This window comes from Winslowiella sp. 2C04, from assembly GCF_050037805.1.
Classification (GTDB): domain Bacteria; phylum Pseudomonadota; class Gammaproteobacteria; order Enterobacterales; family Enterobacteriaceae; genus Erwinia; species Erwinia toletana_A.
In genome coordinates, this window is record NZ_CP188300.1 from 3221797 (window position 1) to 3452482 (window position 230686).

At 53.3% G+C, this 230686-nt stretch carries 201 protein-coding genes, 11 tRNA genes, 3 other RNA genes and 11 pseudogenes (2 of these 226 running past the window's edge); 93 read left to right on the forward strand and 133 right to left on the reverse strand.

Annotated features, from left to right (window positions below; translation table 11 throughout):
- Window positions 1-366: the 3' portion of a kinase inhibitor gene (locus ACP3TC_RS14480; protein WP_313856562.1), read on the forward strand. It extends 111 nt beyond the left edge of the window; 366 of the gene's 477 nt are visible here — the last part of the coding sequence; its start codon lies beyond the left edge, outside the window; the stop codon is at window positions 364-366.
- 60 nt (window positions 367-426) lie between these two features.
- Here the strand turns inward: ACP3TC_RS14480 and pgl are convergent, their stop codons facing one another.
- Window positions 427-1422, reverse strand: a complete 996-nt coding sequence (gene pgl, locus ACP3TC_RS14485; RefSeq protein ID WP_426816717.1) for a 6-phosphogluconolactonase — start codon at window positions 1420-1422, stop codon at window positions 427-429.
- 157 nt (window positions 1423-1579) lie between these two features.
- Here pgl and ACP3TC_RS14490 point away from each other — a divergent pair, with 157 nt between their 5' ends.
- Complete coding sequence (locus ACP3TC_RS14490) at window positions 1580-2398, forward strand: pyridoxal phosphatase (protein WP_426816718.1); 819 nt, start codon at window positions 1580-1582, stop codon at window positions 2396-2398.
- Here ACP3TC_RS14490 and modC read toward each other — a convergent pair.
- From modC to treR, 5 genes and pseudogenes are all read right to left on the reverse strand, one after another.
- Window positions 2399-3456: pseudogene (modC, locus tag ACP3TC_RS14495) on the reverse strand (molybdenum ABC transporter ATP-binding protein ModC).
- Window positions 3456-4145, reverse strand: a complete 690-nt coding sequence (gene modB / locus ACP3TC_RS14500) for a molybdate ABC transporter permease subunit (protein ID WP_313856548.1) — start codon at window positions 4143-4145, stop codon at window positions 3456-3458. Before modB ends, modC begins: the two are co-directional and overlap by 1 nt.
- On the reverse strand, window positions 4142-4918 hold the full coding sequence (modA, locus tag ACP3TC_RS14505) for a molybdate ABC transporter substrate-binding protein (RefSeq protein WP_313856547.1): 777 nt from the start codon (window positions 4916-4918) through the stop codon (window positions 4142-4144). The genes modB and modA overlap by 4 nt, the downstream gene beginning before the upstream one ends.
- A 142-nt stretch (window positions 4919-5060) precedes the next feature.
- On the reverse strand, window positions 5061-5216 hold the full coding sequence (locus ACP3TC_RS14510; RefSeq protein WP_313856546.1) for an AcrZ family multidrug efflux pump-associated protein: 156 nt from the start codon (window positions 5214-5216) through the stop codon (window positions 5061-5063).
- Between the two features lie 90 nt (window positions 5217-5306).
- A complete protein-coding gene (treR, locus tag ACP3TC_RS14515; protein WP_313857633.1) occupies window positions 5307-6263 on the reverse strand; it encodes a trehalose operon repressor TreR in 957 nt (318 codons plus the stop codon).
- 235 nt (window positions 6264-6498) lie between these two features.
- Between treR and treB the strand changes: the two genes are divergently transcribed.
- The 8 genes from treB to gpmA all read left to right on the forward strand — a co-directional run bounded on the left by treB (window position 6499) and on the right by gpmA (window position 16533).
- Window positions 6499-7917: a PTS trehalose transporter subunit IIBC gene (gene treB, locus ACP3TC_RS14520; protein WP_426816719.1), complete on the forward strand. Its 1419-nt coding sequence runs from the start codon at window positions 6499-6501 to the stop codon at window positions 7915-7917.
- A gap of 56 nt (window positions 7918-7973) precedes the next feature.
- Window positions 7974-9644 carry an alpha,alpha-phosphotrehalase gene (gene treC / locus ACP3TC_RS14525; RefSeq protein ID WP_426816720.1) on the forward strand — a complete coding sequence of 557 codons (1671 nt, stop codon included), beginning with the start codon at window positions 7974-7976 and terminating at the stop codon, window positions 9642-9644.
- Window positions 9645-9739: 95 nt separating this feature from the next.
- On the forward strand, window positions 9740-10522 hold the full coding sequence (gene modE / locus ACP3TC_RS14530) for a molybdenum-dependent transcriptional regulator (protein ID WP_313856542.1): 783 nt from the start codon (window positions 9740-9742) through the stop codon (window positions 10520-10522).
- A gap of 75 nt (window positions 10523-10597) precedes the next feature.
- The gene (modF, locus tag ACP3TC_RS14535) at window positions 10598-12070 is read left to right on the forward strand and encodes a molybdate ABC transporter ATP-binding protein ModF (protein ID WP_426816721.1); all 1473 of its coding nucleotides are present in this window, start codon (window positions 10598-10600) and stop codon (window positions 12068-12070) included.
- Window positions 12071-12306: 236 nt separating this feature from the next.
- Window positions 12307-13359 (forward strand): galactose-1-phosphate uridylyltransferase, encoded by a 1053-nt coding sequence (gene galT, locus ACP3TC_RS14540; RefSeq protein ID WP_426816722.1) that lies wholly within the window; start codon window positions 12307-12309, stop codon window positions 13357-13359.
- The gene (galK, locus tag ACP3TC_RS14545) at window positions 13356-14504 is read left to right on the forward strand and encodes a galactokinase (protein ID WP_313856537.1); all 1149 of its coding nucleotides are present in this window, start codon (window positions 13356-13358) and stop codon (window positions 14502-14504) included. Before galT ends, galK begins: the two co-directional genes overlap by 4 nt.
- The gene (galM, locus tag ACP3TC_RS14550; protein ID WP_426816723.1) at window positions 14498-15547 is read left to right on the forward strand and encodes a galactose-1-epimerase; all 1050 of its coding nucleotides are present in this window, start codon (window positions 14498-14500) and stop codon (window positions 15545-15547) included. The genes galK and galM overlap by 7 nt, the downstream gene beginning before the upstream one ends.
- A gap of 233 nt (window positions 15548-15780) precedes the next feature.
- Entirely contained in the window at window positions 15781-16533 is a 753-nt protein-coding gene (gene gpmA, locus ACP3TC_RS14555; RefSeq protein ID WP_313856535.1) for a 2,3-diphosphoglycerate-dependent phosphoglycerate mutase, read from the forward strand.
- An 87-nt stretch (window positions 16534-16620) separates the two neighbouring features.
- Here gpmA and ACP3TC_RS14560 read toward each other — a convergent pair whose 3' ends face one another.
- Together ACP3TC_RS14560 and aroG are read right to left on the reverse strand one after the other, a co-directional pair.
- The gene (locus ACP3TC_RS14560; RefSeq protein ID WP_426816724.1) at window positions 16621-20889 is read right to left on the reverse strand and encodes an SET domain-containing protein; all 4269 of its coding nucleotides are present in this window, start codon (window positions 20887-20889) and stop codon (window positions 16621-16623) included.
- Window positions 20890-21482: 593 nt separating this feature from the next.
- Window positions 21483-22535 carry a 3-deoxy-7-phosphoheptulonate synthase AroG gene (aroG, locus tag ACP3TC_RS14565; protein WP_426816725.1) on the reverse strand — a complete coding sequence of 351 codons (1053 nt, stop codon included), beginning with the start codon at window positions 22533-22535 and terminating at the stop codon, window positions 21483-21485.
- A gap of 291 nt (window positions 22536-22826) precedes the next feature.
- Between aroG and ACP3TC_RS14570 the strand changes: the two genes are divergently transcribed.
- From ACP3TC_RS14570 to zitB, 4 genes are all read left to right on the forward strand, one after another.
- Window positions 22827-23171, forward strand: coding sequence for a YbgS-like family protein (locus ACP3TC_RS14570; protein WP_426816726.1), 345 nt, complete (start codon window positions 22827-22829; stop codon window positions 23169-23171).
- Window positions 23172-23265: 94 nt separating this feature from the next.
- Entirely contained in the window at window positions 23266-23859 is a 594-nt protein-coding gene (locus ACP3TC_RS14575; protein WP_313856530.1) for a response regulator transcription factor, read from the forward strand.
- Complete coding sequence (locus tag ACP3TC_RS14580; protein WP_426816727.1) at window positions 23841-26984, forward strand: ATP-binding protein; 3144 nt, start codon at window positions 23841-23843, stop codon at window positions 26982-26984. The genes ACP3TC_RS14575 and ACP3TC_RS14580 overlap by 19 nt, the downstream gene beginning before the upstream one ends.
- Entirely contained in the window at window positions 26959-27891 is a 933-nt protein-coding gene (gene zitB / locus ACP3TC_RS14585) for a CDF family zinc transporter ZitB (protein WP_426816728.1), read from the forward strand. Before ACP3TC_RS14580 ends, zitB begins: the two co-directional genes overlap by 26 nt.
- Window positions 27892-27895: 4 nt before the next feature.
- On the opposite strand, the gene pnuC is transcribed toward zitB, so the two are convergent.
- The 3 genes from pnuC to ACP3TC_RS14600 form a co-directional block, all read right to left on the reverse strand.
- Window positions 27896-28612 carry a nicotinamide riboside transporter PnuC gene (gene pnuC / locus ACP3TC_RS14590; protein WP_426816729.1) on the reverse strand — a complete coding sequence of 239 codons (717 nt, stop codon included), beginning with the start codon at window positions 28610-28612 and terminating at the stop codon, window positions 27896-27898.
- Window positions 28613-28634: 22 nt separating this feature from the next.
- Window positions 28635-29696 carry a quinolinate synthase NadA gene (gene nadA / locus ACP3TC_RS14595; RefSeq protein ID WP_426818284.1) on the reverse strand — a complete coding sequence of 354 codons (1062 nt, stop codon included), beginning with the start codon at window positions 29694-29696 and terminating at the stop codon, window positions 28635-28637.
- Window positions 29697-29851: 155 nt separating this feature from the next.
- On the reverse strand, window positions 29852-30349 hold the full coding sequence (locus tag ACP3TC_RS14600) for a methylated-DNA--[protein]-cysteine S-methyltransferase (protein ID WP_426816730.1): 498 nt from the start codon (window positions 30347-30349) through the stop codon (window positions 29852-29854).
- Window positions 30350-30540: 191 nt separating this feature from the next.
- On the opposite strand from ACP3TC_RS14600, the gene ACP3TC_RS14605 reads away from it, so the two are divergent.
- Window positions 30541-31989 carry an AlkA N-terminal domain-containing protein gene (locus tag ACP3TC_RS14605; protein WP_313857630.1) on the forward strand — a complete coding sequence of 483 codons (1449 nt, stop codon included), beginning with the start codon at window positions 30541-30543 and terminating at the stop codon, window positions 31987-31989.
- Between the two features lie 935 nt (window positions 31990-32924).
- Here the strand turns inward: ACP3TC_RS14605 and ACP3TC_RS14610 are convergent.
- Genes ACP3TC_RS14610 through ACP3TC_RS14620 form a run of 3 tightly spaced genes read right to left on the reverse strand, consistent with a single transcriptional unit; the run spans window position 32925 to window position 34493 of the window.
- Window positions 32925-34019, reverse strand: a complete 1095-nt coding sequence (locus ACP3TC_RS14610) for a DUF6708 domain-containing protein (RefSeq protein ID WP_426816731.1) — start codon at window positions 34017-34019, stop codon at window positions 32925-32927.
- Window positions 34012-34335 (reverse strand): hypothetical protein, encoded by a 324-nt coding sequence (locus ACP3TC_RS14615; RefSeq protein ID WP_313856522.1) that lies wholly within the window; start codon window positions 34333-34335, stop codon window positions 34012-34014. Before ACP3TC_RS14615 ends, ACP3TC_RS14610 begins: the two co-directional genes overlap by 8 nt.
- Entirely contained in the window at window positions 34332-34493 is a 162-nt protein-coding gene (locus tag ACP3TC_RS14620) for a toxin VasX (protein WP_426816732.1), read from the reverse strand. The genes ACP3TC_RS14615 and ACP3TC_RS14620 overlap by 4 nt, the downstream gene beginning before the upstream one ends.
- Before the next feature lie 214 nt (window positions 34494-34707).
- On the opposite strand from ACP3TC_RS14620, the pseudogene ACP3TC_RS14625 reads away from it, so the two are divergent.
- Window positions 34708-34827 (forward strand): annotated as a pseudogene (locus ACP3TC_RS14625) (replication initiation protein); the annotation flags it as partial.
- A 236-nt stretch (window positions 34828-35063) separates the two neighbouring features.
- Here the strand turns inward: ACP3TC_RS14625 and ACP3TC_RS14630 are convergent.
- The 12 genes from ACP3TC_RS14630 to ACP3TC_RS14685 form a co-directional block, all read right to left on the reverse strand.
- On the reverse strand, window positions 35064-36152 hold the full coding sequence (locus ACP3TC_RS14630) for a DUF6708 domain-containing protein (protein WP_426816733.1): 1089 nt from the start codon (window positions 36150-36152) through the stop codon (window positions 35064-35066).
- On the reverse strand, window positions 36145-36966 hold the full coding sequence (locus tag ACP3TC_RS14635) for a hypothetical protein (RefSeq protein ID WP_426816734.1): 822 nt from the start codon (window positions 36964-36966) through the stop codon (window positions 36145-36147). The genes ACP3TC_RS14630 and ACP3TC_RS14635 overlap by 8 nt, the downstream gene beginning before the upstream one ends.
- Window positions 36963-37169, reverse strand: a complete 207-nt coding sequence (locus ACP3TC_RS14640; RefSeq protein WP_426816735.1) for a toxin VasX — start codon at window positions 37167-37169, stop codon at window positions 36963-36965. The genes ACP3TC_RS14635 and ACP3TC_RS14640 overlap by 4 nt, the downstream gene beginning before the upstream one ends.
- Window positions 37170-37783: 614 nt before the next feature.
- A complete protein-coding gene (locus ACP3TC_RS14645) occupies window positions 37784-38878 on the reverse strand; it encodes a DUF6708 domain-containing protein (protein WP_313856517.1) in 1095 nt (364 codons plus the stop codon).
- A complete protein-coding gene (locus tag ACP3TC_RS14650; RefSeq protein WP_426816736.1) occupies window positions 38871-39194 on the reverse strand; it encodes a hypothetical protein in 324 nt (107 codons plus the stop codon). Before ACP3TC_RS14650 ends, ACP3TC_RS14645 begins: the two co-directional genes overlap by 8 nt.
- Window positions 39191-39451 (reverse strand): toxin VasX, encoded by a 261-nt coding sequence (locus tag ACP3TC_RS14655; protein WP_313856521.1) that lies wholly within the window; start codon window positions 39449-39451, stop codon window positions 39191-39193. Before ACP3TC_RS14655 ends, ACP3TC_RS14650 begins: the two co-directional genes overlap by 4 nt.
- Before the next feature lie 621 nt (window positions 39452-40072).
- Window positions 40073-41188, reverse strand: coding sequence for a DUF6708 domain-containing protein (locus ACP3TC_RS14660; RefSeq protein WP_426816737.1), 1116 nt, complete (start codon window positions 41186-41188; stop codon window positions 40073-40075).
- Window positions 41181-41504 carry a hypothetical protein gene (locus ACP3TC_RS14665; RefSeq protein WP_426816738.1) on the reverse strand — a complete coding sequence of 108 codons (324 nt, stop codon included), beginning with the start codon at window positions 41502-41504 and terminating at the stop codon, window positions 41181-41183. The genes ACP3TC_RS14660 and ACP3TC_RS14665 overlap by 8 nt, the downstream gene beginning before the upstream one ends.
- Window positions 41501-41860 (reverse strand): toxin VasX, encoded by a 360-nt coding sequence (locus ACP3TC_RS14670; RefSeq protein ID WP_313856508.1) that lies wholly within the window; start codon window positions 41858-41860, stop codon window positions 41501-41503. The genes ACP3TC_RS14665 and ACP3TC_RS14670 overlap by 4 nt, the downstream gene beginning before the upstream one ends.
- Window positions 41861-42481: 621 nt before the next feature.
- A complete protein-coding gene (locus tag ACP3TC_RS14675; protein ID WP_426816739.1) occupies window positions 42482-43597 on the reverse strand; it encodes a DUF6708 domain-containing protein in 1116 nt (371 codons plus the stop codon).
- Complete coding sequence (locus ACP3TC_RS14680; RefSeq protein ID WP_426816740.1) at window positions 43590-43913, reverse strand: hypothetical protein; 324 nt, start codon at window positions 43911-43913, stop codon at window positions 43590-43592. Before ACP3TC_RS14680 ends, ACP3TC_RS14675 begins: the two co-directional genes overlap by 8 nt.
- Window positions 43910-44176 (reverse strand): toxin VasX, encoded by a 267-nt coding sequence (locus ACP3TC_RS14685; protein ID WP_313856505.1) that lies wholly within the window; start codon window positions 44174-44176, stop codon window positions 43910-43912. The genes ACP3TC_RS14680 and ACP3TC_RS14685 overlap by 4 nt, the downstream gene beginning before the upstream one ends.
- Before the next feature lie 298 nt (window positions 44177-44474).
- Between ACP3TC_RS14685 and ACP3TC_RS14690 the strand changes: the two are divergent.
- A pseudogene (locus tag ACP3TC_RS14690) lies at window positions 44475-44564 on the forward strand (replication initiation protein); the annotation flags it as partial.
- Window positions 44565-44807: 243 nt separating this feature from the next.
- Here ACP3TC_RS14690 and ACP3TC_RS14695 read toward each other — a convergent pair.
- The 3 genes from ACP3TC_RS14695 to ACP3TC_RS14705 are packed head-to-tail and all read right to left on the reverse strand — an operon-like array spanning window position 44808 to window position 46475.
- A complete protein-coding gene (locus ACP3TC_RS14695; protein WP_426816741.1) occupies window positions 44808-45902 on the reverse strand; it encodes a DUF6708 domain-containing protein in 1095 nt (364 codons plus the stop codon).
- Window positions 45895-46218 (reverse strand): hypothetical protein, encoded by a 324-nt coding sequence (locus ACP3TC_RS14700; protein WP_313856502.1) that lies wholly within the window; start codon window positions 46216-46218, stop codon window positions 45895-45897. The genes ACP3TC_RS14695 and ACP3TC_RS14700 overlap by 8 nt, the downstream gene beginning before the upstream one ends.
- A complete protein-coding gene (locus ACP3TC_RS14705) occupies window positions 46215-46475 on the reverse strand; it encodes a toxin VasX (protein WP_426816742.1) in 261 nt (86 codons plus the stop codon). The genes ACP3TC_RS14700 and ACP3TC_RS14705 overlap by 4 nt, the downstream gene beginning before the upstream one ends.
- A 273-nt stretch (window positions 46476-46748) precedes the next feature.
- Here ACP3TC_RS14705 and ACP3TC_RS14710 point away from each other — a divergent pair.
- Window positions 46749-46868 (forward strand): annotated as a pseudogene (locus ACP3TC_RS14710) (replication initiation protein); the annotation flags it as partial.
- Window positions 46869-47104: 236 nt separating this feature from the next.
- On the opposite strand, the gene ACP3TC_RS14715 reads toward ACP3TC_RS14710, so the two are convergent.
- Window positions 47105-48199, reverse strand: a complete 1095-nt coding sequence (locus tag ACP3TC_RS14715) for a DUF6708 domain-containing protein (RefSeq protein ID WP_313856499.1) — start codon at window positions 48197-48199, stop codon at window positions 47105-47107.
- The gene (locus tag ACP3TC_RS14720) at window positions 48192-50843 is read right to left on the reverse strand and encodes a T6SS effector BTH_I2691 family protein (RefSeq protein WP_426816743.1); all 2652 of its coding nucleotides are present in this window, start codon (window positions 50841-50843) and stop codon (window positions 48192-48194) included. Before ACP3TC_RS14720 ends, ACP3TC_RS14715 begins: the two co-directional genes overlap by 8 nt.
- On the opposite strand from ACP3TC_RS14720, the gene ACP3TC_RS14725 reads away from it, so the two are divergent.
- Both ACP3TC_RS14725 and ACP3TC_RS14730 read left to right on the forward strand, forming a co-directional pair.
- Window positions 50842-51138 (forward strand): hypothetical protein, encoded by a 297-nt coding sequence (locus ACP3TC_RS14725; RefSeq protein WP_313856497.1) that lies wholly within the window; start codon window positions 50842-50844, stop codon window positions 51136-51138. The genes ACP3TC_RS14720 and ACP3TC_RS14725 overlap by 2 nt on opposite strands.
- A 148-nt stretch (window positions 51139-51286) precedes the next feature.
- A pseudogene (locus ACP3TC_RS14730) lies at window positions 51287-51529 on the forward strand (IS66 family transposase); the annotation flags it as partial.
- A 192-nt stretch (window positions 51530-51721) separates the two neighbouring features.
- On the opposite strand, the gene ACP3TC_RS14735 reads toward ACP3TC_RS14730, so the two are convergent.
- The 26 genes from ACP3TC_RS14735 to sdhC all read right to left on the reverse strand — a co-directional run bounded on the left by ACP3TC_RS14735 (window position 51722) and on the right by sdhC (window position 72149).
- Window positions 51722-51797 (reverse strand) — tRNA-Lys (locus ACP3TC_RS14735).
- Window positions 51798-51828: 31 nt separating this feature from the next.
- A non-coding RNA gene (locus ACP3TC_RS14740) (RtT sRNA) lies at window positions 51829-51954 on the reverse strand.
- 14 nt (window positions 51955-51968) lie between these two features.
- Window positions 51969-52044 (reverse strand) — tRNA-Lys (locus tag ACP3TC_RS14745).
- Between the two features lie 31 nt (window positions 52045-52075).
- A non-coding RNA gene (locus ACP3TC_RS14750) (RtT sRNA) lies at window positions 52076-52201 on the reverse strand.
- Between the two features lie 14 nt (window positions 52202-52215).
- Window positions 52216-52291, reverse strand: a tRNA-Lys gene (locus ACP3TC_RS14755).
- A gap of 30 nt (window positions 52292-52321) precedes the next feature.
- Window positions 52322-52447: non-coding RNA, RtT sRNA (locus tag ACP3TC_RS14760), on the reverse strand.
- Window positions 52448-52461: 14 nt separating this feature from the next.
- Window positions 52462-52537: transfer RNA gene (locus tag ACP3TC_RS14765), tRNA-Lys, on the reverse strand.
- A 164-nt stretch (window positions 52538-52701) separates the two neighbouring features.
- Complete coding sequence (gene cpoB, locus ACP3TC_RS14770; RefSeq protein WP_426816744.1) at window positions 52702-53517, reverse strand: cell division protein CpoB; 816 nt, start codon at window positions 53515-53517, stop codon at window positions 52702-52704.
- A gap of 9 nt (window positions 53518-53526) precedes the next feature.
- Window positions 53527-54045: a peptidoglycan-associated lipoprotein Pal gene (pal, locus tag ACP3TC_RS14775; protein WP_313856495.1), complete on the reverse strand. Its 519-nt coding sequence runs from the start codon at window positions 54043-54045 to the stop codon at window positions 53527-53529.
- Window positions 54046-54089: 44 nt separating this feature from the next.
- Window positions 54090-55382: a Tol-Pal system beta propeller repeat protein TolB gene (tolB, locus tag ACP3TC_RS14780; protein WP_313857629.1), complete on the reverse strand. Its 1293-nt coding sequence runs from the start codon at window positions 55380-55382 to the stop codon at window positions 54090-54092.
- Window positions 55383-55504: 122 nt separating this feature from the next.
- Complete coding sequence (gene tolA / locus ACP3TC_RS14785; protein WP_313856494.1) at window positions 55505-56749, reverse strand: cell envelope integrity protein TolA; 1245 nt, start codon at window positions 56747-56749, stop codon at window positions 55505-55507.
- A gap of 30 nt (window positions 56750-56779) precedes the next feature.
- A complete protein-coding gene (gene tolR / locus ACP3TC_RS14790; protein WP_052896869.1) occupies window positions 56780-57208 on the reverse strand; it encodes a colicin uptake protein TolR in 429 nt (142 codons plus the stop codon).
- Between the two features lie 13 nt (window positions 57209-57221).
- A complete protein-coding gene (tolQ, locus tag ACP3TC_RS14795) occupies window positions 57222-57899 on the reverse strand; it encodes a Tol-Pal system protein TolQ (RefSeq protein ID WP_313856491.1) in 678 nt (225 codons plus the stop codon).
- On the reverse strand, window positions 57896-58309 hold the full coding sequence (ybgC, locus tag ACP3TC_RS14800; RefSeq protein WP_313856490.1) for a tol-pal system-associated acyl-CoA thioesterase: 414 nt from the start codon (window positions 58307-58309) through the stop codon (window positions 57896-57898). Before ybgC ends, tolQ begins: the two co-directional genes overlap by 4 nt.
- A 206-nt stretch (window positions 58310-58515) precedes the next feature.
- Window positions 58516-58809, reverse strand: a complete 294-nt coding sequence (gene ybgE / locus ACP3TC_RS14805; protein ID WP_313856489.1) for a cyd operon protein YbgE — start codon at window positions 58807-58809, stop codon at window positions 58516-58518.
- A complete protein-coding gene (cydX, locus tag ACP3TC_RS14810; RefSeq protein ID WP_313856488.1) occupies window positions 58809-58922 on the reverse strand; it encodes a cytochrome bd-I oxidase subunit CydX in 114 nt (37 codons plus the stop codon). The genes ybgE and cydX overlap by 1 nt, the downstream gene beginning before the upstream one ends.
- Window positions 58923-58937: 15 nt before the next feature.
- The gene (gene cydB, locus ACP3TC_RS14815) at window positions 58938-60077 is read right to left on the reverse strand and encodes a cytochrome d ubiquinol oxidase subunit II (protein ID WP_313856486.1); all 1140 of its coding nucleotides are present in this window, start codon (window positions 60075-60077) and stop codon (window positions 58938-58940) included.
- A gap of 17 nt (window positions 60078-60094) precedes the next feature.
- On the reverse strand, window positions 60095-61660 hold the full coding sequence (gene cydA / locus ACP3TC_RS14820) for a cytochrome ubiquinol oxidase subunit I (RefSeq protein ID WP_313856485.1): 1566 nt from the start codon (window positions 61658-61660) through the stop codon (window positions 60095-60097).
- An 820-nt stretch (window positions 61661-62480) separates the two neighbouring features.
- Window positions 62481-63353 (reverse strand): succinate--CoA ligase subunit alpha, encoded by an 873-nt coding sequence (gene sucD, locus ACP3TC_RS14825; RefSeq protein WP_313856483.1) that lies wholly within the window; start codon window positions 63351-63353, stop codon window positions 62481-62483.
- Window positions 63353-64519, reverse strand: coding sequence for an ADP-forming succinate--CoA ligase subunit beta (sucC, locus tag ACP3TC_RS14830; RefSeq protein ID WP_313856482.1), 1167 nt, complete (start codon window positions 64517-64519; stop codon window positions 63353-63355). Before sucC ends, sucD begins: the two co-directional genes overlap by 1 nt.
- 133 nt (window positions 64520-64652) lie before the next feature.
- A complete protein-coding gene (odhB, locus tag ACP3TC_RS14835) occupies window positions 64653-65879 on the reverse strand; it encodes a 2-oxoglutarate dehydrogenase complex dihydrolipoyllysine-residue succinyltransferase (protein ID WP_313856481.1) in 1227 nt (408 codons plus the stop codon).
- A gap of 14 nt (window positions 65880-65893) precedes the next feature.
- Window positions 65894-68701, reverse strand: a complete 2808-nt coding sequence (sucA, locus tag ACP3TC_RS14840; protein WP_313856480.1) for a 2-oxoglutarate dehydrogenase E1 component — start codon at window positions 68699-68701, stop codon at window positions 65894-65896.
- Between the two features lie 216 nt (window positions 68702-68917).
- Window positions 68918-69634: a succinate dehydrogenase iron-sulfur subunit gene (locus tag ACP3TC_RS14845; protein ID WP_052896889.1), complete on the reverse strand. Its 717-nt coding sequence runs from the start codon at window positions 69632-69634 to the stop codon at window positions 68918-68920.
- Window positions 69635-69652: 18 nt separating this feature from the next.
- Window positions 69653-71419 carry a succinate dehydrogenase flavoprotein subunit gene (gene sdhA, locus ACP3TC_RS14850; RefSeq protein ID WP_426816745.1) on the reverse strand — a complete coding sequence of 589 codons (1767 nt, stop codon included), beginning with the start codon at window positions 71417-71419 and terminating at the stop codon, window positions 69653-69655.
- Window positions 71419-71766 (reverse strand): succinate dehydrogenase membrane anchor subunit, encoded by a 348-nt coding sequence (gene sdhD / locus ACP3TC_RS14855; protein WP_052896893.1) that lies wholly within the window; start codon window positions 71764-71766, stop codon window positions 71419-71421. The genes sdhA and sdhD overlap by 1 nt, the downstream gene beginning before the upstream one ends.
- Window positions 71760-72149: a succinate dehydrogenase cytochrome b556 subunit gene (gene sdhC / locus ACP3TC_RS14860; protein WP_313856476.1), complete on the reverse strand. Its 390-nt coding sequence runs from the start codon at window positions 72147-72149 to the stop codon at window positions 71760-71762. Before sdhC ends, sdhD begins: the two co-directional genes overlap by 7 nt.
- A gap of 636 nt (window positions 72150-72785) precedes the next feature.
- On the opposite strand from sdhC, the gene ACP3TC_RS14865 reads away from it, so the two are divergent.
- Entirely contained in the window at window positions 72786-74072 is a 1287-nt protein-coding gene (locus ACP3TC_RS14865) for a citrate synthase (RefSeq protein ID WP_313856475.1), read from the forward strand.
- Window positions 74073-74182: 110 nt separating this feature from the next.
- On the opposite strand, the gene ACP3TC_RS14870 is transcribed toward ACP3TC_RS14865, so the two are convergent.
- The 19 genes and pseudogenes from ACP3TC_RS14870 to ACP3TC_RS14960 form a co-directional block, all read right to left on the reverse strand.
- Window positions 74183-75310, reverse strand: coding sequence for an RHS repeat-associated core domain-containing protein (locus ACP3TC_RS14870; RefSeq protein ID WP_426816746.1), 1128 nt, complete (start codon window positions 75308-75310; stop codon window positions 74183-74185).
- A 155-nt stretch (window positions 75311-75465) separates the two neighbouring features.
- The gene (gene nei / locus ACP3TC_RS14875; RefSeq protein WP_313856473.1) at window positions 75466-76257 is read right to left on the reverse strand and encodes an endonuclease VIII; all 792 of its coding nucleotides are present in this window, start codon (window positions 76255-76257) and stop codon (window positions 75466-75468) included.
- Window positions 76258-76271: 14 nt separating this feature from the next.
- A complete protein-coding gene (pcp, locus tag ACP3TC_RS14880) occupies window positions 76272-76919 on the reverse strand; it encodes a pyroglutamyl-peptidase I (protein WP_426816747.1) in 648 nt (215 codons plus the stop codon).
- A gap of 7 nt (window positions 76920-76926) precedes the next feature.
- Window positions 76927-77943 (reverse strand): DUF979 domain-containing protein, encoded by a 1017-nt coding sequence (locus tag ACP3TC_RS14885; protein ID WP_313856471.1) that lies wholly within the window; start codon window positions 77941-77943, stop codon window positions 76927-76929.
- Window positions 77943-78671: a DUF969 domain-containing protein gene (locus tag ACP3TC_RS14890; protein ID WP_313856470.1), complete on the reverse strand. Its 729-nt coding sequence runs from the start codon at window positions 78669-78671 to the stop codon at window positions 77943-77945. Before ACP3TC_RS14890 ends, ACP3TC_RS14885 begins: the two co-directional genes overlap by 1 nt.
- A 64-nt stretch (window positions 78672-78735) precedes the next feature.
- Window positions 78736-79476 (reverse strand): 5-oxoprolinase subunit PxpA, encoded by a 741-nt coding sequence (gene pxpA / locus ACP3TC_RS14895; protein WP_426816748.1) that lies wholly within the window; start codon window positions 79474-79476, stop codon window positions 78736-78738.
- Window positions 79466-80398, reverse strand: a complete 933-nt coding sequence (gene pxpC / locus ACP3TC_RS14900) for a 5-oxoprolinase subunit PxpC (protein ID WP_313856468.1) — start codon at window positions 80396-80398, stop codon at window positions 79466-79468. Before pxpC ends, pxpA begins: the two co-directional genes overlap by 11 nt.
- Entirely contained in the window at window positions 80392-81048 is a 657-nt protein-coding gene (pxpB, locus tag ACP3TC_RS14905; protein WP_313856466.1) for a 5-oxoprolinase subunit PxpB, read from the reverse strand. The genes pxpC and pxpB overlap by 7 nt, the downstream gene beginning before the upstream one ends.
- Window positions 81049-81224: 176 nt before the next feature.
- Window positions 81225-81968 (reverse strand): type 2 GTP cyclohydrolase I, encoded by a 744-nt coding sequence (locus ACP3TC_RS14910; protein ID WP_313856464.1) that lies wholly within the window; start codon window positions 81966-81968, stop codon window positions 81225-81227.
- A 12-nt stretch (window positions 81969-81980) separates the two neighbouring features.
- On the reverse strand, window positions 81981-83402 hold the full coding sequence (gene phrB / locus ACP3TC_RS14915) for a deoxyribodipyrimidine photo-lyase (RefSeq protein ID WP_313856463.1): 1422 nt from the start codon (window positions 83400-83402) through the stop codon (window positions 81981-81983).
- A gap of 15 nt (window positions 83403-83417) precedes the next feature.
- Complete coding sequence (locus ACP3TC_RS14920; RefSeq protein ID WP_426816749.1) at window positions 83418-84374, reverse strand: YbgA family protein; 957 nt, start codon at window positions 84372-84374, stop codon at window positions 83418-83420.
- 762 nt (window positions 84375-85136) lie between these two features.
- Window positions 85137-85250, reverse strand: a pseudogene (locus ACP3TC_RS14925) (RHS repeat-associated core domain-containing protein); the annotation flags it as partial.
- 367 nt (window positions 85251-85617) lie between these two features.
- Window positions 85618-85965, reverse strand: a complete 348-nt coding sequence (locus ACP3TC_RS14930) for a hypothetical protein (RefSeq protein ID WP_426816750.1) — start codon at window positions 85963-85965, stop codon at window positions 85618-85620.
- Window positions 85940-86408, reverse strand: a pseudogene (locus ACP3TC_RS14935) (type IV secretion protein Rhs); the annotation flags it as partial. The gene ACP3TC_RS14930 and the pseudogene ACP3TC_RS14935, both read right to left, overlap by 26 nt.
- Window positions 86409-86708: 300 nt before the next feature.
- Window positions 86709-87032, reverse strand: coding sequence for a hypothetical protein (locus ACP3TC_RS14940; RefSeq protein WP_426816751.1), 324 nt, complete (start codon window positions 87030-87032; stop codon window positions 86709-86711).
- A gap of 261 nt (window positions 87033-87293) precedes the next feature.
- Window positions 87294-87410: pseudogene (locus ACP3TC_RS14945) on the reverse strand (RHS repeat-associated core domain-containing protein); the annotation flags it as partial.
- A gap of 79 nt (window positions 87411-87489) precedes the next feature.
- Window positions 87490-87897, reverse strand: a complete 408-nt coding sequence (locus ACP3TC_RS14950; protein WP_313856453.1) for a hypothetical protein — start codon at window positions 87895-87897, stop codon at window positions 87490-87492.
- Window positions 87898-87906: 9 nt separating this feature from the next.
- Window positions 87907-92142 (reverse strand): RHS repeat-associated core domain-containing protein, encoded by a 4236-nt coding sequence (locus tag ACP3TC_RS14955; RefSeq protein ID WP_426816752.1) that lies wholly within the window; start codon window positions 92140-92142, stop codon window positions 87907-87909.
- Between the two features lie 283 nt (window positions 92143-92425).
- Entirely contained in the window at window positions 92426-92626 is a 201-nt protein-coding gene (locus ACP3TC_RS14960; RefSeq protein WP_313856450.1) for a YbfA family protein, read from the reverse strand.
- Between the two features lie 284 nt (window positions 92627-92910).
- Between ACP3TC_RS14960 and kdpF the strand changes: the two genes are divergently transcribed.
- Genes kdpF through kdpE form a run of 6 tightly spaced genes read left to right on the forward strand, consistent with a single transcriptional unit; the run spans window position 92911 to window position 100693 of the window.
- Window positions 92911-93000, forward strand: a complete 90-nt coding sequence (kdpF, locus tag ACP3TC_RS14965) for a K(+)-transporting ATPase subunit F (protein WP_313856449.1) — start codon at window positions 92911-92913, stop codon at window positions 92998-93000.
- Complete coding sequence (kdpA, locus tag ACP3TC_RS14970; protein WP_426816753.1) at window positions 93000-94682, forward strand: potassium-transporting ATPase subunit KdpA; 1683 nt, start codon at window positions 93000-93002, stop codon at window positions 94680-94682. The genes kdpF and kdpA overlap by 1 nt, the downstream gene beginning before the upstream one ends.
- A gap of 15 nt (window positions 94683-94697) precedes the next feature.
- Window positions 94698-96746 (forward strand): potassium-transporting ATPase subunit KdpB, encoded by a 2049-nt coding sequence (gene kdpB / locus ACP3TC_RS14975; protein WP_426816754.1) that lies wholly within the window; start codon window positions 94698-94700, stop codon window positions 96744-96746.
- Between the two features lie 9 nt (window positions 96747-96755).
- Window positions 96756-97340: a potassium-transporting ATPase subunit KdpC gene (gene kdpC, locus ACP3TC_RS14980; protein ID WP_426816755.1), complete on the forward strand. Its 585-nt coding sequence runs from the start codon at window positions 96756-96758 to the stop codon at window positions 97338-97340.
- 12 nt (window positions 97341-97352) lie between these two features.
- The gene (gene kdpD, locus ACP3TC_RS14985; RefSeq protein ID WP_313856444.1) at window positions 97353-100022 is read left to right on the forward strand and encodes a two-component system sensor histidine kinase KdpD; all 2670 of its coding nucleotides are present in this window, start codon (window positions 97353-97355) and stop codon (window positions 100020-100022) included.
- On the forward strand, window positions 100019-100693 hold the full coding sequence (gene kdpE / locus ACP3TC_RS14990) for a two-component system response regulator KdpE (RefSeq protein ID WP_313856442.1): 675 nt from the start codon (window positions 100019-100021) through the stop codon (window positions 100691-100693). Before kdpD ends, kdpE begins: the two co-directional genes overlap by 4 nt.
- Before the next feature lie 51 nt (window positions 100694-100744).
- Here the strand turns inward: kdpE and pgm are convergent, their stop codons facing one another.
- On the reverse strand, window positions 100745-102385 hold the full coding sequence (gene pgm, locus ACP3TC_RS14995; RefSeq protein ID WP_313856440.1) for a phosphoglucomutase (alpha-D-glucose-1,6-bisphosphate-dependent): 1641 nt from the start codon (window positions 102383-102385) through the stop codon (window positions 100745-100747).
- 24 nt (window positions 102386-102409) lie between these two features.
- Window positions 102410-102952 (reverse strand): replication initiation negative regulator SeqA, encoded by a 543-nt coding sequence (gene seqA / locus ACP3TC_RS15000; RefSeq protein WP_313856439.1) that lies wholly within the window; start codon window positions 102950-102952, stop codon window positions 102410-102412.
- A gap of 263 nt (window positions 102953-103215) precedes the next feature.
- Here seqA and ybfF point away from each other — a divergent pair, with 263 nt between their 5' ends.
- The 4 genes from ybfF to fur all read left to right on the forward strand — a co-directional run bounded on the left by ybfF (window position 103216) and on the right by fur (window position 105963).
- Window positions 103216-103980, forward strand: a complete 765-nt coding sequence (gene ybfF / locus ACP3TC_RS15005; protein WP_313856438.1) for an esterase — start codon at window positions 103216-103218, stop codon at window positions 103978-103980.
- Window positions 103981-104190: 210 nt separating this feature from the next.
- Complete coding sequence (ybfE, locus tag ACP3TC_RS15010) at window positions 104191-104472, forward strand: LexA regulated protein (protein ID WP_426816756.1); 282 nt, start codon at window positions 104191-104193, stop codon at window positions 104470-104472.
- A gap of 153 nt (window positions 104473-104625) precedes the next feature.
- Window positions 104626-105156: a flavodoxin FldA gene (gene fldA, locus ACP3TC_RS15015; RefSeq protein WP_313856434.1), complete on the forward strand. Its 531-nt coding sequence runs from the start codon at window positions 104626-104628 to the stop codon at window positions 105154-105156.
- 363 nt (window positions 105157-105519) lie between these two features.
- On the forward strand, window positions 105520-105963 hold the full coding sequence (gene fur / locus ACP3TC_RS15020) for a ferric iron uptake transcriptional regulator (RefSeq protein WP_052899830.1): 444 nt from the start codon (window positions 105520-105522) through the stop codon (window positions 105961-105963).
- A 63-nt stretch (window positions 105964-106026) separates the two neighbouring features.
- Here fur and mtr read toward each other — a convergent pair whose 3' ends face one another.
- From mtr to nagE, 3 genes are all read right to left on the reverse strand, one after another.
- Window positions 106027-107274 (reverse strand): tryptophan permease, encoded by a 1248-nt coding sequence (gene mtr / locus ACP3TC_RS15025; RefSeq protein WP_426816757.1) that lies wholly within the window; start codon window positions 107272-107274, stop codon window positions 106027-106029.
- 73 nt (window positions 107275-107347) lie between these two features.
- Window positions 107348-109015: a glutamine--tRNA ligase gene (gene glnS, locus ACP3TC_RS15030; RefSeq protein ID WP_313856430.1), complete on the reverse strand. Its 1668-nt coding sequence runs from the start codon at window positions 109013-109015 to the stop codon at window positions 107348-107350.
- 188 nt (window positions 109016-109203) lie between these two features.
- Window positions 109204-111243, reverse strand: coding sequence for an N-acetylglucosamine-specific PTS transporter subunit IIBC (gene nagE / locus ACP3TC_RS15035; RefSeq protein WP_313856429.1), 2040 nt, complete (start codon window positions 111241-111243; stop codon window positions 109204-109206).
- Between the two features lie 335 nt (window positions 111244-111578).
- On the opposite strand from nagE, the gene nagB reads away from it, so the two are divergent.
- From nagB to ACP3TC_RS15095, 12 genes are all read left to right on the forward strand, one after another.
- The gene (gene nagB, locus ACP3TC_RS15040) at window positions 111579-112379 is read left to right on the forward strand and encodes a glucosamine-6-phosphate deaminase (protein ID WP_313856428.1); all 801 of its coding nucleotides are present in this window, start codon (window positions 111579-111581) and stop codon (window positions 112377-112379) included.
- Window positions 112380-112476: 97 nt separating this feature from the next.
- Window positions 112477-113625, forward strand: a complete 1149-nt coding sequence (nagA, locus tag ACP3TC_RS15045) for an N-acetylglucosamine-6-phosphate deacetylase (RefSeq protein ID WP_313856426.1) — start codon at window positions 112477-112479, stop codon at window positions 113623-113625.
- Between the two features lie 7 nt (window positions 113626-113632).
- Entirely contained in the window at window positions 113633-114853 is a 1221-nt protein-coding gene (nagC, locus tag ACP3TC_RS15050; protein ID WP_426816758.1) for a DNA-binding transcriptional regulator NagC, read from the forward strand.
- Between the two features lie 46 nt (window positions 114854-114899).
- A complete protein-coding gene (locus tag ACP3TC_RS15055; protein ID WP_313856423.1) occupies window positions 114900-115652 on the forward strand; it encodes an HAD-IIA family hydrolase in 753 nt (250 codons plus the stop codon).
- A gap of 273 nt (window positions 115653-115925) precedes the next feature.
- Complete coding sequence (asnB, locus tag ACP3TC_RS15060; RefSeq protein WP_313856422.1) at window positions 115926-117593, forward strand: asparagine synthase B; 1668 nt, start codon at window positions 115926-115928, stop codon at window positions 117591-117593.
- A 219-nt stretch (window positions 117594-117812) separates the two neighbouring features.
- Window positions 117813-117889 (forward strand) — tRNA-Met (locus tag ACP3TC_RS15065).
- 11 nt (window positions 117890-117900) lie between these two features.
- Window positions 117901-117985: transfer RNA gene (locus ACP3TC_RS15070), tRNA-Leu, on the forward strand.
- A gap of 24 nt (window positions 117986-118009) precedes the next feature.
- Window positions 118010-118084, forward strand: a tRNA-Gln gene (locus tag ACP3TC_RS15075).
- A 35-nt stretch (window positions 118085-118119) separates the two neighbouring features.
- Window positions 118120-118194 (forward strand) — tRNA-Gln (locus ACP3TC_RS15080).
- A 49-nt stretch (window positions 118195-118243) separates the two neighbouring features.
- Window positions 118244-118320 (forward strand) — tRNA-Met (locus ACP3TC_RS15085).
- A gap of 13 nt (window positions 118321-118333) precedes the next feature.
- Window positions 118334-118408: transfer RNA gene (locus tag ACP3TC_RS15090), tRNA-Gln, on the forward strand.
- Between the two features lie 41 nt (window positions 118409-118449).
- Window positions 118450-118524, forward strand: a tRNA-Gln gene (locus tag ACP3TC_RS15095).
- Between the two features lie 124 nt (window positions 118525-118648).
- Here the strand turns inward: ACP3TC_RS15095 and ubiF are convergent.
- Window positions 118649-119821: a 3-demethoxyubiquinol 3-hydroxylase gene (ubiF, locus tag ACP3TC_RS15100; RefSeq protein ID WP_426816759.1), complete on the reverse strand. Its 1173-nt coding sequence runs from the start codon at window positions 119819-119821 to the stop codon at window positions 118649-118651.
- 228 nt (window positions 119822-120049) lie between these two features.
- Here ubiF and miaB point away from each other — a divergent pair, with 228 nt between their 5' ends.
- From miaB to ACP3TC_RS15150, 10 genes are all read left to right on the forward strand, one after another.
- Window positions 120050-121474, forward strand: coding sequence for a tRNA (N6-isopentenyl adenosine(37)-C2)-methylthiotransferase MiaB (miaB, locus tag ACP3TC_RS15105; RefSeq protein ID WP_313856420.1), 1425 nt, complete (start codon window positions 120050-120052; stop codon window positions 121472-121474).
- Between the two features lie 234 nt (window positions 121475-121708).
- Entirely contained in the window at window positions 121709-122767 is a 1059-nt protein-coding gene (locus ACP3TC_RS15110; RefSeq protein WP_313856418.1) for a PhoH family protein, read from the forward strand.
- Complete coding sequence (gene ybeY, locus ACP3TC_RS15115; RefSeq protein WP_313856417.1) at window positions 122764-123237, forward strand: rRNA maturation RNase YbeY; 474 nt, start codon at window positions 122764-122766, stop codon at window positions 123235-123237. The genes ACP3TC_RS15110 and ybeY overlap by 4 nt, the downstream gene beginning before the upstream one ends.
- Window positions 123238-123344: 107 nt before the next feature.
- Window positions 123345-124223, forward strand: a complete 879-nt coding sequence (gene corC, locus ACP3TC_RS15120; protein ID WP_313856414.1) for a CNNM family magnesium/cobalt transport protein CorC — start codon at window positions 123345-123347, stop codon at window positions 124221-124223.
- 7 nt (window positions 124224-124230) lie between these two features.
- Window positions 124231-125763, forward strand: a complete 1533-nt coding sequence (gene lnt, locus ACP3TC_RS15125) for an apolipoprotein N-acyltransferase (protein ID WP_426816760.1) — start codon at window positions 124231-124233, stop codon at window positions 125761-125763.
- A 482-nt stretch (window positions 125764-126245) separates the two neighbouring features.
- Window positions 126246-126974, forward strand: coding sequence for a class I SAM-dependent methyltransferase (locus ACP3TC_RS15130; protein WP_426816761.1), 729 nt, complete (start codon window positions 126246-126248; stop codon window positions 126972-126974).
- Between the two features lie 409 nt (window positions 126975-127383).
- A complete protein-coding gene (locus tag ACP3TC_RS15135) occupies window positions 127384-128322 on the forward strand; it encodes an amino acid ABC transporter substrate-binding protein (RefSeq protein ID WP_313856410.1) in 939 nt (312 codons plus the stop codon).
- A 155-nt stretch (window positions 128323-128477) separates the two neighbouring features.
- Window positions 128478-129218 (forward strand): amino acid ABC transporter permease, encoded by a 741-nt coding sequence (locus tag ACP3TC_RS15140; protein ID WP_313856409.1) that lies wholly within the window; start codon window positions 128478-128480, stop codon window positions 129216-129218.
- Window positions 129218-129892 carry a glutamate/aspartate ABC transporter permease GltK gene (gene gltK / locus ACP3TC_RS15145; protein ID WP_313857628.1) on the forward strand — a complete coding sequence of 225 codons (675 nt, stop codon included), beginning with the start codon at window positions 129218-129220 and terminating at the stop codon, window positions 129890-129892. Before ACP3TC_RS15140 ends, gltK begins: the two co-directional genes overlap by 1 nt.
- Window positions 129893-130618, forward strand: coding sequence for an amino acid ABC transporter ATP-binding protein (locus tag ACP3TC_RS15150; RefSeq protein ID WP_426816762.1), 726 nt, complete (start codon window positions 129893-129895; stop codon window positions 130616-130618).
- 41 nt (window positions 130619-130659) lie between these two features.
- On the opposite strand, the gene ACP3TC_RS15155 is transcribed toward ACP3TC_RS15150, so the two are convergent.
- The gene (locus ACP3TC_RS15155) at window positions 130660-131142 is read right to left on the reverse strand and encodes a zinc ribbon-containing protein (protein ID WP_313856407.1); all 483 of its coding nucleotides are present in this window, start codon (window positions 131140-131142) and stop codon (window positions 130660-130662) included.
- 253 nt (window positions 131143-131395) lie between these two features.
- Between ACP3TC_RS15155 and leuS the strand changes: the two genes are divergently transcribed.
- The 13 genes from leuS to lipA all read left to right on the forward strand — a co-directional run bounded on the left by leuS (window position 131396) and on the right by lipA (window position 145158).
- Window positions 131396-133978, forward strand: a complete 2583-nt coding sequence (leuS, locus tag ACP3TC_RS15160) for a leucine--tRNA ligase (protein ID WP_426816763.1) — start codon at window positions 131396-131398, stop codon at window positions 133976-133978.
- A gap of 14 nt (window positions 133979-133992) precedes the next feature.
- Complete coding sequence (gene lptE / locus ACP3TC_RS15165) at window positions 133993-134601, forward strand: LPS assembly lipoprotein LptE (protein ID WP_313856405.1); 609 nt, start codon at window positions 133993-133995, stop codon at window positions 134599-134601.
- Window positions 134598-135629 carry a DNA polymerase III subunit delta gene (gene holA / locus ACP3TC_RS15170; protein ID WP_313856404.1) on the forward strand — a complete coding sequence of 344 codons (1032 nt, stop codon included), beginning with the start codon at window positions 134598-134600 and terminating at the stop codon, window positions 135627-135629. The genes lptE and holA overlap by 4 nt, the downstream gene beginning before the upstream one ends.
- Window positions 135622-136275, forward strand: coding sequence for a nicotinate-nucleotide adenylyltransferase (gene nadD / locus ACP3TC_RS15175; protein ID WP_313856402.1), 654 nt, complete (start codon window positions 135622-135624; stop codon window positions 136273-136275). Before holA ends, nadD begins: the two co-directional genes overlap by 8 nt.
- Before the next feature lie 134 nt (window positions 136276-136409).
- Window positions 136410-136727 (forward strand): ribosome silencing factor, encoded by a 318-nt coding sequence (gene rsfS / locus ACP3TC_RS15180; protein WP_313856401.1) that lies wholly within the window; start codon window positions 136410-136412, stop codon window positions 136725-136727.
- A 3-nt stretch (window positions 136728-136730) separates the two neighbouring features.
- Window positions 136731-137201, forward strand: a complete 471-nt coding sequence (rlmH, locus tag ACP3TC_RS15185) for a 23S rRNA (pseudouridine(1915)-N(3))-methyltransferase RlmH (RefSeq protein ID WP_313856400.1) — start codon at window positions 136731-136733, stop codon at window positions 137199-137201.
- Window positions 137202-137318: 117 nt separating this feature from the next.
- Window positions 137319-139223 carry a peptidoglycan DD-transpeptidase MrdA gene (gene mrdA, locus ACP3TC_RS15190; RefSeq protein ID WP_313856399.1) on the forward strand — a complete coding sequence of 635 codons (1905 nt, stop codon included), beginning with the start codon at window positions 137319-137321 and terminating at the stop codon, window positions 139221-139223.
- 9 nt (window positions 139224-139232) lie between these two features.
- Complete coding sequence (gene mrdB / locus ACP3TC_RS15195; protein WP_313857626.1) at window positions 139233-140345, forward strand: peptidoglycan glycosyltransferase MrdB; 1113 nt, start codon at window positions 139233-139235, stop codon at window positions 140343-140345.
- 10 nt (window positions 140346-140355) lie between these two features.
- Entirely contained in the window at window positions 140356-141444 is a 1089-nt protein-coding gene (gene rlpA, locus ACP3TC_RS15200) for an endolytic peptidoglycan transglycosylase RlpA (protein ID WP_313856398.1), read from the forward strand.
- A gap of 154 nt (window positions 141445-141598) precedes the next feature.
- A complete protein-coding gene (gene dacA / locus ACP3TC_RS15205) occupies window positions 141599-142810 on the forward strand; it encodes a D-alanyl-D-alanine carboxypeptidase DacA (protein ID WP_313856396.1) in 1212 nt (403 codons plus the stop codon).
- A 195-nt stretch (window positions 142811-143005) separates the two neighbouring features.
- Window positions 143006-143269 carry a DUF493 family protein YbeD gene (gene ybeD / locus ACP3TC_RS15210; protein WP_313856394.1) on the forward strand — a complete coding sequence of 88 codons (264 nt, stop codon included), beginning with the start codon at window positions 143006-143008 and terminating at the stop codon, window positions 143267-143269.
- 83 nt (window positions 143270-143352) lie between these two features.
- Window positions 143353-144009, forward strand: coding sequence for a lipoyl(octanoyl) transferase LipB (gene lipB, locus ACP3TC_RS15215; protein ID WP_313856393.1), 657 nt, complete (start codon window positions 143353-143355; stop codon window positions 144007-144009).
- A 183-nt stretch (window positions 144010-144192) separates the two neighbouring features.
- On the forward strand, window positions 144193-145158 hold the full coding sequence (gene lipA / locus ACP3TC_RS15220) for a lipoyl synthase (RefSeq protein WP_426816764.1): 966 nt from the start codon (window positions 144193-144195) through the stop codon (window positions 145156-145158).
- A 157-nt stretch (window positions 145159-145315) separates the two neighbouring features.
- On the opposite strand, the gene tatE is transcribed toward lipA, so the two are convergent.
- The 5 genes from tatE to pagP form a co-directional block, all read right to left on the reverse strand.
- Window positions 145316-145519, reverse strand: a complete 204-nt coding sequence (gene tatE / locus ACP3TC_RS15225; protein ID WP_313856387.1) for a twin-arginine translocase subunit TatE — start codon at window positions 145517-145519, stop codon at window positions 145316-145318.
- An 87-nt stretch (window positions 145520-145606) separates the two neighbouring features.
- Entirely contained in the window at window positions 145607-146401 is a 795-nt protein-coding gene (locus ACP3TC_RS15230; protein ID WP_426816765.1) for a deaminated glutathione amidase, read from the reverse strand.
- Window positions 146402-146429: 28 nt separating this feature from the next.
- A complete protein-coding gene (locus ACP3TC_RS15235) occupies window positions 146430-146855 on the reverse strand; it encodes a GNAT family N-acetyltransferase (protein WP_426816766.1) in 426 nt (141 codons plus the stop codon).
- Between the two features lie 128 nt (window positions 146856-146983).
- Window positions 146984-147193: a transcription antiterminator/RNA stability regulator CspE gene (cspE, locus tag ACP3TC_RS15240; RefSeq protein ID WP_313856384.1), complete on the reverse strand. Its 210-nt coding sequence runs from the start codon at window positions 147191-147193 to the stop codon at window positions 146984-146986.
- Window positions 147194-147343: 150 nt separating this feature from the next.
- Entirely contained in the window at window positions 147344-147916 is a 573-nt protein-coding gene (gene pagP, locus ACP3TC_RS15245; RefSeq protein WP_390902500.1) for a lipid IV(A) palmitoyltransferase PagP, read from the reverse strand.
- 527 nt (window positions 147917-148443) lie between these two features.
- Between pagP and ACP3TC_RS15250 the strand changes: the two genes are divergently transcribed.
- On the forward strand, window positions 148444-148632 hold the full coding sequence (locus tag ACP3TC_RS15250; protein WP_426818285.1) for an ECs_2282 family putative zinc-binding protein: 189 nt from the start codon (window positions 148444-148446) through the stop codon (window positions 148630-148632).
- 283 nt (window positions 148633-148915) lie between these two features.
- On the opposite strand, the gene ACP3TC_RS15255 is transcribed toward ACP3TC_RS15250, so the two are convergent.
- From ACP3TC_RS15255 to ltnD, 5 genes are all read right to left on the reverse strand, one after another.
- Window positions 148916-150268 carry a GntP family transporter gene (locus ACP3TC_RS15255; protein ID WP_313856381.1) on the reverse strand — a complete coding sequence of 451 codons (1353 nt, stop codon included), beginning with the start codon at window positions 150266-150268 and terminating at the stop codon, window positions 148916-148918.
- A gap of 137 nt (window positions 150269-150405) precedes the next feature.
- On the reverse strand, window positions 150406-151191 hold the full coding sequence (locus ACP3TC_RS15260) for an HPr family phosphocarrier protein (RefSeq protein WP_313856380.1): 786 nt from the start codon (window positions 151189-151191) through the stop codon (window positions 150406-150408).
- 2 nt (window positions 151192-151193) lie between these two features.
- The gene (locus ACP3TC_RS15265) at window positions 151194-151817 is read right to left on the reverse strand and encodes an aldolase (protein ID WP_313856379.1); all 624 of its coding nucleotides are present in this window, start codon (window positions 151815-151817) and stop codon (window positions 151194-151196) included.
- Complete coding sequence (gene otnK, locus ACP3TC_RS15270) at window positions 151814-153076, reverse strand: 3-oxo-tetronate kinase (protein WP_426816767.1); 1263 nt, start codon at window positions 153074-153076, stop codon at window positions 151814-151816. Before otnK ends, ACP3TC_RS15265 begins: the two co-directional genes overlap by 4 nt.
- Window positions 153076-153990 (reverse strand): L-threonate dehydrogenase, encoded by a 915-nt coding sequence (gene ltnD / locus ACP3TC_RS15275; protein WP_313856377.1) that lies wholly within the window; start codon window positions 153988-153990, stop codon window positions 153076-153078. Before ltnD ends, otnK begins: the two co-directional genes overlap by 1 nt.
- A 323-nt stretch (window positions 153991-154313) precedes the next feature.
- Here ltnD and ygbI point away from each other — a divergent pair, with 323 nt between their 5' ends.
- The 3 genes from ygbI (at window position 154314) to ACP3TC_RS15290 (ending at window position 156117) form a co-directional block, all read left to right on the forward strand.
- The gene (gene ygbI, locus ACP3TC_RS15280) at window positions 154314-155075 is read left to right on the forward strand and encodes a DNA-binding transcriptional repressor YgbI (protein WP_313856376.1); all 762 of its coding nucleotides are present in this window, start codon (window positions 154314-154316) and stop codon (window positions 155073-155075) included.
- 157 nt (window positions 155076-155232) lie between these two features.
- Window positions 155233-155478: a hypothetical protein gene (locus ACP3TC_RS15285; RefSeq protein WP_313856374.1), complete on the forward strand. Its 246-nt coding sequence runs from the start codon at window positions 155233-155235 to the stop codon at window positions 155476-155478.
- A 63-nt stretch (window positions 155479-155541) separates the two neighbouring features.
- The gene (locus ACP3TC_RS15290; protein ID WP_313856373.1) at window positions 155542-156117 is read left to right on the forward strand and encodes a DUF1349 domain-containing protein; all 576 of its coding nucleotides are present in this window, start codon (window positions 155542-155544) and stop codon (window positions 156115-156117) included.
- A gap of 89 nt (window positions 156118-156206) precedes the next feature.
- Here the strand turns inward: ACP3TC_RS15290 and gntT are convergent, their stop codons facing one another.
- Window positions 156207-157523, reverse strand: a complete 1317-nt coding sequence (gene gntT / locus ACP3TC_RS15295; protein ID WP_313856371.1) for a gluconate transporter — start codon at window positions 157521-157523, stop codon at window positions 156207-156209.
- Between the two features lie 316 nt (window positions 157524-157839).
- Between gntT and ACP3TC_RS15300 the strand changes: the two genes are divergently transcribed.
- Window positions 157840-158973 (forward strand): iron-containing alcohol dehydrogenase, encoded by a 1134-nt coding sequence (locus ACP3TC_RS15300; RefSeq protein WP_426816768.1) that lies wholly within the window; start codon window positions 157840-157842, stop codon window positions 158971-158973.
- Between the two features lie 139 nt (window positions 158974-159112).
- Here ACP3TC_RS15300 and ACP3TC_RS15305 read toward each other — a convergent pair whose 3' ends face one another.
- The 5 genes from ACP3TC_RS15305 to ACP3TC_RS15325 are packed head-to-tail and all read right to left on the reverse strand — an operon-like array spanning window position 159113 to window position 164024.
- Entirely contained in the window at window positions 159113-160555 is a 1443-nt protein-coding gene (locus ACP3TC_RS15305) for a 6-phospho-beta-glucosidase (RefSeq protein WP_426816769.1), read from the reverse strand.
- 51 nt (window positions 160556-160606) lie between these two features.
- Entirely contained in the window at window positions 160607-162043 is a 1437-nt protein-coding gene (locus ACP3TC_RS15310) for a glycoside hydrolase family 1 protein (protein WP_313856368.1), read from the reverse strand.
- 18 nt (window positions 162044-162061) lie between these two features.
- Window positions 162062-162385, reverse strand: a complete 324-nt coding sequence (locus ACP3TC_RS15315) for a PTS lactose/cellobiose transporter subunit IIA (RefSeq protein ID WP_052899785.1) — start codon at window positions 162383-162385, stop codon at window positions 162062-162064.
- Window positions 162385-163704, reverse strand: a complete 1320-nt coding sequence (locus ACP3TC_RS15320; RefSeq protein ID WP_313856367.1) for a PTS sugar transporter subunit IIC — start codon at window positions 163702-163704, stop codon at window positions 162385-162387. Before ACP3TC_RS15320 ends, ACP3TC_RS15315 begins: the two co-directional genes overlap by 1 nt.
- A gap of 2 nt (window positions 163705-163706) precedes the next feature.
- Complete coding sequence (locus tag ACP3TC_RS15325; RefSeq protein ID WP_313856366.1) at window positions 163707-164024, reverse strand: PTS sugar transporter subunit IIB; 318 nt, start codon at window positions 164022-164024, stop codon at window positions 163707-163709.
- Window positions 164025-164329: 305 nt separating this feature from the next.
- Here ACP3TC_RS15325 and ACP3TC_RS15330 point away from each other — a divergent pair, with 305 nt between their 5' ends.
- Entirely contained in the window at window positions 164330-165373 is a 1044-nt protein-coding gene (locus ACP3TC_RS15330; protein WP_426816770.1) for a LacI family DNA-binding transcriptional regulator, read from the forward strand.
- On the opposite strand, the gene arnF is transcribed toward ACP3TC_RS15330, so the two are convergent.
- The 10 genes from arnF to ACP3TC_RS15380 all read right to left on the reverse strand — a co-directional run bounded on the left by arnF (window position 165321) and on the right by ACP3TC_RS15380 (window position 177056).
- Window positions 165321-165710, reverse strand: a complete 390-nt coding sequence (arnF, locus tag ACP3TC_RS15335) for a 4-amino-4-deoxy-L-arabinose-phosphoundecaprenol flippase subunit ArnF (RefSeq protein ID WP_426818286.1) — start codon at window positions 165708-165710, stop codon at window positions 165321-165323. The genes ACP3TC_RS15330 and arnF overlap by 53 nt on opposite strands.
- Window positions 165710-166045 (reverse strand): 4-amino-4-deoxy-L-arabinose-phosphoundecaprenol flippase subunit ArnE, encoded by a 336-nt coding sequence (arnE, locus tag ACP3TC_RS15340; RefSeq protein WP_426816771.1) that lies wholly within the window; start codon window positions 166043-166045, stop codon window positions 165710-165712. Before arnE ends, arnF begins: the two co-directional genes overlap by 1 nt.
- The gene (gene arnT, locus ACP3TC_RS15345) at window positions 166042-167703 is read right to left on the reverse strand and encodes a lipid IV(A) 4-amino-4-deoxy-L-arabinosyltransferase (protein ID WP_313856363.1); all 1662 of its coding nucleotides are present in this window, start codon (window positions 167701-167703) and stop codon (window positions 166042-166044) included. The genes arnE and arnT overlap by 4 nt, the downstream gene beginning before the upstream one ends.
- 7 nt (window positions 167704-167710) lie before the next feature.
- Window positions 167711-168604, reverse strand: a complete 894-nt coding sequence (gene arnD, locus ACP3TC_RS15350) for a 4-deoxy-4-formamido-L-arabinose-phosphoundecaprenol deformylase (protein WP_313856361.1) — start codon at window positions 168602-168604, stop codon at window positions 167711-167713.
- Window positions 168604-170583 (reverse strand): bifunctional UDP-4-amino-4-deoxy-L-arabinose formyltransferase/UDP-glucuronic acid oxidase ArnA, encoded by a 1980-nt coding sequence (arnA, locus tag ACP3TC_RS15355; RefSeq protein WP_313856360.1) that lies wholly within the window; start codon window positions 170581-170583, stop codon window positions 168604-168606. The genes arnD and arnA overlap by 1 nt, the downstream gene beginning before the upstream one ends.
- Complete coding sequence (gene arnC / locus ACP3TC_RS15360; protein ID WP_313856359.1) at window positions 170583-171560, reverse strand: undecaprenyl-phosphate 4-deoxy-4-formamido-L-arabinose transferase; 978 nt, start codon at window positions 171558-171560, stop codon at window positions 170583-170585. Before arnC ends, arnA begins: the two co-directional genes overlap by 1 nt.
- A gap of 4 nt (window positions 171561-171564) precedes the next feature.
- Window positions 171565-172704, reverse strand: coding sequence for a UDP-4-amino-4-deoxy-L-arabinose aminotransferase (gene arnB / locus ACP3TC_RS15365; RefSeq protein ID WP_426816772.1), 1140 nt, complete (start codon window positions 172702-172704; stop codon window positions 171565-171567).
- A 542-nt stretch (window positions 172705-173246) separates the two neighbouring features.
- A complete protein-coding gene (locus tag ACP3TC_RS15370; protein WP_313856357.1) occupies window positions 173247-174509 on the reverse strand; it encodes a c-type cytochrome in 1263 nt (420 codons plus the stop codon).
- 5 nt (window positions 174510-174514) lie between these two features.
- The gene (locus tag ACP3TC_RS15375) at window positions 174515-176284 is read right to left on the reverse strand and encodes a GMC family oxidoreductase (protein ID WP_313856355.1); all 1770 of its coding nucleotides are present in this window, start codon (window positions 176282-176284) and stop codon (window positions 174515-174517) included.
- Between the two features lie 46 nt (window positions 176285-176330).
- Window positions 176331-177056, reverse strand: a complete 726-nt coding sequence (locus tag ACP3TC_RS15380) for a gluconate 2-dehydrogenase subunit 3 family protein (RefSeq protein ID WP_313856353.1) — start codon at window positions 177054-177056, stop codon at window positions 176331-176333.
- A gap of 497 nt (window positions 177057-177553) precedes the next feature.
- Here ACP3TC_RS15380 and ACP3TC_RS15385 point away from each other — a divergent pair, with 497 nt between their 5' ends.
- Window positions 177554-178450, forward strand: a complete 897-nt coding sequence (locus ACP3TC_RS15385; RefSeq protein WP_313856352.1) for a LysR family transcriptional regulator — start codon at window positions 177554-177556, stop codon at window positions 178448-178450.
- A gap of 62 nt (window positions 178451-178512) precedes the next feature.
- Here ACP3TC_RS15385 and ACP3TC_RS15390 read toward each other — a convergent pair whose 3' ends face one another.
- The 5 genes from ACP3TC_RS15390 to ACP3TC_RS15410 all read right to left on the reverse strand — a co-directional run bounded on the left by ACP3TC_RS15390 (window position 178513) and on the right by ACP3TC_RS15410 (window position 182525).
- Window positions 178513-179502: an aldo/keto reductase gene (locus ACP3TC_RS15390; protein ID WP_426816773.1), complete on the reverse strand. Its 990-nt coding sequence runs from the start codon at window positions 179500-179502 to the stop codon at window positions 178513-178515.
- Between the two features lie 139 nt (window positions 179503-179641).
- Window positions 179642-179830, reverse strand: coding sequence for a cold-shock protein (locus ACP3TC_RS15395; protein ID WP_313856350.1), 189 nt, complete (start codon window positions 179828-179830; stop codon window positions 179642-179644).
- 105 nt (window positions 179831-179935) lie between these two features.
- On the reverse strand, window positions 179936-180622 hold the full coding sequence (locus ACP3TC_RS15400) for an HAD family hydrolase (RefSeq protein WP_313856349.1): 687 nt from the start codon (window positions 180620-180622) through the stop codon (window positions 179936-179938).
- Window positions 180622-182307 carry a carbamoyltransferase C-terminal domain-containing protein gene (locus ACP3TC_RS15405; RefSeq protein WP_313856348.1) on the reverse strand — a complete coding sequence of 562 codons (1686 nt, stop codon included), beginning with the start codon at window positions 182305-182307 and terminating at the stop codon, window positions 180622-180624. The genes ACP3TC_RS15400 and ACP3TC_RS15405 overlap by 1 nt, the downstream gene beginning before the upstream one ends.
- Window positions 182301-182525: a hypothetical protein gene (locus ACP3TC_RS15410; RefSeq protein WP_313856345.1), complete on the reverse strand. Its 225-nt coding sequence runs from the start codon at window positions 182523-182525 to the stop codon at window positions 182301-182303. Before ACP3TC_RS15410 ends, ACP3TC_RS15405 begins: the two co-directional genes overlap by 7 nt.
- A 127-nt stretch (window positions 182526-182652) precedes the next feature.
- Here ACP3TC_RS15410 and ACP3TC_RS15415 point away from each other — a divergent pair, with 127 nt between their 5' ends.
- Entirely contained in the window at window positions 182653-183546 is an 894-nt protein-coding gene (locus tag ACP3TC_RS15415) for a LysR family transcriptional regulator (RefSeq protein ID WP_313856343.1), read from the forward strand.
- A 33-nt stretch (window positions 183547-183579) separates the two neighbouring features.
- Here the strand turns inward: ACP3TC_RS15415 and ACP3TC_RS15420 are convergent, their stop codons facing one another.
- Window positions 183580-184404, reverse strand: a complete 825-nt coding sequence (locus ACP3TC_RS15420) for an AraC family transcriptional regulator (protein ID WP_313856342.1) — start codon at window positions 184402-184404, stop codon at window positions 183580-183582.
- Between the two features lie 239 nt (window positions 184405-184643).
- On the opposite strand from ACP3TC_RS15420, the gene ACP3TC_RS15425 reads away from it, so the two are divergent.
- The gene (locus tag ACP3TC_RS15425; RefSeq protein ID WP_426818287.1) at window positions 184644-185951 is read left to right on the forward strand and encodes an alpha-glucosidase/alpha-galactosidase; all 1308 of its coding nucleotides are present in this window, start codon (window positions 184644-184646) and stop codon (window positions 185949-185951) included.
- A gap of 97 nt (window positions 185952-186048) precedes the next feature.
- Complete coding sequence (melB, locus tag ACP3TC_RS15430) at window positions 186049-187488, forward strand: melibiose:sodium transporter MelB (protein WP_313856340.1); 1440 nt, start codon at window positions 186049-186051, stop codon at window positions 187486-187488.
- 70 nt (window positions 187489-187558) lie between these two features.
- Here melB and ACP3TC_RS15435 read toward each other — a convergent pair whose 3' ends face one another.
- From ACP3TC_RS15435 to chiP, 6 genes are all read right to left on the reverse strand, one after another.
- Window positions 187559-188239, reverse strand: coding sequence for an oligogalacturonate-specific porin KdgM family protein (locus tag ACP3TC_RS15435; RefSeq protein WP_426816774.1), 681 nt, complete (start codon window positions 188237-188239; stop codon window positions 187559-187561).
- A 46-nt stretch (window positions 188240-188285) separates the two neighbouring features.
- Window positions 188286-190367, reverse strand: a complete 2082-nt coding sequence (locus ACP3TC_RS15440; protein ID WP_426816775.1) for a right-handed parallel beta-helix repeat-containing protein — start codon at window positions 190365-190367, stop codon at window positions 188286-188288.
- Window positions 190368-190441: 74 nt separating this feature from the next.
- Complete coding sequence (locus tag ACP3TC_RS15445) at window positions 190442-192013, reverse strand: MFS transporter (protein WP_313856337.1); 1572 nt, start codon at window positions 192011-192013, stop codon at window positions 190442-190444.
- Between the two features lie 393 nt (window positions 192014-192406).
- Window positions 192407-193420 (reverse strand): sensor domain-containing diguanylate cyclase, encoded by a 1014-nt coding sequence (locus tag ACP3TC_RS15450; protein WP_426816776.1) that lies wholly within the window; start codon window positions 193418-193420, stop codon window positions 192407-192409.
- Between the two features lie 309 nt (window positions 193421-193729).
- Complete coding sequence (locus tag ACP3TC_RS15455; protein ID WP_426816777.1) at window positions 193730-196384, reverse strand: beta-N-acetylhexosaminidase; 2655 nt, start codon at window positions 196382-196384, stop codon at window positions 193730-193732.
- A 34-nt stretch (window positions 196385-196418) separates the two neighbouring features.
- Window positions 196419-197792 (reverse strand): chitoporin ChiP, encoded by a 1374-nt coding sequence (gene chiP, locus ACP3TC_RS15460; RefSeq protein WP_426818288.1) that lies wholly within the window; start codon window positions 197790-197792, stop codon window positions 196419-196421.
- Between the two features lie 282 nt (window positions 197793-198074).
- Here chiP and ACP3TC_RS15465 point away from each other — a divergent pair, with 282 nt between their 5' ends.
- Window positions 198075-198308 carry a hypothetical protein gene (locus ACP3TC_RS15465; RefSeq protein WP_426816778.1) on the forward strand — a complete coding sequence of 78 codons (234 nt, stop codon included), beginning with the start codon at window positions 198075-198077 and terminating at the stop codon, window positions 198306-198308.
- On the opposite strand, the gene ACP3TC_RS15470 is transcribed toward ACP3TC_RS15465, so the two are convergent.
- From ACP3TC_RS15470 to ACP3TC_RS15480, 3 genes are all read right to left on the reverse strand, one after another.
- Window positions 198305-198877 carry a UPF0149 family protein gene (locus ACP3TC_RS15470; protein ID WP_426816779.1) on the reverse strand — a complete coding sequence of 191 codons (573 nt, stop codon included), beginning with the start codon at window positions 198875-198877 and terminating at the stop codon, window positions 198305-198307. The genes ACP3TC_RS15465 and ACP3TC_RS15470 overlap by 4 nt on opposite strands.
- Before the next feature lie 138 nt (window positions 198878-199015).
- Complete coding sequence (locus tag ACP3TC_RS15475) at window positions 199016-199966, reverse strand: FAD:protein FMN transferase (RefSeq protein ID WP_426816780.1); 951 nt, start codon at window positions 199964-199966, stop codon at window positions 199016-199018.
- A gap of 94 nt (window positions 199967-200060) precedes the next feature.
- Window positions 200061-202838: a flavocytochrome c gene (locus tag ACP3TC_RS15480; RefSeq protein ID WP_313856331.1), complete on the reverse strand. Its 2778-nt coding sequence runs from the start codon at window positions 202836-202838 to the stop codon at window positions 200061-200063.
- Between the two features lie 585 nt (window positions 202839-203423).
- Here ACP3TC_RS15480 and ACP3TC_RS15485 point away from each other — a divergent pair.
- Window positions 203424-204917: an anion permease gene (locus ACP3TC_RS15485; RefSeq protein ID WP_313856330.1), complete on the forward strand. Its 1494-nt coding sequence runs from the start codon at window positions 203424-203426 to the stop codon at window positions 204915-204917.
- A 101-nt stretch (window positions 204918-205018) separates the two neighbouring features.
- Here ACP3TC_RS15485 and ACP3TC_RS15490 read toward each other — a convergent pair whose 3' ends face one another.
- A complete protein-coding gene (locus ACP3TC_RS15490; RefSeq protein WP_426816781.1) occupies window positions 205019-205270 on the reverse strand; it encodes a hypothetical protein in 252 nt (83 codons plus the stop codon).
- Between the two features lie 277 nt (window positions 205271-205547).
- Here ACP3TC_RS15490 and ACP3TC_RS15495 point away from each other — a divergent pair, with 277 nt between their 5' ends.
- The 8 genes from ACP3TC_RS15495 to ACP3TC_RS15530 all read left to right on the forward strand — a co-directional run bounded on the left by ACP3TC_RS15495 (window position 205548) and on the right by ACP3TC_RS15530 (window position 213000).
- Entirely contained in the window at window positions 205548-206759 is a 1212-nt protein-coding gene (locus tag ACP3TC_RS15495) for a multidrug effflux MFS transporter (protein WP_426816782.1), read from the forward strand.
- A 174-nt stretch (window positions 206760-206933) separates the two neighbouring features.
- Window positions 206934-207632, forward strand: coding sequence for an aldehyde dehydrogenase iron-sulfur subunit PaoA (gene paoA, locus ACP3TC_RS15500; RefSeq protein ID WP_426816783.1), 699 nt, complete (start codon window positions 206934-206936; stop codon window positions 207630-207632).
- Window positions 207629-208579 carry an FAD binding domain-containing protein gene (locus ACP3TC_RS15505; protein ID WP_426816784.1) on the forward strand — a complete coding sequence of 317 codons (951 nt, stop codon included), beginning with the start codon at window positions 207629-207631 and terminating at the stop codon, window positions 208577-208579. The genes paoA and ACP3TC_RS15505 overlap by 4 nt, the downstream gene beginning before the upstream one ends.
- A gap of 4 nt (window positions 208580-208583) precedes the next feature.
- Window positions 208584-210782, forward strand: a complete 2199-nt coding sequence (gene paoC / locus ACP3TC_RS15510; protein ID WP_426816785.1) for an aldehyde oxidoreductase molybdenum-binding subunit PaoC — start codon at window positions 208584-208586, stop codon at window positions 210780-210782.
- A gap of 34 nt (window positions 210783-210816) precedes the next feature.
- On the forward strand, window positions 210817-211776 hold the full coding sequence (locus ACP3TC_RS15515) for an XdhC family protein (RefSeq protein ID WP_426816786.1): 960 nt from the start codon (window positions 210817-210819) through the stop codon (window positions 211774-211776).
- On the forward strand, window positions 211776-212321 hold the full coding sequence (locus tag ACP3TC_RS15520) for a nucleotidyltransferase family protein (protein ID WP_426816787.1): 546 nt from the start codon (window positions 211776-211778) through the stop codon (window positions 212319-212321). Before ACP3TC_RS15515 ends, ACP3TC_RS15520 begins: the two co-directional genes overlap by 1 nt.
- A 143-nt stretch (window positions 212322-212464) precedes the next feature.
- On the forward strand, window positions 212465-212716 hold the full coding sequence (locus ACP3TC_RS15525) for a type II toxin-antitoxin system Phd/YefM family antitoxin (RefSeq protein ID WP_313856322.1): 252 nt from the start codon (window positions 212465-212467) through the stop codon (window positions 212714-212716).
- Window positions 212713-213000: a type II toxin-antitoxin system RelE family toxin gene (locus tag ACP3TC_RS15530; RefSeq protein ID WP_313856321.1), complete on the forward strand. Its 288-nt coding sequence runs from the start codon at window positions 212713-212715 to the stop codon at window positions 212998-213000. Before ACP3TC_RS15525 ends, ACP3TC_RS15530 begins: the two co-directional genes overlap by 4 nt.
- Window positions 213001-213214: 214 nt before the next feature.
- On the opposite strand, the pseudogene ACP3TC_RS15535 reads toward ACP3TC_RS15530, so the two are convergent.
- Window positions 213215-213880, reverse strand: a pseudogene (locus ACP3TC_RS15535) (alpha/beta hydrolase); the annotation flags it as partial.
- Between ACP3TC_RS15535 and ACP3TC_RS15540 the strand changes: the two are divergent.
- From ACP3TC_RS15540 to ACP3TC_RS15555, 4 genes and pseudogenes are all read left to right on the forward strand, one after another.
- Window positions 213863-214515 (forward strand): annotated as a pseudogene (locus ACP3TC_RS15540) (phage late control D family protein); the annotation flags it as partial. The pseudogenes ACP3TC_RS15535 and ACP3TC_RS15540 overlap by 18 nt on opposite strands.
- Before the next feature lie 114 nt (window positions 214516-214629).
- Entirely contained in the window at window positions 214630-215496 is an 867-nt protein-coding gene (locus tag ACP3TC_RS15545; RefSeq protein WP_313856320.1) for an AbiJ-NTD4 domain-containing protein, read from the forward strand.
- Window positions 215497-215588: 92 nt separating this feature from the next.
- Window positions 215589-216416 (forward strand): annotated as a pseudogene (locus ACP3TC_RS15550) (alpha/beta hydrolase); the annotation flags it as partial.
- A 128-nt stretch (window positions 216417-216544) separates the two neighbouring features.
- Window positions 216545-217396, forward strand: coding sequence for an aldo/keto reductase (locus ACP3TC_RS15555; protein WP_426816788.1), 852 nt, complete (start codon window positions 216545-216547; stop codon window positions 217394-217396).
- A gap of 41 nt (window positions 217397-217437) precedes the next feature.
- On the opposite strand, the gene ACP3TC_RS15560 is transcribed toward ACP3TC_RS15555, so the two are convergent.
- Entirely contained in the window at window positions 217438-218331 is an 894-nt protein-coding gene (locus ACP3TC_RS15560) for a LysR family transcriptional regulator (protein WP_313856318.1), read from the reverse strand.
- Window positions 218332-218638: 307 nt separating this feature from the next.
- Between ACP3TC_RS15560 and ACP3TC_RS15565 the strand changes: the two genes are divergently transcribed.
- Complete coding sequence (locus ACP3TC_RS15565) at window positions 218639-218890, forward strand: DUF1471 domain-containing protein (protein ID WP_313856317.1); 252 nt, start codon at window positions 218639-218641, stop codon at window positions 218888-218890.
- 219 nt (window positions 218891-219109) lie between these two features.
- On the opposite strand, the gene ACP3TC_RS15570 is transcribed toward ACP3TC_RS15565, so the two are convergent.
- Window positions 219110-220126, reverse strand: coding sequence for a zinc-dependent alcohol dehydrogenase family protein (locus ACP3TC_RS15570; protein ID WP_426816789.1), 1017 nt, complete (start codon window positions 220124-220126; stop codon window positions 219110-219112).
- Between the two features lie 185 nt (window positions 220127-220311).
- Between ACP3TC_RS15570 and ACP3TC_RS15575 the strand changes: the two genes are divergently transcribed.
- On the forward strand, window positions 220312-221229 hold the full coding sequence (locus tag ACP3TC_RS15575; protein ID WP_426816790.1) for a LysR family transcriptional regulator: 918 nt from the start codon (window positions 220312-220314) through the stop codon (window positions 221227-221229).
- A 75-nt stretch (window positions 221230-221304) separates the two neighbouring features.
- Here the strand turns inward: ACP3TC_RS15575 and ACP3TC_RS15580 are convergent, their stop codons facing one another.
- On the reverse strand, window positions 221305-222333 hold the full coding sequence (locus ACP3TC_RS15580) for an alpha/beta hydrolase (RefSeq protein WP_426816791.1): 1029 nt from the start codon (window positions 222331-222333) through the stop codon (window positions 221305-221307).
- Between the two features lie 10 nt (window positions 222334-222343).
- A complete protein-coding gene (locus tag ACP3TC_RS15585) occupies window positions 222344-223540 on the reverse strand; it encodes an MFS transporter (RefSeq protein WP_426816792.1) in 1197 nt (398 codons plus the stop codon).
- Between the two features lie 225 nt (window positions 223541-223765).
- Between ACP3TC_RS15585 and ACP3TC_RS15590 the strand changes: the two genes are divergently transcribed.
- On the forward strand, window positions 223766-224662 hold the full coding sequence (locus ACP3TC_RS15590; protein WP_426816793.1) for a LysR family transcriptional regulator: 897 nt from the start codon (window positions 223766-223768) through the stop codon (window positions 224660-224662).
- 601 nt (window positions 224663-225263) lie between these two features.
- On the opposite strand, the gene ACP3TC_RS15595 is transcribed toward ACP3TC_RS15590, so the two are convergent.
- The 3 genes from ACP3TC_RS15595 to ACP3TC_RS15605 all read right to left on the reverse strand — a co-directional run.
- Window positions 225264-226286 (reverse strand): VENN motif pre-toxin domain-containing protein, encoded by a 1023-nt coding sequence (locus ACP3TC_RS15595; RefSeq protein WP_426816794.1) that lies wholly within the window; start codon window positions 226284-226286, stop codon window positions 225264-225266.
- Window positions 226287-226414: 128 nt separating this feature from the next.
- Entirely contained in the window at window positions 226415-226807 is a 393-nt protein-coding gene (locus tag ACP3TC_RS15600; protein WP_426816795.1) for a hypothetical protein, read from the reverse strand.
- 6 nt (window positions 226808-226813) lie between these two features.
- Window positions 226814-230686, reverse strand: partial view of a hemagglutinin repeat-containing protein gene (locus tag ACP3TC_RS15605; RefSeq protein ID WP_426816796.1) — the final stretch only. 6606 nt of this gene lie beyond the right edge of the window; 3873 of the gene's 10479 nt are visible here — the last part of the coding sequence; its start codon lies beyond the right edge, outside the window — the gene reads right to left on this strand; the stop codon is at window positions 226814-226816.

Here is a 230686-nt window from a genome sequence, read left to right on the forward strand (position 1 = left end):
GAGGTGCCATCCGGCACCAAAAGTTTTGTTGTCACCTGTTACGATCCTGATGCGCCAACCGGTTCCGGCTGGTGGCACTGGGGCGTGGCGAATATTCCGGCCAATATTACGGTGTTGCCGCAGGGTGCGGGTTCCGGCATTGCCGAACTGCCTGCCGAGGCGGTACAGACCCGTACCGATTCTGGTCATGCCGGATACGGCGGTGCTGCGCCACCACAAGGTGAATCGCATCGCTATATCTTTACCGTGTATGCGTTAGATGTGGAAAAGCTGGAAGTGGATGAACACGACAGTGGTGCCGTGCTCGGTTTTAATGTGCATTTCCATACCCTGGGCAGCGCATCATTAACTGTAATTTTCAATTAATTCAGCAAATTAAGTGGGCGACATTTCGCCGCCCACTTTAGAAACTGGCATCCAGGATAATTACAGCTGGTGAATCACCACCCACATCGGGCCCTGGCCTACCGCGTAACGTGCTAACGGGTTAAGCAGCCCGGTCTCAGCAGCGATTTTATACACTTCGATATGGTGCGACTTCTGTCCTGCCGCCACCAGATACTGGCCGCTGTGGTCGATATTAAACCCGCGCGGCTGCTGTTCAGTAGGCTGATAGCCAACCACCTCAAGCAGACCACCGTCTTCACTGACGCGGAATGCAGTTATCACACTGGCGGTACGGTCACAGGCGTAGAGATAACGGCCATCCGGCGTCAGGTGAATATCGGCCGCCCAGCGCGTATCACTAAAGCCCTGCGGCATCATATCCAGACTCTGTACGCGTTCCACTTCGCCATTAGCATTGTTCAGCTGCCAGACGTCTACGGTGCTGTCGAGCTCGTTCACGCAATAGGCATACTGTTGATTCGGATGGAACGCCATATGGCGCGGCCCTGCGCCCTCAACGGTAGTCACCTGCGCCTGTTGACGCGGTTCCAGCTTGCCATCAGCGCTCAGCGAATAGAGGCAGATGCGGTCCTGTTTCAGCGCCGGGACAAACACCGTCTGATTGCTGATATCAGCATTGGCCGAGTGGCAGCCTTCCAGTCCGCCAATCACCTGGCTCGGCTCCTGTGGCAAGCCGTCTGTACCAATCGGGCTGATGCTGAAAGAGGCATCATTATACGAGGCGCTGAATAAGAAGCGACCGTTGCGATCGGTGGAAATATGGCTCGGGCTGCCCGGCAGCGAAGCCTGTCCGGCCTCTGTCAGCGTACCGTCTTCAGCAATACGGAAGGCGATCACACGAAAATCTGGGCGGGCACCGACGTAGAGATAACCCTGGGTCGGATTCACTACCATTGGCTGAACCTGTCCGGCGACGTCAACCACCTGCAGTAACGTCAGCTCGCCCTGCTCGCTGAGCTGCCAGACGTGGATTTGCTGGCTTTCGGGGCTGGCGGTGTAGACAACTTGTTTCATGAATGCTCCTTGTTCAATGCCTGAAAGAGAGACCTGCCGCAAAGCGTAGCGTGTTTTACGGCAGCCCGTCAGTTGGATTTGTCACCGGCTGGTTTGGTCGAAACAGCAGCAAGGTGTAGTATCATTGACTTATTAATAATTACCACCGGAATGACTTATGAGCTATCGCGTAATTGCCCTTGATCTCGACGGCACCCTGCTGACCCCCAATAAAACCATACTCCCTGAGTCGCTGGAAGCACTGGCGAAGGCGCAACAGGCTGGCGTAAAAGTGCTGATCGTCACCGGTCGTCATCACGTGGCTATCCATCCTTTTTATCAGGCACTGGCGTTAGATACACCTGCAATCTGCTGTAATGGCACCTATTTGTATGATTATCAGGCGAAAAAGGTGCTGGCGTCCGACCCACTGGCCAAACCGCAGGCGCAAAGAGTGATTGAAATGCTCGAGCAGCAGTCGATTCATGGTCTGCTGTATGTCGATAACGCGATGCTGTATCAGAACGCCACCGGTCACGTCACCCGCACGCTTAACTGGGCGCAGTCACTGCCGGAATCGCAGCGTCCGACCTTCCTGCAGGTCGACAGCCTGGCTGAAGCGGCGCAGTCGGCACAGTCAATCTGGAAATTTGCCCTCTCCCACCCAGACACCAGCGCATTACAGCAGTTCGCTGACAGCGTAGAACAACAGCTCGGTCTGGCGTGCGAATGGTCATGGCACGATCAGGTTGATATTGCCAAAGAAGGTAACAGCAAAGGAAAGCGCCTGGCGCAGTGGGTGGAGTCGGCAGGCTACCAAATGAGTGACGTGCTGGCGTTTGGCGATAACTATAACGATCTCAGCATGCTGGAAACCGTTGGTTTAGGCGTAGCGATGGGCAATGCCGACGAAGCTATCAAAGCCCGCGCCGGCCGGGTTATCGGCACCAATCTCGAGCCGGGCATTGCAGAAATCATTTATCGCGAAGTGCTGTAATCAGGGTGTGATCGACACGCTTTTAATCTGCGCATACAGCCACATTCCCGGCTTGATCGCCAGTTCATCGCGCGCCCAGGGCGTGATTCGCGCCCACAGCTCGCTGTTACCGATCTGCAGTTTGACTTCAACCTGCCCCTCAATGTCCAGCAGCTCTGTCACCTCCGCGGGTAGCACATTTCGGATGGTGCTGTTAAGCGGCGGCTGCAATACCAGCGAGACATCAGCGGACTGAATGCGGATGCGCAGCGGCGTTTTCAGCGGCAGCTCCAGCCGACTGACCCAGATAGATTGATCGCCAAGCGACAGCGCGGTCATCTGATAGCGCGGGTGCTGATCCTGCACCTGCACGCGCAGCACGCTGCTCTGATCGGCACGCGGCAGCCAAGGCCGCATCGCACTGCTGCTCCACACCTGTTCCAGCGCGCCAAACGCTTTTACTTTGCCCTGATCGAGCACCAGCACGTTGTCGGCAGATGCAGTATTTCATCCAGGCTGTGCGAGACATACAGCAGCGGAATATCGACCTGCTGCGCCAGCTTTTGCAAATAAGGTAACAGCTCACGTTTACGCGGGATATCAAGCGAAGCCAGCGGTTCATCCAGCAGTAAAATTTCCGGCGCACTCAGTAGCGCACGCCCAATTGCCACCCGCTGTTTTTCGCCGCCGGATAGCGACCAGGGAAAGCGCGCCAATAACGGTTCGATACCCAACAGCTGCACCAGGCTGTCAAACTGCGGCTTCATGCTTTTCGCCATGCCGTACTGCAAATTACCGCGTACCCGATAGTGTGGAAACAGCCGCGCATCCTGAAATACATAGCCGACGCGACGCTTTTCCGGCGGTAAATTAATCCGGTTTTTTGCGTCGCTCAGCATCCGACCATTAAGCCGGATAAAGCCTTGCTGCGGCTGGGTTAAGCCGCTGATGGCGTTGATCAGCGAGGTTTTCCCCGCACCGGATACGCCGAAAATTGCGGTGATGCCCTTCGCCGGCAGTTTTTCGTTTATCGTCAGCTGATGGTTACCCAGCTGCTGAGTGAAGTTAAGTTCCAGCATCAGGCCCCCAGCCGTTTACGACCCCAGCGGGCCAACCATTCGGAAACCAGCAGCGACGCCAGCGCCAGCACGATAGCAATGACGCAGAGTCGTGCCGCCGCGCCTTCAGCACCCGGCGTTTCAATCAGCGTGTACATCGCCAGTGGAATCGTGCGCGTTTCACCCGGAATATTGGACACAAAAGTAATGGTGGCACCGAATTCGCCCAGTGAGCGGGCAAAACCCAGCACGGTGCCAACAATAATACCCGGCAGCGTCAGTGGCAGGGTTATGGTGAAAAACACCCGCCAGCGCCCGGCTCCCAGCGTACGCGCCGCCTGTTCCAGACGGGTATCGACCGCTTCCAGCGCCAGACGTATAGCGCGGACCATCAGCGGAAAAGCCACCACCGCCGAAGCCAGTGCTGCGCCGCGCCAGCTAAAGGCAAAACTGAAGCCAAACCAGTTATATAACCATTCGCCGATAAAGCCGCGTCGTCCCATCGCCACCAGCAACAGATAACCGACCACGACCGGTGGCAGCACCAGCGGCAGATGGATGACGCTGTCGAGTAACGCTTTACCGGGGAAATGACAGCGCACCAGAATCCACGCCATCAGGATGCCGAGCGGCAAGCTGCAGATTACCGCCAGCGTGGAGACTTTCAGGCTCAGTTCAACCGCCTGCCATTCGGCATCACTCAATATCATGTCCGCGGTGCAAATCCATAGCGTTTAAAGATGACCGCCGCTTCCGGGCTTTTCAGGTATTGAAAGAAGGCACTGACGGCGGCGGAAGGATGCTGGCTGACAATCGCCATCGGATACTCAACCGGCTTGTGGCTGTCAGCCGGGAAGATTCCGACTACCTTCACTTTTTTACTGGCAACAGCATCGGAGCCATACACAATGCCGTAAGGCGTTTCGTCGCGCTCGACCAGCGCCAGCGCTGCACGCACATTGTTGGCACGCGCCATCACCGGAGAAAGCGTCTCCCAGGCACCCAGGTTTTGTAACGCCTCTTTAGCATAAATGCCGGCAGGCACATGATCCGGGTCGCCGACCGCCAGCCGCTGACCTTTCAGCAGGCTTTTCCAGTCAGTGGTTTTACTGATATCGACCGGCTGTGGCTGGCTGGCCGTCGGGGCAATCAGTACCAGTTCATTGCCCAGCAGCGTGTAACGCGTCTGCTTATCAACGCTGTGTTTATCGATGGCATAGTCCATCCACTGTTGGTCGGCAGAGATAAACAGATCCGCTGGCGCGCCCTGCTCAATCTGGCGCGCCAGCGTCGAAGATGAGGCGAATGATGAGACGATTTTAACCGGCTTTCCCTGCTGATACTGCGTGGCAATATCCTCAAGCGCATTAGTTAGCGAAGCCGCAGCAAAAACGGTAATGGTATTGTCAGCCGCCACCGCGTGGCCCGCCAGCGATAACGTTATCGCGGCGCCGGTAAACCAGCGGCTCAATTTAACAGACATAGCACTCTCCAGGTTACGTTATATATTTAATGATATAACGACAATTCAAAAGCTGTCATGTGGTTTATCGGCAAACGGTGATGAAAATTGAGGGGGGGGGATAAAACAGAACGCCTGACAGAGTCAGGCGTTGAAAACAGGATTACTGGCGGTTTTTAGCTGGCTGGTCGTCACGATGGCCAATTTTGGAGATGATGTTAAACACTTCACCCAGGCCATAAATCGCACCGAGGATAAGAGCCATCACTACCGGCACCATGATGACAGCGAATGCCAGACTTTTTAATAATTCAAACATGGAAGCCTCAACTGAGCTGTGCAAAGAAACTATTGTAACGGCAGCAGAAAAAAGTGCACTGACCTTTTGTGCGCTTTACATTGCACTGACTCAATCAAGTTGACAGCGAACCGTCAGCTGGCGAATTTCGCACTGCCCGTTCAGCAATCCAACCAGCTGTTGCGCCGCTGCCTGTCCGGCATCGCTGAAGCCTAAATCCACCGACACGGTATCGGGAAACAGAAAGCTCAGCAGCGGAGTATGGCCAATGCTGCAAATTTTTAACCGCGTCTGCGGATGCTGCTGCACGTATTTGATCGCCCCCAGCGCAATGGTATCCGAGGCACAAATCAGCGCGCTGGTGTCGGGTTTAATCACCTGCGCCGCCAGGTTGAAGCCACTCTGATAGCTGAGATCGCCCAGCGCCGCATGCGGCGTCAGATTATAGTGCTGGCAGGCATCGCGGTATGCCTGATGGCGCAGACGTCCGGTGGTTTCGTCTTTTTCGTCCACGCCAATATAGCTGATTTGCTGATGGCCCTGCTGGTGCAATCGCTTCATCAGCAAGCTGACCGCGCCGGCATCGTCAAAGCATACCGAGGATAATCCGGCGTATTCACGCACCATCACCACCATTTTACTTTGCCATTCCAGCAGCATCTCACTGTGCAGCCCGGTAAAGCCAAACAGAATGACCCCATCGACATTACGCTGATGCAGCACGCGCAAATGCTCCGTTACCAGCTCGGCGTTCAATAAGCTCTCCATCAGAATGGAATCGTAGCCCTGCTCATACAGCAGCGGCAATATTGCCCGTACCGCCTGATTTTCCGAAGGGGAATCAAGACGGGAAACAATAATGCCGATGATTTTATCGCTCTGCCCGCGCATCGCCTGCGCAGATTTCGACGGAATAAAACCCTGTTCGCGGATCACCGCCTCTACCCGCTCGCGGGTTTGCTGGCTCACCTTGCCTTCATTATTCAGCACGCGGGAGACGGTAGATTTACCGACGCCGCTAAGACGAGCGATATCTTTAATGGTAAGACGCGGTTGAGATGATTGCATGGTATTGAAAGGTAAGCCTTGTTCGGGGCAACGCTGCCATAAAGCCAATTCGCTGAGTGTACCACCTCTGCCGTCGGTAGCGATCTGTCCGGTAAATTTAGCCGGAAAACGCAGATTTTTTGTGACAGCAATCATAAATGGGAACGTTCCCACTTATGTTATCCCGCGGAACCCGATATCTTCACGCTGCTCCAGATTGCCCTTGTCTCTTCCGTGAAACTGGCAGGAAAACATAATGAAAAAATCCAATCCCCAGGATATAGATCGCCTGATTGCGCTGGTTGGCGGTAAAGCCAATATCGCCGCCGTCACGCACTGCATTACCCGCTTACGCTTTGTGCTAAATGATCCAACGATTGCCGATCCCAAGGCGATTGAATCCCTGCCGATGGTAAAAGGCTGCTTTACCAATGCCGGCCAGTTTCAGGTAGTGATCGGCGTCGATGTTGATGACTGGTACAAGCTGTTATTGCAACGTGCCGCACTGGACTCCAGCGATAAAGAGAGCGCCAAACGCGCCGCACGTCAAAATATGAGCTGGCATGAGAGTCTGATCTCTCACTTTGCCGAAATCTTTTTCCCACTGCTGCCGGTATTGATCAGCGGCGGCTTGATTCTCGGTTTCCGCAACGTTATCGGTGATGTGCCGCTGTTTGGCGATCGGCCATTAACCGAGGGGCATCCGTTCTGGCAAACGGTGTACGACTTTTTGTGGCTGATTGGCGAAGCGATCTTCTTCTATCTGCCGGTGGGCATCTGCTGGTCAACGGTCAAAAAAATGGGCGGCACCCCGGCGCTGGGCATTGTGCTTGGCATCACCCTGGTCTCGCCGCAGCTGATGAACGCCTATCAGATCGGCCAACAAATACCGGAAGTCTGGAATTTTGGGCTGTTTTCCATTGAGAAAGTGGGCTACCAGGCACAGGTGATCCCGTCACTGCTGGCCGGTATGGCGCTGGCATTTATCGAACTGCGCCTGAAACGCTGGGTGCCTGCTTACTTATATATGGTGGTGGTGCCAGTGGTCTCGCTGCTGCTGGCGGTATTCCTCGCCCATACGCTGATCGGTCCACTGGGACGCATGATCGGTGATGGCGTCGCCTGGGCGGTAAAAGGGCTGATGACCGGCAGTTTCGCTCCGATTGGTGCCGCCTTATTTGGATTCCTCTACGCACCGCTGGTGATTACCGGCGTGCATCAGACCACGCTGGCTATCGATTTACAGCTGATTCAGAACCTCGGTGGCACACCGGTCTGGCCAATTATCGCGCTGTCGAATATCGCTCAGGCATCTTCGGTGCTGGGAATTATCCTGATCAGCCGTAAAGCCAACGAACGCGAAATATCGGTCCCAGCCGCGATCTCTGCCTATCTCGGCGTCACCGAACCGGCTATGTACGGCATCAATATGAAATATCGCTTCCCGATGCTGTGCGCAATGATCGGTTCGGCCTGTGCCGGGCTGATTTGCGGCAGCTTTGGCGTGCTGGCAAACGGTATTGGCGTCGGCGGTTTACCCGGCATTCTGTCGATTCAGCCGCAATTTTGGCAGATCTACAGCATCGCGATGATGGTTGCGATTGTGGTGCCGCTGGTGCTGACCATCGCAGTTTACAAACGTAAAACCCGCATGAATGCCTTGCCGGTAATGTAATTTTTAAACCCGGTGGCGCAGAAATTTTGCACCACCGCGCTAATACAGGACGTTTTATGATGAACAACACCCCCACTCCCTGGTGGCAGAACGGCGTTATTTACCAAATCTATCCACGCAGTTTTCAGGACAGCAGTGGTAATGGTGTCGGCGATCTTAATGGTATCACTCAGCGCCTCGACTACCTGCAGTGGCTGGGTGTCGATGCCATCTGGCTGACGCCGGTTTACCTCTCGCCACAGGTGGATAATGGCTACGACGTTGCCGATTACTACGCCATTGATCCCGCCTTTGGCACCATGGCGGATTTCGAGCGGCTGGTAGCAGAAGCGCATCAGCGCAATATTCGCGTAGTGATGGACATGGTGTTTAACCACACTTCGACCGAACACGCGTGGTTTAAGGACGCCTGCAATCCGCACAGCCCACTGCGCGACTACTATATCTGGCGCGATGGCGTCGAGGGTAAAGCACCGAATAACTGGCATTCGAAGTTTGGCGGCCCGGCATGGCAATGGCACCAGGAGAGCGGACAGTATTATCTGCACTCGTTCGCCGTCGAGCAGGCCGATCTGAACTGGGAAAATCCGGCGGTACGCAACGAACTTAAACAGGTGTGCCATTTCTGGGCGGATAAAGGCGTGGATGGCTTACGTCTTGATGTGATTAACCTGGTATCGAAACATCCGGATTTTCCAGACGACCATCAGGGAGATGGCCGCCGCTTCTATACCGATGGTCCTAACATTCATGCGTTTCTTCATGAGATGAGCCGGGATGTGTTTCAGCCGCGCGGACTGATGACGGTCGGTGAAATGTCCTCCACTCAGCTTGAGCACTGCCGCCGCTACGCCAGGTTAGATGGCCAGGAGCTGTCGATGACCTTTAATTTTCATCATCTGAAAATTGACTATCCGGGCGGAGTAAAATGGAGCCGTGCCAAACCGGATCTGCTGATGCTGAAACGGCTGTTCTCGGAGTGGCAACAGGGTATGCACGGCTATGCCTGGAACGCGCTGTTCTGGTGTAATCACGATCAGCCGCGCATCGTCTCGCGCCTTGGTGACGAAGGTGAGCTGCGCAACGTGGCGGCCAAAATGCTGGCGATGGTGCTGCACGGCATGCAGGGCACGCCGTATATCTATCAGGGCGAGGAGATCGGCATGACCAACCCTCACTTTACGCAGATTGATCAGTATCGCGACGTGGAAAGCCTGAATATGTTCAATACGCTGCGCGAACAGGGGCGCGATGCCGAAGAGCTACTGGCCATTTTGCGTCAGAAATCACGTGACAACAGCCGCACGCCGATGCAGTGGGATGCCGGGCGCAACGCCGGATTTACCGAGGGTGACAGCTGGATTGAACCGGCCGATAACTATCGCCAGATTAATGTCGCACAGGCGCAGGCCGACAGTGACTCGGTGCTGTACACCTATCAGCAGCTGATTGCGTTACGTAAAACCCTGCCGGTGCTGACCCACGGTGACTATACCGATTTAGCACCCGATCACCCGCATTTATGGTGTTATCAGCGCCAGACAGCCGGTACTACGCTGCGGGTCATCGCTAACCTTAGTGGCGAACCGCTGACGCTGAGTGAGAATCTGCTGCCAGATAGCAGCCACTGGTGGTTGCTTTACAGCAACTATCCCGGCTCTCAGCCGTCGGCAGACACCCTAACGCTACAACCTTATGAAGCAGCATGGTGGCTACTGGAGCCTTAACCCTGATCCTGTCGGGGGTGGAATTCTCTCCGCCCCTGTAACAATTCCTGCCTGTGCTTTACACTCTGCTCCATGATTTATTGCCGGAAAATTCTATGCAGGCCGACATTTCACTCATCATCAAGCTGCAACAAAAACTGTTTGCCGATCCGCGGCGTATCGCGTTGCTGAAGCAGATCAAGCACACCGGCTCAATTAGCCAGGGCGCGAAACTGGCGGGCATCAGCTATAAAAGCGCCTGGGATGCGATCAATGAAATGAACCAGATGGCCGACCGGATGCTGGTTGAACGCGCAACCGGTGGTAAAGGCGGCGGCGGCGCGGTGCTGACGCAGTATGGCGACCGTCTGATCCAGCTGTTTCAGTTAATGGAGCAAATCCAGCAAAAAGCGTTCGACGTATTACAGGATGACCAGTTGCCGCTGGACAGTCTGCTGGCCGCCATCTCGCGGTTTTCGCTGCAAACCAGCGCGCGCAATCAGCTGTTTGGCACGGTGACCCAGCGCGACCGTTTGCAGGTGCAACAGCATGTTGAAGTACTGCTGGCCGATGGCGTCAGCCGGATTAAGGTGGCACTGACCGAACAGAGTGCCGATCGCCTGCAGCTGAGCGCCGGTAAAGAGGTACTGATACTGATCAAAGCGCCGTGGGTGGAGCTGACGCGTGCCAGCAGCGAAGCCGATAATCAACTGGCCTGCACCATCAGCGACATTGAACGCGCGCCGCATCAGAGTGAAGTGCTGTTGTCGCTGGCCAGCGGTGAAACGCTCTGTGCCACGGTACCCGCGCAGCTGATGGAGCAGCAAAACTTTCAGCCTGGCGACAGCGTTACCGCCTGTTTCAATGCCGATCGCGTTATCATCGCCACGCTGCTGTGAAAGCCCGCATCCTGTTTGACATTGTGTCAGCCAGTGGTTAAAACCATTAATACAATGCATAAAATGGGATGTAAAATGGCTGTATTGCAAATTACGCAAGGCACGTTTCGTCTTAGCGATACCCGAATACTGACTCTCAACGATCTCGCCCTGCGCAGCGGCGAAAGCTGGGCTTTTGTTGGCGCTAACGGCAGCGGCAAATCCTCACTGGCGCGTGCGCTTTCTGGCGAACTGACCCAGCTGACCGGCACGCGTCAGTGCCAGTTTCAGCGCCCCGCCCGCCTTTCACTGGAACAATTGCAAAAACTGGTGGAAGAAGAGTGGCAGCGCAACAATACCGATTTACTCAGCCCGGGTGAAGATGATACCGGCCGCACCACCGCGCAAATTATCCAGCATGAGGTAACGGATGCCGCCCGTGCGCAGCGGCTGGCGGCACAATTCGGTATCAGTCATCTGATGGAACGCCGGTTTAAATATCTCTCCACGGGTGAGACGCGCAAAACCCTGCTGTGTCAGGCGCTGATGGCGCAACCCGATCTGCTGATCCTCGATGAACCGTTTGATGGCCTTGACGTGCAGTCGCGCAGCAATCTGGCGACGCTGCTTGGCGAACTGCATCGGCAGGGGCTGACGCTGGTACTGGTATTGAACCGCTTTGATGATATTCCTGACTATGTTGAGCACGTTGGGGTACTGGCGGAATGTACCCTGACGCACCTTGGCGCGCGTCAGGAAATTCTCGCCGAGGCGCTGGTGGCGCAGCTGGCACACAGTGAAAAACTGGCGGGTATGGCGCTGCCGGAAGCCGATGATGCAAGCGTTACCCCCCCGCTGGCGGCCGATGCCTCGCTTATCGTGCTGAACGATGGCGTGGTGTCGTATAACGATCGCGCCATTCTGCACCACCTAAGCTGGGAAGTGAAACCGGGTCAGCACTGGCAGATTGTCGGGCCGAACGGTGCCGGAAAATCCACCCTGCTGAGCCTGGTCACCGGCGATCATCCCCAGGGTTACAGCAACGATCTGACGCTGTTTGGCATCCGGCGCGGCAGCGGCGAAACCATCTGGGATATCAAGCAACATATCGGTTATGTCAGCAGCAGTCTGCATCTCGATTACCGCGTCAGCTCCAGCGTGCGCAACGTGATCCTGTCCGGCTACTTTGATTCAATTGGGATTTATCAGGCAGTTTCCGATCGTCAGCAGCATCTGGCAACGCGCTGGCTGGCGCTGCTCGGCATGGATAAAGCCAGTGCCGATGCGCCATTCCACAGTCTGTCATGGGGTCAGCAACGGCTGGTGCTGATCGCACGTGCGCTGGTCAAACATCCGGCGCTGTTAATTCTTGATGAGCCGTTACAGGGGCTGGACCCGATTAACCGCCTGCTGGTTCGCCGCTTTATTGATGTGCTGATTGGCGAGGGGCAAACCCAGCTGCTGTTTGTCTCACATCATGCGGAGGATGCACCGCAGTGTATTACTCACCGCTTAACTTTTGTCCCCGAGGGTGAAATCTATCATTATCAGCAGGAAGCCTTGAGCTAATGGCTGATGGCAGACCGGTTAATCACCGGTCTGCAACCTGATAATGTAACCGCTACCACCACTCAGGCTAATTTCAACTCCTTCATGGTTAATCATCATCATCCAGCCTGATAATTAAGATTATTAAGCTTGTGTAAACGATTCCATTTATTCAGACTTGATCACGCTTTCACCGGCATGAATGTGCTACTTTTTACTCAGGCACTCTTGGCTTTATTCGGTTATCAGGATTGAAAATGGAAAAATTTAACCCGGTCGATCATCCGCATCGCCGTTACAACCCACTGTCTGACCAATGGGTATTGGTTTCTCCGCACCGTGCTAAACGTCCGTGGCAAGGCGCACAGGAAACGCCGTCGCAAGATAAATTACCGGCGCACGATCCTGACTGCTTTTTATGCCCGGGCAATACCCGTGTGACCGGCGATAAAAACCCGCACTACAGCCATACCTATGTGTTCACTAACGACTTTGCCGCACTGATGACCGACACTCCGGATGCGCCGCAAACCGACGATCTGCTAATGCGCTGCGAAAGCGCACGCGGCACCAGCCGGGTGATCTGCTTCTCGCCAGATCACAGCAAAACGCTGCCGGAACTGTCTCTGACGGCGCTGGAACAGGTGGTGCGTACCTGGCAGGAGCAAACCGCCGATCTCGGTCAGCACTATCCCTGGGTACAGGTGTTTGAAAACAAAGGCGCGGCAATGGGCTGCTCCAATCCGCATCCGCATGGTCAGGTCTGGGCCAACAGTTTTCTACCCAATGAAGTCAAACGTGAAGATGAGCTACAGCGCGCTTATTACCAGCAGCACGGCTCGCCGATGCTGGTGGATTACTGCGCGCGTGAATTACATGACGGTAGCCGCACGGTGGTGGAAACCGAACACTGGCTGGCGGTAGTGCCGTGGTGGGCGGCATGGCCATTTGAAACCTTGCTGCTGCCGAAAGCCACCGTTAAACGACTGGTCGATCTGACGGATGCCCAGCGTCAGGATCTGGCGCTGGCGCTGAAAAAACTGACCAGCCGCTATGACAATCTGTTCCAGTGCTCCTTCCCCTACTCGATGGGCTGGCACGGCGCACCGTTTAATGGTGAAGAAAACACTCACTGGCAGCTGCATGCCCACTTCTATCCCCCGCTACTGCGCTCGGCGGCCGTGCGTAAATTTATGGTCGGCTACGAAATGCTGGCTGAAACCCAGCGGGACTTAACGGCGGAACAGGCGGCAGAACGCCTGCGTTCTGTCAGCGATATTCATTTCCGCGAGACCGGAGCATCACAATGAGTTTACAAGCCGTTACCCAGCAGATTTTCAACGATAAGTTTGGCTATCAGCCAACCCATTTTATTCAGGCACCGGGCCGCGTGAACCTGATTGGCGAGCACACCGATTACAATGATGGTTTTGTACTGCCTTGCGCCATTGATTATCAGACGGTGATCGCCTGCGCAAAGCGTGACGATCGCCAGGTGCGCGTTATCGCGGTGGACTACGACAATCAGCAGGATATCTTCTCGCTGGATGCGCCAATCGAAAGTATTCAGGACAAAATGTGGGCCAACTATGTGCGCGGTGTGGTGAAACATCTGCAACTGCGCAACAGCAACTTTGGCGGCGTCGATATGGTGATCAGCGGCAACGTGCCGCAGGGTGCCGGTCTCAGCTCGTCGGCCTCGCTGGAAGTGGCGGTCGGCACGGTGTTACAGCAGCTTTACCAGTTGCCGATTGATGGCGCGCAGATCGCGCTGAATGGTCAGGAAGCCGAAAATCAGTTCGTCGGCTGTAACTGCGGCATTATGGATCAGTTAATTTCGGCGCTGGGCCAACAGGACCACGCAATGCTGCTCGACTGCCGCACGCTGGGTACTCGTCCGGTATCAATGCCGGAAGAGATCGCGGTGGTGATCATTAACTCTAACTTCCGCCGCAGCCTGGTCGGCAGTGAATACAATACCCGCCGCCAGCAGTGTGAAGCCGGCGCGCAATTCTTTGGTAAGTCTTCGCTGCGCGATGTCGATATCAGCGAATTTCACGCGGCTGAGCAGCAGCTTGATGCGGAAGTGGCAAAACGCGTGCGCCACGTGCTCACGGAAAATGCCCGCACGCTGGAGGCTGCCGATGCGCTAAGCCGTGGCGACCTGGCACGCATGGGCGTGCTGATGGCCGAGTCCCATGCGTCGATGCGTGACGACTTCGAAATTACCGTGCCACCGATCGATATGATCGTCGATATCGTTAAAGAGGTGATTGGCGATCAAGGCGGCGTGCGTATGACCGGCGGCGGCTTCGGCGGCTGTGTGGTTGCGCTGATGCCTGTTGATCGGGTCGACAGCGTTAAAGCGGCGCTGGCCGAACAGTATCAGGCCAAATCGGGCATTCAAGAGACGGTGTATATCTGCAAAGCGTCAGCAGGAGCCGGTCAATGCTAAATCAACCTCATTCGCTGGCGCCGGACGGCCAGCCGTGGCGTATTACCGTGCTGCGCAATCAAAACGGTATGGTGGTGACCTTTATGGACTGGGGAGCCACCTGGCTCTCGGCGCGCGTGCCGATGAAAGACGGCACGGTACGTGAGGCGCTGTTAGGTTGTGCCACGCCATCAGATTATCTGAATCAGGCGGCCTACCTCGGTGCCACCGTTGGCCGCTACGCTAACCGTATCGCCAACGCCACGCTGCAACAGGGCAATATCAGGCTGGCGGCTAATCAGGGCCAGCATCAGCTGCACGGCGGTCCGGAAGGGTTCGATAAGCGCCGCTGGCAGATCGTCAGCCAGAGTGAAACCGAAGTGCATTACCGCATTGATTCGCCGGATGGCGATCAGGGTTTTCCCGGCAATCTGCTGGCCTCGGTTTGCTATCGCCTCGATAACAATAACTGCCTGTCGATTGAATATCAGGCAACGGTCGACCAGCCCTGCCCGGTCAATCTGACCAACCACGCCTATTTTAATCTGGATGCGCAGCATGGCGATGCACGTCAGCATCGTCTGCAACTGTTGGCAGACTGCTATTTGCCGGTCGACAGTAACGGCATTCCGCTAACGGACGCCAACGGAACAAAATTAAAACCGGTGACCGGGAACAGTTTTGATTTTCGCCAGCCGAAAACCGTCGCCGCACAGTTTTTGCAGGATGAAGACCAGCGAGTGGTAAACGGTTACGATCATGCGTTTTTGCTCAATGCGCAGGGTGATGACAGCCAGCCAGCTGCCGAGCTATGGTCGGCTGACCGACAATTAAAGCTGACGGTGCACACCACTGCCCCGGCGCTGCAGTTCTACTCCGGCAATTATCTTGACGGTACTCCCGCGCGTGGACAGGGCGAGTATGCCGCCTTCGACGGTATCGCACTGGAGAGTGAATTCCTGCCAGATTCGCCTAACCATGCTGAATGGCCCCAGGCCAGCTGCTGGTTGCAGCCGGGTGAACGCTGGCAGTCCGTGACGCGTTATACCCTGACTGCCGGTTAAATTCCGGATGAAAAACGCGCACTGCGTTCGTCTCAGGCTTACGCAGTGCGCAGATTTCAGCTATGGTAGAGAGATACAGGTTGTCAGAATGGCAATCATTACCCGGTGTTACTGCCGTTGCCGCCGCTGAATCATTGACTCCGGTCAATGAGAGAGACGAATCGGGCTGCAGCTTCGGCCGACATGGGTATAATCGCTTTCATAGAAATGTCAGATGATTAAGGAGTTAAGCTATGGCTGTAACTAAACTGGTTCTGGTACGTCACGGCGAAAGCCAGTGGAACAATGAAAACCGCTTCACCGGTTGGTATGACGTCGATCTGTCCGATAAAGGTCGTACTGAAGCCAAAGCAGCAGGCGAATTGCTGAAAAAAGAAGGCTTTGCTTTCGATTTTGCTTATACCTCCGTGCTGAAACGTGCCATCCACACCCTGTGGAACGTTCTTGACGAACTGGATCAGGCCTGGCTGCCAACTGAGAAATCATGGAAGCTGAATGAGCGTCACTACGGTGCGTTGCAGGGTCTGAACAAAGCTGAAACCGCTGAAAAATACGGTGACGAGCAGGTTAAGCAGTGGCGTCGTGGCTTTGCCATCACCCCACCAGAACTGACCCGTGAAGATGAGCGCTTCCCTGGCCACGATCCGCGTTATGCCAAACTGACTGACGCAGAACTGCCACTGACCGAAAGCCTGGCGCTGACCATCGATCGCGTAATTCCTTACTGGAACGAAACCATTCTGCCACGCATTAAAAGCGGTGAGCGCGTGATCGTTGCTGCACACGGTAACTCACTGCGTGCGCTGGTAAAATACCTCGATGATCTGAGCGAAGATGAAATTCTTGAGCTGAACATCCCGACCGGTGTTCCGCTGGTGTATGAGTTCGACGAGAACTTTAAACCGCTGAAACGTTATTACCTCGGTGATGCCGATGAGATTGCCGCGAAAGCCGCAGCCGTCGCTAACCAGGGCAAAGCGAAGTAATCATTCGCCGACCAGCGATAGCCGATCGGTTAAACCAGCCGGTCGGCGCATAATAAAAAGCCCCATCATTTTCTGATGGGGCTTTTTTTATCTCCTGTCGTCAGGCTGTTCCAGCTTAATATTAAGCGCATCTTCAGGATGTGCTGCAACCACAGCCTGTTTCATTCGGCTAACGTTCTCTTGAATAATATCCTCTCCACCACCATTGCTGATAGCAGTTGCCAGGGCAAAATAGATATTTTCATTATCACTTATTTTAATTACGCTGTTCTTGCGGCCTTTTTTAGCCATAACATCGTAACGAATAATTCCCCTGTCACCCATTCGTTCTTTCAGATGATAAGCAATGCTGCCTTTAGGCACCGGACTATTTATGCCGTCAGGAGAAAATACCTGATAGCCGTTGTTCCAGTCATGAATGACAAAGTATTTCTGCTCTGAACGGGCAATGACGGTAAACTTATCGTTATCCACAGTTTTTTGCAGCAGATATTTTGGATTGTAATTGTCACCATAATCAACCAACAGCTGCTCATTCTCTTTGATTTCTCTGGTGGTATAATAAAATGGCAAAATATCATTGATATAACCGATCGCTAAATTATTCTCACCCAGCGCCGGCAGCCCGCGCAGGCTGGCGGTATTAATCAACGCCAGTTTATTCGCATTTTGTAAACCACTGACCGATCCCTCAGTGTTGGTTCCCCAGAGATAAGTCAGCACCTTCTCAGAACCCATTTTTCGGTATTCGGTGGTCAGTGACTCATCCGTTGGATGCCAGACGCCACTGTAGCCGCCAATAAAGGTTGAGGCTGGAATCGTTCTCTTCGCCTGAACCTGCAAACCTACCTGCGGTTGCTGTTCATCATAGACAACTTTCAGATTATCTCTGGTAAATGCCACCTGACTGGCACCATCGCTGTCGACCAGCGCTTGCGCTTGCGCACTAAACTTTTCCCATCTTTTAGTCCATTCCGTTCCCGGCCTGCCTTGCGGTTTGAAAGTGGGTTTGGCACTAACCGGAGAAGCGATCAGCTCTTTAGTCAGGCTACGGGACAGATCGTTGGCGTCAACCAACAGCGCACGAAAGTCTGACCACTGACTTCTCAGCAACCGGTTATCCGTTACTATGCCGGAGTCAGGATCTGGCTTTATCGGTAACGGCAGCGAAGCGCTGAATTCTGGCTGAAGCGTTTCCCGCAGCGCATTAACGGTGACTCGGGCATGAGCGGCGATCTCTTTATTTGAAATCAGCCAGCTCATTTGTTGCTGTTCGCGCTGTTCAGCCAGCCGTCGCGCATAGCGCTGATTTTTATGCTGAATAACCAGGCCATCTTGATCGCTGTCGGTCTCTTCATCTGGCAACCGCGGGATATCTTCCAGCCAGCTGGCCTTTTCAGTCTCCAGCTTTTGCCGTAAAAAGTGAGGTTCGATACCGGCGTAGGTGGCAATATCCTTGATGCTTACCAGCATCGCTTTCGGGGGTTCATCACGTTGCTGAAGCAGGCGTCGCGCAAACAAAATGCTTTTTTGCTGCCAGCTTTCGAAGTCATCCGTCGGCGCGGCAGACTCTTCTGTTAATCTCGGGTGGCTGTGCAACCACAATTTATTCCGTTCGCGCAGGGTGACCATCACCGATTGCAATGTCGCCCTGGCAAAACTAGTGATGCTGTTTTTGTCGACCGTCCCGCTCACCAGCGTTCCGTCAGCCAGCTGCTCTTCACGTAAGCCAAGCAAACGCACAGCATAAGCGGTGTCACCTTCACCCTGCTGGCGCGGATAGTTTCGTAACCATTGCTTTTCTTCATCCCGCAGTGTTCGCTTCTCCAGCCACAGTTCGCTTAATCGGTTTGACAAGGTAAACTCATCGACGCCCGCCATCTTTGCAATATCGGCAAACTTCATGACAGTCAGCGAATCGTCGTATACGCGCACGGCATAATCGAGTGCCGTTTCTCCGGGTTCCTGGTGAATAACAATCTGTTGCTCCCAGTTTCTCATCGCCGCTTTATTGATTTTTTTTCTCCCCCACTTGCTTCCGCCGCTCTGACTCTCCTCTGCGCCAGTCTCTATACCCTGCTGCGCCGGGCGTTTAATCTGACTGATGGGTGGTTGCGGTTGCCGGGGAGGAAGCTGATGTAAACTGCTGAGGAGTGTCTGGCGATCGATCCCGGTATGAAAGGCAATTGCATTGTCAGAGGGGCGATTAGGTGGGTAGTTAAACAGACGGCGGGCATAGTCGACCTTGCTTTCATTATCTCGCTGCGGATGAAGCGCCAGCCAGCTCTTCTCGCCGTCAGTGATCCACGACGGGCCAGCACAAGATTCTTCATCAGCCCGCTTACTTCGCTGGCACAAACGCTTTTCCACCAGCTCATAAACTTCCTCATCGCGCTGATAACGAAATAACCACTCACTATCCGTCCCGTCGTTATTCTCCAGCGGCAAAGTGAACAAGTCAGGATTAACTTCATTCTGCTTAACCGCAATATATTGCGCCGCCCCCTGCTTATCGCTGCCTGTATGGATAAAAATCTCACCGCGACTGCGGTAGGTAAGCTGGTATCCCGGCAGCGCATAGCTGGCAGAGAAAGGGTTATCGGGCTGCACTTTCAGCGCATCTGGCACATCGGCAAATGCCTTGTGCTCCAGCGCGACAAATTGCCATTGCTGCTGATTCTCATCGAAGTGGAAACGCATATCGTCCGCGCCCGCCTGCTCAGGATGATAACGGGCCGGATGTTCGGTCGGCACCAGCGCCAGATAGCTCATGTCACCCTCTGCTTCAGCGCGCCAGCGCAACAGGTAGCGGTGCTCCAGATTGTACAATCCCGGCCTGCCAGCAACCGGCGTCAGCGCCTGCGGGGCAGCATCCTTGCGCAACCAGCCGGCATCAATTTTTCCTTCGGCCGCGGTTAGCTGGCTGAAGGGTGAAGTGGCGATATCCCATCTGCTGGTCGACGGCTGCCATTTTAATACTGGCAGCTGAGGTGAAGGTGCATCCTCACTGCCTCTGACAGTGAAAAAATCGCCTTCGGGCCAGCCCTCGATATAATCGATTTTTGCACTTCCCGGATTGTCAGCCTGCGACCGGACTTCCAGATAATATCTTCCCTGCTGTGTTTGCCATACTCTGCGCTCCGAGCCGGAGCGGGTGGTCAGCACCCCCTGCCGCCCAGGTTCGGCAGTCATTGCTGCTTCGGGTATCACCGCCAGGCTGCGGGCATGCAGGTGTGTGTTACCGGCATAGAATGGCGCCCATTGCTGAGTATGCTGATTAAAATAAATTTTTTGCCCGTCCGACAGTCGCATAGTGCCGTCATCAAGCGAGGGAGTAACCGCAAAATAGCCATCGCTGTTTTTTACAAAGAAGCCCGGGGTTGAACTCTGAGTGAAACGATACTCCCCAGGCATGTTTTCGATCCGCCATTTATTATTCCGTGGATTACGCGTTGCCATGCGCCCTGTCACCGCAGAACCTCCCACTGGCACCGCCGTAGCGAGCTGCCCTCCTTGTGGAAACAGATGCCAGCGCATCCCGGCAATCTTAGTTTGCAGCACCGATTGTAGCGTCAGCCCGCTTGTTGAATGGGTAATCAGCGTCCCGGGCAACGCCAGCACCGGTTTTATCGCCGGCGTCAATCTGAAGCGAAATGCCTTACCCGCCGCCATTTCCGGTGGCATAACCACATTCGATGCCAGTCTTAGCCATCGCTCGCCACTGGATTCTCCTGGCTCAGGATCGAGAATTTCCCCCCTGAACAATTCACCAAGCGTTTGCGAAAATTTGCCTAATAGCGCCATGGTTCCCGAGGCCAGAAAATGTGCCCGGCTACCCGACTGGTGACCCTGCAAAAATAACGCGTAACTGTTTTTGTTCTGTTTCTCCCCCCAACCAACCATACGCGCACCGACGCTGCCATCGGCCAGTCGCTGATCTCTGAGTGACACCTGATACAGCATTATTCGCGTTTTCATCTCATCGGCATGCGCCCGCTCCTGCCGGGAATTTTCAGCAGCAGGAGGCGTGATAAAAATAATCTCTGTTCCTGAAAGACTGGCCATCAGCTGTTGCCGCTGATTTTTATCCAGCGACAGATTAGTACGTAGCAGAAACTCATCCAACTGCTGACTCAAGCGATCGGTGTCAATATTTTCCGGCAAGCTGCCAGGCCTCCCGGCAACGTCAGCTGGCTTGCCCGATGCCGAATACTGCTGCGCTTGTGCTGGTGCCCAGGGCAGAAGATGCTGCATGACCCGGTTAACGGCGTTATCGACGCGGTGCAGCATTCCAGAATCCTTCGTATGCGCACTCAACAGGGCAAGTACGCCAGCTCGCGTGATCTTCTTTGCCATTCCCTCACCCCTCGGTGAAGATAGTGCGGGAAGCGAGGAAATATCTCTGATTACTGGCAAAATTCCTTGTCCGGGTGATACCGGCTGCAGGCGACTCAGTTCCTGCCACATTTTCTCGCACTGCTTATTCGCTTTATCTGAAAGAGTTGTGCTGATATTTCTGATCTCATGACAGCGAAAACTAAATAGTGAATCGTGATCATTACCAATAGCTAAATTATTAAACATACGAACAATATCATTTATTATTACTGGCATAAGCGCATTCCATTGCTGATATCACATTAAAGGGAAAATCACGCACTGCGAGAAAGATAAAATCTGATTAATTCTTACATCAACAATAATGAAAGGTTTTTATTTTCACTTCTGAAAAACGCTGACGACCCTTATAAAAATTTAATATTATTTAATAATAAAAATATTAATTAACTATTGTTATTTTTTAGATTTCAAAAATATTAATTCACGCTACGATGATTTAATTAATTACTTTTGTACTGTTAGCGACATTTGTCGCAGTTCAGGTTAGCGCGAAGCAAAAAAAATCCGCCGAAAGGCGGATTTATCATGCTGTTTTCTGCTGCCGAAAATTAGCCGCGACGCGCTTTCACCGCCGCCGCCAGCTGGCGCAGAACCGTTTCGGTATCTTCCCAGCCAATGCAGGCATCAGTCACGCTTTTACCGTAGACCAGCGGTTCGCCGCTCTCCAGATTCTGATTGCCTTCCACCAGGTGGCTTTCAATCATCACGCCCATTATCGCCTGCTCACCACCGGCAATCTGTCCGGCAACATCCTCTGCCACCACCATCTGCCTCTGGAACTGTTTGCTGCTGTTGGCATGGCTGAAGTCGATCATCACCTGCGCCGGCAGCCCGGCTTTTTCCAGCCCGGTTTTAACCGCGCTGACATGATGCGCGCTGTAGTTTGGCTCTTTACCACCGCGCAAAATGATATGACAGTCGCTGTTACCACTGGTTTCGACAATCGCTGAATGACCGTACTTGGTTACTGACAGGAAGCAGTGCGGCGCGCTGGCAGCATTGATTGCATCAATCGCCACTTTAATTGTGCCATCGGTACCGTTTTTAAAACCTACCGGGCAGGACAAACCGGATGACAGTTCACGGTGCACCTGTGATTCGGTGGTGCGCGCGCCAATCGCGCCCCAGCTCATCAGATCGGCCATATACTGTGGGGTGATCATATCAAGGAACTCACCGGCGGCAGGCAGACCACTGTTATTGATATCCAACAACAGCTTACGCGCAATGCGCAGCCCGTCATTAATCTGATAGCTGCTATCCATATGCGGATCGTTGATCAGCCCTTTCCAACCAACCGTCGTGCGCGGCTTTTCAAAATAGACGCGCATCACGACTTCAAGGCTATCGCTCAACTCTTCGCGCAGTTTCAGCAGGCGTGCACCATACTCTTTTGCTGCTTCGGTATCGTGGATCGAACAAGGCCCAATCACCACCAGCAAACGATCGTCTTTATTTTTAAGAATATTGTGAATTGCCTGACGAGCGCGGGAGACGGTTTCAGCGGCTTTTTCCGTAGCCGGAAATTTTTCAAGCAGTGCAACAGGAGGAAGTAGTTCTTTTATCTCTTTGATTCGTAAGTCATCATTCTGGTAATTCATAACTTTTCCATTAAATTCTTTGCCCAATGCGCATCGGGCTAACCCGACCAATTTATCCCGTAGAAACTGTGGTGTAAATCGACTCTGCGGTTTTTTGCATCATAACCGATTTGCGTTTTAAGCCTGCTTTACTACACTTTTAAGCGTAAACACTTAAAAAGATCGCATTCACACCACAATTGTTTGAATTGTGGTCTAAAGTCGCGATTTTATTTTGTCGATATGATTTTTTATCAGTTTACACGCCGTATCGGGTTGAGCTCGGCCACCAATAAAATTAACAGGAGCAAAATGATGAAGAAGTTCGCAATCGTTTTTTTAACCGCCGCCATGACTTTGGGTAGTGGTGCAGCAATGGCCGCCAGCAACAACGGTACTGCTAATCAGGCCGCAGATGCGGGTGCAGCAGCAGGCGGCGCAAAACAGAATTTGCAACCGAACAATGTTGATAACAGCCAAATCAACACCGGCAGCGGTACTTCCGGCACCGCAACCGACAGCAGCAATATGACTGCTGATGAGATTCATAAAAACGCCCAGTGCAAAGACGGTAAATGCCCCGACGTTAATAAAAAAGTGGAAACTAAAGTGGGTGGCGGTGACGTTAACACCAAAACCGACGGCACCACGCAGTAATCACTAACAGGAGAGCTTCGGCTCTCCTTTGATTTTGTTGCATCCCTCCCCCGCTCCGCTATGCTGAACGCCTTGATTACATTCGGATCTCATCATGGCCACTCTGCTGTTAATCGACGATCATCCACTGGTACAGGTGGCGCTCGAAGCTGCCCTGACGCGCTCGCCGATTCCGCTTCAGCTTTTTGCCGTCAGTAGCGAACAACAGGCACGCGACTCTTTGCGCGATCGCCCGGTTGATTTAATCATTCTCGATATTGGCTTGCCCGACAGCGACGGGCTGGAACTGCTTAAGCGGCTGAAACACCGTGATGAACATCAGGCAGTGTTGATCTACTCCGCTCAGGAGGAGCAGCTGTATATCCGCATGGCGCAAGCGGCCGGTGCGGCCGGTTATATTGCCAAACGTCAGCCGATGGAAAAGCTGCTGGCCGCCATTCTGGCAATTCTTGGCGGGCAGCAGGCGTTTCCCGATCTCAGCGAGTCGGGCAATACAGCTACCGCCAGTCTGACCAGCAAAGAGATGCAGATTCTTGCGCTGCTGGCACGCGGGCTTTCTAACCTGCAAATTGCTGAGCAATTGCATATCAGCAATAAAACCGTCAGCACCCATAAAAAGAATATTCTGGATAAAACCGGTGCCAGCTCGGTGGTCGATCTCGCCGCGATATGGAAAGCGCAGCAGTGAAGTGGCTGCGCATGCTGGCGCTGTTCTGCCTGCTGGTCAGTGCCAGTGCACCGGCGGCGTATCACGCTATCAGCAGCGTTTCGCTACCCGGCGGAATGATGCCCACCGCGGAACTGCGTCCGTGGCAAGGTAAACGCTTACGCGTCGGTATTCTTGATGACCACAGCACGCCGTGGAATATCGCCGTCGGTAACGATTTGTATGGCATTAACGCCGACTATCTGGCGTTGCTGAGCCACAGCAGCGGATTACAGTTTGAAATTGTCGGCTACCCAGACTGGCCGGCGATGCTTGCGGCATTGCAACAGGGCCAGCTCGACCTGCTGTTCGGCATACCGCAATATCCGTTACCTGCCGGACTGTATGCGACTCAGCCATGGTACAGCAGCCCACTGCGTATCTATCGCAACCGCAACAATCAGCGGCCAGTAATGTTTAATACCCAGGGTGTCCGCATCGCCATTGGTAAACAGACGCTGCAACGGGTTAATGTCGATTTTGCCCGTCAGCATCAGTGGCTGACGCTCGACAGCGATTTGCAGGCGCTTTACACCCTGCTTAATCAGCAAACTGACTATGTGGTGGCCGATGAGACCAGCGCCGGATTCTTGCTCAATCAGCTGCAACAGGGGCAAATCTATCAGCTGGAATCGCCGATGGATCCCGGTCAGCTGAATTTACTGGCGGTCAGCGGTGACAGTGCACTGACGGCGGCACTCGACAGTTTCTTAAGCCAGCTGCCAATGGATGTGGTCAACGAGATTCAGGGCCGCTGGAACAGCCAGCTGCCGCGCTATTTCGATACCAATACCGCCCGTCTGACCACGCTGGAACGTCAGTGGATCGAACAACATCCGGTGATTGACTATGCGGCGCTGGCCGACGACTATCCGTGGAGCTATCGCACCGCCAACGGCACGGCCAGCGGCTACAGCGTCGAGTTACTTAATGCCATCGGTCAGAATACCGGGCTGCGCTTTCAGCCGCGCTGGGTAGACAACAGCCAACAGGCCAAAAGCCTGCTGAAACAGCCGCGTCCAATGCTGCAACTGATGCTGCCGCTAACCGGCAATGACAATATGCAGGGAAACTCGCTGCCGGTATGGCGCGCGCTGTGGGGCGTTTATACCGCCAATTCGCCGCGCAGCATTCTCAGCTGGCAGGATTTATCGGGCATGCGCATCGGCGTCAGGCGCGGCGATATCGCGGCTGAGCTGGTTCCCAGTGGGCTGAATGTGATTCCGTTCGACAACAGTAAAGCATTGTATGACGCGCTGGCTAATGGCCAGCTGGATGCACTGGTGGATAATGTTCTGTCGGCGCGCTGGCTGATTCAGGCGCGCTACAATGACGTGATTCATCTGGCGTTTGCCGCCAGTGATACCGCCTGGCCGATTGCCATGGGGATCAGCGCCGGGCAGCCGCTGCTGCGTTCGATACTGAATAAGGGTCTGCAACAGATTCCACCTGAAACCCAGCAGCGCATGCGCGAGAACTGGAGTAATAATCCTCAACTGGCGAACGGTGACAGCGGTAATATGCGGCCAGTCTCGCTATTTTTGTTTATCGCCGCGCTGTTCGCGATTGCTTTTCTGCTGATTCTGCTGCTGCGCCGCTATATCCAGCAGCGGCGCGAACTGCGCCAGCGTCGTCAACTGGAGCAGCAGCGTGAAGAAGCGCTGCGCGCCAACCAGATGAAAAGTCAGTTTCTGGCGACCGTCAGCCACGAGCTGCGCACACCGATGCAGGCGATACTTGGCCTGCTGGAAGTGGAGCTGGCAAAACAGCCGCAGGCCGGTAATCTGACGGTGATCCACAGCAGCGCGGCTTCGCTGATGACCTTGCTGAACGATCTGCAGGATCACGCGAAGATCGAAAGTAATACCTTTACGCTGCACCCGCGCGCGGTGGACCTGCAACAGTGGCTGGCACAGCTAAATGATTTTTATCACCCGTTACTGCGTGACGATGGCCCGGAGTTACAGATTGCGGCGCTGACGCCGCTACCGCAAACCGTGATGCTGGACTGTGAGCGCTTGCAGCAGATCGCCAATAACCTGATGAGCAATGCGATCAAATTTACCCGTCACGGCACTATCCGCCTGACGCTGGCGCAAACTGACGCTGCACAGCTCTGTTTGCAGGTCAGCGACAACGGCAGCGGTATTGCGGCGGATGAGCAGTCGCGGCTGTTTGAGCCCTGGTATCAGACGCCGTCCGGTAAAGCACTGTCGGTACAGGGAAGTGGTTTAGGTTTATCCATCTGTCGCGAGATTATCAGCCGTATGGGCGGCAGCATCGAACTGCACTCGCTGCAGGGCGAGGGAACCACCGTCACGGTGTGGCTGCCGCTGGTCAGCGTCGAGGCTGAGAGTTTATCGATCGCGCCACCAGCCGCGGCTGAGAGCGCTAATCCGCCGCTTAACCAGCTGCGGGTCGCCATCGTAGACGACCATCCGACGAATCTGCTGGTGATGCAGCAACAGCTGGCGCATTTTGGCGTAAACGCGATCACCTTCGACAACGGTACAGAACTGCTGCGGGCCAGCAATTCACCGCCGTTTGATCTGGTGTTTATCGACTACAGTATGCCGCGCCCTGATGGCAACACGGTAGCGCGTATTTTGCGCCGTCGCTATCGTCATCATCCGCAGCCACCGACGCTGGTACTCTGTTCTGCTGATGCGCAGTCGGCTGCCCTCACCTTTGCCGATGCCTTTCTGTTAAAACCGGTGTCGCTGGCGGATATTGCCGCGCTGTTGCACCAGCACGCCCGGCAGCCATTCGACGACCTTGATGCACGTATACAGCGGCTGGCTAACCATCAGCCACACTTTGTGCCGCGTATTGTTGATACCTTACGTGCGGCGCTGCGCGACGACAGCCAGGCACTGGCGGCGGCAATCCGCCAGCAACAGTGGCAAGAAACAGAGCAGATCGCTCACCGTATTAAAGGCAGCTGGCTGCTGCTGGGCTATCAGCAGGGGGAAGCGCTTTGTCAGCAGATTATTGAACAGGCGAAACAGCATGCCATCTGCGTGCCGGAATGGAATTTGTTGATATCATTAACTGAGAAATTACTGAAAAAACTGGAAGATTATGGCGCATCAACACAATCACACTGAAGGCGGTGGTAATCGTAACCGGTTACTGGCTGCATTTATCGTTACTGCGGTTTTTATGGTGGTCGAAGTGGCAGGCGGACTGCTCTCCGGTTCACTGGCGCTGCTGGCGGATGCCGGACATATGCTGACCGATACGGCAGCGTTGCTGGTCGCGCTGATGGCGATGCACTTTGCCCAACGTAAACCGAATGCGCGCCACACCTTTGGCCTGTTGCGCCTCACCACGCTGGCCGCTTTTGTAAATGCGCTGGCGCTGCTGGTGATTACTGTACTGATAGTCTGGGAAGCGATACGTCGGTTTTATCAGCCGGAGCCGGTAGCCGGTGGACTGATGCTGGGGGTCGCGGTGGCGGGCCTGCTGGCGAATATTCTGTCGTTCTGGCTATTGCATCGTGGCAGTGAAGAGAAAAATCTTAACGTGCGGGCTGCGGCACTGCATGTGCTTGGCGATTTGCTCGGCTCGGTCGGCGCGATCGTTGCCGCGCTGATTATTATGTCCACCGGCTGGACGCCCATCGATCCGATTCTGTCGATTCTGGTTTCGGCGCTGGTTCTGCGTAGCGCCTGGTCACTGCTGAAAGAGAGTTTTCACGAGCTACTCGAAGGGTCACCCAGTTCAGTCAATGCCGATAAGCTGAAACGCGATTTAACCCTGAGTATTGCCGAAGTGCGCAATGTGCATCATGTGCATATCTGGCAGGTGGGAGAAAAACCGGTAATGACGCTGCACGTTCAGGTGATTCCGCCTCACGATCACGATGCGCTGTTACATCGTATTCATGATTATCTGCACCGTAATTATCAGATCGATCACGCCACGGTGCAGATGGAGTATCAGCCCTGTGGCGGTGATGACTGTGATTTAGGCCATTCTGGCCAGCAGCACACCCATCACCACCATCACTAAGGTATCAGGAGAGCGCGCGTGAGCCATTTTCACGCGCGCTGCGCATCCACAGCCAGCAGCCGTTCAGCGCAATCAACGTTAACAGCGCGTATTCCAGCGACATCGCATAGACTCCCTGACGGGCAAAGATGCTGACGCTGATTACATTGATAATCACCCACAGCAGCCAGTTCTCGACGTATTTACGCGTCATCAGAATCATCGCCACAATCGACAGCACCATCATGCACGAATCCCAGAACGGGAAGGCATCCGGTTGCAATTCCGGCATTGCCACACTGAAGCCCAGCGCCTGCATCATCTCAACCGCGATTCGCGTCAGGAAAGCGAACACCGGATCGATAAAGCGGGTCATCAAAGCAATCGCCACCACGCTGGCAACGCCCCAGCCAATCGCTTTTGGCAATGACAGCCAGCGGATCTTCAGCTGGGCCTGATTATCGGCGTTCTGACGACTCCAGGCATACCAGCCATAAATATTGGCGGCAAAAAAGAACAGCTGCAGTAACAGGCTGGCATAGAGCTGAATCTGGAAGAAAATTACCGCAAACAGTGAAACGTTGATCAGGCCAAACAGGTAATTAATAATCTTCTCTTTACTCGCCAGCCAGATACACAACAGGCCAGCCAGCGTTCCTATAGCTTCAATCCATGACAGATCGTAACCACCTGCCCCAATTGGGATATGAACCAAAATATTCTGCGTGCTAAAAAAATCCATACTGGCACCTTATGGCGGGATATCAGGCGTTGCCCTTTACCTTGAGTTTGAGATCTGCAGCAAAAGATAGCATACGATTCAACGGGATCAATGCCGCCTGGCGTAAAGCCTCATCAACATGAATTTCATGCTGACTGCCACCCTGCTCCAGTCCGTCGGCAATCGCCTTTAATCCATTCATCGCCATCCACGGACAGTGCGCGCAAGTGCGGCAACTGGCACCTTCGCCAGCGGTCGGCGCTTCCAGCAGCTCTTTATCCGGACACGCCTGCTGCATTTTGTAGAAAATACCGCGGTCGGTCGCCACAATCATCTGCGGATGCGGCAGATTTTGCGCCGCCTGAATCAGCTGACTGGTCGATCCCACCGCATCCGCCAGATCGACAATCGCCTGTGGTGACTCCGGATGCACCAGCACCGCAGCCTGCGGATAAAGCGCTTTCATCCGCTGCAACGCCTGGGTTTTAAATTCATCGTGCACAATACAGGCCCCCTGCCAGCACAGCACATCAGCATTGGTTTGCCTGGTGACATAGCGTCCAAGATGGCGATCCGGCGCCCAGATGATCTTCTCACCCAGACTGTCGAGATGTTCAATCAGCTCAACCGCGATGCTGGAGGTCACTACCCAGTCGGCGCGTGCCTTAACTGCCGCAGAGGTGTTGGCATATACCACCACGATACGATCCGGATGGCTGTCGCAAAACTGATTAAATTCTTCAATTGGGCAGCCGAGATCCAGCGAGCACTCCGCCTGCAAAGTCGGCATCAGCACGGTCTTTTCCGGGCTAAGAATCTTCGCTGTTTCGCCCATAAATCGCACGCCCGCAACCAGCAGCGTCGATGCTGAATGGTTGCTGCCAAAACGCGCCATCTCCAGCGAATCGGAAATGCAGCCGCCGGTCTCTTCCGCCAGCGCCTGAATTTCCGGGTCGGTATAATAATGCGCCACCATCACCGCGTTGCGCTCTTTCAGCAGACGCTTAATCTTTTCCCGGTAATAATGTTTTTCATCGGCAGACAATCGCGCCGGTTTTGGCGGAAATGGATACACTGCGGTTTCCGGATCGAACATCAAGCTCATATCACCCATCTCGTTTCTTCGACTTAACGTATTAAGCCAAATTTCAGCATTCAATCCGGCATTAAGCGCCAGATGTTTTATATGCTAAACACGATAGCGAAATTGTTTGTGCCTGTCGCTGAATTTTTATCTTTAAACGCAAGTTGTGACGCGGATCATTCCGAGGCTGTCGACCGGGTGGTTTCGATATCCAGTAAAAACGCTTTGATCGCCAGACCGCCAGCAAAGCCGGTGAGTTTGCCGTTGGCACCAATCACTCGATGACAAGGGGCGACAATTGAAATCGGATTCTTACCATTAGCGGCGCCAACGGCACGCACCGCTTTAGGATGCCCAATCTGTCTGGCAATATCGCCATAACTGCGGGTTTCGCCAAACGGAATCGCCACCAGTGCTGTCCAGACCTTTTTCTGAAATTCGGTGCCAACAAAATCCAGTGGCAGTTCAAAGTTGCGTCGCCGACCGGCAAAATATTCATTCAGCTGGCGTTCAGTTTCCAGCAGCAGCGGATGCAGGTTATGCTCGCCAGCCGGGCCCAGACGCACCCGTTGCGGATCGTCATCCTGCCACAGTACCGCGGCCAGTCCGTTATCACTGGCCATTAACGTCAGTACGCCTACCGGCGATGTCATCAGTTTGTAGTAGTAAGCCATTTTCTGCTCTCTGGTTGCTGCTGCGGCGTCGGGATGACAACCGCACTGATGACAGCGATTATCGCTGATTTGCCGGCAACAACTGGCCGTTTTCGGCCATCAGGTTAAAATAGTTTCATGTCCGAAAATGGCCAGTCGCGGGTGATGACTTGCTCTACAGTGGCGTTAACTTTTACCGTCAGGAGTTCCGCATCATGGATAACAATGCCGCTTATCAGGCGCTCACCTCACGCGATGTGCGTTTCGACGGCGTATTTTATGTTGGTGTCACCTCAACCGGTATTTACTGCCGCCCGATCTGCCCGGTGAAAGCGCCACGCCAGGAAAACTGCCTGTTTTTCGACAGTGCCGAAGCGGCAGAAAAAGCCGCTTTTCGCCCCTGCCTGCGCTGCCGCCCTGAACTGGCCCCCGGCCATGCGCCGGTTGACAACGCGCACCGTATCGCCGAACTGTTAGTGCAGCGGATTGATGAAAATGTTGCAGAAGAAGAGAGCCTGCATACTATTGCCGGACAGCTGGGTATTAGCTCACGCCAGCTACGGCGTATCGTGAACCAACAGCTCGGCGTTTCGCCGCGCGAACTGAAGCAGACGCGGCGTCTGTTGTTAGCCAAGCAATTGCTGACCGAGACTCAGCTGCCAGTCACTGAGATTGCTTTTGCCAGTGGTTTTTCCAGCCTGCGCCGCTTTAATGATGCGTTTAATCGCCAGTATCGCCTGTCGCCCAGCCGCCTGCGGAAAGCAGCCGTTGATCCGAACTATCGCTTAATCAATAGTGAAACCTCGACTCTACAACTGAGCTACCGCCCGCCCTACGACTGGCAGGCGATGCTGGCGTTTCTCAGCCTGCGCGCGATTAAAGATGTGGAATTAATCACTGATGACAGTTATGCACGCACCGTCCGTCTTGGCAGCCATACCGGATGGGTGCGCGTGACGCATGCGCCGGCGAAACACGCGCTAATGGTCGAGTTTACCCATTCGTTAACCCCGGTGCTGCCAGCACTGTTACGACGCTTACGCAACCTGTTTGACCTCAGTGCCCGTCCGGATCTGATTGCTGCCCATTTGCAACAGCATCCGCTGCTGCAACAGAGCCTGCTCACTAATCCAGGTCTGCGGGTACCCGGCGCATTTGATGGCTTCGAAATGGCGATCCGCGCGATTCTCGGCCAGCAAATCACCGTTAAAGCCGCGACCACTATTGCCTGTCGCTTTGCCGACGCTTTTGGCGACCCGATTACCACACCGTTTGCCGGACTCAGCCGCCTGTCACCACTTGCGACCCGTGTTATCGATGCCAGTATCGATGATATCGCCAGCCTCGGGATTGTCAGTGCCCGAGCCAGATGCATTATTGCCATGGCGCAGGCTTGTGCATCCGGTGATCTTCGGCTTGAGGCGGGCAACGACCCGGATCAAACGATAGCTCAACTGGTGACGCTGCCAGGTATTGGCCAGTGGACCGCTAACTATATTGCGATGCGCGCGCTACGCTGGCCGGATGCCTTTCCGAAAGAGGATATTGCGGTAAGAAACAATCTTGGGGGCGTTAGCGCAAAACAGGCTGAAGAAATGTCGCAGGCATGGCGACCGTGGCGCAGTTATGCGGTGATGCATATCTGGAAAAATATGTCGTAGAAAAAGAAGGTGCCATTGGGCGTAGGTAAGCGTCAACTCAGCATCGTCTGGTTCTCTTCGTCAGGCTCTGTCGTTAAGGCATCCACTTATTTCTACAGGTGGATACCTCCTGAGTACACAACAACGACGTTCCTGTCTGCAATATTACTGGTCAAAACGGCACTCAAGGCCAGTGAAGAAGAGGGGGAGCGTTGCCGGGCTTGCCCGTGAATAAGACGTTAATGATAATCTGGTCTTTAAATGGTTACGCCTCTGGCAGAGCGAAGGCCGGATATCCCGACCGCGACGTACATACCGAAAAACGGCATCTCCCGCTCTTCTGCCCGTAAAGGTAACCACGGTGCCACTGCTCTCACCGCCCGATAACGTCTGCCATGCCCGGCTCCGGCATGGCGATATCACGCATGACATAAGCGAAATTTACTGGATACCTGACTGTCCCTGAGGCACACGATGAGAGGCAAAGGACTGACGACCTCCGGAAAAGAGAAACGGACAAAATTCTTTTCGCAAAGGCACCTGAAGTGCATCCAGCGACAGGTGCGGGACAGAGCGCGAAGGTGACGCTTACAGCGGCCGGGTGAACGAACCCATCGTTCAGTCCGACTGCTGCGCCCGTTCCGGTAACTATCATCTTTAGTCCAACCCGGTAAGGCACGACAAAGCGCCAGTGGCAGCAGCCATTGGTAACAGGGGTGTGCAACAAGGAGTACTAAAGAGGTCCTGAAGTTGTGGCTGGAGTACAGCTGCACCGGAAGAGCAGTTTTGGTAATTGCGGCCTGGTACACCCAGTTACCTCGGTTAGAAAATCTGCCTGGATTTTCTGTCCATCGGAAAAACCACCTGCCAGTTTTTTTCGTTTACAGAGCAGGAGATTACGCACAAAGAAAAAGGATCTCGAGGAGATCCTTTTCGGTTCGTGACCTGGTATGCCGTCAGTCTGCGCTCTCCTGCCCACCATATTTGACTCTCAGGCGGGCGGTAATCCGGTCCATCGCCTCGCGCTCCCGGGCAAAGCTTTGTGCATAGCGCGTTTTACCCTGTAGCCCCAGCATCGGCCGCCAGACCTGCGGCGGGTTATTCTCCGCCCCCTTATTTACCGGATCGTCTGCAGCCGGCTGACAGGCCGCAACCACCTCCGCCGGCCATGCCGGAATTTTGCTGGTCGCCATCACCAGCCAGCGCGGAAAGCTGATCACGAAGAAAATGGGCAGCTGCAGCGCATTCACAATCAGACCGAGCCGCCCGAACAACTGCTTGCTGAGGTAGAGCAGACCGAACAGCCAGCCTTCCTTCTGTTTTTCCACCGGCGGGCACCAGGGAATGGTGTCCACCAGGTCCGGGAGGTACTCATCGCCCTCCTCCATATAACAGCGGATAAATTCCCAGTACATGAGTATGACCTCAGGGCCCTGGCTCAAATCAATCGGAAGGGGGATCACCTCCGCTACCGTGTCCCCGTCTTCTTCCGTAGTACACCCCACAATGGTCCACTGCGTTGATAATGGCATTTTTGCTGAACACAGAACAAAGTGGATAGCCCGCCACGGAACGGACAGCACAGTCCCACCGGACTGGTACACATACACCATCCCGTTTTTACGGTTAAAACGGATCGGATAGTAGGTGCTGAAAAATATCTCGGAGGTCATCGACCGGTATGTTACCCAAGAGAGTGGAAGTGATATTAAGCACCATACCACAATCAAATATATCCAAGTCTGAAGCGGATACCCGCCCTCCCAGAGCATAGGAACTATCAATGAGAGAAAGGTGCCTATAAATATCAGACAAAAAAAGAAAGCCCCGGCCAGCGTCCACGTCCCACGCCAGTTGTAAGAACGATCAACCAGCTCGAGATAGGTCGAGTTCAGCCGCACCACGCTGTCGAACCCGTAAATCCCTTTCACATCCGGGTCGCCTGTTGTGTGCGAATAAATCCGGCTAACATTTTCATCACTGAGCCGGAGAAACCCGGTGTAAAACCGCTTTGACGGGTCGATAGGGAGTCGTTTAAAGGGATTAAACATGTGCCGCTCCCTGTGCGTTCAGGGCCATATAGCCATCCTTTTCCATAAGTGCGTCCGGATAAATAGCCGGAATATCGTTCTCACCCGGCGGCACCCGCCGCCACTGCGTGCTGAGCAGCCAGCTCTGTATATTATTGCGGCTGTGAGTTAACAGCCAGGCTCCCGCTCCCAGAGCCAGCAGCATCCCGACAAAAATCCCCGCTGGTCCCAGCAAAAACGCCGCCAGTTGGAAGCCGGCCAGAGTGGCCCGCGATACGCCAAACAATGAGGTGAGGAGCGCAACGGATATTCTGCTGCCTCCACCAACGGTCATCATCCCGACACCGGCAGCGGATAAAAATAACCGTCGCCGGTGGCGTAATAGTTCATCCAGCGCTGTGAGCGTTCCGCCAGGATATACAGATAGCCCTGCCGCATCAGCCGGGCGGCGTAGTCGGCCTCGCCTTCCGCCGCCACAGTGAGGCTGACCGGCACTATGCCCCTGTTTTTATGGTGGTTATCTCCTCATCATACACCACGCATGACATAAGCGAAATTTACTGGATACCTGAAGGCACACGATGAGAGGCAAAGGACTGACGACCTCCGGAAAAAGAGAAACGGACAAAATCCTTTTCGCAAAGGCACCTGCGGTGCATCCAGCGACAGGTGCGGGACAGAGCGCGAAGGTGACGCTTACAGCGACCGGGTGAACGAACCCATCGTTCAGTCCGACTGCTGCGCCCGTTCCGGTAACTATCATCTTGAGTCCAACCCGGTAAGGCACGACAACGCGCAAGTGGCAGCAGCCATTGGTAACAGGGGTGTGCAACTAAGGAGTACTAAAGAGGTCCTGAAGTTGTGGCTTGAGTACAGCTACACCGGGAGAGCAGATTTGGTAATTGCGGCCTGGTACACCCAGTTACCTCGGCTAGAGAATCTGCCTGGATTTTCTGTCCATCGGAAAAATCATCTGCCAGTTTTTTTCGTTTACAGAGCAGGAGATTACGCACAAAGAAAAAGGATCTCGAGGAGATCCTTTTCGGTTCGTGACCTGGTAGGCCGTCAGTCTGCGCTCTCCTGCCCACCATATTTGACTCTCAGGCGGGCGGTAATCCGGTCCATCGCCTCGCGCTCCCGGGCAAAGCTTTGTGCATAGCGCGTTCTACCCTGTAGCCCCAGCATTGGCCGCCAGACCTGCGGCGGATTGTGCTCAGCCCCCTTGTTGACCGGGTCGTTTTCATCCGGCTGACAGGTCGCAGCTATCTCCGCAGGCCAGACCGGTACCTTACTGGTTTTCATGACCAGCCAGCGTGAAAAGCTGATGATGAAAAAGAAGGGAAACTGCAGTGCATTTACCAGCAATCCGAGCCGCCCGTACTGCTTACTGAGATAGAGTAATCCGAACAGCCAGCCCTCTTTCTGATTTTCCACCGGCGGGCACCAGGGTATCGTATCCACCAGATCCGGAAGATATTCGTCACCTTCTTCCATATAACAGCGGATAAATTCCCAGCACATGGTCAGGTCTTCGGGATCCCAGGCCAGATTAATCGGAAGGGGGAAGGTCCGCGTGATCGCGTCCCCGTCATCTGCCATAACACACCCTGTAATGGTCCATTCTGTAATGGTGAAATTCTTTCCACCAGTCAGAACAAAACGAAGATCCTGCCACGGTACTGATAAAACATCTCCACCGGACTGGTGGACATACACCATCCCGTTTTTACGGTTAAAGCGGATCGGGTAATAGGTACTGAAAAACATCTCAGAGGTCATTAATCGATATGTTGCCCAAGAAATAAGAAGGGCAACACTCCACATACCTATAAAAAAAAGCCAGTCAAAAAAAACAAACTCTCCCTGCACCAGGGTTGTAATCAGTTGCCAAACAAAGAAACCGAAAAATGACCAGCAAAAAAAGAAAGCCCCGGCCAGCGTCCACGTTCCGCGCCAGTTGTAATAACGGTCAACCAGCTCCAGATAGGTCGAGTTCAGCCGCACCACGCTGTCGAATCCGTAAATTCCTTTCACATCCGGGTCACCGGTTTTCTGCGAATAAACACGGGAGACGCCTTTATCACTGAGACAAGAAAGACCCCTATGGAACAGTTTTGACGGGTCGGCTGGTACCCGCTTAAAAGGGTTAAACATGTGCGTCTTCCTGTACTGTCAGGGCCATATAGCCCTCCTTCTCCATACGTTCATTCGGATAAATTGCCGGGATGTCATCCTCACCGGAAGGTATTTGTCGCAACTGCTTGCTGAGCAGCCAGGTCTGTATATTATTGCGGCTATGAATTAACATCCTGGCTCCCTCTCCCAGAGCCAGCAGCATCCCGACAAAAATCCCCGCTGGTCCCAGGAAGAACACTGCCAGTTCTGAACTGCCAAGCATTGTTGCTGATAACCCCAAACGACCAAGGATTGCGAACGATATTTTGCTGCCACCACCCACGGTCATCATACCGACACCTAAGGCATTAATTGCATGCGCAATACCGATATCTTTCTTTCCGTTATTCCACGCATCCAAAGCGCTAACTACTTCAGCCCCGGCATAAATCAGTCCGCCGCCATACCCTATCCAGCCCCAGATAACTGTCCCCACAATCCTCATCGCACCGTTCCTTATCACCGACATGGCTGAAGGCAGCTCCAGCGATATCAGCGGCGTCATCGCCAGCTTCAGCGCCTCCGCCGTTGACGCCACCGCCATGCCGGCATTGGCCCCGAACACCGTCGCAACCTTCCCTTCAATCGGCAGGCCGCTATTTTTCAGACCATAGCTCAGCACCATCCACTGGAAGTACGCCGAGAACACCGTCCCGCCAAACGTCATGCCTTGCGCCGCCATCTCCGTCGCCAGCGTGCCGGATTTCATCTCCCCACTTTCCACGCGCGGTGGTACGCTGCCGCCTTCCGGCAGCGGATAAAAATAACCGTCACCGGTGGCGTAATAGTTCATCCAGCGCTGTGAGCGTTCCGCCAGGATATACGATAGCCCTGCCGCATCAGCCGGGCGGTGTAGTCGGCCTCGCCTTCCGCCGCCACAGTGATGCTGCCTGGCGGCGTCGGCAGCCTGTCGCCTTTTTCCATGACTGCCGGACGAACCGGTAAGACGGATAAACCGTAGCGCCGGCAGAATTGGCATCCCTTCGCGTTGCTCATGATGAGTCAGTTCCTTTTCCTGTCAGGGAGGCTGACCGGAAACTATGCCCCTGTTTTTATGGTGGTTATCTCCTCATCATACACCACGCATGACATAAGCGAAATTTACTGGATACCTGAAGGCACACGATGAGAGGTAAAGGACTGACGACCTCCGGAAAAAGAGAAACGGACAAAATCCTTTTCGCAAAGGCACCTGCGGTGCATCCAGCCACAGGTGCGGGACAGAGCGCGAAGGTGACGCTTACAGCGACCGGGTGAACGAACCCATCGTTCAGTCCGACTGCTGCGCCCGTTCCGGTAACTATCATCTTTAGTCCAACCCGGTAAGGCACGACAAAGCGCCAGTGGCAGCAGCCATTGGTAACAGGGGTGTGCAACTAAGGAGTACTAAAGAGGTCCTGAAGTTGTGGCTGGAGTACAGCTGCACCGGAAGAGCAGTTTTGGTAATTGCGGCCTGGTACACTCAGTTACCTCGGTTAGAAAATCTGCCCGGATTTTCTGTCCATCGGAAAAACCACCTGCCAGTTTTTTTTCGTTTACAGAGCAGGAGATTACGCACAAAGAAAAAGGATCTCGAGGAGATCCTTTTCGGTTCGTGACCGGAAAACCTTTCAGTCTGCGCTCTCCTGCCCACCATATTTGGCTTTCAGGCGGGCAACTATCCGGTCCATCGCCCCGCGCTCCCGGGCAAAGCTTTGTGCATAGCGCGTTTTACCCTGTAGCCCCAGCATCGGCCGCCAGACCTGCGGCGGGTTATTCTCCGCCCCCTTATTTACCGGATCGTCTGCAGCCGGCTGACAGGCCGCAACCACCTCCGCCGGCCATGCCGGGATTTTACTGGTCGCCATCACCAGCCAGCGCGGAAAGCTGATCACGAAGAAAATGGGCAGCTGCAGCGCATTCACAATCAGACCGAGCCGCCCGAACAACTGCTTGCTGAGGTAGAGCAGACCGAACAGCCAGCCTTCCTTCTGTTTTTCCACCGGCGGGCACCAGGGAATGGTGTCCACCAGGTCCGGGAGGTACTCATCGCCCTCCTCCATATAGCAGCGGATAAACTCCCAGTACATGGTCAGGTCTTCGGGATCCAAGTTTAAATTGACTGGAAGAGGGATCGCCTCCGCTACCGTATCTCCGTCGTCCTCCGTAACACATCCGATAATGGTCCATTCAGTGGTGGTAGGGGATACCTTTCCACTGGTCAGAACAAAGTGAATATCTCTCCACGGCACAGACAAAACCGTCCCACAGAATCGGTAGACATACACCATCCCGTTTTTACGGTTAAAGCGGATCGGATAGTAGGTGCTTAACAACGCCTCAGAAGTCATCATTCGGTATGTGAGTAGAGAGAACGGCAATGTGACAGCCCAGATTAAAGCGGTTCCAAACCAGATGCCAAAACTATACCCCCCCCATCCCATCATCACCGCAATGAAGCTGTAGCAAAACAAACTAAAGCTCATGCAAAAAAAGAAAGCTCCTGCCAACGTCTTCGTACCGCGCCAGTTGTAATAACGATCAACCAGCTCCAGATAAGTCGAGTTCAGCCGGACCACGCTGTCGAACCCATAAATCCCTTTTACATCCGGGTCGCCTGCTTTGTGAGAATATATCCGGCTAACATTTTCATCACTAAGCCGGATAAACCCGGTGTAAAACCGCGTTGACGGGTCGGCAGGGAATCGTTTAAAGGGATTAAACATGTGCCGCTCCCTGTGCGTTCAGGGCCATATAGCCATCCTTTTCCATAAGTGCGTCCGGATAAATAGCCGGAATATCGTTCTCACCCGGCGGCACCCGCCGCCATTGCGTGCTGAGCAGCCAGTTCTGTATATTATTGCGGCAGTGAATTAACAGCCAGGCTCCCGACCCCAGAGCCAGCAGCATCCCGACAAAAATCCCCGCGGGTCCCAGCAGAAACGCCGCCAGTTGAGAGCCGGCCAGAGTGGCCCGCGATACGCCAAACAATGAGGTGAGGAGCGCAACGGATATTCTGCTGCCTCCACCAACGGTCATCATCCCGACACCGGCAGCGGATAAAAATAACCGTCGCCGGTGGCGTAATAGTTCATCCAGCGCTGTGAGCGTTCCGCCAGGATATACAGATAGCCCTGCCGCATCAGCCGGGCGGCGTAGTCGGCCTCGCCTTCCGCCGCCACAGTGATGCTGCCTGGCGGCGTCGGCAGCCTGTCGCCTTTTTCCATGACTGCCGGACGAACCGGTAAGACGGGTAAACCGTAGCGCCGGCAGAATTTGCATCCCTTCGCGTTGCTCATGATGAGTCAGTTCCTTTTCCTGTCAGGGAGGCTGACCGGCCGACCGGAAACTATGCCCCTGTTTTTATGGTGGTTATCTCCCCATCATACACCACGCATGACATAAGCGAAATTTACTGGATACCTGAAGGCACACGATGAGAGGCAAAGGACTGACGACCTCCGGAAAAAGAGAAACGGACAAAATCCTTTTCGCAAAGGCACCTGCGGTGCATCCAGCGACAGGTGCGGGACAGAGCGCGAAGGTGACGCTTACAGCGACCGGGTGAACGAACCCATCGTTCAGTCCGACTGCTGCGCCCGTTCCGGTAACTATCATCTTGAGTCCAACTCGGTAAGGCACGACAACGCGCCAGTGGCAGCAGCCATTGGTAACAGGGGTGTGCAACTAAGGAGTACTAAAGAGGTCCTGAAGTTGTGGCTTGAGTACAGCTACACCGGGAGAGCAGATTTGGTAATTGCGGCCTTGTACACCCAGTTACCTCGGCTAGAGAATCTGCCTGGATTTTCTGTCCATCGGAAAAATCATCTGCCAGTTTTTTTCGTTTACAGAGCAGGAGATTACGCACAAAGAAAAAGGATCTCGAGGAGATCCTTTTCGGTTCGTGACCGGGAAACCTTTCAGTCTGCGCTCTCCTGCCCACCATATTTGGCTCTCAGGCGGGCGGTAATCCGGTCCATCGCCTCGCGCTCCCGGGCAAAGCTTTGTGCATAGCGCGTTTTACCCTGTAGCCCCAGCATCGGCCGCCAGACCTGCGGCGGGTTATTCTCCGCCCCCTTATTCACCGGATCGTCTGCAGCCGGCTGACAGGCCGCAACCACCTCCGCCGGCCATGCCGGAATTTTGCTGGTCGCCATCACCAGCCAGCGCGGAAAGCTGATCACGAAGAAAATGGGCAGCTGGAGCGCATTCACAATCAGACCGAGCCGCCCGAACAACTGCTTGCTGAGGTAGAGCAGCCCGAACAGCCAGCCTTCCTTCTGTTTTTCCACCGGCGGGCACCAGGGAATGGTGTCCACCAGGTCCGGGAGGTACTCATCCCCCTCTTCCATATAACAGCGGATAAATTCCCAGTACATGAGTATGACCTCAGGGCCCTGGCTCAAATCAATCGGAAGGGGAATAGTTTCCGCTACCGTGTCCCCGTCTTCTTCCGTGGTACACCCCACAATGGTCCACTGCGTTGAGAATCGCATTTTTGCTGAAGTCAGGACAAAGTGGATATCCCGCCACGGAACAGACAACACCGTTCCGCCGGACTGATACACATACACCATCCCGTTTTTACGGTTAAAGCGGATCGGATAATAGGTACTGAAAAACACCTCAGAGGTCATCATTCGGTATGTGAGTAAAGAAACCGGTAATGTAATAACCCACGTTAAAATAGCCGCAAACCAGATGCCAAAACTGTACCCCCCCCATCCCAGCACCACTCCGATAGTGCCGTAACAAAACAAACCAAAGAACATACAAAAAAAGATTACCCCGGCCAGCGTCCACGTTCCGCGCCAGTTGTAGGACTGGTCAACCAGCTCCAGATAGGTCGAGTTCAGCCGGACCACGCTGTCAAACCCAGAAATACCTTTCACATTCGGGTCGCCTTTTTCCTGCGAATAAATCCGGGAAACGCCTTTATATCCAAACTGCCCCCCTTTATCACTCAGACGAAGAAACCCCTTATAGAACCGCCCTGAGGATGGGTCGACAGGGAGTCGCTTAAAAGGATTAAACATGTGCCGCTCCCTGTGCGTTCAGGGCCATATAGCCGTCCTTTTCCATACGTGCATCCGGATAGATAGCCGGGATATCACTCTCCCCCGGCGGCAGCCGCCGCCACTGCGTGCTGAGCGGCCAGCTCTGTATATTATTGCGGCTGTGGATTAACAGCCAGGCTCCCGCTCCCAGAGCCAGCAGCATCCCGACCAAAATCCCCGCAGCTCCCAGCAGAAACGCCGCCAGTTGAGAGCCGGCCAGAGTGGCCCGCGATACGCCAAACAATGAGGTGAGGAGCGCTACAGATATTCTGCTGCCTCCACCAACGGTCATCATCCAGACACCGGCAGCGTCACCAGCGACGCGGTGGCCAGCTCTGCCGGCTGGGTGATACAGGATTTCATCTCCCCACTTTCCACGCGCGGTGGTACGCTGCCGCCTTCCGGCAGCGGATAAAAATAACCGTCGCCGGTGGCGTAATAGTTCATCCAGCGCTGTGAGCGTTCCGCCAGGATATACAGATAGCCCTGCCGCATCAGCCGGGCGGTGTAGTCGGCCTCGCCTTCCACCGCCACAGTGATGCTGCCTGGCGGCGTCGGCAGCCTGTCGCCTTTTTCCATGACTGCCGGACGAACCGGTAAGACGGATAAACCGTAGCGCCGGCAGAATTGGCATCCCTTCGCGTTGCTCATGATGAGTCAGTTCCTTTTCCTGTCAGCAGAGGCTGACCGGCTGACCGGAAACTATGCCCCTGTTTTTATGGTGGTTATCTCCTCATCATACACCACGCATGACATAAGCGAAATTTACTGGATACCTGAAGGCACACGATGAGAGGCAAAGGACTGACGACCTCCGGAAAAGAGAAACGGACAAAATCCTTCTCGCAAAGGCACCTGCGATGCATCCAGCGACAGGTGCGGGACAGAGCGCGAAGGTGACGCTTACAGCGGCCGGGTGAACGACCCTATCGTTCAGTCCGACTGCTGCGCCCTTTCCGGTAACTATCATCTTGAGTTCAACCCGGAAAGGCACGACAACGCGCCAGTGGCAGCAGCCATTGGTAACAGGGGTGTGCAACTAAGGAGTACTAAAGAGGTCCTGAAGTTGTGGCTGGAGTACAGCTGCACCGGAAAAGCAGTTTTGGTAATTGCGGCCTGGTACACCCAGTTACTTCGGTTAGAAAATCTGCCCGGATTTTCTGTCCATCGGAAAAATCACCTGCCAGCTTTTTTCGTTTACAGAGCAGGAGATTACGCACAAAGAAAAAGGATCTCGAGGAGATCCTTTTCGGTTCGTGACCCGGTATACCGTCAGTCTGTGCTCTCCTGCCCGCCATATTTGACTTTCAGCCGGGCGATGATCCGGTCCATCGCCTCACGCTCTCTGGCAAAACTTTGTGCATAGCGCGTTTTCCCCTGCAGCCCCAGCATCGGCCGCCAGACCTGCGGCGGGTTATTCTCCGCCCCTTTATTGACCGGATCGTTTTCTGCCGGCTGACAGGCTGAAACCACCTCCGCCGGCCACACCGGAATGTTACAGGTAGCCATAACCAGCCAGCGTGGAAAACTAATCACGAAGAAAATGGGCAACTGCAGCGCATTCACAATCAGACCGAGCCGCCCGAACAACTGCTTACTGAGATAGAGCAGCCCGAACAGCCAGCCTTCCTTCTGTTTTTCGACCGGCGGGCACCAGGGAATGGTGTCCACCAGGTCCGGGAGGTACTCATCCCCCTCTTCCATATAACAGCGGATAAATTCCCAGTACATGAGGATGACCTCAGGGCCCTGGCTCAAATCAATCGGGAGGGGAATCGCCTTCGCGACCGTGTCCCCGTCCTCTTCCGTGGTGCACCCCACAATGGTCCATTGTGTTGAGGACCCCATCTTTGCTGAAGTCAGGACAAAGTGGATATCCCTCCACGGTACAAACAGCACCGTTCCACCGGACTGATACACATACACCATCCCATTTTTACGGTTAAATCGGATCGGATAGTAGGTACTGAAAAAAACCTCAGAGGTCATCATTCGATATGTGAGTAGAGAGAGCGGCAATGTGATAGCCCAGATTAAAAGGGTTCCAAACCAGAAACCAAAACTGTACCCCCCCCATCCCATCATCACTCCAATGAAGCTGTAGCAAAACAAACCAAAGAACATACAAAAAAAGATTACCCCGGCCAGCGTCCACGTTCCACGCCAGTTGTAGGACTGGTCAACCAGCTCCAGATAGGTCGAGTTCAGCCGGACCACGCTGTCAAACCCAGAAATACCTTTCACATTCGGGTCGCCTTTTTCCTGCGAATAAATCCGGGAAACGCCTTTATATCCAAACTGCCCCCCTTTATCACTCAGACGAAGAAACCCCTTATAGAACCGCCCTGAGGATGGGTCGACAGGGAGTCGCTTAAAAGGATTAAACATGTGCCGCTCCCTGTGCGTTCAGGGCCATATAGCCGTCCTTTTCCATACGTGCATCCGGATAGATAGCCGGGATATCACTCTCCCCCGGCGGCACCCGCCGCCACTGCATGCTAAGCAGCCAGTTCTGTATGTCGTTCCGGGTATGGCTTAACAGCCAGGCTCCCGCCCCCAAAACCAGCAGCATCCCGACAAATATCCCCGCAGGTCCCAGCAGAAACGCCGCCAGTTGGAAGCCGGCCAGAGTGGCCCGCGATACGCCAAACAATGAGGTGAGGAGCGCAACGGATATTCTGCTGCCTCCACCAACGGTCATCATCCAGACACCGGCAGCGGATAAAAATAACCGTCGCCGGTGGCGTAACAGTTCATCCAGCGCTGTGAGCGTTCCGCCAGGATATACAGATAGCCCTGCCGCATCAGCCGGGCGGTGTAGTCGGCCTCGCCTTCCGCCGCCACCGGCACAGTGATGCTGCCAGGCGGCGTCGGCAGCCTGTCGCCTTTTTCCATGACTGCCGGACGAACAGGCAAGACGGGTAAACCGTAGCGCCGGCAGAATTGGCATCCCTTCGCGTTGCTCATGATGAGTCAGTTCCTTTTCCTGTCAGGAGAGGCTGACCGGCTGACCGGAAACCATGCCCCTGTTTTTATGGTGGTTATCTCCTCATCATACACCACGCATGACATAAGCGAAATTTACTGAATACCTGACTGTCCCTGAGGCACACGATGAGAGGCAAAGGACTGACGACCTCCGGAAAAGAGAAACGGACAAAATTCTTTTCGCAAAGGCACCTGCGGTGCATCCAGCGACAGGTGCGGGACAGAGCGCGAAGGTGACGCTTACAGCGGCCGGGTGAACGAACCCATCGTTTAGTCCGACTGCTGCGCCCGTTCCGGTAACTATCATCTTGAGTCCAACCCGGTAAGGCACGACAACGCGCCAGTAGCAGCAGCCATTGGTAACAGGGGGGTGCAACTAAGGAGTACTAAAGAGGTCCTGAAGTTGTGGCTGGAGTACAGCTGCACCGGAAGAGCAGTTTTGGTAATTGCGGCCTTGTACACCCAGTTACCTCGGTTAGAAAATCTGCCTGGATTTTCTGTCCATCGGAAAAATCACCTGCCAGTTTTTTTCGTTTACAGAGCAGGAGATTACGCACAAAGAAGAAGGATCTCGAGGAGATCCTTTTTCGGCTCGTGACCTGGTATGCCGTCAGTCTGCGCTCTCCTGCCCACCATATTTGGCTCTCAGGCGGGCGGTAATCCGGTCCATCGCCTCGCGCTCCCGGGCAAAGCTTTGCGCGTAGCGAGCTTTCCCCTGAAGCCCCAGCATCGGCCGCCAGACCTGCGGCGGGTTATTCTCCGCCCCCTTATTCACCGGATCGTCTGCAGCCGGCTGACAGGCCGCAACCACCTCCGCCGGCCATGCCGGAATTTTACTGGTCGCCATCACCAGCCAGCGCGGAAAGCTGATCACGAAGAAAATGGGCAGCTGCAGCGCATTCACAATCAGACCGAGCCGCCCGAACAACTGCTTGCTGAGGTAGAGCAGACCGAACAGCCAGCCTTCCTTTTGTTTTTCCACCGGCGGGCACCAGGGAATGGTGTCCACCAGGTCCGGGAGGTACTCATCCCCCTCTTCCATATAACAGCGGATAAACTCCCAGTACATGAGTATGACCTCAGGGCCCTGGCTCAAATCAATCGGAAGGGGAATAGTTTCCGCTACCGTGTCCCCGTCTTCTTCCGTAGTACACCCCACAATGGTCCACTGCGTTGATAATGGCATTTTTGCTGAACACAGAACAAAGTTGATATCCCGCCACGGAACGGACAGCACCGTTCCACCTGACTGATACACATACATCATCCCGTTTTTACGGTTAAAACGGATCGGATAGTAGGTGCTGAAAAATATCTCAGAGGTCATTAATCGATATGTCACCCAAGAGAGCGGAAGTGATATTAAGCACCAGACCACAATCAAATATATCCAAGTCTGAAGCGGATACCCGCCCTCCCAGAGCATAGGAACTATCAATGAGAGAAAGGTGCCTATAAATATCAGACAAAAAAAGAAAGCCCCGGCCAGCGTCCACGTTCCGCGCCAGTTGTAAGAACGGTCAACCAGCTCCAGATAGGTCGAGTTCAGCCGCACCACGCTGTCGAACCCGTAAATCCCTTTCACATCCGGGTCGCCTGTCTGCTGCGAATAAATCCGGGATATACTATTATCACTCAGATTTAAAAAAGGCGCATTGAACCGTTTTGACGGGTCTCCAGGCAGCCGCTTAAAAGGATTAAACATGTGCGCCTCCCTTTGGGATCAGACTCATATAGCCATCCTTTTCCATACGTGCATCCGGATAGATAGCCGGAATATCGCTCTCGCCCGGCGGCACCCGCCGCCACTGCGTGCTGAGCAGCCAGCTCTGTATATTATTGCGGCTGTGGATTAACAGCCAGGCTCCGGCCCCCAGAGCCAGCAGCATCCTGACAAAAATCCCCGCTGGTCCCAGCAGAAACGCCGCCAGTTGGAAGCCGGCCAGAGTGGCCCGCGATACGCCAAACAATGAGGTGAGGAGCGCAACGGATATTCTGCTGCCTCCACCAACGGTCATCATCCAGACACCGGCAGCGGATAAAAATAACCGTCGCCGGTGGCGTAATAGCTCATCCAGCGCTGTGAGCGTTCCGCCTGGATATACAGATAGCCCTGCCGCATCAGCCGGGCGGCGTAGTCGGCCTCGCCTTCCACCGCCACAGTGATGCTGCCTGGCGGCGTCGGCAGCCTGTCGCCTTTTTCCATGACTGCCGGACGAACCGGTAAGACGGGTAAACCGTAGCGCCGGCAGAATTGGCATCCCTTCGCGTTGCTCATGATGAGTCAGTTCCTTTTCCTGTCAGCAGAGGCTGACCGGCTGACCGGCTGACCGGAAACTATGCCCCTGTTTTTATGGTGGTTATCTCCTCATCATACACCACGCATGACATAAGCGAAATTTACTGGATACCTGAAGGCACACGATGAGAGGCAAAGGACTGACGACCTCCGGAAAAGAGAAACGGACAAAATCCTTCTCGCAAAGGCATCTGCGATGCATCCAGCGACAGGTGCGGGACAGAGCGCGAAGGTGACGCTTACAGCGGCCGGGTGAACGACCCTATCGTTCAGTCCGACTGCTGCGCCCTTTCCGGTAACTATCATCTTGAGTCCAACCCGGTAAGGCACGACAACGCGCCAGTGGCAGCAGCCATTGGTAACAGGGGTGTGCAACTAAGGAGTACTAAAGAGGTCCTGAAGTTGTGGCTGGAGTACAGCTGCACCGGAAAAGCAGTTTTGGTAATTGCGGCCTTGTACACCCAGTTACCTCGGCTAGAAAATCTGCCCGGATTTTCTGTCCATCGGAAAAATCACCTGCCAGCTTTTTTCGTTTACAGAGCAGGAGATTACGCACAAAGAAAAAGGATCTCGAGGAGATCCTTTTCGGTTCGTGACCGGGAAACCTTTCAGTCTGCGCTCTCCTGCCCACCATATTTGGCTCTCAGGCGGGCGGTAATCCGGTCCATCGCCTCGCGCTCCCGGGCAAAGCTTTGTGCATAGCGCGTTTTACCCTGTAGCCCCAGCATCGGCCGCCAGACCTGCGGCGGGTTATTCTCCGCCCCCTTATTCACCGGATCGTCTGCAGCCGGCTGACAGGCCGCAACCACCTCCGCCGGCCATGCCGGAATTTTACTGGTCGCCATCACCAGCCAGCGCGGAAAGCTGATCACGAAGAAAATGGGCAGCTGCAGCGCATTCACAATCAGACCGAGCCGCCCGAACAACTGCTTGCTGAGGTAGAGCAGCCCGAACAGCCAGCCTTCCTTCTGTTTTTCCACCGGCGGGCACCAGGGAATGGTGTCCACCAGGTCCGGGAGGTACTCATCGCCCTCCTCCATATAGCAGCGGATAAACTCCCAGTACATGGTCAGGTCTTCGGGATCCAAGTTTAAATTGACTGGAAGAGGGATCGCCTCCGCTACCGTATCTCCGTCGTCCTCCGTAACACATCCGATAATGGTCCATTCAGTGGTGGTAGGGGATACCTTTCCACTGGTCAGAACAAAGTGAATATCTCTCCACGGCACAGACAAAACCGTCCCACAGGATCGGTAGACATACACCATCCCGTTTTTACGGTTAAAGCGGATCGGATAGTAGGTGCTTAACAACGCCTCAGAAGTCATCATTCGGTATGTGAGTAGAGAGAGCGGCAATGTAATAACCCACGTTAAAATAGCCGCAAACCAGATGCCAAAACTGTATCCCCCCCATCCCAGCACAGCTCCGATGGTGCCGTAACAAAACAAACCAAAGAACATGCAAAAAAAGAAGGTCCCTGCCAACGTCTTCGTACCGCGCCAGTTGTAATAACGGTCAACCAGCTCCAGATAAGTCGAGTTCAGCCGGACCACGCTGTCGAACCCATAAATCCCTTTCACATCCGGGTCGCCTGTCTGCTGCGAATAAACTCGAGAGACGCCTTTATCACTCAGCCGGAGAAACCCGGTGTAAAACCGCGTTGACGGGTCGGCAGGGAATCGTTTAAAGGGATTAAACATGTGCGGCCCCCTGTGCGGTGAGGGCCATATAGCCGTCTTTTTCCATACGGGCGTCCGGATAAATAGCCGGAATATCACTCTCGCCCGGCGGCACCCGCCGCCACTGCGTGCTGAGCAGCCAGCTCTGTATATTATTGCGGCTGTGGATTAACAGCCAGGCTCCCGCCCCCAGAGCCAGCAGCATCCCGACAAAAATCCCCGCAGGTCCCAGCAGAAACGCCGCCAGTTGAGAGCCGGCCAGAGTGGCCCGCGATACGCCAAACAATGAGGTGAGGAGCGCTACAGATATTCTGCTGCCTCCACCAACGGTCATCATCCCGACCCCCGCGGAATTAATCAAATGCCCCAGGCCAGTGCCGACTTTTCCTTCGAAGGCATCAGACAATCCATTCCAAAATTCAATACCGGAATAAATTACACCGCCACTATACCCTGTCCAGCCCCAGATACCCGCCCCCACAACCCTCATCGCGCCGTTCCTGACCAGCGATATGACCGAAGGCAGCTCCAGCCTCATCAGCGGCGTCATCGCCAGTTTCAGCGCCTCCGCCGTTGACGCCACCGCCATGCCGGCATTGGCCCCGAACACCGTCGCAGCCTTCCCTTCAACCGGCAGGCCGCTATTTTTCAGACCATAGCTCAGCACCATCCACTGGAAGTACGCCGAAAACACCGTCCCGCCAAACGTCATGCCTTTCGCCGCCATCTCCGTCGCCAGCGTACCGGGTTTCATCCCACTCAGCTTCGCCACCGATGCATTCAGTGAAGTCGGGAACAGCATCCGCGCCAGTTCATCCTCCGTGAGCATCACCGTACTGAGCTTCGCCAGCCGTTCTTTAACCGGCAGGGCTGCCAGCGCTTTCGCCGCCGCCACATCCAGGATGCGCGGCAGCTGTATCTGCCCACCCGCGCTCTCCGGCAATTCTTTCACCAGCCGCTCAGCCAGCTTACGCATCGCGGTATACAGCTGGCCGCCGCTTTTTCCGCTCATCTCCAGCATCCCGGCCATTCCCCGGGTCATGGCCCCGACAAAGTTTTTCGTCCCCGGCATCACGCTGACCGCCGAGAACGCCTTGCCCTGCATCGCCAGCATCCCGATGGCAAAGCGCACCGGCGTACCCTTCACCATCAGGTCCACCGATTTCATCATCGCCTCAGACCACAGCAGGCTGAGCTTTTCCAGCCCCGTCAGAATGGCACCGGCATAGTTGCCGCTGTATCCCTTGGCCCCGTCTGCCAGGCGATCCCAGCTCATCCCCAGCCACCAGTCCGGCCCGCCGGTTTTCAGTTGTGCATCTACCTGCGCTATCCACCCGTCATGATTAAAGAATGCCGCCCGCTGCAGGAAGTTTTCCGGGGTCAGCGCGGCCTGATTCAGCTGCTGGTCGATGTGGGTGATTACCCCACCTTTGTCACTCATCCCCGCCAGCACTTTCGCCACCGTCTGGATATAGCGCCCGCCGCTGTGCGCACAGGTCGGGTCAAAATGCTGCACAAAGTAATCGGCCATCGCCGGCCCCTGCAGCCAGGCCAGGTACATCCGGGTAACGGGAATGACTGAACTATTGTCGTACGCTGTCAGCCAGTCTTTCAGGGTCTGGCTGAACGCCTGCTCCTGCGTCCGGTCGATGTATTTTTCGTAACCGCTCTGCCACGCCTCGTCCACCCGGTCATCCCGGCTGACATCGTTCAGCGCGTGCATCCTGTCGGCCACGGCCGGGGCCGGAAAGTGCGGTCCCGCCGGGCTGTCCCAGCCGTAGCGCATCTGCTGCTCAAAATGCGCGTCGCCGGTCTCTGCAGACAGATAAAAATGATTGCGCATCGCCAGCTCAACGCTGCCGAGCATCGTCTGCAGCGCAATACCCCGGCTCAGCGCCGGGTTAGTGGCAATGGCCTGCTGCATCCGGTAGCGCGCCAGCGCCGAAATCTCCGTCGCCACCCCGACCGGATCGGAAAGCACCAGAATCGCGCCGTTGCCGGCGCTCAGGCTCTCGGCGGCCTGCTGCAGGTCGGTTGCTGAATGCCGGCTGACGGCCCTGAGGGGTGACGGTGTCCAGTGTTTAAGGGTGCTGCGGCTCAGCCCCGGGCTGTACTCCGCCACGCTGCTGAGCTGGCTGAACGGCAGCGCCTGCTGTCCGCTGTGCCTGGCAAGCCACGCATCCATATCAAATGGCTGCATGTACCGGCGGCGGAAAGTCGCCTCCTCATGCTGCCGGCGCACTGCAGGCGTCCACTGCTCTTCTGACCAGGCAAACCAGTACACCCCGTTCAGCATACCCGGCGGTTTTACCGGCAGCGTCACCAGCGACGCGGTGGCCAGCTCTGCCGGCTGGGTAATACAGGGTTTCATCTCCCCGCTTTCCACGCGCGGCGGTACGCTGCCGTCTTCCGGCAGCGGGTAAAAATAACCGTCGCCGGTGGCGTAATAGTTCATCCAGCGCTGTGAGCGTTCCGCCAGGATATACAGATAGCCCTGCCGCATCAGCCGGGCGGTGTAGTCGGCCTCGCCTTCCGCCGCCACCGGCACAGTGATGCTGCCAGGCAGCGTCGGCAGCCTGTCGCCTTTTTCCATGACTGCCGGACGAACAGGCAAGACGGGTAAACCGTAGCGCCGGCAGAATTTGCATCCCTTCGCGTTGCTCATGATGAGTCAGTTCCTTTTCCTGTCAGGAGAGGCTGACCGGCTGACCGGAAACCATGCCCCTGTTTTTATGGTGGTTATCTCCCCATCATACACCACGCATGACATAACCGAAATCAGCTACCGGACAGGCAAGGATCAACACGGTGAGTTTGAAACCAGTGAACTGATACGGATCAACGGTGATCTCAATACGAGTGCGACACCGCGGCGGCACAGAAAGGGACCGTCAAAAGGTGATATTTCGGCGGAAAATTCGCAGCTCGCGGCGATTCAGAAGCAACTGGACTCCCTGTAGCAGACTATCACCCTGATAGCAGCTTGAGCTGATGCGCAGTACCTTCCGGGTTATCAGCACGGTGCGGGCGCGAGTGCTGCCGGGCTGGATGAGCGCCTGCTGCTGCCTGATGGCCCCGGTGGAGGAGGCGCTGGCGTATTAAAGCGGGGACGGCTGGGCAGAGCCAGACAACAATATCGCAGAAAACGCTCTGCAGATGGTGAGCCTGGCGCGGAAAAACTGGCTATTCTTCGGCTCAGATCACGGCGGCGATCGCGTTGCGCTGCTGTACAGCAAACTGAATGGCGTAGATTTTGAGAGCTATATGCGGCATCTGATGACAGTTATCGCCGACTGGCCGGTCACCCGCGTACCTGAACTTCTGCTGTGGAATATCATTATCCGTTCTGAAGTAGAATCAATACGGTTCAGGTTGGACGCTGACCGGCGAGAAATAATTCCGGCGATTTGATGGGATATTTAAGTGGGGGCGTTTGCAACTCCCTTTCTCATACCACCCAGGGAACCGGCGATGAAAACATCACCGCCACTACAATGGCATCAGAAACGAAAAAAGCACCCATTGGGTGCTTTTTCCTGAATTTGGTGGGTCGTGCAGGATTCGAACCTGCGACCAATTGATTAAAAGTCAACTGCTCTACCAACTGAGCTAACGACCCGCTGTGCGGTTTAAACTCTTACTCTTCGAAGTGGTGGGTCGTGCAGGATGACTCGGCCTGTGGCCTCGCCCTTCGGGCCGTTGCCGGAGGCAACGTTGTCTCGCTTTCGCTCGACCAGAACCTTTACGGTTCTCATCCTTTCCGATTTGACACCGGGTACAACTTTTAAATTGGTGGGTCGTGCAGGATTCGAACCTGCGACCAATTGATTAAAAGTCAACTGCTCTACCAACTGAGCTAACGACCCGCTGTGCGGTTTAAACTTTTACTCTTCGAAGTGGTGGGTCGTGCAGGATGACTCGGCCTGTGGCCTCGCCCTTCGGGCCGTTGCCGGAGGCAACGTTGTCTCGCTTTCGCTCGACCCGAACCTTTACGGTTCTCATCCTTTCCGATTTGACACCGGGTACAACTTTAAAATTGGTGGGTCGTGCAGGATTCGAACCTGCGACCAATTGATTAAAAGTCAACTGCTCTACCAACTGAGCTAACGACCCGCAGTGCGGTTTAAACTTTACTCTTCGAAGTGGTGGGTCGTGCAGGATGACTCGGCCTGTGGCCTCGCCCTTCGGGCCGTTGCCGGAGGCAACGTTGTCTCGCTTTCGCTCGACCCGAACCTTTACGGTTCTCATCCTTTCCGATTTGACACCGGGTACAACTTTAAAATTGGTGGGTCGTGCAGGATTCGAACCTGCGACCAATTGATTAAAAGTCAACTGCTCTACCAACTGAGCTAACGACCCACTTTTATGCTGTCAGCGCGCTTTCACTTATGCCCTGTCAACGGCGGCATATATTACTGATTTGAATTTTCAGCGCAACCACTATTTTCCAATAAGTGGTTCAACTGCTTGCCTTTCGTGCGGCAAGACCAGAAATCACTCGATATCTGGTCAAACCGCGACGATTACAGGCTCGCAGCGCGTTTTTGCGCCTGCTTTGCTGATTCAGTATTTGGATACTGTTTGATGACCTGCTGATAAACCGCTTTGGCTTTCGCATTGTCACCTTTGTCCTGCATGATCACCCCCACCTTATACAGCGCTTCCGAGCTTTTCGGTGATTTAGGGTAATTTTTGACAACAGTAGCGAAATAATAAGCAGCGTCGTCTTTCTTCCCTTTGTTGTAATTCAACTGACCGAGCCAGTAATTGGCATTCGGCTGGTAAGTAGAGTCCGGGTATTTCTTAATGAATGCCTGAAAAGCCGCAATCGCTTGATCGTATTGCTTCTTCTCCAGCACCAGCGATACCGCAGCATTGTAATCCGTGTTGGCATCACCGCTCTGCGTTGGGGCAGCAGTGCTGCTGTCGCCGCCTGTAGACGCCCCGGTAGCCGCTGCCGCAGCACCCGCACCCGCACCCGCACCAGCAGAAGCTGCATCGCCACCTGACGTGGCCTGTGCGCCACCGTTGCTGCTGATACTGTCGATTTGTTGATAGATCTGTTTCTGCCGCTCAACAACCTGATTCAGTTGGTAAGTACTTTCCTGAATCTGACCACGCAATGAGTCGATATCGCGCTGATTATCATTGAGCTGCTGCTGAAGTTGTTGAAGGAGTTGCCCCTGAGCATTAGAAATACGCTCAAGTGTAGTGACACGGTCTTCTACCGAGCCAGAGCCAACGCTACTGATTGACGCCTGGGCATTAGCGGCCCAGGGGGCCGCTACGCCAATCAGTAACGACAGACTCAACAGGTGAGTTCTGAAGCTACTAATCATGTGATTCTCTTAGTATACCAGTACGGCACGACGGTTTTTGGCATAAGCCGCTTCGTCATGACCCAGTACAGCTGGTTTTTCTTTACCGTAAGAAACGATAGAGATCTGGTCAGCAGAAACGCCTTTACCCTGCAGGTACATTTTCACCGAGTTAGCACGACGCTCGCCCAGGGAAATGTTGTACTCAGGAGTACCGCGCTCATCCGCATGGCCTTCAACGGTGACTTTATAAGACGGGTTGCTACGCAGGAATGCTGCGTGTGCATCCAGCATCTGAGAGAAGTCAGAACCGATGTCGTATTTGTCCAGACCGAAGTAGACAATGTTGTTTCTCTGCAGTTCTTGCATCTGCAGACGTGCTTGTTCTTCAGAAGACATGTTACCGTTGTTCATGCCGCTGTTAGAACCATTACCATCAGCACCCATACCGGTCTGATCGTTGTTGTTGTTTTTATGTGAGCTACATGCAGCCACAGCAATCACTGGCAGTGCCAGCAGTAAACCCTTCAGCACTTTGTTCAGTTGCATTTCTAAAATCCTATTATTGTTTGCTATACACATTTACACATGCATCACAGATACGGCGACCAGGCAGGAGATTTGACCTGTCCATCAGTTGCCGGAAGACGCGCTTTGAAACGCCCATCGGTCGAAACCAACTGCAACACGGAACCCATACCCTGAGTAGAGCTGTAGATCACCATCGTGCCGTTAGGTGCGAGACTTGGCGTCTCATCCAGGAACGTGTCCGTTAATGTTTGAACGGCTCCCGTTTCCAGATCTTGTCTGGCGATATGCTGCGCACCGCCATTGGTGCTTACCATCACCAAAGATTTACCGTCGGAGCTGACATCAGAGTTCTGATTCTGAGAACCTTCCCAGGTCAGACGCTGTGGCGCGCCGCCGTTAATATTTACTTTATAAATCTGAGGGCGACCTGCCTGATCCGAGGTATAGGCCAGGTTCTGGCTATCCGGGAACCAGGTCGGCTCAGTATTGTTGCTGCGACCATCGGTTATCTGACGCATCTGACCAGAAGCAAGGTCGGTGACATAAATATTCAGGCTACCGCTTTTAGACAGCGCGAATGCCAGCTTGCTGCCGTCCGGTGAGAACGCTGGCGCACCGTTGTGACGCGGGAACGAAGCAATTTGTTTCGTTGCTCCGGTTGCCAGTGTCTGCACCACCAGCGCTGAACGACCGCTTTCAAACGTCACGTAAGCCAGTTTGCTGGCATCCGGTGACCATGACGGTGACATCAGCGGCTGTGGAGAACGGTGAACCACGGCCTGATTGTAGCCATCGTAGTCAGAGACGCGCAGCTCATACGGGAACTGACCGCCGTTGGTGGTGACCACGTAAGCAATACGGGTACGGAACGCGCCCTTAATCCCGGTCAGCTTCTCAAACGCTTCATCACTGGCAGTGTGGGCAGCAAAACGCAGCCACTGCTTAGTCACCTTGAATGAGTTCTGTGCCAGTACAGTACCCGGAGAACCGGCAGTATCGACCAGTTGATAAGAGACCGTGTAGCTGCCATCGGCGCCAGGCTGTACCTGACCGACCACAACAGCGTCAATGCCCAGTGCGCTCCACGCGGCAGGCTGAACTTCAGATGGTGAAGTCGGCTGCTGTGGTAAACGCGCGCGATCCAGTGGGTTAAATTTACCACTGTTGCGCAAATCGGCAGCGACAATACCGCCAATATCTTCTGGTGCCGCACCCGGGCCTTCCCATTTAAACGGCACAACGCCGATAGGACGCGCGGAGTTAACACCCTGGGTAATCTCAATACGGACTTCAGCATGCAGCACGGCTGCCCACAGAAGTAAAAAGCTTAACGCTACACGAAGTGCCTGCTTCATCATTTCTCCCTTATCTGAACGCGTAGTTCTCGATAATTAGCAGTGTTTCAACGAACCATTAATGCAAAGCAATTTAGAGTACGGCATGTTTAACATAGTTCAACATGCCGAATGTTACTGCGTTACTGAGGTTTAAAAGTCATCGGTGCATTTTTAAACACTTCATACACTGCCTGGCTTGGTGGCTTAGGAATGCGGGCCTGTCTGGCTGCTGCAATCGCTGCACGACAAAGTGCCGGGTCGCCACCTTCCGCTTTCACATCTATCAACAAACCATCCGGTGCCAGTTTAATGCGTAAATCACAGCTTTTGCCACGGTATAAATCCGCATCATAGAACTTGCTTTGAATCGCGCCGACGATCTGGCCTAAATATCCATTAATCTCAGCACCTGACGCACCGGCTGTTTTCTGATTTCCCTGCCCTGCCGCCCCGCTTTTACCTTCTTTCGGGGCATTCTTACCGGAAGTCAGCCCGCCGAGAAGATCGTCGACGTCACTGGACGCCGCAGCATCAGCAGCCGCCTTCTTCTTCGCATCGGCAGCCGCTTTGGCTTTCGCCGCAGCATCCGCTTTTTTCTTCGCGTCAGCAGCGGCTTTCTCTTTAGCTGCTTCAGCCGCTTTCTCTTTCGCTTCCTGAGCCGCTTTCTCCTGCGCCTCTTTAGCATCTGCTGCCGCTTTGGCTTTCGCATCGGCTGCTGCCTTCGCTTTAGCATCGGCTTTCGCTTTCGCGTCTTCCGCCGCCTTCACTTTAGCCGCTTCTGCCGCAGCCTCTTTTGCCGCGGCCTCTTTCGCCTGCTCTTCCGCTTTTTTCTTCGCATCAGCAGCCGCTTTCTTCACTTCTTCGTCAGCCTTCTTCTTCGCCTCAGCAGCGGCTTTGGCCTGAGCATCCGCTTCCACTTTAGCATCGGCTTTCGCCTTCGCAGCTGCCGCTTCCGCCTGTTTCTGCTGCTCCTGCGCTTCTTTAGCGGCTGCCTGCGCTTGTTTCTGCTGCTCGGCCTGATCCTTAGCCTGCTGTTTCGCTTCTTCCTGAGCCTGCAAACGCTCTTTCTCCAGCTCTTTCAACCGCTGTTGTTCCGCAGCCTGCTTCTGCTGAAGCTCCTCTGCCTGCTGTTCAGCCTGCTTTTTACGCTGCTGCTCAGCCCGCTTGCTGTCATTTTGTTGATTCTGCTGACGATTATACTGTTCAACCATCGCGCCAGAATCGACCATCACGGCATCTATATCGCTCCCGCCACCGCCAGCGCTGGCGTCGATTTTTTCGTCAAACGAGCTCCAGATCAGCAATGCAATCAGAATGATATGCAGTATCACTGAGATGATAATGGCGCGTTTTAACTTATCGTTCTGCTCGGTTGCCTTCGACACTCTCGGTTCCCAAAAAACGGTTCGAATGAATTAGATCGGCTGCGTCATTAATCCGACGGACTTCACGCCCGCCTGGTGCAGCAGATTCAGCGCTTTGATGATTTCGTCATAAGGCACGTCTTTTGCGCCGCCAATCAGGAACACCGTTTTCGGGTTCTCCTGAAGTCGACGCTGCGCTTCAGCCACCACCTGCTCGGAAGGCAGCTGCTCCATACGATCGTGATCCACCACCAGGCTGTACTGACCGACACCTGACACTTCAACGATCACCGGTGGATTATCATCACTGGAGACCGTTTTTGAATCTGTCGCATCCGGCAGATCAACTTCCACGCTCTGAGTAATGATCGGTGCTGTAGCCATAAAAATCAGCAGCAGCACCAGTAGCACGTCGAGCAGCGGAACAATGTTGATCTCGGACTTGAGATCGCGGCGACCGCGACCACGCGTTCTGGCCATGGGTAACCTCCGATTACTTGCTGTTCTCGCTGGAGAACGCCTGACGATGCAGGATAGCCGTGAACTCTTCCATAAAGTTGTCGTAGTTCTGCTCAAGCTTGTTGACGCGCAGGGTCAGGCGGTTGAAGGCCATAACCGCCGGAATTGCGGCAAACAGGCCGATTGCGGTAGCGATCAGTGCTTCGGCAATACCCGGTGCAACCATCTGCAAGGTGGCCTGCTTCACCGCGCCCAGCGCGATAAAGGCATGCATAATCCCCCAGACAGTACCAAACAGACCGATATACGGGCTGATGGAACCGACGGTGCCAAGAAACGGAATATGGTTTTCCAGCGTTTCCAGCTCACGGTTCATGGAAATACGCATTGCACGGCTGGCACCTTCCACCACCGCTTCTGGCGCATGGTTATTGGCACGATGCAGTCGCGCAAACTCTTTAAAGCCGGCATAGAAAATTTGCTCAGAGCCGCCAAGCTCATCACGACGTGCCTGGCTCTCCTGATACAGACGAGACAGTTCAATACCGGACCAAAATTTATCTTCAAAAGCCTCAGCATCACGCCCTGCGGCGTTGAGTATACGGGTACGCTGGATAATGATTGCCCATGAGGCAATAGAAAATCCAATCAAAATCAACATGATAAGTTTGACCAGAAGGCTTGCCTTCAGGAACAAATCAAGAACGTTCATGTCAGCCACTGCTTGAACTCCGCGACAATAGACTTGGGAAGCGCTATCGGCTTCATTAGATGTGGGTTGATGCAGGCGATCAGAACTTCCGCTTCGTTCAGAACCTTGCCTTCAGCATTAACGATACGTTGTGCGAATGTCATAGTTGTCCTGCGCATGGCTACTATCTCGCTTTGCACTTCCAGCAAATCATCAAGGCGCGCTGGCGCAAGGTAGTCAACTGTGATTCGACGCACCACAAAAGCAAGCTGCTGTTCCAGCAGTGCTTGTTGGTTGAAATGTTGCTGGCGCAGCATTTCAGTACGTGCTCGTTCATAAAAAGCGACATAGCTGGCATGGTAAACCACGCCGCCGGCATCCGTATCTTCGTAATAGACGCGAACCGGCCATCTAAACAGCGTTGTACTCACTCTACATCCCGGTAATGCTCTTAAACGTTGCTACTATACGCAAGAGCGATCGGCTTTGGAATGGATTGCCAGAGGGTTACGAAAATAATTATCTGCAGGAAACAACTGGAAGGATTTTCGGGATGAATCTTAGACAAGTCCTGACAAAAAAAGAGATTTATCTACTTTTTAAATGGCCGTCAGTCGCCCGGCCATTGAAATCAGTCTTACAGGAAGAAGAAAGCCAGCCCCAGCACCAGGATAATCTGTGCCAGTAACGGTGAAAACAGTGTACGCCAGAGCAGGCGACGCTGGCGAAAACCAACGCCGTGAATAACGCCGGTACACACTGCCCACATCATCAGCAATCCCTGCCAGATGTAAAGTGGACTGGTTTTAGCGGCAAAGCGTGACGGTTCCCAGAACATGCAACCCGCCAACAACAGTGCCAGCACCAGAGAAAGAGCCCGTAACGGGCTCTTATCCATCACGTCATACAAGCGTGCAATCAGCTTCGCCATCACTTCTGCTCTTTCGCCTCAGCACTCTCTTCGATGTGCTCAAGCGCCAGCGCGGTGATGATGCCAAATGAACAGGCCAGCAGCGTGCCGAGAATCCAGGCAAAATACCACATTGTTCTGCTCCTTAATTAATAGAGAGAATGTTTATTGTTTTCGATCTGCTCTTTAGTGATGCGACCGAACATTTTGTAGTAACACCAGCTGGTGTACGCCAGGATAATTGGCACGAAAACTATCGCCACGAAGGTCATCAGTTTCAGCGTCAGCAAGCTGGACGTCGCATCCCACATCGTCAGGCTGACGTTGGGCACGGTGCTGGACGGCATAATAAACGGGAACATCGCCACGCCCGCCGTCAGGATCACACAGGCCACCGTCAGTGAAGAGAAGATAAACGCCCAGGCGCCCTTCTCCAGTCGGGAACAGAGGATAGTCAGTAACGGCAATGCCACGCCCAGCGCCGGGATCAGCCACAGAATCGGTGTCTGGTTAAAGTTAACCAGCCAGGCGCCGGCTTCACGCGCCACCTCTTTCGTCAGCGGATTGGATGGTGCTGCATGGTCGAGGGCTGAGGTCACGACATAGCCGTCAATACCATAAATTACCCAGATACCTGCCACTGCAAAGCCAACCATCATGACCAGCGCGGAGATTTGCGCCGCAATGCGCGCGCGCAGATGCACTTCACCGGTGGTACGCATTTGCAGGTAAGTTGCGCCCTGCGTCAGAATCATAGTCAGGCTGACAATACCGGCCAGCAGGCCAAACGGATTCAGCAGCTGGAAGAAATTGCCGGTGTAGAACAGACGCAGATATTCATCAGCATGGAACGGTACGCCCTGCAGCAGGTTACCGAACGCCACCCCAATCACTAACGGCGGCACAAAGCTGCCGATGAAAATGCCCCAGTCCCACATGCCGCGCCAGCGCATATCTTCAATCTTCGAGCGGTAGTCAAAACCGACCGGCCGGAAGAACAGCGACGCCAGCACCAGAATCATCGCCACATAGAAACCGGAGAAGGCAGCGGCATACACCATCGGCCAGGCGGCAAACAGCGCGCCACCTGCGGTGATCAGCCACACCTGGTTTCCATCCCAGTGCGGTGCAATCGAGTTAATCATGACCCGGCGTTCGGTGTCCGTGCGGCCGATAACGCGTGACAGCATGCCGACGCCCATATCGAAACCATCGGTGACGGCAAAGCCAATCAGCAAGATGCCAATCAACAGCCACCAGATAAAACGCAATACTTCGTAATCTAACATTTACCGACTCCTGTTTATCACAGCGGCTTTGACGAAAGCGTTGACTGTTCGAAGTGATAACGACCCGTTTTCAGGCTGCTTGGGCCGAGGCGCGCATATTTGAACATCAGATACATTTCAGCCACCAGGAACAGCGTATACAGACCGCAAATCAGCCCCATCGAGAACAGCAGGTCACCAACGGTCAGCGAGGAGTTCGCTACCGCAGTCGGCAACACTTCACCGATTGCCCACGGCTGACGGCCATACTCCGCAACAAACCAGCCGGCTTCGATGGCAATCCACGGTAATGGGATGCCGTACAGCGCCGCTTTCAGCAACAGACGATTTTTGCCAATACGATTACGAATGACGCTCCAGAACGACAGACCGATAATGATCAGCATCAGCACACCACAGCCAACCATAATGCGGAAGGAGAAGTAGAGTGGCGCAACGCGTGGAATCGAATCTTTGGTTGCCTGCTGAATCTGCGCTTCAGACGCGTCAGCGACGTTCGGCGTATAGCGTTTCAGCAACAGACCATAGCCCAGATCCTGTTTATGCTGATTGAATGCGTCGCGTACGGCGGGATCCTGATTACCTGAGCGCAGCTCTTCCAGCAGCTGGTAGGCTTTCATACCGTTACGGATGCGCACTTCATGCTGCACCATCAGTTCTTTCAGGCCGACAACTGGCTTATCAACAGATCGGGTAGCGATCAGCCCAAGCAGGTAGGGGATCTGAATGGCGTACTTATTCTCCTGAGTTTCCTGGTCAGGCAGGGCAAACAGCGTAAATGCCGCCGGAGCCGGTTGGGTTTCCCATTCCGCTTCGATTGCCGCCAGTTTGGTTTTCTGCACGTCACCCATTTCGTAACCAGATTCATCACCCAGCACGATGACAGACAGGATGGCTGCCATACCAAAGCTGGCAGCGATTGCGAAGGAGCGCTTGGCAAAGGCCACATCGCGACCACGCAATAAGTAGTAGGAGCTGATACCGAGCACGAACATCGCACCACAGGTATAACCCGCCGCAACGGTATGCACAAACTTCACCTGCGCAACCGGGTTGAACACCAGTTCAGAGAAGCTGACCATCTCCATACGCATGGTTTCAAAATTAAAATCAGAGGCGATAGGGTTTTGCATCCAGCCGTTTGCCACCAGGATCCACAATGCCGAGAGATTGGAACCGAGTGCCACCAGCCAGGTGACGGCCATATGTTGAACTTTGCTGAGACGATCCCAGCCAAAGAAGAATAAACCTACGAAGGTGGATTCAAGGAAGAACGCCATCAATCCTTCGATCGCCAGCGGTGCTCCGAAGATGTCACCGACATAGTGCGAAAAGTATGACCAGTTAGTTCCGAACTGGAACTCCATGGTCAAGCCTGTGGCCACGCCCAGCGCAAAGTTTATTGCAAACAACTTGCCCCAGAACTTGGTCATATCCTTATAAATTTGTTTACCCGACAGCACATATACGGTTTCCATGATCGCCAGCAAAAACGCCAGACCCAGCGTTAGCGGTACGAACAGGAAATGATACATTGCCGTCAGAGCAAACTGTAAGCGCGACAGTTCGACGATATCAAACATCTTGACCCCTTGCTCCTCGCAGGAAGACTCCAACATATGGCAAAAATAACCGACCAGTGCCAGTTATCAGTCGCCACTGTGAATGCCCAATAAAAAACGGGTGATATTGATCCAGTAAGACTGCGTAATTCCGCCCAGAACAGGCAGAGTCAGTGCAGCGGATAAATAAAGTAAAATTTACGGCTAAATGAGACATGAATATCATACGCCGCTTTATGCCAACGACAAATAATTATTAGCGTGATGCTTATCCAATTTTGGCCGTTATCCCGAATTTCGCCTGAATGCCAGATCCACGCGAAATTGACGCAACGCAATTTATACGAAAAGTAAGACGATGATCCAGTCCTAAACCTTGATATCAATTGTTTTTTTTAATCTATGTTAATGAGGGATGGGCAGAATCAGCATCGGGTAAATTCAGTGTTAAATAATTGAGTCTGTTGCGTGACAAGACATCAGTATTAATGAAAGTAACTGACATTTTTTTAACGTCACTGTAGCAATGTTATGAAGAAACTTCTGTATTAAACAGCGAATGTTCTGAGCATTAATATAACCACTGTTATTCTTTTTAGTGGTAGATACTCTTAATTAATTCACAAAACGTTCACGCTTAATATAATGATATTTAACCTTTTAAGTAAGCATAGCTGACTTCTGCTGATTTGCAGAAAAAAAGCAGGATGCAATCGGCTGACATCCTTCACTGAAGCCCGTCACGGCGCACTCCCGGCGGGAAAATCAATAAAAAAGGCCACCTGTAGGTGGCCAATAGTCGAGATTTTAAACCTGCCAGGCAGGTTTCAGACACAGCTTTTTATTGAGGTAATACCGCTTTAACCGCGTCGCCGATATCTGCCAGGCTACGCACAGTTTTCACGCCTGCGGCTTCGAGCGCAGCAAATTTCTCATCAGCGGTGCCTTTACCGCCAGCGATAATCGCACCGGCGTGGCCCATACGCTTGCCTTTCGGCGCAGTCACACCCGCGATATAACCCACTACCGGTTTGGTGACGTGATCTTTGATAAACGCCGCAGCTTCTTCTTCCGCGCTGCCACCGATTTCACCGATCATCACGATCGCTTCAGTCTGTGGATCGTCCTGGAACAGCTTCAGAATATCGATAAAGTTAGAGCCTGGAATTGGATCGCCGCCGATACCGACACAGGTAGACTGACCGTAACCGATATCGGTGGTCTGCTTAACCGCTTCATAAGTCAGGGTGCCGGAGCGTGAAACGATGCCGATACGACCTGGCTGATGGATATGGCCTGGCATAATGCCAATTTTGCATTCACCTGGGGTGATCACGCCCGGGCAGTTTGGCCCGATCATGCGCACGCCGGCTTCGTCCAGCTTCACTTTCACCGCCAGCATATCGAGGGTAGGAATACCTTCGGTGATGGTGATGATCAGTTTGATACCTGCTTCAATCGCTTCAAGAATACCGTCTTTGCAGAAAGGGGCTGGAACGTAAATCACCGAAGCCGTTGCGCCAGTCGCTTCCACCGCTTCACGCACGGTGTTAAACACTGGCAGACCCAGATGCTCAGTACCGCCTTTACCTGGCGTCACACCGCCAACCAGCTGCGTGCCATAAGCCAGCGCCTGCTCGGAGTGGAAAGTGCCCTGGCCGCCGGTGAAACCCTGGCAGATAACTTTGGTGTTTTTGTCGATCAAAATGGACATTATTTACCCTCCGCTGCAGCTACAACGCGCTGCGCTGCGTCACTCAGGCTGGTTGCTGCAATAATATTCAGACCGCTGTCTGCCAGTTTTTTGGCACCCAGCTCGGCATTGTTACCTTCCAGACGCACCACCACCGGTACGTTGACACCCACTTCGGCGACTGCGCCGATAATGCCGTCTGCAATCAGGTCACAGCGCACGATGCCACCGAAAATGTTAACAAATACCGCTTTAACCGCATCATCGGACAGAATGATTTTAAACGCTTCGGTCACGCGCTCTTTGGTCGCGCCGCCGCCCACGTCAAGGAAGTTTGCTGGTTGGCCACCGCTCAGTTTAACGATGTCCATGGTGCCCATTGCCAGACCGGCACCGTTCACCATACAGCCGATGTTCCCTTCCAGTGCCACATAGTTCAGCTCCCACTGTGCAGCGTGTGCTTCACGGGAGTCTTCCTGGCTTGGATCGCGCATTTCGCGCAGTTCGGGCTGGCGGAACAGCGCATTGCCGTCGGCAGTCAGTTTGCCATCCAGACAAACCAGATCGCCCTGCTTAGTGATCACCAGCGGGTTAATCTCAACCAGTGCCAAATCGCGCTCAAGGAACAGCGTCGCCAGACCCATAAAGATTTTGGTGAACTGGTTAACTTGCTTACCGGTCAGACCCAGCTTAAATGCCAGCTCGCGGCCCTGGTAAGGCTGTGGACCGGTTAACGGATCCAGCGCCATTTTATGAATCAGGTGCGGGGTCTCTTCCGCCACCTTCTCAATTTCCACGCCGCCTTCGGTCGAGGCCATAAACACCACACGACGGGTGCCACGGTCAACGACAGCGCCGAGGTACAGTTCTTTATCAATGTCAGTGGCCGCTTCAACCAGAATCTGGTTTACCGGCTGACCATGAGCATCAGTCTGATAGGTCACCAGACGTTTACCCAGCCAGTTTTCAGCGAAAGTACGAATGTCTTCCTTGCTGTTCACTACCTTCACACCGCCCGCTTTACCACGGCCACCGGCATGAACCTGACATTTTACCACCCACGGGCCTGCGCCGATTTTAGAGGCTGCTTCTTCCGCTTCACGTGGCGTGGTGCAGGCGTAACCGGTAGGAGCCGGCAGGCCATACCGTGCAAACAGCTGTTTCGCCTGGTATTCGTGTAAGTTCATGATGTTCTATCCATTCAGATCTGAAAAGATTTGGCCGACTTCACTTTGTCACGCTGCCGCCAGCGGCAGATAACAGAGTGAGCGATCGACCACACATAGGGTTGGGCACGGCTAAAAACCGTGCCCGACGAGGTTAAACGTCCAGCAGCAGGCGTGCCGGATCTTCCAGCATCTCTTTAACCGCCACCAGATAACCAACGGATTCGCGTCCGTCAATCAGGCGGTGATCGTAAGAGAGTGCCAGATACATCATCGGCAGGATCTCAACCTGGCCGTTGACCGCCATCGGACGATCTTTGATGGCGTGCATACCAAGAATCGCGCTCTGCGGCGGGTTGATAATTGGTGTCGACATCAGTGAACCAAATACTCCACCATTAGTAATGGTGAAGTTACCGCCGGTCAGTTCGTCTACGGTCAGTTTACCGTCACGACCTTTAACCGCCAGTTCCTTGATTTTCTTCTCGATATCCGCCATACCCAGCGCATCAACATCACGCAGTACCGGCGTGACCAGGCCACGTGGGGTAGACACCGCGATGCTGACATCGAAGTAGTTGTGGTAAACCACATCTTCACCATCGATTGACGCATTCACTTCCGGGAAACGCTTCAGCGCTTCAACCACTGCTTTGATGTAGAAGGACATAAAGCCCAGACGAACACCGTGACGCTTCTCGAAGGCTTCGCCATACTGCTTACGCAGCTGCATGATTGGCTTCATGTTCACTTCGTTGAAGGTGGTCAACATCGCCGTGCTGTTTTTCGCTTCCAGCAGACGCTCTGCCACGCGTTTGCGCAGACGAGTCATCGGCACGCGTTTTTCACTGCGACCGGCCAGAGATGGGGCTGCTGCTGGTGCCGCTGCTGGTTTCGCTTCCGCTTTTTTATCAGCTGGTTTGCTGTTCGCCAGGTGCTTCTCAACATCTTCACGGGTAATACGACCGCCAACACCACTGCCTTTAATTGCAGCAGCATCAAGATCGTGCTCAGCGATCAGACGACGGATCGCCGGGCTGAGCGCATCGTTGCTCTCTTCGTCCAGTGCCGCAGTATGGCGCTGAGACGGAGTCGACTCTTTCGTGTCTGATTTAGCAGAGGTCTCTTTGCCGCCGCTGTTACCTTCTTTCAGACGACCCAGCGCCTGACGGGAGGTTACGGTTGCACCCTCGTCTTCCAGAATGGCTTCAAGAATGCCATCAGCAGAAGCAGGCACTTCCAGCACAACTTTATCCGTTTCAATTTCTACCAGCACTTCGTCGCGGGTTACCGCATCGCCTGGTTTTTTGTGCCAGGTTGCCACGGTGGCATCGGCAACGGATTCAGGCAGGTCGGGAACGAGAATATCTACGCTACTCATTATCTATCCTTTATTTAATCAACGTTCAGCGCGTCATTAACCAGGTCTTGTTGCTGCTTCTGGTGAACGGACATGTAGCCAACTGCCGGCGAAGCGGATGCTGGGCGACCGGCGTAACGTAATGAAGCACCAAATGGCACAACCTCACGGAAATGGTGCTGACTGCAATACCAGGCACCCTGGTTTAGCGGCTCTTCCTGACACCAGACGAAATCATGTACGTGTGAATACGGCTGCAATGCATCCTGTACCGCTTTATGCGGGAAAGGATACAGCTGTTCGATACGCACAATGGCAACGTCAGTTTGTTCGTTTTTGCGACGCTGCTCTAACAGGTCATAGTAAACTTTGCCTGAGCAGAGCACGACGCGTTTAACACCTTGCGGATCAAGGTCATCAATTTCGCCGATAGCCGGTTTAAAGCCACCGGTAGCCAAATCTTCCAGGCTGGAAATGGCCAGCGGATGACGCAGCAGCGATTTCGGTGACATCACCACCAGCGGACGACGCATCCCGCGCAGCGCCTGACGACGCAGCATGTGGTAAACCTGTGCCGGAGTGGAAGGTACGCAAACCTGCATATTCTGCTCTGCGCAAAGTTGCAGATAACGCTCCAGACGCGCAGAGGAGTGCTCTGGACCCTGGCCTTCGTAACCGTGTGGCAGCAGCATCACCAGGCCGCACATCCGGCCCCACTTCTGCTCACCAGAACTGATGAACTGATCGATAACCACCTGCGCACCGTTGGCGAAATCGCCAAACTGCGCTTCCCAGATGGTCAGGGTACGGGGTTCAGCTGTGGCATAACCGTATTCAAATGCCAGTACCGCTTCTTCAGACAGCACGGAGTCCCAGACTTTAAACACGCCCTGCCCGCTGTGAACATGCTGCAGTGGGGTGTAGGTGGAACCGTTAGCCTGGTTATGAATCACCGCATGGCGATGGAAGAAGGTGCCGCGGCCCATATCTTCACCGGAAAGACGGCACGGAATGCCTTCATCTACCAGCGTGGCATAAGCGAGGTTTTCAGCTGCGCCCCAGTCAAACGGCTTGTTACCCGCCGCCATTTGCGCACGATCGTTGTAAATCTTCGCTACGCGCGACTGCATCTCAACGTTTTCCGGCACCTGACTGATACGTTTAGCCAGATCCTGCAAACGCTTAAGATCGAGGGATTCCGGATACGCTTCATCCCAGTCGTGGTTCAGATACGGTGACCAGGTGAAAGAGTGCAGGCTCATTGGACGCCATTCAGGCACCACACATTCGCCGGCATCCAGCGCATCACGGTACAGGTTGACCATTTCCGTGGCATCTTCAAGGCTGGCAACTTTTTCGGCTTCCAGCTTGTCAGCATACAACTTGCGCGGCGTCGGGTGCTTCTTGATCTTCTGGTACATAATCGGCTGCGTCGCACTTGGCTCATCAGCTTCGTTATGACCATGACGGCGATAGCACACCAGGTCGATAAACACGTCACGTTTGAAGGTGTTACGGAAATCCAACGCCAGACGGGTAACAAACGCCACCGCTTCAGGATCGTCAGCATTAACGTGGAAAATCGGTGCCAGCACCATTTTACCGATATCGGTACAGTACTGGGTCGAGCGCGCATCTTTTGGATTGGAGGTGGTGAAACCAATCTGATTGTTAATCACGATGCGAACGGTACCGCCAACTTCATAACCGCGCGCCTGCGACATGTTCAGCGTTTCCTGAACCACGCCCTGACCGGTTACGGCGGCATCACCGTGAATCGTGATCGGTAATACTTTATTGCTGCTCGGCTCGTCGAGACGATCCAGACGCGCGCGCACAGATCCCATCACCACCGGGCTAACGATCTCAAGGTGAGACGGGTTAAACGCCAGCGCCAGGTGAACCATGCCGCCTTCGGTTTCAACATCAGACGAGAAGCCCATGTGGTACTTCACGTCACCGGTGCCGAGATGCTCTTTATGCTTACCGGAGAATTCGTCGAACAGATCCTGCGGCTTTTTACCCAGCACGTTGATCAGAACGTTCAGACGACCGCGGTGCGCCATACCCAGCACCACTTCACGGGTTCCGCTTTTACCGGCGTGACGAATCATTTCGTTCAGCATCGGCACCAGCGCATCGCCACCTTCCAGTGAGAAGCGTTTTGCACCCGGGAATTTCGCCCCAAGATAACGCTCCAGACCTTCGGCCGCCGTCAGCTGTTTCAGGAAACCTTTTTTCTCATCGGTAGTGAAGTTTGCATGGCCGACTACCGATTCGATGCGCTGCTGAATCCAGCGTTTCTCTTCGGTGTTGGTGATATGCATATACTCCGCACCGATCGATCCACAGTAGGTTTGCTTCAGCGCCGCATACAGATCGGCGAGCTTCATGGTCTCTTTGCCGATGGCAAACGAGCCTACGTTAAAGCTTTCCTGGAAATCTGCGTCGTTCAGATCGTGGAAGGCAGGATCGAGATCCGGCACATTTTCCTGCTGCCACAGACCAAGTGGATCAAGGCTGGCATGCTGATGGCCGCGAAAACGAAACGCGTTGATCAGTTGCAGGACTTTGACCTGTTTGCTGTTGGTATCAGGATCGGTGACAGAAGAGGTGTAACGCGAAGCGTCTTTCGCCAGACGACGAAAATACTCGCGCGTTGAGGAGTGGAACTGCTCAGGTCTAACCCCAGTGCCAGGAAGCTGCTGGAACATCTCACGCCATGCAGCATCTACAGAGTCAGGATCGGTTAGAAAATCTTCATAGAGCTGCTCTATGTAAGACTGGTTCGCGCCGGCCAGCCAGGAAGAGTCCAGCCAGGGCTTCATCGCGCTGTTCTGCATTGTGATCCCTTAAGCATTTTATGCTTTTTTTCGAGGTTTCATTTTTTGCCGGGTTAACGGCTTGCCGTAGTACAAATACAGTTCAACGATACGAGCATTGTGCGCTATCGGCGCCCGGCCCGTAAGGGAACCTTTAAAAACGGTCGCGTATCACGCAAGCGTTTTTAACGGCTTCCTGTTTCTCCGGGAACCCCGAGGTTCCCGGAGGCTGTGCGGTTATGCGCTTCTCTGCAACAGCATCGACTTAATATGGCCGATGGCGCGCGTTGGGTTAAGCCCTTTCGGACATACGCTCACACAGTTCATAATGCTGTGACAGCGGAATACGCTGAAAGCATCATTTAAATCATCCAGTCGCGCATTGGTTTCGGTATCGCGACTGTCGATCAGGAAACGATAGGCAGCCAGTAAACCAGCCGGACCGATAAACTTGTCCGGATTCCACCAGAATGACGGACAAGAGGTCGAGCAGCAGGCACACAGAATACATTCGTACAGGCCATCGAGTTTTTCACGCTGTTCCGGCTGTTGCAAATGTTCACGTGCTGGCGGATTCTCTCCATTATTCAACAGGTAAGGCTTAATCTTCTCATACTGAGCGTAGAACTGACTCATGTCTACTACCAGATCGCGTATTACCGGTAATCCAGGCAGTGGGCGGATAACAATTTTCTGTTTGCCATTGCCAAGCGCCGACACCGGCGTGATGCACGCCAGGCCGTTTTTACCGTTCATATTGAGGCCGTCAGAACCACACACCCCCTCACGACAGGAGCGACGGAATGCCAGCGTCGGGTCCTTCTCTTTCAGACGCATCAGTGCGTCCAGCAACATCATGTCGCGCCCTTCTTCACTTTCCAGTGTGTACTCCTGCATACGCGGAGCATCGTCAACATCCGGGTTGTAACGATAAATAGAAAATTCGAGTCTCATCTTCTTATCTCCGCAAATTTAGTAAGTACGCGCTTTCGGCGGGAAAGCCTCGCGCAGCTTCGGCTGCATGTTCACCTCACGGCGCGTCATGCTTTCGCTTTGCGGCAGATACAAGCTGTGACATAACCAGTTCGCATCATCACGGTCCGGGAAGTCAAAGCGGCTGTGTGCGCCACGACTTTCGGTGCGGAAGTTAGCGGATACCGCAGTGGCGTAGGCGGTTTCCATCAGGTTATCCAGTTCCAGACACTCAACACGCTGTGTGTTGAAGTCGCTGGAGCGGTCATCCAGACGTGCGTTTTTCAGACGTTCGCGCAGCGCTTTCAGCTCTTCCAGACCTTTCGCCATTGCATCACCTTCACGGAATACCGAGAAGTTATGCTGCATGCAGGACTGCAGTGCTTTGCGCAGTTCCGCCGGGTCTTCACCGGTGGTGTTATTGTTCCAGCGATTCATACGCGCCAGTGACGCGTCAATCTCTTCTTCGGTCGCATCACGCAGTTCGCCCTGTTGCTCGATAGATTCCTGCAGATGCAGACCGGCAGAACGGCCAAACACCACCAGATCGAGCAGCGAGTTCCCCCCCAGACGGTTAGCACCGTGTACCGATACGCAGGCAATTTCACCGACCGCAAACAGGCCCGGGATCACCACATCTTCACCCTGCTCGTTTACCGTCAGCGCCTGACCGGTCACTTTGGTTGGAATGCCGCCCATCATATAGTGGCAGGTTGGAATCACCGGAATCGGCTCTTTCACCGGGTCGACGTGAGCAAAGGTACGCGACAGCTCCAGAATGCCCGGCAGACGGGATTCGAGCACATCTTTACCCAGGTGATCCAGTTTCAGTTTGGCGTGCGGCCCCCACGGACCATCACAGCCACGGCCTTCACGAATTTCGATCATAATCGAACGCGCAACCACATCACGGCCGGCGAGGTCTTTGGCATTTGGCGCGTAACGCTCCATAAAGCGCTCGCCGTGTTTGTTCAGCAGATATCCGCCTTCACCACGACAGCCTTCGGTGACCAGCACCCCGGCACCAGCGATGCCGGTTGGGTGGAACTGCCACATTTCCATATCCTGCACCGGCACACCGGCGCGCAGCGCCATGCCGACGCCGTCACCGGTATTGATATGGGCGTTAGTGGTGGACTGATAGATACGGCCTGCCCCCCCGGTCGCCAGCACCGTGGCGCGGGCTTTAAAGTAAACCACTTCGCCATCTTCAATATTCAGCGCGGTACAGCCGACAATGGCACCATCGGCATTTTTCACCAGATCCAGCGCATACCATTCGGAGAAGATGGTGGTTTTGTTTTTCAGGTTCTGCTGATACAGCGTATGCAGCAAGGCGTGACCGGTGCGGTCAGCCGCCGCGGCAGTACGTGCCGCCTGCTCGCCACCGAAGTTCAGTGACTGGCCGCCGAATGGACGCTGATAGATGCGGCCATCGTCCAGACGGGAGAACGGCAGGCCCATATGTTCCAGTTCCAGAATCGCTTCCGGACCGGTTTTACACATGTATTCGATCGCGTCCTGGTCGCCGATATAGTCGGAGCCTTTAACGGTGTCATACATGTGCCATTCCCAGTTGTCCTCGTGGCTGTTACCCAGCGCAACGGTGATACCGCCCTGAGCAGACACGGTATGGGAACGGGTTGGAAAAACTTTCGACAACAGGGCACAGCTCTGGCCCGATTGGGAAATCTGTAGCGCGGCACGCATGCCTGCACCACCAGCGCCGATTACGACGGCGTCAAATTCTCTGACTGGCAATTTCATTAAGCACCCCAAACCACAACAGTTCCATAAATTGCATAGACCAACAGTGCAACCACTACCACCAGTTGCAACATTAAGCGCAGCGCAACCGGCTTAACGTAGTCAGTCAGCACCTGCCACATACCAATCCAGCCATGCACCAGAATGGATAACAGCGTCAGGAGCGTGAACACCTTGGTGAAAGAGGAGGCAAAAAATCCACGCCAGATGTCGTAGGTCAGCGTATCTGACACCACCAGGAAACCGAGGATATAGAGCACATAAAGGGTAATAACCATGGCAGCGGCACGTAACAGCAGCCAGTCATGTACGCCGTTGCGCCCCAGTGCAGAAGCATTGCTTACCATACGAGGACTCCAGCCAGAATTGAAAGCACGACGGTGATACCAAAAGTCACCTGGGCAGAACGCGTACCAATTTGTAAGGTTTCGCCGAGGTAACCAAAATCCATCAGCATATGGCGGATGCCACCGGCAATGTGATATGCCAGCGCGGTAAGAATGCCCCATACGATGAATTTAACGATAAAGCTGTCCATGACGGCGGATGCCTGCAGGAAGCCTTCGGGTGATGAGAGAGAGAGACCAAGTAGCCATAGCAGAATACCGACCGCCACGAAGGTGATCACGCCGGAGACGCGGTGGAGAATGGACGCTATTGCAGTAACGGGAAACCGGATCGTAGTGAGATCCAAGTTGACAGGTCTTTGTTTTTTCACGGTTTTGCCCACACAGCTTTTCTTATTTTGCTTCCTCCGGTCCTGAAGGGGGGTCAGACAGCGTTAACAATAAAGCACTGCGCCAGGCACTTAAACTACAACGTCCAGTGTCAAAACGACGCGTATGAAACGCTGGGTGGCTCCTACTGCAGGGTGTTCCGGAGACCTGGCCGAAGTATAGGGGGATCACATTCTGATTACAATTCCCCTACAATCTCTTTGGTATAATTTAGGTCGAACAGTGATCAACCTCACGGTTTTCACAATTTATACAAATTTAATTATCTGATTTGACAAAAGTTCAACATTCCTGTTACAAACGAGGGATTGAAAACCCTATGATGCACAAAAGTTATGGGGATACACTTTCCCCTAAGCACAAGTTATGTAACAGTGATTGAGTGAGCTACTCAAAAGCATCAGATAAAGGTTACGAGAAAATAATGACCAGACCGGATCTTTAACAACCGTGTAACGCAGCATTTCATGCCTGCCGGACCCTCGCTTGTACGCGCCCATCGCTCTGTACCCTGCAAGATAAAATATGTCACAGAGGCGATAGACTGCATTTCTTCGCAGGCAGCCCAAGGTATGATGGCCAATCAGGTGTCAAAGATCCCTACAAATAAGGCGCTAAGGAGACTGTAAATGGCTGATAAAAAAGCGACACTAACCCTGGAAGGCGAAGCTCCGATTGAGCTGGACGTACTTAAAGGTACGCTTGGCGAAGACGAAATCGATATCCGAAGCCTGGGTTCAAAAGGCCTGTTCACGTTTGACCCTGGCTTTACGTCTACTGCATCCTGTGAATCCAAAATCACCTATATCGATGGTGAAGAAGGCATTCTGCTGCATCGCGGTTTCCCGATTGACCAGTTAGCTCTGCACTCTAACTACCTCGAAGTCTGCTATATCCTGCTGAACGGTGAAGCGCCAACTCAGGCGGAATTTGATGAATTCCGCACGACCGTAACCCGCCATACGATGATTCATGAGCAGATTAATCGTCTGTTTATGGGCTTCCGCCGTGATTCTCATCCGATGGCAGTGATGTGCGGTGTTACCGGTGCACTGGCGGCGTTTTATCATGACTCCTTAGACGTTAACATCGAGCGCCACCGTGAAATCGCCGCCTTCCGCCTGCTGTCGAAAATGCCGACCGTCGCAGCGATGTGCTACAAATATTCTATCGGCCAGCCGTTTGTCTATCCACGTAATGACCTCTCTTACGCGGGTAACTTCCTGAACATGATGTTCTCTACCCCGTGCGAAGAGTACAAGGTTAATCCGGTGCTGGAACGCGCAATGGATCGTATTCTGGTACTGCATGCCGATCACGAGCAGAATGCCTCTACTTCAACGGTGCGTACCGCAGGTTCCTCCGGAGCGAATCCCTTTGCCTGTATCGCGGCAGGCATCGCCTCACTGTGGGGACCCGCTCACGGTGGAGCCAATGAAGCCTGCCTGCGCATGCTGGAAGAGATCAGCAACGTTGACCATATTCCTGAGTTTGTTAAACGTGCGAAAGACAAAAATGACTCTTTCCGCCTGATGGGCTTTGGCCATCGCGTTTACAAAAATTACGATCCGCGTGCGACCGTGATGCGTGAAACCTGTCACGAAGTGCTGAACGAGCTGGGTATGAAAGATGACCTGCTGGAAGTAGCGATGGAGCTGGAACATATTGCGCTGAACGACCCGTACTTTATTGAGCGTAAACTCTATCCAAACGTCGATTTCTATTCTGGCATTATTCTGAAAGCGATGGGTATTCCTTCTTCGATGTTCACCGTGATCTTTGCGATGGCGCGTACCGTAGGCTGGATTGCTCACTGGAAAGAGATGCACGATGACGGCATTAAAATTGCCCGTCCACGTCAGCTGTATACCGGTTACGATAAACGTGATTTCTCTTCACAGCTGAAGAAAAAATAACCTCAGCGTTATCGTTATCAACAGAAATCCGTAATCCCGTTGGATTACGGATTTTTTTTTGCTGTTGCGTATTGAGTGCTGGCTCATTGCAGTCAGCCAGGCTGGCATCATTACCACCAGGCCAGATCCAGATAATCAAGCCGACGTGGGAAAACTGGCGTGATTTTATCGGGGGTGATTAGCCCCTGAATCTGAACCTCACGCACCCAAACAAATGAGTCGGGTATTTTGTAACGCAGGCTTTTATAGGTGAGATCCGAAAAATTCAAATGGCCGTAAATATGCATATCACTATTTCTGGCGATTTCTTTAATAAATCTTTTCCCTTTTACCAGGTACTCGCTGGAGAAATCAACGAAGTTCCTGCCTTGCGGGTTAATCTTATACAGTAAAAAATATCGGTTGGGATTATGGGTGAACTCTCTGAATCCCTGAGAATATAATTCATCCTGGATAATACTGTGAAATTCATTCACACCGGCTAGCGTCCGACTGGAAAATACCGTTTCTTGCTGGAAAGCAGCATAAACATGTCGCGTAAAATGGGTTCTGGTTCCCTGAAAACCCGAACTCATGATTTCCCTGGGTGAGCGCTGATCATAGCGGTATAGCGTATTAAAATCGGTCAGAGAGCTGGAGCGGATCAGAGCGGAACCGCCAGCTGCCCCACGTCCGCTCAGCCCGACTTCCCGGATATTTCCCAGCCGCTGCCTTAATTCGCTGCTGGCCTCATTGAGCATACGGTATCCACCCGCGCCCAGCGCAACGCCACAACTGAGCATTCCGCCGGCAAAAGAGAGCCAGCCCAGAACTGCTGATGCTTGCGGGCGACTCTGCTCAATGGCGGAACTGACGACTCCGGTCACATCGGCTACAAAGGCTGAGGTGCCGATGGCTAATGTCATCGTTTCAGCGCCAGCAAGTGCTGCGCTAAGGCTCCCTGCTGCCGCAATCGAAGCGCCGCCGGTAAAAATTGCCGCGATAATACCAAGAATTCCCAGCCCCATTCCCAGCCCGGCCTGCCAGCTGAAATGACCTGACGGATCGGCCCGATTAACCGGGTCGCCGGCACAATATGCATACGGATTAATGCCGCCCGCGCCAAACGGGCTCCAGCTGTCCGGGCAGTTAAAACGCATCGTTGCTGGATTATACGCGCGGTAGCCATTGCCCAAATGATAATTCTGACTGACGGCATCGCGCCGTTCTCCGTTAAATCTCAGACCGTTGTTAGCCATAGATAAACTCCTGATAATCAAAGCTCCAAGTCTTTTGATCATATAGAGTTCTGGAGAAAGGAAAAAATCAATTAAATCAGATGGTAACTGATCTCACACAATGAGGTTTGCCTGAACTGAGCGATCAGGCAAATATTACACACTTACGGCAACTCTTAATGCTGGCATCCCGGACACCAATAAAATGGCCGCGATGACAGCGTGCTCTTTTCAATGGTGGTGCCGCAACGCTCACAGGGTTTACCGGTGCGGTGAAATACCTTAAAGCGGAAGGCCGCACCGTGATGAACATTTTCATCCATGGTGCCGCGCATCTGATAAGAGTGACGAGGGATGGCCAGCAGTGCATCAGCAAAAGCCGCCAGCTGTTCCGGCGCTAAATCCTGCGCTTTATGTTGCGGCAACAACTGCGCCTGCCAGAGAATCTCAGCGCGCAGGTAATTGCCCAGTCCGGCCAGAAATGCCTGATCCAGTAACAGACCACTGAACTGCCGTCGACGAAAACGTGTCGACAGCAGTCGCTGCTCGACCTGCTGGGTGGTGAGGCTCATATCCAGCACGTCCGGCCCAACGCGTTGTAAAAACGGATGCGTCGCCAGCGTTTCGCTATTCAGCAGCTCAATATCCGAGGCGCTGTACAACAAAATAGCCTGATCCTTACTGGCCAGCCGCACGCGTAACACGCGATTGGTCTCTGGCTCAGCGCCACTCTTCACCACCCGCCAGACGCCATACAGTTGATTATGGCTGTACAGCGTCAGGCCATTAGAGAAGTGGGTCAGCAGCGCTTTACCGCGCGTTTCAATCGCCGTCACCTTCTCTCCCAGTAGTGCAGGCTCGTAGGTTTTCAGTTGCGGGTAAGCAAACCAGACCTCGGTCAGCTTTTTCCCCAGAATGGCGCGCTCCAGTTTATCAGCCGCCCGTCGAATTTCCGGACCTTCTGGCATAACAACTCCCTGCTTTAATGCGTAGCTCCGCCCACCAGGCGGATATCCTGTTCGGTTCTTAATGCGACAGAGATCGCCATTTCCAGCGCCAGAATCACCGTCGCCGCTGCCATACTCGGCATTCCGGGCAGTTTTGCCGCCTGTTCCGGCAGATATGGAATATGAATAAAGCCACCGCGCACACCGTCGCCCTGCTCTGCCAGCCGGTGCAACAGGCCATACATCACATGGTTACAGACATAGGTTCCGGCAGTTTGTGACACCGAAGCCGGAATACCCGCTTCGCGTATCCCCTCCACCAGCGCTTTAATCGGTAGCGTTGAGAAGTAGGCCGCTGGCCCCCCGGCCACAATCGGCTCATCAATCGGCTGGTTTTGCTGATTATCCGGGATTCGCGCATCATCGACATTGATTGCCACACGTTCGATGCTGATATCACTGCGCCCGCCCGCCTGGCCCACGGCAATCACCAGAGCCGGTTGCAGCTCATCCATCTCCTTGTACAGCGCGTTCAGCGCTTCGCCAAACACACAAGGTAGCTGGCGGGCGACAATTTTCGCCCCGCCGAGCAATTGCTCATTAAGCTGACGCACCGCTTCCCAGGACGGATTGATCTGTTCGCCACCAAATGGCTCAAATGCGGTAATCAGTACCGTTTTCATTACACCCTCACAGGAACATCAGGAAATAGAGCAGGAATACGTTAACTATTAACAATAGCACGCCGGTTGGCACCTGAGCTTTGATCACCGCGTTGCGATCGGGCAGTTCCAGCAGCGCCACCGGGACAATATTAAAGTTAGCCGCCATCGGCGTCATCAGCGTGCCGCAATAACCGGAGAACATACCGATAGCCGCCATCACCGCCGGATTGCCGCCGTGTTGCAAAATCAGAATCGGAATACCTATCCCGGCGGTCACAATCGGGAAGGCGGCAAAAGCGTTGCCCATCACCATCGTCAGTAACGCCATGCCGATAACGTAGGTCGCCACCGCCACAAAGCGGTTATCGACCGCCAGATAGCTTTCAGTCAGGTGAGAAATCGCCACGCCAACGCCAGCGGTAGTAAACAGCAGGCCAAGAGTGGCGAGGATTTGCGGCAGAATAAATGCCCAGCCAATGGAGTCGAGCAGGCGGCGCGCTTCCTGTAGTGACTGTGCCGGCGCTTCGCGCGTCAGTTTCATCGCCACCAGCCAGCCGACAATACAGCCAACGGCCATCGAGAACAGCGTAATCAGCGTTGAGTGATTACCCTCCCCGAAAAACGCCTCTTTTAAACCGGGAATGTAGTTAAACGACAGCACGCCCACCACGGTGACTATCGGAATAGAGAGTGCCGGCAGAAACAGTTTATTGCCGAGGCGGCTGGCGCTCTCTTTACGCTGTTCATCCGTTCGTTGGTGATAGCGCCCAAGTTTAACGCCGCCCAGACCAGCAACCAGCGCCATAATCACCACCAGCACGCCAACGGTGATATTCAGCCAGCGCTGGCCTTCCGCAGCGGAACCGGCAAACTGATTCATCAGCGAATAGGCCCAGTCACCGATCAAAAATACCAGGCCATACAGCCCCCAGAACAGTCCGGTTGTCAGGCGACGTGGATTCGCCTTGTCGCGCCAGGACATGATCGCCACGATCAGCAGGATCACCCCTGCCAGCCAGAAAAGATATTGTTGCTGGAACATTAGCGATCTCCTTTCGCTTGCTGCGCTTGTGCATTCAGCGACGCCAGTTCAGCGGCGAGGGTTTTATCCAGCCGGTGTAAGCGGACGGCATGAATGATAAACGCGCAGATGGCGGTCGGAATGCCCCACAGTGCAATATGCAGCGGCTCGGTTTGAATCCCGCCGGACTCCAGCATAAAGTTATGCATAAAGATGATGGCACCAAAAGCTACAAAGATATCCTCGCCAAAGAACAGGCCGACGTTATCGGTCGCCGCCGACATGGCACGCAAACGGTAGCGCACCTGCGGCGGTAACTCGCCATAGCGGCTTTGAGCTGCGCCTTCGGCCATCGGTGCCAGCAGCGGACGCACCATTTGTGGATGGCCGCCAAGGCTGGTTAAGCCCAGCGCCGCAGTGGCTTCACGTACAAACAGGTAGACAATCAGCAGGCGACCGGCGGTAGCGCTTTTGATATGGGCAATCCAACCTTGCGCCCGCTCTTTCAGGCCATGACGCTCGACCAGACCAATTACCGCCAGCGGCAGCAGCAGGATTAACGCCAGATTACGGGTGTTAAGAAAGCCGGATCCCAACTTTTCCAGAATGGTATCAATTGGCATATTGGCGGCAATACCGGTAATAAGACCGGAAGCAATCACCACCAGTACCGGGTTAAAGCGTAATAAGAAGCCGATAATGATCGCCGCGATACCAATCAACGGCCAGAGATTAACAGCAGTTTCCATGATGACTCTCCAGAGAGTAATAAAACTCTCCGGCCTGATAGCCGGAGAAAAAACAGCAGAATAATTATTGTTGGCTGGTTACGCTGATGTGCTGTTCAGCAAAGGCTGCGCGCAGCCGACGAGCGAAGGCCAGCGCATGGGCACCGTCACCATGCAGGCAAACGCTGTCTGCCCGCACCGCCACCTCCTCACCGCTGATGCTCAACACTTTTCCGTGCTGTACCATGTTCAGCGTCTGCTCAATGGCCTGCTGCTCGCTTTCAATCATCGCGCCGGGCTGGCTGCGCGGCACCAGCGTGCCGTCGGCCTGGTAGCCACGGTCGGCGAACACTTCCTGACGCGCCACCAGCCCCAGTCGCTCAGCGGCACCGATCAGTTCGCTGTTTGCCAGCCCGACCAGAATCAGTGAAGGATCGACCGCTTGAACCGCGCGGGCAATGGCGTCCGCCAGTTGGCTATCGACTGCCGCCTGGTTATACAGCATACCGTGCGGCTTGACGTGAACCAGCTTGCCGCCTTCACTCTCAACTATCGCTTTCAGTGCCCCAATCTGGTACACCACCTGGGCGTATACCGTCTCTGGCGGCAGCTGCATCGCGGTGCGACCAAAGTTTTCCCGATCGGGAAAGCTTGGGTGTGCGCCAATCGCTACTCCAGACTCCAGCGCCCAACGAACTGACTGCAACATGGTTTGCGCATCGCCGGCATGAAAACCGCAGGCGATATTAGCGGAGGTGACCAGCTGCAACAGCTGTTGGTCGCTGCCGCTGCCCTCGCCCAGATCGGCGTTAAGATCAATTTTCATCTTCTAATCCCCACACCATCTGGTCGATTGCCCGCTGCTGCTGCTGTTTGGCTTTTAGCGCTTCATCCAGCGTGCAGTGCACAAAATGGATCGGCTCACCGAGGCGAATTTGCGCCAAATGATAGAGATCGGCTTCGATAACGCAGGCAATGCGCGGGTAGCCTCCGGTGGTTTGCGCGTCAGACATCAGCACAATCGGCTGACCATTTGGCGGAACCTGAATCACCCCCGGTAGCAGGCCGTGCGACAGCAGCTCACGATCGCTGTCACGCGCCAGGATACGCCCCTGCAAGCGGTAACCCATACGGTTACTTTGCGGGCTTAGCTTCCATGAGGTGCGCCAGAAGGCTTCCTGAGATTCACGGCTGAATTCGTGATACTCAGGTCCTGGCAACGCGCGCAGGCGATTGCCCCACAGCAGCTGACGCACGCCGGCCGCTTTGCGAAAGCGGTCAGTAGGCTGACCCAGCGGCAACTGATCACCATCTTCAACCCGACGCCCGTGCTGACCGCCAAAACCGGCTTTCAGATCGGTACTGACTGAGCCAAGCAGCGGCGGGATATCAAAGCCACCGTCCAGCGCCAGATAACTGCGCATGCCGTGTACCGGCTTCGCCAGCGTCAGCGTTTGCCCGGCTTTAACCGCCGTACGCCAGCCGGTCCACACCGGCTTGCCATCAATACTGGCGTGACATCCGGCACCGGTCAGCGCAATCCAGCCGTCACGGCCAAATTCGGCGCTGAACTGCCCCAGCGTAATCTCCAGTACCGCACTATCCTGCGCGTTGCCCACCAGCAGATTGGCGGTTTTCATCGCCGGAATATCCAGCGCACCGTTGAGGGCAATGCCATACTGACGCCAGCCGGTACGGCCCGCGTCCTGGATTGAGGTGCTGATTCCGGCACGAAGAATGGTCAGCATATGCCCTCCTTCTGAGGCACAAAGCGAATGCTGTCGCCAGGACGCAGCACGGTTGGCGGCTGATGCTGTGGATTAAACAGCTGCAGATTACTGCGGCCTATCAGCTGCCAGCCACCCGGTGAGGCCAGTGGATAAATACCGGTCTGGCTGCCGCCAATTCCTACCGACCCGGCTGGCACGACCACCCTGGGTTCGGCACGACGCGGGGTGTGCAGCCGTTTGTCCAGCCCTCCCAGATACGGGAAACCCGGCTGAAAACCGATAAAATAGACCACATAATCCGCTGAAGCGTGTAACTCCACCACTTGCCGCGTGGTTAACTGATGATGACGCGCCACTTCTTCAAGATCGGGACCAGCCTCACCGCCATAAATCACCGGAATTTCTATCTGGCGCGACTCAGGCAGCACCGCCTCACTCTCTTCCCACCAGCTTTGCAGACGCTCTATCGCATCCAGCGCGGTCTGCTGCGGGTTATGCAACACCACGGTCAAATTGTTCATTCCCGGAATGGATTCCACCACATCCGGATGACTCTTCAGGCGCTCGCTCAGCCCCCAAATCCGTTGCTGGCTGGCAAGGGACACCGGGGGATCCAGTTCAAGCACTACCGCGCGTTCCCCTAACAGGTAACAGCGTGCTCGTTGCAATATGCACCTCCTGACAGACTAAAAACACATCCTTAACGCCTGAAATTGCAGCAATATCAGACCCTTTGGGTATTAGCTTATTCATTTAAGGCAAACAGTTATGCTTAACAAGTATATGGGTGTCAATCATTTTACTCCTTCAGCTCCGGCAGAAGTGAAGGAGTAACAGACGAGAATCAGGCAGGATTGTCGATATCGATGAAGGTAACGTCGAGGCCGTAGCTTTCCGCCAGCCACTCGCCCAGCGCTTTAATCCCTGCGCGCTCGGTAGCGTGGTGACCGGCGGCAAAAAAGTGCAGACCGTTTTCGCGCGCGCTGTGAATGGTCTTTTCCGAGACTTCACCGGTGATAAATGCATCCACACCAAACTCCGCCGCGTCATCAATAAAACCCTGCCCACCGCCGCTGCACCAGGCGATGCGACGGATATGCTGAGGAGCATTATCACCACAGTGCAGTGGCGTGCGGCCGAGAACCTCAGTAATGCGCTGCGCCAGCTGCTCACCGGTCAGCGTTTCTTTCAGTTCGCCCCATGGCACCAATGGCATAATCTCACCGCGCACCTCTATTTGCAGCAGTTTCGCCAATTGGGCGTTATTGCCCAGCTGCGGGTGGGCATCCAGCGGCAAATGCCAGCCATAAAGGTTGATGTCATTTGCCAGCAGCGCTTTCAGGCGATTGCGCTTCATCCCCTTGATCACCGGGGCTTCGTTTTTCCAGAAATAACCATGGTGAACCAGTACCGCGTCGGCCTGCAGACGCACGGCCTCATCCAGCAATGCCTGACAAGCGGTGACGCCGGTAATAATCTTCTTCACCTCGCAGCGACCTTCCACCTGCAGCCCATTCGGTGCGTAATCGCTAAAGGCCGCGGTGTTGAGCTGCTGGTTGACGATCTGTTCCAGTTCGGAATTGCGCATTGTTTTACCTGCCTATTTTCTTGCTGCCTCAAAGGCTTCCAGTGTTCTTTTACGTGCTTCCTTATGGTCTACCAAAGGCTCAGGATAATCGAGTTTTTGCTGATTTTTCTTTGCCCACAGCTGCGGCTGATGAATTGCGTCGTCTGGCACCTGCTGGAGTTCCGGCAGCCAGTGGCGAATAAATTCGCCTTTACTATCAAAGCGTTCACCCTGAGTAATCGGGTTGAAAATACGAAAATAGGGTGCCGCATCGGTGCCGGTAGACGCCGCCCACTGCCAGCCACCGTTATTAGCCGCCAGATCGCCGTCGATCAGCTGTGACATAAAGTAGCGCTCGCCTTCGCGCCAGTCGATCAGCAGATCCTTAACCAGAAAACTGGCGGTGATCATCCGCAAACGGTTATGCATCCAGCCCAGTGTATTCAGCTGACGCATGGCAGCATCAACTATCGGATAGCCGGTTTTACCCTGCTGCCAGGCCTTCAGCTGACTGTCATCGTGACGCCATTTGACCTTTTTAGTCCAGACGGTGAAGGGCTGATGGCGGCACAGTGACGGATAGGCAACCAGCAAATGGCGATAAAACTCGCGCCAGATCAGCTCATTCAGCCAGATAAAGCTGTCGTCACCTTCCAGCGCCTTCGGATGTTGCTTCAACAATCGATGCAGGCACTGACGCGGCGATAACACACCGGTGGTCAGATACACCGACAGTCGGCTGGTGCCATCTGTCGCCGGAATATCGCGCTGGCTGGGATAGTCAGTCACCGCTTGCTGGCAGAAATGACGCAATTGTTTAATTGCCGCCTGCTCGCCGGCAGCAAAAAGCTGCTGATCGTAAGACTGTCGTGGGTAGTCGAACGGCTCCAGCCGGGGGAGTTTTTTCAGCGGTGCGCCCTCACGCGCTTGCGGTGCGGGCACGCACTCCGGCAAGCCCTGGTGCAGGCGTTTAACAAAAGCTTTGCTGAAGGGCGTAAACACCTTGTACATTTCCCGATTACCCGTCTGCACGCTGCCCGGCGGCAACAGCAGGCTGTCATCAAATCCCTGAGCAATAATATCCTGATCGAACAATAATTTTTCCGCCGCCGCATCGCGTTGCCGTTCGTTAACCTCATACTGATAGTTATAGAACAGGCGATCGACCTGATGTTGCTGGCAAAATTCAGCCAGCTGCTCTACCGACGCCGCAAAATCATCGCACTGTAAATAGTGCAGCGGGATACCACGCCCGGCCAGCTCCTGCTGCATCAACTGCAGATTGTCATAAATAAACGCCGCCTGACGCGGCGCCATCTGATGTTGCTGCCACTGTACCGGGGTGGCAATAAACAGGGCGATAACTTTCGCCTTAGTGTCGCGGCACGCGGCGTACAGCGCGGTATTATCATTGACGCGCAAATCATTACGCAGCCAGACCAGATGGGTGGTCATAAAACTCCTGCCGTATCAGTGACCGTAGCGCAAACGCAGCGCTTCCGGATAGGGTTCGAAATAGCGCTGTTGAGCCAGATAAGCATCCGGAAATTCCGCCATATAGTGTTTAAGTAAGGTAATCGGCGCCAGCAGCGGCTGGATCCCCTGCCGATAGCGGTCAATCAGCGTCGCCAGCTCCTGCCGTTGTGGCGAAGTCAGCTGCTTACGGAAATAACCTTGAACATGCATCAGCACATTAGTGTGATTACTGCGCGTCGCTTGCTGTTCCAGCAGGCTCATCAGACGATTACGATACTCAACCGCATACTCCTCCAGCGACTCCCATTGCTCCATCGCGGCAACAAAACGGCCCAGTTCGCGATATTGTGGTTGAGAATGCGCCAACAGCAAAAGCTTGTAACGGCTGTGAAATTCCATCAGGCCGTGGCGGGTCAGGCCTGACTTACATAGCTGATTAAACTCATACAGCGCGTAAACCCGCTCGACAAAATTTTCCCGGATGGCATCGTCATGCAGCCGCCCATCTTCCTCTACCGGTAGCCAGGGAATTTCGCGCATCAGCTCGCGGGTGAAAATCCCTGTCCCGGCTTTTCGATTGTTATTCGTGTCGGATTCATAAATCCGCACCCGCTCCATCCCGCAGCTGGGCGATTTAGCACAGACGATATAGCCGCACAGATGGTGTAGATGCGCCACCTTTTCCCTGGAGAATGCCTGCATCTTATCGGTGATATCGTCACCACCCTGCTTGCTGTAGCAGAGCGCCACCTCATCCTGTTGCGCTTTCACCAGCCGCAGCGCCGGACGCGGCGTCTGTAAACCGATGGCGACTTCAGGGCAAACCGGTTCAAAGCGCACAAAAGGAGCGAGTTCATCAGTGGCAAAAGCAAAACGTTTGTGGCCGCCGTCAAAACGGACGCTGTCACCAAGCAGACAAGCACTGATGCCAATTGGAATTTTATCGCTCATAGTTGTACAGCCCCTTAAATCTTGTAGAGGTTTAAGTGTAGCTGAAACTTAAGACGGTGGCACGGGAAGGTTGAAGACAGGGGGAAGATTCAATTAAAAATTTTGCATATCAGCTCAGGCAACCCATGACGGTAGTTGTGCCGAACCAATCTATCAATATTGAGGAAAGGTTGTCAGATTCTGCCCAGGTCAAGTCGGCTGAAGCTAAAAAATCGAAAGAATCGCTTCCCACTTATTTTATATGATTATGATAATATTTTGATGCTTTGCTGAGCTTGCAAAATCTGAGTTATGTCGTCACCAAAGTTATCATTATATTCTTCCATCAGGTTAATCGTATGTATGATGAAATTGAATGAGCATTCTGATTTATCAATATTTACCAGTAATGACATTTCCTGAAGAGAGACTAAATCACTATCGTCATTTCCCTGTCATAAATCCACTTAACTTCTCTCGCATCCAGGCTATTGGCTGCCATTCATCTTAATAGTCAATTTAAATTATGTGAGCATTCTTAAATATTTACTCACCCAAGCTAGCCATTTTAAAGCCTCCTTAGTAAATAAGGGGGGGACCATCATGAATTGAGCCATCCTGGTTTGATGCCGGATGTTTACCTTTTTCAGGCTTTGTCTGATGAGCATAACATTGACACCGAGGAACACTTTGTTCTGGCTCATCAATGCGGTTGATATCTTTAGGTCCCTGACCTCTATTAACGTTCTTTAGTGCATCCTTTGGTGTTCCTGCACATATAACTTTTGCTAACCCCAGCGGGTTCACCCACTCCAGCGGATTCGGCGCATACTGATACAGATTCAGCCCGCCCGCCAGCCCAATCGAATCTTGTTACGTAAACCGCCCGATTTGCGGATCGCACTGCCTATTGGGGTCGTAATGGGTCAGGTATTTTGTATCATAGTTCATATGCTATCGCCCTACCAAGATAGTTTTTATCTGTATAAAATTATTTTAAATCAGATAGTAAATTAAGCACAGACTTATTGAGTACAGAAATATCACTCAACTCAATGCGGACTGGGTGCGGGATAGCGGTGAGCTGTATCTGGCGGGGGACTGACTGACGCAAATCGACCTGACCGGGCATCACTGGAGATTAGCGAGATCCCCGACCTGGTGGTTATTAAAACTGACAGCAATATTAAATGGATGTAAAGACATGAGAGAGCAACTCTATACTTACCCTCTCTTTTTTGTTACAAGATCATAATAATGTTATTCACTCAGACTTAAATGGATGAAGACACTCTTTAAACACTTCTTGCAATGTGTCTTCACTCATTTTATTAATAGATTCATCTTCGTGTGCTTTGATTTTACTCATTACAACATCTTCATTATCTAAATTTCTTTTACTATAAAATTTCTTTTCATACTCACCAAGATAGTCAGCCTCAATAAGCTTATCAAAGAAGTTATTGATCGCATAACTTCCGGCATATTGTAATGACTCGACATCATCACAAGAGAACTTAATATACATAATGAGTTTTTTGAGCGCACTAATCTCATCTTGTGTAATATTTATTTTTTTCTCATTCTCAGCCACTACACTTACCTCTTGCATTCATCTGATTCATAGTTAGTTTATTACGAGTTTCATACTCCATTTTGGATGTTAACGAGTAAGGGTTGCTCCCTGAGTAGAGTACGTCATTCAATTTTATTCTGCCTGAATGTATGTATTCAAGGGCTGATGAGGCTTTTATGTTGCCCATTTGAACAGGGTCTGCTTTAAAGATAATCGCATAATCTCCTCTTCCTACGTGCTTAGGATCATTGATAATGAATATCCCTCATAACATCCTTTGGAGACATTAATATATCCGTTATATAAACCTTGCCCTTAGCATTCGCTTCAAGAACACCCGTTTTCATTGTACTCTCGAAACCAGCCTTGTCGGTATAATGTATAAATACATTATCACCACTCAACCCAAGCGGATCGATCCAGCTCAATGGGTTTGGAGCGTAGGCGTATGTGTTTAACCCACCTCCCAGCCCAATCGGACCATAGGGATGATTCCGGTGCCATCGTACTTTTTAATCTCTGAGGGTCGAATTCTCCGCCCCTTGGGGCGTTCAACTCTCGCTGTTGACTGTGGTTTTGATACCCCGCTGCTTGCGGCGGGGTTGTTCATTGCACTTAACTTACTGATGGGGATAGCTTTTCAGGGGCGGTTTTTCACGTAAGGAGCCGCTGCTTAACCCGGCAGCCCCGACGTACACTTTTGCCCCGGACATGCTATCGCCATAACGGGTAGCTAAAAAAAGCCGGGAAGATCTTTTCAGATATTATTTGAAACATATCTAATTATTTATCTCATTAATTTTTGGCTTCCATACATTCATCCAATTTTTTTCTATTTCTGATGAATAGTTCTTAATAGTGTAAAGATCACCTTCATCTTTATGTGATAAAAAACACTGATCAACACAATTAACCACCCAGGATAAAAAATCCTTTACCTCTGTATCACTTCCGTTCTCCTTTATAAATAGCATAGAGTTATCAATCAAGTCATCCAATAAAGAAGAATAGAACAATGCTTCCTCAAACAATGAGAAACAAAAAGTACCCTCAATAAGATCATTTCTGTTTTTAAGGATTTCTTCTTTAAGAACAATATTCATCTAACACCCCGGCCCTTTTCTTTTAGCTGCTTTTCCGGATTTTCTCTCATTATAAGAGCCATCTAAATTAAAGACACCCTTAGACTTACCCAATGAAGAAAATGTCTCATAATGATCTTTATGCAAATTATCCAAATAGAAATAATCTCCGTTTTTAAAGGTAACATCACCAACTTTAACTTTGGATGTGATTTTATAAATCTCAGCCCCTTGATATTTTTTCCCAGTTGTCTGAGCTGCATCGCCAATAATATCTATAAAACTTAAACCCAGTGGATCGATCCAACTGAGTGGGTTTGGAGCGTAGGCGTAGAGGTTTAATCCCCCCGCCAGCCCCACAGGGTCATGTTGAGTAAAGCGTCCGCCGTTCGGATCGTACTATCAGCGTCGGTTGTAATTCACCATCATTTTTGTATCGCAGTTCATAGAATCTGGTTCTTTTGGCTTATCTTTGAAGTTATTTCATTCGTTTATCATATTTAGACTTTGCTTCAGTTCTTACAAATTCGCTTGGGTCGTTTTTAGCCATATCCTTTAGAATAAAGAGTGGCAAACCTTTATTGTAAGTTAATTTTGCTCTAATTCCCTCGTCTGCATCTTTAGAAAATAATTGATAGATCTCAATATCCAAAGGGTATTTTGAGGATATAGCATCCCTAATTACCGGATCGTTATCAAGAGAAAGAATATTAATTATCTCCATAGGGATTGACTTATTTCTTGCAACCCAAACTTTCATGTCTGGATGGTTTTCAATCAGTTCCATCCAAACATCAATGGGTGCTTCTTCTATACCAGTCCTGTTATATTCAGCAGGGATGTCACTATTTCTCAACTTTATGAATTCAGATGTTGTATTTATCATGTCTTTGGCTCATTTAATAGTAATACTACTGCAACTTTTCTTAGGAATACTTTTCCCTGTATTACCTTTATGTTTATCAGGTATGAACTGACCATGTTTATCAGCGTCAGCAATCCATTCTAAGGATGTTGATGTTTCTCTAAATACTTTATAGACAGATCCGCCATGACCGGTAGAATCTTTAGACCACCACAATCCAGTTTGTCCATCCCTATAATATTTCTCTTTAAAAGTACCACCTTGCAAAATAGCAGTTGTTCTATAACCATCTATTTGCCAACCTGTTAGACCAAGCGGATCAATCCAGCTTAGCGGATTCGGCGCATACTGATACAGATTCAGCCCGCCCGCCAGCCCAATCGGATCCGGCTGGGTAAACCGCGCGCAGTCGGGATCGTAGTAGCGGAATAGATTGTAGTGAAGCCCGGTTTCCCTGTCGAGGTACTGCCCCTGCATTCGCAGGCTCTGCGCAAAGTCCGGCGCGTCCTGCCGCGTCTCACGCTGCAGCTTGCCCCACGCGCCGTTTCCCGCACGCCAGCGCACCGCGCCCGCCTCGTCGGTCAGCGCCTCCGGCGTGCCGTCCGGGCGGCAGTGGTACCAGTAAACCGCCGGGTTTTCCGCCCCGTCAATCCGCGCCAGCGGCTCGTAGCTTCCCGGCCCGGCCCAGACGTAAGTCAGCGGTACCCCGTCCTCAATTTCCTGCAGCAGCCGCAGCCCCTCCCAGACGAAGCGCGTGGTCTGCGGCTCCCCGCAGACTTCTCCGGACGCATCCTGCCGCCAGCGGGTTTTGCTGACGCGCCGCCCCAGCGGGTCGTAGCGGAAGCCGACGTGAAGCCGCAACCCCCGGTCGTCGCGGGTGTCGTGCACCACCTCTGCCAGCCGCTGCTCCCCGTCGTAGCGGTAGCGCCAGCGCTCGCGCCCGCTGACCTTCTCCGCCACCCGCCCGTACGCGTCATACCGCCAGCGCACGCCGTTCAGCTGCGTGACCCGGTTGCCGGCAACCGCCCCCGCGCCCGGGTCGACCGGGTTGGACGCCGCGTCCCACCGCCAGCGCTCATGGTCCGCCAGCCCGCCGCCCTGGGCCAGCAGCCGCCCCGCGCCGTCGTATTGCCAGCTGCGCCACGCGTGCGGGTTGTCGTCATGCTCCTCGCGCACCGGCCGGTGCGCGTTGTCATACTGCCAGCTGCGCGACCATTGGCGCGGCGCCGGCCGCACCTGCCCGCCGCGGAACAGCTCGCGGCTGCGCAGCCGCCCGTGCCGGTCGTACGCCGTGCGGCTGGTCAGCGCCCCCTGGCTGCGGCTCACCTCGCGGTGCAGCGGGTCGCGGCGAAAGTCGCTTATCGCCAGGCCGTCCAGCGCGATGCCGAGCAGGTGCCCGCCGCCGTAGTACAGGTTTTTCAGCCGCCGCCCGTCCGGCAGCGTCACCGCCGTGCGGCTGCCCGCGGCATCGTGGGCGTACTCCACCCGGCCGTTCTCCCCACACTCCGCGACCGTGCGGCCGCAGCGGTCGTACTCCAGCCCCAACGCCTGCGGCCCGCCGCCGTGCGGGTGCGTGACGGCGCGCAGCAGCCGCCCGCCCGGCGAGTGCTCAAAGCGGGTGACGCCGTCCGCGGTGTGCCGCGCGGCCAGCAGCCCGCGCGCATCGTACTCATACTCCTCGGCGAGCGGCGCCGCGCCCTCCGCCGACAGCGCTCGCGAAACCAGCCGCCCGGCGTCGTCGTGGCGGTACGCGGTGGTGACGCCGTCCGGCGCGGTTTCGCTCTCCGGCAGGCCGCCCGGCCGCCAGCGGAAAAGGTGCCGCGCGCCGTTCTCATTCACCAGCGCCGCCAGCCGCCCCTGCGCGTCGTACTCGCGCCGCACCTCACCCCCCTCCGGATTGCGGGTGGCCACCAGCCTGCCGCAGGCGTCGTGGCGGAAGTGGTGGCGCTTCCCGGTGGCGTCGGTGAGCGTTTTCAGCAGGCCGCGCGCGTCGTACTCCCGGCTTTCCTGCCACCCCTCCGCCCGGCTCACCCGCAGCGGGCGGCCCGCCGCGTCGTACTCCAGCCGGGTCTCCTCGCCGTCGGCGAGCATTTCAGCCTGCAGCCAGCCCCGCGAATGATAACGCCAGCGCGTGCTGCTGCCGGTGCAGTCGGTGGCGCGCGTCAGCTGCCCTGCGTCATCGTAGTCCCGGCGGCTGATCCCGCCGTTCGCGTCCGTCACCGCCACCACTTGCCCGTACTCGTCGCGCTCAAGGCGCGTGGTCTGCCCGCAGGCGTCAGTCACCGCCGCCAGCCCGTGGTGCGCGTCGTACGCCAGCCGGGTGACGCCGCCGTCGGCGTCGGTGATGCTGGCCGGCAGCGCGCGGTGCGCCAGCCACTCCGTCGCCCGCACGTGACTGGCGGGATCCTCCTCCTCCACCAGGTTGCCCGCGTCGTCATAGCGATACAGCGTAGCGTGGCCGGCGGGGTCGATGAGCCGAGTCAGCAGCCCGTCGTCGTCGCGGGTGAACAGCCAGCTTTCGCCGCGCGCGTCGGTATAGCGGGTGACCTGCTGCTGCCGATCCCACCTGTGCCGGCGCACCGCGCCGTCACCGCCGGTGACGGTGGTCAGCCCGGCGGGCAGGTCGTAGCTGATTTCGCAGGCCGCGCCGCCGCTGCTGCGGGCGGCGACCACCCGCCAGTGGTCGTGCCGCCGCCAGCGGTATTCGCACTCGCGCCCGCCGGGCAGCCGCTGCCAGACCATCAGGCCCGCCCCGTCGTAGCGAAACCCGCGGGTGGCCACCCCGGCGGCGTCGGTCACCGAGGCCAGCCGGCCGCCCGCGTCGTAGCCATAGCGCACCAGCGGCCACCGCCGCCCGCCGTCGTGATGGCTGAGGGCGGTGACGCGCGCCGGGAAGTCCGGGCTATCGTAGTGCAGGGTGAGGTTAACCGCCCCGGGCTCGTCGCGGATGCGCACCGGCCGTTCGTCGTCGTCGTATTCGCACTCCAGCCGGTTGCCGTACTCGTCGCTGAGCGAGGCCAGCCGCAGCCGCGCCGGGTTGCCGCGCAGTGGCCGGTACAGCCGCCACAGGCCGCCGTCGTCGGCCACCGCCAGTGCGCCGCCCGGTCCGGCGCGAAAAATTAGCCCATCGCCGCGGCTGAACAGCGGCTCATCAGGCGGCGGCAGCGTGAAGCGCAGCCCGCGCCCGGTTTCGTCCAGCCACAGCGCGTCGTCGCCGCGCAGCTCGATGCGGCTGTCGAAGGCGGTCATCCAGCCGCGGCCGAAAATGCCGGCCGTCCGCGAGCGGCTGTTGTAGCAGCGCTGCCAGCGCAGCGGCAGGCGGCCAGGCAGCACGAAGTCGAGGTCGTCGTCGCCATTAAGTACCTTAGCGCCGCTGGCGGCGTGCACCGGGTCCGGACTGGCGAAGGCGGCGTTTATCAGCAGGTCCGCCGCCATGCCGCCGCCGGCGCGGTACAGCATGCAGGGCAGGTTTTTCAGCACCGCGCCGGGGCGCCCGCGCATCAGGGGCAGCAGCATCGCGGCCGGCAGTAGCCACGGGGTGGTGCCGCTGCGGATTTGCCGCACCACCCGGGCGCGGCCGCCGATAATCACGTCGGGCGAGGCGCCGGCGGCCACGGTCGCACCGCAGGTGGTGCGGTCGCCGCTGCGCACCGCCGGCTGTCCGTTGATAAACACCGAGTCCGAGCCCTCAGCGAGCCAGTCCGGCCCGCGGTGGCGGTCGCAGCCGATAGTGTCCTGATGCGCCGGGTCGGCGGCCTCCGCTTCGGCCTCAACCGGCCGCCAGAAGCCGCTGAGCGTCTGCCCGGCGGCGCCGAGCAGCGCCGCGCCGTAGTCAAAAAAGTCCTGCGGCTGCTGCACAACCGCCTGCGGGCTGCCGGACGGACGCGGTTTGCCGGCGGCACGCGCGGCGGGCAGGCCGTTGATAAAGACGTCGGGAGAGCCGCTGGTGATGCGCCCGCAGGGGCGCGGCGGAAAGAGGAAACTGCCGATGCCGTCGGCGGCGCGGGAGATGTCACCGGTCACCCCGGCGAGGTTGGCCAGCAGGCCGCCGATAATGCCGCTGAGCACGCAGCCGGAGCCGACCGCCGCCAGCCCGGCGGCCAGCGCACCGGCCCCGGCCAGCGGGGCGGTAACCGCGGCGGCGGCGGCCACGGCGGCACCGGCTGCGGCGTACGCCGCGCCTTCGACCAGCAGGCAGGTGATTTCGGCAAACATGCTGGTGTGCACCAGCGCGTCGTTCTGGCGGGCGGCAAAATAATCACTCATAGTTCAGACGTCCTGTCCGGGTTGTTTTATCTCGTCACGACATCCGCGTGCAGAGGGGAGGCATCAGTTTTACTGATTAATTTCACACAGTGATTAGTTTTTTACCGTGACGGCGATCGCGAAGGCGATTCAACGGAAATCAGCAGAGCGTTGACGCGGGAAGCTAAAAATAAAAAATCCCGCAAATGCGGGATTTAAGATCGGGAATCTGTTTTCAGTTCCCGTTGACGTGCAGGGTGTAAACCCTCAGCGCCGGCATTGAAATCACCGCCTGAGAGGTAACTTAATAAAAATCGCAGGCCGCAGCTTCTGACTGAGCCAACCAGACCGGCTTGGTGCTGGTTTTGCTCCAGAATCGGTGCAGATAGCTGTAGAAACGAGCACGATCCTCACGGAATAACATCACCGGCAGCGCCAGCACACCAATGATGACAGCCGCTACGCGACGCAGAATAACTTTATACAGTGAATAGTTCTGATACATGGCCACGCCTCCGAAATTGAAATAAATTCTGTATGTAATCTGTCCAATTAATATACGCTGCCTGATGTAATTTTACTACTGATCCGACCACTTTTTTGGCGAAAAATACGCTGTTTTTAGCTATCGCTGTAATTGAGTTACAGAATTGTTATCAAATAACGACAAAGTGTTAACGCAGCGGCGATTTTTATACTTTTTTTATATCCTGCCCTGCTTTCTATACACCTTCTTTGCACGCCGATGATTACTCTGCGCTTATCTGAATCACACCCCGGAGGTGTACTGTGAGTGTTGAGATTATCGCTGGCGTGCTACTGGTTGCATTACTGACCGGCTACCTGATTTACGCCCTGATTAATGCGGAGGCGTTCTGATGGCCGCCTCCGCAAGCCTGTTACTGTTTAGCTTTGTGGCGCTGTTGCTGATACTGGCGCAACCACTGGGTAAAAGCATGGTGAAATTGGTTGATGGCCACGCGGGTCCGTGGCGGGCTGGCTTTGAACGCCGCCTGTGGTGGCTGTGTGGTATCCGCCAGAAAGAGATGGGCTGGATTCGCTATTTTTGGGCGATTATCGCGATCAATCTGCTCGGCGTACTGGTGCTGTTCGCCATCCTGATGTTGCAGGATCGCCTGCCGCTTAATCCGCAACACTTTCCGGCGATGAGCTGGCATCTGGCGCTTAACACGGCGATAAGTTTTGTCACGAATACCAACTGGCAGGCCTACAGTGGCGAAAATACCCTGAGCTACTTTAGTCAGATGGTTGGCCTGACGGTGCAGAACTTCCTTTCAGCCGCCAGCGGTATTGCGGTCGCGCTGGTGCTGATTCGGGCTTTCTCACGGCAAAGCGTGGATACCCTTGGTAACGCCTGGCAGGATCTGTTACGCATTACTCTTTATCTGCTGCTGCCGCTGTCATTAATCCTTGCGCTGTTTTTTGTCAGCCAGGGCGTACTGCAAAACCTTAGCGCTTATCAGACTCTTCATACACTGGCCGGATCGAGCCAGACTTTACCGATGGGGCCGATCGCTTCGCAGGAGTCGATTAAGCTGCTGGGCACTAACGGCGGCGGTTTCCTTGGCGCTAACTCAGCTCATCCGTTTGAAAACCCCAATGCCCTGACCAACATTGTGCAGATGCTGGCGATTCTGCTGATTCCGGCAGCGCTTTGTTTCACCTTTGGCGAAGCGGTGCGTGACCGCCGCCAGGGCCATGCGCTGCTGGCCACCATGACGCTGCTGTTTATTATCGCCGCCAGCGTGGTGATGTGGGCCGAGCTAAAAGGCAATCCTCACCTGCTTACGGCTGGCGCTTCCTCGCCGTTTAATATGGAAGGCAAAGAGGCGCGCTTTGGCATCCTCAGTTCCGCACTGTATGCGGTAGTGACTACCGCCGCCTCCTGTGGTGCGGTTAATGCCATGCATGACTCCTTTACCGCACTCGGCGGTATGGTGCCAATGCTGCTGATGCAGATTGGTGAAGTGATTTTTGGCGGCGTCGGCTCTGGCCTGTACGGCATGATGCTGTTTGTTTTGCTGGCGGTATTTATTGCCGGGCTGATGATTGGTCGATCGCCGGAGTACCTCGGTAAAAAAATCGATACCAAAGAGATCAAAATGACCGCGCTGGCGATTCTGGTTACACCCACGCTGGTGCTAATCGGCAGCGCACTGGCGATTGCCACCGACGCCGGACGCGCAGGCATCCTTAATCCTGGACCGCACGGTTTTAGCGAAGTGCTGTATGCGCTCTCGTCGGCTGCCAATAACAACGGTAGCGCCTTTGCCGGGCTCAGTGCCAATACTCCGTTCTACAACCTGTTGCTGGCGTTTGCCATGTTTGTTGGCCGCTTCGGCATTATTCTGCCGGTGCTGGCGATTGCTGGTTCACTGGTAGCGAAAAAAGCGCAGCCGGCCGGAACCGGCACTCTGCCGAGCCACGGCGCACTGTTTATCGGATTGCTGACCGGCACCGTTCTGCTGGTTGCCGCGCTGACGTTTGTCCCGGTGCTGGCAATTGGCCCGGTGGCTGAACATCTTCAATTGACTCATTAAGTACCGGAGCAGTTTATGACTCGCAAGCAACAACCTCTATTTGATGCGGCAATGACGCGTCAGGCGCTGGTCGATGCGCTGAAAAAATGCGATCCCCGCGTGCAGTGGCGGAATCCGGTGATGTTTATCGTCTATCTCGGCTCGATTATTACCAGCCTGATCGCCCTGTCGATTGTGTCAGGTTACGCCAGCGGCAACGCCGGGTTTACCGCCGTCATCGCCATCTGGCTGTGGTTTACCGTGCTGTTTGCCAACTTTGCGGAAGCGATAGCTGAAGGCCGCAGTAAAGCGCAAGCTAACGCGCTTAAGGGAATGAAGAAAACCAGCTGGGCCAATAAATTGTCAGCCGCACGCCACGACGCACCAGCCGAACGCGTTACGGCAGAATCGCTGCGTAAAGGCGATATCGTGCTGGCCGCAGCGGGCGATACTATTCCCTGCGACGGTGAAGTACTTGAAGGCGGCGCTTCGGTAGACGAAAGCGCGATTACCGGCGAGTCCGCGCCGGTGATTCGAGAATCAGGCGGTGACTTTGCCTCGGTAACCGGCGGCACGCGGGTGTTATCTGACTGGCTGGTTATTCAGTGCAGCGTTAACCCAGGAGAAACCTTCCTCGACCGGATGATTGCCATGGTTGAAGGAGCAAAACGCCGCAAAACGCCAAGCGAAATCTCCCTGACTATTCTGCTGGTAGCACTGACGCTGGTGTTTCTGTTTGCCACCGCCACGCTCTGGCCTTTCAGCTGGTTTGCCGGTCAGCCGATCAGTATTACGGTGCTGATTGCACTGCTGGTCTGTCTGATTCCGACCACCATTGGCGGATTATTATCGGCAATTGGTGTCGCCGGGATGAGCCGGATGCTGGCCGCTAACGTTATTGCCACCAGCGGCCGCGCGGTAGAAGCCGCCGGTGATATTAATGTGCTGCTGCTGGATAAAACCGGCACCATCACGCTGGGTAACCGCCAGGCCTCTGCATTTTTAACCGCGCCTGGCGTCAGCGAACAACAGCTGGCGGATGCCGCGCAGCTGGCTTCACTGGCCGATGAAACCCCGGAAGGCCGCAGTATCGTGGTGCTGGCAAAACAGCTCTTTAACCTGCGCGAGCGCGATCTGCACGCGCTGAACGCGACCTTTGTGCCCTTCTCTGCCCAGACCCGCATGAGCGGGGTCAATATTCAGCAGCGCATGATTCGCAAAGGTGCGGTGGACGCGATTAAACGCCACGTCGAGGCTAACGGCGGTCAGTTCCAGCCTGAAGTGATGACGCTGGTTGAACAGGTGGCACGCACCGGCGGTACGCCGCTGGTGGTTGCCGAAGGCAATGTGGCGCTGGGGGTGGTAGCGTTAAAAGATATTGTGAAGGGTGGGATAAAAGAGCGCTTTGCCGAACTGCGCACCATGGGGATTAAAACCGTGATGATCACCGGTGATAACCCGTTAACCGCCGCCGCGATTGCCGCAGAAGCCGGTGTCGATGACTTTTTGTCAGAAGCTACGCCGGAAGCCAAACTGGCACTGATTCGTCAGTATCAGTCCGAAGGCCGGCTGGTGGCGATGACCGGTGATGGCACCAATGATGCGCCCGCGCTGGCACAAGCCGATGTGGCGGTGGCGATGAACTCAGGTACGCAGGCGGCAAAAGAGGCGGGCAATATGGTCGACCTCGATTCCAATCCCACCAAACTGATTGAAGTGGTGCATATTGGCAAACAGATGCTGATGACACGCGGTTCACTGACCACTTTCAGTATTGCCAATGACGTAGCAAAATATTTTGCCATTATTCCGGCGGCGTTCGCCGTCAGCTGGCCACAGCTGAATGCACTGAACATTATGCATCTGCACTCTCCGGCCTCGGCGATTTTGTCAGCAGTGATGTTTAATGCGCTGATTATCGTCTTTCTCATCCCACTGGCATTAAAAGGGGTCAGCTATCGGCCGCTGGGTGCGGCTGCGCTGCTGCGACGCAATCTGTGGATTTATGGCGCTGGCGGTATTCTGGTGCCGTTTGTCGGTATCAAAGCTATCGATCTGCTATTAACCATGACCGGTCTGGTTTAAGGAAACGTTATGTCCATTTTACGTCCGGCACTGCTGGTGTTTATTCTGCTTTCACTGATTACCGGTGCGGCTTACCCGCTGTTGGTTACCGGGCTGGCGCAGGCGATTTTCCCGTGGCAGGCCAATGGCTCGTTGATCGAGGTGTCAGGCCAGCCGCGCGGTTCTGAGTTAATCGGTCAGGCATTTACCCGGCCGGCAGATTTCCAGGGCCGTCCATCCGCCACCGCCGACGCGCCTTATAATGCACTGGCGTCAGCGGGTAGCAATCTGGCAGCCAGTAATCCAGCGCTCGATCGCTTGTTTGCCGAACGCATTGCGGCACTGCGCGCGGCTAATCCGCAGGCCAGCCGCGAGGTACCGTCAGATTTGGTGACGGCTTCCGCCAGCGGCCTTGATCCCGAAATCTCAGCGGCTGCGGCATACTGGCAGGCTGCGCGCGTAGCACAGGCGCGTAACATCCCGCTGGCAGAGGTCGATGCGCTGATTGCACAGCACATCAAACAGCCGCTTTTGAAATTTACTGGCGAAGCAACGGTAAATGTCTTTATGCTGAATCTGGCGTTAGAACAAAAGAACGTGCAGTCGACCCAATAATAAGGAACCTTCATGAACCAGGAGCTACAGCGTCCGTCACCGGAAAAGCTGTTGCAGCAGCACAGCACCCCGCCGCGCGGTAAACTAAAGATCTTTTTTGGTGCCTGCGCCGGTGTCGGCAAAACCTTCGCCATGTTGCAGGAGGGGCGTCGGCTGCGCGAGCAGGGTCTTGATGTGCTGATTGGTGTGGTAGAGACCCACGGGCGGCGTGAAACGGCCGCCTTGCTGGATGGACTCAGCGTATTGCCGCTGAAAATATCCACACAGCAGGGCCGCCAGTATCCGGAGTTCGACCTCGACGCCGCACTCGCCCGTGCGCCAGCGATTATTTTGATCGATGAGCTGGCGCACAGCAATATTGCCGGATCACGCCATCCGAAACGCTGGCAGGACGTCGAAGAACTGCTGAACGCCGGGATCGACGTGTTTACCACGGTCAATGTGCAGCATCTGGAAAGCCTGAATGATGTGGTCGGCAGCATTACCGGCATTCTGGTGCGCGAAACCGTACCGGACCCGATTTTCGATCTGGCCGATGAGATTGTGCTGGTTGATCTGACGCCGGACGATTTAAGACAGCGGCTGGCCGAAGGTAAAGTGTATATCGCCGGGCAAGCCGAACGCGCTATCGAGCATTTCTTCCGTAAAGGCAATCTTATCGCGCTGCGTGAACTGGCGCTGCGCCGCACCGCCGATCGCGTCGATGATCAGATGCGTGCCTGGCGCGATCATAAAGGGCGTGAGCAAGTCTGGCATACCCGCGATGCGGTGTTGGTGTGTATCGGCGAAGGTGCCGGCAACGAAAAACTGGTGCGCACCGCTGCGCGTCTGGCGGCAAAGCTGGATGCGCCCTGGCACGCGGTGTATGTAGAAACGCCACGCCTGCATAAGTTGCCTGGCGATCAGCGACGCCGCATTTTGCAGGCACTGAAACTGGCACAGGATCTTGGCGCAGAAACCGCCACTCTTTCCGACACTCACGAAGAGCTCTCGGTGCTGCGCTATGCACGTGAACACGATCTCGGCAAAATAGTGATTGGCCGTCGATCCTCACAGCGCTGGAAACGCGATGGTTTTGCTAACCGACTGGGCAAACTGGGGCCGGATCTCGATCTGCTGATCGTTGCGCGTGATGAACCCGACTCCGCGCTGTCAACGCGCCCGGTCAGTAGTAAAAGTCCCGCAGAAAAATGGCGTAAGCCGCTGGAAGGCTGCGCGCTGGCAGTCGCATGGTGCGCGACGCTTACCGTCGGCGCCAGCTGGCTGTTTCCGCAGGTAGCCGATGCCAATCTGGTAATGCTGTATCTGCTCGGCGTGGTGATCGTCGCGCTGCTGTATGGTCGCTGGCCATCGGTGGTGGCATCGCTGATTAACGTCGCCAGCTTTGATCTGTTTTTTATCGCGCCGCGCGGCACCCTGGCAGTATCGGATCTCGAGTATTTACTGACCTTCGCCATTATGCTGGCGGTAGGGATAATTATCGGTAATCTGACCGCCAGTATGCGCTATCAGGCGCGGGTGGCGCGCTATCGTGAAGCGCGCGTGCGTCAGCTGTATGAGGTTTCGCGCGCGCTTAGCCGCACCCGTAGTCAACAGGATATTATTGCAGTCAGTCAGCATTTTATTGATAACACCTTTCGTGCCAGCAGCGAGCTATTGATTCCGGACGCCCACGGACAGCTACCGCAGCCGCGCCAGGCCGATGCCGCTATTGCGCGCTGGAGTTTTGACAATAATCAGCCGGCCGGTGCCGGGACCGCTACCCTGCCCGGGCTGCCCTGCCTGATTCTGCCATTAACCATGCAGGAAAAATGCTGGGGACTGCTGGTGATCGAACCGTCCAGCCTGCGGCAACTGATGATCCCGGAACAGCAGCGGCTGATTGAAACGGTAATTGTGCTGATCGCCAGCGCGCTGGAACGTCTGGCGCTGACCCACTCTGAAGAACAAGCGCGCTTCTCCGCTGAAAGTGAGCAGTTACGAAACTCTCTGCTGGCGGCGCTTTCTCACGATTTACGCACTCCGCTAACGGTGCTGTTTGGCATGTCCGAAATCCTGACGCTGGATTTATCCGCAGTGAACTCACCTTACGCGCCGCAGGCAAATCAGATTCGCCAGCATATTATTAATACAACCAGGCTGGTGAATAATCTGCTGGATATGGCGCGCATCCAGTCCGGCGGTTTTGTGCTGCGTAAAGAGTGGCTGACGCTGGAGGAGATTATTGGCAGCACCCTTAATGCCATCGCGCCGCTGCTGAATGGACGCCGTATTCAAACCGACCTGCCGGCTGAGCTGTTACTGGTTGAGGTTGATGGCCCGCTGATTGAGCGGCTGCTGACCAATTTACTGGAGAATGCGATAAAATATGCCGGTCATGCAGCGCAAATTGGTATTCGTGCGCGCCGCACGGATAATCTGCTGGATATCGAAGTGTGGGATGACGGCCCAGGCATTTTGCACGGGCAGGAAAAGCAGATCTTTGATAAGTTTACCCGTGGTAATAAAGAGTCGGCGATCCCCGGCGTTGGTCTGGGGCTGGCTATTTGCCAGGCGATTGTTACCCTGCATCAGGGTGAAATTAGCGCTGAAAATCGCCCGTCCGGTGGTGCCAGTTTTCACCTGCGTCTGCCACAGGATAAGCCGCCAGAATTAGCCCCCGAAGAGCCAGAGGAAATGTGACCACAGTTCTGATTGTCGAAGATGAAAAAGAGATTCGTCGCTTTCTGCGCATCGCGCTGGAAGGCGAATCGTTGCGGGTATTTGACAGCGAAACGCTTCAGCGCGGATTAATTGAGGCCGCCACCCGTAAACCGGATCTGGTGATTTTGGATCTTGGGCTGCCTGACGGCGACGGCATTGAATTTATTCGCGATGTGCGCCAGTGGAGCGCCGTGCCGATTGTGGTGCTGTCGGCGCGCAGTGATGAACAGGATAAAATTGCGGCGCTGGATGCCGGTGCCGATGACTTTCTGTCGAAACCCTTTGGCGTCGGTGAGCTGCTGGCGCGGGTGCGCGTAGCCTTACGCCGTCAGGCCTCCACCAGTCCGCAGGCGACGGTTGCCTTTTCTGCCGTGACGGTGGATATTGCCGCCCGGCGCGTGACGCGTGACGGCCAGGAGTTGCACCTGACACCGATTGAATTTCGTCTGCTGGTAACATTACTGAATAACGCCGGAAAGGTGCTGACCCAGCGCCAGTTGCTGACACAGGTGTGGGGGCCGAATGCGGTCGAGCACAGCCACTATCTGCGCATCTATATGGGGCATTTACGGCAAAAACTGGAAGCCGATCCGGCACAGCCCAAACATCTGCTGACCGAAACCGGCATTGGTTATCGGTTTATGCCTTAGGAGCCGTTTTCGGCTCCCGGCATAATGATAAATTGCTGCTAACCGATAAAGTTAAGCGTTTTTCAGCACTTCACTGACAATCTCTACCGCTTCTTTTTCAATCTTTTCGCGATGCTCAGCACCGAGGAAGCTTTCACAGTAGATTTTGTAGGCGTCTTCAGTGCCGGATGGACGCGCGGCAAACCAGCCGTTATCGGTCATCACTTTCAGGCCACCAATTGATGCGCCATTACCCGGAGCCGCGGTCAGACGTGCGGTAATCGGGTCGCCGGCCAGCGTATCTGCGCTGACCATTTCCGGTGACAGCTTAGACAGCGCGGCTTTCTGCGCCGAAGTGGCAGAGGCCTGCAGACGGTTATAGCTCGGTGCACCAAAACGCTCTGCCAGCTCATCGTAATGCTGCTGTGGATTTTTACCGGTCACCGCAGTGATTTCCGCCGCCAGCAGACACATAATGATGCCGTCTTTATCGGTTGACCATGGGGTGCCGTCAAAGCGCAGGAAAGAAGCCCCGGCACTCTCTTCACCGCCGAAACCGAAGCTGCCATCAAACAGACCATCAACGAACCATTTAAAGCCAACCGGCACTTCCACCAGCTTACGGCCAATGTCGTTGACTACACGGTCAATCATTGCACTGGAAACCAGTGTTTTACCCACCGCGACATCCTTGCCCCACTGCGGACGATGCTGGAACAAATAGTTGATCGCCACCGCCAGATAGTGGTTCGGATTCATCAGGCCAGCAGGCGTAACGATGCCGTGACGGTCGTAGTCCGGATCGTTAGCAAACGCCAGATCGAACTTATCACGCAGCGCCAGCAGGCCCGCCATCGCTGACTCAGACGAGCAATCCATGCGGATAGCGCCATCTTTATCAAGATGCATAAAGCGGAAAGTCTGATCAACCGCGTCGTTAACAATCGTCAGGTCAAGATCGTAGAACTCAGCAATGCGCTGCCAGTAAGCGATGCCGGAACCACCGAGTGGATCGACACCGATTTTCAGCCCCGCTTGCTTAATCGCCGCAATATCCACCACCTCTGCCAGACCTTCAATGTAAGGCTGGATCAGATCCTGCTGCTGAATATGACCGCTCGCCCAGGCTTGATCCAGCGTCAGGCGTTTAACCCCTTTCAGACCGTCGTGGATCAGTTGGTTAGCGCGATCTTCCACCACTTTGGTGACGTTAGTATCTGCCGGACCGCCATTCGGTGGATTATATTTAATGCCACCGTCGTCTGGCGGGTTATGTGATGGTGTAATCACGATGCCGTCGGCCAGCGTAGCTGCGAGCTTGTTGTGTTGCAGAATAGCGTTAGAGATAGCAGGCGTTGGCGTGTAACCATTATCCTGCTGTACGATCACGTCCACACCGTTAGCGGCCAGCACTTCCAGCACCGAGATAATCGCCGGCTCAGAGAGTGCGTGCGTGTCTTTACCGACATAGCACGGCCCGGTGATACCATTTTTTTTGCGTTCTTCCGCAATGGCCTGCGCGATTGCCAGAATATGTGGCTCGTTAAAGCTGTGGCGTGCTGCGCTACCGCGATGGCCAGAAGTACCAAATTTCACCGCGTGTTCTGCATTGGCCAGATCCGGCTGCAGCACGTAATACTGGGACGTTAATTGTGCAACGTTAATCAAATCGCTTTGCTGGGCGGGTTGCCCGGCACGGGGGTGATTGGCCATTGGCGCTGCTCCCTGACGCTTCAGTTAGATGGTGCCGCAAACCTTCTCTGTCAGCTCCGCCGGGAACTGCATCGACAACATGATGTGTTCAATCATGCTGCATTTGCGACCTGTATTAGTATTGGTAATCACCCAGTATGGCGTGCCGGGAACGTGCTTCGGCTTAGTGTGCGTGCCGTTCTGGATGAGAACTTGTTGATTGCCCGCAAAATAGACGCGAGTGCGACCGTGAAGTGACTCCGTCGCCTCGGCAAACGCTTTCGGATCCAGTGAATAGAGGGTCGACAAAATCAGCATAAAGCGATTAACCGCTCGCTTCTGCTCGGCATATTCATCGGACAGCAGCAGTTCACGCACGGCACGGACACGGTCCTGCGGGCGAGGTTCGGTTTTCACCACTGCGGCATCTTTCACCGGCAAGGTTTGCGGTGCTACTGCCGCTGGCGCGCTTTGACCAGCGGTAAACTTCAGCATACGCCGTAAAATATCAGATGCGCTCTCGCCAATGTGTTGAGTGTGGCTGGCAATATAGCGGTATAGCTCTTCGTCGACTTCAATCGTTTTCATCTTTATCCGTACGGTTATTGCGTTTTGCAGAACCGGTCCGATCTGGCCGCAGCCGTCAGCATAAACGTCTGCACAAATTGTGACCCGGCTCTAACATAAGGATTATAAAGTTAAATCTTGTGGCAGTGTAGCGCCAGCGCCCTTTGCAGGCAAAAGTCAGATAATGCCGCAAAAAGTTCGTTAACCGCGTTGCGCTTTCACCCGGCAAGAAACCTGAAATCCATGATAACCTAAGCTTTCGTTTCCACTGTAAGAACTTTGCCATGAATTTGAATGCTCGCCTGCAAACTGAACAATCTGTCGCTTCCTCCACGCCAATTCTGCTGATCCATGGGCTGTTTGGCAGCCTCGATAATTTGGGGGGGCTGGCACGCGGTCTGAAAACCGATCGTCCGATTTTGCAGGTTGACGTGCGTAATCATGGCTTGTCGCCGCGCAGTGAGCAGATGAATTATCGGCTGATGGCGCAGGATATGATCGATACGCTGGATGCACAGGGCATTGATAAGGTCGCGGTTATCGGCCATTCAATGGGTGGAAAAATTGCCATGACGCTCAGTGCGCTGGCACCGGAACGCATCGAGCAGCTGGTGATGATCGATATCGCGCCGGTGGATTACCAGACGCGTCGCCATGACGCCATCTTTGCCGGGGTAAATGCGGTAACCGAAGCCGGTGTCACGTTACGCTCGCAGGCAGCTGACGTAATGCGCAGCCAGATTGATGAAGAAGGCGTGATTCAGTTTCTGTTGAAATCCTTTCATGAGGGCCAGTGGCGCTTTAACGTGCCGGCACTCTGGGACAATTACACCACGATTTCTGGCTGGGAAACCGTACCGGCCTGGCCACATCCGGCGCTGTTTATTCGCGGCGAACTCTCTCCTTATCTTGATGATATTCATCGTGATGCACTGCTCAGCCAATTCCCGCAGGCGCGTGCCCACGTGATTGCCGGAGCCGGACATTGGGTACATGCCGAAAAACCTGATGCTGTTTTACGCGCAATTCGCCGTTTTTTTGCGCTTTAAAAGCAAATAGTTGCTGACACAGTGAAATGATTGTCGCGACGACTTTCACTGGGGTATGATGGCGCGCTAAAATTTTGCCGCTGTACGCAATATCGACTCTCGGCAGTAGCGGGCCAGAAAAACGTTGCGAATATCCGGCGGCAAACCGGCTCATTTAGTCAAAACCCTTGGCGTTTTCAGACGCTGACGCTCATTCAGTATCACGATTCTATGGCAAAAGAGAATACGGACCGCACGACGATCGATCTGTTTGCAGATGAACGCCGCCCGGGCCGACCAAAAACCAATCCGCTTACGCGTGATGAACAGCTGCGCATCAATAAACGCAATCAGCTAAAACGCGACAAAGTTCGTGGGCTGCGCCGCGTCGAGCTGAAAATGAACAGCGACGCGGTTGATGCGCTCAATCAGCTGGCTGAAGAGCGCAATATGAGCCGCAGCGAGCTGATTGAAGAGATGATTTTGTTGCAGCTTAACGCCACTACGCTCTGACTCAGGCGAGGTCAGCTGCGGCTTTGAACGCACAATGCGACAAATCCGGCGGCATTTGAAGTTCCGCGCCCCGAGACTGTCTGCTATCATTGCCAGTAACTGACTATCTTTAGTATTCACTATATCATTAAGTTTCAAGAGGTTATTAGACTCATGGCAATCACAGGCATTTTCTTTGGCAGCGACACTGGCAATACGGAAAACATTGCAAAGATGATCCAAAAGCAACTGGGCAAAGATGTTGCAGATGTTCATGACATTGCCAAGAGCGCTAAAGAGGATCTTGAAGCTTATGATATCTTACTGCTCGGCATCCCAACCTGGTACTACGGTGAAGCGCAGTGCGACTGGGATGACTTCTTCCCAACGCTGGAAGAGATCGACTTCAATGGCAAGCTGGTCGCGCTGTTTGGCTGCGGCGATCAGGAAGATTATGCTGAATACTTCTGTGATGCGATGGGCACCATTCGCGATATTATCGAGCCAAATGGCGCGGTTATCGTCGGCCACTGGCCGACCGAAGGTTATCATTTTGAGGCATCAAAAGGCCTGGCCGATGATAAACACTTCCTCGGACTGGCGATTGACGAAGATCGCCAGCCAGAACTCACCAACGAGCGTGTTGAAAAGTGGGTTAAACAAATTTTTGATGAACTTCATTTAAAAGAAATCATCGAAGCTTAAGCTGTCTGGCTTATTGTGGGCGCTGGCTCACAATGAGCCAGTGGTTTTTCCTATAGAAATGATAGATACATATTTGTAACTTCTGACTGTAAATCTGTACAATACCCCCCCATCGGTCAGCCCGCTATTGACTCTTTTTTGAGAGTACAGGGTTTAGCAAAGTAGCCATAATGGGATAGGCTATGAGGCATGAACTTCTCACGGACGTAACTCCTTACATCCATCGGTAAGTTTAACGCCCTCCCTGCGGTTTTCATTTCGAAGCATGAGTTCTATAATGAGACGCAATTAGATTTAGCGTCGACCGATGTTCAGGGCTTTTCAGCCACATTGTGACTAGCAAAGTAACAGGACAATATCCGCATGACTGACAACAACACCGCATTAAAGAAGGCCGGCCTGAAAGTCACGCTTCCCCGACTGAAAATTCTGGAAGTGCTTCAGGAACCAGAGGGCCATCACGTCAGTGCGGAAGACTTGTACAAGCGCCTGATTGATTTGGGCGAAGAAATTGGTCTGGCGACGGTATATCGCGTTCTTAACCAGTTTGATGACGCGGGTATCGTTACCCGTCATAACTTTGAAGGCGGCAAGTCCGTTTTCGAACTTACGCAGCAGCATCATCACGATCATCTGATCTGCCTTGATTGTGGCAAAGTGATTGAGTTCAGTGATGAATCAATTGAAACGCGTCAGCGTGAAATCGCAACGCGTCACGGCATCAAGCTGACTAACCACAGCCTGTACCTTTATGGTCACTGCTCAACGGGTGACTGCCGCGAAGACGAAACGCTGCACGACAAATAAACTCTGCCTCGCAGAGTTTTAAACAAAACCGGTGACCCGTCACCGGTTTTTTTATGCCCAAATTTAGCGTGCGTAAACCGGCAACAAATTGGCGTAAGACAGTAAACTGACCACAATATTGATACCGCCAAACAGCAGCACCAGCATAATCGTCAGATGCCCGCCGGCCACCCGATAGGCGGCAGGCCCAAAACGCTGCCTGGCTTTAAATGCCAGCAGTGCCGGAGTGATTACCGCCCACAGCGTCGCCGCCAGCCCGGCATAGCCAATCGCATGCAGGAATCCATTTGGATAGATCAGGCTGGCTGTTAACGGAACCGCAAACGTCATCAGCGTGGTTTTCAGACGCCCCAAGGCATTATTTGCCATGCCAAACAGATCGGCAAGGTAGTCAAACAGTCCGAGACTGACGCCCAAAAATGAGCTGGCAACGGCAAAATTGGAAAACAGTAGCAGCAGCACACTTAACCACGGGCTGCTAATCAGATCGCCAAAGGTCGCCACCAGCGCATCAATGTTGCCACCCGCCTGGGCTATATCGATAAATTTCGCGCGCTGAATATTGCCCATCGCACTGATTAACCAGACAAAGTAGATTGCCAGCGCGATCAGCGTGCCGTAAATCAGGCACTTTCTCACCTTAGCGGCATCCTGGCGGTAATAGCTGACCAGCCCGGAAATATTGCCATGATAACCAAACGATGCCAGACAGAATGGCAGCACCATAAAGATATAGGGAAAATAGCTTGCCCCACTCTGCTGGGTATTGAGCAGATTATCGACCTGCACATGCCACAGCAAACCGCCAAATGTCAGCAGAAAAGCGGCCAGTTTGGCGAACAGAAAGATAAAGGTCATTCTGCTGACCACTGCGGTGCCCAGCCAGATAAATACCGCTAACAGCAGAGTGAACAGAAATCCTGCCATCCGCTGTGATAACCACGGCAGCGCGCTGGCAAAAGTATGATGCAGGATTGAACCGCTGGCAGAGATATAGGCGTAGGTCAAAATCCCCAGCACAAACGCGATGGTAATGCCGTTAATCACATTCCACTTACTGCCCAGCAGATCGCGGGTTACCGTTGAAAAATTCGCGCCTTCCGGATAATGCTGGCTCGACTCCAGATACAGCAGCCCGGATAACAGCATGCAAAACCACGAGAACAGCAAAATCAACGTGGACCAGGAAAACCATGCGCCAGACATCACGATCGGCAGAGAAAACATGCCTGCGCCAATAATTGTGCCGCTGATGATCATGGTTCCCCACATCACCGACGGTGCTTTTCGTCCTGAAATTATTTCAGCCATAAAAAAATTGTCGTCCTTTGCAAATAAAAAAAACGCAGCTTTCAGGCTGCGTTTTTTACTGTCACGGCGAGATTTATCCGCCGATTTTCGCCCAGGTGTCGCGCAGGCCAACGGTACGGTTAAATACCAGCTTTGACCGGCTGGAGTAGCGACTGTCGGCACAGAAGTAGCCTTCACGTTCAAACTGATAAGGGCTGCTGGCTTCTGCCGCTTGCAGGCTCGGCTCAACAAAGCCCTGCTGAATCACCAGGGATTCCGGGTTGATGGTCGCGAGGAAATCTTCCGCGCCAGCCGGATTTGGCACGCTGAACAGGCGATCGTACAAGCGAAACTCCGCCGGTAACGCATGCACAGCAGACACCCAGTGAATCACCCCTTTCACCTTGCGGCCATCAGCCGGATCTTTGCTGAGGGTGTCGGTGTCGCAGGTGCAATACAGGCAAGTGATATTGCCCGCTTCATCTTTGGCCACGCGCTCGGCTTTAATCACGTAAGCATTACGCAGACGCACTTCTTTGCCCAGCACCAGACGCTTGTACTGCTTGTTGGCTTCTTCGCGGAAGTCAGCACGATCGATGTAGATCTCGCGGCTGAACGGCACTTCGCGGCTGCCCATTTCCGGCTTATTCGGATGAGCAGGCATCGTCAGCAGCTCTTCATGACCGGCCGGCAAGTTTTCGATAACCACTTTCACCGGATCCAGCACCGCCATCGCACGCGGCGCATTTTCATTCAGATCGTCACGAATACAGGATTCCAGCGACGCCATTTCAACAATGTTATCCTGCTTAGTGATACCGATACGGCGGCAGAACTCACGAATCGAGGCGGCAGTGTAGCCACGACGACGCAGGCCAGAAACCGTCAGCATGCGCGGATCATCCCAGCCTTCCACCACGTTTTCGGTCACCAGCAGATTCAACTTACGCTTGGACATAATCGCGTATTCGAGATTCAGGCGTGAGAACTCGTACTGGCGCGGATGTACCGGAATGCTGATGTTATCCAGCACCCAGTCATACAGACGACGATTGTCCTGGAACTCCAGCGTACACAGCGAGTGGGTAATGCCTTCCAGCGCATCGGAAATGCAGTGGGTAAAGTCATACATCGGATAGATGCACCACTTATTGCCGGTCTGATGGTGTTCCGCAAATTTAATGCGATACAGTACCGGATCGCGCATCACGATAAAGTTAGACGCCATATCGATTTTGGCACGCAGACAGGCGCTACCTTCGGCAAATTCACCGTTACGCATTTTTTCAAACAGCGCCAGGTTTTCCTGCGGCGTACGGTCACGATACGGGCTGTTTTTGCCCGGCGAAGTCAGGGTGCCGCGATATTCACGGATCTGTTCTGGCGTCAGTTCATCAACATAGGCCAGGCCTTTATTGATCAGCTCAATCGCGTAGTTATGCAGTTGATCGAAATAGTCAGAGGAATAGCAAATTTCGCCGCTCCACTGGAAACCGAGCCATTGCACGTCATGCTTGATAGATTCAACAAACTCCAGGTCTTCTTTGACCGGGTTAGTGTCGTCGAAACGCAAGTTACATTGACCCTGATAATCTTGCGCGATGCCAAAGTTCAGGCAGATCGACTTTGCATGACCAATGTGCAGGTAGCCATTCGGCTCCGGCGGAAAACGGGTATGCACGCTGGCGTGCTTACCGGTCGCCAAATCTTCGTCAATAATCTGACGAATAAAGTTAGTTGGGCGGGCTTCTGCCTCACTCATCTCAATTTCCTCAACACAATATATGTCTGGTGATTTGTATCACGAAATAACGGAGTATGATCCACAAAGCAGAGAAGGGAAACAACCGTTAGTTTACGAATAACGTAAAAAAGGACGGGAATTGCTTCCCGCCCTGCTCAGCCGCGATAACTCAGGCGGCGAATGCCCTGACGGCATTCGCCACTGAATCAGCTTTTAATTTCGAACAGTTTGGTTTCACCCGCCACCACGGAGCCGCTGGCTAACAGATTCACGCCGGCGAAGTCATCAATATTGCTGACTACTACCGGGCTGATCATTGAGCGTGCGTTGGCGTTGAGGAACTCCAGGTCCATCTCCAGCACCGGCTGACCGGCAGTGACGGTTGCCCCCTCTTCCACCAGACGGGTAAAGCCTTTACCGCCCAGCGCCACGGTGTCCAGCCCCATGTGCACCACGATCTCCACGCCATTGTCGGTTTCGAGACAGAAGGCATGATTGGTGTTAAAGATTTTAACGATCGTACCGGCAATCGGTGCCACCACGGTTTTGTCAGTCGGCTTAATCGCCAAACCGTCACCGACCGCTTTGCTGGCAAAGGCTTCGTCAGGCACCTGTTCAATCGCCACCACTTCACCGCTTACCGGCGCGACCAGCGTGGCAATAATGCCTTTTGCTGCGTTAGGTACCGCTTGTGGCTGTGCAGTTGGCATCACCGCTGCGCCTGATACTGCCGGGGCAGAAGCCGCAACCGGGCCTTTGGCTAACACGGTTTTCATCGCAGAGGCGATGCTTTCCGCACGCGTACCAACAATAATCTGCACGCTCTGTTTGTTCAGACGAATCACACCCGAGGCGCCAAGCCGTTTGGCAACCGCATCGTTCACTTCAGCAGAATCTTTTACATTCAGACGTAAACGGGTGATACAGGCATCAATCCCAGTCAGGTTGTCAGAACCGCCCACTGAGCTGATGTAACGACGTGCCAGTGATTCAGTCTCTGATTCACCGTTATCACTGTGATCGACGTTAGTGTCATAACCATCCGTTTCATCTCCGGCCACTGAGAGTTCACGGCCTGGGGTTAACAGATTGAATTTTTTGATGGTGAAACGAAACACCACATAGTAGATAACGAAGAACACCAGACCTTGTGGAATCAGCATATACCACTGGTTAGCCAGTGGGTTACGCGTTGACAGCACCATATCCACCAGGCCGGCGCTGAAGCCGAAGCCGGCAATCCAGTGCATGCTGGCGGCGATAAATACCGATATACCGGTCAGCACTGCGTGGAGGAAATACAGCACCGGTGCCACAAACATAAAGGAGAACTCAAGCGGCTCGGTAATACCGGTAAAGAAGGCAGCAAAGGCGGCGGCCATCATGATACCGGCAACTTTCGCGCGATTTTCCGGACGTGAACAGTGATAAATTGCCAGCGCCGCACCCGGCAGACCGAACATCATAATCGGGAAGAAGCCCGCCTGATAACGGCCGGTAATACCGACGATACCTTTACCGCTTTCAATCGACTGCGCACCGCCAAGGAAGTTAGGAATATCGTTGATACCGGCAACGTCAAACCAGAACACCGAGTTCAGCGCATGATGCAGACCTACAGGAATCAAAATACGGTTAAAGAAGGCATAAATGCCCGCACCGGCAGATCCCAGCTTCTGAATGTGCTCACCAAAGTTGACCAGACCACCGAAAATGACCGGCCAGACATACATCAGGATAAATGCCACGAGGATCATCAGGAAGGAGACCAGAATCGGCACCAGACGACGTCCGCTGAAGAAAGAGAGAGCTTTTGGCAGTTCAACATGGCTGAAGCGGTTATACACTTCCGCCGAGATCACGCCGACCAGAATACCAATAAACTGGTTATCAATTTTGCCAAATGCCGCTGGCACCTGTTCAACCGGGATCTTTTGGATCATCGCAACTGCGGCGGGTGAACAGAGGGTGGTAACCACCAGGAAGCCAATAAAGCCGGTCAATGCCGCCGCCCCGTCTTTATCTTTCGACATGCCGTACGCCACACCAATGGCGAACAGTACCGGCATGTTATCTATAATTGCTGAACCTGATTTAATGAACAGGGCAGCCAACGCGTTGCCTGCTCCCCAGCTATTTGGATCGATCCAGTATCCTACACCCATTAAAATTGCTGCAGCAGGTAGTGTGGCTACCGGCACCATCAGCGCCCGGCCTATTTTCTGCAAGTAACTTAAAATATTCACCTTTTCCCCCTCCGAGAGCCGACAAGGTCGCTAAAACTGTTTGGTATTATTATCACAATTCTCAGCTAACCTGATGACAGTACACATCACGATGCGAAGTGTAAAAAAAAATTAATTCGCTGCGCAAATTAAAACCGCTGTATATGTGATATTTATCACCAAATACCGCATATTTTCCTCAATGCGGCTGGCTATGGCCGCAAACTTATTTTATGATCCGAATTATCAAGGCGGTTTTTTTCCTCTGCCGTTATCGCTAAGTCGCGTTACGATTAGTGTTATCAGCTGAAAGGCCGTCTTCAATCTGATTCAATTCTGCTTAAATGAGGTGAAACATGAGACTGATTCCACTGGCAACCGCTGGGCAAGTAGGCAAATGGGCCGCGCGTCATATCGTCAACCGCATCAATGCATTCAAACCTACGGCAGATCGCCCATTTGTTTTAGGCCTTCCTACCGGCGGCACCCCGCTTGAAGCCTATAAACATTTAATCGAGATGCATAAAGCGGGCCAGGTTAGCTTTAAACATGTTGTCACCTTTAACATGGACGAATACGTCGGCCTGCCAAAAGAGCATCCGGAAAGCTACCACAGTTTTATGTTTCGTAATTTCTTTGATCACGTTGATATCCCTCATGAAAATATCAACCTGCTCAATGGTAATGCCGAGGATATTGACGCAGAATGTCGCCAGTATGAAGAAAAGATTCGCGCTTATGGCAAAATTCACCTGTTTATGGGTGGCGTAGGCAACGATGGTCACATCGCGTTTAACGAACCCGCGTCTTCGCTGGCATCCCGCACCCGCATTAAAACGCTGACGCATGAAACGCGCCTGGCAAATTCCCGCTTCTTCGATGGCGATGTTGATCAGGTGCCTAAATATGCGCTGACAGTGGGCGTTGGTACGCTGCTGGATGCAGAAGAAGTGATGATTCTGGTTATCGGCCACGTCAAAGCGCAGGCATTGCAGGCCGCGGTGGAAGGTAACGTTAATCATATGTGGACCATCAGCTGCCTGCAGCTGCATGCGAAATCCGTGGTGGTTTGTGATGAACCTTCGACCATGGAACTGAAAGTGAAAACCGTGAAATATTTCCGCGAAATGGAAGCGGAAAATATGAAAGGTCTGTAGTCGCTCTCTGACGTTTATCATCAACAGAGTAAGGCGCGGAAAGGCTCCGCGCCGGAAATAACCAGTTATTTAGTCAGCATAATGCCGGGAGATAATTATGTACGCATTAACCCAGGGCCGCATTTATACCGGCCATGAAATCCTTGACGATCATGCAGTAGTCATTGCTGATGGCCTGATTGAGCGTGTCTGCCCGCTGGCGGAACTCCCTGCCGGCATTGCCACGCGCGACGTCAAGGGCGCGATTATTGCCCCCGGCTTTATTGACGTGCAGCTTAACGGCTGTGGCGGCGTACAGTTTAATGACGACATCAATGCTATCAGTGTTGAAACGCTGAATATTATGCAGCGCGCCAATGAAAAATCAGGCTGCACCAGCTTTTTACCTACCTTGATCACCAGCAGCGACGAGTTGATGACGCGTGCGGTGGAAGTCATGCGCGCTTATCTGGCGCAGAATGCCCATCAGGCACTGGGCCTGCACCTGGAAGGCCCGTGGCTAAGTGTCGCAAAAAAAGGCACCCACGATCCGGCACTAATTCGCCAGCCCGATCCAGCACTGGTTAATTTTCTCTGTGAAAATGCCGATGTAATAACTAAAGTTACGCTGGCACCGGAAGTGGCAGGCAGCGAGGTTATTCGTCAGCTGCAAGCAGCTGGCATTATTGTTTCTGCCGGTCACTCGCATGCCACTTATCAGGAAGCAAGAAACGGCATTACCGCTGGCATCAGCTTTGCCACCCATCTGTATAACGCCATGCCAACTCTGACTGGCCGTGAGCCTGGCCTGATTGGCGCACTGTTTGATTCACCGGATGTTTACTGCGGTATAATTGCCGATGGTTTACATGTTCATTACGCTAATGTACGCAATGCCAAACGCATTAAAGGCGACAAGCTGGTGCTGGTCACCGACGCCACCGCGCCAGCGGGTGCGACCATTGATCAGTTCATTTTTGCAGGCAAAACAATATACTATCGTAACGGGCTGTGCGTTGATGAAAACGGTACGCTCAGTGGTTCTGCATTAACTATGATTGAAGCAGTCGAGAACTGCGTCGAACATGCCGGTATTTCACTGGATGAAACCCTGAGAATGGCAACGCTCTATCCAGCCCGGGCAATGGGCGTGGACAAGCAGTTAGGTTCTGTTGAAGCAGGAAAAGTAGCAAACCTGACTGTTTTCACCCGCGATTATAAAATTATCCAGACTATCGTTAATGGTGACGAAGTCCTAAGCGAGTAATCACTGAATGACCACTGGCGGCCAGGCACAAATAGGAAATGTCGATCTCGTAAAGCAACTGAACAGCGCAGCCGTCTACCGGCTGATTGACCAGCAGGGTCCAATCTCGCGCATCAAGATCGCCGAACTCAGCCAGCTTGCTCCCGCCAGCGTCACTAAAATTACCCGCCAGCTTATTGAGCGCGGGTTGATTAAAGAGGTCGACCAACAGGCCTCTACCGGTGGTCGTCGCGCCATCTCCATTGTCACGGAAACCCGGGGCTTTAATACCATCGGCGTGCGGCTTGGCCGCAATGATGCCACCCTGACGCTGTACGATTTAAGCGGCAAATCCCTTGCTGAAGAGCACTATCCGTTACCGGAACGCACCCAGGAAACGCTGGAAAATGCGCTGTTTACCGCCATCGAAAACTTCTGTGAGCAGCATCAGCGTAAACTGCGCGAGCTGATTGCCATTTCGGTGATTTTGCCCGGGCTGGTCGATCCGAATAACGGTGTTATTCGCTATATGCCGCATATCAATGTCAGTAACTGGCAGCTGGTTGTGCAACTGGAAAAACGTTTCAACGTCACCAGTTTTGTCGGCCACGATATTCGCAGCCTGGCGCTGGCTGAGCACTACTTTGGTGCATCGCGCGACTGCGCCGACTCTATTCTGGTGCGCCTGCATCGCGGTACCGGTGCCGGTATTATCACCAATGGTCAAATTTTCCTCGGCAGCAATGGTAACGTCGGCGAAATTGGCCATATTCAGGTCGACCCGTTGGGTGAGCGCTGCCATTGCGGCAATTTTGGCTGCCTGGAAACCATTGCCGCCAATGGCGCGATTGAAAATCGGGTGCGCCACCTGCTAACGCAAGGTTATCCAAGCTCCCTGACGCTTAACGACTGCCAGATCCAGCAAATCTGTAAAGCCGCTAACCGCGGCGATGCGCTGGCCTGCGAGGTGATTGAGCATGTCGGTCGCTACTTAGGTAAAGCGATTGCTATCGCCATTAACCTGTTTAATCCGCAAAAAGTGGTGATCGCCGGTGAAATTACCGAAGCCGGGAAAGTACTGCTGCCGGCGATAGAAGCCTGCATCAATACCCAGGTACTGAAAGCCTTCCGCAAAAATCTACCGGTAGTGCGCTCGGAAATCGACCACAGTTCTGCCATCGGCGCCTTTGCGCTGGCCAAACGCGCAATGCTAAACGGCATTCTGCTGCAACGTTTGCTGGAAGTGTAATACCTCAGCCAGCCTGGTGCTGGCTTACCCCCTACGGATAAGCGTAATGACCTTAAAAAATGTGATTTGTGATATTGATGGCGTGCTGATGCACGACAACACCGCCGTTCCTGGCGCCAATGAATTTCTCAATCGCGTGCTGGAAAACGGCATGCCGTTGGTGGTACTGACTAACTACCCTTCCCAGACCGCCCAGGATCTGGCCAACCGCTTTGCCTCAGCCGGGATTGATGTGCCGGACAGCGTGTTTTACACCTCGGCAATGGCGACAGCGGACTTTTTACGGCGTCAGGATGGCAAGAAAGCCTATGTGGTTGGCGAAGGCGCACTGATCCACGAGCTGTACAAAGCCGGTTTCACCATTACGGATATTAATCCTGACTTTGTTATCGTTGGTGAGACGCGCTCGTTTAACTGGGAGATGATGCACAAAGCAGCTTTCTTTGTGGCCAACGGCGCACGCTTTATTGCCACCAACCCTGACACTCACGGTCGCGGCTTCTATCCGGCCTGTGGTGCGCTCTGCGCCGGTATAGAGAAAATCTCTGGCCGTAAGCCGTTCTATGTTGGCAAGCCAAGCCCATGGATTATTCGTGCGGCGCTGAACAAGATGCAGGGGCACTCTGAGGATACCGTGATTGTCGGCGATAACCTGCGCACTGATATTCTGGCTGGCTTCCAGGCCGGTCTGGAGACCATCCTGGTGCTTTCCGGCGTCTCGACCTTAAGTGATATCGATGCGATGCCTTTCCGCCCGACGTGGATTTATCCGTCGGTAGCGGATATCGATATTATCTGAACTCAGTAAGCCCGGCAGCGCCGGGCTTTTTATTGTCCATTCGCCGCCTGTTTTTTGCGCACTTTTATCGCCATATTGACGAATCGACAATAAAAACCGCTTAAAACTGATAATCCATCAAAGATCCTCACAAGCAAGCAAACAATTTCTCAAGTAATCGCTAAAATGCTTGATTGAAGTCCAGATTTAGCGCATTTTCTTATCCATCGGGCAGCAAAAGTGCTGCATAAATAAAATCATTACTGCCAGGGTTAGCCGTTAGGGAGCGTTACTATGTGTTCTATTTTTGGTGTGCTGGATCTGAAAACCGATCCTGTTGAGTTGCGTAAGAAAGCACTGGAGCTTTCGCGTCTGATGCGTCATCGCGGTCCGGACTGGTCTGGCGTTTACGCCGATGACAATGCCATTCTGTCCCATGAGCGTCTCTCAATTGTTGACGTTAACAACGGCGCACAGCCGCTGTATAACGCCGCTCACACCCACGTACTGGCAGTTAACGGCGAAATCTACAACCATCAGGCGCTGCGTGCCGAACTGAGCGATCGCTACGAGTTTCAGACCGATTCTGACTGTGAAGTGATTCTGGCGCTGTATCAGGAAAAAGGCATCGATTTCCTCGACGATCTGCAAGGTATGTTTGCCTTTATCCTGTATGACAGTGTGAAAAACACTTACCTGATTGGCCGCGACCATATCGGCATCATCCCTCTGTATATGGGTAACGATGAGCACGGTAACCTGTTTGTTGCTTCTGAAATGAAAGCGCTGGTACCGGTGTGCCGCAGCATCAAAGAATTCCCACCGGGAAGCTACCTGTCGAGCGAAGATGGCGAGATCCGTCGTTACTGGCAGCGTGACTGGTTCGATTATGAAGCAGTGGAGCACAACACCACCGATGCTACCGCGCTGAAAAACGCGCTGGAAGAGTCAGTGAAAAGCCATCTGATGTCTGATGTGCCTTATGGCGTACTGCTTTCAGGCGGCCTGGACTCATCGATTATCTCGGCAGTGACCAAGCGTTATGCCGCGAAACGCGTTGAAGATCAGGATAAAAGCGAAGCCTGGTGGCCGCAGCTGCACTCATTTGCTGTTGGTCTGGAAGGCTCGCCGGATCTCAAAGCGGCTAAATCCGTCGCTGACCATCTCGGCACCGTGCACCATGAAATTCATTTCACCGTGCAGGAAGGCCTCGATGCCATCCGTGATGTGATTTATCACATTGAAACTTACGACGTCACCACCATCCGCGCTTCTACGCCGATGTATCTTATGTCACGTAAGATTAAAGCGATGGGCATCAAAATGGTGCTGTCAGGCGAAGGTGCAGACGAAGTGTTTGGCGGTTATCTCTACTTCCATAAAGCGCCGAATGCCAAAGAGTTCCACGAAGAAAACGTGCGTAAGCTGCTGGCACTGCATATGTTCGACTGTGCGCGTGCTAACAAAGCGATGTCCGCATGGGGTGTTGAAGCTCGCGTGCCATTCCTCGATAAGAAATTCCTCGACGTGGCGATGCGCATCAACCCGCAGGATAAAATGTGTGGTCCAAACGGTAAAATGGAAAAACATATTCTACGTGAATGTTTCTCATCTTACCTGCCTGAGAGTGTGGCATGGCGTCAGAAAGAGCAGTTCTCTGATGGCGTAGGTTACAGCTGGATTGATACGCTGAAAGAAGTGGCTGCGCAGCAGGTCACCGACCAACAGCTGCAGACGGCGCACTTCCGCTTCCCGTACAACACGCCATCGTCGAAAGAAGGCTACCTGTACCGTGAAATCTTTGAAGAGCTGTTCCCGCTGCCAAGCGCCGCTGAATGCGTACCAGGTGGCCCTTCTGTCGCTTGCTCATCCGCTAAAGCGATTGAGTGGGATGAGTCATTCAAAAACATGAATGATCCGTCAGGACGTGCTGTCGGTGTGCACGCTTCCGCGTACAAATAAGCAATTGTTTACATGATTAAAAACGGGCCGTCTGCGGCCCGTTTTTATTCGCTACCAGCATCTGTCAACCTAAAAACGCTGCCTTTATCATCAAACTGGTTACAACCCAGACAAACGAAGCGTTTCAGGTGAAAAACGTCAAAAAAGATGTTGACGCTTTCGGGCCACTTACGCATAATGCGCCCCGCAACGCCGATGAAGGTAACGCGAAAAAAAGATGGCTACTTAGCTCAGCTGGTTAGAGCACAGCACTCATAATGCTGGGGTCACAGGTTCGATTCCCGTAGTAGCCACCATCTTTTTTTTAGCGGGAGTGGCGAAATTGGTAGACGCACCAGATTTAGGTTCTGGCGCCGCAAGGTGTGCGAGTTCAAGTCTCGCCTCCCGCACCATTTCCATCAGCGACGTTGTACGGATGGGGTATCGCCAAGCGGTAAGGCACCGGTTTTTGATACCGGCATTCCCTGGTTCGAATCCAGGTACCCCAGCCACAAACTGATTTATCACGGACTCGTGGTACGGATATTGGGATATCGCCAAGCGGTAAGGCACCGGTTTTTGATACCGGCATTCCCTGGTTCGAATCCAGGTATCCCAGCCAAATCAGTTTGGTAGTAAAGTGTAGTGAGAAAATGTAATTGCAACAGAAAGGCTACTTAGCTCAGCTGGTTAGAGCACAGCACTCATAATGCTGGGGTCACAGGTTCGATTCCCGTAGTAGCCACCATTTTCTAAAAATTTGGGGTGTCGCCAAGCGGTAAGGCTCTGGTTTCTGATACCAGCATTCCGGGGTTCGAATCCCTGCACCCCAGCCAAATTTTAAGACGATTTGTTTTACAGATCGCACCCAAGCTTTTGGGGTGTCGCCAAGCGGTAAGGCACTGGTTTCTGATACCAGCATTCCGGGGTTCGAATCCCTGCACCCCAGCCAAGCAAGTAAAAAAGCCCGCTTCTGCGGGCTTTTTTGCGTCTGTCGTTCGCCTTCCGTATCAATGTCTGGCACCCTGCATATCGTCAGGACGGGAGCCAAAAACGGCTCCCCTGCATGCTCAGATCTATAATCCCAATGCGTAACGCAATGCCTGCCGTTTTAACACGCCGGAATGCTGGGCGGCAATCAACCCCAGATTGCGAATCACCTTCAGTGGACCAAGCTGATTGCTGAAAGTGAAGTAAAACAGATCCATGCCGCTCTGCATCAATAAATTATCTTTCTGGCGTTTACGCTGATAGCGCTGCAACACATGGCGCGAACTCCAGTTTTCCGCCTGATTGCGCGCCTCGGTCAGCACGTCAATCAAGGCATCAACATCGCGATAGCCAAGATTCACGCCCTGCCCCGCCAGCGGATTAATGGTGTGTGCCGCATCGCCTACCAGTGCTAAACCGTCAATCACGTAGTGGGTGGCGTGACGGCGCACCAGCGGGAAGGAACCGGCGGCCACTGCGCTAAAGCGTCCTAAGCGCGCCGGGAAGTTGGCCTGAATCTCTTTTTGCAGCTGTGCCATCGGCATCGCCTGTAACTGCCGGATACGCGCCGGTGCGTCATACCACACCAGCGACGCCCAGTTATCAAACAGCGGCAAAAAGGCACGCGGGCCCTGAGGAGTAAACTGCTGCCAGGTGGTATCCCCGGCCGGATGTTCGCAACGAATACTGATTAACATACAGGACTGACTGTAGTTCCAGCCGTGAATGCCAATACCCGCCAGCTGACGCACCCGCGAATTTGCGCCATCAGCGCCCACCACCAGCCGTGTGGAAAGCTGCTGCTGGTTATCCAGCGTTACCGTCCAGCCGCCGTTGCGTTGCTCGATACTTTTCAGGCTGGCCGGACAGAGTAAAGTCACATCCTGCTGCTGCAGGCGCTGCCATAATGCGCGCTGTAACACCCGGTTTTCCACCATAAAGCCCAGCTCGGGTAACCCCAGCGAAGCGGCATCAAAAGTCACACTGGCGGTTTGCCACTCCCAGGTTTCCAACTGACGGTAGGCAGCGGAACGCATCTGTTCAACAGCAGGCCATGCCTCAAGCTGTTTCAACAAATCCACTGACGCACTGCCAATCGCAGAAATTCTCACATCAGGGTCACTTTGCGCATCAAATTCCGCCGGCTGTTCCTGCTCCAGCACCGCAATGGAAAATCCTTGCTGCGCCAGACCGCTGGCCAGCGCTGCGCCCACCATGCCGCCACCAACCACCACGACATCAAAATGTGTATCTTGCATATTATTATCCTTAATGCGGCCGGGAATACTGGCCGTTAAGTCAGAAAGCGCTTTCGCTAAAGTGTACCGGATTTTGCGCCGACAAACAGAATCGCCCTTCACCACGACCATAATTCGCCCAGTGGCCAGCATCCCCCATCAGTTTGAAAGGGTATGCTGGTCACAACAGCATCAAAGCATTACAATACGTGCCCTGCACTCCCTTCCGCATTGAGTAATGGCATGTCGATGACAAAAAAACTGCATATTAAAACCTGGGGCTGTCAGATGAACGAGTACGATTCATCGAAGATGGCTGACCTGCTGGAAACGACTCACGGCTACACCCTCACTGAGGTGGCTGAAGAGGCCGATATTCTGCTGTTGAATACCTGCTCGATCCGCGAAAAAGCTCAGGAGAAAGTCTTTCATCAGTTGGGCCGCTGGAAAACGTTGAAAGAGAGCAATCCCGAGCTGATTATTGGCGTCGGTGGCTGCGTGGCATCGCAGGAAGGGGACCATATTCGTCAGCGCGCGCACTACGTCGATATCGTTTTCGGCCCGCAAACGCTGCATCGTCTGCCGGAAATGATTAACACCGTGCGCGGTTCAAAAAGCCCGGTAGTGGACATCAGCTTCCCGGAGATTGAGAAATTCGATCGCCTGCCGGAGCCGAAAGCAGATGGCCCCAGCGCATTCGTGTCGATCATGGAAGGCTGCAATAAATACTGTACATTCTGCGTGGTGCCCTACACCCGTGGTGAAGAAGTCAGCCGTCCATGCGACGATATTCTGTTTGAAATCGCCCAGTTGGCCGCGCAGGGTGTGCGCGAAGTGAATCTGCTGGGTCAGAACGTCAATGCCTATCGCGGTATGACGTTCGACAATGAAATCTGCACCTTCGCCGATCTGCTGCGTCTGGTTGCGGCGATTGATGGTATTGACCGCATCCGCTTTACCACCAGCCACCCGATCGAGTTCACCGATGACATAATTGAAGTTTATCGTGATACGCCGGAGCTGGTCAGCTTCCTGCACTTGCCGGTACAGAGCGGTGCCGACCGCATTCTGACGCTGATGAAACGCGCACACACCGCACTGGAATATAAAGCGATCATTCGCAAAGTGGTTGCGGCACGCCCTAATATCCAGATCAGCTCTGACTTTATTATCGGCTTCCCGGGCGAAACCCAGGCCGATTTTGAACAGACGATGAAGCTGATTGCCGATGTCAACTTTGATGTCAGCTACAGCTTTATCTACTCTGCCCGTCCGGGAACGCCAGCCGCTGATCTGCCGGACGATGTGCCAGACGAAGAGAAAAAGCAGCGCCTGTACATTTTGCAGGATCGCATTAACCAGCAGGCCATGGCGTGGAGCCGTCGTATGCTGGGTACCGTACAGCGTATTCTGGTGGAAGGCACCTCACGCAAAAACGTGATGGAGCTGTCAGGCCGCACCGAGAACAACCGCGTGGTGAACTTTGAGGGCACCCCGGAGATGATCGGTAAATTTGTTGATGTCGAAATCGTTGATGTCTATACCAACTCGCTACGCGGCAAAGTCGTGCGCACCGAAGATCAGCTGGGACTGCGTGTGGTTGAAAGTCCGGCTTCGGTGATTGCGCGTACGCGCAAAGAAAACGAGCTGGGCGTAGGCACCTTCCAGCCTTGATTCCCCGACGATACTGCGGCGAGCGTTCCGGCTCGCCGCGCAATTTCACCCCGTTGCTCTTGCTTTCTAAAAGCAGCGCCCAAATATCTGCTCTCTCGCTTGCGACATTTTGCACGGGCATAAATAATTCATGTAATGGCGCTGACCCGATCGGTCAGTTATCCGGCATTGCCGGTCAGCAAGCTATTGTACCTCAATCCCTGTAACTGGCCCTGAGCGACCCAAAGGATTAGTTTGAATATCGAAACTCGCGAAATAGTGTTAGAACCCGCCGACAATCGCCGGTTACTCAGCCTGTGCGGTCCGTTTGACGATAACATCAAGCAACTGGAACGTCGGTTGGGCATTGAGATCAACCGCCGCGACAATGCCTTTAAACTGGTTGGCCGCGCGCTCTCGGTTAATGCTGCTGCCGACATCCTGCGCGATTTGTACGTCGATACCGCGCCGGTACGCGGCAACAGTGCCGATATTGATCCCGAGCAGATTCATCTGGCAATCAAAGAGAGCCGGGTGCTGGAACAGACCGCCGACAGCGTGCCTGAATTTGGCAAAGCCGTGAATATCAAGACCAAGCGTGGCGTGATTAAACCACGTACGCCAAACCAGGCGCAGTACATCGCCAATATTCTTGATAACGACATCACCTTCGGCGTTGGCCCGGCCGGTACCGGTAAAACCTATCTGGCGGTTGCCGCTGCGGTAGATGCACTGGAGCGCCAGGAGATCCGTCGTATTCTGCTGACGCGTCCGGCGGTCGAAGCCGGTGAAAAACTTGGCTTCCTGCCGGGCGATCTCAGCCAGAAAGTCGACCCTTATCTGCGTCCGCTGTATGACGCCCTGTTCGAGATGCTGGGCTTTGAACGCGTAGAGAAGCTAATGGAGCGCAACGTGATTGAAGTTGCGCCGCTGGCTTATATGCGCGGCCGCACCCTTAACGATGCGTTTATCATTCTTGATGAAAGTCAGAACACCACCATCGAGCAGATGAAAATGTTTCTGACGCGTATCGGCTTCAACTCGAAAGCAGTGATCACCGGCGACGTGACGCAAATCGATCTGCCGCGCAACCTGAAATCAGGCCTGCGCCATGCGATTGAAGTATTATCTGATGTAGAAGAGATCAGCTTTAACTTCTTCCACAGCGAAGACGTGGTGCGCCACCCGGTGGTTGCCCGTATCGTGGTCGCCTATGAGGCATGGGAAGCAGCAGATCAGAAACGCCGCGATGCACAGGCCGAAGAGCGTAAACGCGAAGCCCTTGCCGCACAAGCTGCCCAGGAGCAGAAATGAGTGAAGTGATTCTCGACCTGCAAATCGCCAGCGAGTCTGACGAAGGTTTACCGCAGGAGGCTGATTTTCAGCACTGGCTGGAAGCGGTTTTACCCCAGTTCCAGCCAGAAAGTGAAGTGACCATCCGCATCGTCGACGAAGCGGAAAGTCACGAGCTGAATATGACTTATCGTGGTAAAGATAAGCCAACTAACGTGCTGTCATTTCCGTTCGAAGCACCACCCGGTATCGAGCTGCCGCTGCTGGGCGATCTGATTATTTGTCGTCAGGTTGTGGAGCAGGAAGCCGTCGAGCAACAGAAGGCGCTGCTGGCGCACTGGGCACATATGGTGATTCATGGCAGCCTGCATTTACTGGGCTATGATCACATCGAAGATGATGAAGCCGAAGAGATGGAATCACTGGAAACCGAGATAATGCTTGCTCTTGGTTATCCCGATCCGTACATTTCGGAGAAAGAAGAGCCGTAATGGCAACCGGCAGCCGATTTCTGCTGCCGGCTTCTGCAATATTACACTGCTGTCAGCGCAGCGCTGACAGTCCGATCCCCTGTTAGAGAGACCTTAACAAAAACGCCATGAGCGACGACCATTCACAAAACAGCGACAGTCCCAGTAGTAAAAAGGGATTCTTTACCCTTCTTCTCAATCAGCTTTTTCACGGCGAGCCCAAAAACCGTGATGACTTGCTGGAACTGATTCGCGACTCTGAACAGAACGAACTGATCGATCCCGATACCCGTGACATGCTGGAAGGCGTGATGGATATTGCGGAGCAGCGCGTTCGCGACATTATGATCCCGCGTTCACAGATGGTGACGTTAAAACGTAACCAGTCACTTGAGGAATGCCTTGCCGTTATTATCGAATCCGCACACTCGCGTTTTCCGGTAATCAGCGAGGATAAAGATCATATTGAAGGGATTCTGATGGCTAAAGATTTGCTGCCGTTTATGAGCAGTGGATCTGAACCATTCAGCATGGAAAAAGTATTACGCCCGGCGGTGGTGGTACCGGAAAGTAAGCGTGTTGACCGCATGCTGAAAGAGTTCCGTTCCCAGCGCTACCATATGGCAATTGTGATTGACGAATTTGGCGGTGTTTCAGGTCTGGTCACTATCGAAGATATCCTCGAGCTGATCGTCGGCGAAATTGAAGATGAATATGACGATGAAGAAGATCGTGATATCCGTCAGCTCAGCCGTCACACCTACACCATCCGCGCACTGACGCCGATTGAAGACTTCAATGAAGTGTTTGAAACCAACTTCAGCGATGAAGAAGTCGACACCATTGGCGGCCTGGTAATGCAAGGATTTGGTCATCTGCCGGCACGCGGTGAAAGCATCGACATTGATGGTTATCAGTTCAAGGTTGCTATGGCTGACAGTCGACGCATCATTCAGGTCCACGTTACAATTCCGGATAATTCGCCGCAACCACAACTGGAAGAATAATTGATCTATGGCTATCGCCTCACTTTACCAGCGCCAGCGGGTTCGCCTGCTACTGGCGCTGATTACAGGTGCCTGTGGCACGCTGGCATTTTCGCCCTATGATTTTTGGCCTGCCGCCCTGGTGTCACTGGTTGGCTTACTGGCTTTAACACTGAATCGCACCACGCCTCAGGCGACAGCCATTGGCTTTGTCTGGGGAATGGGACTGTTTGGCAGTGGTATCAATTGGGTCTATGTCAGTATTGCCACGTTTGGCGGTATGCCCGGACCGGTAAATGTGTTGCTGGTGGTGTTGCTGGCGGCGTACCTGTCGCTGTACACCCTGCTGTTTGCCGCAGTACTTAATCGCCTGTTTCCGCGCACCTCGCTGGTGCGCCTGGTGCTGGCGGCACCGGTACTGTGGCAAATCACCGAGTTTTTACGCGGCTGGATACTGACTGGCTTCCCGTGGTTGCAGTTTGGCTACAGTCAGATTAACGGTCCACTAAAAGGCCTGGCGCCGATTTTTGGCGTTGAGTCGATTACCTTTGTGCTGATGATGATCGCCGGCCTGCTGGTGTATGCGGTTACGCAGCGCCATCTGCTGGCCGCCATCGGTGCCATCGCGCTACTGCTGCTGCCGTGGCCACTGCGCCAGCTAAGCTGGTATCAGCCGCTACCCGACCGTGCGGTCAATGTTGCGCTGGTACAGGGTAACATTGCTCAGTCGATGAAGTGGGACCCGAACGTCCTGCTAAAAACACTGCGCATTTATAGCCAGCTTTCCCGGCCCTATTTCGGTCAATCGCCGATAATTATCTGGCCTGAATCGGCCATTCCGGACCTTGAGGTCAATCAGCAGCCGTTCCTTAAATCACTGGATGACGAACTACGTGCCACCGGCAGCAGCCTGATTACCGGCATCGTTGATTCACGTCTTGAAGGTAATCGCTACCATGATTACAACTCAATTATCGTGCTGGGCGGTCAGCAACCTTACAATTACAACAGCGGTAATCGCTATCAGAAAAACCATCTGGTACCGTTTGGCGAGTTTGTCCCGCTGGAAAGCGTGCTACGCCCGCTGGCACCGTTCTTTGACCTGCCAATGTCGTCGTTCAGCCGTGGGGATTATATCCAGCCACAGCTGAATGTGGCCGGATACAACCTGACGGCCGCCATTTGCTATGAGATTGTGCTCGGCCAGCAGGTGCGTGATAACTTCCGCCCGGATACTAATTTTCTGCTGACAATCTCCAATGACGCGTGGTTTGGTCATTCGATTGGTCCGTGGCAGCATTTCCAGATGGCGCGCATGCGGGCACTGGAGCTGGGCCGCCCGTTGCTGCGCGGCACCAATAATGGCGTGACTGCGGTGATCACCGCTGACGGCGAAGTGCAGAAAATCATCCCGCAGTTTACCCGCGAGGTATTGGACGCCCGGGTTACGCCAACCACCGGACTGACCCCGTACGCACGCTTCGGCAACTGGCCAGTATGGATTATCACTCTGCTGTTTGGCTTTGCAGCGGCAATATTCGCATTGCGTAGGCCGCGCTGAGTTATCTCCCGCTGACGCACGGCCATGACGCCGCCCTGACGATATTCTGTGGTCAGGGCGGCCCATCCGCTGCTGACAATATCCTGCTTGCGAAGACGACCGCGGCTGGTTGACGGCTTATTAGCCCAACGCTAGTATTACTCCCATCTAATTTTTCTTTCAGGAACTGAAATGCTAACCCTGTTCGCTTCGGATCAACTCGTTACCCGAGTTTGCTCTGACATTCGCTTGCGATGAAGCATTGTTCAGAGCCTGATCGGGAGGTTTACCCTCCATCCATTTATCGCCAGATGACTTTAGCCGCGTTCAGATAAGCGGTGACGCAAGGTATATGGCGAGGAATTCAGGGCCGTGGATGATTATTCATCCATGGCCCTTTTCGTATGAATTGCCTAATGGCAACAACTCATAACGAGCAGGGCATGCCCTGCTCGTTTTTTTTTGCCTTATTCAGAGGCTCCCGGACATTTAAGAGGTTTTCTATGTCTCAAAATATTTACGACAATCAGGCGTTCTTCGATGGTTACGCTCAACTTCCCCGCTCGCAGTTCGGCCTGGAAGGCGCCCCCGAATGGGCCGCGATTCAGGCCATGCTGCCGGATCTGACCGGCAAAAGGGTTATTGACCTCGGTTGCGGCTACGGCTGGTTTTGTCGCGCTGCACGGGCTGCGGGTGCCGCCGAAGTGACCGGTGTCGATTTGTCTGAGAAAATGCTGGCGCGAGCACGCGAGCTGACTCACGATTCCGGCATCCGCTACCAGACTGGCGATCTCGGTAATCTCACCTTGCCCAGCCAGGCTTACGATCTGGTATACAGCTCACTGACGCTGCATTATCTGCCCGACCTTGCCCCGCTGCTGGCCACTATATTTCAAGCGCTGCAACCCGGAGGATGGCTGGTTTTCACCACCGAACATCCCATCTACACCTGTCCAGTTCGACAGGGCTGGCTGACTGATGGAGAGGGCCAGCGGTCATGGGCGGTGAATAATTATCAACACGAAGGCCAGCGCATTAGCAACTGGCTGGCAGACGGGGTAATAAAATACCATCGCACCCTTGGCACCACCTTAAATGCGCTAATGGCTGCCGGTTTTACTCTTCGCTGTGTGAATGAATGGGGCCCGGATGCAGAGCAGATTGCCTCGACCCCGGCACTGGCTGAAGAGGCAGAGCGGCCGATGATGGTACTGATCTCCGCGCAACGATAACCCCCCCTCTGCCACCGAATTGAACTGCGGTGGCAGAGGTTTATATTTCGATTTGGCACTCAATCCTTCCCTCTCCCTGCCTAAACGCATTTGGCATGATGCTTGCTACCTCTTTCAGTGTATCTGCTGCTGAGAGTGCCCTGTAACGCGATGAAAAACTGATTTGCACCGTTGAGGCTCATAACTTGCCCCAAGGCGGAGCACAGCCAAAAAAATTGCCTTGTATTGGTGCGGGCGACTTCGCAAAAAAGAAACTTTTTTGTTTCATAGCGTTAACATTCCGCTATTTTAATAGCTAATCAGAGCAGTAATTGTTCAGGTAACAGAAGAAAAGCCGCTGGAAATACACACAACATCATAATCGGCGCAGTTTTTATACTTTGCGTCAAAATGACAAAGGAGTTGGAACATGAAATTACGAAAACTGGGGCTTAGCCTTGCACTGGCTGGATTAGCCTCCGGTATCGCTCATGCCGAAGAAGCAAAACCGCAAACGGCAGATCAGGCCGCGGTTGCACAGCAGCAAATGACCACTCTCGATAAAATTAATAAAAACGGCGTTATCGTGGTCGGCCATCGCGAATCGTCGGTTCCTTTCTCGTATTACGACAACCAGCAAAAAGTGGTGGGTTATTCACAGGACTATTCCAACGCTATCGTTGAAGCGGTGAAGAAGAAGCTGAACAAACCTGACCTGCAGGTGAAGTATCTGCCTATCACCTCACAGAACCGCATTCCGTTGCTGCAAAATGGCACCTTTGACTTTGAGTGTGGTTCCACCACCAATAATCTTGAGCGCCAGAAACAAGCCGCCTTCTCAGACACCATCTTTGTCGTCGGCACTCGTCTGTTGGTGAAAAAAGGTGGCGAGATTAAAGACTTCGGCGATCTGAAAGGCAAAACCGTTGTTGTGACTTCCGGCACCACTTCCGAAATTCTGCTGAATAAGCTGAACGACGAGAAAAAAATGGGCATGCGCATTATCAGTGCGAAAGACCATGGTGACTCATTCCGTACGCTGGAAACCGGTCGCGCAGTGGCCTTTATGATGGATGACGCGCTGTTAGCTGGCGAACGCGCGAAAGCGAAAAAACAGGCTAACTGGGAGATCGTCGGTACGCCACAGTCGCAGGAAGCCTATGGCTGTATGCTGCGTAAAAACGATCCTGAGTTTAAGAAGCTGATGGATGACACCATCGCGCAGGCGCAGACCTCTGGTGAAGCGGCTAAATGGTTTGAGAAGTGGTTTAACAATCCCATTCCACCAAAAAACATGAACCTCGATTTCGCGCTGTCGGATGATATGAAAGCGCTGTTTAAAGAGCCGAATGATAAAGCACTGAACTAATAATGAAAAAAAAGGGCAGCGCGCCTGCCCTATCGATTGCTGATAACCGGCCCGGACAGACTACATGTTGACTGGTCGTTCCCCAGACAACATTACCGGGGGCCACTCACCAATCTTCAGGGTAGCTTCGCTACCCTTTTTTACCGGAGTTATTTATGTCAATCGATTGGAACTGGGGTATTTTTTTAGAACAGGCCCCGTTCGGCAATACCACCTATCTTGGCTGGCTGTGGTCAGGCTTTCAGGTCACCATTGCGGTTTCCGTTTGCGCCTGGATTATTGCCTTCTTTATCGGCTCGCTGTTTGGCATCCTGCGCACCGTGCCCAACCGTCTGCTCTCCTCTATCGGCACCTGCTACGTTGAGTTATTCCGTAATATTCCGCTAATTGTTCAGTTCTTTTTCTGGTATCTGGTGGCACCAGAGCTGGTCGGCGAAAAGCTTGGCATGTGGTTTAAGGCTGAGCTGGACCCGAATATACAGTTCTTTATCTCATCCATGATCTGCCTTGGCCTGTTTACTGCCGCCCGCGTTTGCGAGCAGGTACGTGCGGCAATTCAGTCGCTGCCGAGCGGACAGAAAAATGCCGGGCTGGCGATGGGCCTGACGCTGCCACAGACATACCGCTATGTGCTGTTGCCGAATGCATACCGGGTAATCGTGCCACCGATGACGTCGGAAATGCTCAACCTGGTAAAAAACTCCGCTATTGCTTCCACTATCGGCCTGGTGGATATGGCCGCGCAGGCCGGTAAGCTGCTGGATTACTCGGCTCACGCTTACGAATCCTTCACTGCCATTACCCTGGCGTATGTGGCCATCAACCTGGTGATTATGCTGATTATGAGCCTGGTCGAACGTAAGGTTCGCGTGCCGGGAAATATGGGGAGTAAATGATGTACGAGTTCGACTGGAGTTCGATTATTCCCAGCCTGCCGTATCTGCTGAACGGACTGGTGATCACGCTGAAAATCACCGTCACGGCAGTGATTTTTGGCATCATCTGGGGCACTCTGCTGGCGGTAATGCGCCTCTCCACTTTTAAACCCATCAGCTGGTTCGCCAGGCTGTACGTGAACCTGTTCCGCTCGGTACCGCTGGTGATGGTGCTGTTGTGGTTCTATCTGGTAGTACCGAGCTTTTTGCAACAGGTACTGGGATTATCACCGAAAACCGATATTCGTCTGATCTCGGCGATGGTGGCCTTCTCGCTGTTTGAAGCGGCCTACTATTCAGAAATTATTCGTGCCGGCATTCTCAGCGTGTCGCGTGGACAAGGCAATGCGGCGCTGGCGCTGGGTATGACACAGTGGCAGTCGATGAAACTGATTGTTCTGCCACAGGCATTCCGTGCCATGGTGCCGCTGCTGCTGACTCAGGGTATTGTCCTGTTCCAGGATACTTCACTGGTGTACGTGCTCAGTCTGGCAGACTTCTTCCGCACCGCCTCAACCATTGGCGAACGCGACGGCACCCAGGTCGAGATGATTCTGTTTGCTGGTCTGGTCTACTTTGTTATCAGCCTTTCCGCTTCAATGCTGGTCAGCTATTTAAAGAAAAGGACAGTTTAAATGATTACCCTGAAAAATATTTCCAAGTGGTATGGTCACTTTCAGGTGCTGACCGACTGCTCAACTGAAGTGAAAAAAGGTGAAGTGGTGGTGGTTTGCGGCCCGTCTGGCTCAGGGAAATCGACGCTGATTAAAACTGTTAACGGCCTCGAGCCGATTCAGCAAGGCACTATCATCGTCAACGGCATTACCGTCACTGACAAAAAAACCAATCTGGCACAGTTACGCTCCAAAGTTGGCATGGTATTTCAGCATTTTGAGCTGTTTCCACACCTCAGCATCGTGGAGAATTTAACGCTGGCGCAGGTGAAAGTATTAAAACGCAACAAAGAGGAAGCGTGGCAGAAAGGGCTGAAATTACTTGAGCGAGTTGGCCTGTCGGCACATGCCAACAAGCACCCTGGCCAACTTTCAGGCGGTCAGCAACAGCGCGTGGCGATTGCCCGTGCATTGTGTATGGATCCGGTGGCAATGCTGTTTGACGAACCGACTTCAGCACTCGATCCGGAGATGATCAATGAGGTGCTGGACGTCATGGTCGAGCTGGCCAATGAAGGCATGACGATGATGGTGGTGACGCACGAAATGGGCTTTGCGCGCAAAGTGGCGAACCGGGTGATCTTTATGGATGAAGGAAAAATTGTTGAGGACCGTCCAAAAGATGAGTTCTTTAACAATCCCCAATCCGAACGTGCCAAAGACTTCCTGGCGAAAATCCTGCATTAATCGTAATGGGCGAGGTTCACCTCGCCCTTTGTCATCACCGGTTACGGCGCAAATGGCTGACGCTGGAACTGGTCGTGACCACATTCCGCGCAGCGCGTTAAAGTTTCCGGCGTGTAGATCGCCCGGGTGAAATGACACTTTTCACACACCAGATTACCCAGTCCGACTACCTCGCCACTCTGATACACGCCGTGGTGGTTGAGATCCTGAAATACTTCACGCCACTCCAGCTGGCTTTTATCGGTAATATCCGCCAGTTCTTTCCATACGCTCTGGCGAATCACGCGCATAAACACGCTGTCGTTTAGATCTTCCTCATTCTCCCCGTAGCTGCGGGCAAACTCTTCCAGATCGCGCCGTACCGCGCGCAATACCCCTTCGACTTCGCTGCGGGTCAACTCCCCGGTAGCCAGTAACCGCTGGCGCGCATTTTCTACCAGGCCATCAATGTCCCGATCGCCCCGGTTCAGTCTGTCAGTTAACGATGCGACTAATTCGCGATAATACTGAGCAACCTTGTTCATCTTCTCTCCTGTAAAATCCTGAAAGATAACCCTGTTTAACTATAGACTCTGGTCGGCGTTTGCCCTGTCGACAGCGTCACAACAGTGAAAATCTGGAAGCAAGATTCCGGCTTAAGGATAAATCGACCTCGTCTGGACGCTAACTATTGTTGCTGCGAAGGCTTATCAGCTATGCTATGCGGATCTGATGTCTACTAATCTAAATAGTAAATTAGTTAATAATTGAGCTATTCAATAAGGACCACTGGCAGCCATGCAAGAGCAATACCGCCCGGAAGAGATAGAATCCCACGTCCAGCTTCACTGGCACGAGAAGCAGACTTTTAAAGTGACTGAAGAGGAAGGCAAAGAGAAGTATTACTGCCTCTCGATGCTGCCCTATCCTTCTGGCCGCCTACATATGGGCCACGTTCGTAACTACACCATCGGCGATGTGATTGCCCGTTACCAGCGTATGCTGGGTAAAAACGTGTTACAGCCGATTGGCTGGGACGCCTTTGGTCTGCCAGCAGAAGGTGCGGCGGTTAAAAACAACACTGCTCCGGCACCGTGGACGTACGAAAATATCGATTATATGAAGAACCAGCTGAAACTGCTGGGCTTTGGCTATGACTGGAGCCGTGAACTGGCTACCTGTCAGCCAGAATATTATCGCTGGGAGCAGTGGTTCTTCACCAAACTGTATGAGAAAGGCCTGGTTTATAAAAAAACCTCGGCGGTCAACTGGTGTCCGCACGATCAGACCGTACTGGCTAATGAACAGGTCATCGACGGCTGCTGCTGGCGCTGTGATACTAAAGTTGAGCGTAAAGAGATTCCACAGTGGTTTGTGAAAATTACTGACTACGCGGATGAACTGCTCAACGACCTCGACAAGCTGGAAGACTGGCCTGAACAGGTTAAAACCATGCAGCGCAACTGGATTGGCCGCTCTGAAGGGGTGGAAATCACCTTTGATGTGGTCGACAGCAACGAAAAACTGACGGTTTACACCACCCGCCCGGACACCTTTATGGGTGCCACTTATCTGGCGGTTGCCGCCGGTCATCCGCTGGCAGCACAGGCTGCAGCGAATAATCCGGCGCTGGCAGACTTCATTGCTGAATGCCGTAACACCAAAGTTGCGGAAGCCGAAATGGCGACCATGGAGAAGAAAGGCATGGCCACCGGCCTGTTTGCTCTTCATCCACTGACCGGTGAACAAGTGCCGGTGTGGGCTGCTAACTTCGTGTTAATGGAGTACGGCACTGGCGCAGTAATGGCGGTTCCGGCACATGACCAGCGCGACTGGGAATTTGCCAGCAAATATGATCTGAACATTAAGCCGGTGGTCCTTAACCTTGATGGCAGCGAGCCAGACGTCATCGCCGCGGCGATGACTGACAAAGGCACCCTGTTCAACTCGGGCGAGTTCAGCGGCCTGTCTTATGAAGATGGCTTTAACGCCATTGCCAATAAACTGGCTGAAATAGGCGTTGGCGAGCGTAAAGTTAACTACCGTCTGCGCGACTGGGGCGTTTCTCGCCAGCGTTACTGGGGTGCACCTATTCCAATGGTAACGCTGGAAGACGGCACCGTGATGCCAACACCAGAAGATCAGCTGCCGGTGATTCTGCCGGAAGACGTGGTGATGGACGGCATTACCAGCCCGATTAAAGCCGACCCTGAGTGGGCAAAAACCACCGTTAACGGCCAGCCGGCGCTGCGCGAAACCGACACCTTTGATACCTTTATGGAGTCTTCCTGGTACTACGCGCGCTACACCTGCCCGGACTACGACAAAGGGATGCTGGACCCGGCTGCGGCCAACTACTGGCTGCCGGTCGATCAGTATGTTGGTGGTATCGAACACGCTATCATGCACCTGCTGTATTTCCGCTTCTATCACAAGCTGCTGCGTGATGCTGGCCTGGTTAGCTCTGACGAACCGGCGAAACGCCTGCTGTGCCAGGGTATGGTGCTGGCCGATGCGTTCTACTTCCTCGGTGCTAACGGCGAGCGTAACTGGGTCTCTCCGGTTGATGTTACCGTCGAGCGTGACGAGAAAGGCCGCATTGTTAAAGCGTCTGACGCCGAAGGCCACGAGCTGGTCTACGCTGGCATGAGCAAAATGTCGAAGTCGAAGAACAACGGCATTGACCCGCAGGTGATGGTTGAGCGTTACGGTGCCGATACCGTGCGTCTGTTTATGATGTTTGCTTCACCGGCAGAAATGACGCTGGAGTGGCAGGAGTCCGGTGTGGAAGGCGCAAACCGCTTCCTGAAACGCGTCTGGAAACTGGTGTTCGATCATACCGCTAAAGGTGCGGTCAGCGCGCTGGATGTGGCGGCGCTGAATGACGATCAGAAAGCCCTGCGCCGCGATCTGCACAAGACCATCGCCAAAGTTTCCGATGATATTGGCCGCCGTCAGACCTTCAATACCGCGATTGCGGCTATTATGGAACTGATGAATAAGCTGGGCCGCGCACCACAGGAAAGCGAGCAGGATCGTGCCCTGATGAACGAAGCGCTGCTGGCGGTCGTTCGCATGCTCTATCCGTTCACCCCGCACGCCAGCTTTACCCTGTGGCAGGCGCTGGGTGGCAACGAGGATGTGGATAACGCACCCTGGCCACAGGCTGATGAAACGGCAATGGTGGAAGATTCGCTGCTGGTAGTGGTTCAGGTCAACGGCAAGGTACGCGGCAAAATTACCGTTCCGGCGGATGCCACTCAGGAACAGGTACAAGCACGCGCTGCGCAGGAGCATCTGGTAGCGAAATATCTGGACGGCGTTACCATCCGTAAAGTGATTTACGTCCCCGGCAAACTGCTTAACCTGGTCGTAGGTTAAGTTCAGGAGGAACTGTGCGACATCCGATTTTGACTCTGTTTTTAGGCCTTGCGGTGCTGGTCACCGCCGGTTGCGGTTTTCATCTGCGCGGCACCACTCAGGTGCCGCCAGAAATGAAAACGCTGATCCTCGATACCAGCGATCCTTATGGCCCGCTGGCGCGTTCGGTGCGTGAGCAGTTGCGCCTGAATAATGTGTCAATCGTCAAGGATCCGGGCCTGCGTAAGGATATTCCATCGCTGCGCATTATTGGTTCCAGCGAAAACCGTGATACCGCCTCGATCTTCCAGGATGGCAGAACGGCGGAATATTCGATGATGATGACGGTTAATGCTCAGGTGCTGTTGCCGAATAAGGGTATCTATCCGATTAGCGCAACGGTTTATCGTTCGTTCTTCGATAACCCACTGGCAGCGCTGGCGAAAGACTCCGAGCAGGAGATTATTCGTCAGGAAATGCGCCAGCAAGCCGCACAACAGCTGGTGCGTAAGCTGCTGACGGTACATGCTGCGCAGGATAGCCTTGATGATTCTGCCGCGGCTGATGCAGCAGCAATACCGGGAAGCACAGTCAATCCTCAGAGCGACAGTGCACCGATGTCAGGTGCAGCCGGTCGCCAATGATCAGGATCTATCCTGAGCAACTCAGCGCGCAGCTTCAGGATGGGCTGCGCGCCTGTTATCTGCTCTGCGGCAATGAACCGCTGTTACTGCAAGAGAGCCAGGACGCCATTCGTGCCGCAGCGCAACAGCACGAATTCAGTGAACACTTCAGCGTTACCCTCGATGCCAGCACCGACTGGGACGCCATTTTCAGTACCTGCCAGGAACTTAGCCTGTTTGCCAGCCGACAAACTTTGCTGCTGATGCTGCCGGAAAACGGGGCGAATGCCGTTATCGGTGAACAGCTGGTGAAACTGTCGACCCTGCTGCACAGCGATATTCTGCTGATTTTACGCAGCCCTAAGCTGACCAAAGCGCAGGAAAACAGTGCCTGGTATAAAGCATTAAGCACCAACGGCGTGATGGTTCCCTGCCTGACGCCCGAGCAGGCCCAACTGCCGCGCTGGGTTGCTACCCGCGCCAAAGCGATGAAGCTGACGCTCGACGATGCCGCTAACCAACTGCTCTGCTACTGCTATGAGGGCAATTTACTGGCGCTGTCGCAGGCGCTGGAACGCCTGTCGTTACTGTGGCCGGACGGCAAGCTGACGCTGCCACGGGTTGAACAGGCGGTCAGTGACGCGGCGCACTTTACCCCTTTTCACTGGGTCGATGCGCTGCTGGCCGGTAAAAGCAAACGTGCGTTACATATTCTGCGCCAGATGAAAGCGGAAGACAGCGAGCCGGTGATTATAATCCGCACGCTACAGCGCGATCTGATGACCCTACTGCAATTACAGCGGCAGATGGCCAACACCGCGCTGCGAACGCTGTTCGATCAGCATCGCGTCTGGCAAAATCGTCGCCCGCTGTTCAGTGACGCCTTGCAGCGCATTAGCGCACAACAGTTATTACAGGCGATTCGTCTGTTAACCCGTATCGAGATGACGCTGAAGCAAGATTACGGTCAGTCGTTATGGTCTGAGCTGGAAACGCTGTCGCTTCTACTGTGTAATAAATCGTTTCCAGAGAGTTTTTGTGATGTCTGAAAACACGGCACTGCATGCGCTGTTTGGCGGCACCTTTGATCCAATCCATTTCGGCCATTTACATCCGGTCGAAGCGCTGGCCCACCAGGTCGGTTTGCAGCAGGTGACGCTGTTACCCAACAATGTGCCTCCGCACCGTCCTCAGCCAGAAGCCTCGGCGACTCAGCGCGTCGCAATGGTAAAACTGGCGATTGCCGATCGGCCGCTGTTCCGCCTTGACCCACGCGAACTGCAACGTTCTGCGCCGTCCTGGACGGTGGAGACGCTGGCAGAACTGCGTCGGGAGCGTGGCAATCAGCAACCGCTGGCGTTTATTATTGGTCAGGATTCACTGCTGACGCTGCATAAATGGCATCGCTGGCAGGATCTGCTGTCGCTGTGTCATTTACTGGTATGCAAACGCCCCGGCTATCCGGCCACCATGGAAACTGACGAAATGCAGCAGTGGCTCAACAACCATCTGGCACCCGATGCCCACGCGTTGCGTCAGCAACCCGCAGGCTGGATATTTTTGGCTGACACCCCACTGGTGTCAATCTCGGCAACAGAAATCCGTCAGCGACGCCATCTTGGCGAATCCTGTGATGACCTGTTGCCTGCCGCAGTCAGTGCGTATATCGATCGCGAAGGGTTGTACTCTCGTTGAGAGGGCCGTGATATACTGCGCCGCTAATTTTTTGGGCCTGCTGCCCATGGATAAATCCTGTTACGGTTATCAACAACAACCCCGCGCGGGTTATGAGATAACCGCTCAGACACAACTACCCGAGGGGGAACCTTTTGCAAGGTAAAGCACTCCAAGACTTCGTTATTGATAAGCTTGATGATCTCAAAGGTCAGGATATCGTTTCCCTGGACGTTCAGGGCAAGTCCAGCATCACCGACTGTATGATTATCTGCACCGGCACCTCCACGCGTCACGTCGCGGCAATCGCTGACCATGTGGCAATGGAATCACGCGCTGCGGGTCTGATCCCGTTGGCGATTGAAGGTCAGAGCCTCGCCGACTGGGTGGTGGTGGACCTCGGTGAAGTGATTGTGCACGTAATGCAGGAAGAGAGTCGTCAACTGTACGAGCTGGAAAAACTCTGGAGTTAATGCGTGAAGTTGCAGCTTGTTGCCGTCGGCACCAAAATGCCCGACTGGGTTCAAACCGGCTTTATGGAATACCTGCGCCGGTTTCCCAAAGATATGCCGCTGGAACTGACGGAAGTTCCGGCCGGTAAACGTGGCAAGAATGCCGACATCAAACGCATCCTCGATAAAGAGGGTGAGTCGATGCTGGCCGCCGTCGGCAAAGGTAATCGCATCGTTACGCTGGATATTCCTGGCCAGAAGTGGGAAACCCCGCAGTTGGCTAATCAGCTTGAACGCTGGAAACAAGACGGACGAGATGTCAGCCTGTTAATCGGCGGCCCGGAAGGGCTTTCACCGGCCTGTAAAGCCGCTGCCGAACAGAGCTGGTCGCTCTCAGCACTGACCTTACCCCATCCGCTGGTACGTGTCCTGGTTGCTGAGAGTCTCTATCGCGCCTGGAGTATTACTGCGAATCATCCTTATCATCGTGAATAACCGATATACCCATCATAGCAGTGTGCGTGGGCTATGTGGGCGGCGCCAGCGTCGCCCCTGAATACCGGCAACGCCAATTATTTAGGGTATGCATTAACCGGATAGAATAAGCAGCGGATGAAATTAAAACGCAACTCTTTTCGTGACTACTCCGCCGAACAATCGCTGTTTGTGCGGCGTGCGATAATTGCCTTTTTAGGCATTCTGATCCTCTCCAGCGTGCTGGTGGTCAATCTGTACCATCTGCAAATTCTGCGTTTCGACGATTACAGTACCCGTTCCAATCAGAACCGTATCAAACTGGTACCGGTTGCCCCCAGCCGCGGCATTATTTATGACCGTAACGGCGTTCCGCTGGCGCTTAACCGCACCATTTATCAGGTAGAACTGGTTCCTGAAAAGGTTGATAACCTGAAGCAGGTGCTCGAAGAGTTGCGTCCGGTGGTCGATTTGACCGACGCGGATATCGAGGCGTTTGAAAAAGAACGTAAGCGCTCACGGCGTTTTACCTCCATTGCGGTTAAAACCGGGCTGAACGATGTGCAGGTCGCCCGTTTCGCCGTTAACCAGTACCGTTTTCCCGGCGTTGAAGTCAAAGGCTATCAGCGTCGTTACTATCCTTATGGCGCCGCGCTGACCCACGTTATTGGCTACGTTTCCAAAATTAACGATCGCGACGTTGATCGCCTTGATAAAGCCGGTAAGTGGCCTAACTATGCCGCCACCCACGACATTGGCAAGCTCGGGGTTGAACGCTTTTATGAAGATGTGCTGCATGGCAAAACCGGCTACGAAGAGGTGGAAGTTAACAACCGGGGCCGGGTGATTCGTCAGCTGCATGAACAGTCGCCGCAGGCCGGGCGTGATATCACCCTGACCATCGACCTGAAACTGCAACAGTATATTGAGACGCTGCTGACCGGTAGCCGTGCGGCGGTGGTGGTAACTGACCCACGAACCGGTGAGCTGCTGGCGCTGGTATCGACGCCGAGCTATGACCCTAACCTGTTCGTCGATGGCATCTCCAGTACTGATTACAACCGCCTGCTGCACGACGAAAACCGTCCGTTAATTAACCGTGCCACACAGGGGACTTATCCTCCGGCATCAACGGTTAAGCCTTATGTGGCGGTCTCGGCACTCAGTGCCGGGGTTATAAACAAAAATACCAGTCTGTTTGATCCCGGCTGGTGGCAACTGCCAGGCTCGGAAAAACGCTATCGTGACTGGAAGCGCTGGGGTCACGGCCGCCTGAACGTAACCAAATCGCTGGAAGAGTCGGCCGATACCTTCTTCTATCAGGTGGCTTACGATATGGGTATCGATCGTCTGTCTGAGTGGATGAGCAAGTTTGGCTATGGCCATCTGACCGGCATCGACCTGTCGGAAGAGTACGCTGGCATCATGCCAACGCGCGACTGGAAACTGAAGCGCTTCAAAAAGCCGTGGTATCAGGGTGACACCATTCCGGTCGGTATCGGTCAGGGCTACTGGACCGCAACGCCGCTGCAAATGAACAAGGCGATGATGACGCTGATTAACGATGGCATTGTCAAAGTGCCCCATTTGCTGCGCGCCACCCACGTGAATAATGTGATGGTGCCTTATAAACAAGTCGACGAGCCGCCGATTGGGGATATTCATTCTGGTTATTGGGAAATTGCCAAAGATGGTATGTACGGCGTTGCTAACCGACCAAACGGTACTGCACATAAGAGCTTTGCTAATGCGCCGTATAAGATTGCGGCGAAATCCGGTACTGCTCAGGTGTATGGCCTGAAAGAGAATGAAGTCTATAACGCCCATAAAATTGCCGAACGCCTGCGTGACCACAAACTGATGACCGCGTTTGCGCCTTATGACAATCCACGCGTCGCCGTCAGCATCATTCTGGAAAACGGCGGTGCCGGTCCGGCGGTTGGAACCATTATGCGCCAGATTCTCGACCACATTATGCTGGGCGACAACAATACAGATCTGCCTGATGCTCCTCCGGTGCCATCAGGTTATGAAGGTGAATAAAGCATGTCCATGAACGATAGCCCGCAAAAAAGGAGCATCTGGACCAAACTCCATATCGATCCGATCTTCCTGCTGATTATCACCGGGTTACTGGTTTACAGCGCCCTTGTAATGTGGAGCGCCAGCGGCCAGGATCCGGGCATGATGGAGCGCAAGGTCGGCCAGATTTTGATGGGGCTGGTGGTCATGATCGTCATGGCGCAGGTTCCGCCACGCGTTTATGAGGGCTGGGCTCCCTATCTCTACATTGTCTGCGTGATATTACTGATCGCCGTTGATGCCTTCGGTCAAATCAGTAAAGGGGCGCAACGCTGGCTGGATCTGGGTATCGTGCGCTTCCAGCCTTCGGAGATTGCTAAAATAGCCGTGCCGTTAATGGTGGCGCGCTTTATCAACCGCGATGTCTGCCCGCCGACGTTGAAAAACACCGGTATCGCGCTGATTCTGATCTTTGTGCCAACCTTACTGGTCGCGGCACAGCCTGACCTCGGCACCTCGATTCTGGTCGCCACCTCCGGCCTGTTTGTGCTGTTCCTGTCCGGCATGAGCTGGCGGCTGATCGGCATTGCGGTGCTGCTGGTCGCCGCCTTTATTCCGATACTGTGGTTCTTTTTAATGCACGACTACCAGCGCGACCGCGTCATGATGCTGCTTGACCCGGAAAGCGATCCGCTCGGTGCCGGCTATCATATTATTCAGTCGAAAATCGCTATTGGTTCCGGCGGACTGCGCGGTAAAGGCTGGCTGCATGGCACCCAGTCACAGCTGGAGTTCTTGCCCGAACGTCATACCGACTTTATTTTCGCGGTACTGGCAGAGGAGTTAGGCCTGGTCGGAGTGCTGATTTTGCTGGGGCTCTATTTGTTACTGATCATCCGTGGGCTGATGATTGCCGCACGCGCTCAGACCACCTTTGGTCGGGTGATGGCGGGCGGACTGATGCTGATCCTGTTTGTCTATGTTTTTGTTAACATTGGTATGGTTAGTGGTATCTTACCGGTAGTTGGCGTACCTTTGCCGCTGGTTAGTTATGGTGGCTCTGCGTTAATCGTACTTATGGCCGGATTTGGCATTGTGATGTCGATCCATACTCATCGAAAAATGTTGTCAAAAAGCGTTTAAGAGGCTTCACATGCGTAAGGATTGGCTTTGGGTTGGCGCAGCATCACTGGTACTGGCAGCATGTACCGTGCCGGATCGGCAGACACAGGCACCTCAGCAACCGGCTTATAATGGCCCGGTGGTTGAGATTGGCGGTGTTGAACCTCGCTATGAACCGATTAACCCCGGTACCAATCAGGATTATTCAGTAAACGGTAAAACTTACCGTATTGTGAAAGATCCATCGAATTTCAGTGAAACCGGGCTGGCTGCGTGGTACGGCGATGAAGCCAACGGCAATCAGACGGCAATCGGTGAAACCTTTGATCCCAATGGGCTGACTGCCGCCCATCCTACCCTGCCGCTACCCAGCTATGTCCGTGTGACCAACATGGCTAATGGTCGCCAGCTTGTGGTGCGCGTTAACGATCGCGGCCCTTACACGCCGGGACGTATTATCGATCTGTCCCGCGCTGCGGGCGATCGCCTGAATATCTCTAACAATACCAAAGTGCGCGTCGACTTTATTCAGGTCGCGCCGGATGGTTCGCTTTCCGGCCCCGGCACGGTGGGAACCACCGTAGCGAAACAAAGCTATGCCCTGCCCGCGCGTCCGGATATTGCCGGCGGTATGACGGTAATCGGTGGTGCATCCGCCGCTGCCGCAAGCCAGCCGCAGCCGGTAGCAAATCAGGACGATGGCAGTCGCCAGCTGGATAACCAAACCCTGAGCAGTGATGACAATTTAGGCGCACCGGTACGCAGCGGCGGTTTCCTTGGCGCAGCCACGCCACTGCGCCCAGGCGTGCTGCAAGGCAGTGAGCCAGCGCCGGTAGCAGCTCCGGCCGTTGCCGCTACCGCAACCTCTTCCGCAGCCACTGCAACCGGCGGTTTTGTGGTGCAGGTTGGCGCGCTGAGCGACAGCAACCGGGCGCATCAGTGGGTGCAATCCCTTAGCCAGCAATTTGGCGTACCTGGAAATGTTTCGGCTAACGGCAACGTTTATCGCGTGCAGTTAGGCCCGTTCAGCGATCGTCAACAGGCGGCAGCTCTGCAGCAGCGCCTGTCAAGCGAAGCACAGCAGCAATCATTTATTACTGTCGCACCAGGCGGAATGTAATCTCTGCGGGCAGCCGACAAGCTTTATGTTTACAGACGCCTGCGTGTTACGTCTGTTAACAAGTGAGGCGGAAAGTCGGATGCCTGCAAAATAAGCATTTGCTATAGTGGGTCACTTTTTTCAACTTAACTCCACGGATGTTGTAGTCCCAAACATGAACACTCAGACACCTTCTCGTTTTCTTAAACGCCTGACAGTGGGTTCACTGATCGCGATCAGCATCACCACCTTCGCCCATGCCGAAGATGTTAATCTGAAAACTATGATTCCCGGCGTGCCGGATATCGATGCTGAAGCCTATGTCCTGATCGACTACAACTCAGGAAAAGTGCTGGCGGAAAAAAATGCCGACGCACGCCGCGATCCGGCCAGCCTGACCAAAATGATGACCAGCTATGTTATCGGCCAGGCGGTTAAAGCCGGAAAAATTCATCAGGATGATATCGTCACCGTCGGCCAGGACGCCTGGGCAACCGGTAATCCGGTGTTTAAAGGCTCCTCACTGATGTTCCTGAAACCTGGCGATCGCGTGCCGGTTTCCCAGCTGACGCGCGGTATCGTACTGCAATCCGGTAACGATGCCTGCGTGGCGATGGCTGATTACGTCGCGGGCAGTCAGGATGCATTTGTTGGCCTGATGAACAACTATGTAAAAGCGCTGGGCCTGCAAAATACCCATTTCCAGACCGTTCATGGCCTGGACGCTGAAGGCCAGTACAGCTCGGCGCGCGACATGGCGCTGATTGGCCAGGCGCTGATCCGTGATGTGCCGGAAGAGTACGCGGTTTATAAAGAGAAAGAGTTTACCTTTAACAACATTCGCCAGATGAACCGTAACGGACTGCTGTGGGACACCAGTCTGCAAGTTGACGGTATCAAAACCGGCCATACCAACGCGGCAGGCTACAACCTGGTGGCCTCGGCGACTGAAGGCCAGATGCGCCTGATTTCAGCGGTCATGGGCGGCCATACTTATAAAGGTCGTGAGACGGAAAGTAAGAAGCTGCTGACCTGGGGCTTCCGTTTCTTCGAGACCGTGGCACCACTGAAAGCCGGTAAAGAGTTCGCCTCTGAGCCAGTGTGGTTTGGCGACAGCGATCGCGTGCAGTTGGGCGTTGAAAAAGATGCTTACCTGACCATTCCTCGTGGCCGGATGAAAGACCTGAAAGCCAGCTACGTGCTGACCAACACCGAACTGCACGCACCGCTGCAGAAAAACCAGGTGGTCGGCAGCATCAACTTCCAGCTGGATGGTAAAATCATCGATCAGCGTCCACTGGTAGTGCTGAAAGAAGTCCAGGAAGGTAACTTCTTTGGCCGTATCGTTGACTACATCAAACTGATGTTCCACCACTGGTTCGGTTAATTTGTTGCTGCGGGTAGCCATCGCGCTGCCCGCAATAGTGATCCCGGTCTGGCTCACCGCAGCCAGCCGTCATTCCCCACGGTCCTGGCAACTTTGCATTTCTACCTTGATTATTTCCTTCTGAAACCCCATATAATACCCATTAAGAAACTCCCGTTATTCTGGGAGCCCACGTTTTAGTGCACCGGAGCATCTATGAAAACCAATCTGAAAGAATTACTTGAATTTCCTTGCAGCTTCCCGTTTAAAGTTATGGGCCTGGCGCACGAAGGACTGGTCGATCAAGTAGTCGAAGTGGTTCAGCGTCATGCGCCTGGTGATTACACCCCGGAAGTCAAACCGAGCAGCAAAGGTAACTACCACTCGGTGTCGATCACTATTAACGCCACGCATATCGAGCAGATCGAAACGCTGTATGAAGAGTTAGGCAACATCGAAATCGTGCGCATGGTGCTGTAAGCGCATCCTGCGTTAAAGGGCGGGTAGCTCTCGCCCTTTAGCAACGTTATACTGCCCCTCTCTTTTCCTGCCGGACACTCGTTTTGTATCAGGACAGCCTCATCATACGCCAACTGGGCCTGCGTCAGTGGGAGCCCGTTTCGCAAGCTATGCATCAGTTTACCGACCAACGTACCGACGCTACCGCCGATGAACTCTGGCTGGTTGAGCACCCTGCGGTTTTCACTCAGGGTCAGGCTGGTAAAGCTGAACATCTGCTGATGACCGGTGATATTCCGGTGGTGCAGAGTGACCGTGGTGGCCAGGTGACTTATCACGGCCCAGGTCAGCAGGTGATGTATGTGTTGATCGATCTGAAGCGGCGCAAAATTGGCGTTCGCCAGTTAGTCAGCGCCATTGAACAGACGGTGGTCGATACGCTGGCACATTTTGGCGTCAGCGCCAATGCGCGTGCGGATGCACCTGGCGTCTACGTTGACGGCAAAAAAATCTGTTCCCTTGGCCTGCGCATTCGTCAGGGCTGTTCATTTCACGGGCTGGCGCTGAATATCAATATGGATTTAACGCCGTTTCTGCGGATAAACCCCTGCGGCTATGCCGGACTGGAGATGACCCAGCTGAGCGCCTGGCAGCCTGGGGTGACACTGTCGGACGTGCAGCCGGTATTAATCGAAAAATTTATGGCGCTGCTGGCGATTAACACCTCAGAATATCGCGATCCGCAAGAGTTGAATCTTTGATGTTCCACTGCTGTGCGCGCTGCTTTACAATTCTGCAACGTTTTCACCTGTAACCGGGCTGATTGTCGGGCGGTGAGATGATATAATTTTTGCGCTTTTATCAAATAAAGTTGAAAATTGAGTACGACTCACTGAGTTTTATGCCTCTTTCAGAACGCAATCCAAATTGGAACCTGCAAGCTTATGAGTAAACCTATTCAGATGGAACGCGGCGTTAAGTATCGCGACGCAGACAAAATGGCATTGATCCCGGTAAAAACCGTGATAACTGAGCGGCCGGAGATCTTAAGAAAGCCAGAGTGGATGAAAATCAAACTGCCTGCTGACTCCACACGTATTCAGGGTATCAAAGCCGCAATGCGTAAAAACGGTCTGCATTCCGTCTGTGAAGAAGCCTCCTGCCCTAACCTTGCAGAGTGTTTTAACCACGGCACCGCAACCTTTATGATTTTGGGTGCGATTTGTACCCGCCGCTGTCCGTTCTGCGACGTGGCGCACGGCCGACCAATGACGCCGGATGCCAACGAACCGGGTAAACTGGCGCAAACTATCGCCGATATGGCGCTACGCTATGTGGTTATCACTTCAGTGGACCGTGATGATTTACGTGACGGCGGCGCTCAGCATTTTGCCGACTGCATCGCGGCTATCCGCGAAAAAAGCCCGACGATAAAAATTGAAACGCTGGTGCCGGACTTCCGCGGACGTATGGATCGCGCACTGGAAATTCTCAATGCCACGCCGCCAGATGTGTTTAACCACAACCTGGAAAACGTTCCGCGTGTTTATCGCCAGGTGCGCCCGGGAGCCAACTATGAATGGTCACTGAAACTGCTGGAGCGCTTTAAAGAAGCGCACCCGGAGATTCCGACCAAATCAGGTCTGATGGTGGGTCTGGGTGAAACCAACGCCGAAATCGTTGAGGTTATGCGCGATCTGCGTCGCCATGGCGTTACCATGCTGACGCTCGGCCAGTATTTACAGCCAAGCCGTCACCATTTACCGGTACAGCGCTATGTCAGCCCGGCTGAGTTTGACGAAATGAAAGAAGAAGCGCTGGCGATGGGCTTTACCCACGCCGCCTGCGGACCTTTTGTTCGTTCTTCTTATCATGCAGATATGCAGGCGAAAGGTCTGGAAGTGAAATAACCGCCGCTGCGGAGTGGATTCCTGACATCCCAGGGGAGCTATTTCGGCTCCCTTATTAAGGGCGGTAATCAAAAAAAAAGAACCGGCTGCCTGCGGGCTACCGGTTCTTTTTTATCTGAAGCACTGTAATCTGTAGTTACATTTACGTAACAACACCTCAGTCTTTATGCACCACACGATCCGGCGCAGTCTCTTCAGCGGCAGTTTTTTTCGCTGATGTATCGTCATCACTCATGGCTTTTTTAAAGCCCTTAATCGCCGATCCAAGGTCACCGCCGAGCGAACGTAACTTATTGGTGCCGAACAGCAGAACGATCAATGCACCGATAATCAGCAGTTTAGCAATACTGATACCTTCCATAACACCTTCTTATTTTACCATAGTACACACCTGTCCCCTTTATTAACGCGCAGTTGTGCAGGCAATACAATGGCAATCTGTAACAGATTAAGACTCTTTCAGCTCCGGGCGGGCGAAACGTCGATTCTCCAGCACCGGCAGCACGCTGCGGGCGTAAGCGATACGAGCGGCATCCAGCTCTGCATACAGCAGCGTCGGAGCCTCTGCGGCTTTGACCACTGCCACGCCTAAGGGATCAACCACCATGCTGTTACCGATATTGCGTGGACCACACTCGCCTACCGCCACCAGATAACAGGTATTCTCCAGCGCACGGGCGGTGACCAGCACCTCCCAGTGCATCTCCTTCAGCGGGCCTCTGAGCCACGCTGACGGCAGAACCAGAACCTCGGCACCCTCTATCGCCAGACGTCGCGCCAGCTCGGGAAAACGTACGTCATAGCAGGTCATCAGGCCAACCTTCATCCCGCCGACCTCAATCAGGGCCGGCACCTGCTCACCGGCAGTAATATTTTTTGATTCCTTCACCGCGAAAGCATCATACAGATGTAATTTGTCGTAGCGCGCAACCACCTCACCGGCGCGAATGGCGATCAGCACATTCAGCGCACGGCCTTCAGCAGTGGGCACTGGCACGCTCATCATGGTGGTCAGGCGGCTGTTGCGGCTGGCGGCCAGCAGCTGGCTGACAAACGGCCCATCCAGCGGTTGGGCCGCCTTCAGCACAAAGTCGGCATCGCTATTATCCCGTGCCAGCACGGCTTCCGGTAACACCAGCAGTTCGGCTTCAGCGGCTGCCGCATCTGCCATCAGCCTGATGCAGGTCGCCGCGTTAAGCTGCCAGTCACGCTCGACCGCGAACTGTCCCATCGCTATTTTCATTATCATTCTCCCGGGGCAGTGACGTTCGTCAGCTCAGCGGTTTGATATGGTATCGGGGTGATTCCAGATAGCCTTCACGGGCGTAAAAGCTGTTGGCTTTGATGCGATGTTCGTTACAGTGCACTTCAACGCGATCGCAACCGCGCTGCTGCGCCAGTTGCTCAGCATACTGCAACAACTGCTGCCCCACCCCTTTACTTCTCTCACCCTCGGCAATGCAGAAGTAGCTGATGCGGGCAAAATCACCAGCCAGCGCCAGCTGAGGAATAAAATGCAGAAACAGGAAACCCAGCACCGACGGCCCATGTTCCGCGACCAGCAGGCACTCATCGGGGTCGGCAATCAACTGCGCCAGACGTTTATCGATAAAATTTTCAGTCGCGCCATAACCTAACTCTGCCAGCAGGGCGCTGAGCGCGAAGCTGTCCTGCAATTGTGCCGGGCGAATATTCATGGTGACTCCCTCAGTCTGAGCGATGATGAATAAGCGGGAACTGCTGTTGACGATCGATAACCGGGAAGAAAACGGGTAAAAAAAAACCCGCCAGCGGCGGGTTTTTAAAATTCTGTCTGATAACTAACTTAAATTGCAGCAACGTTAGTAGCAGATGGGCCTTTAGCGCCGTCAGTGATTTCAAACTCTACACGCTGACCTTCAGCCAGGGTTTTGAAACCGTTGCTCTGGATAGCGGAAAAGTGTACGAATACATCTTTGCTACCATCTTCAGGAGTAATGAAACCGAATCCTTTGGACTCATTAAACCACTTAACGCTACCTTTAATCTTAGACATCAATATTACCTTTACATGAAAAATGGACACTAAACTGTGTCGAGTGTTAGTACAGCAATTGCGAGCGCTTTTGTCCAGTCCGGCATGAAGAAAAAGTGATAAATATCGAGTTTTTTTCATCTTAGCCGTGCCGGGCGCTCAATTAAACAACTAAAAAGAGAAGCGCGCCCAGGCAAAGAAAACATTACCGTTATTGTAAGTTCCCGGAATATAAGTCATTTGAAAAGTTGCCGGGCCGTAACCTATTGATGCTAAAGGAAGCAGTACCGGAATCGGGATATACTTCCAGTTATCACGCGCGGTCACCCCGGCGGTATAACCCGCACCCAGGCGAAAATTCTGATCGCTGAACGGACGCCAGGTTTTTTCCCAGCCGTAGCCGCCAATCGGTTCCCACTTATTATACGAGTCTTTAAACGCCATCAGGTAGATGCCGTTCCAGTTTCCATGCTCGTCAAAGCGAGAAATACCGCCACCGGCCCCCCAGGGGCGCTCGTTATACTTATCGGTTTTTTCTTTATCGTACGTCCAGCGGTTGTGCCAGGTGATAGCCGGGACATATAAGTCGTAAGAGTCGGGTGAGGTCCAGGTTTTTTCGACATTGTCGGTAAAGGTTTGCCACAACGTCTTACTCTGATCGATTATTTCACCCGCAGATGCTACCGAAGAAAACAGGCAACTGGAAAGAACCACTGGCAGGAAATATTGATTAATTGCTTTCACTTCAGTAACTACCATTCTTTGTATGAACTAAAATTTTAACAGCGCAAACTTCAACATTGTTTAAATCAGCCAGGCGAGCAGCGCAGCTGGCCGCGGCAAACGCTGCTATCTAAGCAGAAAATCCAAATATCCGCCCCGCATTTTAACTGCTGGATAAATTCTTTTCACATTGACATCCGATAACTTTCATAGATTTTCAAATGGAATGATTTCTTTACATCAAGATGTAACTGCATTATTCAGGTATTATCGCCCGATTGTTCAAAATAGCGCCGTTAATCAGAAGTTTCGCAGGGAAGCAATGTGAAGGTTTTATTGATAAAAGTCATGGAATCTTCGAAAAAAAACTCGGTGATTGCCAACGCTATTATCAGATTAACGCCAGAGCAACCAAAAATATTATGGAAATTCAGGCGAATATCTATTTCGTACGGGTATCAAACTTAGATAAACTTAATTTATCGATTTCTTATTAATTTTTGATAAGATAAATCTCATCTCAGCAGACAAGGATAAGTGAAATGGTCATGAAAGTGAGATGTACTTCGTGTGGAAGTAAAAAGTTTGTTTATACCTCCAAAGGAGAAAATCCTACAGAGCATCACGGCGCAGTCTGCGCGAACTGTAACAAACCGCTAACCCTAAAGGATTTGCTCCCACTGACGCCAATGGATCCGATTATCAAATGCTTGATCGGTCAGCGTAAGACAGGTTGAGATAGCAGACTGCCGCCGCAAACCGCAGCGACAGCCAGACAAGATTAAAAAATCAGTTTGAATACGCCGGTCAGCGTCAGCAGGCCGACGATAAAGATAATTGCGATAATCCAGAGAATAATTTTCATTCCATTTTCCTCGCCAATAAAAGAGATAAAAACCACGTTTCGTAGTGACTTAAGTATAGAAGAAGATTCGGATATTGTCGGAAATGGACATTTTTTTGCCCGCCGAATCCCCTACTTAAGCCACATCCGCGTCGGTGAGGGGGGGTGTTCTCGTTTTACAACATCAGCCAGCCGAGCCAGACAAAGGCGAATCCCGCCAGCCCCATGACCGTGGTCAGAACCGTCCAGGTGCGCAGTCCATCGGCAACTGACAGCCCAAGATAGCGTGTGACCACCCAGAACCCGGCATCATTGACATGTGATAACCCGAGCGCGCCAAAGCAGGCTGATAAGGCCACCAGCACCAGCTGCATTCCCTGCAAGTCAGCGACTGCACTACCTAACAGGCCACAGGTGGTGACGATAGCCACCGTCGCCGAGCCTTGCGAGGCGCGCAGCGCCAGCGACAGCACAAATGCCGCCGGTATAATCGGCAGATGAATACTCTCCAGTAGTAAAGCCAGCGCCTTGCCCACTCCTGACTCAACCAGCACTTTGCCAAACGCGCCGCCGGCACCAGCCACCAGTAGCACGCCAGCCGCGCCAGGAATCGCGCTGGTCACCACGGTATCCAGTTTATCTTTACCCCATCCCCCCCGAAGACCAAGTAACCACGCCGCCAGCAGCAAGGCAATAAGCAGAGCAATTGCAGGCGTGCTGATCAGCGCAACCACACCGTGTAACACGCCGGTTTCTGGCAACCACGGCGTCAGTAACGTACCGAGCATAATCAGTAATACCGGAATCACAATCAGCGCCGAGATCAGCAACGCCCCCGGTGGCTGAGCCTCAGCATGCGACTTTTTATCCTTGTCCGCCAGTTGTAGCTGCTCCAGCACTTCGACCGACAAATGATAATTTTTACGGTTCATCAGCTTTGCCACGTAATAACCAAATATTGCCGCCGGTATCGAGATGGCAATTCCCAGCATCATTACCCAGCCAATATCCGCATTCAGTAATCCTGCCGCTGCTGCCGCACCGGGATGCGTCGGAATCGAAACGTGCACCAGTAACATTACGCCTGCCATCGGCAAACCATATTTTAACGGTGAGACGCGTGCGACTTTGGCAAAACCATAAATTAGCGGAACAACAATAATAAAGCCGACTTCAAAAAATACCGGCAGACCGAGAATAAACGCCACCAGCGTCAATGCCGCCACCGAGCGTTTTATCCCCATATTACGGGTAAAACGCGCGGCCAGAGAGTCTGCGCCGCCGGAGGCTTCAATAATCGCTCCCAGCATTGCACCCAGCACAATAATAATCGAGATATGCCCCAGCAAACCGCCCATGCCAGACATAATCACTTCCATGATATGTTTAGCCGGAATACCGGTACTGATGGCGACAAACAGACTGGAAATTAATAAAGCAACAAACGGATGAACTTTCGCTTTTATTACCAGTACCAGCAACAAAATAACGCTGACAACAGCAATGGTTAACAGTAGGGTGGTAGACATAGTAAAAACCTCATTGTGGGGCGTTATTATGTTTAAGGCTTTGTTTTAATTAATACTTCCCAGGTGTATAACAGAATTTTGGCACAGTAAGTCTGCTGCCGGAGGCAGCGCGCCCGGCACAATAACGATTTCAGCCGTTATTTCAGCGAACGCCAGTTGGCAAACCAGCCAAGTCCATCAAGCGTCGCGCCACGCGGAAAATACTCGCAGCCAATCCAGCCGGAATACCCGACCTCATCCAGCAACTGAAACAGCCACGGATAATTGATCTCGCCTTCATCCGGTTCATGACGATCCGGAGCCGAGGCGATCTGAATATGCTGATAGCATCCGGCGTACTGACGGATTAAATGGCTCAGGTTGCCGTCGACCAGCTGCGCATGGAACAAATCGAGTTGGGTAAACACGTTGTCACGGTCAATGCGTTTCACCATCTCCAGTGTCTGATACTGACTGGCATAGAGATAATGTGGCTTGGTCACTGGATTCAGCGCCTCAATCAGCAGGCGAATATTGTGTGGAGCGAAACGCTCGGCGGCGTAACGCATATTGTTAATAAACGCCTGGCAGTATGCTTCACGATCGGCCCCTTCCGGCAGCGTCGCCGCCATCACATGCACCTGCGGGCAGTTAAGCGCAATGGCATACTCCAGCGCATTGTCGATATCACGCTGCGCCTGCTGCTCACGTCCGGGAATGGCCGCCACACCCCACTCACCAGCTGTCACATTACCTGGCGCGGTATTAAACAGCACCAGTTGCAACTGATTTTGTTGCAGTCGACTTTTTAATACCTCAGCCGGATAGTCATAGGGAAACAGAAACTCGACCGCCTGAAATCCTGCTGCCGCCGCAGCATCAAACCGTTCGAGAAACGGCAGTTCGGTAAACATGGTCGATAAATTGGCTGCAAACTTTGGCATAATTAACTCCTTAACTCTGCCACTTCATCATCGCTGAGATAACGAATCGGTCGATCGCCGAGGGTGAAAATCAAACGAGCTGTCTCTTCCAGCTCTTCAGTATTGTCTGCCGCTTCACGCAGACTTTTGCCAACGACCACCGGTCCGTGATTAGCCAGCAGAAACGCGTTGTAGTGCGGCGCCAGCTCGGCCAAATCCTCACCGAGGCGTGCATCGCCCGGGCGGTAATAAGGCACGACCGGCACATCACCGACGCGCATTACCACATACGGCGTAAAGGGTTTAATGCAGTTTTTACTGTCCAGCCCTTGCAGGCATGACAGCGCGGTCAGATAGAGGCTGTGCAAGTGCACCACCGCTTTACATCCTGGTTTGTTCAGATAGATAGCCCGATGGAAACTGATCTCTTTCGACGGTTTATCGCCGGAAAGCCACTCCCCTTCCAGCGTCACTTTTGACAGGGTGTCCGGATTAAGATCGCCGAGGCATGAGCCGGTAGGCGTCGCCAGTAAGCTGCCATCCTCCAGCAGCATCGACAGATTTCCGGCTGAACCGGTGGCATAGCCACGCTGGAAGAAAGATGCGCCCAGTTTTACCATCTCTTCGCGAGCTTGTTGTTCGGTCATCGTGGAAACTCCGTTTGTGCGCGGGCAAAGAAATTCTCATCACCAAAGTTGCCAGACTTCAGCGCCAGCGAGAGTGGCTGCCCGGTATCCCGCACCCAGGGTACTCCCGGCGAAATCGCCGGACCGATATGAAATGCACTGACGCCCAGCGTCTGCGCCACCACCCCGGACGTTTCGCCGCCCGCGACAATAAAGCGCTGGAAACCTCGCGCCTTCAGCTCACGCACGACGGCGGCGAAACAGTGCTCTACCGCCTCGCTACTGCGTGCAGCGCCGTACTGCGACTGAATCTGTTGCAACTGCTGCGCATCCGAAGTGGCAAATAGCAGCGGCGCCAGCTCGCCGTCGGCGTTCTGCTCTACCCAGTCAGACAGCTGCAAGGCATAACCTTGCGAATCGTCAAGGCAGCGCTCAACCTCGACCACTTTAGCCGGAGCCTGCTGGCGATAGACCGCTACCTGTCGATTGGTCATCGTCGAGCAGGATCCTGAAATCACGACCGCGCGCTCGCCCTGTGGTGCCCCCGCCGCTTCGGCTTGTTGCCGATCGCCGCCGCCAGAAGCCAGCTGCCGCGCCAGGCCAATCGCCAGACCGGAACCACCGGTCACCAGCTTCATCTCCTTCAGCGCCGCTCCCTGAGTGAGCAGATGCTGTTCATTCAGCGCATCCAGCACCACATAGCGCACCGCTTCGGCTTTCAGCGCAGCCAGCCGCGCCTGTACTGCCTCTGGCCCCTGATCAATCACCGCGCTGGCAATCAGCCCGGCTTTTCCCCGCGCCTGACTTTCCATCAGACGCATCAGGTTGCTGTCGGTCATTGGCGTCACCGGATGATGGCGCATGCCGGACTCGGACAGCAGCGTATCCATCACAAACAGGTAGCCCTGATAAACGGTACGACCGTTAACCGGTAGCGCCGGTGAGATAATGGTTTGCGGTTCATCCAGCGCATCCAGCAGCGCATCGGTGACCGGGCCAATATTTCCCTGAGCGGTGCTGTCAAAGGTGGAGCAATATTTGAAATAAAAGCGCTCGCAGCCCTGCTGTTGCAGCCAGCGCAGCGCCGCCAGTGAATCACTGACCGCCTGCTCTGACGGACAGGATCGCGATTTCAGGCTGACCACAATCGCGTCGGTGCCAAAACGCTCATCGCCCAACGGCACGCCATTCAGCTGTACCGTCGACATGCCGTTTTGTACCAGAAAACTGGCGATATCCGTGGCACCGGTAAAGTCGTCGGCAATCACACCCAGGCGCATTATGGTTGCTCCTTCTTTTCCGGCAGCGTAATGCCGCTAAAAATTTTGATTACCGCGCTGTCATCCTGCTTGCCAAAGCCGGCGTTACTGGCAGAAGTAAACATATTGAACGCCGTTGAGGCCAGCGGTAATGGGAAGTGCAGCGCTTTTGCGGTGTCCGCCACCAGACCCAGATCTTTTACAAAAATATCCACCGCAGACTTGGGCGAGTAGTCGCCATCCACCACGTGGCGCATGCGGTTTTCAAACATCCACGAGTTACCTGCCGCATTGGTTACCACGTCATACATGGTATCCAGTGGGATACCGGCACGCGCCGCCAGCGCCATCGCTTCCGCTCCGGCGGCAATATGCACGCCGGCCAGCAGCTGATGGATAATTTTGACGGTAGAACCGAGGCCTATTTCACTGCCGATGCGATAGACCTTGCTGGCCACCGCATCCAGCACCGGTTGCAGGATGGCAAAGGCCCGATCGCTGCCGGAAGCCATCACCGTCATTTCGCCCAGCGCGGCTTTGGCGGCTCCACCCGATACCGGCGCATCCAGCATCAGCAGTTGATGCTGCGCCAGCTGCTGCTCAATCAACTGAGCATCCTGCGAGGAGATGGTTGAAGAGACCATCACTACCGTGCCAGCTTTCAGTTTGCTGGCGATGCCGCGCTCACCAAACAGGATGCCTTTCACCTGCTGCGCATTGACCACCAGCAGCAGCACCGCGTCCAGCTGGCTGGCAAAGGCATCAGCACTGCTTTCAGCAGCCTGTGCGCCGCTTTGACGCAGCGTTTCCAGCGCCTGCGGATTGAGGTCGACGCCAAAGGTATTCAGACCAGCCTTAATGCAGGACTGCGCCGCCCCCATGCCCATTGAACCCAGGCCAATCACGCCGACGTTAAATGCTGATGTCTGTGCCATAACTTCCTCGTGTTAATTTTGGTGATAATTTGTTTTGTTGTGTTAAGTATAAGCACTCTGCGGCGGCTTTCACGTGATGAATCTCACAATTATTAACGTCCACCACGGCGGGTTTTAACACTAATTAACAAGAGCAAGGCGGGTATATGAATAACTTATGATTAAAAACAATGAGTTAATTTGTATACCAGGTACCTCGCTGGTGATGAATTTTTGATCGGCTGCCAAATGAATGCGCCAGAATGTGAAAAAATGATAAAAACGCCGCAACGCCAGCGCTATACTGAAAATAACAGGTCAGGGTCTGTCAGAAAGGAGTAGTCATGATCCCGGTACAACGTCATCAACAAATTTTAGCGCTGATAGCAGAGCGCGGCGTCATTAGCATTAATGAGCTGACAGAGCGCCTGGGGGTTTCCCATATGACCATCCGGCGTGACGTGCAGAAGCTGGAGGAGCAAGGTGCACTGCTGTCAGTCTCCGGCGGGGTGCGCTCTACAGAGCGACTGGCGGCAGAGCCTTCGCACCTGGACAAAACCGCCATGTTCAGTGAGGAAAAATTCGTTATCGGCCAGAGCGCCGCACAACATATTCCACGCAATAGCTGTATCTATCTGGATGCCGGAACCACCACGCTGGCACTGGCGCGTGAACTGGCTGGTCGTGACGATCTGTTAATCGTCACCAATGACTTTGTGATCGCCAATTTTATTATTGAGTCCACCCAATGCCGGATGATTCACACTGGCGGTAGCTTATGTCGTGAAAACCGCTCCTGCGTTGGCGAGGCAGCGGCGCGCGCACTGCAAAACCTGTCAATTGATATCGCCTTTATCTCAGCGTCCTGCTGGGGACAGCGCGGCATTTTTACGCCGGATGAAGATAAAGTGATGGTGAAGCGGATGGTCGCCGAAGTCAGCAGCAAGCGCGTATTGCTGAGCGACAGCTCAAAATACAATAAAATTGCGACCTTCCTGGCGCTTCCACTGGATAATTTTGATGCGATAATCACCGACAGCAAACTGCCTTCCAGTGCGCAGCAAACGCTGGCATCAGCCGCGCCGGAGCTGATTGTGGCTCGCTGAAAAAGAATATTGCGAGCGCGATCACGAGACTGCCGTCTCTTCCCTGCTGCCGCTTCGCCGTTCCTTGTCTGAGCAACTAAACTTAATCACGTTGGCCTGGGCCGTTTAATGCCCTCACTTGTTATAAGTTCAAATCAGCAGGTAACAAGGAGATAAGATGAGCACGATTAATACCCGTATGGGCAGGTACAGTTTAAAGGCTCGCGATGTGGGCAATCATATCCGCGGCACCATTGCGATTAATGATGAAGGCGGTACTCCTCTCACCATGCAAGATTTTGATGAGCACTACCTGGATGATGTGATTAACAATGTCATCTATCCGCTAACCGGTGGCAATCGTGATATCACCAGACAGCTACGCGAACAAATGGTGAAAGCGGGCTTTGAACAGCCGCATTAAGCCTGTTATTTTCGGGCCGCCGCAGTGTGGCCCGGATGTTTTCTGCAGCTTACAGAGGATCTGATGCATAACGATTTCAACTGGCTCAACGAACCGCCGCAATGGTCGGTTAATGACGATTCACTGCATGTTGTCACGGCCGATAACAGTGATTTCTGGCGAGAAACCTGGTATGGCTTTACCCGCCACTCGGGCCACTTTTATTACCGTGAGGTTAGCGAGGATTTTACCTTTCAGGTTAAGGTCAATGCGGAGTTCTCCGCACTGTACGATCAGGCTGGAATTATGATCGCCATTGATGAACAGCAGTGGCTTAAATCCGGCATTGAATTTAGCGATGGCCAACCGATGATGGGCAGCGTATTAACTGTTGGGCACTCTGACTGGGCAACCGGGGTGTTTCCCGCTGATGCCGCACAGTTCTGGATGCGAATCACTTTAAAAAATGGCTGTTTGCGGCTGCAATATTCTGCGGATGGCATCAGCTGGCCGCTACTGAGGTTATGCCGCTTCCCGCAAGCCAGCCACTACCGCATTGGCGTAATGTGCTGCACTCCGGAGCGCGCGGGTCTGAGCGTGATATTTAGCGAGATCAATCTGACGCCAGCGCTGGATTTGGATCTGCATGATTTAAGCTAAAATGAAAAAACGCCGCCCCGGTGTTATTTCTGTCTCAGGGGCGGCGTCTGGCAATAAACTGACGACACGGCTAACAGTTGAACGGCCGATTAAATCACATTCGACAGCAGCAGACAGCCCACCAGTCCACACACCGAAATAATCGTCTCCAGCACTGACCATGAACGAATAGTCTCGCCAATCGTCAGATTAAAGTACTCCTTAAACAGCCAGAAACCTGGGTCATTAACGTGAGAGAAAATCACGCTACCGGAACCGACCGCAATCACCATCAGCTCCGGGCTGGCGCCGCTGGTAATAATCAACGGGGCAACAATCCCCCCGGCGGTGATGGCCGCAACGGTAGCTGAACCGAGCGCAATACGCAGCACCGCTGCAATCGTCCATGCCATCAGAATCGGCGACAGGTTGCTGGCATGCATCATGTTGGCAATGTAGGTGTCGACGCCACTGTCCACCAGCACTTGTTTAAACGCCCCGCCGCCACCGATAATCAGCAGCATCATCGCGATGATCTTAATCGAATCACTGATGGTGCCCATCACTTCATCGATACTGCGACCGCGATTGAGACCAAAGGTAAAGATAGCGATCAGCACGGCGATCAGCGTCGCCATAATCGGATCACCTAAAAACTCGGCGTAAGGCAGAATCACATGGCCTTTTGGCAGCACCATTTCAGCCACCGCACGCAGTGCCATCAGAATCACCGGCACCAGTGAAGTCCAGACGCTGACGCCAAAGCCAGGCATCTCCGCTTCGGTAAAGGTTTTCGGGTTATACAGCCCTTTTGGAATCGGTTTATCGATACCTTTCAGGAAGCGCGCATAAACCGGGCCGGCCAGTATTACCGTCGGAATAGCCAGCAGGGTGCCAAACAGCAGGGTTTTACCCATATCGGCGTTAAACAGCGTGGCAATCGCGGTTGGGCCAGGATGCGGTGGCAGAAAACCGTGAGTGACAGACAGCGCAGCTGCCATCGGTACACCGACATACAGTAACGGCACGCGGGCAGAAGCGGCGATGGAGAACACCAGCGGCAGCAGCAGGACAAAGCCCACCTCATAAAACAGCGCGAAACCAACGGTAAAACCGGTCAGTACCACCGCCCACTGAATATGTTTTTCACCAAACTTATCGATCAGCGTGGTGGCAATACGCTGAGCGCCACCGCAATCTGCCAGCAGCTTACCCAGCATGGCACCGAAGCCCATAATCAGCGCCAGGCTCCCTAAGGTGCCACCAACGCCGGCTTTAATTGAGCCGATCACTTTATCAACGGGCATACCCTGCATAATACCGACCGCCAGGGCGACCAGAATCAGCGCGATAAATCCATTCAGTTTGAAGCGAATCATCAGCAGCAGCAGTAATGCTACCCCGATCGCAACGATGACTAATGGCATAAATTCTTCTCCGGTGCATGCAGATTATCAGCAGGTTGATAGCCGCATATTTATCATTATTCCCAATCACCGGCCTGACCGTATCAGGCAGGATTGGGTGGATTTTCAGGTCATACATCAGGCGCATCCGGCCTGTTACCGATAACATGTTAGCGGTAACATCCGCTCACAGTAATCCCTGACGCAGGCTGAATTACCATTTTGGGAGCATGATCAAAGTTTTGAAATAAGGTCATTAACCGATTTTTCATTCCCGGCCTGGCCATCACAGGTAAACTGTCGGCTTACCTGTGATAAGAAAAAGTTGAGAGAACCGATGAATATCAGTCAGATGATTTCCAACCGGCAGACCTTTTTCGGTAACGGAAGTCTGCGAGAGCTAATACCGCTGCTTGAGGCTTCCCCACTGCCTACCCTGTTGTTTTGCGGACGCTCCTTTTTGCAGGGCGCGGCTTACGCCAGCATTAAGCAACCACTGGATGGGTTACTGCTCGGCCATGAAATCGTCAGCCATGAAGCCTCACCTGATGAGATTGATTGCTGGGTCGCGCGCTGGCGCGGCAAGGTGTCACGGGTCGTCGCGATTGGCGGCGGCAGCGTACTGGATGCCGCCAAAGCCTTTGCCGCACTGAGTGAACATCCGCTACCGACTTTGCGCTATCTGGAAAAAGTCGGCGACAGCAAACTTAGTGCAAATACGCTGCCGTTGATTGCCATCCCGACCACTGCCGGCACCGGCAGTGAAGTGACGCAAAATGCGGTGGTGACCGATAAAGCGACGATCAAAGTAAAAGCCTCGCTACGCCACCCCAATTTTGTACCGCAGGTTGCGATTCTTGATCCGCTGCTGCTGAAAGGTGCACCGGACCAGGTACTGGCCTGCTGCGCGATTGATGCCTTCACCCATTTATTTGAAGCTTATCTGTCGGCCAAAGGAAATGCGTTTAGCCGCCAGACCGCCATCAGCGGTATGCAGGCGTTTATCAACGGCTGGCCGGCACTTAATCGCGACGATCGCCTGGGTGACGATGCACGTGAGCAGATGATGATGGCTTCGTGGCTCGGCGGACTGAGCCTGAGTATGGCGGGACTCGGCGTAATTCATGGCATTGCCGGTGAGTTGGGAGCCATTAAGGATTATCATCACGGTGAAGTCTGCGGTCGCCTGCTATTGCCATTTCTGACTCTGCTACATAACAGTCAACATCCACAGCAGCAGCAACTGATGACAGAACTGGCGAGCAAACTGTTTGATAAAGTCAGTGACAGCCCGGCACTCCTGCTGGCGGAGTGGATCAAAGCTCAGGCGATAACGCCATTCTGGCAAACGCCACAGCCGTTAAGTGAAGAGGAACGGCAGTGGATTCTGGCGCGTTCCAACAGTAAAAACTCGCTGGTTGACTATTCACGCGAGCAACAGTACTGGATGCTGCAGCAGGCCTACCCGTAGCAGCGGCGTTCTCACCGCCCGAACCGGGGTTTTGCACCCGACATCGCTTCAGGGCGGGAGCTGAAAACGGCTCCCCTACAATCCAGGAGAGCCGTTCTCGCCGCCCAAGTCAAGATTTGCCGCAGGCTCAGAGGTTAAATCACAGTTGCTGGCCGTTGCTGGCGATCACTGCTTTATACCAGTCGAAACTTTTCTTGCGGGAACGTGCCAGCGTGCCCGTACCGTCATCATGTTTATCGACATAAATAAAGCCGTAGCGCTTGCTGTACTGCCCGGTGGTAAAGGAGACGCAGTCGATGCAGCCCCACGGCGTATAACCCATCAAATCGACACCGTCTTCAGTCACCGCTTTTTTCATCTGCTCAATATGCGCCTGTAAATAAGCGATGCGGTAATCATCGTTGATGCTGCCGTCGGCCTCAACGCGATCCACCGCGCCAAAACCATTTTCCACAATAAACATCGGCTTCTGATAGCGCTCATAGAATGCATTCAGAGTATAACGCAGGCCAACCGGGTCAATCTGCCAGCCCCACTCTGACGCCTTAACGTGTGGATTCTTCACGCTGCCATTAAAACCGGCAATCGCATCGCCACTGGCGTTATCTCTCGCCGCATACTGCACCGCGTTACTCATGTAGTAGCTGAAACCGAGGTAGTCAGCGCAGCCTTCGCTGAGGATTTGACGATCGTCCGCCTCCATCTCAATCTGGTAGCCTTTACGCGCCCACTCGCTGAGGATATAAGACGGATAATAACCGCGCAGCTGAACGTCGCCGAACAAATGACGCTCACGCATCGCTTCCTGAGCAAACATCACATCATCCGGATTGCAGGACCACGGATAAAGCGGCACCAGCGCCAGCATGCAGCCAATTTTAAACTCAGGATTGATCTGATGACCCAGTTTGACCACTTTGGCACTGGCAACAAACTGGTGATGCAGCGTCTGATACATCGCCAGCTCAGGATTTGGCTGGTCGGTAAACACCACGCCGGAACAGCAGTAGCCAAACAGCGGATACTGCCAGTTACGCTGATTATTGATTTCGTTAAACGTCATCCAGTATTTCACTTTTGACTGATAACGCTTCATCACCACTTCGCTGTAGCGCACAAAGAAATCAACCACTTTGCGGTTCAGCCAGCCGCCATACTCTTTCACCAGGTGATACGGCATCTCAAAATGCGACAGCGTAATTACCGGCTCAATATTATGCTTCAGCAGCTCATCAAACAGGTCGTCGTAAAACTGTAATCCAGCCTCATTCGGCTGTTGCTCGTCGCCATTGGGAAAAATACGCGTCCAGGCAATTGAGGTACGAAAACACTTAAACCCCATTTCAGCGAACAGCGCGATATCCTGCTTATAGTTCGAGTAAAAATCGACCGCCTGGTGATTTGGATAGCTATAGCCTGGCTGAACGCCGTCAGTAATCACCCGATCAACACCGTGTGCGCCGCCGGAAAGAACATCACAAATACTGACGCCCTTGCCACCTTGATCCCAACCACCTTCAACCTGATGCGCCGCTACCGCGCCGCCCCACAGAAAGTCTTTCGGTAATTGTTGTTCAGACATGTCATATCCTTTTCAAAAACAGATAAATTCGCTGGCGCACGGCCAGCGTGGTTAATAATCCACTGCGCTATCAAGATTCTGCCCGTTGCTGCGGATTACGCGTTGATACCAGGCAAAACTTTTCTTCTTAAAGCGCGCTAAATCTTTCAGATCATGTTCGTCGCGATTAACATAAATAAAGCCATAACGTTTGCGAATGCCCTGATGCGTACTGACCAGATCGATGGCCGACCACGGGCAGTAGCCAAACAGATCGACGCCATCGGAGATCGCCAGCTGCAGCTGCTGAATATGTTCACTGAGATAGGCAATCCGGTAGTCGTCATGGATTTTATTGCCCGCAGCCAGCTCGTCAAATGCACCGAGGCCATTTTCCGTCACAATCAGTGGCAGATGATAACGATCGTAAATTTCACGGGCGGTAATGCGAAAACCTACCGGATCGATATACCAGTTAAACTGATTTTTCTTCAGATAACGGTTTTCGGTACCGACATACACGGTTTCATCGATGCCCGCCAGCTGCTGATCGACTAACTGAGCAGCGGCATCTTCGTCGCTGTCTGCTGGCAGCCCGGCTCCCACCGTGGCTGAGGCATAATAGTTAAAGGCGATAAAGTCCGGTTTCCCGGCGCGCAGAATAGCCATCTCGGCGTCGGTAATGGTCGGCAGATAGCCCTTCTCCGCCATAAAGCTCCAGGCCACGGCGTTATAGCGTCCATAACAGGCCAGATCGAGATACAGCCAGTTACGTATCGACGTGAAATTATTGGCCGCCAGCACATCTTCCGGACGCGGGCTGGCCGGATAAACGCAGGAAATATTCGGTGCCGGGCCAATTTTCGCCTGCGGCAGCATCTGGTGACAGGCAATCATCGCTTTGGCCTGCGCCAGCATCATATGGTGATTCTGCTGATACAGCGTTTTTTGTGGGTCTGGCGTGCCCGGTGGCAGCGTGCCGATAACATCCCCTTTCAGGATCATCATGTTCTGTTCGTTGATCGTCAGCCAGTAATTGACGCGATCGCCATATAATTCAAACGCGGTTTTGGCAAAATGCTCGAAGGCGTCAATGGTCGCCGGATCGGACCAGCCGCCCTTTTCCTGCAGCGCCCACGGCAGATCAAAATGGTACAGCGTGACCAGCGGTTCAATATCATGCTGACGCAGTGCATCGATCAGCCGATGGTAAAACGCCGCGCCTTCAGCATTCAGCTCACCGCTGCCCTGTGGAAACAGGCGGCTCCAGGCAATTGAAAAGCGATAGGTTTTCAGCCCAAGCTCGGCAAACAGTGCCACATCCTGCTGAAAACGATGATAGTGATCGCTGGTCACGGTAAAATCGGTAATGCTGTCGCTAAAACGGGCTTTATCGATCACCGATGGCCCTTTACCGTCTTCATTCCATGCGCCTTCAACCTGATAAGCTGAGGTCGATGCTCCCCATAAAAATCCTTCAGGAAACGGGGTTAACTGCTGATGTTTCATCGTTTAACTCTCCTGAAATTAAGCAGATTTAAGTGCGGCAATTTCACGGTGCAGCACGATAATCTCTTCTGCCAGCTCGCGACACAGCATGGCGTTCATTAGATGATCCTGCGCATGAACCAGAATTAAATTCACCGGGATCTTGCCGCAGCCTTCATCAGCCCCGATCAGCGCGGTCTGGATCTTATGCGCTTCACGCGCCGCCGCCGAGGCCGCCGTCAGATGTTGATCGGCTGTCGCCCAGTCGTGTTTCCGTGCTGCGCGTAGCGCTTCCATCGATAACGAGCGCGCTTCACCGGCATGAATAATCAGCTCCATTACCGTGGTTTCATCAAGTTCCATTAATGGCTCTCCGCAGTTTGTAAATTCTGTTTCTCTTCCGCTTCGGCTTGGGCCAGCAGCTGGCGCTCATACATTTTGAAGAACGGGTAATAAATCAGGGTCGATACGCCAATCAGTACCGCCACCAGAATTATCGCGCGATAATCCCAGCCGGTTGACCAGGCAGCACCTATCGGCCCCGGCGTGGTCCAGGGTGCCAGCGAAATAACGTGGTTAACTAAATCGGTTCGCGTGGCGACCCAGGCAATGATGGCATTGACCAGCGGCGCGGTGACAAAGGGAATAAACAGCAACGGGTTCATCACCACCGGCGAACCAAAAATAATCGGCTCGTTGATATTAAACATGCTCGGCACCAGCCCCAGCTTACCAATCGAGCGCAGGTGCGGTGCGCGGCTGCGCAAATAGAGGAATACCAGACCCATGGTGGAGCCGGAACCGCCGACCACAATAAAGAACTGCCAGAACGGCTCAATAAAGATTTGGGTAATCGGTTGACCGGCATTCAGCTCCTGCTGATTGATGCCGAGGTTGGTCAGCCAGAACGCCTGCAAAATACCGCCGACAATCACCGCGCCATGAATACCAGCGAACCACAGCAAATGGCAAAGCAACACCGCAATCAGAACCGCCGGCAGCGAGTCCGAGGCCGAGATAATCGGTGCAAAGATTGCCATAATCGCCTGTGGCAGCAGCATGCCAAACTCATGCTGAATAAACAGGCTTAGCGGGAACAGCGTCAGAAAGATCGCCAGAATCGGAATCAGCAGATCGAACGACTGGCGGATCTTCGGTGGCACCTGCTCCGGCAATTTGATGCCAATATTATGTTTTTGCAGGAAGTGCATTAATTCAGTGCTGTAAAGCGCCACCAGAATAGCGGTAAAAATACCCTCGCCGCCCAACGATCCGACCGGCAGTGCGCCATTGGTGTGCGGTGCGGCCACGACCAGAAATGACATCAGTGACAGGCAGGCAGCCATAAAACCATTCATTTTATAGCTTAGCGCCAGGTTATAAGAGATAGCCGCGGCGATATACACCGCCATAATGCCCATGGTCATATTGAACGGCATCATGATTTGCTCAGAATAGCTGGCCACCATCCCCAGCCACCACTTGGCAATCGCCCACTGGCTGTCGGCGCTAAAAGGCGGATGGGCAAACAGCAGCATAAAAGAGCCGACAATCAGAAACGGCATCGACGAAATAAATCCGTCCTTAATTGCCGTTACGTGTCGTTGATTTGACAACCGTGCCGCTACCGGACTGATACGATTTTCAATAATGCCAAATAATGATTCACTGAATGCGCCCATTATTATTCTCCGCGTGGGGTGATCAACGCCAGTGCATCATTCAATACCTTTTTACCGTTCATCATACCGTAATCCATGGTATTAATGACCGCCACCGGCTTATGCTTCTCCGCAGCAATCGCCTGAAAATCCGCTAATTTATATTTTATTTGCGGCCCCAACAGGCAGCAGTCCCATGCATCAATCTGGCTGGCAAAGTCATCAAAGCCAACCGCCAGTAACTCTACGTCAATTCCTTGTTCTTTCGCTTCTTTTTCCATTCTTTGCACCAGCATACTGGTAGACATCCCGCCGGCACAGCACAGTAAAATTTTTTTCATCGCTATCTCCCGCCTGTTGTTTAACCTGATTTAGACAAATCAAGCAACAATCTGCAACCGGTTTCATATTACTTTTCACATTTTGTGATTCGGATCGCAGTGGGCAGCAAAGCTTATAAAAAACGCAATGAAATAATAATTGAATATATTTTAATTTCGAACTATTACTTGTTTCAGACATTATTAAACCACGAGCATAACCGCCTGCAAAATTAACCGTATTATTGCGCCGCAACGTTAGCTGCTGCAGATAAAATCGCAATACGTTAAACTGCGCCCGGAGTTTTCATGTTCAGGAATCCAGTATGACGACGATGCTAGATGTGGCGAAAAAGGCTGGCGTCTCTAAGGCGACGGTTTCACGCGTGCTTGCCGGCAATAGCTATGTCAGCAAAACCACCAGGGATCGGGTATTTAAGGCGATTGAAGAGACCGGCTATCGGCCCAATCTGCTGGCGCGTAATCTGGCGACGCGTAAATCGCAAAGTATCGGTCTGGTGGTAACCAACACGCTGTACCATGGCCCCTACTTCAGCGAACTGCTGTTTCAAACCGCCACGCTGACTGAGCAGCATGGTCGTCAGCTGATTCTGGCCGATGGTAAGCACAGCGCGGAAGAGGAACGTCAGGCGATCCAGTTTTTACTCGATCTGCGCTGTGACGCAATCATTATCTATCCGCGCTTTCTCAATCCGGCGGAGCTGGATGCGATTATTGAACAGCATCCGCAGCCGATTATGGTGGTTAACCGCCAGCTCAGCCGCCACCCGGATAACTGTGTGTTTGCCGCGCATCAACAGGATAGCCTGGAGGCGGTCAGCCATCTGATTACACAGGGCCACCGTCAGATCGCCTTTATTCGCGGCATCAGCGGTTCACCAACCAGCGAAAGCCGCTATGCCGGTTATCAGCAGGCGCTGGCAGCACACAATATTGAGTTTGAAGCGGCGCGAGTGATCGAGGGAGCATGGACGCCCGAGAGTGGAAGACTGGCCGCACAGCAGTTGCTGGCGCGCGGCGTCGACTTTTCGGCTCTGGTTGCCGGTAATGACGATATGGCGATTGGCGCTGCCAGAGCCTTTCATCAGGCGGGAATCAGCGTACCGCAGCAGATTTCCCTGCTGGGTTTCGACGATACGCCGACCGCTTCGTTCTTTATTCCGACTTTAACTACCGTGCATGTGCCGGTGGCGGAGATGATCAAAGAGACGCTGAACCGGCTGCTCAATTTACTCGACGGCAAAGCAAATGTTCCGCAGACGCCGTTCAGAGGCAAGCTGATGTTACGTGAGTCGGTTATTCCGTTTTCCGACCGCGCTCAGGCCAGCAGATCACCAGCAGGCCGCTGACAATCAACACCACACCGCCCAGCGTCCCCCAGTAAAAAGGTTCATTCAGACCAGGTAAAAACAGCGCGGCTAACCACACCAGAATATAACTCAGACTGAGCAGCGGATATGCGCGGCTCAGGCTGATATAGTGCAGCGCCACCACCCAGCACAACATTGAGAATCCATAGGCGCTCAGCCCGGCGAGCAGCGCAATTGCCCCGGGGGTGACGGCCATTAAGGCGTAAAAAAACGCCTGCAGGTCGCTGGCGGGCGGCAAGTTCAGCATCGCCCATTTCATACTGAGCTGTGCTGCGCTCACCAACAAAATACTGAGTGCCGCCCACAGATAGCCAATCATGCGTAAATTCCCAATACCATTACTCCGGCGACAATCAGCATAATCCCCAGGGCGTGACGCAGGCTGATGCGCTCCTGCCACAACCAGCGCGCGGCAAGGGCGATAACAATAAAATTCAGGCTAAGCATCGGATAGGCGACGCTAACCGGCACCTGCTGTAATACCCACAGCCACACCAGCATTGCGCTACCCAGCAGCAGCACACTGAGGCTCAGCCATAACAGCATATGCCGTTTATATCGCACCACGCCGCGGCGGTGAGTGGCCTGTTTCTGACAAAGCTGGCCTGCACAACTGAGCAGGCTGGCAATGGCAATCAGCAGGATATTCATGGTTGCTGATTATATTGATACAAGATGAATCGCCCTTGTTGATAAATATAGTCAGCCGCAGGCAGCGTATTACTGGTTTCGTCTTCACCTCTTGCCAGTAACAAGATCAACGAGACTTTTCCCTGACGGCGATGAATTGCCAGCCAGTCAGCGAATTCGGGGCCATCGACCAGACGGTGGCGCGCATCCGCATACTGCAGGCCATATTTCAGTTCTCCGGCTTCCTCAAAGAAATCGATATCACTGCGCTTCAGTTCCCAGGCAATGCCCGCAGCCACGCCGGGACTGTCAGCCAGAATAAAGCGGCTGTCGCTGATATTCTGACGTACGGCTTGAATAAAGGCCTGCGGCTGCTTCGAATCCTCAACCTGTTGCGGAATCACTGCACCGACCAGCAGTGCAATCCCCAGAGGACAAAGTACCGCTGCCGGCCAGCGTCGCTCAGGGTTTTTCAGCGTGAACGCCCCCACCAGTGCCCAGAATACAAAAGCACTGGCGGCCAGTATTACCTTCAGTAGTTCACTGGTGGCGTACAGTGGATGCCGCGTAACGCTCCACGGGGCCAGCACCAACAGCACCACCAGCGCGCAGATCAGGCCAAACAGCATATTAATCCAGCCATTGGTGCGCAGTACCGCGCTACCCGTGGCAACCAGCTGCATTGCATGGCGCGCCATTAAAATCGCCAGCGGCGCAAAGCAGGGCAGAATATAGGTTGGCAACTTGCCTTTTGCTACGCTGAAAAACAGCAGCGGCATAATAAACCATCCCAGTAAATAGAGGCTGCCGCTATCTTGCTGCCGCTGCTGCCAGCTGCGCCGCAGCGCGCCGGGTAGCAGCGCCAGCCACGGCAGTGTTCCGGCCAGCAGTACCGGCAAGTAATACCAGAATGGCGCTTTATGCTGCGCATTGTCCTCGGCAAAACGCTGAATATGTTCGACCCAGAAGAAATAGTGCCAGAAATCAGGCTCGCGCCGGGCTATCGCCAGTGCCCACGGCAGGGTAATCAGCAGCGCACTAAGTATCGCCAGCGGTCCGAACAGCAGCAGCTCTTTCCAGCGCTTTTGCTGAATCACCCACGGCAGAACGCCAATCACCGGAACCGCCAGCGCCAGAAAACCTTTGGTCATAAAGCCCATGCCGCAGGCCAGTCCCAGCAATATCCAGGCCAGCACTTTTTTACCGGTGCTCTTCGCTTCAACCGCCAGCCAGAAACTGCACATCGCCGCCGCCAGCCACAGGGTGATCATCGGATCCAACACCGCATAGCTGCCAATGGCATAGACTAAAAAGCAGCTGAGGAAAATGATCGCGGCCATCAGTGAAGTTTTACTGTCGCGCCACATTTTCCAGCTCAGCCAGTAAACCATTAATGCCGTCAGCGTGACTGAAAATACCGAGCCGAAACGCACGCCAAAATTACTGGCGCCAAACAGCCATTGGCCGAGATTATTAATCCAGTAACCTGCGACCGGCTTTTCGAAATAACGCAGGTCAAAAAAATGCGGCACGACCCAGTCGCCGCTGGCCAACATTTCGCGACTGATTTCAGCGTAGCGTGTTTCATCCGGCTGCCACAGGCTACGAAACTCAATAGGGATCAGGTAATACAATGAAAAAAGCACCAGCAGAAGCCAGCCATTTTTTAACATTTTCATCTTGTCTTCACTCTGATAATTGCTCGCATCCCAGCCATCCTTCCCTGCCATGCAGCGACCCGCGCACCACTTTGCCGGTCGGCAACGTAGAGGTATCCGCAGGAAGTAACTCGCTGAGTGGACAAAATTGAATCCCCTGCTGCTCCGCCATGGTTAAAAGCTCGGCAAACAACTGACGCATCGCAATCCCTTCAACTTCAGCATGGATGGTATACACCGGCGTTCCGCGATGCTGGTTAATTTTATCAATAATAAAGGCGTTATAGTTTTCGGCCGTCACTTCACTACCAATCACTTCATCCCAGGTTGGCAGCGTCACCGGGATCTGTACCGTGCCCAGCGATCCATCCGCCAGCCGTGGTCGGAAAGGCGCGCTGCCGCGGCAGTCGCTGTTATAGTGAAAAGCAAAAGCCTCTTTGGCTTCGATTACCCGCTGATCGGCACGCCAGCCAGCGACCGCTGAACAGCTGACGGCGTCACCGGTAATCTCACATAGTGCCTGATACCCACGGTCTATCTGCTGGCTGAGTTGTTGCTCTGACCAGACTCCGGCCCAGGTTTGCCAGGCGAAGTGGTCCCAGGCGTGCAGGCCAACTTCATGCTGCTCAGCGGCCGCGCGAATCACCTCCGGCAACCCCTGACCAATATTACGCCCCGGCCACGCGGTGCCCGCCAGCAAAATATCCCAGCCGTACAGCGAGGCGGCATTGGAGCGCAGCATCTTCCAGAAGAATTTCGGTTTCAGCAGGCGCCAAAGATGGCGCCCCATGTTGTCCGGCCCGACACTAAAGAAAAATGTTGCTGTGGTGTGGTGCGCGCTAAGCATTTCCAGTAAGGCAGGAACGCCGTCGCGCGTTCCGCGCCAGGTATCAACATCAATCCGCAAACCGACTTTTTTCATTAACTCCCTTCCACCGGGTCAACGGTTTTCAGGAAGAAATCCAGCGTGTCATCAATGGTTTTTTCCATTCCAACTTCTGGCGTCCAGTTCAGCAGGCGACGCGCGTTGCGAATGCTGGGCTTGCGGTGCTCAACATCCTGGTAGCCCTTACCGTAATAACTGCTGCTTTCCACTTCGCGGAAGCCAGCAAACGGCGGGAACTGATCGCGCAGCGGATGACGCTCAAAACTCGCCAGCAGCTGCTCTGCCAGCTGTTTGATACTGGCTTCATTTTCCGGATTACCAATATTGATAATCTGACCGTCGCAATTATTGTTTTTATTTTCAATAATGCGGAACAGTGCCTCAACGCCGTCAGCGATGTCGGTAAAGCAGCGTTTCTGCTGGCCGCCATCGATCAGTTTAATCGGCGAGCCTTCCACCAGGTTCAGAATCAGCTGGGTAATCGCCCTTGAGCTGCCGATACGCGCCGCATTCAGGTTATCCAGTCGTGGCCCCATCCAGTTGAAAGGTCGGAACAGGGTGAAGCGCAGTCCCTCTTTCTCGCCGTAAGCCCACAGCACGCGATCCAGCAACTGTTTCGATACCGAATAGATCCAGCGCTGTTTATTGATTGGCCCGACGATCAGATTCGAGTGATCCTCATCAAATACCGGGTCGCTACACATGCCATACACTTCCGAGGTTGACGGGAAGATTATCCGTTTTTTGTATTTCACACAGTCGCGGATAATTTTCAGGTTCTCTTCGAAATCCAGTTCGAATACTCGCAGCGGATTACGGGTATATTCAATCGGTGTGGCAATTGCCACCAGCGGCAGAATCACATCACATTTTTTAATGTGATATTCAATCCACTCGGAGTGAATACTGATATCCCCTTCGACAAAATGGAAACGCGGGTTAGTCATAAAACGGCTGATGGCATCCGAGCTGATATCAAGGCCAAAAATTTCGAAGTTATCATCCTGCAACAAACGTTCGGTCAGGTGATTACCAATAAAGCCATTCACACCAAGAATTAATACCCGGGTGCGGCGTTTAACTGCGGCGTGCGGCAGGTTGTTTAATAATGCGCCGGGAACCAGGCCCAGCGTCTGGGCCAGCTGCGACCCCTGCATATACACGCCGTTTTCGCTCTGGCCGGTCAGCACTTCCAGTGCTTCACTGCCACAGGCGATAATCAGTGGCTGCGTCGACAGCACAGTACCGGGTTTTGCCGCTGGCATCTCGCTGTGTACGCGAGTTTTCCAGAGGGTAAATTTACTGGCTCCGACATAGCTGAATGCCCCAGGCCAGGGATCGGTCACCGCACGCACCAGATTGTGGATCACCGCTGCGGGTTGATCCCATTGAACACGGCCATCTTCCGGCGTTCTGCGGCCAAAATAGCGTGCTTTACTGTTGTCCTGCGGCTGTTCAGTGAAATCACCGGTTAAAATCCGCGGCAGAATATCGCTTAACAGGTCGGCGGCGGTCTGATTAAGTTTGCCATGCAGGGTGCGGGCATTATCTTCCGCGCTGATTGCTACCCGCTGTTGGGCAACAATCGCCCCGGCATCAGCACGCGCAACCATGCGATGCAGCGTGACGCCAGTTTCTGTTTCGCCGTTGACCAGCGCCCAGTTAAGCGGTGCACGTCCGCGGTAGTCAGGCAGCAAGGAGCCGTGAAGATTAAAAGCCCCCTGCTTCGCACAGTTAATAATCTCGTCACACAGCATATTGCGATAGTAAAAAGAGAAGATAACCTCAGGCTCGCTGCTTTTAATCCGGTCTACCCACAGCGGATGATTAATATCTTCTGGTGCAAATACCGGAATACCCTGCTCAGCAGCGGTGCGCGCTACCGAGGCAAAAAACTGATTCTCACCCACCGCATCAGCATGCGTATAGATAGCGGTAATGTCATAACCCGCGTTGACCAGCGCATTGATACCAACGCACCCCATATCGTGATAAGCAAAGACGACGGCTTTCATTATTGATTGTCCTGTGCAGAAGAAGATGGTGAGTGTTTAACTACGCGCTGGATGAAATAACGCGGGCGGGCACGGACGTCGTTATAGATACGTCCAATATATTCACCGAGTAAGCCCATGCCGACGAACTGCGCGCCAATAAAAATAAACAGAATGGCGAACAGCATAAATACGCCTTCTGCCGCCCACTGCGGTCCAAAAAACAGCCGCAGTACGATCAGCAGCAACGAAATGGCAAAGCCAAATAATGCAATCGCGCTGCCAAATACGCTCAGCATTCGCAGTGGCGTAGTGGTCAGGCAGGTGATCAGGTCGTACATCAAATTAATCAGCTTCATAAAGCTGTATTTTGAGTCGCCAAACTCGCGCTCGGCATGTTTAACCGGAATTTCAATCGCCCGACGGGCAAAGGTGTTCGCCAGAATCGGAATAAAGGTGCTGCGCTCGTGGCAATGCAGCATTGCCTCAATAATATGACGGCGGTAAGCGCGCAGCATGCATCCGTAGTCGCCCATCGCTTTACCGGTAGTGCGTTGAATCAGATGATTGATCATGCGCGACGCGCGTTTACGGAACCAGCTGTCCTGGCGGTTTTGCCGCACGGTACCGACTACGTCATAACCCTCTGCCGCCACGCTGACTAAACGCGGAATCTCTTCCGGCGGGTTTTGCAGATCGGCATCCAGCGTAATAATTAAATCACCGCTGACGTGGCTGAAACCGGCCATAATCGCCGAATGCTGGCCATAGTTACGGTTGAGTAATACCGCGACGATATGGCTGTCCGGCTGTTCAGCCGCTGCCGCCATCATCTCTGCCGAATCATCACTGCTGCCGTCATCCACCAGCAAAATTTCATAATCCATGGGCAGCAAGGCGCAGGCAGCAGTGGTGCGCCGGATTAATTCCGGCAGGCACGCCTGCTCATTAAAGACTGGGATCACTACCGAGACTTTATTAATTGGTTGTTCATTCATGTCGTTATTTTCCGGCAATCTCGTTTAGCGCGTGGATTACGCGCGTAGTGTCTTCATCAGTCATGCCCGGGAACAATGGAATGGAACAAATACGTGCAGAGTTCCACTCGGTATCCGGTAATGAGAGCTGAGGAAAGCGTTCGCGATAATATTTTTGCGTATGCGCCGCGCGGAAATGCAGCCCGCTGCCAATGCCGCGGTTTTTTAACTGCTGCATTAATTCATCGCGGCTGATACCGGCTTTCTGCTCATCAACCCGAATAATAAACAGGTGCCAGGCGTGATGATGTTGCCATTCAGGCAGTGCCAGCGGCGTTAAGGGGCCGCCCGCCAGCGCCTGTAGATACCGCCCGGCAATCTCAGCGCGCCGCGCATTGAGCTGAGGAAGTTTTTCCAGCTGCACCAGCGCAATCGCCGCATTGATATCCGCCAGATTGTATTTGAATCCGGGGCTGATAACCTCGGCCTGCGGCGCGCGGCCCAACGTCTGGCGGTCATAAGCGTCCACGCCCAGACCATGAAACTTAAGGCTGCGGATGCGGTTCGCCAACTGTTCATCATCGGTGACGACCAGCCCGCCCTCAGCGCAGGTGATATTTTTAATTGCATGGAAAGAGAAAATGGCGGTGCCGGATGCACCAATATGCGCGCCCTTGTAGTAAGTGCCCACCGCGTGCGCAGCATCCTCAATCACCGGAATACCATGGCGTTCACCAATGGCGCGAATCGCATCAATATCCGCCGGCGCTCCGGCATAGTGCACCGGTACAATTGCCCGGGTGCGCGGGGTAATGGCGGCTTCAATCAGCTCGGGCGTCACCATCAGGGTTTCGCGATCGACATCAATCATTACCGGCTCAGCGCCCAGTAACACGATCATATTCAGCGTGGAAACCCAGGTCAGAGAAGGCGTAATCACCTCATCCCCGGCCTTAATCCCTAAAGCCATCAGCGTGACGTGCATCCCCGCCGTTGCAGAACTCAGCGCGATAGCATGTTGATTACCGGTCAACTGACAAAATGCCTGCTCCAGCTGCTGATTTTTGGGGCCAGTAGTAATCCAGCCGGAGGTAAAAACCTCACGGACGGCAGCTAATTCGCTTTCACCCAACGCGGGACGGGAAAAGGGCAGGAACTCAGACATTGTTAAATTTCCTTAAGCCTTTAACATTTGATGTTTTAGCAATTTGTGCTAATAGTCAGCCGTAAATCGATTAAACAGACTGTGATGCACTACGCAAAAATCATAACTGCAAAATATTAAATGAATATTTAACGGTATTTATATTGTTGATAATTCTGTCCGATAAGGAAGTCAGAAGATTAACACATATAAAACAATATTTTACACATGTAACATTGGAATGTGACATATGAATGAAATTTAGCCAGTTTTAAAGAGTGATTTTGCTCGCAGATTGATGAAAAAATTGAGAAAAATCAGTCTGTCGATCGGCCGATTCTCGATCATAAAAAAAATTCATCAATTCAGCTGCGGGTTAATCTATGTTGGGAAAGAGTGACTCAGGAAAGAGGCGTGGCCGGTCGTCAGCCCTTAGCGAAGCGGTGAAGTCAGTTTGGCGAGGGGTTAACCGCAGGTAATTTGTCGCGGCGGCAAGAACACCGCCGCGACAGCAGAGTTGTGACCTGGGCGAAGTTTCAACCGCCCCGGTTAATCACTGATTATTAATGCTTTAGGTTTTCTCTTACCTTTTTTACCTGGTCTGCGCTGACTGCCGCGGCGTTATTGCTCCAGCCCTGACGAATAAAGGTCGCAAGCTGCGCGACTTCATCGTCATTCAGACGTTGAGCAAAACCTGGCATCGCCAGTGTTGAAGGTGCACGGGCAGTAGACGGCTGCTGAGCGCCCGCGAGAATGGTATGAATCAACCCACCCGGATCCTGCGTATTGACGATGGTTGCCTGATCCAGCTGCGGGAAGATTGCTGGTGAACCTTTGCCGGTAACAAAGTGGCAGGCACCGCAGTTATCAAGATAAAGGCGCTCGCCGAGGGTCAGATTTTTCGCTGCCGTCAGTTTGGCTTCGGTTGCCTGTGCCGCTTGCTCATCACCTTTCACCAGCGGTGGATTACCACCGAGGAACTTCAGGTAAGCCGCAATCGAGCGCAAGTCTTCATCAGTCATATACGAGGTGCTGTGCTCGACTACCGAGGTCATTTCCCCGCCCACTGCCGCTTTGTCGTTACGTCCGGTTGCCAGATAATCGACAATTTCCTGCTCGCTCCAGCGCGGCAAGCCGCGCAGGGTCGGCACATCCCAGCCGTTGAGATTGCCACCGGCAAGGAACTGCGGCTCGCTGCTGTCGAGGGCTTTCTCATTCATGCCCAGACCACGTGGGGTATGGCAACTGCCGCAGTGCCCGAGACTTTCCACCAGGTAGGCACCACGATTGATCTGCGCAGAAGCGCCGCCAATCGGCTGGAAAGGCGTATCACTGGTAAATGCCCAGTTCCAGAAACGCATTCCCCAGCGCTGGCTAAACGGAAAGCTGAGATCGGTCTTCGGCGGCTGTTCCGCGCTGGCCTTTACTCCCTGCATGAAATAGACGTAAAGCGCATGCATATCCTCATCACTGATTTTCACATAATCAGGATACGGCATCGCCGGATACAAACGGGTGCCATCCGGCAGCACGCCCTTACGCACCGCATCCGCAAATTGCTGCTCGCTGTAATGACCAATACCATGCTGCTTATCGGGGGTGATATTGGTCGAATAAATGGTGCCCAGATTCGACTCAATCGCCAACCCCCCGGAAAACTCAGCTTTACCCGGAATCGAGTGACAAGCACTGCAATCACCCAGCCGGGAAATATACTCGCCTCGCTTAATCAGCTCAGCATTATCCGCCTGCGCGCTGGCTGCCCAACCCAGTGCCACCACCAGCGCATTTGCGATAAAAAAACCTTTAGCTTTGATCATTTTCATCTCACTTATGCCTGCACCAGAGGGCCCGGATTTTTCAGGTACTGATCTTTGATTGCCTGCGCCGCCATCAGGGTGATGGCACCGATGGTATCAGTCGGATTTGCCTGGAAGTTCTGCGGGAACGCGTTGCCGCCCGGCACAAACACGTTATGCACATCCCAGCTTTGCAGGTAACGGTTTAACGCCGAGGTCTTCGGCGAATCGCCCATCACTGCACCACCGACATTGTGAGTAGAGACGTATTTAGTCAGATCAAAATGCGCATCCATGCCGAGGAAGCTTTCGCTGTAGCTGTCAGGGTTCAGCTCTTTAGTGATATCACCGACAATGCCACGCAGATGCTGTTGCAGTTTCAGCTCGTTCTCTTTCCAGTCGAAAGTCATGCGCAGCAGCGGATAGCCGTACTCGTCTTTATAGTTCGGATCGAGGTCAAGATAGATATCGCGATAAGACATACAGGTGGTGGTAATGCTGATTTTCATCGAATGGCCATACCACTCTTCCAGCCCCTCTTTCCAGCCGCTACCCCAGCCTGGCGTTCCTTTAGGTAACGCGGTGCTGATTGGCGTGCCGGTTGCCTGAGAACTGTGGATCTTCGCCCCGCCAATAAAGCCCAATGACGGACCATCAAAGTTGCCTGGCGAAATGTCATTAAACATCTGTCCGGTCGCACCGGCAGTGGCGAAAGGATTAAAGTTTTTATCTTTGAAGAACAGCGTGGCACCGCCGTTGCTGAGGAAGGCATAGTTACGCCCAACCACCCCTTCATTGGTGATCGGGTTATACGGCTGACCAATGCCGGATAACAGCATCAGACGCACATTAACGAACTGGAAGCCGCTCAGCACCACGATTTTCGCGGGCTGGAAGCACTCGTTACCCTGCTCATCAATGTAAAGCACGCCTTTGGCGGTTTTCTTATCCTCGTGCAGTACCACTTTCATCACGTTGGCATGCACTTCATAAGAGAAGTTGTCCATACGTTTTAATGCATCCATAACCGCAGTTTGCGGCGATGCTTTCGAGTAGTTCAGGCACGGATATTTACTGCAATAGCCGCAATAGTTACAAGGCGCGATCTGATTACCGTACGGGTTGGTCCACGGGCGGGAAACGCAAGCGGACGGATTCGGGAACGGATGATAGCCGAGCTTTTTCGCCGCTTTAACAAACATCGTGTTGTTAAGGGTATCATCGAGCGGCGGCAACGGATAAGGATTCGCTCGCGGGCCTTCAAAAGGATCGCCGCCTTCCAGAATTTTTCCGCGCAGATTGCCGGTTTGCCCCGACTGACCACAGATCATTTCAAACTTTTCGTAGTAAGGTTCGATCTCATCCCAGCTAAACGGGAAATCGCCAATTTCCATCTCTTCGGCGAGAATACCTGGCTTATACGCCTGATCGGCATAGGTTTTCAGTTTCAGGTCGGTCGGCGTTGGGCGAATTAACACTGCCGTCCAGTGCAGGCCTGAACCGCCCACTCCGTTACCCGGACAGAATGCGCCCCATTTGCGCGTCGGTAGTGCAGTCTGACGCATATTGTGTCGTACGGTTACCGCCGCTTCTGCCGGGGTCGCCATCACTTTGTTACGCACGGCGTAAGCGTATTCGTCGGCCGGTTTCGGATAAGCAAACGCATCGTAATTGCGGTCCGGACCGCGCTCCAGCGCGCGTACTTTTAATCCGGCCATTGCCAGCTCGATACTCATCAGCGAGCCAGCCCATCCCAGGCCGACGACGACGACGTCGACTTCTTCTTTATTCAGCTGTGCCATTGTTAACCCTGTCAATCTGCAAAAAACTTAAAAAAACTCAAAAGGTTCAGGCGCGTGCGCCCTCAATACTCACCGGACCTAATGGATAAGGCACGTTGTGCTGTTTAACCCACTCCAGGTAGCTGGCGCGTGCACCAGGAAAGCCAATGGCAATCCATGCTTTCATGCCTTTGTTGCCACCGTACATCGGATCGGAGAGATAGCCGTGTTTGGTTTCAGAAAGCAGTTCGCTAAAGAATTGAGCCGGTTTCAGGGCGTCCTCTCCCATGCTGGCAAAGTCGATCTGATTGTTTTGTAACTGCGTCAGTACCGTCTCTTTGTCCCGATCGGACAACAGACGGAAAGGCTGTTGGTATTGCTGCTGGCACCAGCGGTTAGTCAGCTCAATACCGATTTTGAAGATTTGCTGCGGACGATAGGGAATCTGATAGCCCATGGTGGCAGGCGCATGCGGCTCGAAAGGCCCCTGCATATAGATCTCATCACCCAGATCGCCATGCAGCTGCTGATCGATAAAGATCGGCACGTTGGTTTCCAGTGCGCCAGGCGCGTTGCCTTTACCACCGGCCGGAATTAAACGGTCACAGGCAGCCATCACAAACTGCCACTGCTCGGTGGTAAAGAAGATTGGTTTATAGTCCAGCAGTTCCGGAGCGGCCATTTCTGCCGCCTCGGCAGCAGTCAGACCTTTAAATATCATGTCGCTGACCGGCAGTGCCATCAGCGAGCCGATTAAAAACTTACGGCGGGTAGTCTCTTTTTGAAGCAGCATAGCATTACGACTCTCACATGCTTAAAAGTAATAGCAAAGTTAAAAAATTGGCGGGATTTAAAACAATTAAATAATAACATGGATACATATATTACTAATTGTAATTTTTATGCCTGAATTATGTTCTTATTAATTTTAATCACAGGAGATGACTGGCTATTTTGGTGATTATCTCCGCTCTTCCTGGCACAAATCCGAGTAGATTTATAATTAAGACAAATATGGCGAAAATTTGCGCAATTAAAGCGGTAATATAATTACTGTCGGTGACAGTCATCAGGATAAATAAATAAACACAATTATTTTTGATAATAATTCTTATTTTCAATAAAGCCATTAAACACTAACCTGTCGGCGTTATGAACCAGACTCATTAGTGAATCACCTCAAGTCCGTTATAATGATGTATCTTCATTAACGGGCGGGATATCGCAACAGGGATTGCCTACCGTCAGGCATCAATTTTTTCAATCCACTCGCCGACCACGGATTTGCCCATGCTAAAAGATAATTTTAATGACTTACTTTCACTTATTGTGATTGCCAGAGAGAGGAGCTTTACCAAAGCGGCGGCAAAGCTGGGGGTATCACAATCAGCATTAAGTCATGCGATTCGTGGTCTGGAGGAGCGCCTCGATTTACGACTGTTAACCCGTACTACCCGCAGCGTTGCGCCGACGGAAGCGGGAGAAAAGCTGATTAACGCCCTTGGGCCGCGTTTTGCCGAAATTGAAAGTGAGCTGATGGCGCTGAGCGAAATGCGCGAGAAACCGGCCGGAAATATTCGTATCAGCGCCGGCGAACACGCGCTGCGCTGCGCACTCTGGCCAGCACTCGAGCAGTTCCTCAAAGATTATCCCGATATTAAAGTCGAAATCGTCAGTGATAATACGCTGACGGATATTGTCAGCGGTCGTTTTGATGCAGGTGTCCGGCTGGGTGAGCAAGTGGCTAAGGATATGATTGCCGTGAGTATCGGTCCGGAAATGCGGATGGCCGTTGTCGGTTCGCCAGCGTATTTTTCACGCTGTGGTCGCCCGGTAACGCCGCAGGATTTACAGCAGCATAACTGTATTAATATGCGCTTACCCACTATGGGTGGGCTGTATGCCTGGGAGTTTGAAAAAGATCAGCGCGAACTGCGCGTGCGGGTTGAAGGGCAGCTGACGTTCAATAATCTGCAACCGCGTATTGATGCCGCGATAGCCGGCATTGGTCTGGCGATTGTGCCGGAAGACACCATAATCCAGGCCGTGGCCGACGGGAAACTGGAAACGGTACTGGATGACTGGTGCCCCGCTTTCCCCGGCTATTACCTCTATTATCCCAGCCGGAAACAGCATACCGCGGCTTTTGCGCTGCTGATTGACGCGCTACGCTATTCGCCGGAATAAATCCGCCAGTGTTGCGATACGGACGACGTTTTCGCCGTCCGTATTCAGGGCTGGCAGATAACTTAACGCCCTACTCTGTCCGCTATCTCTTTCGGATAGCGCGCACCCTGCACTTCAATATCCGCCAGCGCACGGTTAATCAGGCTCAGTTCCTGCGCTGACAGCGTCAGTTGTGCCGCTGCGGTATTCTCTTCCAGCCGGTGGAGTTTAGTGGTGCCGGGAATAGGAACGATCCACGGCTTCTGCGCCAGCAACCAGGCCAGAGCAATCTGCGCCGGAGTCGCCTCTTTCTGCCGGGCAATATTAGCCAGTTCATCAACCAGAACCTGGTTGGCTTTACGCGCATCGGTACTGAAGCGTGGCACTTTATTGCGGAAGTCTGAACTGTCGAAGGCGGTATTTTCATTAATCGCTCCGGTCAGAAAACCTTTTCCCAGCGGACTAAACGGCACGAAACCAATGCCAAGTTCTTCCAGCGTTGGGATAATTTCCTGCTCGGGTTCACGCCACCACAGCGAATATTCACTTTGCAGTGCCGCCACCGGTTGTACCGCATGGGCGCGACGAATGGTTTGCGCACCGGCTTCGGACAAACCAAAGTGCTTAACCTTGCCTTCAGCAATCAGCTGCTTAACCGTACCGGCAACCTCTTCAATCGGCACATCCGGATCGACACGATGCTGATAAAGCAGATCAATAGCTTCAACATTCAGGCGTTTCAACGAGCCTTCCACGGCTTTGCGAATATGTTCCGGGCGGCTGTTAAGAATTTGCTGGTTGTCGGGTTGCGGCAAATCAAAGCCAAATTTACTGGCGATGACCACCCGATCGCGAAATGGAGCCAGCGCTTCGCCCAATAAGGTTTCATTAGTAAAGGGGCCGTAGACTTCTGCGGTGTCAAAAAAAGTGACGCCACGTTCAACCGCAGCGCGGATTAACGCAATCGCCTGCTGCTTATCGGTGGCCGGCCCGTAACCGAAACTTAGTCCCATGCAGCCAAGCCCAAGCGCTGAAACCTCAGGACCGTGGCTACCCAGTTTACGTTGTTGCATGTGCTTCTCCGACATCAGGTTAGAGTATGGCGATGGCAATCCATCACGCTCGATAACCTTAAGAACTACCGCCGGAAAAAACTATCTGCATTATCTGCTTGATGCTATGAGCTGAGCTCATATATCAGAAGAAGCGGTGTTACAGACTGCTGCGAAAATCAGCAATGACCGTTGATACAGCAAGATAACTCACCGTCATACGGGATTTGCAAAAAATACAGACTGCACCATGGGGATTCTTTGGGGAGACATCATACAGGGAAGAGCGATATTGATGACCGTAACAGGACGGGCATTGGAATTTTAAATTTAAGATATAAACCTTCATTATTACTTATAGAGACACCACCATAACACGGCACAACCGCACTGTCTGTTTTATTTTAGCGCTGAGTTAACGTTGGCTGGCGCTAAAAATGCCAGCCTGACGTGGTTAATTCTGGCTGTCGCAGCGCAGCCCCAGTGTGCTACCAAGAAACTGATAACTCAGCTGTTGATCATCGACGGCCAGCGAATTAAAGTCACGCACCGATAAAATATCGCGATTATTGGTATTGTTAATCGCAATACAGTTCGCCCCGGCCGTCAGCGCAGAAATAATGCCGTTATCTGAATCCTCAAACACCAAAGTCTGTTCTGGCCGGGTGTTAAATCGCTCGATAGCGGTGGTATAGGGCAGTGGATCAGGCTTGCCGCGCACCACGTCGTGCCGGGAGATAATGCAGCTGAAGATATGCAAATTATGCTGATCGAGCACATTATTGATTTTTTCCGGCCAGCTGCTGGTAACGATGCCGATATTTAACGGACAGCTTTTTAGCTGAAACAGCAGCGACTTCAGACCATCAATCAGCACGCACTCAGCTTCAGCTTCCCGCTGATCGACCTTTCTGTGAATCAGCGCGCGTGTTTCGGCAGTGAAATGTGGAAAGATATTCTCCAGGGTATATTTATGCGATGCGCCGATAATATACTTTTCAATCTGTTCTGGTGAAATATCACAGCCATACTCTCTGGCGGTGGTTTTCCAGGCATTAACGATGGCTTCGTTAGAGTCAATAATAACTCCATCAAGATCGAACAAAATGGTATTTATCCATTTAGGTTCATTCTCTTTCATCACTTATTCCTTGTAACGAGAAATTTATCATTAAAAATGACTGCATCAACGGCACCTTCACGTAATACGGATAATGCCTGCTGCGGAGTGTTGATTATTGGTTCTTCATGGCGATTAAATGAGGTATTGATCAGGCAAGGCTGGCCGGATAACTGATACCATTTATTGATTAATGAATACATCAAGGGATCGCTCTCCTCGCGAATAATCTGCGGTCGGGCGGTATTGTCGATATGTACGGTTGCCGGACAGCGTGCGGTCATTACTGGCTTGCAGTTATAGGTAATCGTCATAAATTCCGCTGATTTATCCCTGTCAGACCAGTGACAAAAGCAGAACTCTGCCAGATTTTCCGCCGTTACCGGAGCAAAAGGCATAAACTCGGTGCGCTTGAGTTTTTCATTCAGCCATATGTTCACATCCTTGTTGTTTGCATGACAGATGATACTGCGCTGGCACAGCGCCCGAGCGCCAAACTCCATGCGACCACGAAAGAACGCCAGAATGGTGTCTGAACGCAGCAAGGTTAAGATCTCTTTAACCAGATCGCCGGGCTGTTCAACCCTCAAATCGCGGTGCTGCGACAGAATCTCCTCAATCTGCCGGTTACTGTATTCAGGACCAAGCGCCATGCTGTTAAGCGGGCAGCGATTTCCTGTTTTACGCCATAACGCCGTCACCGCCGCGGCCAGCGGTAATCCCTCATCTCCCATGCAGGGCAGCACGTAAACGTTTTCGATACCGGCCAGTTCCCGCACACATTGGTTAAGGCGAACATTGCCAAATAGCCCACCTGCCAGACAGATATTTTTAACCTTATAATTTTTCACATAAGGCATCAAAATTGCCGCAATAATATCCTGAATATGTTTTTGCGCCGCCGCAGCAATATCCTGTGGAGAAAAGCTATTGATTTCATCGACCAGCTTTTCAGAGTAACCATGGTAAGACGGCAAATAATAGTCGCCACAATTGGCAATCAGCCGACTGTCGCGCACATCGATCATTTTGCGCATCAGCGGCAGTGCCTTAAGCGGATCGCCATGCGCCGCCAGCCCGGTGATTTTACCTTCATGACGATTAGCCTTAAAGCCGAGTAAATGCGTGATGCGGCCATAAAAATAGCCAAGGCTGTCAAGCGTGGTTTCGCGTTGCAGCACCACCTCACTGCCGTTATCGATATAGCGCACCGTCAGTGAAATAAAGTCGCCCCGGCCGTCACAGGTCACTACCAGAGCCTGATCAAACGGCGAACAGAGCCAGGCCCCCCAGGCGTGAGTATCGTGATGATCGATGTACATCACTTTGCCCGATAAATTATTTTCCGCGATAAAAAGATCGAATTCGGCTCTTTTCCCGGCGTCATTAATCATTTCATCGGCAATTCTCTTCTTTAAAATAAATACATTGTCGAAATTATTAATACACTCATAAATAATTCTTTCGACATAGAGGTTAAGACAGTAGCCCTCGTTAAACCCGGCGTTCCAACCATAGGCGACAATATCGACATCCGATAAACTCTTACCTGTTGCGCTTAATACATAATCTATCGACTGCTGTGGCCAGATCTTATGGCCTTTGATACGGGTAAACCGCTCTTCATGCGCCGCCGCAACGATTTTATCTCCTTCAACCAGACAGGCTCCGGCGGTATCATTGTTAGTAATACCGAGAATTAACATATCACCACCTCTTTTAAAGGGTCATCTGCCGCCGTTGCGCTGATTAACGCGAATTTATCCAAAGCCTCTTTATTATTTTCTGCGATAATATGTAAACGGGATATATTAAACTGCTGTAGTAATACCGATCGAATTACCTCGCCAGCACCAGCCTCATCAAGCGACTGAGGAACAACGATTTTTCCTTTGATAAAAAAGATAAAGTGTTGCTTTTCCATTGCATCCCCCTGAACCATAAACTGACCGAATGTGATCAGAGTCACGGTGTCATGATTTGCTGATATTAGAAGGCAAAAAAAGATGAAAATATAATCAAAATAAATCTGCGATTGATAATGAAACGGAATGGATACTCGACTGTTACAGGCATTCGTGATGTTGGCTGAAACTAAAAATTATCGTGAAGCGGCGCAGAAACTATTTATGACACAGCCGGCCTTAACCAAGAAAATTCAGTCACTGGAAAATGAACTCGGCGTGCATCTGTTTATTCGCGGACGCCATGGTGCGCAGCTTACCCATGCAGGTATGCAACTGATTGATAAAGCCCATGAAGCGGTCTCTGGCATCAGTGAATTCCGCCAGCTGGCGCTGAATGTTGCCCGGGGAAAAACCGGCAACCTGGCGATAGGTTTTGGATTATCAGGTATCAAGGTGGCGCCAGAGCTGGTGGCAGATTTTCGCCGCAGCTGGCCTGAAATTAATATCAGCCTCGAAGATATGCCATCGGCAGTGCAAATTGACGCGCTGCTTGCCGGTCGCTTACAGCTGGCTTTTATGCGCCTGCCGGTTGAGCCGCCGTTAACCGGTATAGCATTAAAGGCGGAATCACTGGTGCTGGCGGTACCGCAAAAGGAGAAAGCGTTAATTAATGCCCAGCTGAATGCTTCAACCGATTATCAGGCGTTCGCCGAGCTACCGCTATTGCAGCTGTCTGCCGACAGAGGCCCGGGGCTTAACCGGCAAATCGCCAGATTTATGCGGTTTAATCGAATCGAGCCGCAGATAGTCCAGCAGGCAAATGATATTCAGACGCTGATTGCCATGGTTGCAGCGGGCATCGGCAGCGCTATTGTGCCGGAAGCCGCGGTGTATATTGCGCCATCGGGAATCGGGATGATCCCGCTGTACGGCCCCTACTCCGGCTGGGATGTCGGTATCATCTGGAATAGCGCGCACCAGGATCGCACCCGCGATCTGTTTATTGCGCTGGTGAAAAGTGATCTCAGGGTACGATAACGCCAGCGGAACCTCGTTCGAGGCTCTCCCGCTTTACGCCAGAGCCGCCTGCTGCCGACGCCACTCTCCCGGCGACATCTGATAAATCTGGCGAAATACTCTGGCAAACTGCATCTGATCGCGGTAGCCGACCGAAAACGCAATCACCTTTATCGGCAGCCTGGCGTCGAGCAGCAGTGAGGTGGCAACGTTCATCCGCAACATAATCAGATAGTGTTTCGGCCCATAGCCAAAACGCTGCTTAAACAACCGGCTCAGATAGCTGCGATCGACCCGGCACCAGGCGGCAATATCACTGACGCTGATACTTTCATGATAATTGCGCTCCATCCAGTGAATGGCTTTTTCCACCGGTTGATCATCGCCCTGGCGTGCCGTACCGGTCTGTGGCGCATTCGCCAGCAGCGCATCGAGAAACAGGCAGGTAAGACCGGCGATACGCAATGACTGCCCGGTCTCCTGTTGAACGATTTGCTGTAAATAGTGTAACTCTTCACGCTGCTCGCCGCCGGCAACCGGGGTATAAACCGGATTATCACGGTTTAATCCGCAGGATTCAAACGTGCGCGCCACAATTAAACCGTCAATTTCAATCCACATATATTCCCACGGCTGGCGTTTATCGGCGCAATAAGTGGTAATTTCATGTGGATGAATCAGAAAGGCTTCTCCGGCATACACCTGATGACGTCCCCGCTCGGTAAACAGCTCGCCGGTTCCGCGAATGATATAATGCAGTAAATAGTGCTGACGTACCGCCGGACCATAGCTATGCCCTGGACGACAAACTTCATGACCATACTGAAAAACATTCAGACCGAAATGCGATATCTCTTCAGGTTTTAGATCCTTCTGCATTTTCACCTCAGGTTTTACCGCATATACGACATCACATAACCCTATAGATAATGCTGTTTGTAATGCCCTGCCGTGCTGCTGGCAAGCACTACGCTGCTGCTAACCGATGATTTGAGAACAACTTCACAGTTTTTACCGGCTTTTATTTTTCGCCATATTGATGTCACAAAACGACATATACATTAATTCAGTCTCTGCCTAGAGTCTTTCCATCGCAACATTCACAGGCAAAGGAAAGAATCATGAAAATCACTTTTATCGGTGCGGGCAGCACCGTATTTGCAAAAAATGTGCTCGGCGACATTATGGCAACATCGGCATTATCGGATGTGCAGATTGCACTTTACGATATTGATGAAAGTCGTTTGCAAGATTCGTGGAATATGCTGAATAACATTAATCAGAATATTAATCAGGGCCGCGCATCGATTGAAAAATATGTCGGCGTTGAACAGCGCCGCGCGGCATTACAAGGGGCGAAATATGTGATTAATGCGATTCAGGTCGGCGGTTATCAGCCCTGTACCGTCACCGACTTTGACATTCCAAAGCAGTTTGGTTTGCGTCAGACCATTGCGGATACGCTGGGAATTGGCGGTCTGTTTCGCGCCCTGCGCACCATTCCGGTGCTGTTCGACATCGCCCGCGATATGGAACAAGTCTGTCCGGACGCCTGGTTCCTTAACTACACCAATCCAATGGCGTCACTGACCGGCGCGATGTTGCGTCATACCGGCATTAAAACCGTTGGGCTGTGCCACAGTGTGCAGGTCTGCGCCGAGACGCTGCTGAAGGCGGTGGATATGCCAACCGACGGCGTCACCTGGCAAATTGCCGGGATCAATCATATGGCGTGGCTGCTGGATATTAAGCGCCACGGCGAGGATATTTATCCGGAAATTAAACGCCGCGCCGCCGGCTTGCAGCATAAGCATGACGATATGGTGCGTCATGAGATTATGCGGGTATTCGGCTACTACGTGACCGAGTCTTCTGAGCATAACGCGGAATATATGCCCTACTGGATTAAACGCAACTATCCGCAGTTAATCGAGCGCTTTAATATTCCGCTGGATGAGTATCCGCGCCGCTGTATTGAGCAAATCAATAACTGGCAGCTGCAACGTGAACAATTAACCCGTGACGAAGCGCTGACTCATCACCGCAGCCATGAATACGCCTCTTATATCATTGAGGCGATGGAAACTGACCTGCCGTATAAAATTGGCGGGAATGTACTCAACCGTGGGCTGATCACCAACCTGCCGACCGACGCCTGCGTGGAAGTGCCGTGCCTGGTGGATGCGCAGGGCATCACGCCAACCGTTGTCGGCGATCTGCCACCGCAGCTGGCGGCGCTCAACCGCACCAATATCAACACCCAGTTATTGACGATAGAAGCAGCCGTGACGCTGAAAAAAGAACATATCTATCACGCCGCGCTGCTCGATCCGCATACCTCGGCTGAGCTGTCGATCGATGACACTATCCGACTGTGCGACGCTTTAATCGAGGCGCACGGCAACTGGTTGCCGACTTACCGCTGATACCCCCACCTACCCTACATTAAGCCGCACAGAAAGGAGGCCGACGCTGTTTTTCTGGCTGTCAGCGTCGGTACTCCGGGGACGTGCGGAGATAGCCATGAGCGTATCGTTAAAAACTAAAATCAGCTATGGATTCGGTGCCTTTGGTAAAGACTTTGCCATCGGGATTATTTATATGTACCTGATGTACTACTATACCGATGTCGTCGGCATATCCGTCAGTATGGTAGCTTCACTGTTTCTGGTAGCGCGAATTCTGGATGCGCTGCTTGATCCGGTTATGGGCTGGATCGTCGAACGCACCCGCACACGCTGGGGTAAATTTAAACCGTGGATTCTGATTGGCACCCTTGTCAATTCCGTGGTGCTGATCAGCGTATTCTGCGCGCACAACTTCTCCGGTGGCGCGCTGATTGCTTATATCTGGGTGACTTACATTCTCTGGGGCTTTACCTACACCATAATGGATGTGCCGTTCTGGTCACTGGTGCCCTGCATCACCGTCGATAAGCGCGAGCGCGAAGCACTGATTCCCTGGCCGCGCTTTTTTGCCAGCAGCGCGGGTTATCTCACCGGCGTAATTGGCCTGCCGCTGATAAACCTGCTGGGGCAAGGGCATCAGGGCGACGGCTTTATGCGCTTTACCTTTATTCTGGTGTTCTTTTTTATCCTCTCCACGCTTGTTACGCTGGTCAACGTTAAAGAGAAATACTCCTCATCGCACCATGGCGCCACGCAGGTGCAGCATGGTCTGAAAAGCGTGCTGATGATGATTGTGCGCAATAAACCGCTGTTTGCGCTGCTGGTTATGGCCCTTTCATGGAATATGGCGCATAACGTCATTCAGTCATTTGCCATTTACTACTTCAAGTATGTCGTCGGTCGGGAAGAGCTTTTCCCCTGGTATATGATGTATGCCGGAATCGCTAACCTGGCGACCATTGCGCTGTTCCCGATGCTGGCGAAGCGCTTTTCGCGCCGGGTGTTATGGATTAGCGCCTCGGTGTTACCGGTGCTGAGCTGCCTGCTGCTGCTGTACGTTGGACTGTATGCGCCGCAGAGCGCGACGCTGATTGCGCTGTCCGGCATTATGGCTAACAGCGGCGGCGCTTTCTTCTGGGTATTGCTGGTGATTATGGTTGCCGACACCGTCGACTATGGCGACTACGCGCTGGGCATGCGCATCGAAAGTATCGCTTTTGCGGTGCAAACCATGGTGGTCAAGGCCGGTGCAGCTTTTGCCGGGCTGGTGATTGGCGTGCTGCTGGGAGCGGCCGGTTATCAGGCTGGCGTGCCGCAAACTGCCAGTACCATAATGGGCATGCAGGGCATCATGATTGTGGTACCGATGCTGTTCTTTGGCCTGACGCTGTGGGTCTATCTGCGACACTACACCCTCGACGGTGCGTTACTTCAGCAGGTGCAAAATCATCTGAAGCGCAAATATGACGAACCGGTTGATGCCGCAGCACGCGCGGCGGCGGTAAGCAGCGACACTCATCCGGTCGCTGGCGAGCCCACTACGGTTAAGGGATAATCCGACGCGCAGCAGCCGGTAAACGACACCGGTTTGCTGCGCGATTGACTTTTAAAGCACATCATCAGCGTTAAAAACTGTATTGTACGCCGACGCGAAAGCGCGTCTGCCGCTCGTCGCTGGTTTTACGCACGCTGATATTCCCCAGTTCGGTATAGGGAGCCCAGTTTTTATTCAGCTTCCACAATGCTTTCACATTATGTTCATAGTCCCACTTTTTATTATCGAAACGAATTTGATCGCTGTGTTTATAGATGAAATTATATTCAAAACGCCAGTCCTGATAGCGATATCCCAGCCAGAACTCACCGCGATTGGTTTTCTCATCTTCTTTCCCTTCATCTGAAACACGTTTATATTCGTAGCGGTAACGTCCATTTAAATAAATCCCGCTATCAAAGGCGTAACCGGTGGTTAAAAAGGGTTTATAGATACTGCTGTTGCTGGATGATTCGAGCGTGAATCCCGGCTGAATAAACCACTCCGGCGTAATCTTATATTGATAGTTGATGCTGTTTTCCGTGCCGTTACTGACGATATCGTGGAATGCTTTATTGCTATTATCGCCGCCCGACTTCCATTTCGCTTCCAGCGAGAAACCAATACCGTTGTCAAAACGATGGGAGACGGCAAAGCGATCCTTGTGGACCTTGCTGTCATCCTGCCACTCATGCCGCACATCCAGCGTGACCGCCGCAGCCTGAAAAGAACACAGCAGTAACCCGCAGATCATTAATGTCTGTTTAGTCATTACAAAACCCCATTGGTATTTTTTATTCGTGTTACATCAGGTTTTATTATTTCGCTGTTGGTTTATTATCATCCAGCGTCAGAAAGTGATTATTTTTCAGACGACCGGTTACCGCATCGGCATATTGCGCGGGTGAAGTTCGCAAGGAAATATTACCTTCCAGCTGCCCCTGTTTATCTGGCTGGGTGTAGGGGCCGGGACGGAAAAGATAATTAAAGCGTTTATTGTCGACCGCAATATTATTCCGCACCAGTAATGCACCCGGATTAAAGTTATCGGTGAAGCCATCCATGCCGTTCTCTATCGCCACACTGTCCGACACCTGATGCGCGACCGGCAAACCTTCGCCGCCGAGTTTAAAACCATTATTACGATTGCGCAGCGAGATACTTTTCTCGATAGTCACCCGGCCATTTGGGCCGTCTTCGATTTTATTAAACAGGTCAAAACCATCGTCAACATTATCATGGGCGAAACAGGCAATCAGTTTATTGCCCTCTCCGACGCGCATTTTCACCGCAAAGCCATCGGCGTTTATCTGGCCGGGATCCTGATTAGCATAAGACTCAGAGTTGGAAATGATATTGTGGCTGGCCCACAGTGCGCGTCCCACATCCGGCGGTGAAGCCACCCAGATACCGGTGTCGTCAGCATGGTGTGCCACTACCCGATCGATATGATTATAACTGCCGGAAATATTGAAGCTTTTAGCCGTCACGCTAATCCCCTGAATATCCCAGTGGCTGGCGGCAAGATTAAGCCCATAAAACACCGCATGCTTACCGAGCGGACGCAGTTTTTTCGCCTGCTGAGGCGTGCCGCTGGCGCTGGCAGGCAGCGTGGTCAGGGGATAATCACCATCAGCCAGCCACAGGGTTCCACCCGGTGACAGCGCGGAAGCCGCAGTCGCAAAATCCAGTGGCTGCTCACGACTGCCGTTATTATCAGCCTTGCCCTGTGGCGATACATAAAGATTATCGGCATCGGCCAGCTTTACCGGCTTAACCGTCAGCTTATCAGTCAGGGTTTCATCGCTGTCGGTCACCAGACGCCAGTCGATCTTCCGGGGTTCAGCAGCGATCCTGAGCGCCAGCGACTGCATCTCACCGGCTTTTATCGCTTGATCCTGCACCAGTGGCTGGCCGTTAACGCTGACCGTCAGCTTACCCGGTTGATTACTGCGCAACTGGAAGCGGTAATCCGGTCGCGCTGCCAGCGTTGAAGAGGCAATCTCAACCTTTGCCGCCTGGCGCGCAGGCGTAAATGTCTCTGTTGCTGTCGCCTGATGCTCACTCAGCGTCAGGCTGGCCTGATGAACGGTAATCCGTGCATTGCGCGAGGCAAAAAAGCCGACGTAATAGCCGGTTTTGTCCTGTACCAGCACCCGATCTGCATCACCCGTACGCTGAGTAACCCACTGGTCACTGCCCGCTGGAGCCCAACCGGCGATAAAACCGTCGTTGGTACGCGCCAGCCGCAGACGAAAACGCGGCGTCTGACGGATATCCAGGCGGTGATGGTATGCCTCGCGCACCATCTCCACCCCGGCATTGCCCCAGGGATTTTTTACACCGTTACGCGCGATTTGCGTTACCTGTAGCAGATAATGAGATTTCTTATCCTCGGTAAGCAGCGCATTCATCACCATATTGGCAGCGGCCGGAAACTCTTCGTAACCCGGTTTCAGCTTCTCTGAGCGCGGCTGGCCCAGCACATCCCTGACCAGCAGGCCTGCGCCCTCCTGCCCGGCAGGCAGCGCCCCATTTTCCGGACCAAATTGCTCGACGCTGATCTCGGCATCCAGCTGCATATTGGCGCTGGCGGGCAATCGGGTGTAATAAAACGTCAGGCCGTCATGGCTGTTACCAATCTTACCGCCACGGCTTTCAATATTAACCGGCGTGATCAGCTTGCCGCCTTGCGCCGGAACCGGCTGACCATTCTCCCGCGTCACATTATTGACACCGATTTTCTCCGGCAAAACATTGGTAGCAAAATTCACATCGGTCGACTGACCAAAGGCGATGGCTCGCCACACCAGCTTATTGCTGTCAGGTAACTGACTGGCTGCGCTGCAACTGATGCCCAGCATAAACAGCGATGCGGAAATGACCGTTAATTTCCTCATTTCTCTTTCCTTAAAACGTGTTCATCCCTTCCTGCCCAATGGGCAGGAATGTATTGATCAGCAAGTGGAGTGGATTAACGTTGTGGCAGCTGTTCCGGCATCGCTGGCGCGGCCTCTTCAGCCAGCTTCATTTTCCGCGAGATATCGCTGTTGCCCCAGCACTGCTCGTAGGGATATCCCACCAGAGTTTCGATGACTTCGCGCACTTCGGGTTTAATGGCACTCAGCTCACCACCGGCTTTAATTCGTGCCACCTCTTCCAGCACGACGCGGTGAGTTTTGCGATCGAGGGTCATCTGGCGACTAAAGAAAATGGCCACCAGCGCCAGCACAATTACGCCACCGAAGAACACCCACGAAATCGCGGTAATCGCGCTTTCCGGCTGTACATGAGATTTCGACTGGAAGCCGTAATAGCTGAGCAGAGCGCCCATCGCAAAGACGATAATTGAGCGCACGATTTTGCCGGCGAAGGTCATGGCACCGGCATAAATGCCCTCACGGCGACGGCCGGTAAACACTTCATCTACATCCGCCAGGAAGGTGTAGACCGTCCACGGAATGTAATACACGCCGCCGGTTCCCAGACCAAAGATGACGGTTACCCCAATGATCGCCATGGTTGCCAGATGCGCCGGTAATTGCAGGAAATGCAATAAGCTGTAACAGCACACCGCGAAGACCACGATTAACAGCGCCCAGGTGTAAGGTTTACTAAAGCCAAACTTGACGCAGATGCCAATAAAAATCGCGGTGGAGAACAGTTGCAGAATGGCATTCAGGCTGTTCAGTCCGGCAAGGATTGCCGGGTCGTATTGCAGCACAAAAATAACATAGTAGGTAAAGACGGAAGCAAACAGCCATTCAGCGCCAAAACCAAACAGGTACATGCCGAGATGCTTACGAAACACTCGCAGATAGAATGTCGACTGCATATCGCGCGCCAGCGCCACTATCGTCTTCCACAGGGTCTTTTTCTGCTTTATCGCCTTGATTCCGGTATCTTTTCGCTCCCATGAGAAGCCGTGCAGCAGTGCCACCGCCACGAACAGGATCAGCCCATAGGTTATGCCGGTATACAGAAAAGGCTGCGCAGAGTCTTTACCGTACAGCAGGATAAATTGTCCGGGAATAAATGCTGCAAGGAAGTTAGCAATTTTACCGAACATGGCTTTATAGCCGGTCAGTTTGCTGCGCACCGCAAAATCGTCGGTCATTTCGGTGGCGAGGGTTTCATACGGCACCATCACCGAAGTATAAATCAGCTCAAAAATGACGTAAGTGGTCAGGTAATACCAGAAGCCAAAGCCTTCCACCCACAGCAGCGGGTAGAACATCATTAACGGTGCGCCAATCAGCAGGAAGAAACGTCGACGACCAAAACGCTTGCCCAGCCAGGTATTGCCAAAGTTGTCGCTGAGGTAGCCCATAAGAGGATTACTGATGGCGTCGATCACGCTGGCCACCGAAAAGATAAATGCTGCCTCCAGCAGTGTCAGCCCGCAGAAGGTGGTATAAAAATAGAGTAACCACGCACCGGCAATCGCCAGGGCGCCACTTCCCAGCAAATTGCCTCCGCCATAAGCCAGTTGATGCCCCAGCGTGACTTTCCGCCCATCTTCCAAAAGTATCGTTTTTTTATTCATAACATTCAGGTCTCTTGAAATTAATGAACCGATGTTTCATTTTTAATAAAGCATGGTTTTATATATTTATGAGACCTGAATTGATGTGACCAATGTCACTCTAAACATAAGAAGATTTTTTTATTTAGATTTTGCGACTCAGATAACAATTTTTGTCTGACGTTGAACTTACTTTCTTAAGACCAATATAAAATCACTTAAAATCAACAAATTAACCACAAGTTAAAGTGATAAATGTGATGTTAACGTCATACAAATTAAGGCTAATGTATTACCTGCCCGCAATTAAAAGATGAAAATTATTGATATCAGAAATATAAAAAGAGGTGATGGTCGCGAGGTTTATGGCATAACTGGATAGTTCAGGGGAGCCGTTTCGGCTCCCGCAGGCGGTCAGTGTGAGGCTCTACGACGTTTTTTATCTTCATACATCACCGCATCCGCAGCGCGTACCGCCATATCCGGAGTGGCAATTGCCGGATTAGCGACAATTACGCCAATGCTGGCACCCGCGTAATCGATAAAGCAGGATTCGAGCTGATATTCTCCGCTCAGTAATGCCGCCAGCCTGGCTTTAAATGCCCCGGCAGCATCAATAGCCTGATCATAAATTTCCGGCCCAGCCATCGCCATAATAAATTCATCCCCTCCCAACCGCCCCAGTACTTCATCGCTGGTGGCTTGCTGTCGCAGGCGCTGGGCGATGGATTTCAAAAAAGCGTCGCCGGCTTCATGTCCGTAGCGATCGTTAATTTGTTTGAAACCGTCCAGGTCGGCAAATGCCACCAGCACATAACGTGAGTCAGCACAGGCGCGGGAGAAAAGCTTCGGCAGCTGCTCGAAAACCGCCCGTCGGTTGGGCAGGCTGGTAAGCTCATCAGTAAAGCTAACCGCAGTCAGTGCGGCATTGGCTTCCTGCAATTGCTGTAGCAGCTGCTCTTTGTGGATGTACTGGCCAATCAGCTCGGCAAAAAGTTGTAACACCTGCTCTGCACGCGGAGAAAGGGGGTGACTCTGACTGCTGGCAGCACAAAGTGTGCCATAAAGATCGCCCTCACCCAGCATCACCGGAGTACTGATATAAGTGGTGATGCCCAGCTGCTTTGCCGCCTGCGAATCACCCCAGGTTCCTGGCACGTCACGGTTAAATGGACGGCCTTCATCCAGCGCACGTTTGCATAAGGTATCTTCCCACGGCACGGTCAGCCCTTCAGGGATCTGCATCTCTTTGCTGTTACGCGAGAATAAAATCTGCTGCTGGATACCATCAGCATCAATACGCGTCAGATAGGTCGACTCCATTTCCGTCACCAGCTCGAGCATTTCCAACAACTGACGAACAAAGCCTTCAAGCGTTTTTTCAGATTCCAGCACCGTAGAGAGGCGCTCAATCAAATTTTCCGTCATAAATCTGCGTATCCTGTTTCCAGGTGTTGGTGTGAATAAAAAGATAAACGGAGGCAAATGCCTCATCAAAAAAAGCAAAACTTATTGATTTTTAATCATTAATTCTAATACCCGGATACCTGGAATCTATCAGCCACCAGGCGCCGTCGGCAATTTTTAGGATTTTTCGATGGGATTATCTTAACAGCGGAGACTGGAATCTCTCAATGGCTGGTTGCGGCAATGTTAATCCGGTGCTTGCGCTGCCACGGCGGGTGAAACAGGAGTCGCCCCGGTCAACCAGGGCGGCTCCATCGTCAACGAGGATAATTACCGATCAACCTTCTCTGCACGACTCACGCGTTTGCCATCGGCACTGGCCGAGCGAACCCACACTTCCCCCGCAACAGACGGTCTTTGCTGGTCGTTATAACTCAGCCACTGTTTACCTCCATCGACGGAATACTGGATAGCCACGCCCGGCAGTGCAATATTGGCCTGCAGCGTGTCATCAACTACGCGAGCGCCCGGCAGCGGCAAACGATACTGAATATTGGCTAAATCCATTTTCGGCAGTTCGCGCTGCCCCAGCAGCGTGGCGAAGCGCGCCCAGTCATCCTGCAAGGCTTTGCTGTTCACAAATTGCGTTTTCCCCGCAGAAAACTCGCGTCCTGTTTTATAGTCCAGTTCCCAGTCAGCGCGATGCCACGCCCGCTCTGCCAGCGGTAACATGCGCGGATAAATACGGTACTCCATATCTTCATCGGTGCGGACGGTTTCGCTCCACAGCTGGCCTGAGATGCCATAAGCGCCCGGCCAGGCTTTGTCACTTTTGGCAATAAAGCCATTGCCATCACGATCCAGCGAGGTTTCTGCATTCTGCGGCAGGTTGTCTGGCGCGAAGCTAAAGATCTTCGCTTCATCGGTATAGCGGGTGCCCCAGTAGTAACCACGCTCCTGCGGATTTACCTCCGCCGGAAAGTCTAAATAGACGTAGTCCGGATTGGATATCGTCACTTCATAGCCTTTATTGGCCCAGTCATTAACGGTATCAAATCCTCCCCAGTACAGTGTTTCCCAGAAGTTAACGCCAACGCGTTTTGTCGCAAAGGCTTTGGCATTTTTGGCGTGTTTCAGACCATCTTCCCAGGCCTGCATTTTTTCGATGCCGTGTGCATTAACCAGTTTACTGACCTCAACCGCAAAGTGGCTGGCAAGATGTTCAACGTCCTCAACTTTCCCGTCACTGACCATCTTCTGACAAACCGGCGACTTCGCCCACGGCTTGTCCTGATGACTCAGATCAACCTGCCCTTTTCCTGCCTCTGCCTCGCCGCTGTAACCGCTGCCCAGGTAAATATTTTTCGCTTCATCACCGCCAAAATGCCAGGTGGTTAACGGCTGACCGGCCTCCTGATGCATGCGGGCCATTTCGCCAATGACTTTATCGGCAAAGCGCCGCGAGGCATCAAGACAAGGATTAAGGTAGCTATGGCGATCGTAATATTGCACCGAGGTGGTATTAGAGGTATCTGCCGGATCGAGCAGGCGATATTCACTGGCCTGCTGCGGTTGACCAGCGGCAGATAATTTACGGTAACGCGCTTCCATTGCGATAATCGCCGCCCGGGCGTGGGCGGGCATATCAATTTCCGGAATCACTTCAATCTGCCGCGCCTGCGCGTAGCGAACGATATCAATATAGTCAGCACGGGTGAAATAGCCGCTGCCATTATTGTTACTGTCCGGGCCAGAACCCAGCTGTGGTAACAGGCAGGTGGTTTCCGTCAGATCGTGGCAGCGCTTACCGCCGACTTCAGTCAGCTCCGGCAGGCCGGGAATTTCAATGCGCCAGCCCTCATCATCACTCAGATGAAAGTGGAATTTATTCAGTTTATAGGCTGACATCTGGTCCAGCATCCGCAGTATCGCCTGCTTCGAATGGAAGTTACGTCCGACGTCGAGCATCATGCCGCGATAATCAAATCGTGGCGCATCTTTCGCATCCAGTTGGGCAATCGTTTTGCTGCCATCGCCAGCCACCAGCGACAGAATGGATTGCAGACCGTAAAACACCCCAGCGCGATCGTAGCCGATCACCTTCGCCCCTTGCTGACCAATACTCAGGGTATAAGCGCCTGATTTCGCCAGTTCACCGCTGAAAGCCGAGGGTTCAATCTGGGTAGTGACAGGATAGCCAGAAGGATCGCTGGCAATGCCCAGCGCGGCAAACCGCTGACTGACCGCTTCTGCTGAAGGCTGCGGCAGCACGCTAAGATTCAGCGCCACGCCTTTGCTGAGATCAACATCCGCCGAGTGGATGTTCACTTCCCGCGGCGTCGGCACAATCTGCCCGCGTAACGCCGTTACCGCCAACGGTTCTGTCACTGCATTTTTGATAAAGCGGGTGGCGGGCGTCATCAAAATATTATTATCCGCTGCGGTGCGTTTCCACTGGTCACCGCTAAACGGCGTGACAAACTGATGCAGATCCTCACTGTCGGTATTCGCCAGCACCTTTGGCTGCGCATCACCGGAAGTGGCATACCAGCGCGGCATCAGGTCAGTCTCAAACAGCTGCCAGTATTCGCCAACCAGCGGAATATTTACCGACTGGTTCGCAGCAAAGCCGTTAAATTTATCCGTCGGCTCCAGCTTATGCAGATCGCCAGTCACTGGCGTGATGGTAAAGTTCTCATTATCCACCTGTAAAATGCGGCGAATACTGTGGAAATAGATTGCCCAGTCGTGGCCTGTAATCTCCTGCCCGCCGTTGGTCAGCGTAATAGTCGCGGTGTAGCATGAGGCAAAATCGGCTCCCAGCTCACCACACTTCACGCCATTATCTGCCGCGCGGTTGTCCTGCAAGCGGTAATTCACCTGTAGCTCACTGAGCCGATCGACAAGATGCTGATCTGCAATACTGCTTCCGACGCAGCCGAACAATCCCGCCGCAATAATCGCTTTTAATTTAAATGCTTTCATCTGCAACCTAATCCTTACTTGCTGGTTTCCACTATCAGAACAGGGTGAACGGCGCGATAACCATAAACTTCACGTCTCTTTCATCCTGAAAAATATTGCCGTAACCACCGCTCCAGCTTGGCAGATCGGAGTGATTGTTATACTGGGTGTAATGCAGTCTGAACTGGGTGTTTTTGGCGCGGCCTTGCTGCACGGTGTACTGCGCATCAAGGCTCCAGGCGCTCTCTTTCAGGCGCTGGCTTTGATCAAATAGAGGATTGCTGCTGGGCCGGGCATCCCAGGCGTAAACCCATGAACCGCCGACGGCAAAGCCCGGCAGATCCCAGTTTTTCAGGTCATACATCACCCCGGCATACACCGCTTTTTCACCGTTGGCGTTAAAGTCCGAACGGTTATCCCACCAGATATCCAGCCGCCCGTTGGAAGTGGCGTATCCCGGCGTCATACGTTGCAGAAAGTAGCCCTGATTACCTTCGGCTTTCACCATGGTGCCTTCAAGCCGCCAGTTAAACGGGCCAGTGGTATACGCTAAAGTCACCGCCTGCAACCACGCCAGGCCGTCATACAGACTGTTGGCATCGTTGCTGTTTACCCTGTCCTGCGCACCATAGAACTGATAGCTGGTGGTCAGGGGGTTTCCGGCCAGCTCAGTTTTCCAGCTGGCTTTGGTAAAGTACTGGTCGAGATAACCGGCGGCCTGACCATAAGCCGCTTCCAGCACAAAATCGTTTTTAAAGTCGTATTTGAACCCCAGTGAGTGAAGATAAGAAACGCGGGTTTTACGATCATTACGCCGAAAATCATCCATTTCGATATGCCAGGGAGACTTGTATTTGTCCGCCCACATATACGACAGGCTCAGCTCGCCACTGATCCCAAAATCAGCTTTATATCCGACTTCGGCACCGCGATAAGTGCCGGGCATAAAACTCCAGTGAGGTGCGAGCAGCGTCTGACCACCCGGCTGAATATAACCGGCGTGCCCCCAGAAATCGTCATGACGAAATTTTGCCGCGGCCTTATATAAACTGACGCCGCTTTTATCACCGGAGAAATCTTCGCTCAAGGCACGGTTACGGGATGAAAAGGCGATTTCATTGGGATGGCCGCTGGCGCTGGCCTCGGCTAATTCAACGGCGGTAAAGGCTGCCAGGTCGATGCCGAATAAGTCCCAGGCATAGCCAGAGGAGAAATCGAGGCTCAGGTTGGCAGTGGCATGTGAAAGATTGGTGGTGTAACGGTTGTAGTCCGGGTTATCGACAATCACCGTGCTGCCGTCCGGGCGCATTTCCTCGCGGGTTTTATTCAGGTCTTTACGATCACGCTCGCGCTGCCAGTAATAGAAGCCACCGGTCAGGCTGGAATCTTCTATAAATCCTTCTGCCTGAGCAGCAGCGGAAAAAATCATTCCGCCCGTACCCGCCAGTAAGGTTCCGGCCAGGGTGAAAGCCGCGGGTATCAGGGTAGCAGGAGGAGATTTCAGGCAAGCCGTGGCCGTGCCCCGGTTAAGGTGCTGATTCATATAAAATCCTTTTTAACTGACTAAACCCGATTAGCAGACCCAGGACTGAGATACGCCTGGAGCAGCCGATGATGAATGAGCATCAGAGTATTTTTCGCGACGCGAATTATCAATCATTGATTAAACTGAATTTGCGAAATTTTGACCGGGCGCACATTTTGTAAACCCGTGTTGCAAGATGTGTATCGCCAGTTTCATGCTGATGAAATTAGGATTAATTCCTTTAAAAATCATGAAAATGATAATTATAAAAACTGGATGGGCGGCATGAGAGAGGTCAGTACGACTTCATCTGAGATTCAGCGGGAAACAATGATATTTTTTCAGGATAAATATGTTTGTGCGGCGGGAGAAAATATCCTGTCTGCGCGTCAGCAACAGACAGGAAAGGCAGGAGATTAATTAACGGTGGAGCGTTGGCTAAGCCACCAGGCATGCAGCACCAGCGCAGCCGCCGGAATCGCCTCGATATCACGCTCAAAGTCTTCATGAGACATTTCATCGAGTTTGACAAAGTTCTCTTCCAGCCCGTGCAGTGCGATCAGCTGCAGTGAAGGTTGCAGCGTTTCCGGCAGTGCCGACCAGTCATCAAGCGCCACGCCGCGCATATAGCCAAAGCACCACTGCTCGAGAATGGTGTACTCTTTATCGTCGACCATGCTTTCACCGAACAGCGGTTCAAACTGTTCCGGATAGTCATTAAGCCGCTCAGCGATGTCGTTCATATGCTGGAAACTCAGTTCCATAAAGCGCTGCAATTCGTCTTCTGATTCCCAGACCGGTGCATACTGTTCGCCACCCCACAGCGCCGGTAACCATTTAGAGGGTTCAATCCGATTGGGCCCCGAAAGAATGGCGGTCAGCAAACCATCCAGCTCAGAAACATCGAGTATCGAATGCTCATTACTGTACTTCATAAGAACATCATCAAGCCATTCCAGCTCTTCAAGCTCCAGTGGTCCTCGATTCATACTGTGGTCTCCTTGGATAGTTTTGCCAGTTCAGATGCAGAGTTCGCCAAAAAGCGAAAGGCGATTAACCATCATAACATTGTTACGGATGAGAGTTTACGGCGTCTGAGCAGGCTTCACTGAGGCGAAACCCGCTTTTTATTGCAGTTGATAGCGGTTATCCAGCAGGGTGAAAGTAAACTGCCGCTGTGAAGAGCAGATTACCTGGCGCTGTCTGGTAACGAAAATCGCCTCGATATCAGGGGTTTCGGCAATATAAGCCAGCCCTTTATCCACGCCCATGCCGTACAGCAGCGTGGTATAGATATCGCCATCAATAGATTGAGGGGAAATAATAGTGACGCTCAGCAGCTCGTTATCCAGCGGAAAACCGCTTTGTGGATCGAGAATATGGTGATAACGCTGCCCTGCCAGCTCAAAGTAACGCTCATAAATGCCGGAAGTCACCACCGATTTGCCGCAGACGCTAATCACACCGATTAACTCATCTGGCCCGGCAAACGGCTTTTTCAGGCCAATTCCCCAGTCAGGCATTCCGCCAATCGTCTGCACATTACCGCCAAGGTTGATCAGCGCGTCAGTAACTTGTTGCTGCCGAAGAAAATCCCGCACCCGATCGGCGATATAACCTTTGGCAATCGCCCCAAGATCGATCTCCATGCCTTTGGTCTGCAGAAAAACGGAACGCGCCTGGCGGTCCAGGATTACCTGTCGGGGATTGGTTAACGTCAACAGCCGCGCTATTTCTGCGGCGGGTGGGATGCTGTTGCCCTGGAAACCGATTTTCCAGCACTTTACCAGCGGGCCGATAGTGAAATTAAAGCAGCTTCCTGTCAGTAAACTGATCTCTCTGGCGCGGGCAATCAGATCAAATACCGGCTGGCTGACTACCACCGGATGATCTCCCGCCGCCTGATTAACCGCCATCACCTCGGAAGCCGGCCGGTTTACCGTGAACAGATTTTCCTGCTGTTTTATCAGCCTGAACACATCTGCGGCTAACGGCTGATTGTGCTCCAGCAGCTTAAGGAGGATCGGAGAACCCATCAAAACGGCTGAGTAAGCATAAACGCGATCGTCTGGCGACATTGCTGTTCCCTCCCGGCGAGTCGCTATTGCCCCCGCCTGTTATCGCCTGCTCCTGCAAGAGCCGGGCGCATCGCCCGGCTCTGTACATTACCGCTTATTGACGTGCCAGCGCCGCCGCATTACGACCAGCCAGAATACCGAAGATAATAATATCGGCCACCGCATTACCGCCGATGCGGTTAGCGCCGTGAATGCCGCCGACCACTTCGCCCGCAGCCCAGGCGCCTTTAATGACCTGTTTTTCCGCATCCAGCACCGCGGTATCAGTGTTAATGGTCACGCCGCCCATGGTGTGATGCACCCCTGGCGCGATGCGGATGGCGTAGAACGGCCCGACATTAAGCGGATGACGCAGCGCGGTTTTGCGACCGAAGTCTTCGTCATTCTGCTGATCGACAAAGTGGTTATAGCGTTCCAGCGTTGCCAGCAGAGCAGCATCATCCATGTTCAGCTTCACCGCCAGTTCCTGTGGTGTCGCGCCTTTAATCACAAAGCCCTTGGCGATATACTCATCGGCAGCTTTGTTATTCAGCCGCACCTGCTCATCGAAGATAATCCACGCGCTTTTCTCCGGCAGAGCAATAATTTCCGCAGAGACTTTGTCACGGGTTTCCATCTCGTTATAGAAGCGCTGACCCGCCTGGCTGACCAGAATCGCGCCGCCGCCACGGATGGCTTCGGAAATCAGATAAGAGGTGGTCTGTTCAACGGTTGGGTGGATCTGAATTTCACCCATATCCACCGTGTCTGCGCCGATCTTTTGCAGTATGGCGATACCGCTGCCGGTTGCACCGGCATGGTTGGTGGTGACAAAACCATCCAGCTCCGGACGGTATTTAACCACCATCTCACGGTTAGCACTGAAACCACCGGTGGCGACAATCACGCTTTTGGCGTTGAGAATGCGGCTGTCATTGTATTCATCCACCACTTTCACGCCGGTTACTGCGCCATTTTCCGTCAGGATTTCGGCGACGGAGGTTTCCAGCAGCACCTCAATATTGCGCTGATTAATGTTTTTCACCAGCCCACTAATCAGGAAGCCACCGACCGCGGAACGGTCAGCAGGACGGTGAGTACGATCGATGCTCATACCGCCTGTAATGGTGATATCGTTCAGTTCAATACCGTGCGCCGCCAGCCATTCCACTGCTTCAGGTGCCAGCTCGACAAACTCTTTCAGCAATTGCGGATTGTTTTTAAACTTGCCGCCTTTGAGCGTCTCTTCATAAAACAGCTCTTTGCTGTCTTTAATGCCTTTCAGCTGCTGGAAGCGGGTTTCCGCAGCGTTCATTCCGACCGAAGCCTTAATGGTATTGCCGCCGATGGTCGGCATCTTCTCAATAATAACGACGTGAGCACCTTCTTCGCTGGCCTGAATGGCCGCCGCAAGGCCTGCACCACCGCTACCTACCACCACGACGTCGTAGTTTTGCGGCGCCTGAGGATTACCGCCCTCTTCAATCACATGCTCTTTACTGGAGGTAGTCAGCGCACGGGATACGGCTTTCTTCAGTGCCTCACTCTGGGTGGTGGCACCGGTAATCGCATCGACATGCGGGCTGTTCGCCACCAGAATGCGCGAACGCAGACTCTCAAAGGTGGTGGTGAAGTCAACATCCAGCGTATCGTCCGGCACCAGCTTGATATCGGTAATACGGTCGGTATCAAGCACGACGTTGATTTTCAGCTTCAGCGCCTCGGCTTCCACTTTTTCCTGATAGACACCGGCTTTATATTTGCGGCCGGTGGCGCTCATATCACGGATCATCGCGTCGACCAGCGAGAAGCGCCACAGCGGTTCCGGAATATTCAGCGCTTCACGCTGGGTGCTGTCGATAAACAGCTCAAGCTGTTGGTTATTAATGATGCGATCGGTCCAGTCCGGGTAAGCGATGCAGGCTTTACCTACCGCGACCAGGTCAAAGCCGTGCTCCAGCCCGATTTCAGCATCGGCTTTATTGACCACGCCACCAACACCAATAACCGGAACTTTCGCCAGCACAGGTGAGCGCATGGCGCGATATTTTTCAATCAGTGGAGTAGGATCGCTGGTGTCGACAATCGATGGGCGCAGCAGCTGTCCTACCGAGAAATGCACATAATCCAGCCCACGCGCGGCCAGTTTCTCCAGCAGGTACATGGTGTCGTCAAAACGGATGCCAGGAACTTCCAGCTCTTCCGGCGAGAAACGGTAACCGATAATAAATGAGGCATCGGCGAAGCGCTCCGCCATTTTATGCGTGATTTCCAGCACTTCCAGCGGGAAGCGGGCACGATTATCGCGGCTGCCGCCCCATTTATCATCACGCTGGTTAGAGTTCGGTGAATAGAACTGCTGAATCAGATAGGTGTTAGCGCCGTGGATCTCAACGCCATCAAATCCGGCTTTGATCGCACGGTTAACCGCATCACCAAACTTGGTGATCATCACTTCAACTTCTTCACCGGTCAGCGCTTGCGGCTGAGTCGCACCTTCGCGCGGCGCGGCAATGGCGCTCGGGGCAACCGGCGTTCTGCCGCCAATCAGCTCCGGCTCCACCATTCTGCCACCGTGATAAATTTGCAGAATGGCCTTTGAACCTTTGGACTTAATCGCCTCGGCAATCTTCGCCAGGCCCGAAATTTTATTGTCGCTGTCGATGGCAATCGCGCCCGGGAAAGCGGGGCCTTTAGGATCAATAAAACAGCATTCAACGATCACAGTACCGATGCTGCCCGCACGGTCACGGTAATACTCCACCAGCTCACTGGTCACGGTGCCGTCATAAAAACCAGTACAGGTGGTCATCGGTGCCATCAACAGACGGTTTTTAAGGACTGCGCCGTTCGGCAGTGTGAGGGGGTTCAGTAGCGGGGTGAGCGTATTCATATAAGCAACTCCAAATTTAAAAGTTTTGAATCTGGCCCGGACACATTATTTCTTTGTAGTTATTGGTTCCGGTATTATGCATCTAATATACCTAATAATGACTTTTACAGGCTATACATTTAGCTATTAAACTTTTAAATCCATGGAAAACAGGCTAGATATTGCAAAAAATAGCGACAGGTTTTTTAATTGTTAATCAAGAGTGATAAAAAATCAACTTGACGGCCACAATTAAATTAAAACCAATAAAATCATGAAGTTAAAATGCAATATTGTCTTTTAGGTTAAAGGAATCTACAGTCTAAGAGACTGGAAGAGGTTTGATTGAAATCAATACTATTTTCAATCATTAAGGCACTATAACGACTAAGGGAATGGCTATTCATCACGACAAAAAGGCACCTGGAGATAGTTCTTAATTACAATACCCTTTTGTCAACCCAAAAAAATATCCATACGATTTCAAGATACCCCCAATAAATAACTCAAGAAGCTGCAGATAAATTACTAAAAGATCGGGTAATATTGGGGCGTTAAACGCATTCTTTTTAACTTGCAGACAAATACTATAAAACAGGTATCGATATGAGTGAAGCTGCGAAGACTGTTCCTGCCCCTCCGGGAGCAAAAAAACGCCTGATATTAATGTTCCTGCCGGTACTGGTGGCGGTGCTGTTGCTATTGGTTCCGGTTCCTGAAGGACTGGAGCCCTATGCCTGGCACTTCTTTGCCATTTTTATCGGCGTGATTATCGGCTTAATTTTCGAACCCCTGCCCGGGGCGGTGATTGGCCTGACCGGCGTAGTAGTGATTGCGCTATTTAGCCCGTGGGTATTATTCAGCTCGGCAGAGCTGGCCAATCCTAACTTTAAACTCGCCAGTGAATCGTTTAAATGGGCCGTCAGCGGATTTGGTAACTCCACCGTCTGGCTGATCTTTGGTGCGTTTATGTTCGCCGCCGGCTATGACAAAACGCAGCTTGGTCGTCGTCTGGCGCTGATTCTGGTGAAATATCTTGGACGCCGCAGCCTGACGCTCGGCTATGCCATCACCTTCGCTGACCTGTTGCTGGCACCATTTACACCTTCCAGCACCGCACGAAGCGGCGGCACCATCTACCCAATCATTGCCAACCTGCCGCCGCTGTATGGTTCGAAACCTAACGATCCCAGCGCCCGCAAGATTGGTTCTTATCTGATGTGGGTGGGGATCGCCGCGTCCTGTATCACCAGCTCGATGTTCCTGTCGGCGCTGGCACCGAACCTGCTGGCGCTGGCGCTGGTGAAAAGCATCATCGGCTTCGATATCTCATGGGGAATGTGGTTCCTCGCCTTCCTGCCGCTGGGCGTGCTGCTGATTCTGACCATGCCGTTACTGGTTTACTGGTTCTATCCACCAGAAGTGAAAGTTAACGATGAAGTGCCGCGCTGGGCCAGCAATGAACTGGAAAAACTCGGCAGACTGTCACGTAACGAAATCTTGCTGCTGGTGTTGGTCTGCTGCGCACTGCTGATGTGGATTTTTGCTACCGCCTGGATTGAACCGGCGATGGCTGCCCTGCTGGTCGTGGTGCTGATGCTGTGGACCGGGGTGCTGAACTGGAATGACATTACCAGTAATAAACCCGCCTGGAACACCTTCGCCTGGTTTGCCACGCTGGTTGCCCTGGCAGACGGCCTGGCACGCGTCGGCTTTATCGCCTGGTTGGGTAAAGAAGGCGGTCAGCTGCTCGACGGTATTCCACCGGAAGTGGCAGCGGTAATGCTGTTGGTAGCCTTCTTCCTGCTGCACTATCTGTTTGCCAGTACCACCGCGCATACCACCGCGCTGTTACCGGCGATGCTGACCATTGCCGCCGCGATTCCGGGCATCAATATGCCGGTATACTGTCTGATGATGGTAACGTCACTGGGCCTGATGGGGATTATCACACCATACGGTACCGGTCCAAGCCCGATTTTCTACGGCAGTGGCTATCTTCCGACTAAAGATTACTGGCGTCTGGGCACTATCTTCGGCGCCATCTTCCTTGCCGGATTAATGCTGATTGGCTATCCGTGGATGGTTATGATGTTCTGATAGCGTTCAGCTATGAAACCTCTGTCAACAGGCTGCCCGAATGGCGGCCTGTTTTTTTATCAGTGATAGCAGGCTGCTCTCAGCCAAAAATCGCGATACTGCTATTTCCGATTGGGGGCAGTATCCGCGATAAATTTCATCAGTCGCTGCAAATCAATCTCTACCGTTGCGTTTGGTGCACTGCCTGCACTGGCCAGGCTATGCCAGAGATCCATCGCAGCGCGCGCCCTCTCCAGCCACAGTTGCGGGTCCGGCTGACGATCTCTCACCTGATCCATACAATCATGGATAAAATCTTCCGTCGTAAAGGTCATCGCCGCGTAACTAAGATCAAAAGTGATTGTCCCTTTCATGATCCACGTCCTCTGTAGGTTTAACATCTTATTGCTGCTCTGATGCCAACTCTGCTGCCTGTCCGGTAATCCACGGGTAAACCGCTTTGCCCGACAGGTTAATCATCCTCTTGTCAGGTCCAATTTCCTACAAACTTAACCCGAACAGAAAAGGCTAGAGCCTGCCTGATAAACATTTATGAATATCATTCATAATCACTATGCAGTTTTCTGCAATTATCTTCCTGCCAATCGCTATTAACATAGCCTCCCCCTTTTTATATCCCGTTGGATGACTATGTTTGATTCTCAGGCGCGCACGCACAGCGTGGGCGACAAATCGACCGGCCTCACTTTTGTACTTATTCTCAGCGCATTAATGGCCTTCACCTCGTTATCTACTGATATTTACCTGCCGGCGATGCCGGTTATGGCGAAAGAGTTACAGGGCGATGCCGAGCTGACCATTACCGGCTTCCTTGTCGGCTTCTGTATTGCTCAGTTGATTTGGGGCCCGTTAAGCGATCATTTCGGGCGTCGCGCGCCGCTGTTTATCGGTATGGTGTTGTTTATTATCGGTTCGGTGGGCTGCGCCCTCTCAACCGACATGAGCCAAATTGTCTTCTGGCGCATTTTCCAGGCTATCGGTGCCTGTACCGGGCCGATGCTGGCGCGGGCGATGATTCGTGACCTGTTCAGCCGTACACGGGCCGCGCAAATGCTGTCAACACTGATGATTGTTATGGCCATCGCGCCGATAGCCGGGCCGTTGTTGGGTGGGCAGATGATCAAGCTGACGTCATGGCATGCTATTTTTTGGCTGCTGGGGATTATCGGGGGAGTTATGCTGATTTCTTTATTCTGGCTACCTGAAACCCTCCCGGCAGAAAAGCGGGTCAAAGCCTCGCTATCCAGCGCTTTTCACAACTATTATACGCTGCTGAAAAATACGCAATTTATGCGGTTTACCTTATGCCTGACATTCTTTTATGTTGCGGCCTATGCTTTTATTACCGGTTCGCCTTTTGTCTATATCGCCTATTTCGGCATCGATCCGCAGCATTATGGCTGGCTGTTTGCGCTGAATATTGTCGGTGTTATGGGAATGAGTATCCTAAATCGCCGTCTGGTCAGCCGCTATTCGCTTGAGATGCTGCTGAAAATTGCCGTGGTGGTGGCTGCACTCGCTGCGCTCACTCTTGCACTGGCGGTAAAACTGCACGTTGGCGGCATCATCATGATTATCGCCACGGTGTTTGTGTTCTTCTCGATGAACGGCGTGATTGCTGCAACCTCAACAGCCGCGGCGCTGGATGCGGTACCCAATGTGGCCGGTTCGGCATCGGCGTTAATCGGCTCGTTACAGTATGGCAGCGGCATTATCTCTTCATTACTGCTGGCGCTGATGAGTGACGGCACACCGTGGACCATGGCGTGGATTATCGCCTTGTTCACTCTGGCCAGCGCGGTAATGGCACTCACCACCCGCGGCGCGAAACCTCTCAGCTGATCGGCAGCGTCGCCAGATTAATTACTGCTGCTCATGACAGTATTCAGGATTTAACACTAATCACTGCGCCAACGCCGTCTACTATTAAATGTCGTTAAAAAAATAATGTGCAGTGCAGTTATGGACAGCGTCCATTTTTTCCTTGTTGAATATTAAGAATACTGGAGGCCTGGCATGAGCAGCCATGGTAATAACGCCGATCGCAGCAGTAAACAGCAGGCGAATAATTCTGAGCAGTGTGACTTCAGCCTGACAAGACGGGAGTTGCTGAAAGCCGGTGCTGCGTCAGCGGCTGTGGCAGCCGTCACGCCATCGAATGCCCTGGCCGACAGCGAGCCTCGGGTGACGCCCGCCCCTGAAATGACGGATCTAACGCTAAACGTAAATGGACAGGTCCGGCAGCTAAAAGTCGACACCCGCACCACGCTGCTGGATGCGTTGCGCGAACATCTGCATTTCACCGGCACCAAAAAAGGCTGTGACCACGGCCAGTGCGGCGCCTGTACCGTAATGGTAAACGGACGTCGCATCAACTCATGCCTTACGCTGGCAGTGATGCAGCAGGGCGCGGAAATCACCACCATCGAAGGTCTTGGCACCCCCGACAATCTGCATCCGATGCAGGCCGCCTTTATCAAGCATGACGGTTACCAGTGCGGTTACTGCACGCCAGGGCAAATCTGCTCGTCGGTGGCGGTGCTGAAAGAGATCGAGATGGGAATTCCAAGTCATGTGACCCTCGATCTGGTTTCGCCGCCGCAGGCAACCCCGGACGAAATCCGTGAGCGAATGAGCGGCAACATCTGCCGCTGCGGCGCTTATGCCAACATTCTTGCTGCAATTGAAGACGTCGCCGGGAGCCAGACATCATGAAGGCCTTTACTTACGAACGCGTTACCACTCCGTCCGAGGCGGCAGCCAGCGCCCAACGCACGCCGGGGGCAAAATTTATTGCCGGTGGCACCAACCTGCTTGATTTGATGAAGCTGGAGATAGAGACCCCAACTCATCTGATTGATGTTAATGCTCTGGCGCTGGATAAAATTGAGCCGACCGCTGACGGCGGCCTGCGCATCGGTGCGCTGGTGCGCAATACCGATCTGGCTGCCGACCCACGGGTGCGTCGCGACTATGCGGTGCTTTCCCGCGCGCTGCTGGCTGGCGCATCAGGTCAGTTGCGTAATCAGGCTACCACCGCCGGTAATCTGTTGCAGCGCACGCGCTGCCCCTATTTTTACGATACTAATCAATCCTGTAATAAACGCCTTCCCGGCAGCGGCTGTGCGGCGCTGGAGGGATTCAGCCGACAACATGCGGTGATTGGCGCAAGTCAGGCCTGTATCGCCACCCATCCGAGTGATATGGCCGTCGCCATGCGCCTGCTCGATGCGGTAGTCGAGACGGTCAGCCCGGACGGCAGCACGCGCACCCTTCCGCTGGCAGAGTTCTATCGCGCGCCTGGCAATACGCCTCACCTGGAAACTCAGCTGGCATCAGGTGAACTGATTACCGCAGTTACCCTGCCGCCACCTCTTGGCGGTAATCATATCTACCGTAAAGTACGCGATCGCGCCTCTTACGCCTTTGCCCTGATTTCGGTCGCCGCGGTTGTGCAGGCCGACGGCAGCGGTCGCGTTGCTCTGGGTGGCGTCGCACATAAACCGTGGCGGCTGGAAGAAGCCGATGCGGAGCTGGTTAACGGTACGCAGAAAGTCTGGGAGCGTTTATTCGCCGCGGCGCAGCCGACCGATGAAAACCAGTTTAAGTTAATCCTGGCGCAGCGCACGCTCGCCTCTGTGCTGACGGAAGCGAGGGCTTAAGACGATGAAATTTGATAATCCGGCAACGGAAAACCCGATTGACCAGCTCAAGGTGATTGGCCATCCGCACGATCGCGTTGACGGCCCGCTGAAAACGACCGGCAGCGCGCATTATGCCTACGAATGGCATAAAGAAGCACCTGATGTGGCGTATGGCTATATTGTCGGTTCTGCCATTGCCAGGGGACGTATTAACGCGATCGACCTGCGGGCGGCCAAAAACGCTCCCGGCGTGCTGGCGATTGTCACCGCCGATAACGCCGGTCGCCTTGGTAAAGGAGAGATGAACGCGGCAAAGTTGCTCGGTGGCCCGGACATTGAACACTATCATCAGGCCATTGCGGTCGTGGTTGCTGAAACTTTCGAGCAGGCGCGCGCGGCGGCAGCACTGGTTGAGGTGCATTATCGCCGCGAACGTGGCGCTTACAGTCTTGCCGCTGAGAAACCTGCCGTCACTACGCCACCAAAAGGTGAATCAGACAAAACAATCGGCGATTTCGCCAGCGCCTTCTCAGCGTCGGCGGTGCAGTTTGATGCCACCTACACCACGCCTGATCAGAGCCATATGGCCATGGAGCCCCATGCTTCAATGGCGGCCTGGCAAGGTGATAAGCTCACCGTCTGGACCTCTAACCAGATGATCGACTGGTGCCGCAACGAACTGGCAAAAACGTTAAAGCTGTCCAAAGAGAATGTGCGGGTGATGTCGCCATATATCGGCGGCGGCTTTGGCGGAAAACTGTTCCTGCGCAGTGACGCGGTGCTCGCGGCGCTGGCGGCTCGCGCGGCAAAACGTCCGGTCAAGATTGCGCTGCAACGGCCGCTGATTGCCAACAATACCACTCACCGCCCGGCGACTATCCAGCGTATCCGAATTGGCACGGATCAGAACGGGCAGATTAGCGCCATCTCCCATGAGAGCTGGTCAGGCAACCTGCCTGGCGGCACGCCGGAAACAGCCGTTCAGCAAACCGAACTGCTGTATGCCGGCGCAAACCGCTTAACCGGACTGCGGCTGGCGAGGCTCGATCTGCCGGAAGGCAATGCGATGCGCGCCCCCGGAGAAGCGCCCGGCCTGATGGCACTGGAAATTGCCATCGATGAGATCGCCGAAAAGGCAGGCGTGGACCCGGTAGAGTTCCGTATTCTCAATGATACTCAGGTCGATCCGGCTAATCCCGAGCGGCACTTTTCCCGGCGTCAGCTGATTGAGTGTCTGCGCAAAGGGGCTGAACAATTTGGCTGGAGCCAGCGCAACCCCCAACCGGCCCAGGTACACGATGGGCGCTGGATGGTTGGCCTTGGCGTGGCGGCAGGCTTTCGCAACAATCTGGTCATGCAGTCCGCCGCACGCGTTCATCTCAACGCCGACGGCGTGGTGACCGTTGAAACCGATATGACCGATATTGGCACCGGCAGCTACACCATTATTGCGCAAACGGCAGCTGAAATGCTCGGCGTACCGCTGGACAAAGTGGTGGTGCGGCTGGGCGATTCCGATTTCCCGGTGTCTGCCGGTTCCGGTGGGCAATGGGGAGCTAACAGCTCCACGGCTGGCGTTTACGCGGCCTGCGTCAAACTGCGCGAAGCGGTGGCGAACAAACTCGGATTTGATCCTGATGAGTCGCTATTTGCCGATCAACAGATACGCCTTGGCGATCGCTATGCTCCGCTGTCAGAAGCGGCCGCTGACGGTACGATTAGCGTTGAGGACAGCATCGAATTCGGCGATCTGGATAAGCAGTACCAGCAGTCCACCTTCGCGGCGCATTTCGTTGAAGTTGGTGTCGACAGGGCGACCGGCGAGACGCGGGTTCGCCGCATGCTGGCGGTTTGCGCAGCCGGCCGGATACTGAATCCGAAAACCGCGCGCAGTCAGGTGATTGGTGCCATGACGATGGGCGTTGGCGCGGCGCTGATGGAAGAGTTGGCCGTCGATACCCGGCTGGGATTTTTCGTTAATCACGATTTGGCAGGTTACGAGGTGCCGGTACATGCTGATATCCCCGAGCAGGACGTCATTTTCCTCGAGGACAACGACCCGATGTCATCGCCGATGAAAGCCAAAGGGGTTGGTGAGCTGGGTTTGTGTGGCGTCAGTGCCGCTATCGCCAATGCCGTTTACAACGCGACAGGCGTGCGGGTCAGGGATTATCCGGTCACGCTCGATAAGTTACTGGAAGGGTTGCCAGCGGTTATTTGACATTACGCCAGCCGAATTTGAGGACAAATAGCCTATGCTGCAACAATTTTCCCTTATCGAACAATCAGATGAGGACTCGCTGACGCCAGAACAGGCATTTTCGACCGATGACAACATCGAGATCCTGCGTTTTGCGGCAAAAGCCGCTGACGACGGTATGGCGGTTGCGCTGGTGACGTTAGTGGATATCCGTGGCGGCAGTGCGCGTGAGCTGGGAGCGCAGATGGCGGTACGGCAGGACGGCTTTTACTGCGGCTTTGTATCAGGCGGCTGCGTAGAAGCCGCCGCTGCCCATGAGGCGCTGGACGTTATCCGTTCCGGTCATGACCGTACGGTAAGTTACGGCGTCGGCTCTCCGTGGTTTGATATCGTCCTTCCATGCGGAGGCGGTATTACCCTGAGTATTCATAAATTGCGCTGCGTCCGGCCACTGCTGAAGGTGCTGACGGCTATCGATCGGCGCCAGGCTGCTGCCCTGCGCTATCACTCCCCGTCTCAGACGCTGCAAAGCCCGGATTCCGTGCTGAAGTGCGGCTGGAATGGTGCTTTTTTTGATGTCAGTTACCGCCCCAAAACACGCGTGATGATTTATGGACGATCCTGGGAAGCCGAGGTCACTGCCAGCCTGGCTCAGGCTGCCGGCTATGAGGTTGCCACCGGCGACAGCACGCCGCACAGCGTAACAGCCACAGCCGTTGATCCAAGCACCGCGGTGATCCTGCTCTACCACGATCTTAACCGCGAGCTGCCGGTACTGCAGGCGGCGCTGGCGGCTAAGCCCTTTTACATCGGCGCACTGGGAAGCCGCCGCACCCATCAGAATCGCGTTGAGAGACTGACGGAACTTGGCTGGCATGCCAGCGATATCGCACGGATCAAAGCGCCAATCGGCATTTTTCCTAAAGCACGCGATGCGCATTCACTGGCGCTCTCAATATTGGCCGATGTGGCTGCGGCGCGTCTGAGCAGTGCGGACCAGGGAAGATCAGGCTAATGTCCTTACCGACGGTAATTATCCTGGCCGCCGGAAAAGGAGAAAGATTTCTCGCTTCCGGAGCGACGACGCACAAACTGGATGCGCGACTCGCGGGAAAAACCGTGTTGTCGCATCTGCTGCAGGCAGTGCAATTATCGGGTCTGAAATGGCACCTGGTCAGGCCCGAAGGGGGAACGGGCGGCATCGGCGACTCTATCGCCATCGGCGTGCGTGCAACCTCAGACGCCGCGGGGTGGCTGATTCTGCCAGCTGATTTGCCACTGATTAAACCGGCTTCTTTGCAGCGCGTCGCCGATGCGCTGCGGGAAAATCTTATTGTGGTACCGCATTACCGCCAGCAGCAGGGGCATCCGGTGGGATTCAGCCGGGAATACCTGACATCACTCAGCGCGCTGTCCGGCGATATCGGCGCACGGGAAATCGTGCGGGATGCACGACAACGCGGCAATGTGCTGGATATGGCTCTTACCGATGCCGGTGCAGTGCGCGACATCGATCAACTTTCCGATTTGCGCCTTGCGCAGCGCTGGCTGACGAGATAATCCACGCGAAAATCAGCAATTAATGCCGTTGTTAAACGGGCGCAGCACAAAGGTCAGCGTAGCAACCCGCCAGGAGACTTGTTAACAGGTTTTTTCATGGCTACTATCAAGACTTGTGTAACGGTGTTTAATTAAGGTATGCGATGCCTAACATAATCCTGAGCGATACCAGTGCCAGCATCAGCGAACTGAAGAAAAACCCTATGGCTACGGTCAGTGCAGGTAACGGCTTTCCGGTGGCGATCCTGAATCGTAATCAACCCGCTTTCTACTGTATACCCGCCGAACTCTACGAGCGCATGCTTGAAGCGCTGGATAATCACGAACTGGCAAAGCTGGTAAACGAACGCAGCAACCAACCGCTACACCATGTGGATTTGGATAGCTATCTATGAATTACACGGTCAGATTTAGGGAGGATGCGCTGAGGGAATGGCATAAGCTGGATAAGCCCCTGCAACAGCAATTCGCAAAAAAGCTGAAGAAATGCTGTGAAAACCCCCACACAGATACTGCAAAATTACATGGAATGAAAGATTGCTATAAAATCAAACTTCGCGCTTCTGGTTTTCGTCTGGTCTATCAGGTGATAGACGATAGGTTAATTATCGCTGTTGTCGCCGTGGGTAAACGTGAACACAGTGATGTTTATCATCTTGCAAGCGAAAGACTGAGGTAATAAATAGCTAAACGGCGAAGGATTACTTCAGTCACACCCTAATTAAATAATAAATGCTGTGTGCCACTACGCCGATCATTAATGAGATTTTCTCATAGGGTCTATCTAATCAAATGCCTTATCAGCGGCTTATAAATCGATAATAGTAGTTACCTATTATCGATTGCAAAATAGCGCTTATTTCTGCTCGCGTACGCCAGTGATAAAACCTGGATTAAATATTCTTATCGAAAAAAATATTGAGCTGGTTTACCGCCTGGTCAACATAGCGAGGCACCCAGTAAGTTTCGATATGGGTGGCGCCATCAATCAGGAACAGCTGTTTGTCAGGCGTTCCACTGGCTTTTTTAAACGCGCCTTCCGTCATGTAAAGCGAATCGGCTTTGGTGCCGGCCATCATCAGCAGCGGTTGATGAATCAGATCCATATTGCTTTGGGCATCAAAGCGCACCAAATCAAGCAGGCTGCTCATGGTATAGCGAAAAGTTGAATTGGGATGCGCGTGAGTTTTGCCGTAGTACTCAAAGCCCTGGCGATAAAGATCGAACGGCAGTTTCGCAATTTGTTCGTCGGTCAGCCTGGCATCGCCGGTGTACGTTATTTCCCCGGTGGCCACTTCTTTGGCACGCGCCTCTGAGGCTTGCTGCAGGCGTTGCTGAATAGTTGCGAGCTGGGAATCCTGATAACCGTTACGGCGCACCAGCCCGGAGTCAAACATGCTCAACGTCGCCAGCGCTTTAAAACGTTTGTCTGTCTGGGCGGCTTTTAACGAATAACCGCCGCCGCCGCAGATACCCAGCAGGCCAATGCGTTCAGCATCTACGCCTGGATACTGGCTGAGATAATCGGCCATGCCGTGAATATCTTCAATGCGGTTAGCAACCCCTTAAGGATAAAATCCAGTCGTGGTTTTGAGAATATTACGCTAGCAGGCATTGCCGGGCTTATCGCCAAAAAGTATCAGCTAATGCTGATCGGCAGTATTGAAACCATCAATATAGATCGGGCGACGCTGTATGAAGAGACGGGCTTGAGCTGGCCAGCGAGTATGGCTATGCAGCGAAGGTAGTTAGCGACAAGTTAATTTTCTTCCATCTGAGCACGCTGCGCGGCCTGGAATCGATTAAACAACTTAAGTCACAGGATATAACCTGTTTTTCTCTGCGCAATACCTCAACATGGTCTACAAGTTTCCGAAAGTGAAACACCATAAAGCAGAAGCAAAAAGCTGATCGTCTATGAGTCTAATTTAAGCGAGAAACAGACCAAGGGTGGCAAGATCAACGGCACAGATTTACTGAAGGTCAACAGCCGCGTCAGCGATCCAGATAGAGCCCCCATTAAGGCTGATTCTGGGCTGGTCAGCCACAACGAACATCAGCAATGCGGCTCTCTGACGATGATGGGCACACCGCAGCTAATGGCAGGCAAATAAATTGAGCTGGCAGGTTTAGCCATTTATCCGTTCAGCGGCTGGCAACCAGGCTACGACATGTGTTTGTTCGTAACAGCGGTTAAGTGAAGGAACTGAAAGTTGATGTGGTGTAACTTCAACCGGAGCAATTCTGGACACTAAAGGAAATTCCAATCATCATTCACACTGAAAATTGTTTGTTACAAGGTGGAAAGATGGCTCTTTTTTCTCAGCGCATGGGAATAACTCCGTTAAAAAAGGCGATTCAACTTGAGTCAATGGATGACGACTTACGTTGTGGACTCTGGAACGTTTTACAGGTTTGTTTTTGGGATCAAAATGGATACGAAATTTCTCACCAGTTGGACGATATTGCGAAAAAAGTTTGGTTTTCTCTATTCAAACTACCCATTGATACATGTCCATCTTTTTTCTATCAGGACCTATACGGTCGATTAGCTGATAATTGCGCACATGCTATCTGCCGTAAATTCTTTTTAGACGAGAAAACCAAGTGGTGGCAAATCTATGATTTTACAGAATTCATATTCAATGAGCTTGAACTGTCGGAAGATACAAAAGCCAATGCTGTAAATTTCCTCAACCGTATGCTGGAGCGTGAGAATGCAGCATACAGATACGTTGGTTCTCAATTGGTTGCTATCAGCGATATTAACGAAATCAACGCTATAGAAATCGCGCTTGAGGAAAATGGTAAAGCAGTGACGTACCATTTTCAGGTAGCATTATCACTGCTGGCTGATCGAAAGTGCCCTGATTATCGTAATTCGATCAAAGAATCGATTTCTGCCGTAGAAAGCTTGTGCGCCACATTAGCTGGGAGTAACACGAAAAAGTTTAGTGATGCACTGGCTGAACTGGAAAAAATGTGTTCTTTTCACCCTGCGTTAAAGCGAGCATTCTTACAGCTTTATGGCTATACCAGTGACAGTGGTGGTATTCGCCATGCGCTAACCGAAGATTCAAAGCATCCCTCATATGCTGATGCTAAGTTTATGCTGGTGACATGCAGTGCATTTTGCAATTTTTTGCGGGCAAAAATGTCAGAGATATCCCAGTAAAGCAACGTTTCTATTTCTTAAACGTCTTTAATATCGTCGTTTTTGCGTACCTGATGACCGCCGGATTTACTGCACAGTCAGCGGTTACCGAGCCGCTAATTATGCTGCACGGTGCCGGGCAGTTTTCCCGCACCTGGGAAAGCACACCGGATGGCCGCGAAGGTTTCCAGAACATTTTCCTGCGCCGCGGTTTCTCAACGTATCTGGTCGATCAACCGCGTCGCGGTAACGCAGGACGCAGCATGGTTGAAGCAACGGTGACGCCAAAACCGGATGAGCAACTGTGGTTCAATCAGTTTCGTCTCGGCGTCTGGCCTGACTTTTTTAAAGACGTTCAGTTTTCTCATGATAAAGAAGCGCTGAATCAGTATTTCCGCCAGATGACGCCGAATACTGGCCCTTTTGATCTTAAGGTTATCTCCGATGCCATGTCGGCGGTGGTGGATAAAACCGGACCGGCCATCCTGTTCACCCACTCTCAGGGCGGCGGTCCGGGCTGGTATACCGCGATGAAAAACCACAAGGTAAAAGCCATTGTCGCTTTTGAACCCGGCAGTAGCTTTGTGTTTCCCGAGAACGAGTTACCTGCTCCGATGCCCAGCGCATTCGATACGCTGCAAGGTGAACCTGTTCCACTGGATCAATTTATGGCGTTAACCAAAATCCCGATTCTGATTTTTTATGGCGATAACATTCCGCAAAAACCGACGGCAATGCCTGCCCAGGATAGCTGGCGGGTGCGTCTGGCAATGGCGCGGGAATGGCGCGATGTGGTCAATAAACACGGTGGCGATGTTACGGTTATCCATTTGCCTGAAATTGGCATTAAAGGAAACACTCACTTCCCGTTCTCCGATCTCAACAATGTGCAGATTGCCGACCAGGTCAGCAAATTTCTGCAGGAAAAAAATCTGCAGTAGCGTGCAGTGCCGGAGCAGAGTTCTGATGATTAATGAACTCTGCTAATTAGCCCTAGCTTATTACGCCCTCTAATCTAATAAATACCCTTGCGTTATGCTTTAAGTACACAACAGCTAAGGATTACGTCATGCAAACAGTAAAACTGAACAACGGTATGGATATGCCCCTGCTGGGCTTTGGTGTCTTTCAGATGACGGATGCCGCAGAGTGCGAACGCGCGGTTATCGATGCCATTGAGACCGGCTACCGGCTAATTGATACCGCCGCCTCCTACCAGAATGAAACTCAGGTTGGGAATGCGCTGAAGCACAGCGGCATTGCGCGCGAAGAGCTGTTTGTTACCACTAAATTATGGTTGCAGGATGCCCATTACGAAGGTGCAAAAGCACAATTTGAGCGCTCGCTGAATCGTCTGCAGCTGGACTACGTCGATCTTTATCTGATTCATCAGCCTTATGGCGATGTTCATGGCGCGTGGCGTGCGATGGAAGAGTTGCATCAGGCCGGTAAAATCCGTGCAATCGGCGTCAGCAACTTTCAACCCGACAGACTCGCCGATTTAATCGCTTTCAATAAGGTAGTGCCTGCGGTTAACCAGGTGGAAGTCAATCCGTTCAATCAGCAACTCCATGCGGTGCCGTGGATGAAGAGCCGTGGCATTCAGCCAGAAGCCTGGGCACCGTTTGCCGAGGGGAAAAATGGCCTGTTCCAGCATCCGCTGTTAACCGCCATTGGTGAACGGTATGGCAAAAGTGTCGGCCAGGTGGTACTGCGCTGGATTTATCAACGCGGCATTGTTTCGCTGGCAAAATCGGTACGCAAACAGCGAATGGCCGAAAATATTGATGTGCTGGACTTTGCGCTGACCGAGGAAGAGATGATGCAAATCACCGCACTGGATAGCGCCACCAGCGCGTTCTTCTCTCATCGCGATCCGGCGATGGTCGAGTGGCTCACCGGTCGTAGACTCGACGTCTGAGACTCAGCATCCGGCGATGCCGCGAAAGGTGTCGCCGGGCGTTAAGCGGAATGTCGCAGCGCCTCGATTAACAACGCAAAAGCTGGAGGATGCTGCTTGCGGCTGGGATAGTAGAGATAATAGCCCGGAAATGTCGGACACCACTCCTGCAGAATCTGGATAAGCGCGCCTGATTTAAGTTCATCCTGAATCATATCTTCCGGCACGCAAGCAATGCCAAATCCGCAAGTAACCGCATCAATTCTTTCGGATAACAGGTTAAATGTCAGTTGCCCCTCTACCCTGACGCGCAGCGGTTTTCCTTCTTTCTCAAACTCCCAGTGATACAGGCTACCCAACGTCGGCAGCCGCATATTAATACAGCGGTGATGCTGTAAATCATGCGGCGTCTGCGGAATACTCTGCGTGGCCAAATAAGCCGGAGCCGCCACCACCGCCATACGCATATCGGGGCCGATTCTGACCGCAACCATATCCTTATCGACACTCTCACCCAGCCGGATACCGGCATCGTAACGGCCATCAACAATATTGACGAATCCATTATCGACCACCAGCTCGATATTAATTTCAGGATATTCTCTCAGGAAAGGTTTCAGTTTTGGCCACAGCAAACTGCGTGCAGCATGCTCGCCAGCAGTCAGGCGAATATTGCCTGACGCCGTGCCATTTAATTGAATCAGGGCTTCCAGCTCCTGTTCCAGATCGGCAAGACGAGGTTCGAGGCAGGTGATAATTCGTTCGCCGGCCTCTGTCGGTGCCACACTGCGGGTGGTACGTGTAAGAAGGCGGATGTTCAGACGTTTTTCTAATGCCTTCATCGCATGGCTTAATGCCGATTGCGAGACGCCAAGTTTAGCCGCTGCTTTGGTAAAACTTCGCTCTCTGGCAACAACCAGGAAGATCTGAAGTTCATTGAAGTTTTCTTTAAGCATGGCAGATTTCCTTAACTGATATAGCCAGAAAGACAGAATGTATCGGCTGCTGGCAAAGCCGGTCATTCTGACTTTATAGCTGATATCAGTGACAAAGAAAATCTGACATTAGCCCGGCGCATCGTTCAAAAAAAAACCAAAAAGTAATTTAATCGCTAATCTGACAAAGATGTCAGATTAGCGTCAGCACCCCGACAGTTAAGCAGCGTATATTCAGTCACTAAGATGCACAGTAATTAAATGCGTCTCTTTAAAGCAGACACGCTAAACTTTTCGACATTTTTTTTACTTTTATGAGGTTATTATTATGAAATCTTTACTGATCGCCACAGTTATTATGGGTATGGGTTCCTTTAGTACGGCAATGGCTGCTCAACCGGTCAATGACACCAGCGGAAAAGAGAAGATTGGCGTGGTTTCCGCCAGTAATGCTTATACGCTTGATGATTTGTCAGCTGCATTATCACTCAAGGCGAGTGAGAAAGGCGCTACGTCGTTCAAAATATTATCCACCTCAGGCCAGAACAAACTGCACGGGGTCGCAGAAATTTATCGCTAAATCCGGATGGCTTATTTCGTCATCATTATCTCTGGCCAATCCCCTGAACGGCATGGCCTTAGGATAATAAGTGCAATTTCTGTCCGCTGGATAAACCTGCTGTACGGTAAACTGCTGAAGAGCCAATTGCCATAAACTTCTCGTGACGGTAACAATGGCATCTTCAGCCGTTTATTTTTGAATTATACTTCTGGTCGAAATATGAATAACGGTTATTTTTTATTCATCAGCAACTTTAATAACGATTTTGCCAAATGCGCCACGTGAAAGATGCTTAAAGGCGTCAATGACGTGGTCAAAATCATAAACATGCTCAATAACCGGCTTAATATTATGCTCATTCAGAAACGGATTCATGCGATCGAATGAAGAACGTGGTGCAACCGCAATCCCGCGAAGGGTGGTCTGGCGGAAAATCACCGGCATAAGATCGAGCTGCGCCGTCTGGCCGGTCAGAAACCCGACCTGCGCGACCGTTCCGGCAACTTTTGTCGCCGCAACGGACTGATTGATACCGTCACCACCCGCGACTTCTACCGTGATATCTGCTCCTCTGCCCTCGGTAAGCTCAAGCACTTTATGCTGCCAGTCTGGATGCGTTTTATAGTTAATTCCTACATCTGCACCGAGCAACTTAATTCGTTCAAGGTTGGCGTCACTGCTGGAAGTGGCAATAACTCGTGCCCCGTAAGCGTGTGCTATTTGCGTGGCGAAAACCGATACGCCGCCGGTTCCCTGCACCAGCACCGTCTGACCAGGCTGCAGTTTGCCGACATCCATCAAGGCGTACCATGCCGTCAGTGCGGCAATCGGCAATGTGGCGGCTTCTTCATCCGTCATACTGTCCGGGGCGCTAACCGCGCTGTTTTCATGAATAATCATATATTCAGCGAGGCCGCCCGGCAGCGGCATCCCGATGCACCAGGCCGGTTCATCTGCCGCCGGCGCACCGTCAAGCCAGCGGGAATAGAGATGCGAATTTACCCGATCGCCAGCGCTGAAACGTGTTACCCCCTCACCTACAGCGACAACGGTACCTGCTGCATCAGAGACCGGAATCAGGGGTTTAGGCACCAGGTGCGGCTCATAAAACCCTTCAACGATGGCTTTATCGCGAAAATTCAGGGAAACCGCACCCACTTTAACCAGCAATTCCCCCGGCCCCGGCTGGGGTGTCGGCACTTCTTCAGGCTGCAAATTCTCGAGACCGAAATCTTTCAATAACCATGCTTTCATTTTGTCTGCTTCCCATTTAGTGAACTTAAGATGCAGTCAGCATAAGTTTGCCAGCCCGAGGGAAAAAGCGGTCAGCTGGTAATTCAGTGTTATCACAGCGGAAACAATCCTGTGACTGGAGTGAGAAGGTTTATAATCCGCCTTATCCGTGTTACTGAAATTACGCTGTGGAGCACTCGTTTAACATGCAATCCAACATGCTCGAACTGATGAAGATTTTCGCTCAGGTAGTGGAATCAGGAAGCTTCTCCAAAGCCGCAGACAGGCTACAGATGCACCGTCCGGCGGTGAGTAAGGCCATCCAGCAACTGGAGGACGAACTCGGCGTTAAGATCCTGCACCGTACGACACGCAGACTGAGCGTAACGGAAGAAGGAGAGGAGATTTATCAGCGTTCTAAGTTAGTTCTGGCTGATGTCAGCGACATGATGGCTTCTTTTTCACCCACTCAGCCGCCGCGTGGTCGCCTGCGCGTTGATGCGCCGCTGGCGCTGACGCACGCCATTCTGGTGCCGGCATTAAGCGAATTTCAGACGCTTTATCCTGAAATTGAACTGGTCCTCACCGCTTCAGACAGAATCACGGATTTCGTTTCAGAAGGTATCGACTGTGTGATCCGGCTGGGTGAGCTGGAGGATTCGAGCTTTATTTCTCGCCGAGTCGGCAACGTGTCGATGGCAACCTGCGCTTCCCCTTCCTATCTCGCCCGACAGGGCGTTCCGCTGACACCTGACGATCTGGTACATCACAAAGCGGTAAATTTTTTCAGCGAGCACAGTCGTGAAGTGATGGACTGGAATTACGCTATCGACGGAGAGATTATCTCGCGTCGCCCAGGCAGCAATATGCTGGTCAATAACTCTGACGTGCTGATTTCCTGTGGGCTGGCCGGGCTGGGAATGCTTCACGCCCTGCGCACCGCGCTGGAGCCGCATATTCAGTCCGGAAAGCTAATCGAAGTGCTGGCTGAATACGCGACGGTAACCAAGCCTGTTTCGGTGCTTTATCCGGATCGGCGCTATCTTTCACCAAAGGTTAGGGTATTTACCGACTGGTTCTCGGCGTTGTTTGCGAAGCAGCAGACTCTGCTTATTTCTTCATGACGTTTTGTAATGGACTGCGCCGGACACACGCCACTTAATACCAGCCTCTGCCAATAAGAGGCTGGTAACGAGGTTTTACTTCAGATTTGCCTGAAAGAATGATGTCAGCCTGGCAAAAGGAATCAGATCGGTACGGTCATAGAGATCCACATGCCCGGCACCCGGTACGATATACAGCTCTTTAGGCTGCCCCGCGCGTTTATAAGCATCCTCGCTGAACTCCTTCGAATGCGCCTGATCGCCAGTGATAAACAGCATTGGACGCGGTGAGATAGTTTCAATATCGTTAAACGGATAGAAATTCATAAACTTCACATTGCTGGTCAGTGTTGGATGCGTCGTCAGCTGAGGAGTGGTGCCCTCTGGGGTAAACTCGCCGCGCGGAGTACGGTAGAAATCATAAAACTCTTTCTCAATCGCTGAAGAATTTTCATCGATTTTATCTACCGTGCCGCTGGTGTATTGAGTTTCGCCACCGGTGAACTCGCTATAACGCTGCTCTGCTGCTGCGGCGATAATCTGTTTACGCTGTTCCAGCGTTAATGAGTGGTTAAGCGCGTTGCGGTTAGCCGATCCCATGTCATACATGCTGACGGTAGCAATCGCCTTCATGCGCGGATCGATTTTCGCCGCGCTGATAACAAAGCTGCCGCTGCCGCAAATACCCAACACGCCGATACGATTACGGTCGATAAACGGGCGTGTCCCGAGGTAATCCACTGCCGCGCTGAAATCTTCGGCATAGATATCAGGCGAGACGGCATTACGCGGCTGCCCCTCACTTTCTCCCCAGAAGGAAAGATCGATAGCCAGCGTAACAAAACCTTGTTCTGCCAGCTTCTGGGCATAAAGATTTGAGCTTTGTTCCTTAACTGCGCCCATCGGATGCCCGACGATAATCGCCGGATTTTTGGCTTTTTGATCCAGACCTTTCGGTATAAACAGATTACCGGTGACGGTCATTTGGTACTGATTTTTAAAGGTGACCTTTTGCTGGGTAACCTTATCGCTTTTATAAAAATTATCCGCTCCCTCAGACATATCGGCGGCTGTTGCAGCAAACGAGCCAATCAACAGCCCTAACAGCAGGGTAAATTTTCTCACTGTGGCATCCTCAGTTGGTTTGAGTAATCTCTTTACGAGAGGTCAATAAAGTCAGCGCGGCAGCGATAATCAACAGAGCCGCGCTGATGATGAAAGTGCTTTGATAGCCGCTGTGGTCGAAGGCGAAGCCGCCAACCGTTGAGCCGAATGCAATGGACAGCTGCACTATCGCCACCATCAGTCCACCGCCCGCTTCGGCATCATTCGGCAGCGTTCTGGCTATCCACGTCCACCAGCCGGTCGGTGCAGCAGTGGCGATCAGCCCCCATAAACCCAGCAGCGGAGCAACAATGAATACGCTGTGACCAAAAGCGATCAGCGCGCCGGCAACGGCGGCCATCAGTAAAGGAATGGCTATCAGCGTGGGATAAAAAGCAGATTTTAAAAACACGGTTATCACCAGCGTACCAATAAAGCCCGCCACGCCGATGGTCAGCAAAATAAGAGAGAGCATGGAGATATTTACCCGCGTCACCGTTTCAAGAAACGGGCGTAAATAGGTAAACAAGGAAAACTGCCCCATAAAAAATATTCCGCAGGCTGCAAGCCCGACCACTACCAGCGGGTTAGCCAATAAACGAAAAACCGTGCCTTCGGATTGACGGTTCTGATCCGTTTTCATCCCAGGCAGGCTGATGTACTGCCAGATAAAGGCGATAACTGCGATCGGAACCAGACAAAAAAAAGCTCCGCGCCAGCCAATAATCGAACCCAGATAACTGCCAAGCGGTGCAGCAACGACGGTGGCAAGGGCATTACCGCCGTTAAAGATTGCCAGCGCCCGCGGCACCAGATGCTGCGGCACCATGCGTATTGCGGTGGCGGCAGACATCGACCAGAATCCGCCGATCGCGACACCTATCAGGGCGCGCCCGACCATATACACCAGGTAATTGGGCGCTGAAGCGATAATCACACCAGAGACTGCCATCAAAGCCGTCATCGCCAACAATAAAAATTTGCGGTTAACATTTCTGGCAATGGTGGACAGCGATAGACTGGTTATGACCGCCAGCGCCCCGGAAATCGCGATTCCCTGCCCTGCCAGCCCTTGTGAAACGTTTAAATCTGCGGCAATCGGCGATAGCAGACTGACCGGCATAAATTCCGATGCAACCAGCACAAAGACGCATAACGTCATCGCAAAGACGCCGCTCCAGTACGCGTGTTGTTTGTGATGTGATGCCTCATTCGACAATATGGACATAATCGCCAGCTCCCGTTAAGTCCCCGACCGTTTTCAGGCAAGCCGGGGCCGGACGCTATTCAGAGGAATAACGTCAAAATAAATAGTCAGAAAAACCGACAGCGCGTAGTCGCGATTGCGCAGTAATCACTGGTTGGAAATTTTACACTTCGGGAGTAGGGTTACTAGCTAATGAATACTTAATGGGCTTATAAGTGTTGCTTATAAATAATGAGAGGAACGCTGATGAAGCGCAATCTTAATGACCTGGTTTACTTTGTTACGGTCGCGCGTGAAGGCAGCTTTACCCGCGCAGCTGCGCATCTTGGCGTGACTCAACCCGCTCTCAGCCAGGCGATTTCAGCGCTGGAAGATCGCTTGCAAATTCGCCTGCTGACGCGAACCACCCGCAGCGTATCACCCACTGCCGCGGGCGAACGCCTGTTACAAGCCATCGGCACCCGCATTGATGAAATTGAAACCGAGCTGGATATGTTAACCGAACTGCGCGACAAGCCAGCCGGAACGGTACGCATCACCTGCGGCCCTGATGTTTTGCACACCACTCTGCTCCCCAAGCTAACGCCACTTTTGCGCGAATATCCGGATATTCATATCGAATTCGATGCCAACCACGGCTTTCGCGATATTGTCGCGGACCGTTTCGATGCGGGAGTACGGCTTGGCGACACCATTGATAAAGATATGATTGCCTTGCCGATTGGCCCCAAATTACGCATGGCGGCGGTGGCTTCTCCGGACTATTTTGCGCGATATCCTGCGCCGAAAACCCCCTATGAATTGACGCAACACCAGTGTATTAATCAACGCCAGATCAGTTCTGGCGGGCTGTACGTCTGGGATTTTGATCAGGATGGGGGCGATTTAAACGTGCGCGTTAACGGGCAGCTCACATTTAATACAACATCACATATTGTTGATGCCGCACTGGCCGGGCTGGGCATTGCTTTTCTGCCTGAAGAAGAGTTTGGCGACCATCTTAAAGAAGGGCGTCTGGTCCGCGTGCTGAAGCCCTGGTGCCAGCCGTTTCCCGGCTATTATCTGTACTATCCCAGCCGTAAGCAGCCTTCTCCGGCATTTTCGCTGGTGCTGGAGGCGCTGCGTGTCAGAAGCCAGAGCTGATTTGCTTGCTCTGTAACTGTTTGCACCCGCGTAACCGCGACTTCAGGCAAGTGATCTGCAACTTTTGCGTGGCACGGTGAAACAATGATATTAGCGCCACCACCGATTACCGCTGTAATTTGCGCTCTTTTTGGCAGCACATTTAATCCAAATGTCCCGGCCAGTTCTGCGGAGACAATTGCATTATCCTTCGCTATATCACCAGCCAGTTTCGCTTTATCTTCTGTCGTGGCACCCGATGTTTTACCAAGCCAGAACCCAAGATCTGAGCCAGCCATCGCAACCAGCGCGTTATTCTCCACGCTGAGTGACAGGTAGTAAAAAGATCCCGACTAACTGGCCGGGATCATTTACTATCTGTTTTTGCTGTATTGCCTATGAAAGATCCACCAACAACCTATTCCTGCAATAACGCCAGCACTCAAACCTGCTTTTAAACACTTCCAAACATCTATAATTGATATTTGGAATGGAAGATCATAGAAAATTAAAAAAAACAGTTCCGCACATATTTGAAGCAGTAAAAAACTCAAAAATATGACTACTACAGAAACTGTGATGAGATAACTTAATAAAGATAACCAATTACGTTTTTTGATCATCATTTTTTGTTACCTATCTCATCTATTTTCTTGCCTACCTGATCATTAGTGAATTCTGTTGCACCTGAACCTATAACGTTACCCGCGATCCCCGGCAGCGGTTCTAATGGCATCGGCTTCGATATTCCCATTCCTATGTCGACCCACTTCCAGTTCTTCCAGCTCGGATTAAGCACCTTATCAAGTTGTCCCAGAGCCAATTTACCGAATCCATAACCCAGTCCCGATGCCGCCCCACTGATAGCGCCATCTTTCAGAGGGTCATCACTTTTAAGGTAGCTGGAGGTACCACCACTGATAGCATTCACCCCCATTGTGACCCAAAGGCCGGTTCCTGCCGTAAATACCCCTGTCCAGTATCCCAGAATCACATCATTCGGGTTCACTTCACCATTTACCAGCAAACCCACTCCTACGTTCGCTCCAGCTCCAATCAAGCTGGTCGTTGCTGCGGCTCCTGGTAACAATGGCCAGACCATCGCACTACCCATTGCCGCTACAGCCGTTTCGCATGATATTGGTGTTTCGCCACTACAAGCATCCCTGATTGCAGCCTGCTGCTGTTCCTGCCATTTTTCAGCCGTACCAGGTTTGTTCGCCTCCGCTGCAGCCAGTACACTTGCAAGATTATTATTCTCCACAGCCACCTTACCGCCAACAGCACCCGCGCCTGCCGCATACGACGAGTCTCCGGCTACCCCGCCTGCCAGACCTGCGGCTAACGTGCTGAGTGCACTGATATTGGCTTTTTGCTCATTGGTCAGATTACCGGGTTCAATGCCCGGATACAACTCGCTGGCGATGGCTGTTGCGGCCAACTCTCCCGCTGCCGCACCTGCTGCGCCCCCGGCCGCAGAACCGCCTTGCAGCCAGGCAATAACGCCCCCGACAAGTGCATGCCCTGCCGTATTTGCAGCAATATTATCACCCGTGGCTTTTTTCACCGCGGCTGACAGATAAGGAGCCAGCCCACCGGCCAGTGCCTGGTTTTGTCTCCGCCACATGCTGGAACGGCTGCTCATCGAACCCGATGAGGCCCTGTGCAGGATGCTCGAGGGCGACGACTTCCGCCGCTATAAAGATATGGGGGGAAACAGGCAAAAAAAACCCGGCTCAATGGCCGGGCTGCGGTAGCAGGAAGTGAACGCTTTTAGGAGTTAATGTTATTTACTGATATTGAAGGACTAATGGAGGCTAAAATATCTATAACATCATCCACCGTTGAAAACATATAATGAACGACTCCATCGTGCACATTACCATTTTGCTCATTAAACCATTCCAGATACTTAGATTTTTCAACGCGATAAAGTCCTGTAAGCATCCCGCCTTTCTGCTCTTCCTGCATTTTCAACAGGTCACCTTCATCGGTCACTCGGAAGGAATAAATCCAATCGAACAACACCTTAACTTTGCTGCCTTCAGCGTTATCCCCTGAAGATAAAATCAGCTCAAGGGAACCAGAGGAATATCGAAAATCCTCTAGTTCACTATTTTGAAGAGAACCCTCAGCTAGGGGAATTTTAATCAATTTTTCAGTCATATATAGTTACTCGTCATACCTAAACTTGATCCTATTCTTCCCTGATTGGATCTCCAATGTTGGACGACCATCAGTACTACGCTCACGTACGATAACCGTTCGCCCATCGGGTAGCTTACCGACCCTTCCACCTGGTATGTCTTTAATTTCTGTAGGAGATAAGGCATCGAACTCTTTGTTAGCCGCACTACTCCCGCCTGTTCTTTCGAAGAGCTTTGAACGCCCTGTAGTCTCATTCCCTTTCGATGATGTCGAGGTTAAATCCTCAAAAGTAATATTCTGCTTTTCACCGTTCCGTGCATTTTCTTCATCTTCCGGCCCATGACCGCCTGGAGTTCCAGATCCTGCCCCACCCGCTTCTGCTTTCTCTGCATCCGTCAGATCTTTGCCAATATTTGGGCCTGACTCAGTCTCTTTGTCACCATTAAGTACATCAGCGATCGCCACACCCAGACCGGCACCACTAACACCAGCGATGATCCCGCCACCACCATTCAGTGGATCGATAGTCGACTTACAGGTAAGAGGTGTACAACCCAGCGCATTATTCTCAACCGCCACCTTACCGCCAACAGCACCTGCGCCTGCCGCATACGACGAGTCTCCGGCTACCCCGCCTGCCAGACCTGCGGCTAACGTGCTGAGCGCACTGATATTGGCTTTTTGCTCATTAGTCAGATTACCGGGTTCAATGCCCGGATACAACTCGCTGGCGATGGCTGTTGCGGCCAACTCTCCCGCTGCCGCACCTGCTGCGCCCCCGGCCGCAGAACCGCCTTGCAGCCAGGCAATAACGCCCCCGACAAGTGCATGCCCTGCCGTATTTGCAGCAATATTATCACCCGTGGCTTTTTTCACCGCGGCTGACAGATAAGGCGCCAGCCCACCGGCCAGTGCCTGGTTTATGTCTCCGCCGCTTAGTCCGGCCAGTGCACCGGTGATTGCCGTACCAGCTGTCCAGAATGGGCTGCCGATGCCGTATTTCTTGTCGGCCTCAATGTACTCCGGCGAATTCTCCAGCATCGTCTGCTGGCCCGCGGGCGATGCATTATTGTACTCATCCGTTTTTGTCAGCCTTGCCAGTGCAATATCTCTGGCATTCAGCCGAGCCTGCAGCACGACATTTTGCATGGTCTGCACGCCGACCTGGCCGACAGCCTGTGCCAGCGCCTGGTTTTGCTCGATTTTCTCCCGGTCGAAAATTTTATCGATTTGGCCATTCGCGTTGTCAGTATCACGGCTGAGATCATTCAGGTTTTGCGTTTGCTGGCTGGTATCACGCACCGTAATAGTGCCATTGGCGACCGCTGAACTGGTGGTCCCCGATGCACTGCCGTTGATATTGGTGATTACCGGCAGTGCGCCACCAGTATTATGCCGGCCACTGTCATCTACGATTGATGAGAATCCAGCGCTTACCCCCACGCTGCTGGCGTTATAGTCCGCCTTGTTCTGAATGCCATCCCAGCCCAGCGTACCGGTTGATAAGGCGTTATTGGCAGCATTGGCTGTGGAGGCAATCACCGCGCCATTGAGTTGTGTGCGATCGCCGACAACAATGTTATAGCCTTTATCACCCGCAAATAAGCCGCTCTGCTCACCCACGCTGGCATATTCGCTGGACGTTTTAGATTTGCTGATATTAACAGCGGCAGAGCCCGTCATGCTGCCAAGGGTAAAGCTTGCACCACCGCTAACACTTTGTTGCTCACTGCTATAATCATCAGTGTCTTGCAGGCTGGTGAGGGTTAAATCACGACCTGCGCTGGCGGTAATACCCTCAGCTAACGCCTGTGCACCAGAGAGTACGGTGTCGCGCCCGCTGCTGATGCTCAGACTGTCTTTCGCATTGACGCGGGTGTTAACGTACTCCGTCGTTTCGCCATCCGATGAGCCTTTAGCGAAATAACCGCTGGCCTGTACGCCAATACCGGTCTCTTTTCCCAGTGAAATATGACCGCCGACACTCCAGCCGCTTGAATTGTCCTCTGTCGTCTGTTTACTGCTGTTACTCGCTGCCTGAAGCAGCAAATCATTCTCTGCGGCCAGCGTGATCTTATTACCCGTCACACCGCTGCCAATAATATTGATATCGCCCGTTTGATTATTGGCACCGGTTGAAACGATGGCGACATTGCCGCCGCCGGTCACTGAGCTGCCGGTTATCTGATTCTGCTGCAGTTCTGACGTGGACTGACTTTTGCTCGCGCCAATATTGACCTGCAACTGAATAAGATTGCCGTCAATATTGCCGTTCATCAGTTGTGAAGCCTGCGAGGTGGCACCGTTCATCGAAGCCATCCACCCTTGCTCTGCTGCCTGAACCGCATACAGGGCTTTCATCCGGCTATCACCCGTTTGCGAAGCCTGCCTGGCAATATTGTTGAGAGATAACAACGCGTCCGTCACCGGGCTGGACAACGAGACCGTCAGGCCACTTTGCTTTTGCTCGTAGACCTGCTTGCGGGTCAGCATGTCATTGCCAGGATCAATCGTCACAGCGCCGCCGACAATATTCACATCGTCTTTGGCGATGATATCCGAGCCGCCTATATGCGCTTTTTCACCTGCGATCAGGTTTACACTGCCTCCGGTGCTGCCGACTGCGCTGCTGCTCTGACTTTGCGTCGTGCCATCCTGATTAATCTGCTGGCGTGAAGATTTGCTGCCAATGGTTACGCCGAGGCCGCCGCCACTAAACATGCCGCTGGTTTTTTTCTCACTCAGGCGATAGCTGGACTGCTCTTCCTTCGCCGCCTCAATATTCAGGTCTTTACCCGCTTTTAACGTGATATCGCCATCGCCGACGACCGAAGAACCCTGGACGGTCAGGCTTTGTCCGGCGACCACGGACACTTTGTCGCCGCTTAGCTGTGAGGCTTTTTCCGTGCTGGCATAATCCTCTGATACCGTATGCGTAGTCGTGCTGGACAGTAATCCTTTCTTAACCGTGGTTTTCTCGTCGTAGCTGTAATCACTCTCTTGCGCCGTGGTGATATTAACGTCACGGCCTGCGTCTATAGCCAAATCGCCTTTCGCATCAACCTGAGCAGCCTGAGAAGTAATATCACGCCCGGCAACCACCGAACTGTTACCTCCGCTGGCAATCTGCGTCCCTTTCTGACGCACCGTATCGCGGATGCTGACGCTATTGTTACCGTGGTTTTCGCTATATGTATCGCTCTGCTGCGCATCAAGATTGACATCGCGACCTGCACTGAGCGAAACATTGAGATCGGCAGTCAGCTGCGCAGCCTTAGCGTTGAGATCATGACCTGCGCTGGCCTGCAGAGACCCTCCCGCGCTGATATTGCTCACCTGACTGTCGGTAGCGTGTGCGCTGCTGACTGCCGTCGATTTACTGGTGCTAAGCACATTACTGTTAAGATTGATATCGTTCAGCGCCACCAGCTGCAGATCACTGCCCGCGCTAAGTTTCGCTGCGGTGTTGTTGATGTTGTTGCCCGCACTGAGCGACAGGCCCTGACCGGCAGTAATGCTGGCAACATCACCGGTCTGCGTCTCACTGAACGTCAGTAACGCGCTGTTATTTTCGCTGCTGCCCGCTGCGGCATTCCATTGCTGCGCCTGGGTGATGTTATTGATATCCCCGGCCACAGATTGCAAAGCAACGGCCTGCCCGGAAATCGACGAGCCAATATTATTGATATCACCCAGTGCGCTGAGTTGCAGGCTGCCGTTGGAGGCGATCAGACCGGCATTGAGGTTATCCAGCGTGCTGCTGCTTTTTGCCGTCAGCTGTATCTCTGCCTGTAATGTACTGCCTGCATTAACGATATGCCCGGACTGAAGATTAACGCTGCTGCCGGCGATCACACTACCGGTTAACACCTTGACATCATTGGCAGAAAGATAAAG

Bases quoted from the DNA above. Each gene is read 5' to 3' on its own strand.
- pgl (WP_426816717.1), bottom strand. From the start codon at position 1,422: ATGAAACAAGTTGTCTACACCGCCAGCCCCGAAAGCCAGCAAATCCAC.
- ACP3TC_RS14490 (WP_426816718.1), top strand. From the start codon at position 1,580: ATGAGCTATCGCGTAATTGCCCTTGATCTCGACGGCACCCTGCTGACC.
- modB (WP_313856548.1), bottom strand. From the start codon at position 4,145: ATGATATTGAGTGATGCCGAATGGCAGGCGGTTGAACTGAGCCTGAAA.
- modA (WP_313856547.1), bottom strand. From the start codon at position 4,918: ATGTCTGTTAAATTGAGCCGCTGGTTTACCGGCGCCGCGATAACGTTA.
- ACP3TC_RS14510 (WP_313856546.1), bottom strand. From the start codon at position 5,216: ATGTTTGAATTATTAAAAAGTCTGGCATTCGCTGTCATCATGGTGCCG.
- treR (WP_313857633.1), bottom strand. From the start codon at position 6,263: ATGCAATCATCTCAACCGCGTCTTACCATTAAAGATATCGCTCGTCTT.
- treB (WP_426816719.1), top strand. From the start codon at position 6,499: ATGAAAAAATCCAATCCCCAGGATATAGATCGCCTGATTGCGCTGGTT.
- treC (WP_426816720.1), top strand. From the start codon at position 7,974: ATGATGAACAACACCCCCACTCCCTGGTGGCAGAACGGCGTTATTTAC.
- modE (WP_313856542.1), top strand. From the start codon at position 9,740: ATGCAGGCCGACATTTCACTCATCATCAAGCTGCAACAAAAACTGTTT.
- modF (WP_426816721.1), top strand. From the start codon at position 10,598: ATGGCTGTATTGCAAATTACGCAAGGCACGTTTCGTCTTAGCGATACC.
- galT (WP_426816722.1), top strand. From the start codon at position 12,307: ATGGAAAAATTTAACCCGGTCGATCATCCGCATCGCCGTTACAACCCA.
- galK (WP_313856537.1), top strand. From the start codon at position 13,356: ATGAGTTTACAAGCCGTTACCCAGCAGATTTTCAACGATAAGTTTGGC.
- galM (WP_426816723.1), top strand. From the start codon at position 14,498: ATGCTAAATCAACCTCATTCGCTGGCGCCGGACGGCCAGCCGTGGCGT.
- gpmA (WP_313856535.1), top strand. From the start codon at position 15,781: ATGGCTGTAACTAAACTGGTTCTGGTACGTCACGGCGAAAGCCAGTGG.
- ACP3TC_RS14560 (WP_426816724.1), bottom strand. From the start codon at position 20,889: ATGGCAAAGAAGATCACGCGAGCTGGCGTACTTGCCCTGTTGAGTGCG.
- aroG (WP_426816725.1), bottom strand. From the start codon at position 22,535: ATGAATTACCAGAATGATGACTTACGAATCAAAGAGATAAAAGAACTA.
- ACP3TC_RS14570 (WP_426816726.1), top strand. From the start codon at position 22,827: ATGATGAAGAAGTTCGCAATCGTTTTTTTAACCGCCGCCATGACTTTG.
- ACP3TC_RS14575 (WP_313856530.1), top strand. From the start codon at position 23,266: ATGGCCACTCTGCTGTTAATCGACGATCATCCACTGGTACAGGTGGCG.
- ACP3TC_RS14580 (WP_426816727.1), top strand. From the start codon at position 23,841: ATGGAAAGCGCAGCAGTGAAGTGGCTGCGCATGCTGGCGCTGTTCTGC.
- zitB (WP_426816728.1), top strand. From the start codon at position 26,959: ATGGCGCATCAACACAATCACACTGAAGGCGGTGGTAATCGTAACCGG.
- pnuC (WP_426816729.1), bottom strand. From the start codon at position 28,612: ATGGATTTTTTTAGCACGCAGAATATTTTGGTTCATATCCCAATTGGG.
- nadA (WP_426818284.1), bottom strand. From the start codon at position 29,696: ATGAGCTTGATGTTCGATCCGGAAACCGCAGTGTATCCATTTCCGCCA.
- ACP3TC_RS14600 (WP_426816730.1), bottom strand. From the start codon at position 30,349: ATGGCTTACTACTACAAACTGATGACATCGCCGGTAGGCGTACTGACG.
- ACP3TC_RS14610 (WP_426816731.1), bottom strand. From the start codon at position 34,019: ATGTTTAATCCCTTTAAACGACTCCCTATCGACCCGTCAAAGCGGTTT.
- ACP3TC_RS14615 (WP_313856522.1), bottom strand. From the start codon at position 34,335: ATGATGACCGTTGGTGGAGGCAGCAGAATATCCGTTGCGCTCCTCACC.
- ACP3TC_RS14630 (WP_426816733.1), bottom strand. From the start codon at position 36,152: ATGTTTAACCCTTTTAAGCGGGTACCAGCCGACCCGTCAAAACTGTTC.
- ACP3TC_RS14635 (WP_426816734.1), bottom strand. From the start codon at position 36,966: ATGAACTATTACGCCACCGGTGACGGTTATTTTTATCCGCTGCCGGAA.
- ACP3TC_RS14640 (WP_426816735.1), bottom strand. From the start codon at position 37,169: ATGAGCAACGCGAAGGGATGCCAATTCTGCCGGCGCTACGGTTTATCC.
- ACP3TC_RS14645 (WP_313856517.1), bottom strand. From the start codon at position 38,878: ATGTTTAATCCCTTTAAACGATTCCCTGCCGACCCGTCAACGCGGTTT.
- ACP3TC_RS14650 (WP_426816736.1), bottom strand. From the start codon at position 39,194: ATGATGACCGTTGGTGGAGGCAGCAGAATATCCGTTGCGCTCCTCACC.
- ACP3TC_RS14655 (WP_313856521.1), bottom strand. From the start codon at position 39,451: ATGAGCAACGCGAAGGGATGCAAATTCTGCCGGCGCTACGGTTTACCC.
- ACP3TC_RS14660 (WP_426816737.1), bottom strand. From the start codon at position 41,188: ATGTTTAATCCTTTTAAGCGACTCCCTGTCGACCCATCCTCAGGGCGG.
- ACP3TC_RS14665 (WP_426816738.1), bottom strand. From the start codon at position 41,504: ATGATGACCGTTGGTGGAGGCAGCAGAATATCTGTAGCGCTCCTCACC.
- ACP3TC_RS14670 (WP_313856508.1), bottom strand. From the start codon at position 41,860: ATGAGCAACGCGAAGGGATGCCAATTCTGCCGGCGCTACGGTTTATCC.
- ACP3TC_RS14675 (WP_426816739.1), bottom strand. From the start codon at position 43,597: ATGTTTAATCCTTTTAAGCGACTCCCTGTCGACCCATCCTCAGGGCGG.
- ACP3TC_RS14680 (WP_426816740.1), bottom strand. From the start codon at position 43,913: ATGATGACCGTTGGTGGAGGCAGCAGAATATCCGTTGCGCTCCTCACC.
- ACP3TC_RS14685 (WP_313856505.1), bottom strand. From the start codon at position 44,176: ATGAGCAACGCGAAGGGATGCCAATTCTGCCGGCGCTACGGTTTACCC.
- ACP3TC_RS14695 (WP_426816741.1), bottom strand. From the start codon at position 45,902: ATGTTTAATCCTTTTAAGCGGCTGCCTGGAGACCCGTCAAAACGGTTC.
- ACP3TC_RS14700 (WP_313856502.1), bottom strand. From the start codon at position 46,218: ATGATGACCGTTGGTGGAGGCAGCAGAATATCCGTTGCGCTCCTCACC.
- ACP3TC_RS14705 (WP_426816742.1), bottom strand. From the start codon at position 46,475: ATGAGCAACGCGAAGGGATGCCAATTCTGCCGGCGCTACGGTTTACCC.
- ACP3TC_RS14715 (WP_313856499.1), bottom strand. From the start codon at position 48,199: ATGTTTAATCCCTTTAAACGATTCCCTGCCGACCCGTCAACGCGGTTT.
- ACP3TC_RS14725 (WP_313856497.1), top strand. From the start codon at position 50,842: ATGATGAGTCAGTTCCTTTTCCTGTCAGGAGAGGCTGACCGGCTGACC.
- ACP3TC_RS14720 (WP_426816743.1), bottom strand. From the start codon at position 50,843: ATGAGCAACGCGAAGGGATGCAAATTCTGCCGGCGCTACGGTTTACCC.
- cpoB (WP_426816744.1), bottom strand. From the start codon at position 53,517: ATGATTAGTAGCTTCAGAACTCACCTGTTGAGTCTGTCGTTACTGATT.
- pal (WP_313856495.1), bottom strand. From the start codon at position 54,045: ATGCAACTGAACAAAGTGCTGAAGGGTTTACTGCTGGCACTGCCAGTG.
- tolB (WP_313857629.1), bottom strand. From the start codon at position 55,382: ATGAAGCAGGCACTTCGTGTAGCGTTAAGCTTTTTACTTCTGTGGGCA.
- tolR (WP_052896869.1), bottom strand. From the start codon at position 57,208: ATGGCCAGAACGCGTGGTCGCGGTCGCCGCGATCTCAAGTCCGAGATC.
- tolQ (WP_313856491.1), bottom strand. From the start codon at position 57,899: ATGAACGTTCTTGATTTGTTCCTGAAGGCAAGCCTTCTGGTCAAACTT.
- ybgE (WP_313856489.1), bottom strand. From the start codon at position 58,809: ATGGCGAAGCTGATTGCACGCTTGTATGACGTGATGGATAAGAGCCCG.
- cydX (WP_313856488.1), bottom strand. From the start codon at position 58,922: ATGTGGTATTTTGCCTGGATTCTCGGCACGCTGCTGGCCTGTTCATTT.
- cydB (WP_313856486.1), bottom strand. From the start codon at position 60,077: ATGTTAGATTACGAAGTATTGCGTTTTATCTGGTGGCTGTTGATTGGC.
- cydA (WP_313856485.1), bottom strand. From the start codon at position 61,660: ATGTTTGATATCGTCGAACTGTCGCGCTTACAGTTTGCTCTGACGGCA.
- sucD (WP_313856483.1), bottom strand. From the start codon at position 63,353: ATGTCCATTTTGATCGACAAAAACACCAAAGTTATCTGCCAGGGTTTC.
- sucC (WP_313856482.1), bottom strand. From the start codon at position 64,519: ATGAACTTACACGAATACCAGGCGAAACAGCTGTTTGCACGGTATGGC.
- odhB (WP_313856481.1), bottom strand. From the start codon at position 65,879: ATGAGTAGCGTAGATATTCTCGTTCCCGACCTGCCTGAATCCGTTGCC.
- sucA (WP_313856480.1), bottom strand. From the start codon at position 68,701: ATGCAGAACAGCGCGATGAAGCCCTGGCTGGACTCTTCCTGGCTGGCC.
- ACP3TC_RS14845 (WP_052896889.1), bottom strand. From the start codon at position 69,634: ATGAGACTCGAATTTTCTATTTATCGTTACAACCCGGATGTTGACGAT.
- sdhA (WP_426816745.1), bottom strand. From the start codon at position 71,419: ATGAAATTGCCAGTCAGAGAATTTGACGCCGTCGTAATCGGCGCTGGT.
- sdhD (WP_052896893.1), bottom strand. From the start codon at position 71,766: ATGGTAAGCAATGCTTCTGCACTGGGGCGCAACGGCGTACATGACTGG.
- ACP3TC_RS14865 (WP_313856475.1), top strand. From the start codon at position 72,786: ATGGCTGATAAAAAAGCGACACTAACCCTGGAAGGCGAAGCTCCGATT.
- ACP3TC_RS14870 (WP_426816746.1), bottom strand. From the start codon at position 75,310: ATGGCTAACAACGGTCTGAGATTTAACGGAGAACGGCGCGATGCCGTC.
- nei (WP_313856473.1), bottom strand. From the start codon at position 76,257: ATGCCAGAAGGTCCGGAAATTCGACGGGCGGCTGATAAACTGGAGCGC.
- pcp (WP_426816747.1), bottom strand. From the start codon at position 76,919: ATGAAAACGGTACTGATTACCGCATTTGAGCCATTTGGTGGCGAACAG.
- ACP3TC_RS14885 (WP_313856471.1), bottom strand. From the start codon at position 77,943: ATGTTCCAGCAACAATATCTTTTCTGGCTGGCAGGGGTGATCCTGCTG.
- ACP3TC_RS14890 (WP_313856470.1), bottom strand. From the start codon at position 78,671: ATGGAAACTGCTGTTAATCTCTGGCCGTTGATTGGTATCGCGGCGATC.
- pxpA (WP_426816748.1), bottom strand. From the start codon at position 79,476: ATGAAAATTGATCTTAACGCCGATCTGGGCGAGGGCAGCGGCAGCGAC.
- pxpC (WP_313856468.1), bottom strand. From the start codon at position 80,398: ATGCTGACCATTCTTCGTGCCGGAATCAGCACCTCAATCCAGGACGCG.
- ACP3TC_RS14910 (WP_313856464.1), bottom strand. From the start codon at position 81,968: ATGCGCAATTCCGAACTGGAACAGATCGTCAACCAGCAGCTCAACACC.
- phrB (WP_313856463.1), bottom strand. From the start codon at position 83,402: ATGACCACCCATCTGGTCTGGCTGCGTAATGATTTGCGCGTCAATGAT.
- ACP3TC_RS14920 (WP_426816749.1), bottom strand. From the start codon at position 84,374: ATGAGCGATAAAATTCCAATTGGCATCAGTGCTTGTCTGCTTGGTGAC.
- ACP3TC_RS14930 (WP_426816750.1), bottom strand. From the start codon at position 85,965: ATGCAAGAGGTAAGTGTAGTGGCTGAGAATGAGAAAAAAATAAATATT.
- ACP3TC_RS14940 (WP_426816751.1), bottom strand. From the start codon at position 87,032: ATGAATATTGTTCTTAAAGAAGAAATCCTTAAAAACAGAAATGATCTT.
- ACP3TC_RS14950 (WP_313856453.1), bottom strand. From the start codon at position 87,897: ATGATAAATACAACATCTGAATTCATAAAGTTGAGAAATAGTGACATC.
- ACP3TC_RS14955 (WP_426816752.1), bottom strand. From the start codon at position 92,142: ATGAGTGATTATTTTGCCGCCCGCCAGAACGACGCGCTGGTGCACACC.
- ACP3TC_RS14960 (WP_313856450.1), bottom strand. From the start codon at position 92,626: ATGTATCAGAACTATTCACTGTATAAAGTTATTCTGCGTCGCGTAGCG.
- kdpA (WP_426816753.1), top strand. From the start codon at position 93,000: ATGGCCGCCTCCGCAAGCCTGTTACTGTTTAGCTTTGTGGCGCTGTTG.
- kdpB (WP_426816754.1), top strand. From the start codon at position 94,698: ATGACTCGCAAGCAACAACCTCTATTTGATGCGGCAATGACGCGTCAG.
- kdpC (WP_426816755.1), top strand. From the start codon at position 96,756: ATGTCCATTTTACGTCCGGCACTGCTGGTGTTTATTCTGCTTTCACTG.
- kdpD (WP_313856444.1), top strand. From the start codon at position 97,353: ATGAACCAGGAGCTACAGCGTCCGTCACCGGAAAAGCTGTTGCAGCAG.
- pgm (WP_313856440.1), bottom strand. From the start codon at position 102,385: ATGGCCAATCACCCCCGTGCCGGGCAACCCGCCCAGCAAAGCGATTTG.
- seqA (WP_313856439.1), bottom strand. From the start codon at position 102,952: ATGAAAACGATTGAAGTCGACGAAGAGCTATACCGCTATATTGCCAGC.
- ybfF (WP_313856438.1), top strand. From the start codon at position 103,216: ATGAATTTGAATGCTCGCCTGCAAACTGAACAATCTGTCGCTTCCTCC.
- ybfE (WP_426816756.1), top strand. From the start codon at position 104,191: ATGGCAAAAGAGAATACGGACCGCACGACGATCGATCTGTTTGCAGAT.
- fldA (WP_313856434.1), top strand. From the start codon at position 104,626: ATGGCAATCACAGGCATTTTCTTTGGCAGCGACACTGGCAATACGGAA.
- fur (WP_052899830.1), top strand. From the start codon at position 105,520: ATGACTGACAACAACACCGCATTAAAGAAGGCCGGCCTGAAAGTCACG.
- mtr (WP_426816757.1), bottom strand. From the start codon at position 107,274: ATGGCTGAAATAATTTCAGGACGAAAAGCACCGTCGGTGATGTGGGGA.
- glnS (WP_313856430.1), bottom strand. From the start codon at position 109,015: ATGAGTGAGGCAGAAGCCCGCCCAACTAACTTTATTCGTCAGATTATT.
- nagB (WP_313856428.1), top strand. From the start codon at position 111,579: ATGAGACTGATTCCACTGGCAACCGCTGGGCAAGTAGGCAAATGGGCC.
- nagA (WP_313856426.1), top strand. From the start codon at position 112,477: ATGTACGCATTAACCCAGGGCCGCATTTATACCGGCCATGAAATCCTT.
- nagC (WP_426816758.1), top strand. From the start codon at position 113,633: ATGACCACTGGCGGCCAGGCACAAATAGGAAATGTCGATCTCGTAAAG.
- ACP3TC_RS15055 (WP_313856423.1), top strand. From the start codon at position 114,900: ATGACCTTAAAAAATGTGATTTGTGATATTGATGGCGTGCTGATGCAC.
- asnB (WP_313856422.1), top strand. From the start codon at position 115,926: ATGTGTTCTATTTTTGGTGTGCTGGATCTGAAAACCGATCCTGTTGAG.
- ubiF (WP_426816759.1), bottom strand. From the start codon at position 119,821: ATGCAAGATACACATTTTGATGTCGTGGTGGTTGGTGGCGGCATGGTG.
- miaB (WP_313856420.1), top strand. From the start codon at position 120,050: ATGACAAAAAAACTGCATATTAAAACCTGGGGCTGTCAGATGAACGAG.
- ybeY (WP_313856417.1), top strand. From the start codon at position 122,764: ATGAGTGAAGTGATTCTCGACCTGCAAATCGCCAGCGAGTCTGACGAA.
- corC (WP_313856414.1), top strand. From the start codon at position 123,345: ATGAGCGACGACCATTCACAAAACAGCGACAGTCCCAGTAGTAAAAAG.
- lnt (WP_426816760.1), top strand. From the start codon at position 124,231: ATGGCTATCGCCTCACTTTACCAGCGCCAGCGGGTTCGCCTGCTACTG.
- ACP3TC_RS15130 (WP_426816761.1), top strand. From the start codon at position 126,246: ATGTCTCAAAATATTTACGACAATCAGGCGTTCTTCGATGGTTACGCT.
- ACP3TC_RS15135 (WP_313856410.1), top strand. From the start codon at position 127,384: ATGAAATTACGAAAACTGGGGCTTAGCCTTGCACTGGCTGGATTAGCC.
- ACP3TC_RS15140 (WP_313856409.1), top strand. From the start codon at position 128,478: ATGTCAATCGATTGGAACTGGGGTATTTTTTTAGAACAGGCCCCGTTC.
- gltK (WP_313857628.1), top strand. From the start codon at position 129,218: ATGTACGAGTTCGACTGGAGTTCGATTATTCCCAGCCTGCCGTATCTG.
- ACP3TC_RS15150 (WP_426816762.1), top strand. From the start codon at position 129,893: ATGATTACCCTGAAAAATATTTCCAAGTGGTATGGTCACTTTCAGGTG.
- ACP3TC_RS15155 (WP_313856407.1), bottom strand. From the start codon at position 131,142: ATGAACAAGGTTGCTCAGTATTATCGCGAATTAGTCGCATCGTTAACT.
- leuS (WP_426816763.1), top strand. From the start codon at position 131,396: ATGCAAGAGCAATACCGCCCGGAAGAGATAGAATCCCACGTCCAGCTT.
- holA (WP_313856404.1), top strand. From the start codon at position 134,598: ATGATCAGGATCTATCCTGAGCAACTCAGCGCGCAGCTTCAGGATGGG.
- nadD (WP_313856402.1), top strand. From the start codon at position 135,622: ATGTCTGAAAACACGGCACTGCATGCGCTGTTTGGCGGCACCTTTGAT.
- mrdA (WP_313856399.1), top strand. From the start codon at position 137,319: ATGAAATTAAAACGCAACTCTTTTCGTGACTACTCCGCCGAACAATCG.
- mrdB (WP_313857626.1), top strand. From the start codon at position 139,233: ATGAACGATAGCCCGCAAAAAAGGAGCATCTGGACCAAACTCCATATC.
- rlpA (WP_313856398.1), top strand. From the start codon at position 140,356: ATGCGTAAGGATTGGCTTTGGGTTGGCGCAGCATCACTGGTACTGGCA.
- dacA (WP_313856396.1), top strand. From the start codon at position 141,599: ATGAACACTCAGACACCTTCTCGTTTTCTTAAACGCCTGACAGTGGGT.
- ybeD (WP_313856394.1), top strand. From the start codon at position 143,006: ATGAAAACCAATCTGAAAGAATTACTTGAATTTCCTTGCAGCTTCCCG.
- lipA (WP_426816764.1), top strand. From the start codon at position 144,193: ATGAGTAAACCTATTCAGATGGAACGCGGCGTTAAGTATCGCGACGCA.
- tatE (WP_313856387.1), bottom strand. From the start codon at position 145,519: ATGGAAGGTATCAGTATTGCTAAACTGCTGATTATCGGTGCATTGATC.
- ACP3TC_RS15230 (WP_426816765.1), bottom strand. From the start codon at position 146,401: ATGAAAATAGCGATGGGACAGTTCGCGGTCGAGCGTGACTGGCAGCTT.
- ACP3TC_RS15235 (WP_426816766.1), bottom strand. From the start codon at position 146,855: ATGAATATTCGCCCGGCACAATTGCAGGACAGCTTCGCGCTCAGCGCC.
- cspE (WP_313856384.1), bottom strand. From the start codon at position 147,193: ATGTCTAAGATTAAAGGTAGCGTTAAGTGGTTTAATGAGTCCAAAGGA.
- ACP3TC_RS15250 (WP_426818285.1), top strand. From the start codon at position 148,444: ATGAAAGTGAGATGTACTTCGTGTGGAAGTAAAAAGTTTGTTTATACC.
- ACP3TC_RS15255 (WP_313856381.1), bottom strand. From the start codon at position 150,268: ATGTCTACCACCCTACTGTTAACCATTGCTGTTGTCAGCGTTATTTTG.
- ACP3TC_RS15260 (WP_313856380.1), bottom strand. From the start codon at position 151,191: ATGCCAAAGTTTGCAGCCAATTTATCGACCATGTTTACCGAACTGCCG.
- ACP3TC_RS15265 (WP_313856379.1), bottom strand. From the start codon at position 151,817: ATGACCGAACAACAAGCTCGCGAAGAGATGGTAAAACTGGGCGCATCT.
- otnK (WP_426816767.1), bottom strand. From the start codon at position 153,076: ATGCGCCTGGGTGTGATTGCCGACGACTTTACCGGTGCCACGGATATC.
- ltnD (WP_313856377.1), bottom strand. From the start codon at position 153,990: ATGGCACAGACATCAGCATTTAACGTCGGCGTGATTGGCCTGGGTTCA.
- ygbI (WP_313856376.1), top strand. From the start codon at position 154,314: ATGATCCCGGTACAACGTCATCAACAAATTTTAGCGCTGATAGCAGAG.
- ACP3TC_RS15285 (WP_313856374.1), top strand. From the start codon at position 155,233: ATGAGCACGATTAATACCCGTATGGGCAGGTACAGTTTAAAGGCTCGC.
- ACP3TC_RS15290 (WP_313856373.1), top strand. From the start codon at position 155,542: ATGCATAACGATTTCAACTGGCTCAACGAACCGCCGCAATGGTCGGTT.
- gntT (WP_313856371.1), bottom strand. From the start codon at position 157,523: ATGCCATTAGTCATCGTTGCGATCGGGGTAGCATTACTGCTGCTGCTG.
- ACP3TC_RS15300 (WP_426816768.1), top strand. From the start codon at position 157,840: ATGAATATCAGTCAGATGATTTCCAACCGGCAGACCTTTTTCGGTAAC.
- ACP3TC_RS15305 (WP_426816769.1), bottom strand. From the start codon at position 160,555: ATGTCTGAACAACAATTACCGAAAGACTTTCTGTGGGGCGGCGCGGTA.
- ACP3TC_RS15310 (WP_313856368.1), bottom strand. From the start codon at position 162,043: ATGAAACATCAGCAGTTAACCCCGTTTCCTGAAGGATTTTTATGGGGA.
- ACP3TC_RS15315 (WP_052899785.1), bottom strand. From the start codon at position 162,385: ATGGAACTTGATGAAACCACGGTAATGGAGCTGATTATTCATGCCGGT.
- ACP3TC_RS15320 (WP_313856367.1), bottom strand. From the start codon at position 163,704: ATGGGCGCATTCAGTGAATCATTATTTGGCATTATTGAAAATCGTATC.
- ACP3TC_RS15325 (WP_313856366.1), bottom strand. From the start codon at position 164,024: ATGAAAAAAATTTTACTGTGCTGTGCCGGCGGGATGTCTACCAGTATG.
- ACP3TC_RS15330 (WP_426816770.1), top strand. From the start codon at position 164,330: ATGACGACGATGCTAGATGTGGCGAAAAAGGCTGGCGTCTCTAAGGCG.
- arnE (WP_426816771.1), bottom strand. From the start codon at position 166,045: ATGAATATCCTGCTGATTGCCATTGCCAGCCTGCTCAGTTGTGCAGGC.
- arnT (WP_313856363.1), bottom strand. From the start codon at position 167,703: ATGAAAATGTTAAAAAATGGCTGGCTTCTGCTGGTGCTTTTTTCATTG.
- arnD (WP_313856361.1), bottom strand. From the start codon at position 168,604: ATGAAAAAAGTCGGTTTGCGGATTGATGTTGATACCTGGCGCGGAACG.
- arnA (WP_313856360.1), bottom strand. From the start codon at position 170,583: ATGAAAGCCGTCGTCTTTGCTTATCACGATATGGGGTGCGTTGGTATC.
- arnC (WP_313856359.1), bottom strand. From the start codon at position 171,560: ATGAATGAACAACCAATTAATAAAGTCTCGGTAGTGATCCCAGTCTTT.
- arnB (WP_426816772.1), bottom strand. From the start codon at position 172,704: ATGTCTGAGTTCCTGCCCTTTTCCCGTCCCGCGTTGGGTGAAAGCGAA.
- ACP3TC_RS15370 (WP_313856357.1), bottom strand. From the start codon at position 174,509: ATGAAAATGATCAAAGCTAAAGGTTTTTTTATCGCAAATGCGCTGGTG.
- ACP3TC_RS15375 (WP_313856355.1), bottom strand. From the start codon at position 176,284: ATGGCACAGCTGAATAAAGAAGAAGTCGACGTCGTCGTCGTCGGCCTG.
- ACP3TC_RS15380 (WP_313856353.1), bottom strand. From the start codon at position 177,056: ATGCTGCTTCAAAAAGAGACTACCCGCCGTAAGTTTTTAATCGGCTCG.
- ACP3TC_RS15385 (WP_313856352.1), top strand. From the start codon at position 177,554: ATGCTAAAAGATAATTTTAATGACTTACTTTCACTTATTGTGATTGCC.
- ACP3TC_RS15390 (WP_426816773.1), bottom strand. From the start codon at position 179,502: ATGCAACAACGTAAACTGGGTAGCCACGGTCCTGAGGTTTCAGCGCTT.
- ACP3TC_RS15395 (WP_313856350.1), bottom strand. From the start codon at position 179,830: ATGAAGGTTTATATCTTAAATTTAAAATTCCAATGCCCGTCCTGTTAC.
- ACP3TC_RS15400 (WP_313856349.1), bottom strand. From the start codon at position 180,622: ATGAAAGAGAATGAACCTAAATGGATAAATACCATTTTGTTCGATCTT.
- ACP3TC_RS15405 (WP_313856348.1), bottom strand. From the start codon at position 182,307: ATGTTAATTCTCGGTATTACTAACAATGATACCGCCGGAGCCTGTCTG.
- ACP3TC_RS15410 (WP_313856345.1), bottom strand. From the start codon at position 182,525: ATGGAAAAGCAACACTTTATCTTTTTTATCAAAGGAAAAATCGTTGTT.
- ACP3TC_RS15415 (WP_313856343.1), top strand. From the start codon at position 182,653: ATGGATACTCGACTGTTACAGGCATTCGTGATGTTGGCTGAAACTAAA.
- ACP3TC_RS15420 (WP_313856342.1), bottom strand. From the start codon at position 184,404: ATGCAGAAGGATCTAAAACCTGAAGAGATATCGCATTTCGGTCTGAAT.
- melB (WP_313856340.1), top strand. From the start codon at position 186,049: ATGAGCGTATCGTTAAAAACTAAAATCAGCTATGGATTCGGTGCCTTT.
- ACP3TC_RS15435 (WP_426816774.1), bottom strand. From the start codon at position 188,239: ATGACTAAACAGACATTAATGATCTGCGGGTTACTGCTGTGTTCTTTT.
- ACP3TC_RS15440 (WP_426816775.1), bottom strand. From the start codon at position 190,367: ATGAGGAAATTAACGGTCATTTCCGCATCGCTGTTTATGCTGGGCATC.
- ACP3TC_RS15445 (WP_313856337.1), bottom strand. From the start codon at position 192,013: ATGAATAAAAAAACGATACTTTTGGAAGATGGGCGGAAAGTCACGCTG.
- ACP3TC_RS15450 (WP_426816776.1), bottom strand. From the start codon at position 193,420: ATGACGGAAAATTTGATTGAGCGCCTCTCTACGGTGCTGGAATCTGAA.
- ACP3TC_RS15455 (WP_426816777.1), bottom strand. From the start codon at position 196,384: ATGAAAGCATTTAAATTAAAAGCGATTATTGCGGCGGGATTGTTCGGC.
- chiP (WP_426818288.1), bottom strand. From the start codon at position 197,792: ATGATTTTTTCCGCTGCTGCTCAGGCAGAAGGATTTATAGAAGATTCC.
- ACP3TC_RS15470 (WP_426816779.1), bottom strand. From the start codon at position 198,877: ATGAATCGAGGACCACTGGAGCTTGAAGAGCTGGAATGGCTTGATGAT.
- ACP3TC_RS15475 (WP_426816780.1), bottom strand. From the start codon at position 199,966: ATGTCGCCAGACGATCGCGTTTATGCTTACTCAGCCGTTTTGATGGGT.
- ACP3TC_RS15480 (WP_313856331.1), bottom strand. From the start codon at position 202,838: ATGAATACGCTCACCCCGCTACTGAACCCCCTCACACTGCCGAACGGC.
- ACP3TC_RS15485 (WP_313856330.1), top strand. From the start codon at position 203,424: ATGAGTGAAGCTGCGAAGACTGTTCCTGCCCCTCCGGGAGCAAAAAAA.
- ACP3TC_RS15490 (WP_426816781.1), bottom strand. From the start codon at position 205,270: ATGAAAGGGACAATCACTTTTGATCTTAGTTACGCGGCGATGACCTTT.
- ACP3TC_RS15495 (WP_426816782.1), top strand. From the start codon at position 205,548: ATGTTTGATTCTCAGGCGCGCACGCACAGCGTGGGCGACAAATCGACC.
- paoA (WP_426816783.1), top strand. From the start codon at position 206,934: ATGAGCAGCCATGGTAATAACGCCGATCGCAGCAGTAAACAGCAGGCG.
- ACP3TC_RS15505 (WP_426816784.1), top strand. From the start codon at position 207,629: ATGAAGGCCTTTACTTACGAACGCGTTACCACTCCGTCCGAGGCGGCA.
- paoC (WP_426816785.1), top strand. From the start codon at position 208,584: ATGAAATTTGATAATCCGGCAACGGAAAACCCGATTGACCAGCTCAAG.
- ACP3TC_RS15515 (WP_426816786.1), top strand. From the start codon at position 210,817: ATGCTGCAACAATTTTCCCTTATCGAACAATCAGATGAGGACTCGCTG.
- ACP3TC_RS15520 (WP_426816787.1), top strand. From the start codon at position 211,776: ATGTCCTTACCGACGGTAATTATCCTGGCCGCCGGAAAAGGAGAAAGA.
- ACP3TC_RS15525 (WP_313856322.1), top strand. From the start codon at position 212,465: ATGCCTAACATAATCCTGAGCGATACCAGTGCCAGCATCAGCGAACTG.
- ACP3TC_RS15530 (WP_313856321.1), top strand. From the start codon at position 212,713: ATGAATTACACGGTCAGATTTAGGGAGGATGCGCTGAGGGAATGGCAT.
- ACP3TC_RS15545 (WP_313856320.1), top strand. From the start codon at position 214,630: ATGGCTCTTTTTTCTCAGCGCATGGGAATAACTCCGTTAAAAAAGGCG.
- ACP3TC_RS15555 (WP_426816788.1), top strand. From the start codon at position 216,545: ATGCAAACAGTAAAACTGAACAACGGTATGGATATGCCCCTGCTGGGC.
- ACP3TC_RS15560 (WP_313856318.1), bottom strand. From the start codon at position 218,331: ATGCTTAAAGAAAACTTCAATGAACTTCAGATCTTCCTGGTTGTTGCC.
- ACP3TC_RS15565 (WP_313856317.1), top strand. From the start codon at position 218,639: ATGAAATCTTTACTGATCGCCACAGTTATTATGGGTATGGGTTCCTTT.
- ACP3TC_RS15570 (WP_426816789.1), bottom strand. From the start codon at position 220,126: ATGAAAGCATGGTTATTGAAAGATTTCGGTCTCGAGAATTTGCAGCCT.
- ACP3TC_RS15575 (WP_426816790.1), top strand. From the start codon at position 220,312: ATGCAATCCAACATGCTCGAACTGATGAAGATTTTCGCTCAGGTAGTG.
- ACP3TC_RS15585 (WP_426816792.1), bottom strand. From the start codon at position 223,540: ATGTCCATATTGTCGAATGAGGCATCACATCACAAACAACACGCGTAC.
- ACP3TC_RS15590 (WP_426816793.1), top strand. From the start codon at position 223,766: ATGAAGCGCAATCTTAATGACCTGGTTTACTTTGTTACGGTCGCGCGT.
- ACP3TC_RS15595 (WP_426816794.1), bottom strand. From the start codon at position 226,286: ATGAGCAGCCGTTCCAGCATGTGGCGGAGACAAAACCAGGCACTGGCC.
- ACP3TC_RS15600 (WP_426816795.1), bottom strand. From the start codon at position 226,807: ATGACTGAAAAATTGATTAAAATTCCCCTAGCTGAGGGTTCTCTTCAA.